This window comes from Brevibacterium sp. Lmc1 (assembly GCF_057654315.1).
Window position 1 is genome coordinate 3568048 of record NZ_CM172803.1, and the last position, 230686, is coordinate 3798733.

Sequence of the window (230686 nt, forward strand, 5' to 3'; positions counted from 1 at the left end):
ACATGCCTCCGGTCGTTCTGAGATTCTCAACGGTCGGCGGGGCGGGATCGCGGCTGATGATCGACAGCTGCTCGAGATCACCGACCTCACCAGCGATGAGGCGCTCTCGAGCGAGTGAGAAGTCACGATCGAATCGACGGTTGAAGCCGACAGCAAATGGAACGCCGGAGCCTTCGACCACGGGGGCAAGCTTGTCGACTCGGGCGATATCAAGGTCGATCGGCTTTTCGCAGAGCACGGGTATTCCGGCCGCGATGGCCCGCTCGATGAGGTCGGCGTGGGTCGAGGTCGGCGAGGCGATGACGACCGCATCGAGATCGCCGAAGGCGAATGCCTCTGCCGGGTCGGCCGTCGCGCGGGCTCCTCTTTCGGCTGCGATCGCCTCTGCTCCGGCGATATAGGGATCGATCACCCAGGTCAGGGTGGTCTCCGGCAGAGCCGCGATGTTCGCAGCATGGACCTTTCCGATGCGGCCGGTCCCGATGAGACCGATGCGCAGCTGTTCGTTCGTCATAGGAATTCTCTCCTCGTTCGATGTTCGCGGTTCACTGTGGAACGGATGATGGGGGTCTTCGGCGCGGTGCGCCGGTGCGGTCAGAAGTCGATCTCGTCGAGCCGGACGGGTATCCGGCGCCGCACTGATTCTTCGGCGGCCACTGCCAGTCTTGCTGCGACGATGCCGTCGGACGGCAGTGTCAACGACGTGGCATCGCCGTCGATGACCGCGAGGAAGTGTCGGATCTCGCGGCGGAATGCCGGCTCGAACCGTTCGACGAAATCCGCGTAAGTCGACTCCGGAGGAGACACGCCGGGTTCCGTCGAGACGACCGGTGACTTCGAGTCGACGCCTGCTGCGTATGCGGCGTCACTTCCGTAGACGACCGTGTTGACATCTTGGCCGGAGGCGATGTTGCGTGCGCCGCTGATGAGCGCTTGCACCCCGGATTCGAAGGTGATGACGGCCGTGGCCGTGTCGAGATCGCCGTTGTCCGCGTATGCCTGTTCGTCGAGCACTGACCCCGAGGCGTAGATCGACACCGGCCTTTCCCCCAGCAGCCAGGGAATCGTGTCGAATTCGTGGATGAGCAGGTCTCGCCATACTCCGCCCGAGGTGGGGATGAACTCCGGATCGACATGGAAGTGATCATGTCCGGCCGAGTGGATGACTCGGATGGTTCCCATATCTCCGCTGTGGATGCGGTCTCTGAGGCTCTGGAATCCTTCGTCGTACCTGCGGTGGTAGGCGACCATGATGGGTACGTCGAGCGCTTCGAACTCCGCGGACAGGGCCGCGGTCTCTTCGAGCTTGAGTCCGATCGGCTTCTCGAGGAGGACGGGGACGCCAGCTGTCAGCGCTGTCCGTGCGAGCTCGGGGTGGGTGTGTGTCGAACTGGCGATGATGACACCGTCGAGCCCGTCGGTCCAGTCCTCGTTGAGCACCACAGTGCTGATGACGGGACTGTTGTCACGACCTGCGGGGGCGTGAGCACCTCGAAGGTCCGGCCCGGCCTCCGGGGCCAGCTCCGACTGCAGCTGCGCTTTGGCGTCTTCGAGCTTGCCTTCGGTGCGGCCGATCAGCACGAGCTCGTCGACTCCCGGTTCCTGCGCGATGTTGCGCGCGTGCATTCGGCCGATCCTACCGAGACCGACGACGCCGATCCGTGTGCTCATCGGTTCTCCTCGATGATCTGCTTGAGATAATTGAGGCTGGCGCGAGCCTGGTCGATCGGTCCAGAGCCGCGCGCCGGCTCGTCGGCAACGACGGTGTCCTGCTCGAGGGTGAACCAGCCGTCGAATCCGGCGCGGATGAGAGTGCCGACGATCGAGTCGATGTCGATGTCTCCCTGGCCGAGCGGCTGGTACATTCCGTCGACGACGGCATCGTAGTATGTCTGTTCGCCGGCCTGGACACGACGAGCTCGGTCGAGCGCGACGTCCTTGAGGTGCGCATGGGAGATGCGCCCCGTGTGCTTCTGCACGAATTCGACCGGGTCCACTCCGCCGATGAACATGTGTCCGGTGTCGAAGCAGAAGTCGACGTCGGTGCCGTTGAGAATGTGGTCGACATCATCCTGGGTTTCGATCATGGTGCCCACATGCGAATGCAGGCTGACGGTGACTCCCCGGGCTTTCGCGGCTTCGAGGATGCGGTCGATGTTGCGGTAGACGGTCTTCCAACCGGCTTCATCGAGTTCAGGGCGTTTGGCGTCGTAGCCGTCGACGCCCGTCGCTGCCGCCAGGACGAGGGTGTCGGCACCGGCGGCGACATATGCTTCGAGTTCCCGCTCGAGCTCCGGCAGCGGGTCGTGTTCTGGGTCATGGATGATGGCTGGGTAGAACCCGCCGACGGCCTGCATGGAGTGCCGGCTGAGGGTCTCTGCGCGGCCCACTGCGTCGTCGGGAAGGAAACCTTCGGGGCCGAATTCGGTGGCGTCGAAGCCGAGTTCCTGCATTTCTGTGAGGACCCGTTCAGGGCTCAGTTGAAAACCCCAGTCGGGGACTTCGCAGACTCCCCAGGAGATGGGGGCTGCGGCGATCTTGACGGTATTACTCACTGGTTAACTCCTTTGCCTACGGTTGCCGGCTCGGCCGCTCGGTCCACCTCGTTGACCGCAGCCTCAGGTCTGCCTCCTTTGAGGACGGCGTCCACGGCCCGGGCGGCGGCGATGAAAGTGGCTCGGCTGGCCTTGGCGCTCAGTCCCATCACATGAGGGCTCAGCACGGTGCGCGGGTGCTGGTAGAGGGGGTGTGGCTGCGGCGGCTCGGATTCGAATGAGTCCAAACCGACTCCCCCGAGCTTGCCCGATTCGAGCCCGGCCAGTGTCGCGTCTTCGTCGATCAGTCCACCACGGCTGGTGTTGATGAGGATCGCTCCGTCCTTCATCGTTTCGACCGCGCGGGCGTCGATCATGTGGCGGGTGCTCTCGAGCAGCGGCACATGGAGGGTGACGATGTCGGATGCGCGCAGGATCTCGTCGACCGTCTCGGCCCTGTTGGCCCGGGGCACCTCGGCGACGGGGTCGTACGCGAAGACAGTCATTCCGAAGGCCTCGGCGATCGCCTTCACCCGGCGGCCGATGTTGCCGAATCCCACGATTCCCAGGGTCGCCCCGTCGAGATCGCCGACCGGGACGCTGGTGCGCTCGGCCCATCCTCCGGAGCGAACGATCTCGGTCAGCGAGCCCAAGGATTTGACCAGTTGTAGCATGTGGGCGAAAGCGCCTTCGGCGACGGCCGTCGAGTTGACCCCGGGCGTGATCGCGACGGGGATCCCCCGCTCGGTGGCAGCGTCGACATCGACATCGTCGACACCGACACCGGTGCGGGCGATGACCTTGAGGTTGGGCATCGAGTCGAGTTCTGCCGGACCGACCTTGACGGCGGCGCGGACGATTGCGCCTTCGGCCTTCGCGTAGTCCTCAGCTTCGGGGCTCTGGACGAAGTCGACACCGCGTCCTAGTTCACCCTCGACGAGATTCTTCGGCACCGGTCCGAGACCGATGACGATGGTCTTCTCAGGCATCGACGGTCTCCCTTCTGGTCGAGTCGGCAGCGGTCCGAGTCGACGCCGAGGTGCCCGCGACCGGTTCGACGCTCTGCCAGCTCTCGGTGGCGATGGCGCGCTCACCCGCGTAAACAACGCGGTTCGCGGCCAGTGCGTCGTGGACGTCGGCGTGGATTGATTCCTGACCTACGTGGGCGAGGAGGAACTTCTTCGCTTCGATGACCTTGAGGTCGTCGTAGCCCATCGATGTGCCTGCCCCCGGTTGGAATTTCGAGAAGTCACCGAATTCGGAGCTGGCCATGATGCGGGTGAAGCCCACGTGCGGGCCCTTGTGGCCGAGCGCGAGTTCGAGTTCGTTCATCCGCTCGAAGTTCCATCGCAGTGACCCTTCGGTTCCGTAGACCTCGAGGGAATACTCCGCGCGGGGTCCGACACACACCCGCGAGGCTTCGAGGGTCCCGACGGCGCCGGCTCCCTGAGCGTCAGGGCCGAAGTGGACGAGCAGGCCGGCGTAGTCCTCATTTTCGACCGGAGCCATCTCACCGCCTTCGACGACGTCGAAGTGGGTGCCGCTGCCCATCTCGAGTTTGGGGCGTTCGGTGTAGGCCGTGTTGGCTACCCCGGTGACCTTGTCGATCGGGCCGACGACGTAGTGGGCGAGGTCGGTCAGGTGTCCGAGGAGATCTCCGAGGACGCCGGATCCTGCGAGTCCGCGGATGAAGCGCCAGGACAGTGCGCCGTTCGGCTCGGCCGAGTAGTCGGCGAAGAATGCGCCGCGCACGTTCGTGATGCGTCCGAGCTTGCCTTGAGCGATGATCTTCCGCGCGTATTCGATGGCCGGGGCGTTGCGATAGTTGAAGCCGACGGCGGTCACGACCTCCGCTGCGTCGGCCGCGTTGACGACGGATTCCGTCTCTTCGGCTGAGCGTCCGACGGGCTTCTCGATCCACAGTGATTTGCCGGCTTTGGCGACTGCGGTGCCGATCTCTTCGTGAAGGAAGTTCGGTGCGCACACGGAGACGACGTCGACGTCCGGGTGGTTGAGAACGTCGTTGTAATCACTCGTCGAGCTCTCGTATCCGAGCACGTGCTCGGCGAATTGGGCGCGTTCGTCGTTCGTGTCGGCGGCGATGACCAGGCGTGTTCTGATGCCCAGTTCGGGGTAGACGACGGGAACGTTGGAGTAAGCGCGGCTGTGGAGCTGGCCCATCCAGCCGACGCTGATGAGTCCGACTCCGATGGTGGTGGGGTTATTGCTCATGGTGCTCCTTGGGTAGTCGATGATTGCGCGGATGTTCCGCGAAGTTCTGTGTTCTCAGTCGCGCAGTGCAGAGATGACTGCAGTGACGGTGTCGGCCAGCAGGGTCGAATCCGATCCGACCGGCAGGAAGGTGAAACCCTGTCCAGCTCGGGTCGAGGCGACTCCGGCGTCCGCGCTGAGGATGCCTGCCGACTTTCCGTGTTTCCGTGCGGCAGCGACGACCGCCTCGAGGGCGTCGAGGAAGGCCGGTGCGGTGAAGTCCAACGGCACTCCGAGCGCGTAGGACAGGTCGAGGGGGCCGACGAAGAGGACGTCGACGGCGTCGATCGCCGCGATCTCGTCCACCTCGGCGAGGGCACCGGTCGTTTCGATCTGCACGATGGTGATCACCTCGCTATCGCTTGTCTGCAAGGCGTCCTTGTCCATCCCCCAACGCAGGGAGCGGTTATAGGTCGCAACGCCCCGGTCTCCGAGCGGCGGATAGTGCAGGTGCGGAATGATCGTGGCCACCTCGTCGGCGGAGTCCACTCGCGGGAGCATGACTCCGGCAGCGCCTGCGTCGAGGGCGCGGCCGATCCTGATCCGGTCAGGAGTCTCGACTCGGACGAAGGTTCCGGCACCGTATCCGCCGGCTGCCGCGACCGCGTCTCCGACACCGTCTTCGCTTCCACCGCCGTGTTCGAGGTCGACGAGGATCCAATCGAGTCCTGCCGCGGCGAGGACTTCGATGGCCATGGTGGAGCCGAGACCGGCGAAGCTGCCGATGGTCGTCTCTCCTGCGCGGATTCGTTCCGCCAGGGCACCCTTGTCCAAGGGCGTCATCGTTGAGTTCAGATGTGCCATTTCTGGTCCTCCAGCCCCTGTTCGTAGTCGGTGCGCAGCTCGGCGACCCAGTCCTGTTCGGCGACTTCGGCGGGCGCGACATCCCAGAAGACACCTGATCCGGGCAGATCGACAAGCGGGATGGTCGGCACGACGATCGCGACGGGTCCGTGGACGTCGCGCGTCTCGTTGAGAGCCGAACGGACCTCTTCGGCGCTCGTGGCTCGGATGGTCTTCGCGCCGAGCCCCGAGGCGATCTCGCCGAGGTCGACGTGGAGGTAGTCGCCCGAGAGTCGAGCGGTGTCCTCTTCGCCCCGGTACCGGAAGTCGTTGCCGAACTGCTCGCCGTACTTCATCATCTGCAGGCGGCGGATGACCTGGAATCCGTGGTTCTCCGAGATAACGTAGGTGATGTCCAAATGTTCCTGCGCGGCGGTGAGGATCTCCGTCGGGTTCATGAGGAAGGTTCCGTCGCCGATGAAGACCGAAACACGTCCAGTGCTCTCCGGATCAGCCAGGCGGACTCCGATGCCGGCGGGGATCTCGTAGCCCATGCAGGAGAATCCGAACTCGAGGTGGCAGCGACGGTCGTCGGTGGCGTCCCAGACCTTGAGCAGATCTCCCGGAGGCCCCCCTGCGGCGGCGATGAGGGTGTCACCGGGCTGCGCGTGCTCCTGGAGCAGGCCGATGAGCTGACCTTGGGTGATGACAGCGTCCGTGTCGGGGATACCCAGTTCGGCATTCTCCGGTGCCAGTTTGTCGAACGCGGTGTCGGGGTCGAGGGCCTTGCTGCGCTGCGGGGCCCAGTCGGCTTTCTGATCGCCGATTTCACGCGCCCAGTCTCCTGGCACCGTGTAGTCGGAGAGGTCCCCCCTCAGTGCCTCGATCCCGAGCTTCGCATCGGAGAGTACTGCGATGGCTCCCTGTTTGATCGCGTCGAGCTCGGCGATGTTGATCGAAACGAAGCGCACATCCGGGTTCTTGAACATCGTCTGCGATCCAGTGGCGAAATCGGTCAGTCGCGTGCCGATGCTGAGAATGACGTCGGCCTGTGCGACGAGTCGATTCGTCGCGGGACTGCCTTCGAGTCCGATGCCGCCGAGCACCCAGTCCGCGTCGTTGAGCGCAGAGCCCTTGCCGCCGAACGTCTCGGCGACGGGGATTCCTGTGGATTCGGCGAACTCGGCCAGGGCCTCGCGGGCTTCGGAGTAGTGGACTCCGCCTCCGGCGATGATCAGGGGCTTCTCGGCTGAACCGAGCACGTCAGCCGCCTCGGCGATATCGTTCGGCTGAGGAATCGTGCGACGAATCGTCCAGTCGCGGTCGCGGAACAGGCTGACCGGGAAGTCGAAGGCATGCGACTGGATGTCCTGCGGCAGAGAGAGTACGACGGCTCCGGTCTCCGCGGGGTTCGCCAGCACGCGGAAAGCCTTGGGCAGCGCAGTGATGAGCTGTTCGGGGCGTGTGATCCGATCGAAGAACGCCGAGACAGGACGGAACGCGTCGTTGACTGTCAGCGACGGATCCTGAGGGTTCTCCAGTTCCTGCAGAACCGGTCCTTGGCGCTTGGTCGCATAGGTGTCGCCGGGCAGCAGGAACAGAGGGAGGCGGTTGATCGTCGCCAGAGCGGCCGCTGTGACGAGATTCATCGCGCCGGGGCCGATGGATGCGGTGACGGCGAGCGTCTGCTTCCGGTTGCTCGCCTTGGCCAGGGCACTTCCCGCGTGGGCCAGCGCTTGCTCATTGCGTCCCTGCATGAAGGGAAGATCGTCGGCGTACTGCGAGAATGCCTGGCTGAAGCCGGCGACATTGCCGTGGCCGAAGATGCCGGCCGCGGCTGGGATGAAACGCCGGCGGTCGCTGTCGAGCACTGAATACTGACTGCTGAGGAACTTGACGACGGCCTGTGCCACCGTCAGGCGGATGGTCGGTTCGTGACTCATGGGTTCTCCTTCGAACGGATGGGGTGCGCTCTTCTGCGCTGAAGTTTCAGTTTTGTGCCGAGTCAGGTCCAGGGGCGGCCGTGGATGACGACGGTCTTCGACTCGGTCATCTCCTCGACGGCGGCCCGCAGTCCTTCCTTGCCGATTCCGCTGGCTTTGAGCCCTCCGTAGGGCATGAGGTCTGCTCGCCACAGCGGAGTCCAGTTGATGTGGATATTTCCGGCATCGATCTCACGCATGTACTGCACGCAGGCGTCGACGTTGTTCGTGAAGATTCCGGCAGCGAGGCCGTAGTCGGTCGAGTTCGCCAGTTCGATGGCCGTCCTGACGTCGGGTGCCGTTGACACGGCCACGGCAGGGCCGAAGATCTCATCCTGGGCGATCGCGGAATGGGGATCAACGCCACTGAGGATTGCGGGTTCGATCATCGCCCCGTCGCGGTCGCCGCCGAGTTCGAGGCGCGCTCCGGCGCCGACGGCCTCACGGATGGACTCTTCGACACGTTTGGCCTCGGTCTCAGTGATGAGAGTGCCGACCGTCGTCGAGTCGTCCTCGGGGTTGCCGATCCGGTGCTCACGGACTTTGGCGCTGAGAGCGTCGAGGAAGTCGCCTTGGATGTCTTCGTGGACGATGACGCGCTGCACCGAGATGCAGACCTGACCGGCATTCGCGTACCCTCCGGCGGCGACGGCACTCGCCGCGAGCTCGATGTCGGCGTCGGGAAGGACGACGACTGGTGCCGAAGAACCCAGCTCCAAGGACAGCTTCTTCACTCCGGCGATCGAGGCCAGATGCTCGCCCACCGAGGTGGATCCGGTGAACGAGATCTTCCGGACGCGCCGGTCAGCAGCAAGTTGATCGCCGATCTGTCCGCCGGAACCGGTGAGGACGGAGAGAACTCCTTCTGGCAGCCCGGCATCGATGAAGCATTCGGCCAAAGCCAATGCCGTCAGCGGAGTGGTGCTCGCTGGTTTGAGGATGACGGAATTTCCGGCGGCCAGAGCCGGAGCGATCTTGTGGTTGACCAGCAGTGCTGGGTAATTGAACGGGGTGATGGCCACGACTACTCCAACCGGCTGAGGCAGGGTGAACCCGACTTTGTCCAGACCGGTGCCCGGGTTCGCATCGAGCGGCAGCGTCTGCCCATATAGCTGGGTGCCTTCGAATGCGGCCAGGCGGATGATCGAACCAGAACGGCCGGCCTCGGCGCGAGCCTCTTTGAGGGTCTTGCCGTTCTCGGCAGAGATCACCCGAGCGATCTCCTCGCTGCGCTCATCGGCCAGAGCAGCGGCGCGGAGCAGAATCTCACTGCGCTCGTGGGCCGGAGTCCTCCGCCAAATCTGTGCGCCGTGCGATGCAGACTCGAGAGCAGCCTCGACGTCGGCAGCACCCGAGATCGGGACCTGCCCGACCGTGCGACCGTCGAACGGCGACACTACATCCTTCAGGCGGCCGCCTCCTTCACGAGGGGATTGCCATGCCCCGCCGATGAGCAACTCGCTGCGCGTCATTGCGTACTCCACATTCTTTCGATCTCACATACTTGCAGCCCCATTTTGAACCGGTCCAAATTCAGAGTTCATCGTAATCGTCCAAACTTTTGGACCGGTTCAAAATGGGATCAGTGTGAATCTAATGTGATTCGGATCATGAAGTCAAGAGTGCCTCGTAATCTTTTCACAAGTTGAGTCGAGATCGCCCCCGAAGCTCACTCCGGCGGCCGTCCTGTGTGAAGATGAAGCCATGGGATCAGCCGTCGGCGACGAATCACGGACCTCGGGGTCGAGGCCGACGATTCGTGATGTCGCGGCGGCCGCTGGAGTGTCGAAGTCACTCGTCTCCCTCGCTTTCAAGGACCCGCAGCGAGTCGGTGAGAAACGTCGCGAGCTCATCCTCCGGACCGCGCAGACGCTTGGCTACCAGCCGAACTTCCTCGCCCGTTCCCTGGCAACGGAAGGATCGCCGTTCGTCGGCATCCTCGTCGTCAATCTCCACAATCCGATCTTCGCCGAGATCGCTGACGCCGTCCGCGTAGAACTCGATAAACAAGGCGAGTACGGACTGATCACGAGCGCCACGGTAGCGAACGATCACGATCCTGCCCAACCGTACGGTCGCATTGACTCGCGAGTCATCGCCATGCTCCAGGATCTCCGCCCGAAAGCGCTCATCGTCGTCGGCACCGTGATCGAGCACGAAGGACTCTTCGAGGGAATCCCGACGGTCTACGCGAGCGCCGAACCCCGCAGCGATTCCGGCTATACCTCGGTCCGGATGGATGACACCCAGGGCGCGGAACTCGTCATCGACCACCTGCGCGAGCTCGGACACGAGCGGATCGCCTTCGTCGGAGGACTGGGCGGAGCTGTCGCGAAAACCCGAGAGTTCGCTTATCGAAAGGCGATGGAATCACGCGGCCTGACCCCGATCGTCCGAGAAGCCGGCTTCTTCGAGAGCGACGGATATGCCGCCGCCACGGAGCTTCTCGCTTTACCGTCCCCGCCGACGGCAATCGTCTCGATCAATGATGTCTCCGCGATCGGCATACTCTCGGCAGCCGACGACGCAGGAGTGGTGGTGCCCGACGAATTGGCGGTCGTCGGCGTCGATAACATCCCCCTGTCAGCCCTGAAGAGGATCTCGTTGACCTCAGTGGATCCGCAGAACCAGATGATCGGGCGCCTGTCCGCTCAAGCCGTCTTCGACATCCTCGCCGACCCCAATGAACAGGCAAAACAACACCTCATCACACCGAAGCTCATTGTCCGGCAATCCACTGTTGGCGGCAACGCGGCCAGTGGATCGTAATGCCCACCCTCGCCGAGGCGGTCGACCGCGAGCTGCGCGACCGCGGCCGCGACGCACGCGCACAGAAGGAGAAGGCCTACCTCAAGAGCGCACTCGACCACTACGGAGTCAGCGTCCCTGACACCCGAGCGATCGTGCGGACGGCGCTGCGCGGAGTCGAGCCGAGCGGGACGAAGCTGAGCCATGTTGAGGTCGTCGATCTCGCTCGGGAGCTGTGGGCGGTCCCCGTCCACGAACGTCGTGCCGCTGCGGCGATGGTGCTCATCCAGTCGAAGGATCGCCTCGGCGCAGGCGATGCCAGCTTCATCGAAGGACTGCTGCGGGAGTCGAAGACCTGGGCGCTCGTCGACCCTCTGGCCGGGGACCTCGTAGGGCCGTTGAGCGAACGGGATACTGCCTTCGACCCCGTTCTTGAGCGCTGGGCGAGCGATGGGGATTTCTGGATTCGCCGCTCGGCACTATTGGCACATCTGGTCCCGCTGCGGCACGGCCGCGGCGACTTCGACAGGTTCTCCCGATTCGCCGATGCGATGCTCGAGGAAAAGGAATTCTTCATCCGCAAGGCCATCGGCTGGGTTCTGCGCGACACCTCGCGCAAACGCCCCGACCTCGTCTTCGACTGGATCCTCCCACGCGCCAACCGGGCCTCGGGAGTGACGATCCGAGAGGCGGTCAAGCGGCTCTCACCTGAACAGAGGGAGTCTGTGCTCAACGCCAGGTGAACGACTGAGCAGATTCCCCGAGCACCGATGGCACGCCTCGCATCGGCCCTGTCGTGAATCTAAATGTCATGACAAATTGGTGCGCAGATTCTCTTTTGACATGACAAATTTGAGTGTAATGTGGTGAGCGCTTCAGACAGAAAGAAGCACAACGACCACCGTGTCAGGCGCACCTCGACCGATGCCCGACACCGTCCCCTCATGCATTCGAAGGAGAATCACCATGCCGCAGCGCCTCGGAATCGCTGTCATCGGAGCCGGAATGGCCGGACGCGCCCACGCCTCGGCCTGGCGGGCCGCGCCCACCGTCGGCACCGGCGAACTGCCGGACATCGAACTCGTCTCCGTCTGCGACATCGCCGGCGACCTCGCCGCCGCGACCGCAGCACGGTACGGCTACTCTCGTCACGACACCGACTGGCACGACATCGTCAACGCCTCCGACGTCGACATCGTCAGCGTCGTCGTCGCGAATTCCCTCCATAAGGAGATCGTCGAGGCGCTGCTCGCCGCCGGCAAGCACGTCCTCTGCGAGAAGCCCCTGACCGACACCGTCGACGACGCCCGTGTGATGGTCGCCTCCGCCGAGCGCGCCGACTCGATCGCCCGACTCGGCTTCACCTTCCGTCGCGCACCCGGCCTCGCCGCGATCCGCGACCTCATCAACGACGGCACACTCGGAACGGTCAGTCACATCAACGCGTGGTACTGGACTGACTACGCCTGCTCCCCCACTGCTCCGATGAGCTGGCGCTACAAGGGCGAACTCGGCACCGGCGCCCTGGCCGATGTCGGCAGCCACCTCACCGACACCGTCGAATTCCTCGCCGGCCCCATCCAGTCGGTCTCCGGCGGGCGCTTCCACACCGCGATCACCTCCCGCCCGCTGCCGCTGGGCCACGTCGTCGGCCACGACCACGTCGAGGTCAGCGACGAATACGAACCCGTCGGCAACGACGACTACGCGGGCTTCGGCGTCGAGTTCCCCACCGGCTCGGGAGTCATCCAGGTCTCGCGCATCGCCGCCGGCCACCCCAACAGCCTCGGCGTTGAGGTGTTCTGCGCCAACGGATCAGCCAGCTTCGACTTCCGCTTCCCCGGCCAGATCGTGCTCAACCAGAGCATCGACGGTGCCGCCGCCACCGGACTGACGACGATCCAACTCGGCCCCGACCACCCCTACATCGCCGACGGACTGCCCATGGCCGCCCCCGGCGTCGGAGTCGGACAGAACGACGGCTTCACCTTCCAGGCCCGTGCCTTCCTCGACGAGGTCGTCGGCCGCCCCGAAGCCGAATCGCTGCCGCGCTGCGCGCACTTCTCCGACGGCCTCCACGCCCTGCAGGTCCGCGATGCCGTCATCGCCTCGGCCAATGACAACGGAACCACGAAAGAGGTCACAGCATGAAGTACGGCGTCTACACGGCGATCCTCCACGATCGCCCGCTGCCGGAAGCCCTGTCCGTGATCAAGGGACTCGGCCTCGATGCGGCAGAGATCAACGTCGGCGGGTTCCTCCCGCCCGTCCACATGCCCACGATCGATGACATCCTCACCTCGGACGATGCCCGAGACGAGTACCTCGGCACCTTCACCGAGGCGGGGGTCGAGCTGGCGGGCCTCAACGCCAACGGCAATCCCCTCCATCCGAATCCGGAGATCGGTCCCCCGACTCTGGCCGACATCGAGCGGGCCATCAAGGTCGCGAACCGGCTGGGCCAGACGCGCGTGGTGACGATGTCGGGCCTGCCCGGCGCCGATTCCGCGGCCGCCGTGCCGACCTGGATCGTCAACCCGTGGGAGTCGTCCTACCTCGACGTCCGCGACGCCCAGTGGGAGGCCGCGACCCCGATCTGGCGCAACCTCGATCGCCTCGCCTCCGACAACGGCGTGAAGATCGCCATCGAGATGCACCCGCACAACCTCGTGTTCAACCCCGCCACCCTCGAACGCCTCGTCGAGACGATCGGAGCGACGAACGTCGGCGCGGAGATGGACCCCTCCCACCTGTTCTGGCAGGGCATCGATCCCGTCGCAGCCGTCGACCACCTCGGCGAGCTCGTCGTCCACGCAGCAGCCAAGGACGTGCGCATCAACGAGGCCGCACAGATCCACGGCGTGCTCGACGACCGCCACACCCGCTTCACCGGGGACCGGATCACGAACATCCGCGGCGGAGCGGCGATCAGCGCCTGGCCCAAGGGCTCGGCCTGGGACTTCGTCGCCCTCGGCAACGGCCATGACCAGGATTTCTGGAACCGGTTCGTCGCCGCCCTGGCCCGAGTCGACCCGAACATGGCCGTGCACATCGAGCACGAGGACGAGTCGCTCGGCCGGGTCGAAGGACTCGAAACCGCCGCCGAGGTGCTCCTCACGGCCGCACGCACCGTGCCGTCCCCAGCCTGATCGACACGGTCACGCAGTCGGCGTGCGACGCGTCCGACCGCGGCACAGCGACCACGCCGACTGCGTGAACTGAGTCGTTCGGGGACGGCGACCTGAGCGGGTCACCGTCCCCGAACCCTAGCGAGCCGAGTAAGCTCGAAACACAGATCCCCCAATGAGGCAGGAGCCAATGGCACGCGAACCCGAGACCGAACTCCCTGCGGAGTTCTTCGGTCCCCTCGACCGCTCCCCCGGTGCCGCGCCGCTCTACACCCAGATCGCACGCAAGCTCGAAGGCGCCATCGCCGCCGGCACGCTCGTGGCCGGCACCCGGCTCGAGAACGAGGTCGCGATGGCCAAACGCATCGGGCTGTCCCGACCCACGATCCGCCAGGCGATCCAGGACCTCGTCGACAAAGGCCTGCTGGTGCGTCGCCGCGGGATCGGCACGCAGGTGATCCAGCGGCCCGTGGCCCGTCCGGTCGACCTCACGAGCCTCTACGAGGACCTCGAGAAGTCCGGCAATCCGCCCTCGACTGTCGTGCTCTCGCATCGCGTCGAAGCCGCCGACGCCGAGGCGGCCGAACACCTCGGAGTCCACATCGGCACACCCAGCCTCCACCTGCGACGGCTCCGCTTGGTGGGTGCGACACCGCTGGCGGTGCTGCACAATGTGCTGCCGGCTCCCTTCACCGACATCACCGCCGACGAGCTCGTGAGCACCGGCCTCTACGAGACCCTGCGGTCCCGCGGGGTCGTCTTCTCCGTCGCTCAGCAGCGCATCGGCGCGAAGGCCGCCGATTCCGCCGAGGCGGAACTGCTCGACATCGACACGGGCTCACCGCTGCTGACGATGAACCGCACGGCACTCGACCATTCGGGCACCATCGTCGAATGGGGCGATCACTGCTACCGGCCCGACCTCTACTCATTCGAGACGACCCTCGTCTCGCGCTGAGACGCACCGATCCGCACTTCGGCGATGCCTGCGGCCGCGACAATCAGTCACACCGCACACAACGGGAGCCATCCGGCATCGCGCCGTCACGCCTACACCGCATCCTCACACCCACCCGCCACCGCTGTGCCCGCACCCAAGAAATTTCTCCCGCAAGGGGGTGACGGGGCACACGAACAGTGCTATTGTCATGACAAATACTTTGTCCTAACAAATACTCGCAACGGCATCGCCGCCGTAGAGAAGGAAGCTCCACCATGACCTCCTCGCCGACTCCGGCTCCTCGAACCTCACCGTTCGACCTCATCACCATCGGACGCATCGGCGTCGACATCTACCCGCTCCAGGACTCGGTCGGCCTCGAAGAGGTCGAGACCTTCGGCAAGTACCTCGGCGGATCGGCCACGAACGTCGCCGTCGCCGCAGCCAAGCACGGCGTCGACGCCGCCGTCATCACCGCCACCGGCGACGACCCCTTCGGCCGCTACCTGCACAACGAGGTCGCCCGCCTCGGCGTCGACAACCGCTGGGTCGCCACGAACCCGAACTACAACACCCCCGTAACCTTCTGCGAGATCTTCCCGCCCGATGACTTCCCGCTCTACTTCTACCGCGACCCGAAGGCCCCCGACCTCGACCTCACCGAGGCCGACCTCGACCCCGAGCAGGTCGCCTCGGCGAAGATCTTCTGGGCCACCGTCACCGGGCTGAGTGTCGAGCCCAGCCGGGGAACCCACCATGCCGCGTGGGCGGCGCGGAAGCGCGCCGGGCACACCGTCCTCGACCTCGACTACCGCCCGATGTTCTGGGAGTCCCCCGAGATCGCCAGCGCCGAGGTGGCCCGTGCCCTCGAGCACGTCACCGTGGCCGTGGGCAACAAGGAGGAATGCGAAATCGCCGTCGGTGAGACCGAACCCGAACGCGCCGCCGACGCACTCCTCGAACGCGGCGTCGAACTCGCGATCGTCAAACAGGGCCCCAAGGGAGTGCTCGCGAAGACCGCCGACGAACGCGTCGAAGTTCCGCCCTACCCGGTCGACGTAACCAACGGCCTCGGCGCCGGAGACGGATTCGGCGGTGCCCTGTGCCGCGGACTGCTGGCCGGCTGGGACCTCGACTACCTGCTCCGCTTCGCCAATGTCGCCGGCGCGATCGTCGCCACGCGCCGCGAATGCTCGACCGCGATGCCCGCGACCGAGGAGATCACCACCGTCATCGGCGAACCCACCGACTCCGCTGCCGTCGCGGCCGGCGCGAAGGGAGACCACTCGTGACCACCGACGCCACCACAGCACAGACCACGGCCTCAGCTTCCGCCTCGGCGACAGCGAGCCCCATCGTGACCACCGACGCCATCGCTGCCCTCCGCGAGGCCCGCTTCACCGACCCCGGCACGATCACCCGCGCCTGGCAGTCCCGCTCCCGCCGCTCGATCGCCGGGGACGATTCCCGCCTCTTCATCGTCGCCGCCGACCACCCGGCCCGCGGAGCCATGAAGGTCGGCGACGACGCCCTGGCGATGGCCGACCGCGCCGACCTCGTCACCCGCCTGGCCACCGCGCTCTCGCGCCCCGGCGTCGACGGAGTCCTCGCCACCGCAGAGATCCTCGACGACCTCGCGTTTCTCGGCCACCTCGAGAACAAGCTCGCCGTCGGATCGATGAACCGCGGGGGCCTCGCCGGCTCGAGCTTCGAGATCGACGACCGCTTCACCGGCCACACCGTCGACCAGATGGCCCGCGATGGGATCGACCTGGCCAAGACGCTGCTGCGGATCAACCTCGGCGACCCGGCCACAGCCTCGGCGTTGGAAGCCAATGCCGACGCCGTCAATGCCTGCGCCGAGGCGAACCTGCCGGTCATGCTGGAGCCGTTCATGAACGAATGGGTCGACGGCAAGGTCCGCAACCAGCTGACCCCCGAGGCGGTCATCAACTCGATCGGCATCGCCCAGGGCCTCGGCGCGACCTCGACCCACACATGGCTGAAGATCCCCGTCGTCGACGACATGGAACGGGTCATGGCCGCGACCACGCTGCCCACGCTGCTGCTCGGCGGCGAACGCTCGAACGACCCCGAGGCGACCTTCCGCAGCTGGGCGAACGCCCTGGCACTGCCCGGAGTCCGCGGACTCGTCATCGGCCGCTCGATCATCTACCCCGCCGACGGCGATGTCGTCTCGGCCGTCGACCGCGCCGCCGCTCTCGTCCACGGAGAAGAGAGGATCTGAAGTCATGATCAACGAATGGTTCCACACCGCAGGCTCCCTCGCCCGCGAGGGCTTCGACTCCGTCGTCGACGCACAGATCGACGGCTGGGCACACACCGGATTCCGGGCCGTGACCTTGGGCGATGCCTCAGCACTCGCCATCCCGTCCGCACCGCGCACCGGCACGACCGCCTCGGCGAATGATCAGCACCCCACCTCCATCGACCTGCCGGCCGCCGCGGTCGAACGGGTCCTCGTCCCGCTCGCCGGTGAGTCCTTCACCGTCGAGTACACCCTGGCCGACGGCAGCACCGGCAGCCAGACGCTGACCGGCCGAACCTCGGTCTTCCACGGCCCCGCCGACTGCCTCTACCTGCCCACCGGAGCGAGCGCGACCGTGTCCTCGACCGCCGGGCGGATCGCCGTCGCCGAGGCGCCCACCACCGAGGCTCGTCCCGTCCAGTTCCTGCCCGCCGCCGAGGTGCCCGTCGAACTGCGCGGCTCGGGGATCTCGAGCCGCCAGGTCCACAACTTCGCGACTCCGGCCGGACTCGACTGCGTGAAGATCATCGCCTGCGAGGTCATCACCCCCGGCGGCAACTGGTCGTCCTATCCCCCGCACAAGCACGACGAGGCGATCGAAGGCTCCGAATCCCGGCTCGAGGAGATCTACTACTTCGAGACCGCGGTCTCCCGGGGATCGAAGGCCCCCGAGGCGGCCGATCCGTTCTCCCTGTTCTCGACCTACTCCTCGGCCGCGGGAGAGATCACCACCTCGGCGACGGTACGCACCGGCGACATCGCGCTCGTGCCCTACGGCTACCACGGTCCCCTGGCCGCAGCCCCGGGCTACGACAACTACTACCTCAACGTCATGGCCGGCCCCGATGAGGAACGCGTGTGGCTCATCAGCGACGATCCAGCCCACGGCTGGGTGCGCGAGGAATGGGAGAACCTCGACTTCGACTCCCGCCTGCCATACACGGCCGAGACATCCGCGACTTCGAAGGAGAAGTGACATGACGACAACGATGACGGTCGCGCAAGCGCTCACGACATTCCTCGCCCGCCAGTACACGGTCGACGGCGACGTCCGCCAGCGGACTATCGCCGGCATGTTCGGCATCTTCGGTCACGGCAATGTCGCGGGCATCGGCCAGGCCCTGCGCCAGCTCAGCCACGAGGAACCGGGCGCCATGCCCTACCACCAGGGCCGCAACGAACAGGCCATGGTCCACCAGGCCGTGGGCTACGCCCGGATGAACCGCCGGCGTTCGACCTTCGCGGCGGCCGCCTCGGTGGGTCCGGGCGCGGCCAATATGCTCACCGGCGCGGCCCTGGCCACGGCCAACCGCATGCCGGTCCTGCTCCTGCCCTCGGACACCTTCGCCACCCGCGTCTCCGACCCGGTCCTCCAACAGCTCGAACACCCTCACGACACATCACTGCAGGTCACGGACGCGTTCCGGCCGCTCTCCCGGTTCTTCGACCGGGTCGACCGTCCCGAACAGCTCTACTCCATCGCGCTGGCCGCGATGCGCGTGCTCACCGACCCGGCCGAGACCGGGGCCGTGACCATCGCCCTGCCAGAGGACGTCCAGGCCGAGCTCATCGAGGTCCCCGATGAGTTCCTCACCGAACGCGAATGGCACATCCGCCGCCCGCTGCCCGAACCCGGACCGCTCGACCGTGCCGTCGAGGCGATCCGGAATGCGAAGGAACCGCTCATCATCGCCGGCGGCGGTGTCCTCTACTCCGAAGCCGAGAACGAACTCAAGTCCTTCGCCGAGGCGACCGGGATTCCCGTGGCCACCACCCACGCCGGCGGCGGAGTCCTCGACCACGATCATCCGCTCAACCTCGGCGGAGTCGGCGCCACCGGGTCGACCGCCGCGAACCGGATCGCCTCCTCGGCGGACGTGGTCATCGGCATCGGCACCCGCTACAGCGATTTCACGACCTCGAGCCGCACCGCCTTCGACAACCCTGACGTCAGCTTCGTCAACCTCAACATCGCCGGCTTCGACGCCTACAAGCACGGCAGCCGGTACCCGCTCATCGCCGATGCCCGGGCCGGTCTGCTGGGACTGCACGAGCGCCTCGGCGACTTCCGTGTCGCTGACGCGCTCACACGGAAGGTCGAGACGGAGAAGGCGAGCTGGACCGCCGAGGTCGACGCCTCCACCGCGCCCACCGGCGCCGAGCTGCCCGGTCAGCCCGAGATCATCGGCGCCGTCAACCGCGCCACGGGACCGCGCGACGTCGTCGTCCAGGCCGCTGGTTCCCTGCCCGGTGACCTGCAGAAACTCTGGCGGACCCGCGATGCGCTGGGTTACCACGTCGAATACGCGTTCTCGTGCATGGGCTACGAGATCGCCGGCGGACTCGGCGTGCGCCGAGCCATCGACGCCGCCCGCGACGACCGGGACGTCGTCGTCATGGTCGGCGACGGGTCCTACCTCATGCTGCACACTGAGCTGCTGACCGCGGTCGCCGAAGGGCTCAAGCTCATCGTCGTCCTCATCCAGAACCACGGCTACGCCTCGATCGGGCACCTGTCCGAAACGGTCGGTGCTCCGCGCTTCGGCACCTGGTACCGCAAGTACGACGCCGACGACCCTGAGTTCCGCACCGACGAGATCCTGCCCGTCGACCTCGCCGCGAACGCCCGCTCCTACGGCATCGACGTCGTCGAGATCGAGCCCGGGAACTCCGCGAGCGCCCGACTCGCCGAGGCGGTCGAAGCCGCCCGTGCCTCGGAGTCCTCCACGCTCATCCACATCAACTCCGACCCCTTGGTCTACGCCCCGGACGGCGAGGGATGGTGGGACGTGCCGGTCGCAGCCACCTCGACGATGGACGAGACCCAGGACGCCCGCACCGCCTATGAGGAGGAGCGCAGCACGCAGCGGGCGCTGCTCTGACCTCCTTCAGATCACCTGCGCATCACGCAACCCGATTCGAGACGCGCCCCCGCCCTCGATTCAGACGAACATCACCGACACCAAGGATTCACCCATGACGACGCAGTCACTTCGCATCGGCACCGCCCCCGACTCCTGGGGAGTCTGGCTGCCCGACCACCCCGGCCAGGTCCCCTGGCAGCGCTTCCTCGACGAGGTGGTCGAAGCCGGCTACACCTGGATCGAACTCGGCCCCTACGGCTACCTGCCCACGGACCCGAACCAGCTGCGCGAGGAACTCGGCAGCCGCGGCCTCAAGCTCTCCGGCGGGACCGTGTTCACGGGGTTCCACAAGACCGATGATCAGTTCGACCGAGCCTGGAAGCAGGCCGAAGCGGTCGCGGCGCTGACCGCCGATCTCGGAGGCGAGCACATCGTCGTCATCCCTGACCTGTGGCGTTCGGACACCACCGGACAGGCCCTGGAGTCGCGCACTCTCGACGACGAGCAGTGGGCCCGCATGGCCGCCGGCCACGACGCCCTCGGCAAGGCACTGTTGGAGGAGTTCGGTCTCCACCAGCAGTTCCACTCCCATGCAGACTCCCATGTCGGCACGCATTCCGAGGTCGAACGCTTCCTCGAGCTCACCGATGAGCGCTTCACGAACCTCTGCCTCGACACCGGCCACTTCTCCTATTACGGAGGCGACAACCTGGGTCTCATCCAGGACCACCCGTCCCGGATCGGCTACCTCCACCTCAAGCAGGTCGACCCGGTGAAGATCTTCGACGTGCTCAAATCCGATACTCCGTTCGGAGATGCGGTGGCCGACGGGATCATGGTCGAACCCGATCAGGGCATTCCGCCGCTCGACCCGATCATCGACGCCGTCGCCGCCCTCGATGAGAACATCTTCGCCATCGTCGAACAGGACATGTTCGGCTGCAGCGTCGACGCCCCGTTCCCGATCGCTCAGCGGACTCTGGCAACCATCCTCGGCTCGACATCAGCCGCGGTCGTCGACCGCTGACCATCAGACCACGAACACACAGGAGTGACAGTGAACGATTCCGCCCAACCACGAGACTTCCGCGTCGGCGTCGTCGGCGCAGGCATGATGGGAGCCGACCATGTCAAACGCATCACCTCTACGATCAGCGGAGCCAGGGTCTCTGCCATCGTCGACCCCGACGAGGCCAGGCTCGCCGCGGCGCTGGAGGACGCACCAGGGGCCAAGGGATACGCCCGCATCGAAGACGCTCTCGACGAGAGCGCTGTCGACGGAGTTCTCATCGCCACCCCCGGATTCCTCCACGAGCAGGTTCTCCTGCCCTGCCTCTCCGCCGGCCTTCCGATCCTCTGCGAGAAGCCGCTGACGACGGATCCGGAATCGTCCTGGCGGGTCCTCGAGGCCGAACAGGCCACCGGCAGACAGCTCATCCAGGTCGGCTTCATGCGCCGATTCGACCCCGAATACCGACAGCTGCGGGAACTCGTCGCGAACGAGCAGGCCGGTGAGCTGCTCATGCTCCGCTGCGCTCACCGCAATCCGGCGGTGCCCGACTCATATCAGCAGGAATCACTCATCAACGACTCGGTCGTCCATGAGTTCGATGTCGTGCCGTGGTTGGCAGGCTCCCCCATCGTCTCCCTCGAGGTCAAGCACGCTCGCCGCAACCGACTGGCGCCCGAACGTCTCAAGGAGCCGATCCTCGTGCTCATGGAGCTCGAGAACGGAACGCTCGTCGATCTCGAGATGAACGTGAGCATCCAGTTCGGCTACCAGGTGACCACCGAGGCGGTCTTCGACTCCGGCATCGCCCGGATCGGAGAGTCCCACGGTATGCAGCTGTGGCATCAGGGACGTTCCGGTGTTGCCGAGCACGCCGACTTCACCACTCGCTTCGCCACGGCCTACGACAACCAGGTGCAGACATGGGTCGACGCGGCCAGGCAGGGAACCATCGCCGGGCCTTCGGCCTGGGACGGCTACAGGGTGGCCGTGGCCTGTCAGGAGGGCGTCGCCTCTCTTCTCGACGGCAAGCCCCGCACGCTCGACATCCCCAAAACTCCCGCCTTCTACCTCTGACCCGACAGCCCGCCCACTGGATCACCTGGAGCACCGATGAAGATCGCCTACGATCCCACCCCACTGCATCACACGCACCGACTGCTCGACTTCCCGGCCGCCACGGCGGATCTCGGGTTCGAACACCTGCAGCTGACCCCGCACCCGGATTTCGCGACCCACTTCCGCTACCCGAAGATGGACCGCGACCTCATCCGCCGATTCGGCCAGGCCGTCAATGCCGCAGGCATCACAGTGCCGGCTCTGCTGCCGGTGCAGCGGATCGCTTGGCCCGACGAAGCCAAGCGCGTGGCAGCGGTGAAGAACTTCCGCCGCATCATCGAGATCGCCGTCGACCTCGGTGTGGACACCATCAACACCGAGTTCAGCGGCCGGCCGGAAGCGTTCGAGGATTCCGAGGAATCGTTCTACCGGTCGATGGACGAGCTGCTGCCGATCATCGAGAAGGAAGGGCTGCGGCTCAACTTCGACCCGCATCCCGACGACTTCGTCGAAGACGGCCACGAGGCATGGCGGGTCCTGCGCGGCCTCGACTCCGAATCCATCGGCTTCGTCTACGTCGCCCCGCATACGTTCCACTACGGTGACTGCCTCGAGACCCTCGTCGACGAACTCGGCGAGCGCCTCCGGGCGGTCTACATCTCCGATGCCTACGATCACCGGGCCTCACACGGGTTGCGGTACATCGCGAATCCGCCGACCACCTCGGCGAGGGTTCACCAGCATCTCAAGGTCGGAGACGGCGACGTCGACTTCGACGCGCTCTTCGCCGCATTGCAGCGGACGGGTTTCCTCGACCTTCCGGAGTCCCTCATCGTGTCCAACGTCTTTGCTGAGAACGAGAACAACGAGTCAGTCAGCCGCTTTCAGAAGCGACGAATCGATGACCTGATCAGAGAGCAGGGAGGTCCGACAGTCTGACAATCGCAGCACCGAGCCGACCCCGCGTCGTCGGGCTGGCTCGTACCCACTGATCGAACCACATAAGCGCACCATCCGCACCACTACTGAATAGCCAACCTCAACCGCACCGCCACGGCGTGGTGCGGCTACCCCGTCGCGCCGCAATTCAGCGCTGCCGCGGCGGAACGATTGAGAATCATTCAAAGGAGAGTGAACGCCATGAGCGGTCAAGTGAAATCGCTGGTGGAACTTCCGCCCGACACCAAGGGTCCGCACACCTCACGCCTGGGCATCATCGCCGTCGTCGCCACCTTCGGCGGCCTGCTGTTCGGCTACGACACCGGGGTCGTCAACGGTGCCCTCGAACCGCTGACGCACGACTTCGGACTGACTCCGCGGACCGAGGGCCTCGTCGTCAGCTTCCTCACCATCGGAGCCGCCTTCGGCGCAGTCGCCGGCGGACGTCTCTCCGACGACTTCGGGCGACGATCGAACATCATCCTTCTGGCGATGTTCTTCATCGTCGGAACTCTGGCGTGTTCGTTGGCACCGAACTGGCAGTTCCTCGCTGGAGCCCGGTTCTTCCTCGGCCTGGCGGTCGGCGCGGCTTCGACGACGGTACCGGTCTATCTGGCCGAACTCGCACCGTTTGAGAAACGCGGATCACTCGTGACCCGCAATGAGGTGATGATCGTCGTCGGTCAGTTCGCGGCCTTCGTCATCAATGCGGTCATCTTCAACGTATGGGGTGAACACGATCATGTGTGGCGCTATATGCTCGCCGTCGCCGTGCTGCCGGCAATCGCACTGCTTGTGGGCATGATCTTCCTGCCGGAGAGTCCGCGTTGGCTGATTTCGAAGAAGCGCGATGGTCAGGCGCTCGAGGTCCTCAAACTGGTCCGGTCCGACGAACGTGCCGAGGCCGAAATGAGAGAGGTCGAACTCCTCGCCGAGCAGGAAGAGGTCGCCAAAACCGGTGGGGTGTCGGACCTCGCCTCGAAATGGGTGCTCAGACTCGTCCTCATCGGCGTCGGCCTCGGCGTCGCTCAGCAGCTGACCGGTATCAATTCGGTGATGTACTACGGCACCCAGCTGCTCACCGATGCCGGCTTCTCCGCAGATGCCGCGATCATCGCGAACACGTTCAACGGACTCTTCTCCGTCCTCGGCGTCACCGTCGGGATCATGCTCATCAACCGCCTGCCGAGGCGGTTCATGCTTCTCGGCGGGTTCATCCTCACCAGCTCTTTCCATCTGCTCATCGGCCTCTCGGCCGTGTTCCTGCCTGACGGCACGTTCAAGGCCTACGCGATCCTCGTGTTCGTCATCCTGTTCGTCTTCTCCATGCAGGGAACGCTCGGACCGCTCGTGTGGCTCATGCTCGCCGAGATCTTCCCACTGAAGATCCGCTCGTTCGCAATGGGCATCTGCGTCTTCGCCCTCTGGCTGGCCAATGCCGCGGTCGCACAGTTCTTCCCGAGCGTGGTCAGCGGCCTCGGCATCGCGAACACGTTCTTCCTCTTCGCCGCCCTCGGCGTGCTGGCACTGCTGTTCATCTACTTCTTCGTCCCCGAGACCCGGAACAAGACCCTCGAAGACCTCGAAGCAGAGTTCCGCACGAAGTACGGTGAGTGACGTGACGAGTCCGTTCCCGCCCGCATTGCCGGCACTGGTCGTCCTGCCGCCGATGCTCACTCCACCGCCCGCATCAGCTTCATCGTTCATCTTCTTTCGTGAAGGAGCCCATCATGTCGATCCTCGTCGCCGTCACTGACCGCGCGGAAGGCGCAGCGGCAGTCACCGCCGCCATCGCCGAAGCCAGGCTCTTCGACACCGATCTCGTCATCGTTCCGCTCGGCATCGCCGCGTCGTTCGACACCGCCGCGCTCGACGAGAGCGGAATCAGCTACACCGTCGTCGCACGCAAGGGACGCGGCGACCGCGATCCCGCCGAGGCGGTCCTCGACGAACTCGACGACCGTTCGGACGTCGACCGGCTCGTCATCGGGATGCGACGTCGGTCCCGGGTGGGCAAGATGCTCATCGGCTCTGTGAGCCAGAGGCTGCTCCTCGACTCTCCGGTTCCGGTGCTCGCAGTCAAGGACTGAGCCCACCGTCGACCGCCCGGCCACGCGACCGTCGTTTCAACGAATCGACGGTCGCGTTCCCGCACCGTCGTCCTATCGCGATCGTCCGTCCCCGCGGACCGGAGGGTGGCCGGGCAGTTGGCGCGCTGCGTCCTCGGGGTTGCCGGTCAGCTCGACGACTCCGCGGTCGAGCGCGGCCTGGGCCAGCTGCGGATACCCCGCCGCCGAGGCGGCCCGAGCGATCGCCTCGACCGCCGACCTCGCGGACTGCCGACCGGTCCCTGCGAACCAGATCCAGCGGCCGTCGATCGACCGTGGAATCGGGTCGAGGGCCAGTGTGACTCGTCTGCGTCCGCGCCTGGCATCCTCGGCCGAGCAGGCGACGAAGTGGACACCGTTCTTCGTCCACCACGACGCCCGCAGAGTCGACTGAGCGATCTGTCCCTGGAGTCCGACCTCTTTGAGATATCTGTTCGCACCAGCGACCCCGACGATGCTGCCGGGCGTGATCTGCCCATAGGGAATGGCGTAGGGACGAATCCCCGGGGCAACAGAGCCGACAAGGATTCCTCGTTCGCAGACGATGAGCCGCTCACCCGAGAGATAGAGAAGGATCAGACCGAACATCACCGCGAAGATGATGCCCGGAGCAACCGCCAGCAGCGGCGTCTCCCCCGGGTTGATGAATGTCAGAACTGTGAAGAGCATCCACCCGAGGACGAACCCCGTCACCGTCTTCGGTCCTGGGCGGTCGGCGAACACCTCGATGACCTCACCGAGCTCTTCACGATGGCGACGGGCTTTCCGCATCTCAGCACCCAACAGAACCCCAACCTTCGAATCGACGCCCGGATCAGCCTGACTCCGGGCATACGAAAAAGTCCCTCACCGGCAATCCTGCCAGGTGAGGGACTCTCGTTCTGTGCGCCACGAGGGATTCGAACCCCCAACCTTCTGATCCGTAGTCAGATGCTCTATCCGTTGAGCTAGTGGCGCATGTCGCTCGGACTCACGCCCTGCAACTCGAACAACTATACACACCAGTTTCACCGAAGCTCAAATCGCACCCACGTGCGCTTCGCCACATTCGCACTCACGGTCAGAGCCGCCTCGGCGAGAGGGCATGAAATCGCAGATTTCAGCCGTCAATCATCGCTGAAACAAATCGTCAAATATTTGAAACAACACGTCATCCAATTGTTGCATTCACGTCAATGACCCTCTGGCTGTGATCCAATGCACATCTTCGAGTGACCGAAACGCGCGTTTTTCGCTTCCGCTCCCATCCTACGGTGGATATGTACCAACCGCTCGACGGGCGCCAGCCGCCGGAGACGAAACCCCACACCCGATTGACCAGGAGACCACTCATGACTGTCCTCGACCATGATGTCGTCGCTGACCAGCTGAAGAACGCACCGACCGAGAACAAGTCGGTGCTCTCGTTCGTCAGCCGGATCGCCGCCCTGACAACCCCGGACGACATCGTCTGGATCGATGGTTCCGAAGCACAGAAGAACGAGATCGCTGAGAAGCTCGTCGAAGCCGGCACCATCCAGCGTGTCAACGGCACCAAGGACTCCTACTACGCGGCCTCCGACCCCGAGGACGTCGCCCGCGTCGAGGGCCGGACCTACATCTGCTCCGAAGACGAGAAGGATGCCGGTCCACTCAACAACTGGGTCGCTCCCGCGGAGATGAAGGAAACGCTCAACGGTCTGTTCGAGGGTTCGATGCGCGGCCGCACCATGTACGTCATCCCCTTCGTCATGGGCCACGCCGAGGCGGACCAGCCGATGTTCGGCATCGAGGTCACCGATTCGGCCTACGTCGTCCTCTCCATGCTCGTCATGGCTCGCTCGGGCAAGTACGCCCTCGATGCGATCGACGCCCAGGACGCGAAGTTCGTCGAGTGCGTCCACTCCGTCGGCGCTCCGCTGGAAGAGGGACAGGAAGACGTCGCCTGGCCCTGCAACACCACCAAGTACATCACCCACTTCCCCGAAGACCGCGCCATCTGGTCCTACGGATCCGGCTACGGCGGCAACGCCCTGCTGGGCAAGAAGTGCTACGCGCTGCGCATCGCCTCCGCGATCGCTCGCGACGAAGGCTGGCTGGCCGAGCACATGCTCATCCTCAAGCTGACGAGCCCTGAAGGCGTCGTCAAGTACGTCGCCGCTGCGTTCCCCTCGGCCTGCGGCAAGACGAACCTCGCCATGATCGAACCGACCATCCCCGGATGGAAGGCCGAAACCCTCGGTGACGACATCGCGTGGATGCGCTTCGGCGAAGACGGCCAACTCTACGCCGTCAACCCCGAATTCGGACTCTTCGGAGTCGCCCCGGGCACCGGTTACACCACGAACCCGACCGCGATGCGCGCCATCGAGGCCGGCGGCAACATCTTCACCAACGTCGCACTGACCGACGACGGTGACGTGTGGTGGGAAGGCAAGACCGACGAGGCACCTGCTCACCTCACCGACTGGAGGGGCAACGACTGGACGCCTGAGTCCGACACCCCGGCCGCTCACCCGAACTCGCGTTTCTGCACCCCGATCGCGAACGTTCCGACCCTGGCTCCCGAGTGGACCAACCCGAATGGTGTGCCGATCTCGGCCATCCTCTTCGGCGGTCGCCGCAAGACCACGATGCCGCTCGTGACCGAGACCCAGGACTGGACCCACGGTGTGTTCATGGGCTCGGTGCTCTCCTCGGAGACCACCGCAGCTGCCACCGGTGCCGTCGGCGTCGTCCGCCGCGACCCCATGGCGATGCGTCCGTTCATCGGCTACAACGTCGGTGACTACCTGCAGCACTGGATCAACATCGGCAACACCGAGGGCGCCCAGCTGCCGAAGATCTTCTACGTCAACTGGTTCCGCCGCGACGACGACAACTCGTTCCTGTGGCCCGGATTCTCCGAGAACTCGCGCGTCCTCAAGTGGGTCTTCGAGCGCGTCACCGGCACCGCCGATGCGCAGGAATCCCCGCTCGGCCTCACCCCGGTCGAAGGCGGCCTGGACACCGAGGGCCTCGACTTCACCGACGAGCAGCTGCGCAAGGCTCTCGCCATCAAGCCCGAAGAGTGGGAGACCGAACTCGGCCTCATCGAGGAATGGTACGCCGAACTCGGCGATTCGGTTCCGGCCGAACTCCGCGCCGAGGTCGACAACCTCCGCCAGCGCCTCGGCCTCGCCTGAGTCGTTTGGCTGAGTTTCTTAGCTGTGTGGCTAGCCTGAGCCGTTTGGTTTCATCGCTGACAGTCTGAGCCGTCCGTTCATCGGCAATCCCCCAACCGCCGCCGAGGTGGTTGGGGGATTGTCGTATTTCGTTGCGGGTGCGCGTTCGACCGTTTGAGCCCGCCGCTGATCCGTGAGTGCCTCCGGGCTATAGGGCCGAAGCCGCGCAGACTCAGCAATGCGCCGCCTGCGCCCCATGAACCTCACGGAGAAATACCAACACATCACGCGGTTTCGCTTTGAGCTCCTTTAGTAGGCGATAGGTGACCTTCTCCGGCTTCCTCGGCTTGCCGATCAGTGCGTTCTGATGAGCGGTCGACCCACGGGCAGTGATCGTCACGAACAGGGCGTCCGGAAGCGGATATTTCCTCCACTCGAACTCTCCCCCGATGTCGACGACGCCTGACCACGGCGTTGCGAACTGACGGAGGCGTCCGCCCGGTTTCCACCGTGAGGACTCCACGCCCCACCGCGAGATGACCAACTGTGGTCGCAAAAGGGGAAAGACGAACGTCCATAACACTGCACCAACGCCGAAGAGCACCAAGCCGATGGCAAAGACCACAAGGAAGAAGAAGACCGGCCACCCGCCGAAGCCAGGGGACATCGGGTTCCAGGTCGAGGCGGGGGTGACGACGAACATGAGGATGATCGCTCCGACGAACAGCCAACAGATGAGTGCCATCGCGAAAGTCTTGACCAGGTTTGTTCGCAGTACGACGCGTCCATCGCGCCGCATTGCTGCATGCCATTGGTCGATGCGCCGGCGATCGGCTTTGGCGATCTCCTTCTGCAGATCAGCGGCATGTCGAGGATTGTGCGGCGGAATTCTCACAAGAAGAGTTTAGGACGAAACCGCCGGTCGCCCAGCAAGCGCATAATGCAGCTCCCCTGCCCAAAACATCCCTGTGCAGCTGTAGGAATTGGAACTGACGAGAGAAATCGCCGCTGCAAGCGGCACGCGCACTTTGTCATTTCACAAAATGTTCCTGCGCTTGGAGCAGGAATGCCAGCCTTTCGCGTGAGCCTCCTCGCAATAGATGACTGAGGAGATAGGTTCTCTGCCCATCAGAAGCTGCTCTGAGACTTCTCTTCCTAGGCAACAGCAGAGTGTTCTTCACTGTCGGCCCGGTCGCCCTGATTCGAACGTGAAGTGTCGAACGCAACGGCCACATTCGTGGCGGTGCTGTGTGCGGATAGAACCCATCGATGATGTCTATGTCAGACCAAGCGGCAGAGAACCGGGTTGAGCTGCCTCCGGGAGCCCACCAGATGGTGCGGATTCCCCACCGGGAGATGATCGTCCGAGGTCGGAAAAGTGGAACAGCGACAGTGAACATCAGCGCCCCGATTCCCGACACCGCTAGACCCGCGGCGAAGATGGCACCGGAGAGTATCGAGACCGCCCAGCTGCTCGGACTTTCGAGCGGCTCCCACACGGGAATCCAGATCGGTGCCGGTGTTCCTACAAACGGAAGCGCGAGGCAGACTGAAAACGCCCACGTGATCACAGCAAATCCCAGGGTCTTAAAGAACCCGGTCCGCAGCACCATCTGCCCGGTCCGATCGAGCTCCTTGACCCACCGACTGACAAGTTGCGGGTCCGCCTCACCTATTGCGTTGCGCACATAGGATGGCAGCTCATCGCCCGTATCCGAATGCCCCATGGACGGAATTCTATTTGTTCGTCTCGGCTCTGCCCGCGAAAGCACGCCGCGGGCACACCCATGCGGCAACGCTGTTCCCTTACGCGCGTCTCATAACCAAGAGGCAGTCGCAAAACACTGTCGCAGTGCCAAAACACCCTGGTGCAACTGTAGGAGTAGCCGCTATCGGTGACCGACGGCAATCCAGAGGTTGGTTATGCCACCAACGGTGAGGGATGCTCACCGGGCCAGGTAAGCTCAGGCGCCGTGGAGGGCCGGGACGATGAGGTAGACGCCGAGCAGCACGACCGCTCCGCAGATGCCGAAGACCGCCCAGTAGCCGACCGGCAGCGCTGAGCTGCTGCGGCCCTCCTCGACGCGGTCGAGGTGCGCGGCGCGCATCCGCACTCCGACGGAGAACAGAGTGATGACGATGATGGCCGAGACCCATGTCGCGGCTGCAACGATGGCGAACGAACTCCACTCGATCATTTCGCGTCTCCCTTATCGCTCGCATCTGCCCTGCTCGCATCTGCCCTGCCCGCATCGGCTCCGGTGTTCGAGGCCCGGCCCGCATCGGCTCCGGAAGCAGATCCGGTCGACGATGAACTCGTCTTCGCAGCCTCGGCGGGAACCGCCCCGTTCTTCTTCGCATCGCGGTGGGCACGGCGCTTCTCTTTCGCCGCCTGCTTCTCCGCCCAGGCCTCGTATCGAGCTTCTCTCTTCTCCTGAGCACGTTTGCGGTTGCGGTCCTTACGCAGCTTGCGCTTGCGGCCGCGGATGTTGACGGCCTCGCCGACGGTGTCGAAGTTCGAGATGTCCGTCTCCTCGACCCGGCGGGAACTGAGGTAGATCCACAGCACCACGACCACGGCGATGACCGTGTCGACGACGACGCCGACCGTTCCCAGGTGAGCGATGCCGGCGGCGATTCCGCCGACGATCGCGGCGGCCGGAATCGTCAGCAGCCAACCGGATGCGATCCGTCCGGCCGTCGACCACTGGACATCGGCGCCCTTGCGGCCCAGTCCCGAACCGAGCACGGAGCCGGAGGCGACCTGCGTCGTCGACAGAGCGAAGCCGAGGTGGGAAGAGGCGAGGATGGCGGCCGCCGTCGACGTCTCGGCCGACAGTCCCTGAGCGGGCTTGACCGTCGTCAGCTTCGTGCCGAGAGTGTCGATGATGCGCCATCCGCCGACATAGGTGCCCAGCGCGATCGCCAGAGCACATGCGGTGATCACCCAGATATGCGGGCCGGTGCCGTGCTCCTGCAGGTTGGCGGAGACGAGCACGAGGGTGATGACGCCCATCGTCTTCTGCGCATCATTTGTTCCGTGGGCGAGCGCCACCAGCGAGGACGAGAAGATCTGCCCGTACTTGAACGGTGCACGCCGGGCGGTCTTGCCCTCCTCGTTGCGGCGAGTGATCACGTAGGCGATCTTCGTGCACAGGTAGGCGCTGAATCCGGCGATGAGCGGGGCAGCCAGAGCCGGGATGACGACCTTGGACAGGAACACTCCGTAGTCGACGGAGTTGAGTCCGGCACCGACGATGGCCGCACCGATGAGGCCCCCGAAGAGTGCGTGGGACGAGGATGATGGCAGGCCGAAGCGCCATGTCGCCATGTTCCAGATGATGGCTCCGATGAGGCCGGCGAGGATGAAGTCGGGAGTGATCTGGACTCCCCCGCCGCCTTCCTTGATGATGCCGCCCGAGATGGTCTTGGCCACCTCGGTGGAGAGGAAGGCACCGACGAGGTTGAGGATCGCGGCAAGCGTGACCGCCGCCTTCGGTTTGATGGCCCCGGTCGCGATCGGTGTGGCCATGGCATTGGCCGTATCGTGAAAGCCATTGGTGAAGTCGAAGAACAGTGCCAGTGCGATGACGAGCACGACGACGAAGATGATTTCCACTAATCGACCTTGGGTGTAGACACTATTCGGACCGTGGATGATGCAGCTGACGGCCAGCCATCACTATCCCGCAGAAGTCTACCCACAGATTCAACCGCTCTTCACCCGCAATTCGACCCTACTCCACCTCATTCACCTTTTGTTCACTTTTGACGTGCGCAAACGGGCCCCGCCCGGCCGAGAGTGCAATAGCACTCACATTCCGAACGGGGCCCGAAAACAGCAATCCCTCGCCGAGGCGGCTCCCCGCCTCACGCAGTCAACCGCGGAAACCGCGGCGTGACTTCGCCGAGGCGACTCCTCCTTCACGCGTGACGAATCTACTCCGTGACGTACCGATCCGCGACGTCGAGTGCCCGATCCAGGGCGGCGAGTCCGAACCTGACATCCTCGTCCGGAGTGTTCAGCGGCGGCACGACGTGGATGCGGTTGAAGTTCGCGAACGGCAGCACGCCTTCGGCCTTAAGCGCTGCGATGACCTCGTTCATCTCCGGTGAGCTGCCGCCGTAGGCCGCCAGCGGCTCCTTCGTCGTCCGGTCCTTCACGAGCTCGACGGCCCAGAAGCAGCCGAGACCCCGGACATCCCCGACCGAGGGGTGGCGCTGCGCCATCTCCCGCAGAGTCGGGCCGATGATGTCCTCGCCGAGGCGCTCGGCATTGGCGATCATCCCCTCGTCCTCCATCGCGGTGATCGTCGCGACCGCTGCCGCACAGGCGAGCGGATGTCCCGAGTAGGTCAGTCCGCCCGGGTATGCCCGGTCGCGGAAGGTCTCGAAGATCGCGTCCGAGATGGCGACTCCGCCGAGCGGGACGTATCCGGAGTTCACGCCCTTGGCGAAGGTGATGAGGTCCGGGGTGACGTCCCAGTGGTCGACGGCGAACCAGCGACCGGTGCGGCCGAATCCGGCCATCACCTCGTCGGCGATGAAGACGATCCCGTACCTCGCCGTCAGTTCCCGCACGCCGGCGAGGTAGCCGGCCGGTGGGGCGTAGATCCCCGCGGTGCCCGGCACGGTCTCGAGGATGAGGGCCGCGATATTGCCGGGCCCCTCGAGGGTGATCATGTCCTCGAGATGGGCCAGCGCCCGCTGCGTCTCCTCGGCCTCGGACGTCGAGTTGAAGTACGACCGGTAGGGGTAGGCAGGCATGAAGTGGACGATGCCCTCAGCGGAGTAGTCGTTGGCGAACCTGCGCGGGTCACCGGTGACGTTGACGGCCAGCTGCGTGCCGCCGTGGTAGCTGCGGTAGGCCGAGAGCACCTTCGTCCGACCGGTGTGCAGTCGGGCCATCCGGATCGCGTGCTCGTTCGCATCGGCTCCCCCGTTTGTGAAGAACACATGGTCGAGGTCGCCCGGGGTGCGTTCGGCGATGAGTCGGGCCGCCTCGGAGCGGGCGTCGTTGACGTGCTGCGGCGCGATGGTGCACAGCCGGCCGGCCTGCTCCTGGATGGCCGCAACGACGGCCGGGTGCTGATGGCCGATATTGGTGTTGACCAGCTGCGAAGACATGTCGAGCAGCTTTCGACCCTCACCGTCCCAGACGTAGGGGCCGGCGGCGTCGACGATCGTCAGCGGGTCGAACGGCCCCTGAGCCTGCCAGGAGTGGAAGACGTGCGCACGGTCGAGTTCGTGGGCACGTCGCCCGGCCTCGATCTGCTGCGCATCGATCCGATCAGCGCCCGAGCGATCAGCGTCGAGGTGCGATTCGGTGAGCGGGGAATCCGCGGTGGTGGTCATGTCAGGGCTCCTTCGCCGAGGTGGTTCGTCGTTGCGTGAACGTCCGCCCCGGGTCGGGGCGGACGTCAGTGGTGGTCGGTTCAGTCGTTGGTGGGGAATCCGAGGTTGAGTCCGCCGTGGCTGGGATCGAGCCAGCGTGAGGTGACGACCTTGCCGCGGGTGAAGAAGTGGACGCCTTCGTCACCGTAGGCGTGAGTGTCGCCGAACAGCGAGTTCTTCCATCCGCCGAAGGAGTAGTAGCCCACGGGCACGGGGATGGGCACGTTGATGCCGACCATACCGACCTCGACCTCGTTCTCGTATCGGCGGGCAGCACCGCCGTCGTTGGTGAAGATCGCGGTGCCGTTGCCGTAGGGGTTGGAGTTGATGAGGTCGATGCCCTCGTCGTAGCCGGGGACGCGGACGACGGCGAGGACGGGTCCGAAGATCTCATCGGTGTAGATCGACATGTCGGGGGTGACGTTGTCGAAGAGGGTCGGGTTGAGGAAGAATCCCTCGGCCGGGGTGTTCTCTCGGCCGTCGAGGACGACGGTGGCTCCCGCCTCGGCGCCGGCATCGATGTAGCCGGCAACCTTGTCGCGGTGGGCGGCGGTGACCAGTGGTCCCATGTCCGGCTCGGTGGCACCGTCACCCACGCGCAGTGTCTTGGTGCGTTCAGCGATCTTCGCCACGAGCTCATCGGCGATGGAGTCGACAGCGACGACCACGGAGATCGCCATGCAGCGCTCACCTGCGGCGCCGTAGCCGGCGTTGACGGCGGCGTCGGCGGCGAGGTCGAGGTCCGCATCGGGCAGGACGAGCATATGGTTCTTCGCTCCGCCGAGCGCCTGGACGCGCTTGCCGGTGGCGGTGCCGTTCTCGTAGACGTATTTTGCGATCGGGGTCGACCCGACGAAGGACACCGAGGCGACCTCGGGGCTCTCGAGGATCGTGTCGACGGCTTCCTTGTCACCGTGGACGACGTTGAACACGCCATCGGGCAGCCCGGCTTCCTTCCACAGCTCGGCGAGCCAGTTCGCGGCCGAGGGGTCCTTCTCCGAGGGCTTGAGCACGACGGTGTTTCCGGTGGCGATGGCCACGGGGAAGAACCACATCGGGACCATGGCCGGGAAGTTGAAGGGAGAGATGATCGCGGAAACGCCGATCGGCTGGCGCAGGGAGTGGACGTCGATGTTCGTCGAGGCGTTCTCCGTATGACCGCCGCGCAGGTGGCCCGCGATGCCGCACGCGAATTCGACGACTTCCTGGCCGCGGGCGACCTCGCCGAGAGCGTCGGAGACGACCTTGCCGTGTTCGGCGGTGATGATCTCGGCCAGTTCCTGCTTCCGAGCGTTGAGCAGTTCGCGGAAGTTGAAGAGGACAGCGGTCCGCTTGGCCAGGGACGTGTCGCGCCAGGCGGGGAACGCGGCGGATGCTGCGGCGATCGCCGATTCCACGGTGGCCTTCGACCCCAGGGCCACCTGGCCGCTGACGACTCCGGTGGCCGGGTTCGTGATATCGCCGAGGCGGGTGTCGGTGTCCGCGGTGACGGTCCGTCCGTTGATCCAGTGGGAGAGCGTTGCCATGAAGAGTCCTTCTGCGTCGTCGGTACGTCGGTTGAGTCCATCCTCTGTCCGCTTTGCCGATCTCGGAAGTGTCAGAATGTCAGAATCTTCGCCCTCGGCTTTACACTGTGTCAATGGACACTGCACGGGAGTCGAGCGGGGCATCGTTGAGCATCGCCGGTCTGCTCGAGTTCGAGGAGATCAGGGCTGCAGAGCCTGCGGTACTTGCCGGCGAGGCAGGCCTCGACCGGGCTATCCGCTGGGTCCACATCGCCGATTCCGAGCATGTCGAGCGCTTCCTCGAGGGTGGTGAGCTCGTGTTGACCACCGCCACGGCCTTCCGCCACTCGCCTGCGGCGATGACGGAGTTCCTCGACCAGCTCGAGCGCGCAGGTGCGGCTGGGACGATCATCGAACTCGTCGATGAGAACTCGACCCACGATGAGGAAGCGCGCGAGATCGCGGCCGCGGCCGCCTCGGCGAGGGAACTGCCTGTCATCGTCCTGCCGCGTCGGGTGAAGTTCGTCAGGATCACCGAGCTCGCGCACCGCAGCCTTCTCGCACAGCAGATCTCGCGGCTCGAACATGCCCGGGAGATCCACGAGACGTACACGCAGCTGAGTCTCGATCGGGCCGAGGCGCAGACGATCGTCGACCGCACTGCAGAGCTGTTGGGCACGGCGGTGGTCCTCGAGGATGTGTCCCATCGGGTTCTCGCGCATTCCGGCCGTGGTTCGCAGGCTCTCGCGCAGAAGTGGGTCGACCTCGTCAGCGGTGCGAGTACGACGCCCGGCGGTCACGCGCCGGCGCAGTGGCGGCAGACGCCGGTGGGGCTGCGTTCTCGCCGGTGGGGCCGGCTCGTCGTACCCGGCGCCGCCGAGTCCGTCGCCGATCTCGAGCAGGTCATCGAACGTGCGGGTGAAGCCCTGACGCTGACTCGAATGGCCGATCGCGATGAGCAGGATCTGCTGCTGCAGGCCCAAAGCGGCCTGATCCGAGAGATCACGGACTCAGAGGGCATCGACGAGCGTTCGGCAAGGGAGCGCGCCCGCTCTCTGGGATTCACTCCTGCGGAAGGAGCCGAACTCACCCCAGTGGTCGTCCGCATCGATCGTGAGGCCGACACCGATCCGACTCGGGTGCAGCTGCAGGAGCGCGGCCTGACGCAGGAGATCGCCTCTGCCGCCTCACGCCTCAATCTGTGTCTGCTCATGACGAGCCTGCAGTCAGGCGTGTTCGGGTTCGTTGTGGGGCCCTGTCGCGGGAGAAACCGACGATCGCAGCCGAGTCTGCGCGGTGCGGAGGAAGCCGATGAACGGCTCACCCGTCTGCTCGCCGAGCTCGATGGGCTTGCTGCGAGCTGGGTGGTCGGGGTCGGCCGTGGCAGCACTTCTCTGCTTCGCGCTGTCGCCGGTTTCGAAGCCGCTTCTCACGTCGCCGAGGTCGCGTCGACGCTCGATGTGCGTGAGCGTGCGTTCTACCGCTCCTCGGACGTGCGCATCCGCGGGCTGCTGTCTCTGCTGGCCGAGGACTCCCGGCTGCGTGCCTTCGCCGAGGGAGAGCTGGGGCCGCTGCTCGGCGAAGACGGACGCCGGGACGGCGTTCTGCCATTCGCTGCGAACGCCGCAGACGACGGACTGCTCGACTTCCTCGAGCTCTACCTCTCCCATGGCGGCAACAAGTCGGCGATGGCGCGGGCCGGGCATCTGTCCCGGCCCGCGCTCTACGCACGGATCAATCGCCTGCAGGACCGCCTCGGCGTCTCACTCGACGATGCGGAGTCACGCACGGCACTGCACGTAGCGCTGCTGTGGTGGCGGATGTACGGCTGAGGACCGTACTCGACGGAGTCGGCGACTCCCTCCAGCGGGGTCGTGTGCTGCCCGGGACAGAGCAGGCTTCGGCCGGTCGACAGAAGTTCAGTCGAATATAGCGCGAATCGTGTCGGTGACGGGGATTCCGCGTTCGGCCGCCTCGGCGCGATTGGCGTAGCGACGGTCACCGGGCTGACGGTCCATGCCCGCATCGCGGAGCATGTCGACGAATTCGCGCACCCGAGCGAGGTAGGCGTCGTTGCCGCCGCGCTCGGGATCAATGACGATGAAGAGCTGACCGGTCCGGAAGGTGTGGGCGCCCTCGGGGGCCTCCGCGTCGACCTCATAGGTGAAGGCACCGCCGGTCAGCCCTGCGGCAAGCGTTTCGATCATGAACGACAGCAGCGCACCCTTATGCCCGCCGATCGGGCGGATGCCGCCGCCGTCGAGGATGGCGTTCGGATCCGTGGTGTCCGCGCCGGTCGAGTCGACCCCGGTCCCGACCGGAACGTCCTGGCCTTCTGCCCGCAGCAGCTGCAGATCCCCGTGGGACATCGACGACGTGGAGAAGTCGAAGACGATCGGGTCCGCGTCAGCCACGGGTGTGGCGAAACCGAACGGATTGGTACTGAAGACCGGACGAGTGGCCCCCTCGGGAACAACGGCGAGCTTGCCGCTGGCGATCATCCCCATCGCCACCCGACCGTCGCGTGCAAATGCCTCGAGGTCGGGCCACAGGGCACTGAAGTGATGGGTGTTGCGCAGAGCGATGACGGCGACACCGGTGTCGTCGAGCGCCTTGTCGATCGTCGGCCCCGCCTCGGCGAGTGCAGGTTGAGCGAAACCATTGTGACCGTCGATGCGGATATAGGAAGGGCCGACGACGTCGATGCTCGCTTCTGCTGCCCCATCTGCCCAGCCTCGATTCAATGAATCGAGATAGCCGGCGACCCTGAAGACTCCGTGGCTGAGAGTGCCGTCGCGTTCGCAGGTGGCACAGTTGGTCGCCAGCACTCTCGCAACCGCCGAAGAGGCTCCTGCGGCGGTGAGCTTGGCTTCGATCGCCGAGACAAGATCATCGAAAGAGATGCGGTCGGGTTCGTTCGTCATTGTGCGCTCCTCGTGTGCAGCGAATCGTGTCGGCTTCGACCATTGGCCTTGATCAGCAGACTACCGCTCGAACAGTCATCGATCCTGCCCCGCCATATCCGCGTCTCAGCCGTCGACTCCTGGTTCTGCTGCCCTCGTACCGCCGCTCCAGATGTCTCCGACGGTGAAGCCGACCGGAAACGGATCATCGGCCTCGAGCACGAGCTGTTGGAATCCTGTGATCCACCCGCGCCCGGTAATCGAAGGGATGACGGCTGGACTACCGCCGATCTCGGTCTCTTCCTTCACCACGGCGGTGAAGGTCGTACCCATCATCGATTCGTGGACGAATCGCTGACCGACGCGCAGTTCGCCGCGGGCGTGTTTGGCCGCCACTCGCCCGCTCGTCCCGGTGCCGCACGGCGAGCGGTCGAAAGTCCCAGTCCACGTGCTCGGATCGTCGAGGTCGACTATGCCGTTGGGCAGGACGACGGCGTTGCGTCCGTCGGTGCCCTCAGTTCGTGCGGGTCCGTGGATCAGCGGCAGACCGATCGAATCGATTTCAGGGATGAGGGGATGCCTCACCTCGAAGGTCTCGTTCGCCGCCTGCCGCAACACGCTGGCAGCCCTGATGATCTCCTTGGCATTGCCAGGATCAAGATCCACGCCGAGGTTGTCCGACGCAGTCTGTACGTAGAACTGACCGCCGAAGACGATGTCGACGGGAATCGTCCCGTACCCAGGCACCTCGAGAGGCAGGTCGAGTCCGTGGACGAAAGCCGGGACATTGTCGAAGGTCACCGATTTCGCTCGGCCGGCCTCCACCTCGGCGCGGACCGTGACGACACCGGCGGCGGTATCGACCCGCAGCTCGGTGACCGGTTCGCTGACGTCGACGGACCCCGTCTCGATCAGCGCCGTGACGGTGCAGATGAGGTTCGATCCGGACATCGGCTTGAACCCGCCCTGCTCCATCACGATCATTCCGAAATCGCAGCTCGGATCCGTCGCAGGCACGACGATCGGCGAGCACAGGCCGGGATAGCCGCGGGGTTCGTGGAGGATGAGGTTCCGGAAGTCGTCGAGGTGCTCTTCGCAGTATCGGAGCTTTTCGCCCATCGTGGCACCTTTGACCCGCAGTCCCGAGCCGATGAGCACTCGGCCGGGTTCGCCGGCCGCGTGAACATCGACGGCCTGGATGAGCTGTCTGTTCTTCACGTTCCCTCGTCTCTGCTCGGGCGGGCCTCAGCCCACGACTTCGCTGCCGGCGACTTGCTGTGTGGTCATGGAACTTTCCTCATTTCGTGTGGGGTGTCGGCGAAGAGGTTCGATGCCGACGAGAGACGTTCAGAACCGGTTCGGTGAAACCCGGGCGAGAAGTTCGTCTGGCAACGTCGAGCTTCCGTCAGTCATGAGTCCGGCCAGCAGACGGGCAGATCCCGGTGCCAGTGTCAGACCGAGCATCGCATGTCCGGAATTGATGTAGGCGTTCTTCACAGAGTCAAGTCGTCCGATGACGGGAAGGCCGTCAGGTGTCATTGGGCGCGACCCTGCCCATGGAGCCAGTTCTCCCTGACCGTCGCCCCAATCACGGAATGACTCCTGCGCGGAGCGGCGGATCGCACCGACGCAAACCTCGTTGACATCGTCGTCGGTACTGCCGAACTCCATCGTGCCTGCCAGCCGGAGCATGCCGTCCAGCGGAGTGACTGCGACTCGTGCATCTTCGAGGGTCAGCGATGTGCGCAGCTGAATCGGGGCCGGTGAGTAATCGATGCTGTAGCCCTTGCCGGAGTAGATCGGGATCTTCTGGCCGAGTTGCCTGGCCAATGCGCCGGACGGGACACCGGCAGAGATGACTAGAGCGTCCGCCTTGATGACCTCCGCGTCGGAGGTGACAACTGCGGTCACAGCGTCGCCTGAGCGAACAAAGCGTCCGACGCGAGTGTCTTCTCGCACGGCGACCCCGAGATCGGAGAGTTTCGTGAGGAGACCCGCCGTCAGAGAATCGGGTTCGATCTGTCGGTCAGCGGAGAAGGAGAGACCGTGGCGGATGCGTTCGCTGAGAGCCGGTTCGGCCTCGCGGACTTCGTCATCATGCAGTCGCCGCGGCCGGTGGCCGGCGGCCTCGAAAGCAGGCAAGCTCGCACAGTGCTCGTCGAAGCGTTCCCGAGTCTCGAAAGCCAGCAGCACACCGCGGTCGTGCATCTCGAAGTCGATGCCTTGAGCCTGATACTCATCGAAGAGATCGTTCGCATCCTCGCCGAGGCGCAGGTGGAGGTCGAGTCCGGCTTCGAAGTCACGTGCGTTGCAGTGCCTGGCCATCCGCAACAGGAAACTGAGATAGCCGGGCGCAAGGGACGGCTTGATCGATAGTGGGCTGTCGGGTTTGAGCATCCATCGGATCCCCTGAAGCAGCACACCCGGGGCAGGCACCGGGGTGCTCTCGGCGATGGCGATCTTTGCGGCATTTCCGTGAGAGGCGCCCGAACCGCAGCGGGCAGCCTCGATGACTGTGACGTCGTGTCCGCGCAGCGCAAGTTCGTACGCGATGGTCAGCCCGACCACACCGCCTCCGACGATGACTGTCTTCAATCGGTTGCCCTCCATTGGTCCCCGAATCGGCTGTTTCGCGGTCCGATCAGGGCCGACGTCACCGAAGCTGACTTTTGTATGACCATCTATTGAGAGAGACGCTATGCAGTGCGGTCAGGTTCGTCAATGGCCTCAGCCGCTCTTCCCGGACAGCCCCAGATCAGGCTCAGCCTTCGTAGCGGATTTCGACGCGACGGTTCTTCGCCCGGCCCTCGGGGTCGTCCTTGCCGTTCTTCTCGTTCGACTCGACGGGCTCGGACTCGCCGAAACCCTTTGCCGTCACGTCAAGGTCCGAGTCCTCCGAGGTGAGCACCTCGGCGACGGCTTTCGCTCGGTCTTCGGAGAGCTTCTTGTTGTAGTCGTCTTCGCCTTTGGAATCCGTATGCCCGCCGACGGTGATCTCGGAGTCGGACGGCAGATCCTCGACAAGGTCCTTGATCTTCTTCTTCGCTGTGTCGCTGAGCTCAGCCGAGTCGAAGTCGAAGAGGATATCCGTGTCGAGCGTGACCACGGTATCGCCGCCACTGGCTTTGGTTGTCTCCACGTCCTCGATGCCTTTGTCCAGGTCATAGATCTCCGGTTCGAGTTCGACAATGCTCTTGTCGATCTGCGACTGGTCGGGATCGGTGAAGTCCTCCGGAGTCGGGGCATCTCGGTTGGCGATGTCCTGCGAAGTCACTGAGTCTGCGAACGCGAGTGCGGGTGGACCGGCGACGACAATGCCGGCAGCAAGAATCACCGCTGCAGGACCGACGGCTGCCGGCTTCACGAGATCTTCACTCCGGTGGCGAGGTTCATACCGTCGACGACGGAGACCTCGACCTCATCGACATCCGGCGGCGGGGCCGCGAAGACAGCGAAGGCGTAGTGGGTCTGGCCGGGTTTGAACTTCGTCTGTTGGACATTCGTCTGCGCTCGCTGCGGGAACTTATCCAACACGTTGTGCTTGCGCAGGTTCTGCGAGTCGACAAGGAACGGCGCCCAGCTCCCGCCCAGATAGCCGTAGAGATCGTCACCGTCGTCGTCCTCGTCGGTCTGATCAGAGTTCACACTGAACGCGAACTGGGCCACGACCGTCTCGCCCTGACGCTTCAGAGGGAACAGCTCGACAGTCATCGTTGCCTTGTCATCGCCGTCAACGGCGGCGGGAATCTCCTGGGAAGCGACAGGATCGGGAAGATCCTTCGGATCGAGGCCGGCCGCCTCGGCGGATCCGGATTCACCCTTCGAACCTGCGGCCTCACCGGACTCCTGCGCAGCGCCTTGGGTCTCGGCACCCTCGGCGTTCGGCTCCTCTGTGTCGTCTCCGGACGAGCAGGCGGCCAGGGTCAGCGCCAAAGCTGCGGCGGCAGCGGACAGAGCTGTCTTGCGGATCAGGGGCATAGCGATGGGAGTTCTCCTCAGTACTCGCCGGAGCAGCACCTCTGCTGGTGAGCTCCGGTGGCGCGGGGGCGGACGCGGATCAACTTACCCCGGACAGGTGAACTTTCACTACATCGAACGTAAGTCGAGACGAACAAAGGCGTCGGCACTCGCGGGCAAACGCGATTCTGTGGGAACGCAAGAACCCCTGCACCCGAATTCTCATCGGATCGCAGGGGTTCTGCCTCACGCGGAGCCGGTGGGATTTGAACCCGATTGAACGCCCAGCCCGGCGCTCGATCGGCGGATTCTCGGGGCTTGGCAGCAGCGGAGAGTGGTCTGGCTATTCCCAGATGTGCCCAAATTGTGCCCACAGCGTGCCCGCCCACGGTTGCCTCAATAACGAATCGGACACTAAGTGCGTAGTTGCCGACCATCGACACACAGAAAGTTCTAAGATCCGATCATGCGCAAACCATTCATTTCCGCCTTAGCCGTGCTCACCCTTCTCCTCGTGGGATGCGGACCTGAAAAATCTGGCGGTTCATACGACGACATCAACGCCCTCCGGGATGCCTTTATCAAAGCCGGCGGCGACTGCGAGGAATGGGACGAATCCAATCAGGTCCTCGGCGCTGCCCAGTCCGGCGACTGCGGCACCGACACCGTACTGTCCGTCTACCTCACCCACGACGCCGTACAGCAACGAATCGCGGATACCAAAGACTCCATCTTCAGTGCCGCCGGCGGCGAATGGCTCACCGGAGAGAACTGGGTGATCAACACCGACGACGTACGCAGCCTCCAGGAGAAGATGGGCGGACAGATCGTGTCCTTCGGAAGCGACGAGGAGGAGTAATCATGGAAGTCATTGGTCCCATCATCGGCGTCGCGGGCATCGTGTTCATCGCTCTCTTCGTATCAATCTTCGTCATCGAAGAGGGTGTGCGCCGAGGTATGCGCAAAGCCCGAGCGGACGAACGCGCCGAGAACGCCGAATACGAGCGGTGGGAAGCCGAGGAGGACGCCGGCTAGGCCCGCTCCCCCCGGCCATCACACATGTCCCGCGGCAACCAAGCCCCGACAGTCTGCGTGCGCCGGTCGTTGAACTCGACGAAGATCGCGTCATAGCGCAGTTGACTCAATCGTTCGCGCTCCCAGAGCCTGCACCTTCAAACCAGAGTAATTCGCTAGGCCTATTGAAAGTTGTGCCCACCTTCGTTCTCCCACGAAAGCGATTGATTCTCCGCCTCATCATCGCGTTTCGCCTCAGAATCGTGGAGCGAGACCCGATTGGCGTCAAACGAGACTTCGCGCGCAAGGTCGAGAACAGCCTGAGCTCTCTCAAGTTCACGCTCAGCATCTGCCCGAGCAAGAACGACGGCTTCCAAGCGTTGCCGCTCGTTGTCCGTCCAAATGTCAGTGAGCAGTCGAGCAATAACGGTGGCTAAACCGTCCCGGAGCTGCTCAAGGCAGGTGTTGTGGATGAGCAATCGACGGTCTTGAACCTCGAGCGCCACGTCTCCGAACCCCGAGCGCGAGAGAACCTCTAGCGACTTGAAGCTCTCGATGGCTGAAATTTCCGACGGCTCAACTCTCCGGTTGAAGACCGCGTCGACCGTGTACTTCGCCGGTGATTCGTCAGTAAAAAGGTTAGGTGGCAGGGAGCTGAAAAGCACTGTCGTTAGCAGCAGTGGCTCCCTTTCTTGTTTGGTTTTCTCGACTTCATTCATCTTCTGAATGTACGCGCCCCAGATGTGTGTCCTCGGTGTGCACAGTTCAGAGTCAAGGCCGACCCAGGGTCACGGCCTGTGGGCTCTTGAATTGCCGACATCGTTGCGGATCTTCTGCCAGTATCGCCAGGTCGCGGCGCCGTAGTCCTCGATCATGGGATCAGTATGCTCCCAGGCGCGGACACGAAAAAGCCCCGACCCCACCGTGAGGTGAGGCCGGGGCCGGGCGTCCAGCGGACGCATCTAGTCGGGGAACTAGGTAGGTGAGTTTACCGGTTCAGTGCCGGGGACGGTAGCCCTCTGCTGGGGGTGTCTCGTCGATCTCGGCTGCGAGTTGCGCGTCGAGGGCAGCCTGCTCGTCGGCCTTCACCACCTCGAGGGAGTCGAGCTCCTCCTCTGGTTCGATTTCGTCGGGGTCGATGATGTCGTTGTCGTCATCGGGTTCGATGATCGGCTCGTCACCGTTGGCTCGCTGGTTGACGATGGTGTTCGCGGCCGCGGTGAGTCCGAACGCGCCACCGACGTAGAGGAACACGTTCGTGGCCACGGCGTGCCAGGCGGGCACATGCTCGGGTCCATAGGCGGTGGCGATCGCGCCGAGGGCAACACCGATGAGGGCGTAGGCGGCGTAGGTGGGTTTCCGCCAAGCGGCGGGGATGATTTCGTTGAGGTTCATGGGTCAGTCCTTTGCGAATCGGTGGGAGGCTTTGGTGACGGTGACGCCTTTCGTCCCGGCGAACACTTCGAAGCGGAGTCGGATGCTGCGCCCCTTGTCGGGGGTGCGGGACGATTTCGCCATCTGCATCACCGAGCCGAGGCTGGTGCCCGCAGTTCCGACGATTTCCTTGGCCGGGTAGGTGCCACCCTTCAACCGGCGGGTGGGGGTGCCCTTCTTGTAGGAGACGAGGTAGAAGCGGCCGATGACCGCGGCGCCCGGCTTCAGGCCCTTGAACGTGAGTTCCGTGTCAGCGATGAAGCTGGTGCCGTTGTTGAGGATGCCGAGCGAGTAGCCGCCGGCGTCGTCGGTGGGGATGGACTTCCACTTCCCCTTCGGGAGGGCGATGTCCTTGTTTCTGAAGCCTGCGTTGGTGACGCTCATGCCGAAGATCCCTTCTGGTTCGGTGGGCTTACTGGGGGTGGTGGTTTCGGTGCTGGTGAAGTTGAGGCGGATTCCTCCGCCGACGAGGGAGAGCGGACGGGTGCGGTTCCACACGCCGCCGCCGTCGCGCTGTGACCCGCTGGACCCTGGTGAGGTGTTGCCCTCGACAGTCTTCACAGTCCCGCCGGAGGCGTCGGCCCGGGCGATAGCGATGTGGGAGAAGTGGGGGAGGAAGACGACGAGGTCTCCCTTCTTGATGTTCGACGGGGACACCCATCGGCCGCGTTGCTGTGCCCAGGATCGGGCGATCGCGACACCGGCGGTGTGTGGGTAGTCGACGTTGGCTTTCATGCCGATCTGGGCGCAGGCCCAGGATGTGAACGCGGCACACCAGGCGGCCCACGATCCGTATTTGGATCGTCCGCCGTAGAACCAGTCGTTGAACTCGACCTGGTTGGTGTATCCGATCTCAGTGGTGCCGACTTTCGATGTTGCCTTGGCGACGAGTTGAGATGGTGTGGCCATGAGTCCCTCCTTCCTGAGGGCATGAGTGAAGCCCCGTACCGAGTGGCAGGGGCTTGTGGTTGGGGTCAGATGTCTTGGTAGGGCAGGCCTGCCGCGGCGAGTCTCAGGAGTGCGTCGCTGAGTCGCTGCCCGGTGGCCTTGTGGTCCTTGCGTTCACGGTCGAGGAGATGCTGCAGGTGAGCGTTTTCCTCCTTCTCGTCGGTGAGTTGTTCCTGCAGGGACTTCACGAACGGGTCGACGACTTCGCCCTGGACAACATCGACGGCGGGTGGTTTCGAGGATCGCAACCAGCGGCGGATGAGGCCGTAGAGGATACCGACGATGCCGCCGGCACCGAAGAGGACGCCGAGGATCGTGGCGAGGTGGCCAAGGATTGATTCGACGGTGTCTAGCCACACTGGTCACCTCTCGTCCACGGGCATTGCCGTCTGTTGCGCCTCCGCTGCCAGAATCCGTGCCCTCTCTCGATGAACCTGTATGGCCCGGGCGATGCTGGCCACGGCCACGGCGACCGCCTGAGTCTGCGTGTGCATGACCGTCAGGCCGTTGCCGATGACGAGCGTCACCTCGTACCAGAGGGACGCGACGGCGAGGAACGCGCACGCCCACTGCTCGAGCAGCAGAGCCGGCCGAGGGTAGCGGGGGCCGTTGAGGGCCGCCGCCGTGGCGACGGTGCCACCGATGACAAGGGTCAGTGCCCACAGCATGACGGCGGGGTTGCCGGCGATGGTGGTCATGGACTTTGCTTCGGCGATACCGACGATGTACTCGATTCCCAGGGCTGCTTGGAGCCCGTACATGACGACAGCGAACGCGTGCGTGCTGCCGGTGATCTTCACTTGCTTACTCATCGTCGACTCCGAGTCCTATGAGGGCGATGAGGCCGGCGAGGGTGAGGCCGAACCACATTGCGGTGGGTGACCCGGGCGGGTCCGGGGTTGGGGTGGAAGCGACGAGCGAACTGACGGCCGCGACCAGGGACGGACCGGTGGCGAGCGCCCAGAGGAACGTGACCAGGGATGTGAGCAGCAGTGGAGTGCCGGCTTTGAGGCCGCGGACGGCGAGGGCGACGACGATTCCTGCGGAGAGGAGGACGTACACGGCGCCCCAAACATGGGGTGGCGCGAGGTGGAAAGATTCGCGGAGTGTGGGGACTCGGGCGCTGGTGTGGGTGGTGGCGATGAGGGTGGTGCCGACGGTGAGGGCGAAGCCGGCGACGAGCCATGCCATGGCGCGTATGAGTTTCTTCGCGGTGCGTTGCCGCAGTGCTGGGACGTGTTCGGCGATGAACTTTGAGACGCTCACGACACGGTCTCCCAGCCCTGGGGGTAGTCGGCTGGCGACCACACGTTGTTGTCGATCGTCGACACATACTCAGTGCCGGCGAAGATGACGTGCTGTCCGGACTGGTACGCATCATGCTGGCCGGTCGGCTGCACGAACTCGGGAACGGTGCTGTCGGTGGTCTTCTCGCGCCAGGCGGAGACTCCCGGCTCCCATACGTTCCCGGACACCAGGGACACCCATTCCTTGCCGTTGTGGGTGGTCTCCCAGTCCTTCGGGTAGGCGTTCGTCGCGTCTGTGGGCTGCGCCCATGGGTCGCCGGGATTCATGCCCTGCGCAGTCAGGACGGCGCGGGCGAGATCGTCCATCTGTCTCCCTGCCTGGGCGAGGGTGCGGCGGCGTTCCTGCTCGGCCACAATGGCCTGCCGGTAGTCCTCGAGCTCCTTGTCGGTGGCGTCTGTTATAGCTCCCATGTCGGCATCTCCGTCACTGGCTCTGGCGGCTCGGTGGCCACGTCGGTTATTCGCTGTGCACACACCCCACAAACGAGGGTGTCTACGTCTTCTGCTATGACCCCTTCCAGAGTGATGTCCGCGTTTCCACACCCTCCGGTATGGCAGGTGAGCCACCGTGTGATGAGTATTGGTTCTGGCTCCATCAGCCCTCCTCCATTGCGATCCACGCCAAGGGGGTCGTGGTGTTGTTGACTCGCGCCAGATAGGCGGTGAACCCGCTGGTCGTGACACCCGATGCGCCCACTCCCACAACCGTGGTTCCGGGCACAGAAGTGAGCGCGGACACGACCACCTTGGGAGCGACAGAAAACCGCCCAGCAGGGAAGGTCACATACACGTTGCCCGTTCTGGTTCCCGATGACCCGGTGGGGGTGATGCTGACTTCCCCAGAGGCATGTGTCAGAAGCCCCGAGGTGATCTTGCCTGCCGTGCTGATCGTCAGAGGGCCCCACCGTCCCGAACCATCGCCCTTGACCTGGAAAGTAGCCGAGGCCGATTCCAGCACGGATGGTTCTGCACTCGGGAAGTCGTTGGTATCAGATGGTGCCGAACCGGACTGCCAGTCCGTGGGCAGCGTGTTGTACCACGCCACCGAGGTTCCTTCCCGCACCGACCAATTGGGTGTGCGGAAGTCGACCCGTGTGGGCTTCGTGGTCTTCTTCGCAATTGACGGGCTGATGTACCCAACACCTTGAGGCAGGGGTGCGCCGATGAATTTCAGTTTCGACCGGCGCGGCCACGTGAAGCGTACGGAGGGTCCGATGCGGGAGGTGTAGTCGTTGTATCCGTCATCGTTTTCATCGATGGACCACCGGTACGTGGCCCACCAGTCACCAGTCTCGTCACCCATGTTGATGTCGGCGTATTCATGGATGATCCCGGATGGGTCGAGGGTGCGGAACTTTCCGTCAGCCCACGCCACGCCGACCGCGCTGGCTGTGGCGGTGTCGAATGAGCCAGTGCCGTCCGATACGGCGTTCGTGTTGTAGGCGTACACGCGTCCCGGGCCGACCTTGTTGACGTAGATGCGGGCGGTCCCGTCATCGGCGGACCCGATATACACACCGGTGATACTGCCCTTGAAGTTGGTGTTGTTCTCGGCCACGTTCTTCGTGATCACGCCGGTGGTCTTGTTGAAAGTGCGGACTCTGAGTGTGCCGTTGTCCTGGGCGTGCGCAATGACCACGTTCGTGCCATCGTTGCCAATGCCCGGTTTGTAGGTGAGGGGGTTAGTCGGCGAGTACCCCATGTCCTCGAAATCGAACTTCCGCTTCTCGACACAGTTCAAGTCAGTGACCACGACACGTCCCGTGTACTGAGTCCTATAGAGGAAGAACAGCTCGCTGCCGATGCAAGTAACGCCGAAGAATTCTGTGTAACTCCCGCCGGTGGGGTATAGGTAGAACGACTCCGTAGCGCCGGTGGTCGCATTGATTTTGAGGACGGTCTTGAGATTCGAACCTTCCCACCAGCCGCTTCGTCCGACGGTCCAATAGTTGGTTCCATCCCATGCCAGACCGAGAAGCGGAACATCTGCAGGGTTCTCGAATTCCAGCCCGTCCCAGAACGTTTGCACAGTCGGCGGTGCGGTTGGGTCTGTGACACCAGCAGCCAAGGTGAGTTTCGCGCCCTGCGCGAGAGTGTTGTTTGCCTTGAACTCTGCACCCTCGTTTACGACGAGGGTTTCGGCCTCAACCTCACCCTTGAACGTGGAACCATCCGGGGAGAGTTCGGTGCGTACGTCCTCGTTCTCATCAATCACACGGATCGAATCAACACCAGCCACCCAACGGCGGCCAGACCGTGCAGACTGAATCGTGGGGGCGGTGATGACCATGCCGTTGATCGCATCCGCGTCGAGCTGTTCGGCGTAGATTCGCACGAACTGCGCGATCTTCGCCCAGAGTTCCTCCGACGCGGTGATCTTCGGTGCAGTCACGGCACCGGTGAGGATCGCGTTCTCACCGATGAACTCCTCAGCCTGTGCCATGCGGGCGACGACGACCTCAGCGAAGAGCTTCTTGATGACAGCTTCGGCGAGCGCGGCAGTACCGGCTTTGAGGTTGCCGACCTCGAGGACATCGGCGGCGAGGTGCGGAGTCTGAATGCCGCCGGGAGTGATGAGCGTTCCGTCGACCTGCTCCTTGATCGAGAGCATCCCAAGATGCCAAGTCGAGGCGTCTGAGGGATGAGTTGACGACGTGTATATCGTCGGTCTCGGGTACATGTGGACATATGCCGGGGACGGCGGAGTGCAGACTCCGATCACCTTGACCCAAGTGTCGACCGGGATCGTCGAGGGGTCCACTGTCCCGCCGTCGGCGAGTTGATTGGATATCGCTCCCCCCGTCGGGGTGGCATAGAAGTACGTCCGCAACTGCAATGAGGAGAGGTTAGCCACGCTCCCCGCCGTCCGACGGACCCAAGCCTCGACCCGGTAACGCTTTCCGTATTCCATGACGATCCGGGGAGCGACTCCCGCCGCACCGGTGCCGAGCGACGTCATGTAGATTGTCGATCCGCCGGAGGTAGGGGCGGACTTGAGCCCGAAGGTGTGACCGGTGAGAGCCGCCTCGGATGAGTACGAGAACGTCGCACCCCCGGTACTCGGTCCCCACCCGGCGCCTTCGGTGTCGAAGAAGGGGTTGTGAGTCATCTCGGACGCCCCGCCGATAAGGAGCTTCTCCCCGAAAATCGAATTGGAGCGGATCCGGTTCGCGACGTCGAGGAAACCCGCCGTGATCGTCGAAGCGTCCACATTGGACAGTGAAGCGCCGTCTACCTTGTGAACGGTCCAGCTCGTCCCGTTCCACTTGGACCGAGCGATCTCCCGGCCACCGGTGCCGAGGCTTGTGAGCTTGACCCACGTGTCACCGATCGTGCCGGAGTAGGACGCCGGAGGGTCTGACGTCGACCATTGAGTCGTCGTCTTCCCGTTGATCTTCGTTGTCAGCGTGCCCTCGAGAGCGTCGAGCTCGGCCATAGCAGCGTCGATCGCTTCCTGCCGGGCCTGCGCGATCTCATCCGAGATCTCCTCCGGATCCAGATCAGCGATGCCCGCGAGCTTGTCAGCGAGGGTTTGCTGACCTTCGAGGAGCATTTCGCCGGCGTTCTTGATCAGCGTCGTGGCGGCGTCGATCTCCTCGAGCACAATGTCGCCGTACCCCGGCACCTCTACATCCACCGGGGCGGACGGGGCAGACATTTTTCCAGCCTGCGACCAGGCGAGCATCTTGATTGTCCACGGTCCCTTGAGGACGCCGATCGTCACCTCACCGCCGGCAGCCGACACAATCGACCCACGAGCCGTAGCCCTGGACGGAACGAAGAACGGATCCTGTGAGGCATGCACCTCAGCACGCGACCAATCCGAAGGGGCGAGGGCATCCCCGTCGAAGTCACCGGACCAGTGGACGATGAACTTACCATGGTCGATGTCGACTGTGAACCCGACCGGTGTGGGTGGGGTAGGGCCGGAGATGACGTTGATGGTGTTGCCGCCGTCGTCCTGCTGGCCGATGGTCATTTTGAGGTTGCCGTCGGCGTCCATCGAATCGATTGCACCGTTCTCGATGGACGAGAGAGCAAGCTGCGGTCCGCCAGCGAGACCCCGGTACTGTTGCTTGAGGTTCTCGACGTCGCGGTAGAGGCGGTCCAGGGTCATTTGCTCACCTTCTCTGCGCGCATGACTTGCAGGGTCGTTACGTTGGTTTCCGGGCGGATCTGGATGCCGAGGATCTTCACCCACAAACGGCGCACTCCGGACCAGCCGTCGGCTGTCTCGAGGCGTATGTCGTCGCCGACGGAGTAGGAGCCCAACGGGGCGTGTTCGTGCTGTCGAACTTGGATTTCTGTGACGTCTGCCGTGCCGGTGAGGAGCTTGAGCTCGGCATCCGCGCGTTTCTGCGCAGCCGATGGGGTGGTGATTGATTTATCGATGATCACCGCATCCCGGCCGAGTCGTCCCGGTGACGGGTTCGTTGCGGGCTTCCACATCATCTTCGACCCCTCGCCAGCGCCGAGGACGACCACATCAGAGGCATAGGAATCCCCATCGATGTCGAATCGTGGCTGCGCGACGACGTTCTCGCCGACGACGAAGCGGAGGTCCGTTCGGCGAGCGCCGAGGCGTGGGTAGCCGTAGTGGAGGATGTGGCGGATTGCGGTCTTGTCGATGTTCCATTCGTGGGTGAGGGTGTATTCGAATGGGGCGAGGGATGCGAGGAGCTCGAATTCTTTGGCGAGGTCGTGGGTTTGGTAGTAGGCGAGGACGTAGGGGGTGACCTTGGTGGGGGTTTGGGTGGGCAGGATGGAGTCGTCGCCGATGAACATTTCCCGGGATTCGGTTGCGCCGGCGAATTCGACGCCGATGTTGAAGTGGGGGCGGGCTTGGGTGTGTTCCCACAGGTGTTTGGAGACTTTGAGCGGGTCGTCTCGTTCGATGGACTTCACCTCGGTGTAGCGGGTGTCGGCGAGGTAGCCGGTGTGGCCGATGCAGTCGAGCTGCAGTTTCGGGGTGTCGTCGTCGTGGTCTTGGAGGATTCCTCCGCCGCGGATGTGGCCGTCTTCTTCGGCGTAGATCGCTGTCGACCAGGGGACGAAGAGGTGGTTCCCGTCGTCGGTTTTCAGGGACGCGATTTCAGGGGTGATGGTTCCCTTGATGCCGCCGTGTCCGTTGACGACGGGGTTGACCTCCACGTTGGAGAGGGGCACGTTGAAGTTGAGGAACGTCTCGGTGCCGTCTCCGTTCATGCGGGTGGCGATGTATCGCCAGGTGCTCATTGGTGTCCGCCTGTCTCAGGAGCTCGATGGGTCAGCGACTTGGAGGAACGTGACTTTCAGCTGCACGAAGGAGTGCTGGTCGATCTTCGGGCGTGCCGAGTTTGCGCTGGCGTAGGAGACGCGGCCCTTCATCGCGAACACCTGGGTGGTGCCGCGAATTGCCTTCGGGATGTACATGTCGTCGACGACTTTCCAGTTCTTCCGCTCGGAGTCGTTGCCGGCGCCGGTGTTCCATCGTCCGTGCTGCGTCGAGTACTGACGGTTCCCGGGAGACGAGTACGGTCCGAACTCGACCCAGATGCCGCCGTAGGCGTTGCCGGCAGGCTCGTCGACTTGGATCCATTCGGCCTCGATGATCGCCCGTGTGGCATTGAGGGGAACGTAGATTCGCTGATCGGCTCCGTGGTTGGGGAACCATTCACCGTTATCACCCGTCGCCGTGAGTGTTTCCGCTTCGTCACTGTTGATGGGGCGAGCGCGGACGACGGGTGTGACGATGGGGTTGGCGACTTCGCGGATGTCGGTGAGCATTTCTTTTGTGATCGCCGCGGTGTTCGCCGGTTGGTCGAGCTGCACCAGGGGTGCCCAGGGATAGGTGATTCCGTTGAGAGTGGAGACCCATTCGTAGGTGTTGCGGGGGTCGTGGACCGGGTCTGCTGGTTCATCGTTTTCGTACTGTTCGTCGTGGATCGCCCAAATGAGGTACTTCACCTGGGCGCCCGCGGATCCAGTCGGTGCAACGGGAAAATCTGTACTGCTCTTCTCTCGCCCTGCATAGGACTGTCCGGCGCCATCTTCGCCGAGGTATGTGTTCGGAGAGACACAACCGCCAGATTCGATGCGGACGGCGGCACCGGGGACGGGCAGGGCAGAGACCTTCATGTCTCTGGGGAGGATGACTCCGCGGCCACCGTTCGTTGCAGCGTAGGTGGCCATGCGGGCCCCTTCGACGGAGTTCTCTGCTCCGCCGCCGACGGCCCAGGCTTGATCCAATGGCATGGTGGGTCTCCTTACAGTGTGGTGATGGTGGGCCGCCAGGTGACGGTGAGGGTGGATGTGCCGGACTGGTCTTCGCCCTTGAACGTGAGCTCGGAGGGTCCGGGCGGGATGGTGATGTCGTCGAGTCGAGTACCTGCTGTGATGAGGCCGGCAGCGGAGGCTCCGGTGTCCCAGAGGATGGTTTGTCGGCGAGCGTCGAGGGTGATGGATCGGTCGTGAGCGAGTGACTTCGTGAGACCGAACTCCCAATCGGGGCCCGAGGCGAGTGCTTTACCGACAGGTCCGTGAATGGTGACCTGCACATCGTGGGTGGGTGTGAGTCCGCCGCCGTCGGTGATGATGCCCTGCCTCGTCCCGCCGCGAGTGGTGGTGAAAGGGAACACGACAGGGAAGGTGAAACCGCCGGCAGCGCCGGGAGTCATCGTCATCGTCTTTGTCCGGGCGACACCGTCGACCATCTCGGCCGATGAGGGCTGGAACGTGGCCTTCGCCTTGATCGTTTCGAGGACGAACAGGTCCGTGGCGTCATCGAGCTTCAACTCGCGGGGGCGGCCGTAGATGCGGCGGGCGGTGCCGTGCATGTTGAAATCCAGGGGCAGTTCGGCGCCCGGAGTGTCGCGGATGTGCTGTGCCGCCCAGGCGTTGGCGAGGGCGAAGTAGTTCTCGGCTGCTTCGGCGGGGGTGGTGCCGGTGATGGTGAAGTCGAGGCCCCAGGGTTTCGGGTCGGCGTAGTCGCGGCCGAAGAACACGTTCGACCCAACCGGGTTGACGATGTCCTGGTCCCGCCACGCGATTCCCGGGGTGTCGATGCGAGAAAGGTAGACAGGGTGGCCGGGGCCTAACCGGTACCCGTCGAGGTCGAACTCGGCGTGGATGAGTGGGTTCATGAGTCAGCTCCGCATCAGGTTCGAGGATCGAGAGACACGGCGCTTCGAGTCTTCGTATCCGTTGGCGACAGTGGCGATGACGTACCCGGCCATGTCCTGGTCCCCGACCCGCAGCGTCATCTGCATGCCCTCGAACTCAGTCGCGAGGGCGCCGGCGGTGAGTTGGCTGGCGGCCGCGGTGGCGATCGCATCGATGGAGGCCTGGTCGAGGCTGATCGTGGACGGCACGGAGCGCATGAGCTGGTTCTCGATCGACACGGACTGCTGGTGAGGAATGACTCGCTCTCCGCCGCCGAAGTCGACGAGCTCACGGCCCTCCTCACCGACCCAGTGCAGGCCGGGTGCGGCGGAGAGTGTGCCGCGGGCGTATCCGCCGCGGCGGTCGTATGCCTTCGCCAGTGACCCGTACCGAGCCAGGGCGTAGGACATGGACGCGACGATGTTCGACATCGGGTCCAGGATGTTCTTGTCGTACGGTGCTCGGGCGTAGGCGCGGAACGTGGGCGGGATGACCTGCATGAGACCCTGCGACGGGTAACCGCGCTTCGCGTTGATGTCCCAGTTGTTGACCGCGTTCGGGTTACCACCGGACTCCTGGTTCATGCGACGCAGAGTGCGGCCCACGTTCGACAGGGGCTGGTTCATGAAGTTCAAAGCGGAGATGACCGTCGGCCGCCACCGCTCCACGTTCCCGCCAGAATCGCCCTCACCCTCGGTGAAGGTCTTCGCGTACTCCTTGGCCTGCTTGATCGATCCGGCGACGACCTTTTCCATGACACCGACACCGAGCTGCCCGGTGAGGGTGTTGCCGTCGAGCTTCTCGGAGTACTTCGCGATGAGTTCCTTGCCCTTGCGGCGGGCGGCCTTCTCGAGTTCCTTCTTGATGTCTCCCGTGTAGGAGACGTCGCCGAGGATGCCAGCGTCCATGGCCCCGCCACCGACGGCCTTACCCCGGTTGTCGGCGTGGAGGTGATCAAAGTGCCCGGCGGCTTTCCACAGGACGAACGCCCACGGAAACGCAGCCTTGAACGCGGCGATGTTCGCATCGAAGAACCGAGTCTCGATCGCGTTCTGCCCGCCGGGACCGTAGTTCACATCGATCGCGTTGTCGTTGTAGTGCTGCGAGTTCGGGGAGTGCCGACCGACCCTGCCCCAGTGCGAGTGTTCGCCGACTCTGGCGCCGCGCGCCTCCCACCACTTTCCGGCGGAGATGATGCCGCCGCCGGCGTAGCCCTCCCGGAACTGGTGCAACGGTTCACCGCGCAGTGCGGCTGCGTTGACCTTGTGCAGACGTTCCCGCTCGTACGGATCACGCATGGCTTCGGAGACGTACACGCCCTCGCCGGAACGCATCGGGGTGAGCTGGTCGTCACCGGCCGAGTACGGGGTGAACCCGGGGAGGATGCCGCCTCGAGCGAATCCGCCCTTGGGCTTCTTCACGCCGGAGAGCTTCACACCGACGGAACCGAAGGACTTGTTGATCTCCTTCGCGAACGAGTTCAGCACATCGGCTGTGCTGTCGAGGGACCCGCCGACGTCGCCGGGGATCTTCTCCATCGTCTTGTCGATGCCAGAGCGCATGCCGGAGAAGTTGGCCTTGCCGCCACGTTCAATCGCGCCGAAACCGGCGTCCGTGGTCTTGCCCAGGGTGGACAGGCGCGACGAAGCGTCCTTGTCCATGTTGCCCATGGTCGTGTCGACGCCCTTGCGCATGTCACCGGCCGTGGTGGTCGTCGACTTCTTGATCGCCGACCACTCATCCGACTGGGTCTTGCCCATCGCCTTGAGGTTCTTCGACTGATCGGAGGCCATGGTCTCGAGGTTCTTCACCTGATTCGAGACCATCCCCGACAGCGCCGTCGACTGCGTGCCGGCCATCGTCGACATCTTCGACGCCAGATCCGTGCCCATCACCGTGAGCCCGGTCGTCATCGTCTCCTGCATTCCCGTCATCGCGGCGAGAGTGCCGTCCTGACGGGCCAACAGAGACGCATCCGTGTCAGCGGTCATCTTGAGATACGCGGCCTCTGTGAGGGCCTGCATCGACGTGAGCGCTTCCTCAGTCGTTGCGACTGTGTCCTCCCACGACACATCCGCACCCAGCTGCGACCCGGCCAGATCAGTCGGCCCCTCGGCCGCCGGCGAGGCGAGCGCCGAGGTGGTGAGGGATGAGTCCGTGGTGGAGGAGAACGCAGGTTCGGTGGCGTACTCCGTGCGGATGGGGCCGAACGCGGAGACTGGTGGGACAGCTGCGAGGCCGAGCTTGGCAGCGGTGTCCTGGATGCGGGTGATGCCGTCGGTGAGACTGTTGTCGTACCCATCGATGGTGTCGACGCCGCGGGCGTACATGACCGTCGAGGGTGAGTGGATACCGAGGGCCTTCTTGAGGGAGTTCTCCATGCCCTTGGCGATCTTCTCGATCGTCTTCTCGACGGTCTTCTGCTGAGACTCGAGGCCTTTCACCAGTCCGGCGGCCGCGTTGACCCCACCGGAGTAGAAACCTTCGGTGACGTACGTGCCGGCCTGTTTCGAGTACTTCGCGATGTCTTTGTAGGAGGCGTTGATCGACTTCACGTCCGACGAGGAACCCTTGAGGAGTTCGTCGGCCATGGTGATTGATTCATCGATGGAACCCGCGCTGGCGACTTCCTGCAGGATCGCGCCACCGTAGCCCATGCTGGCGAGCTTCTTGAGCTTCCCAGCCAGTCCCTTCACCTTGGCTGCGGCGGCGGCCGCGTTCGTGCGCACGCCGGAGACTCCGGTGGTCTGCTGCCAGGTGCCGTTCTTGTCCTGCGCCCATTGCGAAGACACATCGAGCTCGTACGCCCGACCTTCGATCGACGACGATACAGAGGACTGGATCTGCTTGAGCTCGTCGAGCTTGTCCTGTGCCTTCTCGGTCTTCTTCTCGAGCCGATCCAGTGTGCCGTACAGCGATTTGAGGGACTTCTCGTACTGGCGAGCCTGAATGCCAGCACGGCGACGCGCGCCGCGGGAGAGGTCTTTGTTGTCGGCGAGGCCCTGCAGGCGGTCGACGGCGGAGTATGCGCCGGAGAGGCCACTGGTGACCTGTTCGCGGACGTCGCCGCGGCGGATGTCGGTGCGCAGGTCGGTGCGGAGTTCGCCGACGCGGGCGCGACGTTCGCGTTCTTCCTTGGCGCGTTCCTTCGCGAGTTTCGCTGCTTCCTCGGCCGCCTTGGTTTCGGCCTTGACGGCTTTGAGGTTCTTCTTCGCCGAGGTGAGCGCGTCTTCTGCCACGCGGACCCGTTTCGCGGCGGTGGCTTTCGTGGACTTCGACTTCGCGTCGGACTTCGCGCGGCGGGCGTCGCGGAGGTCGTCAGAGGCGAGGTCGACTCGGCGCTCGGCTGAGGCGATGCCGCCCTTGGCGAAGGGGATCGTGCCGGGCATGCGGGTGAGTGCCTCGGTGAGGATCTTCCAGGATCGGCGGGAACCGTCGAGGGGGACGTAGGCTTCGTCGACGTCCATGCGGTCGCCGACGACGCGCCACGTGTTCGGGGGCACCATCTCCGCGATCGGAGACATGGGGCGCAGGCCGCCGTCGGCCATGTACTCGAGGATGCCGCCGTCGGCCTTGAACTTCTGGACCGATTTGTTCTTCGGGTCCGAGGAGTAGACCTTCTCGTTGCCTTCCTGGCGAACGTGGACCTCGTTGACTCGCACCCAGACGGTCTTGTCCTTGACTCCGTCGATCCACTGCTGGATGTTCTTGAGCTTGGAGACGGCTTCACCGGTGTTGATCTTGACGTCGGTCTCGATCTCGTCCGGGGTCTTCACCAACTGGTCGACGTAGGCTTCCGCCTTCTTCTTCGACCCGAAGAACGCGGTCGCCTGCTCGACGAGCTTGTCGCGAAGCTTCTTGTGCTTCTTCGAAGCGTCCTCAGCAGACATGCCGTTCTCGATGTTCGCCGCCGTCGCCTCATTGATGCTGCGGGCCGCGGAGTCGAGCATGTCGTTGTTCTTGCGGCCGGCCTCGGTGGAGTCATCGATCGAGGTTTTTCCGGACTTGATCGCGGCGTCGAGGTCATCGAACGACGCCTCGACTTCACGGTTGGCTTTGCGCGCGTCGAGCTGCGCGGAACCGAACCCGCGGATCTCGTCGGCGAGAGACTTGATCTTGTCCTCAGTGGTCTCCGCGGTTGCGCCGAGCTCAGTGAGAGCATCAGCGTTGCCGTTCGCAGTGGCCTCGGCCTCGAGCATCGCCGGGGTGATCTCCCCGTAGGCGATCTTGAGCGCGATCGACTTCTTCTCCGACTCCGACATGGAGTTCGTGAACAGGCCAGCAGCCTCGGCGAGCGCGTACGTCTGCTTCTGATACTCCGGGAACTGGTCGAACGTCTCCTCGAGGGCGACACCACCTGCGCGGCCCTCGTACATGACCGCTTTGAACCCGTCCTGCGCGGACTGCAGGGAACCGCCAGTGGCGAGGTCGGTGACGGCCTTGTCCATGTCACGGAAAGCCTTCGTCGCCTTCTCCGCACCGGACTCGACACCGGGGATCCAACCAAGACCAGTGTTGATCTTGTCCGAGAACGTGGAGTTGTAGAGGCGGTCGAAAGCGCCAGCGAGGTTGTCGACCTCGGTGAAGGTGCCCTTCGTCTTCTCACCGACGACGGACACGTCCTGCATTTCCCGGTTGATGCCCTTGAGGATCTTCTCGGCGTTGCCGCCACCGTTGACGATCGCTTCCATGAACGCCGTCGGCGTGGTGTCGCGTTCCAGCGACTGCATGTGCTGAGACGCAGCCGCAGCGGCAGTACCAACAACGAGGAGACCCGCACCGGCCGCGGCAGCGACCTGGCCGACCTTGCCCAGGTTGCCCATCAGGTCAGGGAAGTCCGACTTGAGTTGCTTGAAACCGTCGATGACGTCGAACACCTTGGGAGCGAGCACCAGGAAGCCGCCCGCGGCGAGCCCAAGACCACCAGCAAGAGCACCGAATGCGCCTACAGATTCCTTGACCGGCGCGGGGAGGTTGCCGACCCAGTTCGCCAGTCCCTCGACACCTTCGGCGGCATCGGCGACGGCGGGGAGGAACACCTGGCCGAACCCGATCGAAGCGTCCTTGATCGCATTGCCTGCGATCCGCACCTTCGACTCTGCGGTGTCGTAACGTTTGTTCGCTTCCTCGATGAGGGCGATCCCGCGCACGTACTCCTCATTGCCGGTGGCGAGCGCGTCCTTGAGGACGTCGGAGGCGCTGGACAGGCGCAGCAGGGCGTCGGATTCGCGGATGCCGGTGATGCCGAGAGCAGTGAGGGTGCCGTTGACGTTCTCACCGGATGCCTGTGCCTGGCCGAGTCCCTTGACGAAGGTAGTGAGTGCGCCGGCGGCGTCGGTCTCCCACGCCTTGGAGAACTGGCCGGCGGACATGCCTGCGGTCTGAGCGAAGAGTTCGAGCTTGTCACCCTGGCCGGAGACCTCGTTGCCCATCTTCTTCATGACCATCGAGATCGCGGTACCGCCGGCCTCCGCGTCGATACCGACGGAGGAGAGAGCGGTGGCGAGGCCGAGGACGTCACCCTCGGTGAGGTTCGCCTGCTTGCCGGCACCGGCGATGCGCATCGCCATTTCCACGATCTCGCGTTCCGTGGTGGCGAAGTTGTTGCCCAGGCCGACGACGGCGGCACCGAGGCGGCCGACGTCTTTCTGGTTGGTGCCCATGATGTTCGAGAACCGAGCCAATGAGGTGGCTGCCTCTTCGGCGGAGAGGTTCGTCGACTCGCCCATGTTGATCATGGACTTCGTGAACATCAGGACGTTGCCGGTCTTGATGCCCAACTGGCCGGCCGCCTCGGCGACGGCCGCGATCTCCGTGTGGGTGGCCGGGAGTTCCTTCGACGCGAGCCGACGCAGACCCGATTCGAGACTGCCGAGCTGTTTCGCGGATCCGTCGACGGTCTTCGTGACGCCAGTCCAGTCGGACTGCCACGACATGGCCGCCTTGCCCGAGAGTGCGAATCCTGCCGCGGCTGCCGTGCCGAACCCGAGAGCGGCCTTACCAGCCGCGTCCCACGCTTGAGGGTGCTCCCTGGCTGACTTCTCCAACGAGGCCAGCTGCGCACGCGCAGGCGAAATGCCGTTGGCGTTGAGATCACGCAGTGCGCTCTTCGCCACACGGGTGCCAGTGACGACACCAGTGGAATCGAGCGAGAGCTTCCACGCTGCAGAACGATCAGCCAAGGGTCACCTCCTCAAGTAGTCGCGGTTGGGGGTTTGAGAATCGCGGACCACACGAGCGCGTCGGGGACGTCGTACTCGCGGTCCTTCTGGAACTGCCGCAGCGCGGTCGTTGCGTGGCATCTGGCCGGAGGGGGCACATCGAACCGTCCGGCGTTCTCGAGCGCCTGGCAGACGTCTTTCGGGTACCCGCAGATCGGGCAGAGACCGGCCCTGTACTCGGTGAGTGAGAGCATCCAGTTCCGTTGTGTCTCGTCCCATTCGGGTTCGGCTTGGGACGAGAGGAGCCGACCATCCTCGTCATAGACGTAGGTGGTGGTCGGCTCCCAGCCGTTGAAGCGTTTGACGCTGATGCCGAGGCGTTCTGCCGCCTCGACTTCGCGTCTTAGTTCCGGATCACGGCGGAGGCGATCGACGAAAAAGGGATCGCGGTCGCACCTCGGTTGATGTTGAGGGCCGCCATCGCGAATTCGCTGAACTGGGCATCAGTGAACTCGGCTGCCTCTTCGGCCCAGTCATCGCCGGTGAAGTCGACCTTCTCTCCGGTGGCCTTGTTCCATGCGTCCACGATCGACAGGGGCAGTAGCTCGTCACCGAACGTGTCAGTGTTGACGCCGAACGCGGTGTCGACGTCGTTATCCTCACGTGGGGGATGGTTGGCGACCACCTCGGCGTACTGGGCGCGCTTGAGTGCCTTGAGCTTCACGCAGACGGTGGACTCGTCCATCTGCGCCTCGATCTCCTGGATCTTCTTCGCCTGCTCGCGGATCTCCTTTGAGTACGCGGAGTTCAGACGATCAGCGGCGGACTGCACGCGGTTGAGACGTTCGAGCTCCTGGGACGCTGCCTGGTGTTCGGCGAGCAAATCGAGGTTCACGACGTGGTTGACGACGGTGGTGGGGCGGGTTGTGCCGAGCTTCGACATGGTGCTTCTCCTGTTCTCTCCTGTTTGGGTGGTGGGGTGATGCCCTGGCCGTGCGTGGACAGGAGAAAAGCCACGCACGGCCAGGAGTAGGGGTGGATCAGGCAGCCGCGACGATCGGCTTGTCCGTCTGCACATCCGCGAAGATGAACTGCGGGATCGTGGACCGGGTCACCGAGTTCGCCTCGGGTGCCAGCAGCTGCTTCTCACCAGCGGTGGCCGGGTAGATGCTGACCTTCTGGCCGACGGCGAACTCCTCCTCGTAAGGCACGCCGACACGCTCCACGAAGTAGCCCTGGGCGCCCTCGGTGATCGTCTCGACAGCCTCATTCGCGTCGGCTTCGTTGTCGGAGTTGGTGTTGTCGATGACGGTGATCGACAGACCCGGAGTCTTCCGGCCCGGGCGACCGAACTCCTGCCGCGAGCACATGCGCGGATCCGAGATCGTCGCCTGCTCCTTGGTCGGGTTCCAGCCGTCACCAGTCAGGTAGCAGCTGATGTCGAGAGCACCAGCGGCATTGAGCTCATCGAGCTTCGGAGCCTTGGTGTCTGCGATAGCCGGGACGTACACGACCTTGAAGTTGCCGTCCGCCGGCGTCGATGGAATTTCAGCCATGACATGGCCTCACTTTCTTGAGTTGGCCCGAGCCGGCTTCGACTCAGGTGTTTCGGCAGCCTCAGCGGGTGCTTCGGTCTGCGAGTCCGACGCCGGGCTGGTGTCGGACGGACCCTGCTCAGCGGCACGAGCCGACTTCACAGGGACGTGATGCTTCGGCGGCCGCGGCGAGCGCGCACGCGGATACCGGGCAGAATCGAGGAGTTCGAAGGCGGTGCCGATGCGGGGGTCGCCCTCCGGCACGTCGAACTGGTGCTTCGTGGTCTTGTCCTTCACACGGACGTACATGGGGCCTCCTGGTGTGGGCATGACGAAGGCCCCGCGCCGGGACGGTGCGAGGCCTGTGGTGGGTTGGGAGAGTCAGCTGCGGGCGGCGGTGAGTTCGTACTCGAGGACCGTGTACACCGGATGCCGGTTCGCGGTCGTGAGAGTGATCGACTCGTCTTCGACGATGTCGCGTGCGTTGAGCATGCGCACCGGGGAGAGTGACCATCCGGCCGCGGTGGGTCGAGCGCCTTCGAGAACCGGGTCGAGCTTGTCGACGATGACGCGGACCGAGGTGAACGTGATGCCGGCGATGGTGACGGTGATGCGGACGCGTTGCGCGTGCCTGGTACCGGCCATGGACCGGGAGAGTGTGTTCGGGATCTGGACGCGTGCCACGGTCCACGGGAACGCGGACTCGACGTACTGGCCGTTCTCGTTGGGCTTCACGGCCTCGAACAGTGTCCCTTCGGGGAACACGGCCTCGATCGCGTCGGAGAGGGCGAGGATGCTGCTCACAGTGCGTCTCCGAGCTTCTTCATGTACTCGTCGATCGAATCGAACTCCCTTTCGACTGGTCCGTCGAAGTCGAGAGTGCCACCGCCACCGTTCGCGCCGCCGAAGTAGGCGATGGCCGCGCCGGGGCCTCCGCCGGGATTCTTCCCGGTTGGTTTGTCGTTCTCCGGGCCGATCTCCACCTCAGTGGTGTTCTTCCGCTTCGTGGTGTCGTAGCTGATCTTCTTCGCGAACTGCTTGAAGTACCGCGACCCTCGGGCATCTTCCTGCAGGTTCTTCTTGATCTGCACGGCACCCTTGGCCAGCACGGCTTCCGCTTTTGAACGAACATCAGAGTCGAACTTGTCGAGCGCATCGACGAGGTTCTGAGTCTCTGAGGTGTCCAACGGCATTCGGTCCTCCTCAGTCAGCGATGTAATCGACGAACACGCGGTAAGCGGTGGCGAACGTCTTGAACGGTGCCTCCTGCGTGATGCGGAACTTCCGGCCCACCAGCAGCGGATCCATTCGGGAGGCGGTGACCTCGACGACGTCGCCGACGTTGATCCGGTACGCGCCGACCGGCAGGTGGACGGACATGCGCTGGACCGTGAGAGCGGTCTCGGCGGTGTTCTTCTCCTGCTCGTAGCCCTCGTAGGACTGCAGCTTGCACTTGCCGGTGTAAACGTCGGCATACACCGGGACCACCTTCCCGGTCTCCCGGTCAGTGGTCTCTCCGGTCACGCGGCGGAGGAGGCACTGATCTTGCATCAGAGCCTCGGCGCGGCGGCGACCCCGCAGAGTGACTGCGCGTGCCCGGGCGCTCACAGCGAGTTCACCACGGCCACAGACCCACCGAACCGCTTCCGCAACGCCTTGCGGGTGCGTTCAGGCAGATCCATCGGAGTGACCTGCTCGATGCCCTCACCGGACGTCGCGTAGGACTCTCGATAGTCGTCGACACCGATCGAGGACATGCGACCGTTCTGCAGATCCCAGCCTCCCTCCCGGGAAGCGATGAGACCCGCGATCACCATGGATGCACAGAGCGTCTGGATGTCCTTCGGCGTGACGTCGAAGCCATGGAAGTAGGTGATCCGCAGAGTGGGAAGAGCAGCGCCGCATGCCCAGCCTTGCGCTCGGTACACGCCATTGCTCGCCACTCGGTAGGTGTTCGGGTCGATCAGTTCACCATCAGCACGGATCTCGTCGACTCGACGAATCGGGGCACCAGGCAGGTTGAGCAACCGCTCGTTGAGCCCGAGCACCTCGATAGTTGACGTCTCGGCGAGTATGCCCGTGCCGGCGGCAGAGGTTATGGCTGACGATGCCGATTCGATGAGCTCATTGACCGTTGCGGTCTCGGAGTCCTCGAAAGTCTCGCCGTAGAGCGCGAGCGCCGTGGGTTGGATCAGCATCGTCAGTCACCCCCTCATTCGTCGAACAGTGCGCGGATCTCGTCGCGCTTGAGCCCGTCGAGCTGTTCCTCTGCGAACCCCTGGGCGAGCGCGTAGGCCTCCCATTCGCCGCGGGACGCGTTGCCGGACGGGACGGCAGGCGTCTCAGTGGAAGACTCGTCCGAATCGTCGTCGGAATCTTCCACCTGTTCTTCGGACTGTTCGCCCTGGTCAGCCCGGTCCGAGTTGGTCTCGTGGAAGGAATCGTCCGAGTTAGCCTCAGAATCTTCCACCTCGGAGCCCGACTGGGCCTCCTGCTCCTCGGAGTCGACTTTGCCCTTCTTGGACTTCTTCTTGCCCTTGGCCTCGACTGCCACGACGTGGCCGCCGCCGATCAGCCCGGAGGCGACCGACGGGGCCACGTCGAAGACGAGACCGTTGGGTCCCTTCACGAGAGTCATGAGTGAACCTCCCGATCAGGCTGCCGTGTAGACAGCGATGGCCTTCGGGCGAACAACCTTTGCGCCGTAGACGTGGAGGCCACGCAGACGGTCAGCGAACTTGTTCTCGGCGCGCATCGCCTCGGTCTTCTGGATCTGCGACACGAACGCCAGAGACGAACGGTGCATGGCCACGACCTGCGGGGCGTCAGTCTCAGGCAGGTTCTCCGAGCCGTACCCGTCGAGTCGCAGGATCTTGCCGAGAGAGGCGTTGCGCAGGCCCTCGGTAGTCCCGGACTGATCAGCGTTGGTCATCTTCGAGTCATGCTCGAAGAGCAGCGCCTCGAACTCAGCGTTCGCGACGAAGACACGGTTCTCCTTCGGCACGGCAGCCTTGTTGAGGGCCTTGACCAGGTCGCGCAGAACATTCCACGCGGTCTTCGCATCCGTCGCCGGAGCGCCGGGAGTCACCGCGGTGCCATTGGTAACGGCGAGCGCGGCGAGGAACTTGTCAGCATCTTCAACGAGTCCGTCGGCGGCCGACTTGGTGTACTCGTTGAGGTTGCCGGCGGCCTGGGCGCGGTCGATGTCGTCGACGTAGAAGTCGAAGTTCTTCTCCTGGTCGACGTCGAGCTCGATGCCGGTGTCCGAGATTGCATCAGCACTGGTGGTGCGGTTCGCAGCCTTGTAGTCCTTGATCGCGATCGGCACCGGGCTGGTGATGTGGAGCTTGTTCCCCGAACTAAGATCGCCCTCGTACTCACGGTTGGTGAGTCCTGCCCACACCGCGGTGTGGCGGAACTCGGTGAGCATCTTGGCCGACCAGATCTCCGGGATGAAATTGGTAATCGCCATGGCGATCGTCCCTTCTGGTTAGGTGACTTCCCTGGTGGGAGTCATGAGGTTTCGATCCGGCCCTCGTTGTAGGCCTTGGTAATCTCGTCCGGAGACATACCCTTGAGATCGTCTTTCGTGAGCTTCTTTTTCCGCGGCTGTTTGCCACGCCCGGAGTCGAAACTCGCGTTGCCGCCTTGCGCGGCTAGTTCGGGGTTCTCTTCCAGCAGGTCGGAAATGGCCTCCTGGATTTGCTCGGTGTCGACGTCCCCGTTCTCGTCAACATCGAAATCTGTAAGGTCGAGCAGGCGGAGAGCGAGCGCCGGGTTTCGGAGCTTGCCGGCAGCCGCGGACTTCACCTCGGAACGGATCACGCGGGCATTGGCTGCGGTCATCGCCTCGGCGCGGGCTTCGGCGCGGGCCTGCTCGAGTTCGTTCTCCTCGGGCGTCTTGTCTTTCGCCGCCAACTGCCGTTTGAGTTCGGCGATCTCGGCCTCGCGTTCCTTCGCGAGCTTCTTCGCCTCGTTCCGAGCAGTCTTCATACGGTCGAGGGCCTGCTTGCCCTTGTCGCCGAGCGAATCGCTACCGTCCTCGTCGTCATCCTCGCCGTCGTGATCGTTGATCGAGTCGTCCTCAGTCGAGGTGTCATCGTCAAGGTTGGTTTCCTCGTCGTCACTGTTCTCGGTGAGTTTCGGATCGTCAGCGGGTTTGAGCGTTGACATGGGTGTTCTCCTCCTGCATTGCGCATGGTGGGGTGCCGCCACGCTTGCCGTGGAGGCGGGGAATCTGTGGGTCAGAGACGGTTCTGGGCGTCGAACTCTCGCCGCTCAGCTGCGGTCATCGTGTACCGGCTGCGCGGGTCACGGACACCAGTACGGCGAGCACTCTTCACCGCTTCTCTCGCTCCAACACGGCGACCGCCACGACCGAACTGTCCGTATCCTTCTCGGTCCCCGAAGATCGCACCGGCATTGACCTGCCCGTATTCGGTGAGGTAGCCGTACTCGGTGAGCATCTGAGCGAACCTGTCTTTATTGCCGTCCGCTCGGCGCATGATCTCCCCGACAGAGAGACGTCGACGCCCAGAACGCCCAGCCTGAGACCCGGTGCGATAGAAGCCTCGTTTGCCGGCACCCTCGCTGGTGAACCGACCCGACTCGGTCATGCCACGGCGGGAGTTCACGACCTGGTAGATGTCGGCACCGTTGCGGATCGCCTCGGCACCGGCCTTTGTGTAGATCCGGTCCTGCTCGGACTCGGAGAGGGCGTTGAAGTGCTGGTATGGGTCTGTGGCAGTCTGAGGAGCGACCATAGACGTTACCGGGAAATGCTGGCACAAGCAGTTCGGGTGGCGTTTGAAGCCTTCGTTCCATCGGTAGAAACGGCCGGCGAGGACCGTGCAGCGAGCGCAACACCCGGCGGACACGACTCGCGTGTATCCGACGTTCTGTTGGGCCGTGCCGATCCGTACTTGGGCGGAGGCCCGAGAAGCATCGGCGACGGCGTACTGAATCAAGCGGGAGAGCTCGAGCATTCCACCGTCCATGACTTCCCGCACTGAGTAGCCGCGGCCAATGTGATCGAGGGCGTGGTAGGCGACACCGGCGAGCGCCGCATCGAGAGTCGCTCCGGTGGCGGGCATTGTGCCGACGATCGTGCTGGGTTTCAGTCGCGCGTCGAGCCCGTCGATGTTCTGGTCGTTGAACGCGTAGTCGAGATAGTCCTCGTTGCTGATGATCGTCTCGCTCTGAGCGATCATGACTGCGCCGACGACTCCTATGGAGAGCGCCTGCCATGAGCTCACGATGGATCCGGGATTGACTCGTTTCCATGCGGTTCCGGCCCGGGCGAAGGCGGCAGACGTCAGTTCCTCAGTGGTCCGCTTGTGGCGGTCCGCCTCCTTCATGACGCCGGCGATGCTCATTGGTCAATTTCGGCCGTGTCGGGAATGCTGAACACTCCGGGGTTTCCGGTCGTGGCCAAGCTATTGATGACGCCGAGCGGATCCTGTTCCTGCTCTTCCTTGATCATCTTCATCACACGGTCGATCTCGTGAGGAGGCAGACCGTCCTGTTCGAGGATGTACTTCATGGGGTAGCCGAGCTGCTTCTTTTTGAGCAGAGCATCGGCGCGCTGCGCGTCCGATCGGTATTGCGGGTCGGCCCACATCGGGGTGCCGGCGGCGATCGCGTCGGCTTCCTTCTCCGAACGGTCCATGGCCAGCGCGGTGAGGTAGTTGATGGTGCGTACGTCTTGATTGACGAAGAGGATCGACTGGCGGGCCCTAGACACGAGACCGGCCTCAGAGATCGTCAGCGCCTCGGCGGCGGTGTTGACCATCTTCCCGGACAGGTAGTGCGGCGGAGTGCGGGTCTGCGCGGCGATATGCTCGACGGCCTGCTGGGTGACCTCGAGGAAGGGGCCGATCTGCGCGGCCGACCACTCATGGGGCGTCGCGTCGGGGCCGGGCACCCAGAGAACCTTCTCGCCGGTGAGGCTGTCGAGGTCCACTGGTCGATGTCCGACAATCTGCCCGTCTTCGCCCAGGATCGGGACCTCAGGGACGTCGGCGCCGGTGATGATCCGCTGAGGCAGGGACACCATGTCGAGAGCGTTGAGGAGGTACGCCCAGGTGAGATTGATTGCATCCTGCATTGCCATGACACCCGAGATCTCTGAAATCGGCTGATCAGGGCGGAGGAACGACCGGTTCTTCATCTCCACGATCGGGACCTGGCCGAGCGGGTTACGCGCCGGCCAAGTGTCGTCGGTGTTGTAGTGGCGAGGTTCCCACCCGGTGCCGAGATCGACAGGGCGGCCCATACGTGCCTCGCGGTCTTCCGATGTGCTGCGCTGGAATTTCCACACCTCGTCAGCCGTGTAGAGGGTGGCGTACTCCCACTTGTCGTCCGCCCACATGATCAGAGCTGCACGTCGTTCCCCGGTGGCCGGGTCCTCGTCGACAATGGTCTGTTCGGGGTGCTCGAAGGTGATGCGGGGCCGATCGACACGGTCCGTGGGTGACACGAGCGCGAAAGCGCGTGCGGCCGCCGAACGGACAGCGAGCGCCTCCTGGATGCCCGCGTCTGCGCCAGTGGCTTCCCAGGCGCGTGCCAATCCGGTGTCTGCGCCCAGCTTCTCGGCCGGACGGAGACCGAGATAGACCATGCGCTCACCAACGGCCTCCACGACCGGGGCACACCAGTTGTCGGTGAAGCCCTTGTAGCGCTGCTGGAAGCTCTCCTTGAACTTGTCCGAGGCGAAGCGGAGACGGCCGGTCTCTCCGGTGAGGTAGTTCATGCGCTTCGTGATGTCGCCGCGGCGCAGCTGCAACGCCTGCGAGAGCTGGTCTGTCACCTGCTCTGCTTTCTCAACGGAGAGAGTTGGCATGTCACCTCCATTTCGTCGATGTGCCGGTGTAGATCGTGGACTTCTTCGTGTTCTTCGCACCCGACTTCACCGCGTCGAGCGTGGCCTGGTGGGCTAGGACCGAAGACATGGTGAGGTCGATCTTCTGATCCTCGGATGCCTTCTTGATGTAGTACTTCCCGAACCCGCCGACAGCGGACTCGACAGCGTTACGGACATGGATGGACACGGTCTGGTCGCCGTCGTGGGAGAACTCCGACTCCGGGTCGGTGACGGTCATCTTGAACGCTTCCAGCGCCTCCCACATCTGGCCGAGACGGTTCGTCGCGAACTCGACGATCACGTCGCCGTACTTCGCCGACCACTCAGCGAGCTCCGTGCGGTAACCGAACGGGTCGAAGTAGGCGCGAACGACCTCGTATTCAGAGAGGATGTCGGCGAGCGCCGCATCGACCTCGAGGCGAGGAATGCGGCCGTCCCACTGGCGCGGGTCCCAGATCGTGGCGCGGTTGCCGTTGTGGTATCTCGGCGTGAACTGGTGGAAGTCGAGTGTCTCGGCGCGGAAACCGGTCCAGTCGTTCGTTTCCGAACCGTCGAATCCGAGACAGATCTTCGTGCGCGGCTTTACCTCGACGCGAGGTTCGGCTGCGCGGAGGTCCCACACGGTCTGCTTGATCCAGTGCGCGGAGCCGGCGACGATGCGGTTGCCGTAGAAGCGTTCCGCCTCGGCGGGGTGTTCCCGCATGAGGTCCTTCGCGGTTCTCTCGATGCTGCGAAGGTCCACCCAGGGGGAGAACTGGTAGTTGTAGCGGAAGATCTGCATCCGCTCATCCGGTTTCTCGAAGTCGAGATGCTTCGGCGGCGGAAAGTGGTGGACGTAGACGTCGTCGAGGCCGGACTCCATCGTGTCTTTCTGCAGCCACGAGCTCTCGGCAGGGTCCGGTGGGTTCGACGACTCGACCATCCGGCCGCCCATGCCGCCGAGACCACGGATCAGGGTGCGGTTGAACTTCCGCATCTTGTTCGAGTCCGTGTACAGGCCCGTCTCATCTGGGAATGCTGCAGAGATTCGCGCACCGAGCTTCGAATCGGCCTTCGAAGTGACGATCTCGATTTTTGAGTCGCGGTTGCCATTCGGGTGGCGGATGAACTCCTCACCGGTCTTCGGGATGATGTTGGCCAGAGGCCCGAAGTCGATCATCGGGACGAGGGCGCCCCACGTGTTTTCCACCTGATCTTCGACGACGGCGGCGAGCTGGATGCGGGGAGTCGCCCTGGGTCGGCCCATCGGCTCACCGGGCATAAAGTCGTACTCCCACCCGCAAGGACACCCGTGCTCGGCGCACCGGTACGTCTCACCGCCGGTAGCGAACCCGTCGAACTGAGACGGACCCACGAACTCGATCAGCGCGTGCCCGGCGATTCCAGGCGATTTTCCAACCTTCTGCGCAGCCACCCAGGCTGAACGCTGGTAGTGGAACGCTGAGGCGCGCTCACCGCGCTGCGCGTCTGGGCGGACGATGTAGTGGTTGGCGAGGAAGATCTTGTGATCGATCGTCGGCTCGAACATCTCACCGGACATGTCCCCATCCGGGACCACGGCGTGATTGGCGAGCCAGTCGGCGAGGAAGTACCCCATCGTCTTGATGGGGTGAGGGATCGAGTAGTTCGGGCGCGGGACCTTCCGATCAGCCTGCACCGTCGTCACCCGCAGACGGGAAGAGATCCGCGATCTGCTGAGCGGTCGACTTGCGCGGCTTCGCCTCGGCGGCCGGCGCCGACTCCTCGGACTTCTTCTGCAGCTCTTCCGTGGAGGCGTATCGCCACTTGTGACGGGCCATGCCGGAGAGGTTCACGCCGAGGTCTTCGGCCATGATGCGCATCTGCGTGAGCCGCGAAGCCGGGACGTCGAAGTTCTCCGTCTCGATCGACACGAGCAGACGCACGTAGATCGCGAGCGTCACCTGCTGGTGCTGAGACTCCCAGACGATGGACTGACCCATCTTCCAGAACTGTCGCCACAACTCGCGCTCACGCTCAGTGAGACCAGGCTTGAGCGGCCAGTTCGGAGTCCGCCGGCGGTCAACACGCTCGGGCAGCTTGATCCACCCGTCCTCGTTTCGACGCTGACGGTACGAATTCAAGTCGGCCGGCGGGCCGCTACGTGCGCGTGCACCTCCTGATGCCATGGTCGATACCTCACTTCCGGCACCCTTGCGGCACCATCACGACGAGGCATTGCGCCCCGCGAAGTCCAAGAATTGCACCCGCCTTGACCTGGGGTTTCGGGATTTTTTGAACCCGTCGCCGGTTATTTAACCCTCCCCGGCGGTACCGGGGATTGAGGGTCGAGGGGGTCACCCCCCGTGGTCTATACCGACAGGACCCACTTGCCTAGTTGAGTTGCCGGAACCCTCCGGGCTGGTGGGCTGCTGTCTCCGCTGAGTGGCACGGCTTGCACAGGCCCCGCCCGAAGCTCGGGTCGTTCGCGTTGAGTCCAAGGTCCTCGAGCTCACGGCGTGAGCGAGGATAGTGATCGGCTTCGGTGGATGGTCGACGATGACACAGGATGCAGATCGGGTCTCGTGCGAGGACTGCCTCACGGAAGGTGCGCTTATGCCGGCGACCATAGCCTCGGGCTGTGGGCGAGCCACGCAACCGCTCGGCCTCACGGGCACAGTCGTCGCACAGCCTCACGCCCTTGGGCACGAGGTTCGGGCAGCCCTTGCCGTTGCACACCTTCTTCATCGACTGCCTCCGAACATGACAGAAGGCCTGACCGGATGAACCGTGTCAGACCTTCATCGCCACCTCTGGTGACTCTACGAGAATTGTATGGGACAGATGGCTGAAAGTCTATGCCCGCAAGGATCGTGCCTTGCGGCGTGTCGTTCGAGTCAGAACTGCACGAACATCACCGAGGCGATACAGCTTCGTGCCTCGTTGATCCTGACCAACAGCATTGAGCATCACGCGATCATGAACATCACGACGACTCGTCCACTTGCGTGCTTGCTCATAGCTGATCTGCTCACCAGCTGCACGCAGTGTGTCGACCACACGAGACAGCGGTGCTTCGTATGCCTCGATGCGCCTGAGTCCTTCACGCCTGCGAGCACGCACATCCACCTGGGCCTTGCACCTCGGGCACACCGTCACGTCCTCACCCATCACCGGCCACAGCTCCACACCACAGCCGGCACTCGGGCATGAGCCGGCGAACACACGCTCGGGTGGAATGTCTATCTGCTCCAATGCCTTGAGACACTGCTCGAGCAGACGATCATGCCAAGCCTCAGCCTGCGCATGCTTGACCACCCAGTCACGCAACGGATCCAGGCTGGCCACGAGCTGAGGCACAGTCAGCATCCGATGCACTGGCCGCTCCTGCTCTGACACCCAAGCAGCGAGCATCGACCTGAGCACCTCGGTGATCCGATCAGCCACCTCGGCGGCACCAATGCGGAACACCATCGGCACAGCATCCGACGACCGACGCTCACCCTGCGGTGTGGTGGCATCCTGCCTCAGCTTCGTCACCTCCAACTGCTGCACGATCGGAGCACACATGCGCACCAGGTCCGGCAGTGAGGCAGACCGAACATCACGGGCATCCCACATCGTCAACGTCCTCTCAGTTCTTTCTCGATACGACCACTCACCCAATCGCGGGGCCGCCACACATCCACGTCCTCACCCACGAGCAACAGGCTGGACAACCACACCTTCTGCTCCGACGAGGTCACACCCTTCTCAGACTTGAGCTCACGCCAGATCACACGCTTCTGCTTCGGATGTACCAACACCAGATCTGGGAAGCCAGACGTCGATCTCCTCGAGTCAAAGGTGTGATAGCTGAGCCAACCCATCCTCTTGGCCAGCTCGAGGATCTGATCCTGCAGCTGGGTCTCCGACATCGCCTTAGCTTGGAGAGCCCGATAATCCTGCACCTTCACCGCTTCCTCCTCTTCCGCTTCTTCTGAGCAGGAGAGTTCACAAGGGCAACAGGTGGCGCCGACCGTCCAGACCCAGCCCTGCCAGTACCGTCACGTACCGAACCCTTACCGTCCCGACCCGACCCGGCATATCCAGATCCTGGATGCACACGACCTGCTGGAACCTGCTGGAACCTGCTTGGTGGCTCTGCGGGGTCACACTCCGACTGGCTGGTGTCGGGCGGTCCCTTCGGTCCAGAGCCGGTGTCTGCGGGGTCTGACTCCGCCTGGGTGGCGGATAGTCCCTCGGACCAGACTGTGTTCACCGCGGGGTCATCACACGACGAGTTGCCGTGCGGTCCCTCGGGCCGGTGAACGTCTCCCGCGGGGTCACGCTCCGCCTGGGTGGCGGGCTGTCCCTCGGACCGGGATGCAGGTGTCTCAGGTGTCCTCTGTGCTGCGGTGCCGGCGTCACGGCCGGGCGGTACACGCCCGGCTCTCACGTCGGCTTCGGCAGTGTCGGGGAGGACGATGTCGTGGGTGATCACGTACTCGTGGGTGCGCAACCACTCCAACGTCTTCGGTTTGAAGTAGGGCTTCTTCGGCGGGGGCATCATCTGCTTCTCACGATGAGCCCGCGGCGCATCGAGCAGGGCCGCGTTGCATCTGCCGCAGGCGACCACCATGTCTTTTGGTGACTGCACCTGCCTGTCCAGATGGTCGTACGTTCCTGCTTTCTGGCCGCGTCGGTCGCCTTGGAAGTTGACGACGAGGCCGCAGTAGCGGCACGCGTCACCGTCGCGGAGGCGCACGGGGATCGTGAGTGCAGGGTTCGAGTTGTCGAGCTTGCGTTGGCGTTCCCATTCGATCTCCTCTCTCGTTCGCATGTGGATGAAGGTGTCGTCCTCGATGAGCTTGTAGGCGCGTCGGCCTTCCCCGTCAGCCACCTCGGTGAGGTAGCCGGCGGCAATAGCGACACTGATCAGCTCGGCGGCCCGTGAGTGGCCTGCCATCTGCACGGCGGTGCCGTGGCTGATGACGTAGTCGGTGAGGTGGGCGGTGGACTGCAAGGCGCAGCGGAGGACGAACCCGAATGCCTCGTTGACCAGCCGGTCGTCGACCCTCTTGTCTTCGAGGACGCTGAGGACGACGGGGTGGTTAGCGGCGGTGTCGCCAGTCCTGAGCCAAGGCATCCGGGTTATCTCCTGTGGTGGTGTTGATCAGTGGGTGGGTTCGAGGTGGCACGTGCAGCCACATGAGGCGAGCGCGTCGGTGGTGTCGTCCCAGGCTTGGCCGTCGCACTTGCGGCAGTTGCCGTCGCGGCAGTCTGGGCTGCGTGGGGTCGCACTCATGCTTCCTCCTCGATCCGGTAGGCGCGGACAGTAAGCCACGATTCGGCGCACACGTAGCTCGCATCCGTTGTGAGCAAATGCTTTCGCCATTCGTCTGCCGCGTCCCTCAGTGCATCCGCTTTGATCTTCGCTACGAACCGGTCGAACGCTTCTCCGCTGATCGGCCGCGGCTCGCCTAGGCGCTCCCTCGGGAATGTCACAGCGTCTCGCACGACCTCCACTGTCGGCACGTAGTCACTCATCGTCGGCCCGGTGTGTCCGCCTTGCGCGTACCGAGTCATACGTCCTCCCCGAGTAGTGTGGTGATCGCGGCGCGGGTTTCATCCATCCATGCCTGCTTGAACTCAACGTCGCAGTCGCCTGTCGGTCCGCCGCCGAGTTCTTTGTTGGTCGGCCATTCGTCGAATGGTGTCATCATGTTCATGAGCCGCAGCGCCAGCCTCTCGACTGCCTCGTCGGTGCGGAGTTGATCGCGCTGCCACTTCGCGCCGTCTACGAATTCGCCCGTCTCCGGTCCCGTGGCGGCGTTTCCTCGATTGGCGGATTCCGCGAACGCTTCGTCTTCCCAGTTCATTGCTTCTCCCACTTCCCGACGATGCGGGTCTTTCGTGGCTGCTTGGCTTCCCACTCACGGAATGCGGGATCGTCCATCCACACACCTTGCAGGTGGTCGGGCAGTGCGCCTATATCGACGTGCGTCTCCACGGCCAGCTCGAACTCGTCGATGATTGCCTGGGCCTGGTGGCGTTGGGCTAGAAGCCCAGCGTGGTCTCTGGACGATGTGGTTTCGACTGTCCCGCATGAGCATTCGCACCACGCCCCAGCCGCCGTTCCGCCTCTTGGATGGGACAGTTTGTGCTTGCGTAGCACGCCCATGATCCGGCTCCTGAGTTCGTCGCTCATTGCGGTGGTCCTTTCACATAGGTTTCGTCGACCCAGACTCGGCCGCAGCAGTGGCAGTGCCAGCCGACCGTTTCAGGGGACAGGTCTTCATTGATGAAGATCGGGTCCTTGTGTTCGTGGTGGCATCGGAACGACACAAGACGGGGTTCTGCTTCGCACAGGACCTTCTCCGTGATCGCCTCGTGTGGGCATTCCTCGTGCCCGAATTGCATCACGATTGTTCGAGCTCTCTGCTGATGTCGTCTCGCAGGCTTCGTGCTCTTCTGCTCTTGGAGTCGAGTGCTTCATGGAAGCGAATCATGTTCTCGATCCGCTTCTGCCGAGCCAGCTCGGTGAGCGCTTCCGCCTCGGTCATCGTCAGAGTCCCTTCGGAACGATCTTGCGGGCATGGATACCGTCAGTGGAGGGGCCGGGGTCGCCGTCGTACCCGGCCACGTAGTGCTGGTGGTTCGATCCGTCCATCTGTCGCCAGCACACCTTGTCGCCGTACTTGATGTCCTCAACACGGATCGGCTCGACGAGGTCAGCACCCGCCCGAGCAGCTAGCGCGGCGGCAAAACCGCTTCGCAACGCCTCGGAGAGCTCATGGGCGGCTAGCTTGGCCTCGAGCTCGAGCACCCGGCGCCGGTATACACGGCGAAGACGAATGACCATGGCCACCGAAACGGCTGAGACGAGGATCGTGAAGAGTGAGATTGCGAGGCTGTAGCTCATTTGCGGGTCCTCCAAACCATGAGGCGGTCCCACACGCTGGCGGGGATGATGTTGTGGTTGATGATCCACACCCAGATATGTGCGGGGAGGATCAGCAGCTTGTCGAGGAGTGAGAGCATCACTGGAACCCCTTCACGAGCTCCTGGCCAACACCAGTAAGGTCGGCAAACCAACGGGAGCGGGTCTTCTGACGGTCATCGGCGAGGGCTGCTTGTTCGTTGCTGTCGGTGATAGCGGGTGAGGCGATGAGGCCGTAGAACAGGCCGTCGGCAGTGACCCGCCACAGACTGTCGGTGATGGAGTCGACTTCGAAGTCGGTGCCCCATTTCTTCGCCGATGTGACGAACAGTTCCAGGCACTCAGCCGGCGCAGCGTAGGTGCGGGTGGCGCGTGGGTTCTGGGCGGCCATGGATTCGAGGATCTTCGCGGTACGTGCGAGGTTCTGCGTCGGCTCCTGGACGGGGAGAGTGAGGGACTTGCCTTCAAAGAGCCCAGTGCGGTCGGTGGCGCGGATGCGGATCTTGTCCGGGCCAGTACCGGTGACAGTGAGTTCGACTTCGGGGTCCCAGGCTTCCTTCGGCGTGAGACCGGCGAACCCCATCAGCTGCTTGGCCATGACCGGGGTGAGGATGATCGAGTCCGCGACCACGTCACCGGTGACTCGGGCACCGTCACGGGCCGGGGTCTTCGCGACGATCGATGTGCGCCCCGATGAGGCGAGGAGGAGCACGTTGTCGTAGGTGAAGACGAGACCGACATGGTGATTGCCGGACTCGTCGTCCTTCGCGACGTGTGGGAGGACGGCGGCGAGCGCCGAGGTGAGGTGGATGGGGTTGATGCGTGCGCCGAGGTCGCGGGTGATGCGGCGGGTCTCTCTGGCTTCTTTGCCGTCCATGAAGTTCTTGACGACGGCGAGGTGGTCGTCAGCGTCGTGTTTCGCGTTCACTGGGTCTCCTCCTCGGTGAGCTCGTAGCCGAGGGGGATATGGAAGGTTCGGGTCCGGGTTAGGACACCGCCTTCGGGCTTCTTGACCTTGTCTCCGTTGATGTCGTAGACGATGTGGTCGAATTCGACGATGAGGGCGTCGTTGCCTGCGTCGACGACTCGGAGCGACCCGGCGACGACGTTGCTGGGGTCTACTCGGCTCTTCGTGATGAGTTGGAAGATCGTGAGCATCGTCTCGTGGTCGGTCTTCTGGATGGTGTTTGTTGCAGTGGCCATGGTCAGTTCGTCTCCTTCTTGCGCGTGTGTCGGCAGTCGGGGCAGCACCAGCCGCGACCGTTCTTCTGCCCAGCCGTGCACGCCAGTGGTGTGGTGTTGCAGGACTGGCAGGGGAACACGGGGTGGTCGCAGTACTTGTGGGAGCAGTTCTTAAGCAATGGCATCGGTCTTCTCCTGATGGGTGCAGTTCTCGCAGCAACCTCGGCCGTTGTCTCGGGTGAGGCCCTTGCACGAGATGACGGTGATGCCGCAGTGGGTGCAGTGTCCCCATTTGTCTCGGGCGGATTCGACTTTCGGGATCGTCATGCCGGCACCTTCCCTCGGTACTTCGGTGGGGCCATGCAGTGGGCGACGAAGGCTCGCCCTTCCGGGGTGAGTGCGTACTCGGCAGCGTCTGCCCAGGAGGCACGGTCACTGTTCGGTTTATGGTGGGCCGGCACCGGGTCGCCGACCGGCTGATGGTTCATGATCGCGGCGTACGCGGTGTTCGTGATGCGAGAGGCGATCTCGCCCCGGTAGACGCGTGCGATCGTGTTCCCGGCGACGCCGACCCGCTTCGCGACAGCGTTCACGGTGCCGTAGTGAGCGACGAGCTCGATCACTCGGATCTTCGCGTCACCGATCGGCCGCATCGTCGCTTCGAGGTGCTTGTTCCGGCAGACCCGGCACATGCCGGCCGCGTGCACGGTGCGTGTGCAGCCCTTGGTCTTGCATTCCTTCGTGGTGTTCACCATGCTCGTTCCTTCCATGCGTCCGACCCCCACACCTTCGTGGCGAGGCGAGCGCTGTGCTCGGCTTCCTCAGCGAAGTGGGACTGTGGACACTTCTTCCGTTTCGTGGGGTGCTCGTGCTTGTGGCATTGGCGTCGCCAGGCGTCGTATCTGGGGTCGTTGTCTGCGAGTTTCTGGGCGATGTCGGCTCGCATTGCGACGAACGACATGAGCATGCAGACGCCGTGCTCCGCCATGCGTGGCCCGCCCGGCAGGTACTGGTTGCCGTCTTCGTCGAACTGGACTCCGTGGCCGATCGTGAGAGCCTTGCGGGCCTCGACCTGGCGGCACCCGATGCATTCCTCTTCGCCGTACCACCAGTCAGTCGAGTGGTCCTCGTACCATTCGGAGAGTCCGGCAGGCCACTTCAACATCACCCGGTCGGTCTGGCCGGACGCTGCGTCGATGACCTTCCGTTCCTTGTTGTCGGCAGGCTTGCGGATCATCTCGAAGATGTCGATCTGCCCGGGTGTGTTCGTCAACAGGGCACCTCCAATGAGTCTTCGAGCGCACGGATGCGACGGCGACGCAGCACCTCTTCGAGGAGCGAGAACGCACGGTCTCGATTAAGAGTGAAGAGGTAGTACTCGTACTTCCCCTTCGCGTCGTTCCACTCCCAAATCACCCAGTACCGGTGATGGAACTGGACATGGCCCTTCGGCTTCTCCTGCACAATGCGGAACGGGGCCGGAGTGAGGCGCTTCATGGTCGGCTCCCGTCTTTGGCGGTGATGCCGACCCACCCGATGACCCACAGCATGGTGAGGGCGGAGAGACCGTTCGCGGTGAGGGTGATCGAGTAGGAGTAGAAGTATCCGGCCATGCCGATCACGATCATCGGCAGGTAGATGGTGAGCAGTCGACGAAGGAAGTACACCTCACGCGGGAACCGGCGCACGGTGGTCTCGGCGCTCATACCAGGACTCCCTGCTCTGCGAACTTCGCATTGAACACGTCGTCGAACAGGCCCCGGTCCTGCTCGGTGTAGGAGTTGATCTGGCGGGCACGGTGCCCGACCTCGCCGAACGCTTTCATCGGCTTCACCCCATACCGGCGTTCGTACTCGGCAGACACGGCACGTCCGAACGTGGAGCGCATCGACTTGAGTGCCTTGCCAGAGACTCCCTGGTCCCGGAGATAGTCCTCGGTGTAGAGGGGCCGATGCTCAAACGGAATGTCGGGGCGATTGTTCAGTCCCTTCTCCAATGCGAGGGTCGTCATCGTCGTCACGTACACCGGGTCGAGCTGAGCGATCGACGTGGCCTGCTGGATGAGGTTCAGCTGCGCCTGAGCCAGAGCCATTCCGCCGAGGTGCTGTGCCTGCTCGACATTGATGCGGGGATTCACCGCACCGCCGTCGTTGAAGTAGGCGTCCAGGGCGTCGGCGGCTTCGTTCTGGAACTGCTCGATCATGCGGCGAGCGCGGTCGTCTTTGACTCGGGAGGTTTCGATGGTGGCGAGCCACATGGTGAACGTTTTGCGGTCGACCATGGTGATCTCGTAGGTCTTACCGTCGCGGCCAGCTGTGTCCTTGAGGGACACGACTGCCCATGACTTCGTCTTGAGCTTCTGCAGCTGCTTCGAGAAGGCGATGCCGATGGACTCGCACACGTGGCGCACGCTGACCCAATGGGTGCCGTCTTCTTCGATCGCGATGATCTGTGTTTCGTGGAACGGGATTGATACGATGTTCGTAGACATTGGTTGATCACCTTCCTGGTGTCTCTGGCCCTCAGCACTCCACTGCTGGGGGCTTCTTCATGTGCAATGGCTGCGAGCAGGCCCCGGGGCTTCCCCCTCCACCGGGACCCACCCGGTTCATGGGGTCGGCTTCTGCCGGATCTTCGACACGACCTCGTCTTCAGTGATCAGTCGGAGCGCGGCGATCGATGCTTCTGCCTCGTCGTAGATGCTCAGGAGTGTGTCCTCGAACGCGGTGATGCTGTCCGAGTCCATACGGCCGTTGAGTGGGGCCGCACCGATTTCTCTGGCCAGGGCCTCGACGCGGTGCTTCGTGGCGAGCTTCATGTTGAACAGTGCGTCGAGGCGGGACTGCTCTTGCTCGGTGGGGAACTCGGCGCGGGGCATCAGTCGCAGTCTCCTGCTGAGACGGAACGCAGCACTGCCGATTCCGGCAGGGTGGGTTCCGGGCGGAATCCAACCGGGCGGAGGGGCCACGCTGCGGCCAGGCGGAGGCGTTCGTCCTCCTCGGCGGCGATGCCAGCTTCGACGAGGTCGCGGCGTTCACCGGCGACCATGTCGAACACGCTGTTCGAGGTCTGCTCGAGGACGGCTTCGATGCGTGCCAGGTGCGACATTGGGAACCCGTCGCGCTGCGCGCCGCGGTATTGGCGGAGGACTGCGGCGAGACGTTCAGCGTCGGTGATCGCCTGGTTGATCGTGGAGTTCCTGCGGATGGTGGCGGGAGTGGCGGGGGTGGGTGTGGTCATCGTTGAACACTTCCTGTCCTTGTCGGTAGCGGTGTGGCCGGTCATGCTGATTCGCTCTCTTCGAGCCACGCGTCGAGAGCTTCGAGCCGGTACCCGATGCACTTCTGCGCTGCACCGTTACGCGACTTGATCCACTTCGGCGAGCGCCCTCCCCCGTCTCCGCGGTCGAGGTATCGCCACGACGCGAGGGTGTTGGCCGGCACTCCGATGTACTCGGCGGCCTCGGCTGGTTTGAGGACGCGCTTCATTACGGTCGAGTCGGTCATCAGTGGCTCGCCTTGTACCTGGCGATCGCATCGCCGGAGACTTCGAACGGGACCGGGTCGATCGGGTACGGGCCGTCGATGGTGCCGCGTTCCTCGAGACGATTGAGGTCGTAGGCGCTGAGGTCGTGCATGACGGCAAAGTCGCGGTACGTGTCGTCGCGGTGTTCTGCGAGAGCTGCATAGTCAGTCATGACGCCGTCCTCTGGTACTTGTTGATTCGTTTATCGCTGCTTGATATTTCGGGCACAAAATAGACGTCGATTGGGACATCGAGCGCTTCGCAAATCAGCTCCGCTGTCCTGCCGCGGTTCACTGATTGCGTTCGCCCGATGACGAGGTTGTCGATCGTGCCCGGAGAGACCTCCGAGTATTTGGCCAATCGTCGATTGGAGAATCCCTTTCTCTCCATGCGGTCGATCAGCGAATCTCGGGCGACTAGTTTCATCCTCATTCCGGATGGCCACCTCTTCCTGGCTGTTCTTTGGTAGCTCAATTGAAACCCCCTCTAGGCAGTTACGTCAAGTGCTGATAGATAGATCATCTACTATTCCTAGGCACTCTGTCAACAGCGAAGTTGCGCCCGCCGCCCAGTATTGGCGCGGGAGACGAAAAAACTTAGTCGTGTTGTTAGGCATCTACTGCCGCAATATGGGAGATTTGCGGTTAGGCACTGCCTAAGATTGTGGAGTTGCCACCACCTGCACCCTCGCTGAAGCTGGAGACATGATGAACCCGCTGCTCGCCGATTTGATATCGGACGCCAAGACTCGACTCGGCTACAGCTATGAGTCGATGTCGAAGGCGTGCGGCGGAGTGCCCGGCGCCGGCCGTCTCCACCAGCTTGCCACCAAGCCACTGAGGACGTTCCCGGATCCCGACACCATCAACGGGCTCGCCCGCGGATGCAAGGTGTCACCACTGGACATCATCAAGGCCTCGGCACGATCGCTCGGCATCAACGTGTCCGACGACGACCGAGACCAAGTCCGCATTCCAGGATTCGACAACCTCCCACCGACAGTCCGGGACACGTTCCGCGACCTCGGTCAGCAGGTTGGCGAACTAGCCAAGAGGGCAGGTGATGGCGATGGAAAAGCCACCCCACATACAGACGCCGGCGGGACGCCGGTCACAGGAGCAGACGACGGGCTCGGTGCATTCGGAGGCCGAGCTCGTGGAGACCTCGACCACGAATCGATCAACGACGGTGCCGGCGACAACATCCGGCACCTCCGCGGCCCGTCCACCGAGGCGAGCGCAGCACAGGACGAGGCCGATGATGCGTCGATCGACGAGATCATGAAACACGCTGCGTATCAGCCCAGTAATGATGAAGACGAAAGCTAGACGGCGTGTCACGCGCGCGACTTTGGGATACTCGAAGTACGACGCGACACCCGAAGGGAGGTGAATAGCATGTCGTTTCCGGTGAATATGACGTCGGTCCTCACAGGGCTCACAAAGTCCCAACTTGCGAATCTACGTCGCAAAGAGATCGTCGTACCCGAGGTTCGGAAGAAGCGACCGCCGCTGTACTCGTTCCGTGACCTCGTGGCGCTGCGATCGATTGCACGGCTCCGCGCCGAACACTCAGCCCAGCGCATTGCCAAAGTGTTCCAGAATCTCGATCTACACGATTTAACGGCGCACCCATCTGCCTACCGTTTCGGCGCGATCGACGGAACGATCGTCGTTGAACGCGATGACCAGGCAATGGACCTCCTTCGACAGCCAGGCAACCTGATGGCATACACGTTCGAGGAAGTCACTCAAGCGTTCTCCGGCTGGAAGGGGAAGGAAGTCGTCAACTTCAACAACCCCCACCGCAACGTTGAGGTTTCCTACTCTCGGCTCGGTGGCTGGCCGACAATCAAGAACACTCGTGTTCCGTTCGACCTAGTTTCGGACCTGGTGGATATGGAAACGGTCTTCCCGGAAGACGTTCAAGAGTTCTACCCCGGTGTTTCGAGGCAGGCTGCTAGCGATGCAGTCGACTTCTCGGACATCGTGGAGGGAGGCTCTCGTGAAACGGCATAAGCTATTCATCGATGAGAACCTCCCTCCAACGATCGGCCCGGTCATTGAGCAGATGTTCCGCCGCAACCTCATGATCAGATCTGGCTATCAAGAGAGCACTCACGGCATGAAGGATGTCCCGCTCATCGAGCACTTGAGCGCGCTGTCATTTGCCGGAATCATCACCAGCGATTTTGCCCAGATCGATACAAATGACGACGAACGCGCAGCGCTCCGTAACGCTGGACTGCACTGGATCGGCGTCCCGAAGCCCCAGGCTAAGGGAATCGCTCAGATCAGCCAGATCACGGCCGCAGTAATTAGCGCAATGCCTCAGATCCTCGCAGAGTGGCCCTCCGATCCCACAGCGTTCCGGATTTATTCGAAGCCCATGGCAAAGGCTTCCGTTCCGAGATCTGAACTTCTCTGAATTCGACTCACCTAACAATTCGAACTACTGTCCGAATGCATGAGCGTGTTTCCACACCCGTGGAAGGCGTTGCGCGAGCTCGACACTGTTGCCGTCTCGTGGCGTGATGACCTTCCCCCTCCCGTCCATGCTGTCACCAACGGCCGGAACATCATCTGGATGGCCAAGAACCTCCTGCAGGTCGAACGACGGTGCGCCCTGCAGCACGAACTGATCCACATCGAGCACGGCCACACCTGCCGCCAGAACTCCCGAATCGAGGCGCAGGTGCGACAGATCACCGCAGAGCGACTGATCCCCACCAGACTCCTGTTTCGGGCGTGGAAGGCCGCACTGAGCGTCGAGGAGTGGGCCGAGAGCCTATGGGTGACGCCAGCGGTCCTCCACGACCGTCTCGACCACCTATCCCCCGACGAACGACGAACCGTAGAACAACTCAAGGCGAGCGCATGGGAGCGCGGCGCCGACTGATTGCACCGGCTCCGGTGCACGGAAGGGCTGACCATGGCACAGGTGATTGCGTACGAGACGTCTGCTGGCCGGCGGTACATGGTGCGGTATCGGAAGCCGGACGGGAAGCAGACGAAGAAGCGCGGGTTCACGACGAAGCGTGAGGCGAGCGACTTCGCGTCGACTGTTGAGGTGTCGAAGCTGCAGGGCACGTTCATTCCCGAGGCTTTGGGTCGGGCGAAGGTCGGGGATCTGGGTCTCGCGTGGATTCGCCGGCAGTCGGACTGGAAGGAATCGTATGACTACACGATGAGGTCGACGTGGTGGACGCACGTGGAGCCGCGGTGGGGGCAGACTGCGATCGCGGATGTGAACCGTGTCGATGTTGAGGATTGGGTGTCGGGTATGGGCCGGTCGCGGTCGGTTGCGTCTCGGTGCGTGACGATCCTCAACGGGATCCTCGATGACGCGGTGGCGAAGCGGCTGATCGTGGTGAACAACGTCGGGAAGGTGGCTCTGCCGCGGAAGGATCAGAAGCCGCGCCTTTACCTGTCTCACGAACAGGTGGCGGCGTTCGCGGCCGCCGCGGGTGATCTGGGTGTGATCGTGAACGTCCTCGCCTACACCGGTCTACGGTGGGGTGAGCTCGCCGGCCTGCACGGTCCCGACATTGATCCGGTGGGACGGCGGATCTCGGTGAACCGGAACGCCGTGCAGGTGGGGTCTCGCGTCGTGTTGGGGACACCGAAGACGCACGAGCTGCGGACTGTGCCACTGCCGAAATTCCTCGCCGATGAGCTCAAAGGCATCAAGTGGCCGGGGATCGCGTTCCCCGACGCGAAGGGCAACTATCGGCGGTCGCCGCGTGCGTCGACGTCGAAGCGGTCGTGGTGGCGGACCGCCGTGCTCGAGGCCGGCATTCCCGAGGTGACTCCGCACGACCTTCGACACACGGCAGCGTCTTTGGCCGTGCAGTCCGGGGCGCACGTGAAGGCTGTGCAGCGGATGCTCGGGCACAAGTCGGCGGCGATGACGCTGGACGTGTACAGCGATCTGTTCGACTCGGATCTCGACCTCGTGGCCGATGCTATGGAGGCCGCACGCTTGTCTGCGTTGAAGTAGATTGTGCCCAAAATGTGCCCAACGGGCACAATCCGGGAATAAGGAAACCCCCGCGTTCCGCTTGTTCTAGCGGTACGCGGGGGCTACCCGTTCTGCGGAGCCGGTGGGATTTGAACCCACGGTCCCCCTATTGGAGGACTTCACCTTAGCAGGGTGACGCTTTCGGCCGCTCAGCCACGACTCCATCCGCAATGCTGCGATCCGCCTCGGCGAAATGCATACCGACAGACCCTCCAGCACTACGGGATACAGCCTAAGGGAAAGGAGCCATCCAGGGCAAAGCGCAACCGCGGAGAGTGGGCTTCGTCATAGTCGAACCGACCCGTGACGGGCGCAAATCCGGGCCGAACGTCCCCTTTGTACCGCTCCCCCACACCGGAATTCCAGCATTCATCAATGTCCAGGCGTAAAATCGGCGTGATGTGCTTTGCGGTCTGGTCTCAGATCCTCGCAGAAACACCGGTCGGAAAACCGATAGCCGCGGTGTGCCCTGTGCCGGAAACGAGAACGGCGAGCGGGCCGTATTGCACGAGCAGACAGTTTTTGAGGAGTAGACAACTTGCCAGAGTTTCCCCCTGACAAGCGCGGACCGTATGGGAGCGACCCCGATTCCCAGACAACAGGTCGTCGGCTCCGTGCCTCCTCTCGCCCCCGGTTCCGCGGCGACACCGCCGCCAGTGAAAGCGACTCGACACCGCAGTCGAGCTCGCCGCAGCAGAATTCTCGGCAGTCTGAGCCTCGCCGCTCGGACTCCCAGCGTCGTGACTCCAAGCAGCTGCCGACCTCGGCGGTGAATCCTCGCCGGTCCCGCACGAACTCGGACCACAACCCCGGCCAGAACTCTGGTCAGGACTCCACACGGTCCGCCGACGCCCGATCCGACTATTCGTTCCGCACAAGCTCTCGCGGATCCGGAGAGCAGTCGGACAATCGACTCGGCGACAGCACCCGTGACACAGGATCAGCGACCCGCTCGCCGCATGCACCGCCTCCGCGCCCGGTCGCCCCACGCACTCGCCGCGAAGCCCGCATGCTGCGAGCTGCCGCCGCAAGCGGAGCCTCTGCCGCCGGAGTGGCCGCAGCAGCAAGCTCGAATACACAGGATGATCCGGACGCCGGCTCACGGCGCGGTCCTGCCCACGATGCTCCGCGCACCTTCGCACGGGACGAATCGGCCGCCTCGGCGAGGGATTCCCACGATTTCGACCACACGGACAACGACGCCGATACGGGCTCCGCTCCGACGACTCGCCGCGACGCCCGTAAACGGCACGCGGCCGAATCCCGAGGCCGGGGCCGAAAGAAGTCATCCGCCACACGGGGCGCGCGCAGCGCCGCGGCCGCAGCAGCGGTCGGTGCGGGCGGCACTGCGGCAGCAACCGGCGCATCGTCTGCCGCGAGAGGAGCCGACGAGAACGGCTCCGCCCACGGCGAGAAGTCGACCGGTCACGGACCGGGACGGGCCCGCCGCCATTCCTCCCGCCTCGGCGAATCGTTCCCCAGCCTCGTCGGCTGGACCTCACTGAGCACCCTGCTGCCCGGTGTCGGACTGCTGCGCACACGCTTCCGGCCCGCCGGGCTCATCGTCTTCGGTCTCTTCGTCCTCACTCTGCTCGTCGGGCTCGTCTACCTGCTGGTCAAGGGACCGGTGCGTGCGATCGCCACGATCGTCGCCAGCCCCTCGCTGCTCAACTTCCTCGCCATCGCCGCCGTGCTCGTGGCCGTGATCTGGATCCTCGTGATGGTCGTATCCCACCTCGGGCTGCGCCGCGGACACCGATACCGGCCCTGGCAGAACAAGATGGCCGGCGTCCTCGTCGTCTCCCTCGCCCTCATCATCGGCATCCCGCTCGGCGTCGGCTCGGTCTTCGCCCGCGTGCAGTCCGACACGGTGGCCAGCCTCTTCGGCGACAGCACGGGCAAGGCCCACAGCGCCGAAGACCTCTGGGCGGACAAGCCCTATATCAACGTCTTCCTCATGGGCCGCGACAATGGCGACGATCGTGAGGGCACCCGCCCGGACACGATGCTCGTGGCCTCCATCGACACGAAGACCGGCAACGCCGCGCTCATCTCCGTGCCCCGTAACCTCGCGTTCCCGGTCTTCCCCGAAGGCAGCGAACTCGAAAAGGCGTGGCCCGACGGATTCCGCCCCTCCGGTGACTCGTCCGAGGACCTCATCAACGCCGTATGGCAGTGGGGCGAACAGAACCCCGACAAGATCGGAAACCCGCACGGACTCGAACCGGGCATGTGGGCGACGATGCAGGCCGTCGAAGGCTCGTTGGGTCTCAAGCTCGACTATTGGTCCTCGGTCGACATGGCCGGATTCGAAGACGTCGTCGACGCCATCGGCGGAGTCAAGATCGACGTCGAACGCCCGATCCCGATGGGCGGCGGAAAATCGATGTCGGGTGTGAAGAACGAGATCTACGGCTGGGTCGATCCGGGCCCGCAGACGCTCAAGGGCAAGGACGCACTCTGGTATGTCCGCTCCCGTGAAGGCAGCGACAACTACGACCGCATGTGCCGTCAGCAGCGGATGCTCAAGACCACTCTCGAGCAGATCGACCCGCAGGAGATCGCCACGGCCTATCCGAAGCTCGCGAACTCCGCGACGCGGAACATCGCCACGTCGATCCCACAGAACGAGATCCCGGCCTTCATCGAACTTGCCATGATGATGCAGAAGGGCGACGTCACCACAGTCCAGATCAACAATGACGTCACCCCGACCTACGACCCCGATTACGATGTGCTCCACAAGTGGATCCTCGGCGAAGTCAAGGGTGCGTCCGACGGCGAGGAGACACCGAAGCCGACGAACGACGGCAGCAAGTCCCAGGAATCCGAGGACAGCACCGGCTCGACCGAGGACAGCACCGAAGACACCGCCACCGATGAACCGGCCGATTCCGCGGATGGTTCCACGGACGAGGCCGGCGCCGAGGCGGACGCCACCGAAACGGCAACGCCGGGTGAGCCCAACGCCGAAGGCAAGTGCTACCCGAAGGGCTTCAAGCCCGGTGACGACTTCCCCGGCTACCCCGGGCCCAACGGCGGAACCGGCGAGCAGGGGTGAGTCAGGCTCCACAGACTCCCGCCCCCGCGGTCGCGATCATCGGCGTCGGACCGCGAGGTCTCACCGTTCTGGAGAGGCTCGTGGCTCTGGCTGCGAAACGCTTCGCCGGCACCGTCGGCGCGTCCCGCAGCGCGGCTGACGCCACCACCGAGACCGCGCTGACCATCCACCTCATCGACCCGTACCCGCCCGGCGCGGGAATCGTGTGGCGCACCGACCAGCCCGAGTCTCTGCTGATGAACACCACCATCGCCGAGCAGACCGTCTTCCCCGATTCCAGCTGCAGCTTCCTCGGCCCCGAAGAAGCACCGACCGGACCGTCCATGGCCGAGTGGTACCTTGCCAACGGCGGCACCGAACCGCTGCACTCGACCTTCCCCAGCCGCAGTCTCTACGGCCGCTACCTCCGCGACGCCTACCGGCGCATCCGCGAGGGCGCACCGGACTTCATCGAGATCGTCGAACACCCGACGAAGGCCGAATCCGTCATCGACCTGCCCGCGATGGACCTCCCCCAATCGGTGACAGAGAGTTCACGGGCCACTGTCCCCGAGCAGCTCGTGCGCTGCCAGAACGGCACGACGATCGTCGCCAGCGCCGTCGTGCTCGCCGTCGGTCACATCCCCAGCGCCCAGCCGGAGGAGCGCGCCCGCCTCGCCGCTTTCGCCGAACTGGGCGGCGGGCTGTACCTGCCGCAGGGTCTGCCCGCGGAAACCCCCGTCACCGAGGTGGCCCCCGGTGAGCGGGTCATCGTCCGTGGCATGGGGCTCAACTACTTCGACCTGCAGACCCTGTTCACTCATGAGCGCGGCGGTCGCTATGAGACGCAGCCCGGCGGACTGCTGCGGTATGTGCCCAGCGGTGACGAACCGCGGCTGGCGCTGGGATCACGACGCGGAATCCCGTACCGCAGCAAACCGATCTGTCATGAACATCCTCGGCGGGACTGGCCCCTGCGGTACTTCACGAAGGACAATATCGCTCTGCTCGCCGGGATCGAGCACCTCGACGGGGAACGCAAGGCCGGTGCCCGATTCAATGATCAGCTGTGGCCGCTCATCCTCGCCGACCTGCGTCTGGCGTACTATCACACGCTCTCCCAGGTCCGTCCCGAAGCGTTCGCCGATGACCCCGGCCAGCTGCGCGAGGCCATCGGCGAAGCCGTCTCACGTCACCTGACCCGGCGCACCTGGCAGGAAACCCACCCGCAGTCGGGCGAAGTCGGTGCTGGCGAGGCTCGGACCGCTGCGCCCGCTCGCGCCGCGGCAAGCGCTACGGCCACGTCCGGTGCTGCACGAACAGCCGGCGCCACGGCCACGTCCAGCGCTGCACGAACAGCCGGCGCCACGGCCACCGAGGATGCCGCCCGTCAGGGCCGCGTCACCCGTGAGGCCTTCGCCTGGTCGGAGATCGAAGAGGCACTCGTGCCCGATCCTGCCGACCGCATGTCACTGCACACCCTGCTCAACCCGCTCGAAGGTGAGCTCTTCACCAGCCGCGAACCCGGCGAGCCTGGTTCCCTGCACGAGTGGATGCTCGATTTCCTGCGCACCGACCTGCGCAACTCTCTGGCAGGTCCGACCGGCAGCCCGGAGAAGGCGCTCTTCACCGTGCTATGGCAGTCCCGGCTGCTGCTCAAGGAGCTCATCGTCGCAGGTCACATCGACCGCGTGAGCATCGACATGGAGATCCTCGGCTGGTTCGAGGGCTTCGTCTCCGGCATCTGCGATGGGCCTCCCCCGCAGCGGATCGCGGAACTCATCGCCCTCGCCGAGGCGGGAATCGTATCCTTCATCGGCCCCGATATGCGCATCGAAGAAAACCCTGACGCTCTCCGCGAGAATCCAGAGGCGCCCGAAGCTGAGGCAGAGACCGCAAGTTCCGGCATCGCCGCACGCCCGGACGGGGTCGATAGCACCACTGCCAAAGCAAAGGGACTCACCAATGAGGCGCAGAAGCCGCGGCCAGAGATCTTCACGGTCACCTCGGCGCAGGCCGCGGGAGCGATCACGGGCAGCGTCGTCATCGATGCCGCGTCCCCGACGAACTCCGTCTCGCGCGCTGCCGATGTCCTGCTCTACGGAATGCTCGAACGCGGTCAGCTCACCGCGGCCCGCCTGACCTTGGACGACGGTCGAGAGAAATTTCTCAACGGACTCGCACTCACGTCTCGGCCGTACCGCACCATCGATGTCGAGGGCAACGTCCACCCGCGCCGGTTCGCTCTGTCGATCCAGCTGTCGTCGAAGCAGTGGGGGCTGGCGATCGCAGCGAACCCGGGCACGAACGCGGCCACGCTCAACGACTCGCACGCAGCCGCCGAGGCGATCCTCGACCTCCTCTGAGACCCGCAGGCTCTCCCCGGACACCAGTTACCGAGAACGCTCGGCTCAGGCCCGTCTCCACCCGCGGCCCCACGGGCGCCGACGGCCCAGTTTCCACTGAATAGCCTCTGTTCAAACAGGAGCTGCCCAACTCAAACTGGGCCGTTAGCAAGCAGGCGAGGAGAGGTTCGGTACACCCCTCTCTGTAATGCACATGGAGGAAATTGAGCATTTCAGAAACGGGTGTCCCGAAACGGTCTCGGCGGCCGAGCACCGAATGCGAGCAGCCCAGTCTGGGGTGAATGGCCCTGTTTCAAACATGGGCTATTCAACTCAGACTGGGCTGTTCGCAGAGGCGCCGTGATGCGACGCGTTGCGCTACGCAGAGGCGCCGTGCTGCGCCGCGCAGCGCGGCGCCTCGGCGGCTACGCCATTTCGAGGGCGGCTTCGGGCTTCGTGGTCCGGGCCCGGACGATGGCCAGCAGCGACATCACGATGCCGATGACCGCCCAGGCCAGCAGTCCGCCGTATGCGGCTGCCTGCCCGCTGGTGCCCGCGGCGATCGCTGCGAAGCCGTTCATCGACGGAGTCAGCGGCAGGATCGGCGCGACGAAGTCGAAGAACTGCGGCACCGCCCCGATCGTCCGACCTGCCACGGCCAGCACGACGGCGATGACCGAGAGGAACCGGCCCACTCCCCCGAACCACGCCACGAGGGCGAAGTTCAGGATCATGAACACGATCGCTGAGACGAATGTGAGCACTGCGATGTCGAAGCCTTGGATCGCGTCGATGTCCATCACGGTGACCGCGAGGATCGAGAGCACGAGCGCCTGCAGCACGCCGACGACGAGGCCGGGCAGCAGTCCGCGCGCCCACACAGCGAACGAAGACTTCGTCGAGAGCAGAGCCCATGCCGGGATCGGCTTGAGCACCGTGTAGGTCACGAGTCCGCCGATCCACAGGGCGAGCATGATGAGCAGGGCGATCGTCGATCCCGCCAGCACATCCGTGACGCTGTCCGTGTCCGGGGATGCGATATTCGCCGAGGCGACCTTGGCCAAGCGGTCACGTTCCGGAGCCGTATAGGACGGCACTTCATCCGCACCGTCCTTGACGCCGTCGGCGAACTTGCTCACGCCCTTCGCGTACTTGCCCGCACCCTCATCGAGCTTGTCGAGGCCGGCTGAGAGTTCGGAGGTGCCGGTTGCGGCCTCGGAGACGCCGTCGGTGTACTTGCCGACACCGGTGCTGTATTCGCTCAGCCCATCGCTGAGCTGACCGGCACCGTCGGAGAGTTCCGAGGAACCGTCGGCGACCTTGCCGATGCCCTTGGACAGGGCCGGCATACCGTCGGCGAGCTGCTGGTTGCCGTCGGCGACCCCGGCGGCACCGTCACGCAGTCCCTTCGAGGCCTCGAGCAGCTTCGGGGCGTTCTTCGAGATGTCCTCCATGCCCTTCGTCAGATCGCCGAGGCCGTCCTCGAGTCCCTTGACGAACTTGGTCACGCCGTCGGAGAGCTCCGAAGCACCCTTGGCGAGTTCATCGGACCCGCCGAGGAGGGACGAGCCGTTCTGCTCCTGCTCGAGTCCGTCCACGGCTCCGTTCAGACCGCCCGAAGTGCCGTTGAGCAGTCCCTGGGCATAGGCCTGTTCGATGCCCTGACAGACCTGGTCGGGAGTTCCGGTCGGGCACATCTCGGCCCGTGCCTGCTTCGCCTCGGACTTGCTCATGATGCCCTCTTCGACAAGCTTGTCGAGATCAGGTTTCGAGGCAGCGAGCTTGTCGGCACCATCGGCCTTCTGCTTCAGCCCGTCTCGGTACTGGTGCAGTCCGTCGGAGAGGCCTGAGGCGCCCTTGGACACACCGTCGGCGCCCTTCTCGAGTTCCTTGCCGCCCTTGGTGATGTCGCCGAGGCCGCCTTCGCCCGAGTCGCCGGATCCGGCGAAGCCCTTGATGATCTCGTCGATGGACTTCGTGTATTCGTCGACGCCGTCGGAGAGCTCACCGGAGCCGTCGGCCAGCTTCTGCGTGCTGTCGGGCAGCTTCGAGGTCTTCTTGTCGAGTTCGTTCAGCCCCCCGGACATCTCCGAGGCACCCTTGGACAGTTCGCCGGCGCCCTTCGACAGCTCCGTGGCTCCGGACTTGAGCTCGCCGCCGTTGTCACTGAGCTGCTTCATGCCTTTGGACAGCTCGCCGGCGCCTTCGGCCGATTGTCCGGTGCCTTCCTTGAGGCCTTCGGCACCCTTGTCGAGTTCCCCGGCTGCGTCGCCGAGGTCCTTCATCTGATCGCCCATCTTATTGAAGCCCACGTAGATGTTGTCGAGGTAGTTCTCGGTCATCTGCGTGTTGAAGGTCGTCCGCGCCACCTCGGCGACGGATCGGGAGATCTGCGTATCGAGCGCGGGAGCGGTCCCGGAGACGTCGACGTCGAGCTGCGTCTGCGTCGCCGACTTCGCATCATCGACCGAGGTCACAGCGCGGGAGAAGCCCTCGGGAATCGTCAGCTTCGCGGCGTATGTGCCGTCGGACAGCCCGTTCTGCGCATCCTCTTCATCGGTGATGACCCAGTGGATGTTGTTCTCGTCCTCACCCACCAGACCGCTGGTCAGCTGACGGCCGATCGGCACGGTCTTGCCGTCGACCTTCGCTCCATCGTCGTTGTTGACGATGGCGGCTTCGATGGTCTCGAGACGATCGCCGCTCTTCCACGTGGCGAGGATGAATCCGGCCGCCACGATGATCGGGATGAGGACCAGCCCGAGGAGGGAGAGCCAGTTCACCGGCTTCTTCGAGTTCGCACGTTCGAGTCTCACGACTGCACACCTTCCATGTTGGTGCTGTCGACGGCGTGGGTGTGTTCGCCGTCTGATTCGCTGTCGGTTCCGCCCCGCTCATCGGGTCGAGCCTCGTCGAGGTCGAGGTGGAAGTAGTTCGTTTCGGGATCGAAGATCCCTGTCACATCCCCGTCGGGCAGGCCGAGGATGACGGTGGCGCCTTCGGCGACGAGCTGCGGCAGCAGATCGCGCAGATCCCGTGCCGGTCCGGCCGATTCCCGTGCCCCGGCCGCGAGCTTCTCCGCCCCGTCGATGACGAGCAGATCCGGCGCCGAGGCGGCCATCCGAGAGATGTCGCGCGGACTGATCATCCGGTCGGCTTCGCCCCGGTTGAGGTCGAGGTAGGGAACCTGTCGGCGGACCCGTCCGGCGTGTTCGGGCAGGACGTTCTGGCCGATCTTCATCTCCCCGGCCGTGAGTCCGACGCGGCCGGACACGGCGAGCAGGAGGGCTCGGCGGGAATCGCCGCTGGCGACGAGGATCTGGCCGGGCAGCAGGGAGATGTCGACGCGGGCGAAGCCGCGGTCTCCGGAGTACACGCCGATTCCGCGTCCGTAGACCCGGTAGTCCGAGTTCGGCTCCGGCCAGTCGCGCAGGGCCACTTCGTGGGCGAGGCCCTCTCCTTCGACGTCGAGGCGCGGCAGGATCCGATCGAGCCACTTCGGCAGCCACCAGGCCTTGTCGCCGAGCAGCTGCATGATCGCGGGCACCAGCGACATGCGCACGAGGAAGGCGTCGACGAAGATGCCGGCGGCCAGGGCGAGCGCGATCGACTTGATGATCGGTTCGCCGGCGGGCACGAAGGCCGCGAAGACGGAGAACATGATGATCGCTGCGGCCGAGACGACGCGGGCGGAGGAGGCGAATCCGGCTCTGATGGCGTCCTTGGCCGAGGAGCCGTGGACATAGGCTTCGCGCATGCCCGAGACGAGGAACACCTCGTAGTCCATCGCGAGGCCGAAGAGGATGCCCATGACGATGATCGGCAGGAAGCTGATGACCGGTCCCGTCCCGTCGATGCCCAAGGGGCCGGCGAAGAGTCCGTCGTGGAAGACGAGGACGACCGTGCCGAAGGAGGCGAAGACGGAGAGGAGGAACCCACCGGTGGCCTTGATCGGCACCGCCACGGAGCGGAAGACCATCATGAGCAGGATGATGGAGAGTCCGACGACGAAGATGCCGAAGGGCACCAGAGCCTTGCCGAGCTGGTCGGAGACGTCGATCTGGATCGCGGTGGCACCGGTGACGGCGGTGTCGAAGTCGAAGTCGTCCTCGATCTCCGTGCTCAGGTCCCGCAGCCGATCGACCGTGTCGAGGGTCGCCGGGTCGTCGGAGGCCGTCGTCGGAATGATCTGGAAGAGCCCGACGGTCGCGTCCCGGTTCGGGGTGGCCATGATGACCTGTTCGACGCCGTCGACCTTCTCGATGCGCTTCTCGATCTCCTCGACGTCTCCGAGCGGATCGTCGCTCGTCACGATCTGGCTGGTCATGACCAGGGGCCCGTTGTAGCCGGGTCCGAAGTGCTCGTCGATGAGGTCGTAGGTCGCCCGTGCCGGGGTGCCCTGCTCCTGGTCGCCTGCGGTGGGCAGGGACAGTTGGAGCTGGGTGGCAGGGATCGCGAAGAGCGCGAGGCCGCCGACGATGACGACGATCGTCAGCAGCGGGATCTTCGTGACGACCTTGAGCCACCCGGCGAAGAACTTGTTCATGATCGTCGGCGGGTACGGGTCGCCGCCCTCGGCGCGCGCCTCGTCGGCGATCCTCTCCCGCAGTGCCGGGTCGGTCGCCTCGGCGGGGGTTCCTGTGGAAGCGTCGGTCGCCACAGTGGGGGTTCCTGTGGAACCGTCCCCCGCCTCGGTGCCGGTCGATGATCCCTTCGCCGAGGCGGTCGTGCCCGTCGTCGCCCGCTGAGCGGCCGCGGCGTAGGCCTTCCGGTAGCGCTTCGTCGGCTTCGGGGTGATCTTGGACTTCACGAGTCCCAGCAGGGCGGGGACCATCGTCAGGGAGATCATCACGGCCACGGCGACGGAGCCGGAAGCGCCGATGCCCATGATCGTGAGGAAGGGGATGCCGGCCAGGGACAGGCCGAGGAGTGCGATCATCACGGTCATGCCCGCGAAGACGACGGCGGACCCGGCCGTCGCGACGGCGCGTCCGGCCGCCTCGACGGGGTCGTGGCCTTCGGCGAGGAGGTCGCGGGCGCGGGAGACGATGAAGAGTGCGTAGTCGATGCCCACGGCCAGGCCGAGCATGAGCGCAAGCATGATCGAGGAGGAGTTGATCGTCGCGAACGCGGTGCCGCCGACGATGAGCAGCACGGAGATGCCGACGCCGATGAGCGCAGTGATCAGCGGCATTCCCGCGGCTCGGAAGGAACCGAGTGTGAGCAGGAGGACGATGAAGGCGATGACGACGCCGATGCCTTCGACCCAGGAGATCTCGACACCGGTGATCTGGAAGAGCTCACCGCCGCCTTCGACCTGCGCTCCGGGCAGGGCATCGCGCAGCGGGTCGAGCGCCTCGATGAGGTTGTCGCCGGCGTCCTCCCCGACGTCCTGCTGAGTGCCGTCGTATTGGACGGAGATCATGGCCGCCGTCTCGTCCTTGCTGATGGCACCCTCGACGAGGTCGGAATACGGGGAGGTCACCGTGTCGACGTGCGGGAGGTCCTCGATGCGGTCGATCTCGTCTTCGATCGCGTCCTTGTACTTCGCATCCTCGACCGAGTCTCCGTCGTCGGCGACGACGATCACCGAGGCGGAGACGCCGGCGGCTTCGGGGAACGTCGACTTCATCGAGTTCAGAGCCGTCTGCGCCTCCGAACCCGGGAGTGTGAAGTCATTGTCGAAGTCCTTGGAGAAGGCGGCGACTCCGGCTCCGACGAGGACGAAGATCAGCAGCCACGCGGCGATGAAGCGCCACGGGGTCCGATACGCACGACGGCCCAGGGCGTAGAGGAAAGTTGACACGAAAACCTCGATACAAAAGTGTATTGGATACAGTATTGTATTGTTGTGCAATACCCACCCTCCATGCAAATGGATCCCAGGTTGAGCGAGGATTCCCATGAGATGCTCAGGCGCCTCGCTCTCCGCCACGCCGTCGCTGCCGGCTCCGATGCCGGCGCAGAGAACTGCACCACCTTGGCCATCGCCGACCCCACCGCAACGAAATGACGATGAACACAGACGAACTCAGCCCACGCAGACGCCAGACCCGATCCACCCTCGTTCAGGCCGGCACCTCGGTCTTCGCCGTCCGCGGCATCGACGGCGCCTCGATCGAGGAGATCTGCGAGGCCGGAGGCCTGACCAGAGGGGCGTTCTATTCGAACTTCTCCAGCCGTGACGATCTGGTGCTCGCGATCATCGAGATGCGCATCTCGGAGAACCTTGATCGCCTCGATGCCACGATCCAGCGGTGGTCCGAGCAGCTCATGGCCACTGCCGAGGTGCCGGAGATCAAAGCGCTGATGACGCAGTTCATCGACGATGTCTTCAATGAGAAGAAGCAGACCGTGGCCGAGACGATCACGGAACAGGAGATCGAGCTCTACTGCCTGCGGGTTCCGCATCTCCACGCCCGGTATGTCGAACTCAACGCCACTCAGCTCGATCGGCTGGCCGCACTCGTGACCACGGCCCTCGATGTCGCCGGCGCCACGACGAAGCAGCCGCTCGGCGACTTCCTCACGGTCATCATCTCCGTGTTCAACCGGATCGCCCTGACTGCGGCGGCCGGGAAGAAGATGGACGAGCACGTCGACATCGATCCGAGCCTCATCGTCGAGGTCCTCATGCACCTCATCGATTTCTGTCCCGACGCCGAGGTCTGAACGCTTCTGCCCCGACAGCGATACCTGGAGGCTTCTGCCCCTATGACAAGGTCTGAACGCGCTCGACGAACCGGCTCGAGGCACTAAGGTGGTGCCCGTGAACGAACTCCAGCGCGAATTCTCTGCTTTCATCAACAATATGGACGTCCGCCTCGGCGCGTTCGTCCTCGCCGACCTCCCCGAAACCTTCGAGAAGGAGGACGGGGAGACCGTGAAGTTCCCGAAGGACTTCGGGCCGAAATCACTGCCGATGCTCGAACTCTTCGTGCTCTCGAAGTTCCCGAACACCGAAGAGATCCTCAAGCCGGAGAACCGCCGCTTCTTCGAAGGACTCATCCGCTACCTCGGCGAAACCTATCTGCGTGCGATCGGCGGGGTCTGGGACCACGACGAGTCGACAGGCAACGGGATGCCATTCATCCGCCCCGACAATGCCGACGGCCCGGCCGCCGGTGAGCCGATCCCGCTGGTGGGAATCGTGCTGGCCGCCGTCGACCAGCGCAGCGCCGAGGTGTTCACCGCAGTGCTCGACAAGGCCAGGGAGCTCCTCGGCGGGGACGGCCAACCGCGCCGCAAGTGCACGGGGCTCTCCCTCGGGGTGCTCAACGCCGAGAACTCGAGCGAGGAGGAGGTCGAATTCCTCACCCGCTTCATCGGCACCGTCGAACCGGGCATCGCCGCCTGGACTCAGGAGCAGGCCGATCCGAGTTCGTGGGGCTTCGACCGGGAGAGCCTCGCCCGTCTGGGCAGGCAGGTCGCGGTCCGCTACGACGGCCCCGACGACATGATCGCCGAGGACGAGACCCCCTTCACCGCCGGTGCCATGCGCTTCATCGGTGAGACGGTGCGCCGCATCGCCTTCGGCCAGTGGCGCTACGGCGCCGAACTCGAAGCCGATGATCCGCGCAGCAGGCAGCCGTTCATCCGCTTCGTCGTCGGCGATCAGAATCTCGACCTCGTGCCGTGGCGACTCATCCAAGCCGCACTGGAGAACGACGATGCGATCGCGTCCGCCCTCGACGCGGTCATCGAGATGCGCGAGCAGGAAGCCGCCGAGGCGGACGAGAGTTCCGATGATTCCGCCAGTGCGACGGACGGAGCAGACGAGAACTGAGCGGCCGCCGCCGGTTCAGAGTTGGAAGCGGCGGTTTCCGTGCAGACCGTCGGCCGGTGACCCGGGTGCGAGGTCGATCTGTTTGCGCGCCGGATCGATGCGCACGCTCACCAGGGTCGCCGAACGATCCCCGTAGGCGGCGCCGGGCGCCGGAGTGCAGCACACAGGCGCGTCTCCCGGTCCAGTCGTCAGCAGCTTCGTGAGATCTCCGACCGCGACGGGCGCGTTCTTCGCACCGTCGGTCGAGGCAGCGCCGTCGGGCTCAGCGGCACCGTCGGTATGGGCGGCGCTGTCGGACTCGGCGGCACCATCAGCAGGGGGCTCTCCGCCACGCGCCAGCGCACGTTCGGCTTCGAAGCGCACGACCGCCTCGGCGAGGTGACGGTACCGTTCCTGCGAGGTCGAATCGGGGCGCAGCTCGAGCGCACCGTCGAGCAGATCCGGGTGCAGGAAATGGTTTGTGTGGATGAGGAATCCGGACTCCCCCGTCTCCCCATCGGCCCCACTGCTCGCGCGGGCCCGTCGCTCGCGCTTGAGCTCGCCGGCGATCTCGACCTGGACGGCCGCCTCGGCGGTGATGACGGTGATGATCGACGATGATGACGTCGGGGCGGAGTCGATGATCTCAAGCGCCTCGGCGAGGGTGCCCGCTTCGGCCAGGACACGGGCGAGGATCATGTGGATGGGCACTCCACCAGGCGCATCGTTCCGGTGCTTGAGGATGTTGAGCAGGACGCCGACGCCGGCCTCGTTGAGACCGATCTTGCCGAGCATTCCGAACTCGGCGATGCCCACATGCCGGTGCTGCCCGGGCACGGCACCGACATCGTTGAAGTGCCACAGAGTGGAGAAGTCCGCCGCCCAATCCCAGTTCTGTGCGGCCACGGAGGCGCCAGGACTGGTGTGGCTCACGGTCGAGCATTCGGTCGGCGCGGCCGGTGCCTGGGTCATGATCTCCGTCCGGGCGACGATCTCCATCAGTTCGGGGACATCGATTCCCGCTCCGGCGGCTACGGCTTCGACTTCCTCGGCGCCGGTCGGCCACCATTGCTGGAGTCGCTGCCAACTCGACGTTGCTGCCGAGTGCACGGCCGCCTCGGTGATGGACAGATGCGAGAAGTAGCGCCGATACGCGTCCAAGGTGGAGGCGATTCCCGTGCGCAGCTCCTCGCCACGGCGGTGGCCGCGTTCGACGTGGTCGCTCGCATGGACGGCGAAGGTCACGGGCCGCACCTCGGCGGCGGGAACGAATTCGGTGCTCATGCTGGTTCCTCCTTGCTGTCTCTCTTCTTCAGGCCGGGCCCGGCTCAGTCCTTGCCGACGAGAGAGCCGACGCCGATGTCGATACCGAGATAATGCATGTGCGCGGCGGTTTCGGCAAGGGCGGCGAAGAGGTTGAAGTTGTGCAGGCTCTCGAAGCCGCGGGACCAGTGCAGGCCCGCCGCGATCGAGTAGACGCTGTGGTCGTCGGTGGCCTCCATGCGGGCGCGGATCTCGCCGAGGCGCTCGTGATGGTGTTCGACGAGTTCGACCTTGCGGTCATGGAGTCCGGTGAAGCGGAAGCCGTGGGCCGGCAGCACCGCCACGTCCTCGTCGAGCTCGCCGATCTTCTCCAGTGAGCGCAGATAATCGCCGAGGCTGTGCGTGATCGCCCCGGAATCGAGGCCGATGTTCGGGGTGATCGTCGGCAGCACATGGTCGCCAGAGAAGAACAGTTTGCCCTCGTCGCGGACGAACGCCGAGTGCCCGTAGGTGTGCCCCGGCGTCCACATTGCCGTCACTCGACCTTCGTCGAGCGGGAGTTCGGTGCCGTCATCGAGGACGTGGATGTTCTCGGGCAGCCGGCTCATCGCCTGTCTGTACAGGTCCATCGAGGCGCTCTTCGACCTGCCCTTGCTCGATCCGACCTGGAGGCTTTCGACTTCGGCCCAGCGGTCCTCGGGGACACCATAGGCGCGGGCGATGTTGAGGTTGGGGTCGATGCCGGTGCCGAGGTCGACGGCGTTGGTGTAGAAGCGTTTGATCGCGCGCAGGTCCTCGCCGTGCATGGCGACCCAGGCGTCGGGGTTCTTCGCGAGGAGTGCGGGCACGAGCCCGATGTGGTCGCGGTGATAGTGGGTGATCGCGATTCCGTGGATATCGGTGACCGTGAAGCCGAGGTCGTTAAGCGCCGAGGTGAGCGCCAGGTACTGATCCTTGCCATCCCAGCCCGGGTCGATGAGGACGACGCCGGTGCCGTCGGCGAGGGCATAGCAGTAGGTGTAGACGAGAGGATTGTTGGGGATCGGGACCGGGAGGGCCCAGACACCTTCGGCGACCTGTTCGACCGGCGGCAGGACTCGATCCTTCCATGCCGCCGACTGCTGGGAACTGAGCGTTTCGATCGCCATACTGCTCTCACACCTCTCGTGGGGCCACATTGTCCGTTGACTGCAATCTACTCTGTTTCGCGTCGGCGCTGACGGTTCGTTCGATAACTGGGCACGGCACCACCCGACCTGACTACCGATATCGTTGCTGTTATTGACGGTTTTCATCGGAAAGGTCACGATTTCACACTGATACCCGTCCCGATCCTCGGCGATGGTTTCGTTTTCAGTACCTTGAGCGTTAAGATCATGACGCACATCACTTCCGGGCCGGTCATCGATGGCGACGTCGACGGCCCGGCGGGCGGCAAGACTCATTGGGGAGGATTGATATGGCTGCCTCTGGCTCACTGAAGCGCAACCTCGGACTGTGGTCCATCGTCGGACTCGGGCTCGGCTATATGACGCCGACGGTCGTCTTCGACACGTTCGGAATCGTCTCCGAACAGACGAACGGAGCAGTTCCGGCGGCGTACCTCGTGGCTCTCATCGTCATGATCTTCACGGCCTTCAGCTACGGCAAGATGGTCAGGGTCTTCCCGACCGCGGGGTCGGCCTACACCTATACGCGGGAGACGATGTCACCGGGGCTCGGCTTCCTCGTCGGGTGGACCTCCCTCCTGGACTATCTGCTGCTGCCGATGGTCAACTGCCTCATCATCCGGCTCTACATGGAGTCGATGGTCCCCGATGCGCCCCCGTGGGTGTGGGTCATCGTCTATACGATCGTCATGACCGGCATCGTCCTGTCCTCGATGCGGGGAACGGCGAACATCAACGGCGTCCTCCTCGTCTTCGCGGTCGTCCTCGTCGCCACGTTCTGCGTGCTCGCCGTCATGCAGCTCAACGCCGGCGAAGGGGCCGGAGTCGTGTTCAGTCCGGAGCCGTTCATCCATCATGGCGTCCACCTCGGCGCGGTCCTCACCGGTGCGACTGTCGTGTGCTTCTCGTTCATCGGCTTCGATGCGGTGACGATGTACACGAACGAGGCGAAGCACGTCAGCCTCATGCCGAAGGCGATCATGCTCACCGTTCTCGCCGGCGGTCTCATCTTCCTCGTCGCCGGCTATTTCGCGCAGCTGCTCTTCCCCGACAATTCGCAGTTCACCATCGTCGACGATCCGCTGCCGGAGATCGGCATGATCACCGGCGGCCACGTGTTCCAGCTGTTCTTCGTGGCTGCGGCATTCGCTGCGACCGCCGCCTCGGGGCTGGCCTCGCATGCGTCGGTGTCGCGGATGATGCTCGTGATGGGCCGCAATGGGGTGCTGCCGCGCAGGGCCTTCGGCTACATCAACCCGAAGACGCACACTCCGGTGTTCAACATCGTGCTCGTCGGTGCGGTGTGCCTGCTGGCGATGTCGTTCAGCCTCGAACTCATCTCGGCGCTCATCAACTTCGGTGCGCTCATCGCCTTCACCTTCGTCAACCTCACTGTCATTGCGCACTACGCCTTCCGGACCAAGCAGGTCAAGGACTTCAAGTCGGCGTTCAGCTACGTCGTGATGCCCGCCATCGGAGCGATCCTCACAGGAGTCCTGTGGGTGAGCCTGCATGGGACCGCGCTCATCGGCGGCCTCGTGTGGCTGGCGATCGGCATCATCTACCTGGCCGTGCTGACCCGCGGATTCAAGCGTTCGGTGCGCAGCTTCGACGACCCCGAGGCCGATGCCGAGATGTCCGAACCGGAGGCGCCTGAGGCCGGGGACGGCGCTGGGACGCCCGGGGCTGGCGAGGCTCCCGAGGCGGGAGCACCGGTCCGGGGCTGAGCGGTCGGCACCTGAGTGCACTATCGGCCCAACGGTGTCTATGAGCGGCTTCGAAATTCATACGCGGTGATCTTGATCAGTGCGCATGAATTTCGAACCCGCGAGTTACGACACTTAGCGCTGGGCGTGCCGTTCAAGCGCTGCATCGCTGAAATCCCGTCGTTCAAGGCGAAGCGCGGTTATCGGTAGGTCTGCCTAGAGAAAAGCGCGCTCAGCCTTGAACGAGCGGAAGTGGAGTCTCTGTCGCGGGGCTGGCCCCATGGGAGAATCAGTTCCATGGTGTCCTCGGTCCGCGCAGTCCACTTCAGCCCTACGCATGACTTCAGCAAAGAGCCGATGCCCTCGATCACGCTCATCGAGGGCATCGGCGTCGCCGGTGACGCTCATGCAGGGACGACCGTTCAGCATCGCAGCAGAGTGGCCAGGGACCCGAGCACACCGAACCTCCGACAGGTCCACCTCATCCATGGCGAACTCTTCGACCACCTCAGCGACGAGGGGTTCACGGTGGAGCCGGGCAGCCTCGGGGAGAACATCACCACGGGCGGAGTCGATCTGCTCGAACTGCCGGTCGGCACTCGACTGAGAATCGGTGAGGCGACGGTGGTCGTCACCGGCCTGCGCAACCCGTGCCGTCAGATCGATGACCTGCAGCCTGGCCTGATGAAGCGCCTCGTGTTCAAGGACGACGATGGCCATGTTCGCCGGCTTGCCGGAGTCATGGGCATCGTCGCCCGGGGCGGGGTCGTTCGTCCGGGCGACCCGATCGCCGTCGAGCTTCCACCCCTGCCGCATCATCCGCTTACCACCGTCTGATGACGGGGTCCTAATCGATCCCATCGGAGACTCCGGCCGCGGCTGAGTCGGGAACGCGCCCAGCCGCAAGTAGCCCGGTCCCTGGGTGGCAGTTGCGGTATTCGAAGCGCCCGCGAGCGCGCTCGATGACGAATACCTCATGGGTGAGTTTGAGGTGGCCAGAACCGCCGTGCTCGCCGAGGTAGCGCATCGCTACCCCGAAAATTGCCTTGTGCGTCGGGTGATCTTTCGCCCAGGCGTCGAGCTCGGCCATGCTCCGCCACCAGCTCAGCCCGAAGCTCTGGTCAATTGCGCGCCCCGAATCGTCGAGGACCCTCGCATACCGATTGGCGATGCACCCGATCTCCGTCCCTGCGGAAGTAAGGTAGTCCATTCCCGCCCGCAACGTCGGTTCGACCTCATCGAGGTACATCTCTCGCTCCTTACCGGAGGTCTCGGACCAGTCCTGGCCCGACCGGATCAGGCAGAGATTCTCGACCTCATGGACAACGAGGCTTCCCGCCAAAACATCGGTGACTCCGGGTTTCGGATCGAGTCGGTCCCGCTGCGCGGCCGGCATCCTATCCCGGGCGCTCCCCCAATACCCGTGTTCGCGGATCTCTCCGCTGAGAGCGTCGGCAAGGTGTCCGACTCCCTGCACATGGTCTGAGGAGTAGAGAGTCTCGACCCGATCGAGCGAGGGGCGGATCTCTTCGACGAAGAATCCCCAATCGGGTCGGGATTCAGAACCTTCCAACCACCGGCGACGGAGACGATCGGCACTTCCGTCCGCCCACCCGTCGAGATAGCAGATGATCATCCGGTTGAGCGCGCCAATCTCGTCGACACACTCCGACTGATCCCGAAACACCACCGCCTTGGCGCGGTCGGTTCCTTCCAAGAAGGCGGTGCAGTGCTTGTCGAAAGCAGCCTTCGTCGTCTGCCGCCCGCGTGCCTGACCGGCCGACGCCGAAGCCGCAGGTGCCTGGACACCGAGGATGAGCAGCGTCAGGTCGGTCCGTGACGGATCGAACCGCGCGGAGTAAGAGGGGTAGGGCGGCTGCCACGCTTCCTTCATCGCCATCGGGCACGTCCGCTCGCGGACGAGGTGCTCGGGGATCGCCGATTCGAAGGCAACCATGATCAGGCCTCCACGGCAAAGAGGTCCGCTGCCGGCTCCACATCCGCCTGGGTGGCTACGTCCACGGTCAGAGGCAGGGGGTTGCGGTTGATGAGGAGCCGGAAGACATCGGGACGCGAGTAGTGGCCGACAGGGTCGGCCGCGGACTTCGCGATCGCGATGAGGGCCGGATCCAGTTCGGCGTAGAGGATGCCTTCTTCGTCTGGACGAAGCGGCGCGGCGAGTTCGGAACCCTCTGGTCCGTAGATCCTCGCGTGGCCGCCGCCAGAATTGAGCAGATGCCGCTTCGTCTCCGTGTCGCAGAAGGTCTCGATCGCCGACTGTCCGACGACGGCGCAGGGAGCGAGCACGAAAGCCTGTCCTTCGGCAGCGTAGACGCGACTGGCCGCAGTGTTCACTTCTGGACTGAGCGCCTCAGCAGCTCCCTCGTAGATGGAGAAGGACGGCCAGGCGCCGACGTGGATCTCCTCGTTCTGGGCGTACAACGAGTATTTCGTCAGCGGCTGGAGATGCTCCCAGCAGTTCAGCGCTCCGATCCGACCGAGTGGCGTTTCATGGACCTGCAGGTCGGAACCGTCGCCTTCTCCGAAAACGGTCCGCTCGACGTGGGTGGGCTTGAGTTTGTGCCTGACTGACTGGAGTTCGCCGCCCGCGTCGATGAACGCTTGTGCCATGTAGAGGCTGCCCCCGGCCTTCGCACTGTAGCCGAGGACGACGTATACGCCCGCCTCACGGGCGGCGGCGCAGATGCGCTCCATCTCGCGACCGTGCGTGTCCATCGAGTTCTGCGCGTAGCCGGGGACGAATCGCATGCCGTCGGCAGGCGAGTCCAGCCAGATCCACCAGGGATATCCGGGCACGAAGGTCTCGGGGAAGGCGACGAGTTCGGCTCCATTGGCCGCGGCCTCGCGGATGAGCGCGATGGTTTTCTCGACCGTCGCGTCGAGATCGAGCCAGACCGGTTCGGCCTGGACTGCTGCGGCGGTGATCGTCCGTTCCATAATGACTCCTCAACTGATGTGATGTATGCCACTTCAGTCTCTGAGCCGATGCGGGTGCGGTGCTGACCAAACCTGCCGCGGTCAGTGACGAAATCTGCCGACCCGCCGAGGTGGTCCTCCGCAGCGCTGGCGTGCGAGCCTAGCCGACGCGTGAGGTCGAAATTTCAACCCTGGGTCGGAAACGTCAAGTACTGTCTGCGGCCACGGTCAGTTTTCGGCGAGGAACCGCCTCGGCGTCGTGCCCGTCTCCGCGCGAAAGGCACGAATGAACCCGGATTCGCTGTCGAAACCACACCGCCCCGCTACGGCTGCGACGGTGACGTGCGGATTTGTGCGGAGGAGCTGCTTGGCGGCCTCGATGCGCATCCCGCGCATCACGCTCGAAACCCCAGCTTCGGGGAACAGACGATAGAGGGAGCGCACTGACAGATGCGCGTCCGCGGCGAGACGTTCGACAGTCCAGGCAGGGTCGGAGAGTTCGCGTCGCATCGCCGCCTCCACGCGCTGACGCAAGAAGCTGTCGGGCAGAGGGGTCTCGGACCCTTGGGCGTGTGGATGCAGCATCTCCGACAGGGCGCCGAGGACGTGGTCGACCATCGGGTCGAGACTTGATCCGCCCTCGCTCAGCTGGTCGCTCATCGTCAGCAGCAGCTGGGCGATGACTCCTCCGGGGCTGCCGCGACCGTGAGCATCGGCAGTGATCGCTCGAGTGTCGTCGACGCCGACGGCGGTCTTGGGGAGCTGGACGACGAGTTGACGGAACTCGCCGGGGAAGCGCAGGCGGTAGGGCCGGGCGCTGTCGTACAGCGCGATTCCACCGGGCACGAGGCGAGCGACGCGACCGTCCTGTTCAACGAAGCCTTCACCCTCGCGTTGGATCGAGAAGAGAAGGAATTCGTCCGAGGCGCTGGCGGCGAACCGGCGGGTGCGGACCACGTCCTGCGGGGAAGCGCAGACGGTCGAGAACTCGAGTTCACCCAGGACTTCCCGGTTGATCTCACCGTGGAACGGCGCGTCGTTCCGGTGTCGCGCGGAGAGTTTGACGAAGGTCTCGCAGATGAGGTCGGTCCACACCTCGGCAGCGTCGTCCGGCGACGCCTCGGCCGTAGACAGGGTCTGTGCGGTGTAGGTTCTCACTACTCGTCCCCCTGTTGCGTTCGGCGCAGACTCCGTTGCATGCGTGTGATTGAGGGAATCATAGCCTGAGTCGACGTCGACGCAGAAGCCACCGAGCTCTTCGCTGTTGACGATGAGCTCGGTGGCTTTGCACTGGGCGGAAGCGGTGGGATTCGAACCCACGGTGCGGGGTTGCCGCACAACGGTTTTCAAGACCGTCTCCTTCGGCCGCTCGGACACGCTTCCTTCGGTTCTTCCATGCCTGTGACAGCGATGGAGCGAACCCGGCCTGCTCGACGCGAGGTCGAGCCACCATAGTTTCTCACAACCGCAACAGCATCTGCCAATTGACGGTTCAGGAGAGGAGGTCAGTCCTTCTTGCGCTTCTTCATCCGGTTCCGCTTACGCTCAGTGCCCAGTAGGTCATCGAACACGGACCCGCCGGCAGGCTTCGAATCGTCCCGGGACTTGTCCGCTGATTCGTCGGGCCGTGCCGCGGAATCGTCGCGACTCTTGTCCGGCCGCTCGGAGATCTGCTCGCCGAATGTTCCGCGGTCGCTGCCGGAGTTCTGCGAACGTTCGCTCCACGTGTGGCCGAGCTTCGGTGCGTCCTTCGGCTTGGCCGGCTGCGATTCGTGTCCAGTGCTGTCGGCGTCCTCCGAGGTGGCGCCGCGCGCCGCGAACGAGGCCGGAACTCGTCGGACCGGAGCTTCCGATTCTTCCTCGTCGACGAATTCCTCGTCTTCAGCAGGAGCTGGAGCCACTTCGGGTGCATCGTCCTGGGGCGGGACCACGGTCGAGTCCTCGACATCGTCGATGTCGGAATCCGCGACCGCGTCAACGGTGTTCTCCGCAGTATCGGCGACCTCGACCTCGTCCGCTTCGATTTCACTGGCTTCGGTCTCGTTGGTCGCGGAGTCCCCGGCTTCGGGCTCACCAGCTTCAGACTTGTTAGTTGCCAAATCCTCGGAGCCTGAGTCCTCGGAGTCTGAGTTCGCGATCGCAGCTGCGACGGCGCCGGAGGTTCCACGGGGCGCCGCAGAGACCGACTCCGAATCGGCGGCGGTCGCCTCGTCGGCGGGTGGAGCCACGGCGAACGCATCGCTCGACGCGACTTCCGCATCCACTTCCGAGTCCTCGGCAACAGCAGCACCGGCTGCGTCGCCGGAAGCTGGAGAGTCCTCGGCCGCATCGGACCCCGCCTCGCCGGAATCAGACCAGTTGAGGCGGGCCTCAGCAGCCTCCTCGGTGCGGGCGGGCTTGCCCTTGAGGACGAGGGTGAGCGTGGCCAGCGGCACGGACAGCCAGTTCGGGCGGTTGCGCAGCTCGGTGACGACCTCGACGAGAAGCCGGTCGACCAGCGCCGCGCGCAGCACGGGATCGCTCAGCCCGATGCTGTCGCCGCGCGCCCGCGAATATCCGGACAGCAGCGAGTTCTGGACCTGCGAGGCCCACAGGTACTCGGGCGAATCGAAGATCGCGCGCAGCGCTCCCGGATCGTTGCCGAAGCCGCTGACGACCAGCGAGCCGTCCTCGGAGTCGAGCGCGTCGGTGCGCTGCAGACGAGCGAAACCAGCAGCGTAGTCGATGCTGCGCAGCAGAGCCACGAGGTCGAAGGCGGCGGGCTTGGGGTCCGAGTCCGTCGAGTCCGTGAACTTCACGACCGAATAGCCGTCGGTGGACGAGCTGACCACATGGTCGAGCGTCAGCTCGCCGTGGATCTTCTGCAGGGTGCCGATGGTTTCGAGGCTCTGCAGCCTGGCACGGTGGCCGCGCAGCTCCGGCACCAGCGAATCCAGGGCCAGGGGTGCCCGGCCCAGCGCCCAGTCGATGCGTTCGACCCACTTCTGCACCAGCTGCTTCGTCGGTTCTCCGGCGCCTTCGACGACACCGAACTCGGCGGCCATGTCCGTGTGCAGTTCGCCGATGCGCCGCCCCATCTCTGCGGCGTGGGCGTTGTAGGCCCCGATCGAACCGGAGTCGACGGCGCACACCGTGTTCACGGCTTCTCGCCATGCGGGTTCGGCGTCGACATCGACGTGGGAGAGCAGCGCCATCGGCGCCTCCATCTCCTGGACCTCGAACATGTCGTACCAGCGGCCCGAACCCCAGCCGATGACCTCGGGCACGCTGCGCGAACCCGCCTCGGTGAGCAGAACCGGAATCGTCAGCGACGACGGCATTCCGTTCTCGAGGACGCGGAAGAACGAGAGCTCCAGCGGCTCGTATTCGTCGTGGATGATGACGGTCGACTTGTGCTGCCCGGAGTCCGAGACCTCGATCGGGCGGATCTCGACGGGCATGACGTCCTCCGCCCCCACCGTGAGGTCACCAATCGATGGCTTCGGTGGGACCGCCTCGGCGGCGGTGTTCGTCGATCCATTCGCCGAGGCGGCCGCCCCGTTCGCGGTCACGGGGAACGGCATGGGCGCACGGTCCCGGGCCTCGGTCTTCTCCTGGCTGTGGCGCAGGGACTCGGTGGACAGCTGCCCCCCGTCGAATACCTTGCGCTTCGTGATCGCGTCGGCCATGAGGTTGACGAAGACGGGATCGGCGGCGCCGTCGTAGACGTAGACGGTGCCGAGCGCGAGGTCGTCGACGCGGCCGATGAGGGCGTGGCGCAGGTGCATGTCCTCGGCACCGCGCAGGGTCAGGGGGATGTTGAGGCGACGCAGGGTGGGACCGTCGCCGACGGAGATGACGGTCACGAGACCGGCGAAGCCCCCGAGCTCCTCGGCGGTGCAAGTGAACGCGCGGGCCACCGACATGGGGGTGATGTCGGGGTCGGTCCCGAAATCTGCTGCGAGCTTGGGAAACCACGGCTGTCGGGGTATCCAGCTGGCTAACAGTTGTTCGAGCTCACTGCTGATGGCCATGACGTCTCCTAGAAGGGATTACGGGCATCCTCCATCCAATCATGATATGGGGTATTCGCGGTCCAGGGCGCACCCGAAACCCCGAAGTCGGGAGCCGAATCACCGGGTTCGGGTAGGTGCGAGGCGAGTACGGGAGGGACACGGGACGGTCCTTGCGGGGCGGGCCGGGGCGGGTTCTCAGCGGCCCGCGGCTGTCCTCATATCGATACGAGTTGCCAAATAGCAAGACAAAGGGCGCACAATAGTCTGGTGGTTGAAACAGACATGACTCCCCAGAAGCTCACACTCGCCGGCGAGGTCGAGGCGGCTGCGCTGCGAATTTCCGATTCTGTCATCCTGTCGCCACTTCAGATCTGCGAGCGGTTGACGACCGCGACCGGTTCCACGGTCTACCTCAAGCGCGAGGACCTGCAGATGGTGCGGTCCTACAAGATCCGCGGCGCCTTCAACTTCATGCTCCAGCTCGATGCCGACGAACGCGCCCGCGGTGTCGTCTGCGCCTCGGCGGGCAACCATGCCCAGGGCTTCGCCCGCGCCTGCAAGGAACTGGGAATCCAGGGCACGATCTTCGTACCGAAGACGACACCGAAGCAGAAGATCGAACGCGTTCGCCACTTCGGCGGGGAACAGGTGACGATCGAGATCGCCGGCTCCACCTACGATGACGCCTCGGCGCTGGCGCACCGGTTCGCCGAACGCAATGAGGCACTCCTGGTCTCCGCCTTCGACGATATGCGCACCATCGCCGGGCAGGGCACCGTGGCCGCCGAGATCCACGCGCAGCTCGAGACCGACCCCGACTACATCATCGTGCCCGTCGGCGGCGGCGGAGTGCTCGCGGGAATCGCCGCCTATGCGGCCGAACGGATGCCGAACACGAAGGTCATCGGCGCCGAACCCGCCGGAGCCGCCTCGATGATCGCAGCGCTCAAGGCCGGCCACCCCGTGACCTTGGAGAACATCGACCGTTTCGCCGACGGCACCGCAGTGCGCCGGGCCGGCAACATCACCTATGACGTCATCGCCGACCTCGGCCTCGACATCCGCCCCGTCGCCGAGGGCGCGGTGGCCACCGAGATGCTCGATATGTACCAGGTCGACGGAATCATCGCCGAACCCTCCGGTGCTCTGGCCTCGGCCGGGATCGGCGGCCCGGACTCGGACAAGCCGATCACGATCGAACCCGGGTCGACCGTGGTGTGCCTGGTCTCCGGCGGCAACAACGACATCTCCCGCTACCCGGAGATCCTCGAACGCTCACTCGTCCACGAAGGCCTTAAGCACTACTTCATCGTCGACTTCCCGCAAGAGCCCGGTGCCCTGCGCCGGTTCCTCAACGAAGTGCTCGGTCCCGAGGACGACATCGCGATGTTCGAGTACGTCAAACGCTCCGACCGGGAGACCGGACCGGCGTTCGTCGGCATTCAGCTCGGCTATGCCGAAGACCTGCCGAATCTGCTCGAGCGGATGGAGGCCTCGAATATCGAGGTCGAGCGCGTCCACCAGAACTCGCCGATGTTCCGCCTCTTCGCCTGAGCGGCTTCGCTGCCGCCCTGCCTCATCCCGAGTCGCCCTCCACCGAACCCCACCTCGCGGATGCCCCTGCCCACTCGCGCACCCAGCTACTAGAGTGGACGCATGCGCGCTATCACGATCTCCTCCCCCGGTGAGCCCGAGGTCCTGCAGGTCACCGACGAACCCACACCAGACATCGCCGCCGACGAGGTCCTCGTCAGCGTCCATGCCGCCGGCGTCAACAGGGCCGACCTCCTGCAGCGCCGCGGATTCTACGATCCCCCACCAGGGGCCACCGAGATTCCCGGCCTCGAGGTCTCCGGCACGATCGAAGAACTCGGCGCCGACGTCACCGGCTGGTCCGTCGGCGACCGGGTGGCGGCTCTGCTCTCAGGCGGCGGATACGCCGAATACGTGCCCGTTCCTGCAGGTCAGCTGCTTCCCGTCCCCGCCGGCTTCGACCTCACCGAGGCGGCCGCCCTGCCCGAGGTGCTGTCGACCGTCTGGTCCAACATCGTCGGCCGCGCACAGGTGCAGGCAGGCGAATGGCTGCTCGTCCACGGCGGCGGCTCCGGAATCGGCACGGCCGCGATCCAGATCGCGCGCCACCTCGGCGTGAAGATCGTCGTGACCGTCGGCTCCGAGAAGAAGGCCGAATTCTGTCGCGAACTCGGTGCCGATGCCGTCATCAACTACCGCGAAGAGGACTTCGTCGAACGCGTCCGCGAGATCTGCACCCACGACGACGGGTCGACCGGAGCCGATGTCATCCTCGACATCATCGGCGCGAAATACCTCGAGCGCAATATCAAGGCGTTGGGCACCGACGGCCGCCTCGTCATCATCGGCATGCAGGGCGGAACGAAGACCGAGATCAACCTCGGCTGGCTCATGCAGCCGCGCAAGTCAGTCTCCGCCACGACCCTGCGGGCGCGGCCGAAGGACCAGAAGATCGCCATCGTCGCCGAGGTGGCCGACCGCCTCTGGCCGGCCGTGATCTCGGGCGACATCCGCCCCATCATCCACGAGGCCATGCCGCTGGCCGACGTCGTCCGTGCTCATCAGACGCTGGAGGACGGGGCGAACATCGGAAAGGTTCTGCTCATCGTCGATGAGGAAGGTGCATGAGCAATGACTGAGAATCCCGAGTCCTTAGGCGGCATCCAGAACTCCGCGGGTGACACGAGCACTTCGGACGCAGCGAACACAGACGAGGCGGGGAACGCGAACGATGTGTCGAACGCCGACGGAGCGCAGTCCGGCCTCGCCAAGGCGCAGCACGATCAGGCGGATGTCTCGTCACCGGCGAAGGTGATGCGCATCGGCACCATGGTCAAGCAGCTGCTCGAGGAGGTCCGTGGTACCGAGCTCGATGAGAAGGGACGCGAGCGCCTCGCCGAGATCCATCGCCGCTCCATCGACGAACTCGAAGATGGGCTGTCGAAGGACCTCATCGAGGAGCTCGAGCGCCTCGACCTGCCCTTCGACTCGGCCGACGGTCCCCCGACGACCTCGGAGCTGCGGATCGCCCAGGCTCAGCTCGTCGGTTGGTTAGAGGGTCTCTTCCACGGCATCCAGACCGCGATCATGGCACAGCAGGCCATGGCCCAGCAGATGGCCGGTCGCGGCCAACTGCCTCCGGGAATGGTTCCGCCCGGAATGACGCCGGCCGACGGGCAGCCCGGCGAAAAGAAGGAGTCGGACCGCGACGATCGCGGCACCGGCAACTATCTGTGAAGCGCTTCTTCTACGGTCTGCGCAAGAAGGCGACGACGGCCGCGGTCAAGGACGATGACCGGTTCGGCACCGGTCTGTGGCGCCACAACCGCGACCGCTTCATCCGCGCCGTCGACCGGTACTACACCACCGCGGTGGCCCTCCACGAGTCACGCGACTCCGGTGGCAGCGCCACGTCGGGAGCCGCCTCGGCGGGATCATCCGACGGCTCGGCCACGGCCGCCTCGGCGAAGGATCCGATCGACGTCATCGTCGACGGCACCCACCGGCTCAACGCGCTCGTCGACGTCGTCGACGACCTCACCGCGTCCCTCCATGCCCGCCACCCCGTCACCGGTCAGGTGGTGCCCGGGCCGGCTCGGCAGGCCGTCGGCGACGCACCGGAGCTGCTGACGAAGGCCTCGTCGAAGGTCGGCGAGGCGGTGCTCGCGGCGTCGATGGCACGGTCGGACGGGCCATCGGGACGGTCGATCGACTCGAGCGCCGAGGCCACGGTTCGGTTCATCACGGATGCCGAGGAGCTGCTGGGGCGGGCGCGGGAGATTCTCGCTAGGGTGGAGGCATCATGAGACCTCCGATCAGCCCCGATATCCTGCCGCCGGATGACTTCGACCTCGGCCTTGTCGCCAGCGATATCGACGGCACTCTGCTGCTGAACTGGAAGCCGATCTCGACGGCCACGATCGATGCGATCCACCGCTGTCAGGATGCGGGAATCCCCTTCGTGCTCGTCACCGGGCGGCCCATCCGATGGTTGGCGCCGATCGCCGAGCAGATCCCCGACCTCGGTCGCGTCGTCTGCCTCAACGGGGCGGTCGTCTACGACATCGCATCGCAGTCCGTCGTCGATGCCCACACCATCGATGCGCAGACGCTGACGGAGATCACCGCGGCGGTCCGCGTCGATCATCCCGAGGCCCGGTTCGCCTACGAGACGCTCAACGGCGGTTTCATCGACCGGGAGTTCGTCACCGGCCGACCGCGTGAGGCCAGGATCATCGACGATGTCTCCGAACTCGCCGGCGAGGACGTCGTCAAGGTGCTCGTGCGTCTGGAGACGAGCGATTCGCAGGCGATGCACGACCTCATCGATCCGCTCGTCGACGGCACCTGTCATGCGTCGTTCTCCGAACCGGACAACGGCCTCGTCGAACTGGCACCGCGTGGGATCACGAAGGCGAAGACGCTGTCGGATCTGTGCGACCACCTCGGAGTGGCGCGGGCGCAGGTGATGGCGTTCGGGGATATGCCCAACGACATTGAGATGCTGTCGTGGGCCGGGCACGGGGTCGCCATGGGCAATGCGCTGGGGTCGGTCAAGGCGATCGCCGCGGCCGTGACGGAGGCAGTCGACGACGACGGCGTCGCCCGCTACCTCGACGCCGTCTTAGACACCCGCCCCAACTGACCCCAATTACTACCTGACGGCGGCCCAGCTACCTCGCGCGAGGTTGCTGGGCCGCCGTCAGGTAGTAATTAGGGGCGGGTGTTGGTGGTGCCCTCTGCCTCGAGGAGCGCTGAGTCGAGGCTGAAGTAGTCGACGAGGGCGGTCGCCAGTCCGTCGTCGTCGACCGAGTCGGTGACCACGCTCGCGAGCACCTTGAGTTCGTCCTTCGACTGCCCCATGACGATTCCGTGTTCGACCCATTCGATCATCTCGAGGTCGTTGAGTCCGTCTCCGGCCCCCACAGTGTGAGCGTGCTTGACCCCGAGTTCCTCGGCCACGATCTCCAGACCGCTGGCCTTCGAGACCCCGTCCGGGGCGATGTCGAGCCAGTTGCTCCAGCCCACCGAGTAGCTGACCTCATGCAGTCCGAGCGAGTCCACGGCGGCGGCGAACTCCTCGGCGGTGCCGTTGACCTCGCGCATGACGATGCGGGTGGCCCGCTTGGTCAGCAGCTCGTCGAAGTCGACGATGTCGAGTGTGTCGGATTCGGCGAGTTCGCCGACCGGGAACGCCCCGGACGCCCACCGGTGCAGGTCCGGATCCTCGACGAGGAACAGCGCCGTCGGCAACGCCGCGTGCATCTGCTCGAGCGCATCCTTCGGGTCGAAGGACACGACATGGTGCAGCTCCCACCCCAACGGCAGCTCCGGGTCGAGGCGGACGACGACGGATCCGTTCGAGCACACGACGAAGCCGTGCTTGAGGTCGAGCGCGTGGACGACCTCGAGCGCGCCCGGCAGGGCACGGCCGGTGGAGACCACAAGGTGGTGGCCCTCCTCGGCGAGCCGATCGAGCACCTGCTTCACCGACTCCGACAGGGTCCCGTCGTAGCCGACGATCGTGCCGTCGACATCGAGTGCGATGAGGTGCGGGGTCAATGTGTCTCCCAACGTATGCGTGAATCTTCTTGTCGTCGTTCTTCCCGGCGCCGAGGCGACCGAACCCAACCGAGTCCCGCCGAGTTCCGCCGCACGGTCAGTTCCCCGCGTCCCGGCACAGGCTCAGTAGCGCGGTCCTTCCGGTCCCTGTGCGGTCATCCCGCCGAGGTAGGGCCGCAGTGCCTCGGGCACCGTGACCGAGCCGTCCGCCTGCTGATGGTTCTCGAGGATCGGCACGAGCCAACGCGTGTTGGCCATGGTTCCGTTGAGGGTGGCGACGGGCCGGGTCGATCCGTCGCGGCGTTCGCGGATCTGCAGGCGGCGGGCCTGGAATGTCGTGCAGTTCGACGTCGAGGTCAGTTCCCGGTAGGTGCCCTGAGTCGGCACCCAGGCTTCGCAGTCGAACTTGCGGGCGGCCGAGTCACCGAGGTCGCCGGCGGCTGTGTCGATGACCCGGTAGGGCAGCTCGCACAGTCCGAGCATCTTCTCCTGCAGGGACAACATCCGCTCGTGTTCGGCTTCGGCGTCCTCGACCGGGACGTAGGCGAACATCTCGACCTTCTGGAACTGGTGGACGCGGATGATTCCGCGGGTGTCCTTGCCGTAGGAGCCGGCCTCGCGGCGGTAGCAGGAGGAGATGCCGGCGTAGCGCAGCGGACCGTCGGAGAGATCGATGATTTCGTCCATGTGGTAGCCGGCCAGGGGCACCTCGGAGGTGCCGACGAGGAACAGGTCGTCGGCTTCGAGGCGGTACACCTCATCGGCGTGCTCACCGAGGAACCCGGTGCCGCGCATGACTTCGGGACGGACCAGGGTCGGGGTGATGGTCGGGCTGAACCCGGCCTCCTCGGCGACGTCGCGGGCGAGGTTGAGCAGAGCCATCTCGAGCTTCGCGCCGAAACCGGTGAGGTAGTGGAAACGCGATCCGGAGACCTTTGTTCCCCGCTGGGTGTCGATGGCCTTCAGCTTCTCACCGATCTCGAGATGATCGAGCGGTTCGAAGCCGTCTTGGGTGAAGTCGCGGGGAACGCCGACGGTCTTGAGCGTCACGAAGTTCTCTTCGCCGCCGGCAGGGATGCCGTCGATGATGAGGTTCGGGACCTTTGACACGAGCTGGTCGAAGGCGAAAGTGGCTTCTTCGGACTCCGCGGACAGCGACTTCACGGCCTCGGACTTCGCCTTGCCCTCGGCGATGAGTGCCGGCTTGTCCTCTTTCGGTGCCTTCGCGATCTGGGAGGAGAACGACTTCTGATCCGCTCGTGCGTCTTCGAAGGCGGTGATGGCCGCGCGACGAGCGGAATCGGCGGCGATGACCTCGTCGATGAGCTCGACGGATGCCCCGCGAGCCTCCTGCGATGCCTTGAACAGGGCCGGGTTGTCTCTGAGAAGCGCTAGATCGATCACCCTCTCAGCTTAACGGGCCGGGCGTGTTTTCGACATTCGGCACTCAGCCTGCACACGACCGGAGCACTGTAGATTTGGGACATGATCATCGAGTTGGACCCCCTGATGACCTGGGTCATCGTCATCGGTGCCCTCGCCGTGCTCGTGGCCGCGTTCCTCATCGGCCGCCGCAACGGCGTGCGACGCACGCTCAACACGATGAGACGCTACGTCCACCCGGCGAACCTCGCCGACGAGGCAGTCGATGATGCGGCCCGATACCGTGCCGCGCTCATCGTCAATCCCACAAAGACCGATGTGCGCAAATTGGCCACCACCGCCGAGGCGATCTGTCGTTTCGAGGGATGGAACCCTCCGCTCGTGCTCGAGACCACCCCCGAGGATTCCGGTGAGGGGGCCACGGTCCGTGCCCTCGACGAGGGAGTCGACGTCGTCATCGCCGCCGGCGGGGACGGCACCATCCGCGCGGTCGCCTCGGCGCTGGCCGGCACCTCCACTCCGCTGGGGATCGTGCCGTTGGGGACCGGGAATCTGCTCGCCCGCAATATCGACCTCGTCCTCGACAAGACGGAATGGGCGCTGCGGATCGCGCTGTGGGGACGCAACCGGGAGATCGACGTGGGGACGGCGAAGATCGCCCCCGACGGCGATACCCATGTCTTCACCGTGATGACCGGACTCGGCTTCGACGCCGCGGTCATGGCCGATACCAATGACGATCTCAAGGCCCGCCTCGGATGGCTCGCCTACGTCGAAGCGGGATCGCGGAAGCTCACCGGCAAACCCAGTCATGTCAAGGTCACGTTCGACGACGAATATCGGATCTCGGCCAGGGTGCGTTCGGTGCTCGGCGGCAATTGCGGCCGATTGCAGGGAGGCATCCAGCTGCTGCCGCAGGCCGTCATCGACGACGGCATGCTCGACGTGCTCATCGTCAGCCCGAAGAACCTCGGCCAATGGGTCGGCGTGCTCGCATCGATCGCCGGCCGCCGAGCCTCACGCGGGCTGCACACGAACATCCGGAAGTGCCGAAAGGTCGTCATCGAAGCCGGCGACGAGGTCGATATTCAGATCGACGGAGACCCGCTGGGACAGTCGTCCTACCTGGAGATGGAGGTCGACCCCTCCGCCCTGACCGTCCGCGTCCCCACCGTCGAACAGCGCAAGCAGATCCGCGCCGAGGCGTGGCCGGTCTAGCTCAGAACCGCTGAATTCGCGCGGCCGACGCGTCCCCTCGCCGAGGCGGCACTGACAGCCATTCTTTTACCGACGAGTAGGTCACGAAACGGTTAAAGAAATTCACCTAAGTGTTACCGCTTTTAAACCTGAACAAAACGTACAGAAATAGTTTGGAAAACCCTCAGAACCTAGGATGAGTGCCGTATCACACCCCTCGCCACAGAGATTGAAGGCACTCCAATGAAGAAGATCATCCTCGCGCCGGCAGTCGCGCTCGCGTTCACCGGGCTTGTCGCGAGCCCGGTCGCTGCCGCGGAATCGACGTCTGCCCAGTCCGCCTCCACGCAGAAGGCCGAGCAGAAGAAGGTTGAAGCCGCAAAGGCCGAAGCCAAGAAGAAGGAAGAGGCCAAGAAGGCCGCGGCTGAGAAGGCCGAAGCCGAGAAGAAGGCAGCCGCGGAGAAGGCGGCAGCCGAAAAGAAGGCCAAGGAAAAGGCCGAGGCTGCCAAGAAAGCCGCCGACAAGAAGAAGGCGGACGAGAAGAAGGCCGCCGAGGACAAAGCGGATAGGAAGGACGAGGCAAAGAAGCCTCCGAAGAAGGTCGATCCGAAGCCCGCTCCTGCCCCCAAGGACGAGGACAAGGACTCCAAGGACGACGACAAGTCCGAGGACAAGGCCAACCCCATCAACGCCTCGGTGCAGGTCACCTCGGGTGAAGTCACCGCCGAGGAGCTCCACGAGGACGGTGTGACCGTCAAAGTCACCGGCCTCGAGAAGGGCGACAAGGTCGCCGCCAAGTCCGGACTGACCGGTCCTGCCGTCACCGCTCAGGGTTCGACCGCGACCCTGAAGCTGCGTTCCTCCAAGAGCGCCGAGTCCCTCACCTCCGGCCAGCAGAGCCTTGCCGTTCAGGTCGAGCGCAAGAATGCACAAAGCGTCACGGAGACAACTAGCTTCTCGTACGCCCCGTTTGCAGATGACGGGACCGCCCCGATCGACGCCAAACTCTCGGTGTCCCCAAACGAGATCACCGCAGAAGATCTCGCCGACGAGAGCAAGGGCGTCGACGTCACTGTTACCGGCCTTGAAAAGGACGACACAGTTTCTGACAGCCTGACCGGCAAAGAGAAGACTGTGCAAGCCGATGGTGATTTCACCTTCAGCGTCTACTACAAAGGCGACCCCGCGGATCTCGAAAAGGGCCCCGTCGATTTCACCGTCACCATCGACCGTGAGGACGAGGAATCAAAGACCCTCAACGGCACCATCAACGTCGTCGACGAAACCAGCGAGGTCGACCCGACCGTCAAGGTCGACTCGAAGAAGATCTCCCTCGAGGACTTCAAGAAGGACGGTCTGAAGTTCAGCGGATCCGGGTTCACCCCGAACGGAACCGTCAGCGTCAAGGGCGAGGCTGTCTCAACGCAGCGTGCCGCCGCACCGCAGGCCGACGAACTGCGCGCTGACGAAAACGGTGATGTCGAAGGCGTTGTGACCGCTCCCGAATCTCTCGAAGCCGGCACCTACTCGCTGACTTTCATCGACGATGAGACCAGCACCGCCAGCAACTCCGTCGAGGTCACCGTCACCGACGAAGACGAGGACGTCGTCGATCCGATCGATGCTTCGCTCAAGGTCGATCCTAAGGAGATCACCGCAGAGGATCTCGCCAACAAGGACAAGGGCGTGACAGTCACCGTCTCGGGCGTGAAGAAGGGCGACACGATCACTGACTCGCTCACCGGCAACAGCCAGACCGCAGAGGCTGACGGTGACTACAAACTCCACCTCTGGTACGAGGGCAACCCCGCGAACCTCGAGGTCGGCAAGGTTCCGTTCACCGTCACCATCGACCGCGAAGGCACCGAGTCGGAGACTCTCAACGGCAACATCAACGTTGTCGGTGAAGACGATGGTGAGACCGAGGCTCCCGCCGAGGCGACCTTCAAGGTCTCACCGAAGACGATCGAGGCGGCGGACTTCGCCAACGAGAAGAAGGGCGTCACCCTCGCCGTCGAGAACTGCGAGCCCGGCGCAGATGTCCACTTCGAGGTCAACCCGAAGGGCATCAACGTCACGGCCTATGAGAACACCGTCAAAGCTGACGACGAAGGCAATGCCTCGGTCAACGTCTTCGGCACCTCGTCGGATGTCTCCGCCTACGTCGGTGCGTACACCGCAACCGCAACTTGCGGCGACGACACCATGAAAGACTCCTTCACAGTTACCGAAGGCGCCAATGGCGGCGGATCTGACGGCGGGGACAACGGCAATGCCGGCAACGGCGGTGGAGATGACGGCAGCCAGCTGCCTCGCACCGGTGCCGACCTCGGTGGACTGACGACGGGAGCCCTGCTCCTCCTCGTCGGTGGTGCCGCGATCGCACTGACCGGCCGCAAGAACAAGTTCGGACAGACTCCGACGAGCTTCTGATCCGAGCCAGGCGGATGACCTGAATCGAGAGGGAGGGGCGGCTCAGCACACGCTGAGCCGCCCCTCCTTCTGTTCTGCAGTCTGTGACGAACCGGGTGTTCAGGGTGAATGAAGAATGAACTCTGCAACAGAGCCGACGTCAGTGCTGAACAAAACGACCACAACTATGTGTGTGGTGAATGTTGCATTACTGTTACATTCGTAATACTTCACACCCAGCTGTAATTTTCTAAGGAAATACATGAAGAAGCTCGCCCTCGCCCCCGCGGTGGCCATCGCCATCACCGGCCTGGCCGCATCCCCAGTCATCGCTGCTCCCGGTTCGGACAGCTACTCGCACACTGTCGTCAAGAACTCCGGCGACGCCCAGGAGAGCACTCCTTCAGAGTCGCCTGAGGCTGAGGCGCAGGCCATCGAAGCGAAGGTGACAACCTCCCCCAAGGAGATCACCGCCGAGGACCTCGCCAACAAGGACAAGGGAATCGTCGTCACGATCACCGGTCTTGAAGCCGGAGACAAGATCTCGGATTCGCTCACCGGCGAAGCCGGAACTGCTGAGGGCGATACCTTCGAATACAACATCTACTCGACTCAGCCCGCCGAAGACATCGAGAACGGCAAGGTCGACTTCTCCGTCACGATCACTCGCGATGGCGAGGAGCGCACCTATGACGGGCTGAGCTTCTCCGTCGTCGACGACACAGACGAGCCCGAGGCTCCCGAGGTCGACCCGAAGGTCTCGCTCAACGCCGACAAGTTCACGGAGAGCGAGTTCGCAGAGAACGGCATCAAGGTCACCGGCGAGGGCTTCACCCCGAACAGCAAGGTCACCGTCGTCGGCGGCAACGCAACGTCGCCGTTCGCGACCAAGGAAGTCGAAGCCGACGACAAAGGAAAGATCTCCGCAACCCTGAAGTTCGAGGGCGACGAAGCGCTTCCGGCCGGCGACTACTCCGTCTGGGGCTTCGACCAGGAGTCGGAAACCAACTCCCCGGCTCAGGACTTCGTCATCACCGAAGACGAGACCGAAGAGCCCACCGCTCCGGTTGAAGAAGCCAAGCTGACCGTCTCCCCCGAGTCGATCACGCCTGCTGACTTCGTCAAGGAAGACAAGGGCGTCACGCTCGCCGTCGAGAACTGTGAGCCCGGTGAAGACGTCCGCTTCCTCGTCAACCCCAAGGGCGAGTCGAGCGTCACCGCCTTCGACAAGACCGTCCAGGCTGACGACGAAGGCAAGGCCAACGTCAACGTCTATGGCACCAGCGCCTCCAACGCATCGGCCTACGTCGGCGAATACGACGTCACCGTCACCTGCGGCGATGACGAACTGATCGGTGACTTCTCGGTCGAGGAGGACCCGAACGCCGGCGGCGGCGATGAAGACGGCAACGGTGGAAACGACGATGGCGACAACGGAGATGCCGGCAACGGCGGCGACCTGCCCCGCACCGGTACCGAGCTGACCGGCCTCGTCGGCGGCGCCGGCCTCCTCCTCATCGGTGGAGTTGCAGTCGCCATGACCATGCGCCGCAAGAAGGTCGCCAAGGATCCCGCTGAGATCTGATGGCGACCGACTTGAGAACGTGCCGGCTCGACTGAGCCGGGCGTGAGTCGAAGAAGGGCGCGAACCCAGTTGGGTTCGCGCCCTTCTTCGTATCTCAGCGGCTAAACATCAGCGGCCAAACATCTGCCGCCGGGCAGAAGACTGCTCAATCCATGCGGTCGTACCTCGAGCGCAGGGCGAGGAAGACTCCGTAGAGGACCAGGCCCAAGCCCACCGCCAACAGCAGGTACGGCCCGAACGGCTGATCGCGCATGCCCTTGAGCGCACCGTCGATACCAGTGAACTCCTCCGGATCACCGGTCGCCGCAGACACCACGATGAGGATGCCCACCGACAGCAGCGTCGCACCTTTGCCCAGATACCCGACAACACCGGTGAACCCGACGAGGAAGCGGGTGAACGCGCTGCGCGGCCGACGAAGCTCATCTTTCCACTTCCGGCGCAGACCATTGATACAGAACACGATGCCGATGAGCGCAATCACGGCGCCGGCAGCCATGAGGATATACAGTCCGCCCGGGGCCTTCGCCACGGTCGTCGAGGCCTGTGAGCTCGCTTTGCCCGAGTCCGATCCTCCGCCGAAGACGAACTGGGAGAAGGTCGCGGCAACCACCACATAGGCAATGGCAGAACCGACCGTCGAGAAGAAGTCGATCCACTGTTTCCTCCCCTGCTTCTCCTGCGGGTCGCGAGTTCCGGCACCGCGCAGCGACGACGCACCGAAGAACGCGTTGACCAAGCACCACAACGCCATCAGCGCACAGCCGAGGAAGCAGATCACGATCAGCACCAGGCCGAAGGGCTGTGAAGCGATCTGTCCGACCGCTCCGGCCTGGTCGGCTTCGCCGCCGCCCTGCCCCAGGCCGATCGTCACGGCCGTCGCACCGAGGATCGCGTGGACCAACCCGTTGGCAATGAAGCCCGCGCGGGCCACACGCTCGAACCAGCGGCTGTCCGCGGCTTCCTGAGCCGCCGAATCGGCACTGTCGGCGACCTGTCGAACCTTCTCTTTCTCGTTCACAGAGTCAGTGTCGCACAACACGTGTACTTTTCTGCGCCGCAATGAACTGGATTCGTCGAGCAACGCGAAAAGGCGGAGTGCGCACCGAAAGTTCGGTTCGCACTCCGCCTCGGCGCCGTTTTCAACGTCCCAGTCGGGCCTCGTCAGGATCAGCCGCGTCGGTACCGGTTGTACAGCACCAGAGCTCCCGGCTCAGGGCGACCCTGTGGGCGTCGTCCCCTCGAGATCGAGACGACGTCTCCGCCCACGGTTCCGGCCGCGAAGACACGCGCATCGCGTTCCTGCGCCGACCGGCGTGCCCGAACCTCGTCCTCAAGCTCCTCGTTGCGGCTCTTGAGCGCATCGACCTGATTCTGCAGGTCGATGATCTTCTTGATCCCGACGAGGTTGACTCCCTCGTCCTGCGACAGCTGCTGGATCAGTCGCAGCTTGGCGATGTCCTTCCCGGAATAACGCCGGCCCCGGCCCGCAGTGCGTTCCGGAGAGACGAGACCCAGTCGGTCATACTGCCGCAGCGTCTGCGGGTGCATGCCCGCCAGATCCGCGGCCACCGAGATGACATACACCGCCGCACTCGATGAAATGTGCATTGTGATTCACCACCTCAGCTGGCCTTGGCTTTGTCCAGCAAGCCGGCGCGTGGGTCCTCACCTTCAGTGGCGGCTTTGAACGACTCGACCGCTTGCTTGGCTTCCTTGGACAGGTTCTTCGGCGCCACGATCTCGACTGTCGCCAGCAGATCGCCGGTGCCCTTCTTCGTCTTCACACCTTTGCCCCGCACGCGCAGGGTCCGTCCCGACGGTGTACCCGGCGCGACCTTGACCTTGACAGGCATTCCGCCCAGAGTCGGCACCTTGACCTCGGCGCCGAGAGCCGCCTCGTCGAAGCTGATCGGCAGATCCATCCGCAGGTTGTCACCATCGCGGGTGAAGACCGGGTGCGGGCTCACGTGCACGGTGAGGATGACGTCACCGGGCTCGCCGCCGTTGGGGCTGGCCTTGCCCTTGCCGGCCAGGCGGATCTTCTGTCCGTCCTTGACCCCGATCGGGGTGCGCACGGTCAGCGGCTTCCCGCCGGGCATGTTCAGCTTCACCGAGGCGCCGTCGATGGCTTCGGTGAACGACAGCGTCGTGCTCGACTTGATGTCGCCGCCCTTGACCGGAGGCTGGTAGCCGCCGTATCCGCCGCCACCGCCGAAACCTCCGCCGAATCCGCCGAGCAGATCCGCCAGGTCCGGGGGAACGTCTCCCCCGCCGCCGTAGGTCGTGCGGGTCCGGGTGCGTCCGCCGCCTCCGAAGAGGTCGGAGAACACGTCGTCGAATCCGCCGCCGGCAGCCCCGCCGGGTCCACCGGAACCGGCGCTGAACCTGGCACCGCCGCCCATGGCACGGACCTGATCGTACTGGGCCCGGGATTCCTTGTCGGAGAGCACCTGGTGGGCCTGGCCGATCTCCTTGAACTTCTCCTCGGCCTTCTCATCACCGGGGTTGGCGTCCGGGTGATACTTGCGCGCGAGCTTGCGATAGGCCTTCTTGATCTCGGCATCGGAAGCATCCTTGGAGACGCCGAGGGTTTTGTAGAAGTCCTTGTCGAACCAATCATTCTGAGGTCCGGTATTCACCTGGCACCTCCTTTCCTTCCAATCAATCCTGTCATCACGGTATTCACTTGTCCTCTCACAATCCGCACCCCCGGGGCAATGCCCCGAAGATCCGGACCGCCGCCGAGGCGGTTCCCCGGCCCCGTACGTCGGTGAACCGGCGTGCGGGGCGGGCGGCCGCCTCGGCGATCGTGGTCGCTGCTCAATCTTCCGGCTGCTGGACACCGACGCGGGCGGCGCGGATGATGCGCTCCCCGATCCGGTAGCCCGGCTGCATGACCAGGAAGAGCGTCGGATTCTCGACCTCATCCGAAGGCTGCTGCATGAGCGCTTCGTGGATGTTCGGATCGAACTCGTCGCCGACCTCTCCGTACTGCTCGACGCCGAGCTTGTTCAGCGATTCGACCAGCTTGTTCACGTGGGTCTCGAAAGGCCCGGTGACATCGCCGTTGTCGCGAGCGAGCTTGACCTCGTCGAGCACGGGAATCAGGGCCTCGACGACCTTGATCGTGCCGCCGAGCGCCGCACGCTCACGTTCGCGGTCGGCCCGCATCCGGTAGGCCGCATATTCGGCGTTGATGCGCTTGAGGTCGGCCAGGTATCCCGCTGCCTCAGAACCCGGTTCGGGCTCGGCCTCCGGCTCGATGTCCTCGAGACCCGAGGCATCGGACGGGATGTCCACACCGAGGTCGCTGGCATCGGCCGCGGCAGCCTGTTCGGCATTCGGGTCCGCGGTCGGCTCCTCGCCGGCCCCGGCCGAGGCCGACTGGGCGTCGGCCTCGGGACGGACCTCACCGGTGTTCGGATCGACCCGGCGCTTGTCACTGAAGGTGAAGCCTGGCTCCTCGGACGACTTGTCGTTGCCCTCGGCAGTCATTACTTCTTCTCCTCATCCTCATCGTCGACAACTTCGGCGTCGACGACATCGTCGTCTGCGCTCGCATCGGCTGCGCCTTCACCGGCAGCTTCGGCGCCTTCGGCACCGCCCTGCTGGCTGTAGATGGCTTCGCCGATCTTCTGCTGGTTCTCCACGAGCTTGTCGTAGGCGCTCTTCACGGCGTCGTCGTCTTCACCCTTGAGGGCTTCCTTGACGGCGTCGACATCGCCCTGCATCTCGGTCTTGAGCTCTTCCGGCAGCTTGTCGGCATTGTCGGTCAGCAGCTTCTCGGTCTGGTAGGCGAGGTTCTCCGCATTGTTGCGGACGTCGGCAGCCTCACGGCGCTTCTTGTCCTCTTCTGCGTGCTCCTCGGCCTCGCGGACCATGCGGTCGATGTCTTCCTTCGGCAGTGCGGAACCGCCGGTGATCGTCATCGACTGCTCGGTGCCGGTGCCCTTGTCGGTGGCCGACACGTGGACGATGCCGTTGGCGTCGATGTCGAAGGCGACCTCGATCTGCGGCACACCGCGCGGAGCCGGAGCGATACCGGTCAGCTCGAAGGTGCCGAGGTTCTTGTTGTCGCGAGTGAACTCACGCTCACCCTGGAAGACCTGGATCGACACGGAGGGCTGGTTGTCCTCAGCGGTGGTGAAGGTCTCCGAGCGCTTGGTCGGGATCGGGGTGTTGCGCTCGATGAGCTTGGTCATCACGCCGCCCTTGGTCTCGAGTCCGAGCGAGAGCGGGGTGACGTCGATGAGCAGGACGTCCTTGCGCTCACCCACGAGGACACCGGCCTGAACGGCGGCGCCGATGGCGACGACCTCATCGGGGTTGACGCCCTTGTTGGGCTCCTTGCCTCCGGTGAGTTCGGTGACGACGGCGGAGACGCCGGGCATACGGGTCGAACCGCCCACGAGGACGACGTGGTCGATGTCGCTGACGGAGACACCGGCGTCCTTCATGACTGCGTGGAACGGAGCCTTGGTGCGCTCGAGGAGGTCCTTGGTCAGGTCCTCGAACTTCGCACGGGTGAGGGTCTCATCCAGGTGGATGGGTCCGTTCTCGCTCATCGACAGGTACTGCAGCGAGATGTTCGTGCTGGTGGCCGAGGACAGTTCCTTCTTGGCCTGCTCTGCGGCTTCCTTGAGGCGCTGCAGAGCGGTGGCATCCTTGGTCAGGTCCACGCCGTAGTTGTTCTTGACCTGCTCGACCAGCCAGTCGACGATGCGCTGATCCCAGTCGTCACCGCCGAGGCGGTTGTCACCGGAGGTCGCACGGACCTGAATGGTGGAGAAGTCGTCTTCGTCCTTGCCGACTTCCAGCAGGGAGACGTCGAAGGTACCGCCACCGAGGTCGAAGACGAGGATGAGCTCGTCTTCCTTGCCGCGCTCGAGGCCGTAGGCAAGAGCGGCAGCAGTGGGTTCGTTGATGATGCGCGAGACGTTGAGGCCGGCGATCTCACCGGCATCCTTGGTTGCCTGGCGCTCAGCATCGTTGAAGTATGCGGGAACGGTGATCACCGCGTCGGTGACCTTCTCCTGCAGGTACTCTTCGGCGTCGTGCTTGAGCTTCTGGAGGATGCGGGCCGAAACTTCGGGGGCCGTCATCTTCTTGCCGCCGATCTCGGTGGACCAGTCGGTGCCCATGTGGCGCTTGACCGATGCGACGGTGTTCTTGATGTTCGTGACGGCCTGGCGCTTGGCGATCTCACCGACGAGGGAGTCGCCGTTCTTGTTGACTGCGACGACGGACGGGGTCGTGCGACCGCCTTCCGCGTTTGCGATGACCTTCGGGTCGCCGCCCTCGAGGACGGTGACGACGGAGTTCGTGGTTCCGAGGTCGATTCCGACTGCACGTGCCATAGTTTTCTCTCCTTACAGATCGTGAGTTCCTGCGACTCGAATGTGTGCGATCGGGCGGCTCCGGTTCTTGAGTCAGAACCACTCGACCGCACACATTGAGCCAACCGGACTCAAGTATTCTCTTCGAGGTTCCGACCGTCAAGTCGGCCTCATCAAAGTTGCGTACACCAGACTCAACTTTGCTGAGGATGGTTTTATTCCGGCGGGAGAGGATTTCTTTTCAGACAGCCGCTGTAGGATCTCGGATTTCGTGTCGGAATCTCAATTTCGCGTCGGAGGCGTGTCGGTGTTCCCAGTTTCATGTCGGTGCGAGGATGCTGGAAACATGACAACGAAGACGTTGCTGGACACGGAACTGATGTACCTCACCGAGGAGGGCACATCGGCAGCCACCACTGTGGGCGCTGTGGACAGCACCCGACTTTCGAAGGGACTACCGGTCCGGTCGCCCAGATCATACGCGCGTCAACGTCACTACCCCGGTTTGTTTTGGTCCGCGACCACAAACGACCATATACCGTTCGAAAGCCGGTTAGAACTCGATCGATTGTGGTTGGCGGACTTCGAGTGGAAACCAAACCATGGGTCAGGTCAGAGTCAAACAAACCTTCAGCATTCCCTTCGTTTGACCTGAACCTCGGTTCAGGGGTGAAGCTTGAGGCATGAGTGAACGAGATGAGCTGTTTGGGATTGCCGAGGTCTCGGCACGGATCGGTCTGGAACCGGACACGATACGATACTTCGAGCGCCAGAGGGTCATACCGTCTCCACGACGCGACAGTGCGGGACACCGTCAGTACACGACGGCCGACGTCGAGTTGATCCGCATGCTGGTTCATCTCCGTGAGACGGGGATGCCTCTGGCTGATATCGCGCAGTTCACGGGCGCAGACAACAAGGTGGCTGATCTGGCCGGACTTCGAGTGGAGTTACTGACAGCCCATCGCCGTCGCGTCCAGGATAGGCGTGAGGAGCTCGACCGAGCGCTCGATGTAATTACGCGGAAGATCATGGATTTCAGCGATCGAATCACCGGTTCGGTGAACCTTCTCGAGCGAACAGATTGCACGATTGCGTTCGACGTCCAGGGGGAGGGGCCTCTGTTGTTCCTGGTCGGTGCGCCGGCGGGGCGGGCTGGTTTCGCACCGCTAGCGCATGAGCTTTCCGACCGTTATACCGTCGTCACCCATGACCCGCGTGGTGTCGGTGCCAGTCGTGCAGTCCTGGGGATGGCTGCACCCACGCCCGAGGTACTTGCCGAGGATCTTGCTGCGCTTGTTGACCGGCTCACCGGAGGGCCCGCCCTATTCGTCGGAACCAGTGGCGGCGCCGTGACGCTGTTGGAACTGGCCAAGCAGTATTCTGAAATGGTTGGCCGGGCCGTGTTGCATGAGCCGCCGCTCGTGTCCCTCGTGGCTGATTCGAAGCTAGCGGACAGAGCTGCAGCGGTGTTTGAAGCCGCGGAGGCTGATCCCCAGCGGGCAGTGCAGGAGTTCTTTGATCTCAGTGGCGCCGCCCACCATACGGGACCAGATCAGACACCTCCCGCCCATATGTCCATGCCCGAGCTACCTGCCGAGGAACTCGAAAAGAATCGCTACTTTCTAGGGCAGATGGCCGGTCCATCAGTCTTTTACGTACCCGATATTGAGGCCATCCGACGTGTTGCGATTACGCTGTGTGCAGGCTCACTGAGCCATCATCAACTCGCGCGGCGGGCAACCCAAATACTCGCTGAACGTCTAGGACTGCCCCTAGTCGACATGCCAGGTAACCACCTCGGCGCAAGCTCAGAGCCGTCAGAATTCGCAAAAGACCTCAAGCGCCTGCTCGAACCCTGAGCACTACCCGCGGCCCTTCCTAGGCCGAACGGCCCAGGACCACGGCCCCGCTGGAGCTCTTGACCGTTGAGGCGGAATGCCCGCTCTCCCACACGTTGAGGGGGCGCTTAATCGTTCCGGTGGTGGTCTTCTTAGCCCTGATATGTCCAAACGAGGGCGGCGCACGGAGCCGCAGCCCAGTTTCTCGTACAGCTAGGCGGTGGAGGCGGGGTCGAGGCCCCGCTCGTCGCGAATGAGCGTCATCGACCAGAACAAGGCTCGGCGATTCCTAGCGATTCTCTTCCACGACCACTCGACGACCTTATGGGCGTGCACGAGACGCCCCAGCACTCGCAGATAGCGGTGAAGCGCCCTGGGGTTCGCTCCAGGTCTTAGCAAGGGGAACGGGAGTATGTCCAAGGAGTTCAGTCAAGAGTTGCGATATCGCACCATGCGCATGGTCTACGAGTGCCCGGCCCCGCTCGCAGTCGAATCGTGCGCTCACCCCGCGGTTCGGTGTCGGCGGCGAGACGCTGCGAATCTGGTGCAACCGCTACGGGCCCACCGAACCTGCGGGTTGCCACGGATCAGCCCGTAACTTCTCCGAGATCAGTCATCAGTTAGCGCGGAGTGTGTCTCGTACACCTGCCTGCTTTCCTCGGTTGCGGGCGCGAACTGCAAGCAGTGCGCAGCCGATCACGGCGATGCCGCCGGTAACGGTCTGCCAGCCGATGTGCTCGCCCAGCAGCAGGCCTGCCCAGAGGATGTTCATCACCGGTTGAGTGAGCTGCACCTGGCTGACTTCTGCCATCGGTCCGATGGCGAGGCCACGATACCAGGCGAAGAACCCGAGGAACATGCTCACCACCGCGAGGTACGCGAACGCGCCCCACTCCACGAGGGTGCCCATGTGAGGCTGCTGCACCATGGCGATGCCGGTCAGTAGAATCATCAGCGGTGAGGCGAGCACAAGCGCCCACGAGATTGTCTGCCACGACCCCAAGCTGCGCGAGAGCAATCCGCCTTCCGCGTAGCCGACCGCGCAAACGACGACGGCGGCGAACAGTAGCAGGTCGGAGAAGTGCAGCCCGCCGAAACCGCCACCTTGGATCACGGCGAATACCACCGCAGCGACAGCACCAAACGCGGCGGCGACCCAGAACGAGCGTGCGGGTCGTTCCCCCGTGCGCAGCGCCGCAATCACCGCCGTCGCTGCGGGCAGCAGCGCGATCACCACAGCCCCGTGGCTCGCGCGCGCTGTCTCGAGGGCAAACGACGTCAGCAGCGGGAACCCGACCACCGCGCCGCCCGCGACCACCGCGACCTGTACCCACTGCCTCCCTCGCGGGAGTCTTTGCCGCGTCAATCCGAGGGCGAAGGCGGCAAGCACGGCCGCGATCACCGCACGGCCCGACCCGACGAACAGTGCCGACATGTGCCCGTTCTCCACCGCGACCCTGGTGAACGGCACGGTGAACGAGAATGCGGTCACGCCGAGCAGCCCCCACCACAGGCCGGAACGGGATACTGGTAGCAGTTTGACCGAATATACAATAGCGCTATTGTTGTGATTCATGATTAATAGTAGCAGTGACCGCATCGTGTCGGCACTTGGCGAGTGGCTCGCGGTCGCTCCTGCGGGCGCACAGCTTCCGTCGACGCGGCAGCTTGTCGCGCGATTCGAGGCCAGCCCGGTGACGGTGCAGAAGGCACTGCGCACCCTCATCGGTCAGGGGGTGATTGAGTCGCGGCCGGGCGTCGGCACGTTCGTGCGCAGGGTCCGGGAGGTCCGTCCGAACGACTACGGCTGGCAGACGGCAGCGCTCGGCTCCCCGCAGCACCGCATCCCGGCCTCGTCGGTGGCGCTGCGCACAACGCCGAACGATGTGATCGCCCTGCATTCGGGCTACCCCGACAGGGAGCTGCTGCCCGAACGTCTGGTACGGGCCGCGTTCGCTCGCGCTGCACGCAGCGAGGCGGCGGTGAGCCGCCCGCCCGCTGCAGGCCTGCCCGAGCTGCAATCCTGGTTCGCCGCTGAACTCGGCGCGATCACTCCCACGGATCTCACCGCCCCGGCCGCAAGGGATGTAGTAATCGTGCCGGGTAGCCAGAGTGGCCTCAGCACTCTCTTCCGCACCCTTGTCGGTGCGGGACGACCACTACTCATCGAGTCACCGAGCTACTGGGGGGCGATGCTCGCCGCCGCGCAGGTCGGCGTGCAACTCGTACCCATCCCGTCCGGGCCGCACGGCCCGAACCCCGACGACCTCGACCGCGCCTTCGCGCAGACCGGGGCACGCGCGTTCTACGCGCAACCGAACTTCGCCAACCCCACCGGCGGCCAGTGGTCGGCGAAACTGGGTGACGCGGTGCTCGGGATCGTGCGCGAGCGCGGCGCGTTCCTCATCGAGGACGACTGGGCGCACGACTTCGGCATCACTACCGATTCTGTCCCCATCGCCGCCCGTGACGACAGCGGTCACGTCGTCTACATCCGCTCACTCACCAAAAGTGTCTCTCCATCAGTCCGGGTCGCGGGCCTGATCGCGCGCGGCCCTGCCCGTGATCGCATCCTCGCGGACACGCAGGCCCAGGAGATGTACGTCAGCTCCGCCCTACAAGCCATCGCGGTCGATGTGGTCACGCAACCGGCTTGGCGCACGCACCTGCGCTCACTCAGGCAACAGCTCGCCACCCGCCGCGATCTCCTCGTCGACGCGCTCCACGAGCACGCTTCGGCGGCGTGCCTGGACGCCGTACCGTACGGCGGCCTGAACCTCTGGCTGCGACTGCCCGACGACACGAACCTGCTCCAGCTTGCCCGAGAATGCGAAGCTCGTGGGGTCATCATCGCAGCAGGCGACGATTGGTTCCCCGCCGAGCCAACCGGCCGCTATCTCCGTCTGAACTACTCCGGACCCAACCCCAGCGCGTTCCCCGAAGCCGCGCGAATCATCGGACAGGCCCTCGCAAACAGACAGTGAATCGTTTCGGTGAGGATAGCGCTCCCGACCTTGCCGGTCGCACCGAATACAGCGGCTCGCATGATCAGACGTGGTCTTTCGTGCTCGGTGGCGGGAGTTGACCGGCGACCATCGAGATGAGTGCGGCGGCAAAGCCGAGAAGTTGGAGTGGGGTCAAGGCTTCACCTGCGATCGCGGCGCCGAGCCCCGCCGCGACGAGCGGGGAAAGCAACCCGAGCAGGGCGGTTGCCGTCACGGGCAGACGCCGGATGCCGGCGAACCAGATGGTGTAAGTCAGCAGCGCCCCGATCAGCCCCAGCCAGGCGTACCCCAGCACGGCCTTACCGTCGATACCGGGCGGAATGCCGTCGATGAGCAGAGCCGGTAGCAGCAGGACAAGACCGGCCGCGGTGAGTTGCCACCCGGCCAGACCTACTGCGGAGACCCCTTCGGGGCGCCCCCACTTCTTCGTCAGCACAACTCCGATGCCCATCGACACGGCACCGCCCAAGCCCGGGAGGACACCAAGAGGTGATATCGCAGCGTTCCGGCCGAGGACGACGAGCGCAACGCCGATCATGCCGAGCACGCTCCACGTGACTCGCCAGAGCGAGAGCTTTTCGTGCAGGATCGCCACGGCGAGGAACGCGATCACGATGGGCTGTGCCGCACCCAGCGTGGCTGCTACTCCGCCTGGCAAATGCTGGGCTACGAGGAAGAGCAGCGGGAAGAATGCGGCCATGTTGAAGGTGCCGAGCACGAGGCTCTTCCACCACCACGAACCGAGCGGCAACTGCCTCGCGATCAAGAGCGCGAGCAGACCTGCGGGAAGCGAGCGCATCATCGCAGCGAAGAGAGGATGCCCTGCGGGCAGTAGGTGCGTGGTCACGATGTAGGTGGTGCCCCAGGCCATCGGGGTGAGCGCAGTCAGTATCGTCTACACGGCCTGGCTCGTGGATTCTGCCTGCACGCTTGGAGGCGTGCGCGGTGAGGTCGTGATGCTCATGGTTACATCGTCGGGTCCGGCATGCCCATGAGTCCAGGACATTGTTGTGATCCCAGTGATGAACAAGGATCATTGAAGTGTGGAGCTTCAGCAGATGCGGTATGTGGTCGCGGTGGCCGAGGATCGCAGCTTCACTCGCGCGGCAGAGCGGTGTCTCGTGGTGCAGTCCGCTCTGAGTCACCAGATCAAGGCGCTCGAACGCGAACTCGGGGTGAGGTTGTTCGCGCGCACCAGCCGCAGGGTTGAGACCACGGCCGCCGGCGAGGCATTCCTGGCACGAGCACGAGAGAGTCTCGATGCGGCTGAACGGGCGGTCTCCGAGGCGGCGGAGGCGGACGGGCAGATTCGAGGCAGTCTCACGATCGGTGTGATTCCGACGGTGACCACCATCGATATACCTACTGTACTGGGGCGTTTCCATCGCGCCCACCCTGCGGTGCGGATCAAGCTCCGAGGCGGCGGTAGCGATGAGTTCATCACCGCGATCAGCGAGGGCCGTATGGACGTCGCAGTGCTCGGGCTGCCCGACAGCGCACCCCCGAAAGGCGTGAACGCGCGCGTTCTTGCCAGGGAGCGGCTCATCGTCGTCGTCGCCGCTGAACACTCACTGGCTCGGCGTCGCAGACTACGGTTGGAAGACTTGACCGATGAAGTGTTCGTGGACTTTCCCGAGGGAACACCCGGCCGAGTTCCCTCCGACCTCGCATTCCAGGCCGCTGGTGTCCATCGCGAGGTCGCCTTCGAAGCGATGAGCGCCGACCTTATCGTCGACCTGGTCAGGCAGGGCCTCGTGATCGCCCCGCTCTCACCAGCTGTCATCCCCGCCGGCAGCAACGACCTTCGAACGATCCCGGTGACAGCTGGCCCCATCCCGTATCGAGTACCTCGCGTGGAGCAGCTTCAACTCCACCCCCGCAGCAAGAGCATTCCTCGAAAGCCTGCCGATGCCTCAACCGGGCGACGACACGTAGGTGCATTCGCAGGGAGCCGAATGTCAGTCCACCGGACCTCGCTTCAAAAACGCTTGACAAGGTCGACTGCTCCTTCGGGATTCTCGGTTTGCTGGACGAATCCTTCGCTCGTGTACAGATGGATGTTCTTCGTGCTCCGCGATCCGGTGCTGAGCTCTATCCGGTCACAGGAGCTGGCGAGAGCATCCGTCGCGTGCCGGAGGAGCCAGCGCCCGATTCCCCGTCCGTAGAGATCGGGAACGACGGCGAGTCTGCCGATGCACCCTGTTCGCGATGCGCGTCGAGCGCGAACCATTCCGATGAGACGACCGTGGAGCCAGAGTCCGATCGTCTCCCAGTCGGTGAGCCAGGCCTGCACGTCGTCGAGGGTCTCGGTGAACGGAGTGAGGTCTAGTGTTTCGTTGCTCAACGCCTCGTCGACCCAGCAGCATCGCTGCAGAACCAGTACATGAGGTGCGTCGTTGGGAGTCAACGGGCGTGTATAGCTACCGGGCAGCGGCCCAACTCCGTTACCGGGCCGTGCAGCCTCCCGCATGGGCTTGAGCGCGTGAGCTAGTCTGATCAGCTCTTCCAGCAAGCTGTTCGCTGACGCGGTCAGCTGTGCGCCCGGGCGCACCCCGGTCGAATCGATCGTGTCTTTCAGGCGCAGGGCGACGGTCGAGCCGAGTGGGACGAGACGAAGTGTCGTTATCACCTGTTTCGCGTGCTGCACGGATCGGGTGCCTGCCGAGGTGTTGCCGTAACTCACGAACCCCATGGGCTTCCATGCCCATTCTTGGCTCAGGTAGTCGAGGGCGTTCTTGAGCGTCGCGGGCATGCCGTAGTTGTATTCCGGCGTGACCGCGATGAAGCCATCCGCCTCGTCGACGATCTTGCTCCACGCTTTGGTGTGCGGGTTTCGGTAGGCGCCAACAGCAGGATGTTCCTCCTCGTCGAAGAACGGGAGGTCGAGATCGCGCAACGACACATGCTGAAGCTCGACGCCGAGTGCGACGGCGTCGGGGGTGAGGGTTCGCAGGAGCCAGTCTGCAACCGCCGGGCCCATAGCTCCTGGCCTGGTGCTGCACGTGAGGATCACGACTCTAGGAGATTTTATTGACATGTAAACGAGCATAGATCGTAGAATGATTACATGTCAACGAAAAGGATGGGGTCCGCGGCGCCGTGGTTGAACGAGGATGAGGAAGTCGCCTGGCGCGCGTTTCGTCGCATGACGATCGCAGTGCAGGCCGGTGTGGTGCACGACCTTGCAGCGTCGGGTCTCTCGGAGCCCGACTACGAGGTGCTCAGCACCCTGGTCGAAGCGCCGGAGATGACGAGCACACTGCATGCCCAAGCGCAGAAGATGGGGTGGTCGCGGAGCAGGCTCTCGCGTCACGCCGGCAGGATGGAAGCGCGAGAGCTGATTCGCCGTGATCCCGACCCGGCAGACGGTCGCGGCTGTCTGCTCGTACTCGCCCCCCTCGGTCTCGACGCCCTTCGTGGAGCGACTGCCGTGCACTTGGAATCCGTGTGCCGCCGCTTCGCCGATCGGCTCGACGCGCGCGACCTCCTCGACATCGTGCGAATCTCTGGAAAACTCTCCCATGCTCCAGAGTCGGCTCTATGACACGTAGGCCGTGAGCAGTCTGTCAAGGGCCCGATGAGACTGCCGACGAGCCAGGTCGATGTCGTTCTGTTGGGCTGTCCACAGGGCTGCTTCGTTCATCGCGCCGGAGAGCTGCGCGGTCGACGCATCGAGGATGTCTTCTGCAACTCCTGCCTCACGTAGTGCCTCTCGCAGATGCGTCGCCGAATTCTCTGCGTCAAGTCGGCGCCATTCCTGCCAGCCGGTCACTGCTGGTGAATCGATGAGCAGGATGCGCATGGCGGCTCCGTTCGTGATCGCATCGAGGAATGCGTGCGACCCGGCCTTGAGCTGTTCGTGAGGCTGCGGGTCTGCATTCTCGGCTGCCGCGACGACAGCTCGTGCGACGTCGGCTTGGAGTCGGGCGGCGACTTCGCCGAACAGCGCGACCTTGTTCCGGTAGTGGTGGTAGACCGCCCCCCGTGTGACCCCGGCGTCCCGGGCGACGTCATCGACGGAGACTTCGCTGAAGCCTCGCGCCGATAAGAGTTCCTTCGCGGAATCGAGGATGCGTTGGGCTGTCTGGGCGGCGTCGGCTGCGGAGGCGCGGGGCATGGTCCTCTTCCTTTACGTACAGTGTGTATGTATGCTGGCTTCGTTACATGCATATCGTACGTAAAGGAGTGCAATGTCCGTCACCAGCCTCTATCCCGTGCTCATGTCTCGCGATGTCGACGCCGCGGCGTCCTTCTACCGCGACTTCATCGGTTTTGAGACGACCTTTGAATCCGACTGGTATGTCAGCTTGCGCTTAGGCGAGTTCGAGCTGGCGATCTTGGCTCACGATCACTCCACGGTGCCGGCCGGATACCGTGAACTTCCCCGAGGAGTGATCGTCAACCTCGAAGTCAGCGACGTCGATGCCCTCCACAAGCAGCTGGCCGACAGAACAGAGGTGAACGTGGTGTTACCGCTTCGCGACGAGGACTTCGGTCAGCGGCACTTCATCATTGCTGCCCCCGATGGTGTGCTGCTCGACATCATCCAGCCCGTGGCTCCCAGTGAGGACTACGCGAGCGCGTATGTGCAGCCATAGAGGCTCCCGTTCGGCGAGACCCTGGATCCGTTCACCTCAGGTCTCGCCGAAGGGGAACGAAGACGGCGAGAATCGCCGCGATGACCGCGTATGCCACGAGGATCGCAGCGCCGAGCACAGGTGAGACCATCGTCGCAGGCGTCAGCGCTGTCTGGCTCGCGATCGCGCCGGTGAGGAAGTCGAAACTCGTCAGCGATGCCGTCGCGCCGCCCGGCAGGAACGGGTAGATCGCATTGACGCCGGGAACCATCATCAGGACGTACTCGACGAACAGGAAGTAGCCGAGCACGACGCCGATCGCGACGAAGGGTGAACGCGCCAACGCGCCGATCCCTACTCCAAGCAGCATGTAGGCGGCAGCGGCGAGGCTGAGCTGTATGAGTGCCGGTACCAGATTCACCACATTGACGCCCAGCGGTACACCGCGCATCCATGTTGCGACGATCAGGGCGAGGAAGGCCGACAGGGATGCGACCATTCCGTAGACAATGCCCAGCGCTGTGTACACGGCGAGCTTGGCTGTGAGTACTCGACCCCGACGAGGAACGACGAGGAACGTCGTGCCGATCGTGCGGTGTCGATACTCGTTTGTGATCGCGATGGTCCCGATCAGCGCGGGGACGAACAGAAGCACGGTTCCGATGCCGAGCACGAATCCAACGCCTTCGGGGGTGTCGATGTCCGGCATGGGAGGCTGGGCGTTCTGCGGTCCGGTGAGCGCAAGGAGAAGCGGCAATCCGCCACCACACGCGAGCGCAACCAGTGTCGACCGCAGTGCTACTCCGGTGCCGCTCAGTCGCGCGACTTCGCCATAGACGGCATTCATAGGAGGAGTCCTTTCTGCGTGAGGCGCAGGAAGGCTTCTTCGAGGGGAGCATCTTGCGCTACGAGTCGTTCGAGTGCGCCCGCCCAGACGGTGCGGCCTCGGTCGATGAGGATGACGTCGTCGATCGTGTGCTCAACCTCGTTGAGCACATGGCTGGAGAGCAGTACGGCGCGCCATCAGCATCGGCGAACTCGCGCAGGAATGTGCGGAGCCAGGCGCTTCCGCTTGGGTCGAGACCGTTCGACGGCTCATCGAGCACGAGGATGTCCGGGTCGCCGAGCATCGCGGTGGCCAGCGCGAGGCGCTGGCGCATCCCGGTGGAGAAAGTGCCGATCCGACGATCGGCGTACGACTGCGCCCCCACGAGGGATAACACGGTGTCGACCCGCGACCGGTCCATTCCTCCGAGTGCCGCGTACGTGTGAAGGTGAGCGCGTGCCGTCATGCGTGGATGCGCTGAGGCAATGTCCAGGACCGCGCCCACGGTCTTTGCGGGCGCAGGCAGGTGGGCATACGGAAGGCCAGCAATGTGAGCCTCACCGCTGTCGGAGCGAACTAGGCCGAGTAGTGCGCGCATGAGCGTCGATTTCCCTGCCCCATTGGGCCCGAGGAACCCGACGACGCGCCCGTACTCGACCTTCAAGGTGACATCTTCGAGCGCAACGACTGCCCCGAACCGTTTTGAGAGCGCCTCTACCTCGATCGCAGCGTTCAAGAGTGCACGTCCGATCGGAGGTCTGCCGCGATCGACTCTGCAGCATCGGTGCTCAGGAGGACCTCGTCGAACCCGACGGCGGCCCGGTCGACGGCGATCCGCAGCAGCGGGTGACCGCGCTTCATCGAGACTAGGCGCCGCACTCCCGAAGGGTGTCTGAACGTGCCCAGCTTGCGGTAGCCAGAGATGACGAGACCGGATTTCATCCCGAGGATCTCGGAAGTCCATCCCGGCTCGCTCGTTACACCACGGATCGCCGCCCTCGGAATTGACAGCTTCGGCAAGCCCGTCATCGTCGCCTCCCAGCCGGGAAACTGCACGTGTACTCCCGTTTGGTCGTACGTGATGTTCGTCATCGTTCTCTCCTGGTCGCTAGAATAGAATCGTAACGAGAACATTATCATAATGATAACAGTGAGGAGTCAAGGTGCCGGACAAGACTGCTCTGGCAGAGGTCGTGCTGCACCCCGTGCGATTACGGATCATCCAGCAGCTGGGTGGTCGCAACCGCACGACGGCACAGTTGCGCGAGGCGCTCCCGGATATCCCGCAGGCCACGCTCTATCGACATGTAGCGGCCCTCCTCGATGCCGAGGTTGTCGCCGTGGTCAATGAGCGCAGATCTCGTGGCGCGATCGAGCGAACCTTGGCGCTAGGGGACCGGATGGCAGCGATTGACCACGCCGAGCTTTCTGCGATGAGCAGCGCGCAGCTAAACACAGCCTTCCTGACTTTCTTGGGAGACGTCACGGGTGACTTCGATCGTTTCCTCAGCGCGGGTTCTCCCGAAGCCCGTGAGTTGGTCGGTTTCGCGCGAACGCCCTTGTACGTGAACAGGGAGGATCTCGCCACGATCCAGTCCAGCCTCGCCGAGCTACTGGCCCCTTACCTGACGGAACGGGAGGACGGTCAGCAACGCGTCAACCTCGCCACGATCCTCCTTCCGGACCCGTGAACGCGTAAAGAGAACGACGGCAACGCAAAGGAGACAAGATGCCAACGACGAAGCACATCCTTGTGTACTCGGACTCGCTGACCTGGGGCATAGTCCCGACGACTCGGCAGCGACTTCCCTTCGAAGAGCGCTGGCCCGGAGTCCTGCACGCCGCGCTCAACGCGGGAAGGGACGGTCGCATCCGGCTTACGGAGGATTGTCTCAACGGGCGTCGCACCGCCTTCGACGACCCATACAAACCTGGGCGGAACGCCCTCAGCGGCATCCAACAGGTCATAGAAGCGCAATCCCCGCTCGACCTCGTGATTCTCCTACTCGGCACGAACGACTTCCAATCCATGCACCAGCACAAACCCTGGCACTCCGCGATGGGCATCGCAGCGCTCATCAACGCGATCAGGACAGCGCCGATCGAGCCCGGGATGCCTACCCCGCCGATTCTCGTCATCGCGCCCCCGCAGCTTGACAACCCTCGAGGACCGATCGGCCCGAAGTTCGCGGGCGGGGATATCGCCGCACAGGGTCTCGCGCAGGCAATTCGACAGGTCAGCGAAGACACCGACTGCGTCTTTTTCGACTCGAACACGATCACCACCAGCAGCAAGCACGACGGCGTGCATCTCGACGCCGACCAGCACCACGCCCTGGGTGTCGCACTCGCGCCGGTCGTCGCGGACCTGATGGTAGATCGCGATGCTGGCTGAAGCTCCACAGTCAAACAATGCGGGTCATCCGGCCCCTTCTGAGGCGATCAGAGCGTAGTTCCTTACTTTTACCTACTGGGCGCTGCCTAGTTGGTCACATGCAGGAAGACTGTCGGCTACTTTTGCTGAGATAGGACGGTGCGCTGCCCAGACCCTCTCTATATCAACTTGGCGTAGCGCATCTCGCATCGCTCGTAGCGCGTTGTCCGAGTGTCGCAACGTTTTCTGGGTACCTAGTCGAAAGAGGTGCGAAAAATGGTCGTCGTCATTGCCTAGTCCCAAGTGCCTGCGCAGAGCTGTGGCTCGGGTGCGGTTAACGTTTGATTTGTCGGCCAGGTCATATTTTCCCATGTAGAACTTTATCTCCAAGTCGACTTCACGGATGCCGGCCGCTTCGGCTTCAGGGTCATTGGTCGTGTGTAGCGCAGTGCCCTATAGGTCTTTGTGCTCGTCGAGGAAAGCGACGATCACTTCCGTAGGCGGTCGAACTCCGCCTTGCCGAAGTACGCGGTCGCTGACCGGAGGATCTCGTTCGTCTTCTTCAGCCCCCGATTCTCAGCCTCCAGTTGCCGGATCCGAGCTGTGGAGTCGATCGGCGTCGTGGGCAGATCGTCATCTTAAGCGCGCTTGACCCACGTCTGTAGAGCTTCCTTGTGGACACCGGTCTGTTCAGCGATCCGAGCGATCGCGCCGTTGCGCATCGCAGGGTCTCGGCGAGCTTCCACCGCCAACCGTGTGGTACGCGCGTGGAGCTCGGTAGGATCCTTCGGGTTCGGTAAAAGGGCCGTCCTTCCGGATATCTGTCACACCCTCAATCAAACTAAGGACGGTTCAATCTGTGGCTACTCGTTTCCCTTTGTCAAAGACATTCTTGTCTCCAGTAGCGAGCAGCGCTGCTTCGAGGAGCATTTCGAAACAATGCTTAAGATGGATCAAGACTGTGGTCACTCTTCCATTGTTTTCCAGTGCGTTGAACGCTGTGACGCCAGTCCGCAGCGAGGAGATGGCTTTCGCCCTCAGTGTGCGAACGTCGTATGACTTTCATGGCATGATTACAGGTTAAATGAGATCGGATGCACTTCCACCGCCTGTGAGCCCTGATGTTGGCAGGCAGAGGTCAGACATTGAGATCGCTGACGAGCGTGGACCTGGTCAATCCAAGCTCCCTTGACAGTAGGCGGATCCTGCTCGTCGTCGAACACTCGTAGGTGATATGACTTTACCCGAGCGACTTGACCGCAAAGCGGGCGCTCACTCCTTTACGCAATGTTGCACCGCGATAGCTCATCTTTAGGCTTTCATCTACTCTGTGGTAGGTACTGGAAGAAAATGACAACTTAGTGAGACGAAAGTGGTCTCCTCAAGTTGTCATGTCCAAGGTCACCTCGGTGAGCTTCTGACAAGAGTAACGAGATCCTACAGCCGCTGCGGTATCGAGCAGGCCGAGAACATCATCGACAACAGCGCCCTGATGCGACAGCACGACACGGCCCCAGGGCTCACCGTCACCGAGGCTGTCACCACGAAGGATGCGCTCGCGCAGTTCGCTCCAGCGCCTCCAATGTCGGTCGAAGGCGCGTCGCCTGACAAGCCTGTTCCGCTGCGCCTGACCGCGAAGCGCGGAATCTCGATCCGTATCAATGAAGACGATCATCGGTCGATATCCGAGAATTCCTGCAAGGCTCACAATGAGTCGGCGACTCCATCGGCGGGTGCCCGGATCATGGATGACCAGCGGTCCGCCGCCCCTGTTGAGCATGAGCGCAAGCACGCGGAGATGGGCGATCGTGTGGAGAATCGGTCGAACAAGCGCGTACGGCAACCACGGCATCCACTGACGCAGCTGACGTCGCACGCCCTCCGGGTCCGCCGACCGCACCCGAGGCGATCGGCCCCGTAATACTCTGAGTGCTTCGGTCTTGCCTGCCCCGGGAACCCCGGCGATGACAACGAGAGGAGTGACCGCAGCACTGCCCGATGGGCCGCTTTCGCGCCCTTTGAAATTCCGGTCGAGTTCCTTAACGAACCCGTCGTCGCCTCTCGCAGCGGCTGCTGATCCCATGGTGACCTCTCCGAGTCAGATGATGAGAGTCAGCATAGAGGCGATTTCTTCGCCGTCACTGCGAAATCTCTCGGAGATTCACTCGCCGAGGTGGTCCTCCAGATCATCGAGGATCTGACCGGCCCCGGTCGGGCCGAGTCCGAGGAACCAGACATCGTCATTGACGCGGATGGCCTTGCTGTCCTTGACCGCGTCGAGACCCTTCCATTGGCTCGATTCGAGTGCCTTCTTCTCCCCGGTCGCCTCCGGATCGCCATAGCTGGTGTAGAAGACATAATCGCCGGCCGCCTGGTCGAGGTTCTCCGGAGAGATCTCGACGGCGAGCTCGTCGACGTCCTGGTTCTTCGGGCGCTTGAACCCGGCATCGTGGAGGATGACTCCGATGAGCGACTGGTTCGCATACAGACGGAGGCGATCAGGCATGAAACGCACGAGCGAGATCGTCGGGTCGCCGTCGACGGAGTCCTTGAGTTCTCCCGCCTCGCGAGCGTATTCCTCAAGCTCGTTCGTCGTCTCGTCTTCCATGCCCATCGCCTCACCGACGAGGCGGAAGTTCTCCTTCCACGGGAACCCGGGACGGATCGAGAACACCGTCGGAGCAATGGAGTCGAGTTCGTCATAGAGTTTGTCGGCACGCAGCTGGCTGCCGAGGATGAGGTCGGGTTCGAGAGAGGCGATCTTCTCGAGATCAAGCTCCTGAATCGTGCCGACCGTCTCGACTCCCTTGACCTGGTCTTCGAGATAGCTCGGCACCGGACTGGCGCCTTCGGTCGTCACCATGCCGACCGGTGTGATGCCCAGCGACAGGACATCGTCGAGCTCTCCCGTGTCGAGGACGACGACGCGCTCGGGCTTCTTTTCGATCTCCGTCGTGCCATTGGCATGCTTGACCGTCCGCGGGAAGACCCCGGCCTCGGCATCACTGCCGAGCTTCGCAGTCTCCTCATCAGCAGTGCCGAAGGCCTCGCCTCCTGTCGCAACATCCTTGTTGCCGGCGTCCCCGTCGGCGTCCTTGTCACCCTCGGCGGCACAGCCGACAGCGAGCAGGGCAATGGTCAGAGCAGAGGCGGCCACAGCAACCGCCCGATTCTTCAGAGTCGATTTCACGAAGATGAGCCTACCCTAAGTGGATACTTCGCTCGACACGCCACACCCTGCGCAAAATCTCACCACGAATGCAGCTTCCTGGGCCTACTTAGGTTAGGCTCATCTTCGCAAGCGAACATTCTCGAAAGGTCCCCTATGTCCCGCGTCAAACCCGGCAGCACACGCGTATTTGCCGCAGTCACCCTCGCCACCGCTCTCAGCCTCAGCGCCTGCGGCGGGTCCGGCTCTTCCGACTCCGGCAATGGCGACGCCGCCGCCGACGGTCAATGGCCCCTCACGATCACGGACGACGCCGGCCACGAAGTGACCATCGACGAGGCACCCGAATCGGTCGTCTCCACCTCGGTGACTCTCACCGGCAGCCTCCTCGCCGTCGACGCACCGGTCACTGCCTCCGGGGCCACCATGCCCAACTCCCCCGTTGCCGACGACCAGGGCTTCTTCACGCAGTGGAGCGACGTCGCGAAGGAGAAGGACGTCAAAGCCCTCTACCAGGGCGACCCCGATGTCGAGGCCGTGCTCGCCGAGGAACCCGACCTCATCGTGGTCTCGAAGACCGGCCAGGACTCGGCGAACGCCATCTACGATCAGCTCAACGACATCGCCCCGACCGTCGTCATCGACTACGGGGACAAGGACTGGCAGGAGGTCACTGCCAAGCTCGGTGAGATCACCGGCCACGAGGATGAGGCGAAGAAGGTCAACGACGAATTCGGTTCCCGCGCCGAGGAGGTGAAGTCCGCCATCGACGCCCCGAAGCAGCCGGTCACCGGCATGATCTTCAACGAGAAGGCCAAGGGCGGAGGATCCGGGGCCAGCGCGAACATCTGGACCCCGGAATCCGCTCAAGGCAAGCTCCTCCAGGAGGTCGGCTTCGAACTCGCCGAGGTCCCCGAAGGCACAGCCGGCCAAGGAGAAATGGGCAAACGCGCCGATATCGTCGAAGTCACCGGTGAGAACCTGTCGAAGGCCGTCACCGGCGAATCCGTGTTCCTGTTCAACGCGAACGAGAAGACAGCCGCGTCATATGCGAAGAACTCGCTGGTCGAGAGCACACCGGCGGTGAAGAACGATGCCGTCTACCCGATGGGCCTCGACTCATTCCGCCTCGATTACTACTCCGCCACGAACGTCCTCGACCGCATCGAGGACGAATTCGGCAAGTGATCACCTGAACCCGAAACGGACGGCCGGCAACGAAGATTCTTCTCGCTGCCGGCCGTCCGTTCTCTGCCTACGGAGCCCCGTCTTGGCGGCCCCGGCGGGGCCGCCTCGGCGAATCAGCCCTTGGCCGGGCGGGAGCTGATGATCTCCGCGCGCTCGTCGCGGTTGAATTGACGCAGCTGGGTCACATGGGACGGGTTGAGCTCGGAGACATCGGCGACCTGGAGCAGGCGCATGGTGCGCTCGACCTGCTCGCCGAGGATCTCGATCGTCCGGTCCACTCCTGCTCGACCGCCGGCCATGAGGCCGAAGAGGTAGGCGCGGCCGATGAGCGTGAAGTCCGCGCCCAGCGCCAACGACGCGACGATGTCGGCGCCGTTGCGGATTCCGGTGTCGATGATGATCTCCACGTCCTTGCCGATCTCGCGAGCCACCTCGGGGAGGAGTTCGAAGGGCACGGGCGCGCGATCGAGCTGGCGCCCGCCGTGGTTGGACAGGACGATCGAATCGACGCCGAGGTCGGCGAGCTTTTTCGCATCCTCGAGCGTCTGCACGCCCTTGACGGAGAATTTGCCGGGCCACATGGCGCGGATCTCGGCGAGGTCATCGAAGTTGATGGAGGGGTCCATCGCCGAATCGAGGAGCTCGCCGACGGTGCCGCCGGTCTCCGACAGGGACGCGAACTCGAGCTTCGGGGTGGTCAGGAAGTCCCACCACCACCAGGGACGAGGGATGGCGTTGAGGATCGTCTGCGGGGTCAGCTGCGGTGGAATCGAGAAGCCGTTGCGGGTATCGCGCAGTCGGGCACCGGCGACGGGGGCGTCGACGGTGAAGAAGAGAGTGTCGAACCCGGCGTTCTTCGCCCGCTCGACGAGGCCGTAGGAGATGTCGCGCTGCTTCATCACATAGAGCTGGAACCAATTTCGCCCATGCGGGTTGGTCTTCTTCACGTCCTCGATCGACGTCGTGCCCAACGTCGAGAGCGTGAACGGGATGCCGGCAGCTCCGGCGGCTCCGGCGCCGGCGGTCTCACCCTCGGTCTGCATGAGTCGGGTGAAGCCGGTCGGCGCGATGCCGAAGGGCATGGCCGAGCTGCCACCCATGATCTGGGTCGAGGTGTCGACGTTCGTGACGTCCTTGAGGATCGAGGGGTGGAACTCGATATCGCGGAAGGACTGGACCGAGCGCTCCATCGAGATCTCACCCTCGGCGGCCCCATCCGTGTAGTCGAACGCCGCGGCCGGGGTCCGGCGCTTCGCGATCTTGCGCAGGTCCTCGATCGTCAGCGCATTCTCCAAGCGGCGCTTCTTCGGGTCGAGTTCGAACTTCTTGAACTTCATCAGCTCGAAGATCTCGGCCGGCTGAGGAATCTGCCTCTTGACCATGTTTTTCGCTCCTTCTTAGGCGGTGGTTGAGAAGTGGGGGTGGCTGGTGCGGGTGGTCCGGTCGGCGTGACGGCGCCGAGCGGCCTCAGGAGCCGGGGACCATCCAGGACAGCACCGTCGACTGGAGTCCGACGAGCAGACACATGGCGACGAGCATGCCCAGGGACCAGCCGATGACGCGGCGGAGGATCGAGGCCTCCTTGCCGAGCAGACCGACGGCGGTGGCCGCGATGGTGAGGTTCTGCGGGCTGACCATCTTGCCGAGGACGCCGCCGGAGCTGTTGGCGCCGACGAGCAGCAGCGGGTTGAGCCCGGCCTCGTGTGCGGCGGTCTGCTGCAGGGTCGCGAACAGTGCGTTCGCCGAGGTGTCCGAACCGGTCACAGCAGTGCCCAGCCAGCCGAGGATCGGCGAGAGGAAGGCGAAGAAGGCTCCGGTGCCGGCGATCCAGGTTCCGATGGTGATCGTCTGGCCCGAGAGGTTCATGACATAGGCCAGCGCGAGAACGGAGCCGACGGTGAGGATCGAGAACTTCATCTTCACGACGTTGACGATGAAGACATCGACGGCGTCCTTCGCTGACATCTTGTACACGATCGCGACGATGATGCCGGAGATGAGCAGCAGGGTGCCCGGGGAAGACAGCCATTGGAAGTTGTAGACCGTGCTCGTCGAGACTTCGCCAGCGGCGTTGAGGATGTTCCCATCCAATCCGGGCCAGGGGATCTTCACATCGGTCGAGGCCAGCCAGTTGTTGAGTACCGGCACGAGTTTGGCCACGGAGAAGATGACGATGACGAGCAGATAGGGAAAGAGCGCGAGGAAGACGCGGGACCCGGTCAGCGGCGCGGTCTCCTTCTTCACATCGGTGGCAACGGCAGCAGAGGCACCGCCGGCATCGGGAGCATCGGCGCCTTCGTGTTCGCGCTCATCGGCCATGCGGTCGAGTGCGTCCTGACCGCCCTTCGGCTTCCAGAAGCGCAGCATGATGACGACGGCTGCGAGGCCGACGAGGGAGGCGATGATGTCGGTGAGTTCGACGGAGAGGAACGTGGCGGAGACCCACTGGGCGAGGCCGAAGGCGATGCCCACGACGAGGGCCAGCGGCCAGATCTGCTTCAGCCCGCGACGCCCGTCGACGAGCAGGACGAGGAAGAGCGGCACGACTGCGGCGAGGAACGGGGTCTGGTGACCGACCATGGCGCCGATGTCCTGGTAGTCGATTCCCGTCAGAGTGCCGGCGGTGATGATCGGGATGGCGATGGCGCCGAAGGCCACGGGGGCGGTGTTGGCAACGAGGACGACGACGGCAGCTCGCATAGCGGTGAAGCCGACGGCGACGAGCATGACACCGGTGATCGCCACCGGGGCGCCGAATCCGGCGAGCGCTTCGAGGAGGCCGCCGAAGCAGAAGGCGACGATGATGGCCTGAATGCGCGGGTCATCGGAGATGACGTTGATGACCAACCGCAGGTCCTCGAAGTGCCCCGAGCGCACGGTGAGCTCGTAGAGCCAGATCGCGGTGATGACGATCCACATGATCGGAAACAGTCCGAAGGCGAACCCCTGTGTCGCCGAGAGCGCGGCGAGTCCGACCGGCATTCCGTAGGCGGCGATCGCGACGATGAGAGCGACGCCGACGGCGGTCAGTCCGGCCCAGTGGGCCTTCCATTTGAGCGCGCCGAGGGTGACGAAGATCGTCAACAGCGGCAGGATCGCCAGCATGGACGTCCACAGCAGGCTGTCGGCCACCGGTGCGATTTCAGGTGTGTACATGGCTTCTCCAAATCGGCCGGGCCTGCCCACATCGGGTCCGTTCCCCTGTGAACGCGCTCCGAACTCGAACGATCAGAACTTTCAGTATGGCCTTTATGAGGTCAGACCATTAATCTGAGCATAGGACGAGGGTGTGATCTGCGTCAACTGTTTTCTTCCGGCGGCGGTTCCGGTCGCATCCCCACGAGCAGGACGACGAGCAACGAGAGGCATGACATGATGGCGCGGTGGAGACGACCATGAACGATGACACGAACGAGGTCCGCCCGGAACAGACCGGCAGCGCCGAGGCGGCCACCGGTCCCGAATGGAAACCCGTGAACCGGGCGAGCACCTATGAGCTCGTCATCGATGCCATCGAAGAGCAGATCATGACCGGCTCACTGGGCGTCGGAGATCCTCTGCCTGCCGAACGCGACCTGGCGACGAAGCTCGGCGTCAGTCGCGCCAGTGTGCGCGAAGCGCTGCGGGTGCTCGACAGCCTCGGCGTCGTTCGGTCATCTGGCGGGTCCGGTCGTGGTGCCGGCACGTTCATCGCCGCCATGCCCTCGGCCGCGCTCACTCGTTTCCTCCGCCTTCATGTTGCGCTCACGAACTTCAGCATCGATGACGTGACGGAGACGCGCATCCAGCTCGAACGCTCGAGCGCGATTCTCGCGGCGACCCGTGCCGATAAGGACGCACTGGCGGAGGTGAATGCGCAGCTGGCGATGATGGACACTCCCGGCATCAGTTTGGAGACCTTCAACGACGCAGACACCGCGTTCCACGTCGCCATCGCGCAGGCGGCTGGAAATCAGCTGTTCTCCGACCTCACCGGGGCCATCCGCACCTCTCTGCGGAAGTCGATCTTCTCCTCGTTCAGCCGCGTCGACGACCAGCAGGCGCTGATGGCGAAGCTGCAAGCCCAACACCACGGGATCATGGACGCCATCACCGCCGGTCGCGCCGAGGAGGCCGCGGCCCTGACCGAAGAGCACATCCGCTTCGCCGCCTCACGCTTACCCGGCCTCTCCGACACCTAACCCACCCCAATTGCTACCTGACGGCGGCCCAGCAACCTTGCGCGAGGTTGCTGGGCCGCCGTCAGGTAGTAATTAAGGGGTTTACTGGTCGTCGGAACGTTGGGCCACCTCGGCGGTTTCCGCTTCGATCCGCGCTTGGTTCTCGGCCCGTTTCTTGGCGCGCTTCTCCTCCTTATGTGCTGCCCGGACCTCTTTGCGCCGTTCGACGAGGAGGTAGAGAGCGGGGACGAGGATGAGCGTGAGCACCGTCGACGAGGTGAGCCCGCCGATGACGACGATCGCCAGGGGCTGCGAGATGAACACTCCCCCACCGGTCAGCCCCAGCGACATCGGCACGAGGGCGAAGATCGTCGCGGCCGCGGTCATGAGGATCGGGCGCAGGCGCAGTCGGGTGCCGTGGACGATCGCGTCCATGAGGTCGAGTCCGTCCTCCCGCAGCTTGTTGATGAGGTCGATGAGCACGATCGCGTTCGTCACGACGATGCCGATGAGCATGAGCAGACCGATGAGTGAGGGAATGCCCAAGGGTGTGCCGGTCGCCAGCAAGAGCAGCACGGCTCCGGTCGCTGCGAACGGAATCGACACCAGCAGGATGAGCGGCTGGACGAAGCTGCGGAACGTCGCGATCATCACGAGGAACACGAGCACGATCGCCACGGCCATCGCCATACCGAGCTGACCGAAGGATTCCGCCTGCTCCTGGCTGGCACCGCCGACGTCGAAACTGACTCCGTCGGGCAGATCCATGGTCGCGGTCAGATCGGTGGCCGCAGCGGTGACCGTTTCGAGCTGACCGCTGGACGGAGTTGCGAACACGGTGACCTTCCGGTCTCCGTCGGCACGGTCGATCGTCGCCGGGGTCTCGGTCTTCTTCACCTCCGCGATCTCGTCGACGGTGATCGGCTCACCCTTGATGTCGGGGATGGCGGCCTGCTCATCGGCAAGCGCCTCTTCCTCCTCCTGGCTCTGCTCCTGTTCACGCTGGCCGTCGACGAGGTCGTCGATGGCGTCGTTGGCTTCCTTCAGTCCCTTCTCTGCTTGTTCGACGCCTTCGCGGGCCTGTTCCACCTGGTCGGCAGCCATGTCGCCCGGGCTCGGAGCCGGCGGCGGATTCTCGGCATCGCGCAGGGCCTTGCGGGCCTGTTCGAGCTGGTCGGCCGCGTTGTCACGAGCTTCACGGGCGGACTTGAGCTGCTCGGCCGATTCGTCAGCGGCCTTGCGCTTGGCCTCCTCGGCGCGGGCATCGGTCTTCTCCTCGACCCGATCGGTCGCATCCTCCTGGGCGTTCTGCGTCTGCACCTCGGTGACGGGCAGTTCGAGAGCACGGATCTCGTCCGGGGTCGCATCCGGATGAGTCGGAGCGAGGGTGATGTCGCGCTCCTGGCCATTGAGGGTGATGGTGCCGGCCTCGACACCATGGAGTGCGGAGGCGATGGCCTGCCCGACCTCAGCCTGGCTGAATCCGTAGTCGGCGGCTTTCTCCCGATCGACGTCGACCTCGATGACCGGCTGATCGGCGGCGAGGTCGTTGCGGGCGGACTGGACGCCGTCGGTGTCCGCCATCTTCTTCGTCACCTCGCCGGCAGCCTTTCGCAGCGCACCCAGGTCGGTGCCCGAAAGGGTGACCTCGACGTCCTCGCTGACGGAGCCGCCGGCGTCCTGGACGTCGATCTCGCCCGCGTCCTTCCCGAGATCGTCGAGTTGGGTGCGGAGGCGGTTCGTCGCGACCTCGGCCTCGGAGTCTTCGGCCAGGGTGACGTTGAACTGGTTCTCCGCTCCGGATTCCGGGCCGTTGACCGTCGTCGAGTAGGTGTCGACGTCCGGATCATCGCCGAGCACGGCTTCCACGCGCTTCGCGGCCTTGTCACCGGCTTCGAGCGAAGCGCCGGCGGGGAGGGTCTGCGTGATGTACACGGAGTTCTGCCCGGCCGATCCGAGCAGGTCCGTCTTGAGGAAGGTCGCGCACATCATTGTGACAACGAAGATGACGACGGAGAAGGCGATGGTCCTCCAGGGGTGGTGCAGGGCCGAGATGATCGCCGGCAGGCTGCGCTGCTGGAGGCGATCGACTCGGCCGGAGGCCTCACCGTTTCCGGGTGCGGGAGCGACGACGGGTTCGACGGTCGCGTCCGGCAGCGGGTCCTTGCCCTTGGCCGCGCGTTTGGCGTTCTTCTTCTCGATCGCCTTCTGGCGGCGTTCGGCACGGGCCACCGAGCGGCGGTGCTGCTTGGCCGCCCACAGCTCATAGCTGCGGTCGGTGGCGGCTTGCCGTTTGGGCGAGAGCGGTTTGGGGCTGCGGCGCAGGACCCAGTAGCTGAACACGGGGACGATCGTCAGCGCCACGACGAGGGAGGCCAGCAGTGCCAAGGACACGGTGACGGAGAAGGGCCGGAACAGCTGTCCGGCGATGCCGTCGACGAACGCGATGGGCAGGAACACGGCGACGGTGGTCAGGGTCGAGGCAGTGATGGCACCGGCGACCTGTTTGACGCTGGCGACGATGTCTTCGACCGTCAGGTCGCTCGTGCCCTGGCGTCTCCGGATATTCTCGATGACGACGATGGAGTCGTCGACGACGCGGCCGACGGCGATCGTCAGGGCACCCAAGGTGAGGATGTTGAGCGTGTAGTCGCCGGCCATGAGGCCGATCATCGCGATGAGCAGCGACATCGGGATCGAGATCGCGGCGACGATGGTCGAACGGAACGAGCCGAGGAAGGCGAGGATGACGAGGATCGCGAAGATCAGGCCGAGTCCGCCTTCGACGGAAAGGTCGTGGATCGACTTCTCGATCTCCGGAGCCTGATCGAAGATCGTCGAGAATTCCGTGTCCTCGCCGAGCTTCGGACCGATCTTGTCGAGAGTGTCGGCGACTTTGTGGGAGACGTCGACGACATTGGCGTCCTGGTCTTTGGTCACCGACACGGTCACGGAGTCCTTGCCGCCGGCACGGGACAGGGAGGTCTTCTCGACCGAGTCGAGGTCGACGTCGGCGACCTCACCCAGCAGCACGGTGCCGTCCGCGGTGCGCAGTGGCGTCTTCTCGATCTGTTCGACGGCGTCGACCTCGGTGCCGACCTCGACGGCCATCGACGTGTCGCCCTGTGAGCTCTGGCCAGCGGGAACGACGGTGCCGGCGGCTTCGAGCTCATCGGGTACGGAGGATTCGACGACGTTCTTCTCCGCCACATCCTCGGGGCGGAAGGTGATGGAGACTCGCTGCTCGTCCTGGCCGCTGACCTCGACGTTCGAAACACCGTCGAGAGCGCGGAGTTCGGGGACGAGGTCGGTCTCGAGACGGTCGCCGAGGGTGGCGGAGTCCCCGCCGGAGACGGCGAACATCGTCACCGGGACCTCATCCATCTGATACGACAGCACCTCGGCTTCGGCATCGGCGGGCAGGTCGGACTTCACACCGTCGACGGCCGAGCGGACGGCGTCGGTCATCGCTTCGGAGTCCTTGCCGAACGGCCAAGTCACTTCGGCGGTCATCATCCCCGACGAGGTGGAAGTGGTCACCGATTCGAGCTCTCCGACCCCGTCGAGCGCGGTCTCGAGAGGCTTGGTCACGGTCTCCTCGATCACCTCCGGTGAGGCGCCGGGGACGGTGGCCTGCACCGAAGTGCCGGGCAGGTCGACCGAGGGCATCGTCTCCTGGTTGAGCGAGGTGGTCGCGACGATGCCGAAGACGGCGATCACGAGGGTGAGCAATCCGACGATGAGGCGGTTCTTCAGACTCATCCGGGTGATCAGGTGCACGGGGTTCCTCCGGGTTCGGGGGTGTGAGCAGGGCGCTCCAGTCAGTCTTCCAAGCGGATCGCCTCAGCGGATCGCCCAAAAGTAGGCACGGTGTCCCCCAAAAGGATGATTTCTCACTGCTGTTCCCGGCAGGTCGATCACGGCCGTTCGGTGGGGCACGCTTCGACCCTAGAAGCGGTCGCGGGTGTCCGGCACGGGAGTTGACCTCCAGACCACCCTCAGGAAACACGGAAGAAAACCGGAGGATCCTCTTCTCTTACTACCTGACGGCGGCCCAGCAACCTGGCGCGAGGTTGCTGGGCCGCCGTCAGGTAGCAATTAGGTGTGGAGGCGGACGTGGTGGAGGAGGCGTTCGGAGCGGTCACTGTCTGATGCCGCGACATCCAGGCCTCCGGCGGCGTCGACGTTGAGGGCGGCGGTCAGAGTGGCTTCGGCCGCCTCGGTGTCGAAGTCCTCTCCGATGGCGACGAGGACGCTGTCGGCATCCTGCCGATCACCATTCCCCGCGCTTAAGGACGGCGTCTTCGGGACAGGTCGGGCCGCCTCCGCGACGTAGACGTTCGGACCCACAGCCTGCACATCGAAGCTGCGCCTGCGAGATCCCACAGCCGCGAGCACGGTGCCCTTCACGCGGTACACCCCGGGCGGGAGGTCTTCGACGAAATCCATCACCGCATCCGGATCGACAGGGCCGCTGCCGGTGACGGTCACGGACTGGGCGTGGCGGTGTGGCATGGATTCCGCATCGACCTCGTCGTCACCGATCTCGTCGACCGCCGCCTCGGCGTAGGCCTGACGCAGCAGTTCCCGGATCGGCAACTCAGGTTGGATCGGGTCATCACCGGCGTCGGAGCCGCCTCGGCGAAGGTCCTGCTCACCTTCGCCCGGATCGAATATGAGTGTGGGGTCGAGGCGGGCGTGGTGGGTGCCGATGACGATGACGCGCGGATTGCGTTCGTGGACGCGGGCGCGCACGGCCTCGACCGTGGTCCCACGGTCGGCCACCGGCACCTGGTCGAGCTTGTTGACCAGCACCAATGTCGTCGCGGCGAAACGCAGGGGCGGCAGGCTCGAGGTATCGATGGTGTCGAAGTACATGGTGGCGTCGACGACGTCGATGACCCCGCCGAGGTGGAATCGGTGGTGGCCCATGCGCGTGATCATGCGGGCCAGGGTCAGGGGCTCGGCGAATCCGCTGGCCTCGACGATGATTGCGTCGAGGCGCAGCTTGGGGTTCGTCATCGCCACGAGCGCGTCTTCGAGCTCGGAGTCATCGGTCAGGCAGCACACGCATCCGCCCGAGATCGACAGCGGTTCGTCGACCTGGCCGACGACGAGTCCGGCGTCGATGTTGAGGTCGCCGAAGTCGTTGACGATGACGCCGATGCGGGCGTCAGGGTGGCGCAGGAGGTGGTTGAGCAGGCTCGTCTTTCCGGCACCGAGGTAGCCGGTGAGCAGGATGACCGGGATCGCCGGTCTGCGGGTGGGGCCGCTCATTGCGCCTCCTCGGTGGTCGTGCTCGCTTTTCGTGCTCGGTGGCTCGACAGCGCGGGTTCCGCTGTGCGCGAGGGCCCCGTTCTCGGTACGGGGTCAATCGTAGAGGTGTGGGTGAACCGCCCGTTAATGGTAACGTGTTTCATTATTTCTCTCGCATATGCGCGTTCATGCATATGCCCCTGTGACGTCGACGATGAGTTCGACAGAGACGATAAGGGAGGACTCCCATGGCAGCTCCGCAGAAGAAGACGCGCAGCACCGCACAGAAGGCGCTCATCCGCTCTGCCCTTGAGACCGAGACCCGCTTCGTCTCCGCCAAACAGCTCCACCGCCGCCTCGAAGACGAAGGGGCCAGCGTCGGCCTCGCCACCGTCTACCGGCAGCTCAATGCGCTTGCACGCGGCGGCGATGCCGATACGATCACCATCGCCGAGACCCAGCTCTTCCGCGCCTGCGCGCAGACCGAGCACCATCACCATCTCGTCTGCGAGCGCTGCGGCACCGCCGTTGAGATCGACCCGCCGAGTGAGGACTGGATGCGTCAGATTGCGGCATCGAACGGCTTCGAGATCACACACCACGTCTTCGAGATCTTCGGCCTGTGCGCCGAATGTCGGGCGTCCGGCTGAGCGCAGCCGGAGCACCGCCCCGGCGTCAGACTAAGACCGCTGGCGTCATCCGCGGTGCGCGGAGTCCCATGCGGGGAACTCGTCGTGATACTCCAGCCAGGCCATCGGACCCGCCAGAAGCTCAGCATCGGTGAGGACGGCGCGGTCGAGCGCTTCACACAGCCCCGCCTCGTCGAGGTCGAAGCCGATGAAGGCGAGATCCTGACCGAGCGCCAACAGCTCTGCACCGGGCAGCGGATCAGCGGTCAGCGGTGAGAACGTCAGCAGCGTGCCTGCCTGATCCCAATGCGCGGTCACATAGGGTCGGGAGGCAAGCTTCGCGAAGCCGGCCGAACGGACGATTCGCCCCCAGCAGCCTTCGCCGAGAGCCGCACTCAGCACTGCCTGCAGTCGCTGCGGGTGGAAGGGTCGCGCTTGTTCGAAACGGCAGGCGCGGACACCTCCCGACCGAGCCGGGGGCCGAAACTCCGAGTTGAGTATCGCCGTCCACCCCGCGGCGGGAGGTCGGTGCCCGAACTGCCAGCACACCGGCTCATGCACCGCGCCGTCGCGCAGGAGAAAGCGCTCGGCCTCCGGTGCCAGGTGCGCGATCAGCCCGATGGCCGCCTCGGCCCCGGCCGAGGCGGCAGCATCGGGCGCCAGCAGAGCAAGTGTCGAGGCGAATTCGATCTGCGCAACCAGGGCTCCGGCGCGCGCTTCCGAATCGAGATCGCTGCGCAGGCAGGCAAGGTCGAGCACGCAGACGAGGTCGGTGAGCACGGCTCGCGTGTCGGGAGCACTCAGAGCACCGATGATCTCCGCACAATCCGCGTCCTCCCCGTATTCGAGGACGAACCCGTGCACCCCGGATGTCATTCCGACCAGATCGACGAGGCGGTCGATCGCCTCGATGCCCTGTTCCGTCTGCTCCGCGGGCACGAAGACAAAACCGCGATCCCTGGCCAGACCCATCGCATAGCGCCTGCGCTCAGCCGCGCAGAGTCCGACGACGGCGATCGCTTCGATTCCGTCGACGATGGGACTCCGGCCGCGTTCGTCTGATCCCTGCATTCGCTTCCCTTCGCTGGAGAACATAGTATTATCTCTAATGATACTCATTCTCACTAAGGAGTCGCGTCCATGAAGGTTCGTCGTTCGCTGCGTTCGCTGAAGTCACTGCCCGGTTCGCAGGTGGTCCGCCGCCGCGGCCGCGTCTACGTCATCAACAAGAAGAATCCTCGATTCAAGGCCCGTCAGGGCTGAGCCGGGTTCGAATCGCTTCGAGCTCGGCTGCAGTGTCGAAGTCGCTCACTACCTCCGGGTCCACAGCGACCGCGACCGGCTCGAGTCCCGCGAAGAGCAGCTTCACCGCCCCATCCGTCGGGTCGCCGATCTCCGTGAGACGTGCACGCAGCAGCCGAGTCGGCCAGGCCGCGCAGAGGAACTGCGTCTTTCCCCGATCGTCGGCGCCCGTGGCCGGACGTCCGGTGGCACGACACGCAGAGATGAGCTCACCGAGGTGGCCCGCCGTGATCAGCGGCATGTCCCCGGCCAGGACAAGGGTGACATCGGCCGTCTCGGGCGGGAATTCCGCCTCAGTCGGCATAGCCGCAACCGCGGCCGCGATCCCGGCCAACGGGCCCGCGAACTCGGGTTCTTCCCGCACGACGCGGACGCTTTTCTGCTCCGCTTCCGAGAGCCCGTCTGCGGGTCCGGCCACCCACACCTCGGCGTCGGCTGCCGCACCGCGGATGCTCTGCAGGATCCGGGAGATCGTCGACCGTCCGCCGACCTCGACGCCGGGTTTGTGAACGCCGTCGAAGCGTCGCGAACGACCGCCGGTGAGAATGATCGCGTTGACCGTCATGCCTCGATCGTACAGACCGCGAATACCGCTCTCAGTGCCCGGCAAACAACGAAATCCGCAGCCCATCCTCGGCGAATCGGCGCTACTCTGGGCAGGAACACACCCACATCGCGCACGCACCGTCGAGTGCCCGGAGGAAGATCATGTCGAAGTTCGATGTCGTCGAAGCGTCCATCGCCGATCTGCGAGTCGCCCTCGAGGACGGCCGCACCACCTCGGTGGAGCTCGTCGAGGCCTATCAGGACCGGATCGCCGCGTTCGACGGTCCCGACACCGACACGAAACTCAACTCCGTGATCGTGAAGAACCCGCAAGCCCTCGCCGAGGCGGCCGCCTCCGACGAACGACGTGCAGCCGGTGAGACTCTCGGCCCCCTCGACGGAATTCCGTACACCGCGAAGGACAGCTATATGGTCGCGGGCCTCACCGTGGCCTCCGGGTCTCCGGCCTTCGCCGACCTCGTGGCGCAGAAAGATGCGTTCACGATCGAACGGCTGCGCGCCGGCGGCGCCATCTGCTTGGGCCTGACGAACATGCCGCCGATGGCCAACGGCGGCATGCAGCGCGGACTCTATGGTCGGGCCGAAAGCCCCTACAACGCCGACTGGCTGACCAGCGCCTTCGCCTCCGGTTCCTCGAACGGATCGGGCACGGCCACGACGGCGAGCTTCGCAGCATTCGGCCTCGGCGAGGAGACCTGGTCATCGGGTCGTGCACCGGCGTCGCACAATGCGCTCATCGCCTACACACCCTCGCGCGGGGTCATCAGCGTGCGCGGAAACTGGCCGCTCGTGCCCACGATGGACGTCGTCGTCCCTCACACTCGCACGATGGCCGATCTGGCGGAGGTTCTCGACGTCATCGTCGCTGATGACGAACAGACTCGCGGGGACTTCTGGCGCGTCCAACCGTGGGTGGATATCCCGAAGGCGAGCGCGGTGCGCCCGGACTCCTATGCCGCACTGCTGCCGGAATCCGTCGCGGCGGCACAGGCAGTGCTGGCCGGCAAACGCCTCGGCGTGCCGCGGATGTACATCAATGCCGATGACGAGGCCGGGACGAACCCGGACGGCGGTATCGGCGGGCCCACGGGACAGCGAGTCGAGACGCGCGCCTCGGTGATCGAGGCCTGGCAGGCGGCGCGAGCCGATCTCGAATCCGCAGGCGCCGAGGTCGTCGAGACCGACTTCCCGGTCGTGAGCAAATACGAGGGCGACCGGCCCGGTGCGCCGACGATCGCGACGCGGGGGCTCGTCACCGCCGCCTACCTCGACCGGGAGATCAACGACCTCTCGTCGTGGGGATGGGATGACTTCCTCGCCGCGAACGGCGACCCCAAACTGAACACCCTCGCCGAGGTGGAGGGAGCCTTGATCTTCCCCCACCCACCCGGTGCGCTGCCGGATCGCTACGTCGGGTTCGACGATGACATCGCAACCTACCCGGAGCAGGTGCGCACGAATCGCTACGCCTCGGTCACGGAGATCCCGGAGCTCGAATCCGGTGTGCGCGGGCTCGAGGAGACCCGCCGGGTCGACCTCGAGGAATGGATGGACGAGCGGGGCCTCGATGCGGTGATCTTCCCGGCGATGGCCGATGTGGGACCATCGGACATGGACGTCAATGAAGCTTCCGCGGACCTGGGATGGCGCAACGGCACGTGGGTGGCCAACGGCAACCTCGTGCCCAGGCATCTGGGCATTCCCTCGGTGACGGTGCCGATGGGCACCATGTCCGATACCGGGATTCCCGTGGGCCTGACGATCGCCGGACGAGGCTGGGACGATTCTGCGCTCATCGAGATCGCCGCAGCGTTCGAGGCGACCGGCGACCGTCGCCAGGTGCCGCCGCGGACTCCGCGGCTGTAGATCGTCAGCGCCCGGAGGTGAGTTCGCGCTTTCGCCTGGAGGCGTCACGCAGCTGCATCCATCCGGCGAGGATGAACCAGATGAGGAACGGGTAGGACGCGGCTCTCTCGACGATGCCGACGGGCAGGTTCCAGGTCTCGGGAGCAGCCAAGAACAGTGCTCCGGCGAGACCGAACGCGCCCAGTCCGAGCGTGAGCCCGCCGAATTCGACGGGACCGATCCAGCGCTTCTCGGGCCAATGAGTCAAGGCGATGCCTGCGGCGAGCAGACCGAGATTCTGGATTCCGGATCCGCCGAAACCGAAGACAGCATGCAGAGTCGGATCGATATCGGCGGGGACCATCCCGGTTCCGGCCAACAGCATTCCGCCGGCGGCGAGTAGGAAGGATCCGCACCTGCCCCAGCGACTCGGGGCGATCCAGTCGTGCCAGATGAAGGCGATGATCGCGAGCATCGATCCGGCGATGATGGAAACACCGTTGACGAAGGGATGGGCCGGTGAGCAGACCTCGATCGGGGTTCCGACGTCTCCCCAGTCCCCGCATCCGGTCATCCCCAGATGGCTGATGGGCTGCTGAGTGAACGAATAGCCGCCTTCGGACATCAGTGCCGCGGGAATCTCGATGAGGATCGTGGCCATGCTGGCAAGCACGGCGAGGAGTGCCCATACCCGCTCGGGTTTGGGCGAAACGCGGATGGTGCCCGAACCGGCCACCTCTGCTCCTCCGTACGGCGACATCGGATGTTGTTCACGCTATCACTGCGCCTGCCTGAAACCTTCTGGTGAACCAGTCCGACCCCTGGCGTGTCGAGGCACAACAGTGGAAAAGTATTGACCATGGTCGATTACACGGTTCTCGCCGAACGCGCTTTCACCCTTCTGCAGGGACATCACCAGGACGAACCTCTCGTGCTGCCGACTGTCTGGGATGCCTGGTCGGCTCGTGCGATGGTCGACGTCGGTTTCAACGCTCTGAGCGTCGGGTCGCACCCACTCGCCGATTCGCTCGGCCACGGCGACGGTGAGCAGATGACGCTCGAGCAGGCGCTCGAGGGTATCTCGCGGATCACCTCCGCGGTGGATGTTCCCGTCACCGCGGATCTCGAATCCGGATACGACACCCCCGCTCCCGAGCTCGTCGCCGGTCTCCTCGAGGCCGGAGCGGTCGGTGTGAATATCGAGGACACGGTGCACAGTCGCGGCAGCATGCGCAGTCCCGAGGAGCATGCCGAATACATCTGGAGTCTGCGCCAAGCGGCCGAGGCTCAAAGGGTCCACGTCGTCATCAACGCCCGGACAGATGTGTTCAAATATCCCGGCGACTTCGAGGATCCCACCGCCGAGGTGGTTCGACGTCTGCGTCTGTGCACCGACGCCGGCGCGGACTCCGTCTACCCCGTCCGCCTGCCCGATGTGGGCACACTCAAGTCGATCCTCGCGCAGATCACTCTGCCGCTCAATGTCACCGCGCACCCGATCAAGGGCGCGGTGCCCGAAGAACTCGACCTCTCACAGCTCGCTGAGCTCGGGGTCGGGCGCGTGACCTTCGGTCCGCTTCTGCAGGCGGCGCTGACCGACTGCTTCGCGGATTTCACGCGCGCTTGGCAGTAGGGTCATCCCCCTGCCGTCGGCACTATTCACTGCAACTCACCTCCACCCATCACAAGAGGAGACGCAATGCCTGCCAACCCCCGCGAAGGCCAGCCGATCTGGATCGACTATGTCTGCCAGGACTTCGAGGCCGCCCAGAACTTCTACAATCAGCTCTTCGGCTGGGAATTCACCGACATGGGTGAGGACTTCGGCCACTACAACATGATCACGAAGGACGGAGGCAACGTCGGCGGCGCCATGCGAGCCATGAACATGGACGGCACCCCGAGTCCGGAGATGCCCACGGCTTGGTCGACCTACCTGCACACTGGGAACATCGCCGGAGTCCACCAGGCAGCGTTGGGTGCCGGTGCTGCGGACGTCGTCGGACCCATGCCCGTCGGCCCGCTCGGCCAGATGGCCGTCGTCGTCGATCCGACGGGTTCGCCCATCGGCATGTGGCAGCCCGGCGAGTTCTCCGGCTTCGATACTCCGCTCTCACCGGGAACTCCCGTGTGGTTCGAACTCATGACGACGAACTACCAGGCAGCGAATGATTTCTATGCCAAGGTCTTCTCATTCGACATCACTCCGATGGAGGGCTTCCCGTACTCGACGCACGGCGACGGCGACGATGCCGTGGCCGGAATCTGTGACGCCAGCGAATGGGCACAGAATTCCTATTGGCGCACCTACTTCAACGTCGAAGACGCCGATGCTGCGGCAGCGAAGGTGACCGAGCTCGGCGGCAAGGTGCTCGCCGGTCCGGAAGACTCCCCGTACGGACGCATCGTCACGGTCACCGATCCGGAAGGCGCGACGTTCCAGCTCCAGCAGAATCTGTGACCGTCAGCCTCGCCGAGGCGGCCCGGCACTGTTCTGGTCGACTGCCCTTCGGCAGTCGCTGATCCGGCTGTGACTGACACCGATCGTTTTGCACCGCTGCGGCGACGATTCCTCAGCCTGGGGCTCGGGGAGATCGTCGCCGCGGCGGTCTTCGCTGTCGTTCCGACGCGGCTCGCTTTTGTCGCGACCGATCGAGCCGAAGCAGCGCTATAGGCAGCGCTGTCCCCGCTGCTCTTCATCCTCGTCCAGGCCGGAATCTACTGGCTGATCGCTCGGCATCATCTGCCGGCCCCGATTCCAAGACCGGTCGCTCGAATCTATCGGTTTCTGCGCGTCATCAATCCGCTGGTGCTTCTCACCTCACTCATCGGCATCGTCGTCGCTTGGCCCGGCTTTTCGCTCAGCGCGGTTCTCATCATCGTCATCTGGCAGTTCGCTGCCGCCGAATACATCAACTATTTCCATGTCCGACTCTCCTACCCGTGGTCGAAGTGGACAGTGAAGGTCGGCCGCCGGTCAACTCCGCGCCTGGTCAGAGACCTGCAGAGGAGTTAGAGCTACCGCTGTAAGTCATCCAGCACGCTTGATGGTGAGCTTTGAAATCATGCGGTCGCTGAATAGTCTCAGAATGAACATCGCGACAGTCTCTGTATTTATGGCATCTTCATTCGCCGACGTTTAAGCTCGAAACCAACAAGCCGACGGCCGAGAGCGTCGCACGACTGGAAGTCAAAGAGAGCGGATCCATTTGGACATCAGCACGGAACTGAACGGCAGGATCGAATACATAGTAATTCCAGCGATTCAGAAGCTGCTTACTGATGCCGAATTCGAACAACTTACTATCGAATCTGAGGGGTCTAGGCTCGATCGATTCGTAGCGTCTATTCAGGCATGCGGAGAGACTCTCAGCGTCATCGTTTCAGATTCCTATATGTACGAAAACATGGATGAGGCGCGAGATCGATTCTTCGAAGATCTTCGAGATGAAATATCGGAGACCGAGTTCGGCTGGGGTCAGCTCCGGGACGGCTCGTCGAACTGACCTCAGGCCCGGAGTGCAAGGGCGAACGGCAGCACCGAGGTGGCTCCTGCCCGCCGCAGCAATCGTGCACAGACCGTCATCGTCCACCGCGAGACGACCTCGTCGTCGACCAGCAACACTGACTTCCCGGCCACTGCCTCCTCGACTTCCGGAGGAACAACGAAGGCCTCATAGAGGTCTTTGACGCGGAAAGCACTGTTGACATCAGGGGTGCCGTGATCGCCTACCTGGAGCAGTTCCCCGCCGTCCACGAGTCGGCCGGCCGCGGCGAGATTCGCGGCCAGAGACCGCACCGTCACTGGACGGCGATTGCTCGGGATCGATACGACCACCTCGGGGCGGGTGTTCCAGTCCCACTGCCCGAGCACTTCGAGGCACCATTTGCCGATCTGGCCGGGCACCTCGGCGTCGGGAGCATCGGGGGCGAGGAACGATCGCAGGCTCTGCCCCTGTCCGAGGTCGGAGAGGCGGGCGATGGCGCGTCCTTCCTCGGCGAGATCTTCGGCGGGGATCCGACCCTTGAGCGGAACCCCGATGTTGGCCAATCCACTAGGCCAGGTACTGCGCGGTTCGATGGGCAGGCCGATCTTGTGCAGGTTCCCGGCCGCCGCTTGGCGCTGTTCGTCGGAGATCTCGGCAGAGAACCACACTCCCGCACAGTTGTCGCAGCGGCCGCAGAGTTTCGGGTCGGGATCGTCGAGCTGACGGATGAGGAACTCCATCCGACACTGCCCGGTCGCCTCATAATCGAGCATGGCCTGGGCCTCTTCGGCTCGGACGGCCGCGACCTTCTCATAGCGTTCCCGGTCGTAGGTCCAGCCCAACCCGGTCGAGACGTACCCGCCTTTGACCTTCGACACCGCGTCTTCGACTTCGAGGGTCTTGAGCAGCAGGTTGAGACGGGAGCGTTTGGTTCCGACCAAAGTTTCCAAGCGGGCCACGGACAGGGGGCCGTCCGCCTCGGCGAGGGCTGCGAGCACGGCGTTCGCATCGTCCTGATTGGGCATCGACGCAGTCGCAAAGTACTCCCAGATCTGTTCGTCTTCCGCTCCGGGCAACAGCAGGACATCGGCGGAGTCTGTGGCGCGGCCGGCTCGGCCGACCTGCTGGTAGTAAGCCACGGCTGAGGAGGGCGCGCCGATGTGGATGACGAATCCGAGGTCCGGTTTGTCGAATCCCATGCCCAGCGCCGAGGTGGCCACCAGCGCCTTGATCCGATTGTCCTTGAGCTGCTGCTCGAGTTCCGCGCGTTCTTCGGCATCGGTCCGGCCCGTATAGGCGCGGACCTCGTGGCCTTGTTCGCGCAGCATTCGGGTGATGTCCTCGGCAGCGGAGACGGTGAGCGTGTAGACGATTCCGGACCCGGTGAAGTCGTTGAGATGGGAGGCCAGCCAGGCGATGCGGGAGCTGGCGTCGAGCCCTGGGAGGACGCCGAGGCGCAGGGAATCTCGGGCGAGTTCACCGCGGACGACTGTGGTGTCGTCGCCGAGCTGTTCGGCGACGTCGGTGACGACGCGGGAGTTCGCTGTCGCCGTCGTCGCGAGTACCGGGGTGTCACGTGGCAGTTCGGACAGAATCCGGCCGATGCGGCGGTAGTCGGGGCGGAAATCGTGGCCCCAATCGGAGATGCAGTGGGCTTCGTCGACGACGATGAGTCCGAGGAAGGCCAGCAGTTGGGGCAGCACTTCGTCGCGGAACTGCGGATTGTTCAGCCGTTCCGGGGAGACGAGGAGGACGTCGAGACTGCCGGCCTTGAGGTCCTCGAGCACGGAATCCCATTCGGTGACGTTCGAGGAGTTGAGACTGGCGGCACGGACTCCGGCACGTTCGGCCGCGGCGATCTGGTCGCGCATGAGCGCCAGCAGCGGGGAGATGATGAGACTCGGCCCGGTGCCCGAGGCCCGGAGCATCCGAGTGGCCACGAAGTACACCGCTGACTTGCCCCACCCGGTGCGCTGGACGACGAGGACGCGTTTCTTCGCCTGCACGAGGTCGCGGATGGACTCGAGCTGGCCATCGCGGAACTGCGCTTTCGGGTTCGCGGTGAGCTCGGCCAGGATCCGCTGCGCCTCGATCGCGAAATCGTCAGGGGCGCCGGGTGAGCCTGCAACCGGTGGGGATGTCGGGGTGGATTCCGTCATGGGGCCAGTCTAGGTGGAGGGTGTGACACGGCAGGCCCATCCCCCAGTTGGCCTGGGCAAAGCATGTCCTTCACTTTGCCTTTGCTGCGGCTCCTCAGCGCAGCGCCAGCTCGATGCCCAGGGTGGCGAGCACTCCGAAGAGGACGCCCCAGAGGATGATCGAGATGACCTGCCAGAAGGCTACGACATTGCGGTTCGCACCGAAGCCGACCATCGCTGACGAGGTGATCTGCGAGGGCAGGAGCGTCTGGCCGAGCAGCGAGACTCCCGGCACGCCGAATTTGTCGAACATGCGCTTGAGCCGCTGTCGTTTCGGCTTCTCCTCGACCTCTTTGTTCTTCGTCGCCTTGTCGCGGATGGCACCGGCCCCATAGACGAAGGCGAGCATTGAGATGACGTTGCCGATGATGGCCATGAGGATGGCGACCACGGGGTGGAGTCCGATCGCGACGCCGATGACAGCGCCGAAATACGACTCGACGAAAGGGATGGCCGAGACGAGCAGAATGCCTGCCCACTGCAGCCAGTCGGGGATGTTTCCGGCGAATTCCTGCAGACTGTCGATCATGAGGGCTCTCTCTTCTTCTGTTGGGGTCCTCTGGTCGGGTCAGCACACTGTTCCTGCCGCGCCGCATCGGCGCCTTGGCACACCGTACTAGTACAACGTACTATACACTGAGTTGAAGCATCGTTGTCAATGAAGCGAGGAGTCACGGTTGTCGAAGCGAGATGAAATCGTCGCCGCAGCCATTCGCCTGGCTGAGGGGTCGCAGCCTGGGCATGCGAACCTCAGTGTGCGCGCCGTGGCCAAGGAAGCAGGGGTCGGACCATCGACTCTGCGCCACTACTTCCCCACCCAGGCAGACCTCCACGAAGCAGTCGCTCGGCGCTCCATCGACACCGTCGTCAAGGACTTCTCCATCGCTGATGCGAACCGCGACCCGGCCAACCGGCTCTATGAGTGCTGCGCCCAGTTCCTGCCGACTCATGAGCATCGAGATGTGCAGCTCGAAACCTGGTTCTCCATGCACTTGCATGCCCTTGGAGCGGAGAAGCGGGCAGTGTCCCGGCGCCTCCTCGAACACGGTCACCGTGTCACCTATGACAGCCTGCATCGCTGGCTGAATCTGCTCGCCGAGGAGGGGCATCTCGACCCGACTGAGGTGGCGCCGACCGCCACAGCACTCTTCACCACCGTCGACGGCATCGCCCTGCACTCGATCATCTCTCCCGAGACCATGACCGTCGACGCCGCACATGAGCAGGTCAAGTGGACGATCAGCAAGCTCCTCAGCTCCTGAGCGGATCAACAGAGGGCAGTTCAGCTCCGCCCCCGAATCACCGCATGACGGCGGCCGCGCGACGCAGTGCGTCGGTCAGTCGGGAGAGCTTGTCCGAGGCCAGAGTCCAGTGGTGCCAGTACAGCGGCACGTCGATATGCGGCTCCGCGCCGATCTCGACGAGGTCGGCTTCGAGACCGTCGAGCTGCATAACCGGCACCATCCCCCACCCGAGGCCTGCCTCCACGGCGGCCGCGAACTCCGCTGAGCCCGGCACGACGGACATCGGGGGCCGGCCCTCGACTCCGCAGCGCCTGAGGAACTCGAACTGCAGATCGTCGTCCTGTCCGAAATTCACCATCGGCAGTCTGGTCAGATCCGCCTCGGTGCCGGTGGAATGCCGATCGAACAGGAAGCGTTCGGCCACGGCGGTGTAGCGCATCGTCCCGAGCTCGGCGACCGACGTCCCGTACCCGCCGGTCGCGGTCGAGGTGATCGTGCCGAGCACTTCTCCCGAGGCCAAGAGCGGCAGCGCCTTGTCCTGATCGACCATCTCGATGCGGACGACGGCATCGTCCCAGCCGGCCGCCTCGGCGAAGATCGGGCGAAACCATGTCGCCATCGAATCGGCGTTCACCCCCACCCGAAGCACCGTGGGCTCACGACCCCGGTCACCGGATCCGCCCAGCCCGAGGGAGTCGGCATCGATGCCGTGCAGCCGGTCGAGCGCCTCGGACTCGAGCAGCTCAACCTGCCGAGCATAACGGAGGATCGCCTGCCCCGCCTCGGTGACGGTGATCGGGTTCGTTCGTCGGATGAGCACCTGCCCGAGGCGGGACTCGAGTGTGCGGATGCGCTGGCTCGCCGCCGAGGCGGTGATGCCGAGAACGAAGGCCGCCCCTTCGACGGTGCCTTCGTCGACAGCGGCGGCGAGCGCCTTGACGTGATCGATGTTCATGAAGTAATTGTGCATCAGATCCATATTCTGTTGTTTTTCTTCTGAACTATCGGTCTCTACTGTTGAGTCCGTGTTCACTCATCTCGTCACCGGACTCCTCACCGGCTGGTCCCTCATCATCGCCGTCGGCCCGCAGAACGCACTCCTGCTGCGGCAGGGGATCCGGCGCGAGCACCTCGGCGTCGTCGTCACCATCTGCATCGTCGCCGACGTGCTGCTCATCGCAGCGGGCACGGTGGGGATCGGGGCGATCGTTCTGCTCGCGCCGTGGGCGCTCGAAGTCCTGCGCTGGCTGGGCGTGGCCTACCTGCTGTGGTTCGCGTGGACGAGCCTGAAATCGGCGCGAGAAGCCACCGGGCTGAAGGCGGACACTCATCAACGGTCTCTCAAGTCCATCATCGTCACCACTCTGGCGCTGACGTTCCTCAACCCCGGCGTCTACATCGACACCGTCGTCATGCTCGGCAATCTCGCGAATCAGCAGGGTTCGGACGGGGTGTGGCCGTTCACATTCGGGGCAATGCTCGGCTCGATCAGCTGGTTCCTCGTCATCGGCTACGGCGCCCGTGGGCTCTCCCGTTACTTGGGGCGGCCGCGAGTCTGGCAGGTCCTCGATGTCATCATCGCCGTCGTGCTCGTGCTGCTGGCCGCGCGGCTGGCGCTGGGATAGCAGGGAAGTCGCCGCGGTGGGAGCTGTGGCTCGGGTCGGCATGCAGACGGAGGCTCCGCGGTCGTGTCGGAGCCGAGCGATACCGTCGCAGACATGGATCCCCGCATCGACCTGCCACTGCGTTCTGTGGCCGAGCATGCCCTGTCTCCTCCGAAGCTGAGTCCCTGGCTGCGTGATCTGCCGGCCGTTCGCGACGTTCTGTCCGGCTTCGAGTTCGATCGGACGACCGTCTTCGTCGGCGAGAACGGCTCGGGCAAGTCGACCATCATCGAGGCCATCGCCACGGCTCTTGACCTCCCGCACGGCGGCGGCTCAGATTGGGAGGTGCGCGATCACGTCGAGGCGCCTCCCGAGCTGAGTGAACACCTGCAGATCGTGCGCGGAGCGACAACGAATCGCAGCGGATTCTTCCTTCGCGCCGAAACGATGCACGAGAACATGGCCTATCTCATGGGCGTCGGCTCGATGCGCGGCCATCATTATGCCCGGCGATCGCACGGCGAGATGTTCGTCGACATGCTCACAAGCCGTTTCATGGAGCTAGGACTGTGGATCCTTGACGAGCCGGAGAGCGCGCTGTCGTTCACGGCCTCGCTGACTCTTCTGCAGCTCATCCGCGAACGCCAGCGGAAGGGCCTGCAGACCGTCATGGCCACCCACTCCCCCATCCTCGCCCGGGCCGACAACGCGAAGATCGTCGAGGTCGGCGACTGGGGACTGCGCGAATCCGCGTGGGAGGACCTCGACATGGTCGATCACTGGCGCCGTTTCCTCCACGACCCGCAGCGATACCTGCGCTACCTCGACGACTGAGCCGCCGCCTACGCCCGCAACGCCAGAGGCGACCCACTCCTTACTCTGCTGACACGCGCAGTTTGCACCCGGGAGACCCCCCAAACACCTCGGCGATGGTTGCTTGATCACCTCCCAACTGGATTTCGCTGGATTGTTTGGTCGATCCACGGCGTTTCGCCCAGCGAAAACACCGTGGATCGACCAAACAAATGCGCCGACAGCGTCTGGCATCCGCAACGGGCCACGCCCGCGCTGCGACGCCCGCGCTGCGATCAGGCCTGTAAGTCCGCAGCAGCCCTGTGTCCCGCAACAACTCTGCAGCCCGCACCCCAAGGCACGACCCTGCAACCGGCCCGGCCTACAGCTGCAGACTCGGGTGGAGCTGAGTGAGCGTGACCATACGCTTGCGGCTGCAGACCACGGTTGTGGCGACCAGACAGATTGCGGTCATCAGCAGCAGGACCACGGCCGCCTGCGCGGCGATGAACATGTCACCACCGGCAACCAGTGTGCGCAGACCGCTGACCGCGTGCGTCATCGGCAGGAACGGCGAGATGATCTGGAAGATCTTCGGCGCCGTCTCCACCGGATAGGTTCCGCCTGCCGATGCGATCTGCAGCATCAGCAGAACCAGGGCAATCAGCCTGCCGACACCACCCAAGGCCGCGACACACAATTGGTGCACGGAGTGGAAACAGGCCGCCACGAGCATCGAGAACAGCAGCGTCCACAACCACGAGCCGGCCGAGAAGTCCAAGGTGAAGGCGAGGATCGCATAGAGGACCGCAACTTGGGCGATGCCGAACAGCAGCCCGGGAACGTAGCCGGCCCATGCGATGCGCGACGAGGTGGCCGATGAGAACAGTGCTCGGTATGGGATGGCGTTGAGCACCATGTAGGTGATCATTCCGCCGATCCACAGAGCCAGGGAGACGAAGAACGCAGACAGTCCTTCGCCATAGGCATCGACGGCGTTGTCCTTGACCTTGTCTGCATCGACGGGAACCGCCACGACATCCGAACGGTTCTCCCGGTCCTTCTTGTCGTAGGTCGGGATCTGTTCGAGTCCTTTCTCCAACCCGTCGGCGAGTTCTCCGGAGCCGTCATCAAGCTTGCCCGCACCCTTATCGAGTTCGGTTGACCCGTCGACGAGCTGCTCCGATCCGTCCTTGAGATCACCGGCTCCGTCCTTGGCCTTCGCCGTGCCGTCCTTGAGCTGGACGGCCCCGTCATGCAGGTCACCGGCACCCTTGGCGAGCTTGCCCGCTCCGGCGTCGAGCTTGATCAGTCCGGAGTGGAGGTCATCGGCACCGGTCGCGACCTTCTGCGCTCCGTCGTCGAGCTGACCGATCTTCTTATCGGCCGTGCGGATCTTGTCCATCACGCCGTCGACCGCGTCGGTCAGCTTGTCCTCGAGGCTCTTGGCTTCATCCTTGGCATCGGAGGCGCGCTGGTGTGCGGAATCGAGGTCCTCGCCGAGGCCGTTGGCATCCTCGGCGAGTTTCTTGACGTTCGGGTCGTCCGGATAGTCCTCCTGCAGCTGCTTGATCCGGTCGTCCATGTCCCCGCGCACGGTGGTGCGGGCGTCGTCGAAGTCCCCTTCGGCGCGCTCGAGCTTCGGTCGCGCTCCGTCGACGACGTCATCGGCCTTGCGTTTGACGTCCTCGGCTTTCTTCGTCGCCTCATCGGCGGTATCTCGCAGCTCTGAGGTGCCGTCGGCGACCTGCCCGGCACCGTCGGCGAGTTTCTTCGAGCCGTTCTTCGCTTCGGTGGTGGATTTCGCCAGGGTATCGGCCCCGTCGGCGAGGTCGCCGCTGCCCTTCTTCAGCTCGCCCGCACCCTTATCGAGGTCGATGAGCCCGGTCTGCAGCGTTCCGATTCCTTTGTCGAGCTTCGTCGTCCCGTCCACGAGCTCTCCGGTGCCGTCGTGGAGTTGGCCTGCTCCGTCGTGCAGGTCGGACGCACCGTTTGCAGCTTTCTCCGTCTCCGAATGGATGTCGTTGAATCCGAGATAGACCTGGTTGACGTACTCGGCGGTCGTCGTCTTGCTCAGTCCGCCCTTGATCTCGGAGAGGATGGTCCCGGCCACCTGTCCGACGATGAAGTTGTGGGCGTCGTCGGTGCGCAGCCGCAGCCCTGCCTGCTGCGGATCGTCACCTCCGGTCGACACGAGCATCTCGGAGAAGTCCGAGGGGATCTCGAGGACCGCGAAGTATTTCCCTTCGGCCAGTCCCTCGTCGGCTTCCTCTTGGCTGGTCTCCTGCCAGTCGAATCCGCCTTCGCCCTTCGGCGTGATCTCGTCGACGAGTTCCTGACCGGCGTTGAGCTTCTCTCCGTCCGAGTCGGGCTTCTCCGCGCCGGTATCCTCGTTGACGATTGCCGCCTGCAGCTTGTCGAGGTGCTCGGTCGGGTTCCAGTTCGAGGCGAGGTACAGCCCGCCGTAGATCGACGGGATGACGATGATGACGATCATCGCCAAGCGCGTGATCGTGTGGCGTTTGAATCGTGAGAGTTCTAACCAGGGCAGGGAGAACATTCGGGAATCTCCTCGGATTCGTATACGTGGGGCAGGCAGTTCAGTGTTTGGACCCGCGATGAGCGGGAGGGTGGGGCGGCAGTTCGAGTTCGACCAGCGACGGCTCCGCGCGGAAGCCGAGCGATCTGGTGGCGATGTCGAGTTCGCTCGAGTCCTCGCAGGAGACGATGACCGTGAGCGGGTTCTCGGGATCCCGTGATCTGCGCAGCTGCTGGTAGATGAGGATCCCGGCCCAAGCACGGGCTCGGTCGGCGGATTCGCGCAGGTAGTCGATGTTGTCGATGACGACGACGGGTGGGCGGCTGAGGCTCGCCAGCCCGAATTCGAGGAAGAATTTCTGCAGCTCACTCAGCTCGGAGACGAATACCTCTCCGTCATCGTCGATGAGGAAGTCCGCGCGCTGGGCGTCCTGCTTCGAGAACGTCCCCGGCGGGAGTTCGTCAATGATCTCCGTAGCCGTGGTGAAGGTGTCCCGGATGAGACCGATGACCTCACGCAGGGTCGATTTCGACGCCCACGGCTTGTACCAGGGCTGGAGCATGATCTGTCGTTCGGCGACGTGCTGCGCAACCGTGAAATCGTCCTCAAGGTCCGTCAGCCCGCCGATATGTCCGACCGCAACCTGCCCGCGCACGTTGCGGGCCTGCTTGCGGATATCGATATCGCCGAGGCGGCCCTCCCCCGCGGAGACCCGCATCCTTCCAGCCAAGGACAGGAGGAGAGAGGTCTTCCCGCTGCCGGCGGGACCACGGACGACAGCGATGGCACCGGTCGGCACCTCGAGGTCGATATCGGTGAACACATCGCCCTGTTTGCCGGACAGCGACCAACCGTGCAGCGCGACCGCTGGCGCGTCGATGTCGGTGTCCTCGGCGAGAGTGTCCGTTGTGCTCTCCATAGCCATCGCTCCCAATCGTCTGTGCCCTCGTCGATCCGGTCAGTGCCGGATAATTCTGCACCGCGCAGGTGACTGCAGACTACGCCACCACCGGCACGTGAGGTTGTGGAGCGGGCGACTCCACGCGAAGTTACCCATTGGTAACACCAGTGAATTCTCTCATGAAAATGACGCGAGAGTGACTCGAGAAGACCCAGATGTCACGAATTGCACATCGATTCGCTGGACAGAGGCCATCGGGCGGACTCTCGGGTGGCCTCTCGGTGGGGACCGCGGAACGGTTCAGGAGGGCGGGACTGCAACGCGGTTTCAGGGGTGGGGTCGTACTATCGAAGACGTCGATGTCCCTCGACACACGACGACGAGAATGAGGAGCGGATGAGCACGGCCGATCGCAACCTCACCGGACTGCACAGACGGTGGGGGCTGAGCCCTTCGACGCTGGCTCCCGGATGTTTCGCCTCGGTGATGGCGACCGGCATCGTGTCGATCGGTGCCGAGCTCAAAGAGCTGCACTCGCTGTCAGTGGGTCTGTTCTGGATCGCCGTCGCTCTGTAGGTGTCCTTCACCGTACTCACCGTGGTGCGGATCCTCCGATATCCAGAAGCTGTCCGCGCCGACCTGCATGATCCCTCCCGGGCGTTCGGGTTCTTCACCGCTGTGGCAGGCACGAATGTCCTGGCGACGGGGCTCGTCGGTTTCGGCTTGATCCCGCTGGCCCTCGCCTTCTTCGCTCTCGGCGGTCTGCTCTGGCTGGTGCTCGGGTACGGGATTCCCTTCACCGCGATCCTCGGGTCGAGCACACGGCCGGTATCTGCAGGGGTGAACGGCACGTGGCTTGTGTGGGCGGTGGCCGCTCAGTCAGTGGCGGTGGTCGCCGCGAGCCTGGGGATCGAGCTTCCGAACACCGCATATCTCGAGCCCTGTCTGGTCGCATTCCTCGCGCTCGCGGCGGTGGTCATGTGGGCGGTTGGACTGGCGCTCTACGTCGTCTGCGTGATTGCGATCGGCGTGCGCGTGCTTCGGCATCGGTTCGGGCCCAAGGACCTCGATGCTCCGTATTGGGTGACGATGGGGGCACTGGCAATCACGACCGTTGCGGGTTCCCGGATTCTCGATCTCGGCGACGCTCCCCTGCTCGAAGCGACACGTGTACTGGTCGGCGCCTCCTCGGCGCTGCTGTGGGCGATCGCCACGTGGCTCGTCCCGGCGCTCGTCGCCGCAGGAGCCTGGAGGCATGCCGTCCACCGGGTGCCGATGACCTATTCGGCCGGGCTGTGGAGCATGGTGTTCCCAGTCGGCATGTACGCCGTGGCGAGCATATACCTGGGCCGGTCGGATCATGTGCCGGCGATCGAATGGATCGGGATCCACTGGTACTGGATCGCACTGACCGTCTGGGCGATCGTCTTCGTCACCATGGTCACGTCATTCGTCAGAACCCTCCGCAGTCGCTGACCGCTCGGACCTCCTCGGCGGGGTCTTCGCAATCCGTCCTCTTGGCAACACAACGCCCCGTCAGTGTCATCTCGCACCATTGCAATGGTGCGAGATGACACTGACGGGGCGTTATGGTTGCGCAGCTGTGTTACGTGTCAGCAACTAGACGTGATGCTCCGCCCGAGCACAGGCGCCGCAGTCAGACCTCGAAATCAGACGTCGAAGCGCTGACCCTCGGGCTTGGGCGGCATGATCTCCATAACGAGCACAACGATTCCGCCGATAGAGGTCAGGGTAAGCAGGTAGAAGAGGCCGGAGAAGCCTGCATCGTGGAGGCGGCGCCAGGAGACAGCGATCGACGGCACGATCGTGGCCAGGACAAACACGCCGAGAAGGACCCCTCCGATGCCCATCAGTGCAATGCCACCGCCCGAGGGCGCCCCGCCCCCGTAGGGATCGGCAGAAGCAGACGCCGCCATCATCACCGCTCCGATGATGACAAGAATGTAGGGCACCAGCGCAACGAGAACGCAGAACAGCGTCGCCCACCAGAACTCGCTGCGCGAGGCGCGCCCGCTGAACTTCGCGTAGTTCTTGAAGAAGCGCTTGACGGCCTGGCCGAAGGAAGCGCCGTAGAGCGGCAGTGAGAGGTCATCGGGGCTGGCGGCACCGCGTGGCGCTCCACCGAAGCCCTGCCCTCCATAGCCCTGGCCGGCGGCACCGGGAGCTCCTTGACCGGGTGCGCCGGAGTTGTATGCTGCATTCGCGTCGTAGGACATGATGACCTTCATTTGTAGGTGACGTTTCCGATCGCGCTCCGACGTCGATGGGCCGAAAATGCTCAGCCGATCTTCAGGAAGCGCGCACTCTATTCTGCACCAGGCATTCCATCGATCATGTGTCGAACCGGTTTCAGATCTGCAACACAGCGCATGATTCACTCATTTGTCATGGTCCGGACACGGAAACGGCGCCCGAGGAATGATTCCTCGGACGCCGTGATCCGCGAGCCGCTGCCGCTTCGAAAAGGCTCGACCTCGTCGACGATCGGCACTGCCTGCAGGCGAGTTCGCCTCAGGCGTCGCCTCCGGTGAGGGCATAAGCCTCGTCGACCGACGACTCATCGATATGCCCGTCGACGCGACGCAGCTTCTTCCAGCCGAGCGAGATGACGACGACCGACAGCAGCACGGCCCCCGCACCGAAGAGGTACGGAGAACCCGCACTGATCGATTCCGACACCGCACCGGCGACGATCGGCGCAACGGCACCGCCGATGAAACGCACACCCGAATAGGTCCCCGAGGCGACCGGACGAGGCAGGTCGCTGACCTCCATCGCCGATTCCGTGAACACCGTGTTGAGCACGCCCAGAAGCATGCCCGCCACGATGATGCAGACGATGATCCCGGCCAGCGATTCGACGAGAAAGGACATCACGCCCAGAAGCACGGCCAGTGCGACCAGGGTGACGATGAGGCTGCGACGACGTCCGATCCGCTTGGTCAGCACGGGAGCACCGAACACTGAGGTGATCGCCACGCAGATGCCCCAACCGAAGAAGACGTAGCCGAGGCCCATGGCGCCGAAGTCCTCCATGCCCAGCTTCGCGGCGGCAGCCTCGACAGGGAACGGGCTGTAGGCCAGCAGGATGAAGAAGCCGAAGTTGTAGAGCAGAGCGGAGACGCCGAGGATGGCGACACCCGGACGGGCGAGCGCACGGAACGTAGCGCTGAGCTTGATCGGCTCCGCCGAGGCCCCATTCGAGCTCGTTCCTCCCGGCAGCAGCACAACGATGGCGATGAAGCCGATGGCCATGAGGACTGCGGTGCCGAAGAACGGTCCGCGCCAGGAGATGCCGCCGAGCAGTCCGCCGAGCAGCGGGCCGGTGGCGATGCCGACGCCGAGAGCCGCCTCGTAGAGGATGATCGCCTTCTCAGCACCACCGGACGCGGCACCGACGATCGTCGACAGAGCGGTGGAGATGAACAGCGCGTTGCCCAGCCCCCAACCGGCACGGAAACCGATGATCTGGTCGACGGAACCGGAGAATCCAGCCAGAGCCGCGAACGCGACGATGAGCACGAGACCGATGAGCAGCGTGGTCTTCGCACCGATGCGCGAAGACAGGAAGCTCGTGAAGAACATCATTCCGCCGGTGATGAACAGGTAGCTGGTGAACAGCAGCATCGATTGGGCGGGGGTGGCGTCGAGCTCGGCCGAGATGGCCGGCAGGATCGGATCGACCAGGCCGATGCCCATGAAGGCGATGACCGCGGCGAACGCGACCGCCCAGACGGCACGCGGCTGGCGAAGGATCGACGCTCCCGCCCCGGAATCGGCGGGTGTTTCGTCCCCTGTTGTTTCGTTGTCTGCTGACGCTCTCATCTGCTGGTCGCGTCTCCTTTCCTATGGTGCGTTCCGCTTGCGAAGTCCGATTCGGAAGCGTGGTTGAAAAAATGAGGTGTGTGCTGCGGCTAGCCCGCGGCCGAGTCGGAGTCCGATTCGTCGGCGGGTTCGTCGACGCCGTCGACCGGGTGGCGGTCCTTGAGGAAGTCCGAGACCAGCCCGAGCGCACGATCGACGCTCTGCCTCTCCTCGACGCTCAGCGACTCGAAGTAGGGCTGCATCTGCTCGATCATGATCGACCGGTTCTCCGCCAGCCTCGCCCGTCCGGCTTCGGTGAGAGAGAACTGCGACGCCCGGCCGTCCGTGGGACTGGGTTCGCGCACGACGAGTCCGGCTTCTTCGAGTTTGGCGAGGAGTTTCGTCGCCGCGGGCTGAGAGCTCAGATATCCTTGCGCGAAATGGCCCACCCGTACGGGCTGATACTGCTCGACGACTGCGAGCGCACGCAGCGCCGCCAGCGAGTTCTCATTGCCGATCACTCGTCGAAACGCTCTGGTCAGGCGCGACGAGACGACAACGAGCCGCGACACGAGTTCAGCCGAATCCACATCATCCATAACTTATTTATATACCCAGGTTATGCAATTCGGCAAATCGTGGTCACCGCGAGCGCCTTCGCGTCGCTCGCGAACGCCGGCCCGCCCGGACCACGGAGACACTCCACCCCATCCGCACGCAAAACCGCTCCCACCCCGCCCAGGTGTCACCATGTGACGGACCTCACGGCCGCCTCGGTGATGGTCATGCTACTCTGGCCTCACATGTTCCGGGGACGGTGAAATTCCGTACCGGCGGTCATAGTCCGCGAGCCGCTCGCATTCGTGCAGGCGGTTGATTCGGTGAAATTCCGAAACCGACAGTCAGAGTCTGGATGGGAGGAGCATGGTGGCCTCGGCCGCTGTGTCTGGTGCAATCGACCGCACCGTCGCACGCGACTGAGACGCCCTGATGGTTGCACCCGCAATATCCTCCCTCCCGGCGAAGGCTCGGGAGGTTTTTTTCATGGGCGCGCAGCCAGGCGACGCAGCGGAATTCACGGACCTCGAATCCGCGGCGATGACCGCTGCCCTGGGTGCGGCCCGCGAAGGTGTTCGCGGAGCGAATCCGCTGGTGGGCGCGGCAATCCTGACAGCCGACGGCCAGATCGTCACCGGTCACCACGGAGGTGCGGGCACTCCCCACGCCGAGGTGGACGCGATCACCACCGCCCACGACCTCGACATCGATCTGACCACCTCGACACTGTTCGTCACGCTCGAGCCCTGCGCCCATCACGGCCGGACCGGCCCCTGCACCGAGGCGATCATCAACGCTGCGATCCCCTCCGTCGTCTTCGCCTCCCCCGACTCGAATCCCTTGGCCGCGGGCGGCGGACAGACCCTCGCCGAGGCGGGGTTGACGGTCCGTTCGGGACTGCACGAAGAGGACTCCCGCGCACTCAATGCCCGCTGGGTCCGGTCGACGGCCGAGGCCCGCCCGTTCGTCTCGGCGAAGATCGCACAGAGCCTCGACGGGGCCGTCGCCGCCGCCGATGGAACCAGTCAGTGGATCACCTCCGCGGAGTCTCGCGCACACGCTCACGAGGTCCGGGCCCGAGTCGACGCCATCCTCGTCGGCACCGGCACCGCCGTGGCCGACGATCCGCGTCTCAATGCCCGCGGCCCGGACGGAATCTCACTCGACGACCAGCCGCGGCCCGTCGTGCTCGGCACCTCGGAACTGCCGGTCACATCGTTTCTCGCCCTCAATCCGAACACTCTGCAGCTGCGCACCCACGATGTCCGTGCGGCCTTGGACGAACTGTACGCCGCCGGAGTGCGCCACCTCCTCGTCGAAGGCGGGCCGACGGTGCTCGGCGCGTTCTTCTCCGCGGGTGTCGTCGACGAGGTCTTCTGCTATCAGGCTCCGCTGCTCATCGGCCCCGGCCGCAGCAGCGTCGACGGCTTGGACATCGGCACCCTGTCCGAGGCGCTGCAGCTGATCCCCGACGACACGGAGACACAGGCGGTGTCACGGCTCGGCCCGGACTTCCTGCTGCACTTCACAACTGCGGATCCGGAACCTACCGAAACCGGCTCCCCCGAACCAGGTACGTAGCCGCCGCACTCCCCCAACCACCACCGACCACCGCCTGAAGAATCTGGAGTCACATGTTCACCGGAATCATCGAAGAACTCGGCACCGTCGAGTCCATCGAGCACACGAACGATTCGGCAGCGATCACCATCGACGCCGGCCCCCTCGTCGCCGACCTCGACCTCGGCGGCTCGCTGTCCGTCAACGGAGTCTGCCTGACTTCGACGAGGCAGCCCACCGAGCAGCGTCCCGGCCTATTCACCGCCGAGGTCATGGGCGAGACCCTGCGCCTGACCGGGCTCGGCTCCTTGGTCACGGGCGACCGCGTCAACCTGGAACGCTGCACGCCCGCCTCGGGGCGCTTCGACGGGCATGTCGTCCAAGGACACGTCGACGGACGCGGCGAACTCCTCAACCGCATCGACCGACCCGACTGGTCGACCCTGCGCATCGGGATCCCGAACGACCTCGCACCGCTGACCGCGATCAAGGGGTCGATCGCGCTCAATGGTGTGTCGCTGACGCTGACGGCCGTGTCCGAACCGAGCGCACCCTCGGCGTGGGTGGAGGTCGGCCTCATTCCAGCCACCCTGGCACACACGACGTTCGGCGAGCTGCCGGTAGGCGCGGCCGTGAACGTCGAGGTCGACGTGCTCGCGAAGTACACCGCACGCCTCCTGTCCTTCCGCACCGATGGCGGCGCCGCCGACGCGGTCCCCACTCACTCGAGCCCCGCCTCGGCGGGCTCATCACCTTCGAACAGCACCCAGCAAGGAGTCGATCATGACTGATCCCATCGCCCACGCCAGCCGCCTCGATCCCATAGACGCGGCCATCGCAGCCGTCGCCGCCGGCCGACCCATCCTCGTCGTCGATGATGAGGACCGGGAGAACGAGGGCGACCTCATCATGGCCGCCGAGTTCGCCGACCCCACGACGATGGGCTTCTTCGTCCGGCACACCTCGGGCGTCATCTGCGCACCGATGACCGCCGACCGAGCCGCGTCCTTGCGTCTGCCGCCGATGGTCACCGACAACGAGGATCCGAAGGGCACCGCCTACACGGTCAGCTGCGACGCGGTCGGGGTGACCACGGGCATCAGCGCCGCCGAACGCGCCGAGACCGGTCGAGTCCTCGCCGCCGCCGGTCCGGATCCGACTGCGATCTCGCGGCCCGGCCACATCTTCCCGCTCATCGCCAAGGACGGCGGGGTCCGCGAACGTCCAGGTCACACCGAGGCCGGAGTCGAGTTCGCGCGCCTGGCCGGTGCTCAGCCGGTGGCGATGATCGCCGAGGTGGTCCACGACGACGGTTCGATGATGCGCTTCGACGCGGTGCGCGACTTCGCCGACGCCCACGACCTCGTCATGGTCTCGATCGAACAGCTCATCGCCTACCTCGAGCTGCGTGACGCGGATGAGTCCAACGACTCCGCGGCGTCCGTGTCTTCGCCTTCGGACGATTCCCGCACTGAGGCGGCCGCCTCGGTGAACATCGCCGGTGCCCCTGGTGGGGACGAATCGGTTGAGGCGACCGCGGAGGTGGCTCTGCCGTCGGAGCACGGCAGCCTGCGGGCCCGCGCGTTCACGATCAACGGGCATGACCACCTCGGCGTGTTTGCGGGGTCCCCGGATTCCGACTCAGCGGGTCCGGCACCTCTCGTGCGGCTGCATTCGGAGTGCCTGACCGGGGACGTCTTCGGTTCGCACCGGTGTGACTGCGGTGAGCAGCTCGACCTGGCGCTCGGCCTCATCGCCGAACACGGCGGGGCGGTGCTCTACCTGACCGGGCACGAGGGTCGCGGAATCGGGCTGAGCAACAAGCTGCGCGCGTACGCCCTGCAGGATCAGGGGCGGGACACCGTGGATGCGAACCGGGACCTCGGGTTCACCGACGACGCCCGCGACTACCGTGCCGCGGCGACGATCCTGCGCTCGCTCGGGTTGACTCGCATCCGCCTGCTCACGAACAACCCGGCGAAGACCTCGGCTCTCGAAGAGCTGGGCATCACGGTCGAAGCTGTGGTTCCGCTCGAGGTCGCGGCGCGGCCGGAGAACACGCACTACCTGGCCACGAAGCGCGAACGCATGCACCATGTGCTCTCGCTGCCGGAGGTCACGGGCACATCCGGTACGAGCGCGGGCACAGCCGGGGCCGTCGCCAGCTGAACCTCGGCCCCACACAGAGACACGAACCAGGCTCTTCCCAGCCTTCGAACAAAGGACACGATCATGGCTCATTCCGGAGCACCAGAACTCACCGTCGACGCCGCTGACCTGCGCGTCGCCATCGTCGCCGCCTCCTGGCACACCCAGATCATGGACGGGCTCGTCGACGGGGCCCAGCGCGCCGCCGCCGAGGCCGGAGCCGAAGCCACGCTCGTCCGCGTGCCCGGCAGCTTCGAACTGCCCGTCGCCGCGGCCCGCCTGGCACCGCACTTCGACGCGGTCGTCGCTCTCGGAGTCGTCATCCGCGGCGGCACCCCGCACTTCGACTACGTCTGCCAAGCCGCCACCGACGGCCTCAACCGGGTCGCCATCGACTCCGGCAAGCCGGTCGGATTCGGCGTCCTGACCTGCGACACCGAACAGCAGGGACTCGACCGTGCCGGGCTCGAAGGCTCGGTCGAGGACAAGGGACATGAGGCGATGACCGCCGCTCTCGTCACCGCTCAGGCCCTGGCGCCGTACCCTCAGATCTGAGCAGGGCTGAGTGGCGGGGGCTCCTCGGGTGAGCGGGTCGGCCGACCTCGGCTTCCTCAGACCGATCGGATCGCAGAACCTGCTTCCCCAGAGATAAGTGTGCGCAGATTGCCCGTGTGGGTGTGGCGGTTTCTAGGTTCTAGTGCAACACCCGGTCTGACCAGCACTATCAGACCGGGTGTTTCCACTGAACGAAGGAACACCCCCATGACCACGCACTACAGACGTCCACGGCTGCCCTTCCACGTCCTCGACGAACTCTTCTGGCTCCTCCTCGAAGGCAGACCACGATCAGCGATCGCTGACCACCTCGGCATCAACCTCAACACCGTCACCCGGTGGGCGCGGCGACTCGGCCTGCCCAAAGGCAGGACCGGCAGAATACTGTCCATGCCGACCACCATCGTTGCTGCCCCGGCACCACCACGACCACCTGCCTACCGCCACCTGACGATCGCCGACCGAATGACGATCCAGGCTGGCCTGCAATCAGATCCGCCATTGTCGATGAGAACCATCGCGACTCAACTCGGTGTTGCTCCGTCAACCGTGTCCCGAGAGATCCGCCGCAACCGACTCATCCAATACGACAGAATCAGCCCACACCCGGTCTACAGTGCCGCCGGCGCCCACGGCCGCACCTATGCCCGACAGGCACGCAAGAAACACCGTCGCACACGTCTCGAGGATCCGTGGCTGCGGGCTCACGTGATCAACGGGCTCAACGACAAGTGCTCGCCCGAACAGGTCGCCGGTAGGCTTCGGCGTGACTACCCTGACCGGAAGGACCTGCACGTGAGCCACGAAACGGTCTACCAAGCTCTCTACGTCCAAGGACGCGGATCCCTGCGTCACGAGCTGGCCGTGGTCAAAGCCCTCCGATCGGGACAGACGGGAAGGAAGCCACAGTCGAAGCTGCCGCGTCGGTCCAACCGTCCCTGGCTCGATGGTGCCTTGTTGACCGACCGTCCCTCACAAGCTGCCGACCGCACTGTTCCTGGCCACTGGGAGGGTGATCTCGTCGTCGATTCCCACGCCGGTGGCCTGGTGACCGTCTTCGAACGCCGGTCCCGGTTCTCCTTGATCCGGAAACTGCCGAACAACCGCGAATCGGTCACCGTCACCGGACTAGTCCAGGACATGATCGCTTCCCTGCCGGAAGCGTTGTTCTCGACTCTCACGTGGGACCAGGGTCAGGAGATGGCTGAGCATCTGCGGATCACTGTCGCCACCGATTGCCAGGTGTACTTCTGCGACCCGCACTCACCCTGGCAACGACCGACGAATGAGAACTCCAACGGTCTCGTTCGGGACTACTACCCGAAGGGCACGGTCTTCGATGAGTCGGTTACTGACGAGGAGATCCAGGCGATGCAGGATCAGCTCAACCGCAGGCCGCGGAAGGTCCTCGGGTTCGCGACCCCGGCCGAGGTCCTGGCTGATCTGTTGCATGAGCAGGTAGCCTGAGACCAGCCCACTGTTGCACTAGAACACTGAGCCCACCTGTCCCAAGTGGCAATCTGCGCACACTTATCGTGCTGTGCGGCAGGTTGCGCCGGCGGCGCAGGCCCGCGACCTGACTCAACTCAGAAGAGTTGGCGGATGTTCGTCCGGGCGAGGTCGATGAGTTCGTCGCCCTTGCCCGAGAGCACCGTGCGGATCGCGTAGAGAGCGAAGCCCTTGGCCTGCTCGACGGTGATCGACGGCGGCATCGACAGCTCCTGGCGTTCGGTGACGACGTCGAGGACCGCGGGCCCCGGGTAGGCGAGGAATTCCTTGACGACCTTCGGCAGGTCCTTGGACTTCTCGACACGGAATCCCTTGATCCCGACCGCCTCGGCGATGGTGGAGAAGTCGGGATTGTCGAGGTCGGTACCGAAGGTGACGAAACCGGCCGCCTTCATCTCGAGCTCGACGAAGTTGAGCGACGAGTTGTTGTACACGACCGTCTTGACCGGCAGCTTGTTCTGCGTGAGCGTGATGAGCTCACCGAGCAGCATCGACAGTCCGCCGTCACCGGCGAGCGCGATGGTCTGCCGGTCCTCGAACGCCGACTGCACGCCGACGCTCTGGGACAGGGCGTTGGCCATCGACCCGTGGCTGAAGGAACCGATGAGGCGGCGTTTGCCGTTCATCGTCAGGTAGCGGGCGGCCCACACCACGGGTGATCCGACGTCGGGGATGAAGACGGCGTCGTCATCGGCCATCTCGTCGAGGAGGCGCGTCAGGTACTGCGGGTGGATCGTCCGCTTCGACGGTGTGGCCAGTTCGTCAAGGTCCTTGCGGGTCTTCTGATAGTGCTTGGTCAGGGACTTCAGATGCGTGCTGCTGCGGTTGGCCTTGATCTTCGGCAGCAGCGCCTCGACGGTGTCGGCGACCGTTCCGACGAGCGGAATGTCGACCTTCGTGCGCCGGCCGATCTGGGATCCGCGCACATCGACTTGGATGACAGTGGCGTCCTCGGGATAGAACTGCTGGTAGGGCAGGTCGGTGCCGAGCATGAGCAGGGTGTCGCAGTCCTTGAGCGCGGCGTAGCCGGAGGAGAATCCGAGCAGGCCGGTCATACCCACGTCGTAGGGATTGTCGGGTTCGACGAATTCCTTGCCGCGCATCGTATGGACGATCGGGGCCTGGAGCTTCTCGGCGATGGCGAGCAGCTCATCATGGGCGCCCTCGGTGCCGGCGCCGGCGAGGATCGTCGTCTTCTTGCCCCTGTTGAGTGCCTTGGCCGCGGCTTCGACCTGGGAATCCGCGGGGATCATGTGCGACGGGTAGGCCTTGACCACCTCGGCGGCGGCATCGATGTCGGCCAGGCCGACGTCACCGGGGATGACGAGGACGGCCACGCCGCGCTTCTCGATGGCTTCTCGCATGGCGATGCGCAGCAGGCGGGGCATCTGCTCAGCCGAGGAGACGTTCTCGACGTAGACGCTGCAGTCACGGAACAGCTCGGTCGGGTGGGTCTCCTGGAAGTAGTTCGAGCCGATTTCATCGCTGGGGATCTGTGCGGCGATGGCCAGCACGGGAACTCGCGAACGCTGGGCGTCGAAGAGCCCGTTGATGAGGTGGAGGTTGCCGGGTCCGCAGCTGCCGGCGCAGACCGCGAGCTCACCGGTCAGGGCGGCCTCGCCGCTGGCGGCGAAGGAAGCGGCCTCCTCGTGGCGGACGTGAACCCATTCGAGTTGCGGGTTCACGCGGAGGGCATCGGTGAATCCGTTGAGCGAATCTCCCGGGATGCCGTAGACGCGCTTGACTCCGCTCGCGACGAGGGTATCGACGATGTTTCTGGCGACGGTGGGCATTGACTTCCTTCCGTTGAACCATGGCACCGGGGTGCATTCACAGCCCCGGCAGGGGGCGCGGCCCACGCTTGGGGCCTTGACCGCGCTTTCAGTCTAGCCCCGAAGTCCATCAGGGCGGCTGTCCGATTCCTCACCCTCGGATGCGGGAATATCTCGCGTATCGGTCTGGGAACGACCTCGCCGAGGCGGCCTTGACGGACGGGTTCGCATGTGCAGGATCCTCCGACGAGGTGTCTGTTGGGAGGCCCGCAGGAGAGCCCGGCAGATGTGTCAAGCAACTTTCCATATCTCCGAAACGTGTAAAAAAATCGCCGATTCTTTTACACGTTTCTCTGCTCAGAGAGTGTGCCCCTCACCGAGGCGGCGCTCACGTCCGCGCCGACAGCAGGGTCGCCAGGGTGAGCAGCCCCGCCATGGCCACCGCCATCATCGGGTACCCGCCGAGCACCCCGGCCAACGCGGGGCCGGCGACCGGCGCGAGCGCCGTGCCTGCGGTGATCGGGGCGACGAAGACGCCGTTGACGGCCCCGAAATTCTTCGTTCCCCACCGGTCGGACACCGCCGTGGCCTGCAGCAATGTCATGCAGCCGCGCACGCCGCCGCCAAGCATGGCAATGCCGATGAGCAGCCAGATCGGGCTGGGAACCAGGGCGAGCAACCACAGTCCGACCGCGCCCGAGGCGAAGAGGATGACTGTCCGCGCCCGTGTCGACGAGTGCCGTTCCAGGCTCGGGTAGCCAAACCGTCCGGCCACCTGACCGAAGCCGACGAGGCCGAGGGCGATGGCCGCCAGACTGTACTCGGCACCGCGTTCAATGATGAGCGGGATGATGTTGATCGTCACCGCGAAGAGGGTGAACGTCGCGATCGCGACGGCGATCTGCAGGGTGATGAAACGCGGGTGACGAGTGACTTGGCGCAGCTCGGCCCGGCTCGGCTTCACCGTGGATGCGGCCGCCTCGTCGGTCCAGGTGCGGTTGAGGAAGAACAGGTGCATCGGCAGCGCGAGGACGGCGAGCAATCCGGCGAGCACACAGTAGGTTCCCCGCCAACCGAGGCTGTCGATGAGCCAGGCGATGATCGGGGCGAAGACCGTCGAGGCGAGCCCGCCGACGAGCGTGATCGTCGTCAGGGGCTTCGTCCGCTCCGCCCCGTACCAGCGGGTGATGACAGCGAAAGCCGGCGGGTAGAGCGTCGCTGCCTGCGCGAACCCGGCGAGGATCCAGGCGGCAAAGAACACCACGAGGTTCGGCGCGACCGCGACGAGTCCGAGTGCGACAACTCCGATGGCCGTACCCGCACCCATGATCAGCTGCGGACCGTGCCGGTCGAGGAGGCGCCCGACGCTGGGTCCCATGAGCGCTGAGACGATGAGTCCGACGGTCAGCGCCGCCGTCACCGTCGTGTGGCTCCACCCCATATCGTCAGAGATCGGGGTGACCGCCACCGGCAGGGAGTAGTAGAGCAGACCCCAGCACACGAGTTCGGCGACGCAGAGAGCGGCCAGTCCCCCGCGGGGTTTATCGGTCATCATCGAGGCCCTCGCCGAGGCGGTGCTCCGTTCCCACGCCACGACCTGTTCCTTCGCCGAGGTGACCCGAGGTCTCCCCCTCGGCCGCGGTCCGCAGCCGGTTCAGAGCCGTCTCCCACGGGATGCGTTCCTGTTCGAGCCGGACGCCTCCTTCGGCGCGGATCCGTTCGAGGGCACGTGCTTCGGTGCCGGTGAGATGCGCGAAAGTGCCGATGCTCGGCTTCGGTTCCGGTACCCAGAGATCCTGGTGCGCGAGCAGAGTTGCTTCGTCCATGAGCACGGATTCGACCTCCGGCAGGTGGCTGCGCAGGCGGTTGAGGATCGCGAAACCATGGGAGTCGAGGTCGCCCCAATAGATCACGCGCGCACCGGCGATCCAGTCCAATCGAGCGACCCCGTCGACGGCATAGCCGGAGCCGTGTACGGCCACGGCACCCGGCCAATCCGGCATGGCGAGCACGGATTCGAGGTTCTCGAAGACGAAGACCAGCCTCGGCGATATGGGCAGTCGACCGAATTGGGAGATCGGAGCGGTCACATCGTCGAGGTACACGGCTGGAGCGCTGTTCGAAGCACGGTCGCCAGTGGCTGCGGAATCCGCAGCGGCGGTCAGGGTCCCGTCGAGGATACGCAGCCGCAGTCGCGGTTCGGCGTCGAGGACGGTCACCACATCGGCGTGGCCGATCCCTCCCAGCAGGGCGGTGACGAGGCTGCGGTAGGTCTCGAACCATTTCGAGTCCACCCCGCGGATGGGCAACTGTCTGGGTCGCAGCGATCCGAGCGGATGGGTGCACAGCCAGTCGACGACATCGATGACAGTAACGAACGCAGCGTCGGACAAGGAGAGGATCCGTTTCGACTGGGAACGTATCGCTGCGGCAAGGGAGTCCCCGTCCGAGCTGACCTCCGCGTCCGCGTCGCGAGTCGCCGCGATGTTGTTCGATTCGGACCCGAGTCGCTGCCGGATGCTGACGGCACGGTCTTGCAGTCTCCGCCAGTCTCGAGCGGTGTCGCCGCCGACGAAAGCGGCCACTGCATCAGGGGTCATCAGTCGCAGTCGGACCGGAACGCGTTGACTGCCGACGCGGACCCAGCTGCGTTCTTCCCAATCGACCTCGAGCTCTGCAGGTGCGCCCGCGGCTGTCGCCCCCGCAAGCTCCCGGACCGCCCGCCAACTGCCGGCCCAGTCGGCGGCAGCAGCCTGATCGGAGAGCACCTGCTTCTCCGTCGGTGGTTTGAGGGCGATCTCAACACGCACCTCACCTGTTGCCTCCGCCGCCCACGAGGCCATGGACGAACTCAGGCGAGCACGTGCCTTCGTCCGAGCCTCGGCGACGGAGAGCATCGTCATCGGGCGTCCGACTCCTCGAACTCAAGCTCGACTTCACCGGCCACACGGATGCTGTCGGAGCCGGCCGCCTTCTCAGACCCATCTGCCCCACCGGCACCGTCCGATCCCTCAGCTTCCGTGGCCGCTCCGGCGCCGCTCGATTCTTCGCCAGCGCCAGCGACTGACTCCGACTCCGATACTGACTCCGAGACCGACTCAGCTCCAGCCCCGTCCAGCTCCGTCTCGTCCCACACCATCGTCGAGGTCAGGGTCTTCTGCCGACTCGGATTCTCGATCGAGGTCGCCGCTCCCACATAGGGTTCGATCGTCTGCAGCAGCTTCTGCGGAGTCGCCAGCACCATGTGGAAGCCGAACTCGATGAAGATGTCCAAGGCCATACGCGTATACCGCGTATCCGCTTTGTCGAAGGCCTCGTCGAGGATGATCGTGCCGTACTTCGAGATCGCCTCATCCGGGTCGGCGAGCTGATAGCGCAGCGCTGCCGCCAGGCAGAAGATCACGAGCTTCTGCTGCTGACCACCGGACATCGCCGCACCCGAATCGTAGGTGGCATGTGCACGACCATGGTCGTCGATCTCCTCGGCGAGGAAGCTCACGTGCAGGCGTGTGTCCAGGCACTGAGTCTTCCAGACCTTGTCGACGTGCTCGCTGGATGAGAATCGGCGCATCACCTCGGCGAGGGTGTCGTACTTCCTCTCCGCAGTCTCCATATCGTCCTCACCCCAGCTGCCGCTCGCCACGAGGCGGAGATCGGCGATGAAGGCGTTGACGGTCTCGGACCGCCGGGTCTTGACCTTCAGCCGCAGGTACCGGTCCTCGTCGAACTGCGACCGCAGAAGGGACGAATTGATCGGCGCGACCCGATCCTCGATCTCACGCGGGGCGGCATGGATCTCGTTGAGGAGTTCGCCGATGAGATCCCGGGACCGCTGCTGCAGCAGATCCCGGAAACGGTTCTCATGATCGGGCAAGCCGTGCGCGAGGATCTCATCGAGCATCGACAGGTAGGCGCGCCGATCATCGACTTCCGCCGTGAGCTGGGACGATACCGATGGCCATGCGGCCTTGAACTCGGCAGCCAACCGTGTCACGGACTGCCCCGACCGACTTGCATCGGCTTGCGCCCGGTCCTTCTCCTCCTGCAACACCTGCGAGACCTGCTGGCCCACCTCGGCGAGGTTCTCCCGCTTGATGCTGCGTTGGATCTTCCGGAACCGTTCGTCCAATTGTTCGCCGAGGTGGCCCTCGACTTCCGCCACCCGACCTGAGTTGACGTCGTCCTCGATCCGGGTCAGGTTCGAGCGCAGACCCGTCGATTCCTCGTTCGCCCGGCGAAGGGCATAGTCGGCTTCGTTCTTCGCTGTCTCGGCCGCGTCCTTGACCGCCTTGGCTTCGCGTTCGGCGCTGATCGCCTGCTGCAGGTCGCCGTCGGTATCTTCGAGTTCGGCCAGCTGCCGCTCGAGAGTCGCGACCTTCTCGGCCGCTCCGTCTCGGTCGACGTCGCGCCAGGACTGTTCGCGAATACCGGCGAGGATGCCGCGGCGACGGTGGGCCTGTGCGGTTTCGGCGTCAGCAGCCGCGACCACCTGTTCGGCCGCGGCCAGTTCCGACTGAGCCTCCTTGAGGGATTCGACGAGGGCTTCGAGTTTCGCTTCGCGGTCGCCGAGGACCCATTGGCTGCGATCGTCGATGGCCCGCCGGTCGTCCTTCTCGTACCGGGTGCGTGAGGTCTTGACCTGGCCCTTGACGGTGACGGCGCGCGGATGGTCGTCGAGTTCGTCCGGGTGGTCGACACAGGCGAAGTCGAAGCGTTCGGACAAGGTGGTCCGGACCCAGTCGCCGAAGCCGGTGTCGCTGACATTCACCTTGTTGACCAGCGACTTCTCACTGCCCACGGGGCGGGGGCTCGGCACTGAGCGCGGGATCTCCTCGAAGACGAGGCGTCCGCGGATGCGGTGGGAATCCACCCAGGTGCGCACGGCTGAGAGGTTCTCAGAACGGACGAGGACGGTCAGAGCCATGGGCCGCAACACCCTCTCGATGGCACCCGTCCACCGGGCCTCGTCGGGGTCGACTTCGATGAGTTCGGCCGCGAACGGCAGCGCCTTCTCGCTCAGTCCGGTGCCGGCGGCGAGCTCGGACCTGATCGTCATGAGGTTGTTCGGCACGGTCGATCCGGACCGCCGAAGGGATTCGATCTCCCCTTCGAGTTCGCGGACCTTCGCCCGCGCCTGAGAGAACCGGTCGTGATCGGCATGGCTGGGTCCGGCGACCTGCGTGTCGTCGTCGAGGCTGGAGGCGATCTGGGCCTGCAGTTCGGCGAACTCGGCGGCCGTGGTCGGGGCATGCTCGATGCCGGCCTGCTCAAGCTGGCGAGCCAGCCCAGACCAACGTTCGGCGATGGCGCGGCGTTCGGTTTCGGCGGTGTCGATGCGCTGCTGAAGGTGTTCGGCCTCGGAACCACCGAGTTCCAAAGTGGCCCGTCGGGCCAAGTCGTATTCGTCGACTGCGGCGTCGAAGTCACGTTTGGCGCGGTCGGCGGTGACTTCGAGTTCGACGATCTGCCTGGTCAGCGCCGAAAGGTCGGCGCGGAGGATATCGAGCTCGCGCCGCTTTTGGTACGGCAGCAGAGCTTCGCTGAGCGCGATCGACTTCGCGGCGATGTCGTTGGCAGTCTCGAAACGGGAGGCGGCTTCGCGCAGCTGCAGCAGATGATCGCGCTGTTTGCGCAGTTCGACGACATGGTCATGAGCGTCCTTGAGGTCACCGAACTGTGCGACGGCAGTCTCGGCGAGGTCGAAGGTCACCGGACTTTCGAGCATATGGTCTCGGAAGAGCCGGTCGAGGCTGTCCAGGCTCTTCGCCGACTGTGTTTTATGCAGCAGCTGGAGTGCGGACTCGTCGGCCATGCCGAAGGTTTTGCGCATCCGTGCATAGAACCTCCCGTGGTGGCCGTTCGAGGTGACCACCGCATCAGGATGGTCGGCCTTGAGTTTGCGGGTCTCGAGTCCGGAGCGCGCATAGTGCTGCAGGTCGGAGAGGTCGAGGTCCGCGCGCTCGAGGACACAAGCGTCGGAGAGGTCCGTCGTTTTCGTGCCCGAACCCTTGATGAAGAAGAGTCGGGCCAACGACAGGGGCTTGTCGCTGCCGTTGTCGTAGCGGAGGATGATTCCGCTCCAGGTGGCGCGCGGACGCAGATACTTGCTGACCACCCGGTCCTCTTCGGAATCCGCGGTGCGAGTCCAGGCCCCGCGGACGTAGCTGACGAGGCTGCGCTGGTCGAGGCGAGCGCCCGCGGTCTGAGCGGCGACGTTGAAGCGCAGCCACTTGTCCGGGGTGAGGACTGCGGCGATTCCGTCGAGGAGGGAGGACTTGCCCGAGCCCGAGGGCCCGGTGATGAGGTGGCCCTTGTGGGAGACGGGGATGCGGTGGATGTCGGCGTCGAAGGTGCCCCAGTTCGCGATCTGGATCTCGCTCAGGCGCCACTGACTGCCGACGTCGGGCCGGTTCGCTCCGCGAGCACGCGCCTGGTCGGCGACGAACGCGGCATCGAGCGGGAAGAGTGCCTCGGTCACGCGTCGTCCTCCTCGGTGTCGGCGTCGATGTCGCTATCGGCATCGGATGCGTCGGTGACGGTATTGTCGACGACCGCCTCGGCGATGGAGTCCCCGCCGTCATCAGACTTGCCGTCATAGATCTCACCGGTATCGGTCTCACCAGCGGCGATGCGTTCGTAGACGGCGATGAGCTCGCGCACGCGATCCTCGTCGATGAGGAACTTCACCATGGGAGAGATCTCGAAGCGGTCTTCACCGGCTTTGTGGAGCACACGCAGTCGGTTGCTCATCCGCGACCACGCGCCGTTGAGATTGCGCTGGAAGGTCGATTCGTCCCCTGTGCGGTAGATCGCGAGTCGTTCATAGACCTCTTCGCGATCGACGATGACGCGCTTCTCCCCCGGCGCGGCCAACAGCAGCTGCCGGAGCACCAGCAGCATAGCGGTGTCGAGGAAGGTGAGTCGTTCGCTGCGCACCGCGGCGGGCGCGTCGATCTCGTCGGTGACGATCTTGCGGGTGAATGCGAATTCGTCGACCCGGTCGATGACGAGGTCGAGGAACAGATCGTGCAGGCGCGAACGGACGAGGCCCTCGTCCGCGACGAGGGCTGCCCACAACTGCGGGGCCTGCGTCCCGGACACATACGGGCCTTTGAGCAGTTCGAGCAGCACTCGGCGAGTGCGCTCTCCCAGCGTTCCGGTGTCACCGGACCACAGACCGCTGGGGTTGTGGCTGAGGTCGTCCGCGGAGTCGGCGGATTCCATCGCCGAGGCGACCCCCACCTCGGCGGGGGCTGTGTCGTTGTCGTGGTGGGTGGGGCTCATAGGGTGATGCCTTCGGTGAAGTAGTGGCGGCGGATCGCGGCGGTGCGGACGATGCCGTCGATACCGGCCCAGGTGAGGATTTCGCGGTTGCCGACATCGACGTGGCCATAGGTGCTGGCCAGGGACAACAGGCCGACGACGCTGGCCAGTCCCTGTGTGGCGGGGAAGGTTTCGAGCACCTCCGCGACGGAGGCTTCGTGGGCGGAAGTGACGACGGAGTTGATGTTCTCGGTGAGTTCGGCGAAGTCGATTTCGGATTCGCGGGCGACTGCGATGAGTTCGGCGAAGTCGATCTCGGAGTCCGTGGCCTCGCCGAGTTCCGCTCCGGCGTCGAACTCCTCGGGGTCGTGGAGGATGACCTCGCCGACGCTGCCGAGTGAGACGCTGGAGAGTTCGAGGTCGATGCCGATCTCGTCGTAGGGTTTGAGCTCCTGCGACACGGGCGCGGCCGCGGCGAGACCCTCCTGGAGGAGAGTGCGCATGACGCGGTCGCGTTGGAATTCGTGGGAGTGGACGTAGCGGCGCAGGCCACGGGCGAACTCGGTGAGGATGTCCGAAACCTCGTGAGACCCGTCCTTCATCTGGCGCATCAGGGTGCGCAGGGAACGGCGGGTGGCCAGAGAGAGGGTGGCGGAGAAGTCCCGGTCGAGGATGGCGGCGATGTCGTCGTCGAAGGCCGCGGACTGTTCGGGGTCGCGGACGAGGGCGGAGAACGCCGAGAACGTCCGACCTTCGTCAGAGGACTCGATGAGGTCGACGCCGCGGAACACTTCGTCGAGTACTTGGGACTGGGAGTCCTCGGCGGCGAGGATCGAGACCCGCAGTTCCTGATTGAGTTCTTCGAAGCGGGCGCGCACGCGGGCGAAGTCGGCGGGCAGTCCCTGCGCCTGCTGGAGGATGTCGGAGACGCGTTCGTTGGCTCGCCGCCTGTCGAGGACGACGGAGCGCGGATCGCCGCGGCGGACCCGGGCGATCTCGGCGTCGATGCGGTCGCGTTCGGCGCTCAAGGAGGCGAGGCGGCGAGAGCTGTCCGGGTCGGTGTCGATGGCCAGCTGTCGCACGGATTGGGCGAGGCTGACCAGCCGGGATTCGGTGGCGGTCTGTGGTGGGGTGCGCAGCTGCTCGAGCATGCGGATGGCATCGAAGCCGGCGGCGGAGAGCTCGTAGGTTTCGCCTCTGGCGGCGGTGGCGGGACGGCGGACGAGGATTTCGGCGCGACGCCAGTCATCGCAGTAGGCCTTCGCTGTCCGCAGCGAGAGGTCGAAGTGGTCGCGCAGCTCCTCGAGGTCGGCATCGATGCCTTCGTGCAGATCCTCGGTGTTCATCCTGGTGCCGGGCTTGCCGAGATGAGCGTCGAGGGTTCCGGCCATGACAGCGAGGTTGTCGGCCCGGAGCATGCGCAGGGTGGCATTCGATTCGAGCAGTCGCCGGTAGGCGAGCGCGGATGACAGGGCGGACATAGGAACTATTCTCTGCGCCTAGGCGGGTGCGCGCCAATTCGCGAGTCGGGTGAGGTCAACGGCTGTCTCTCCTCCCTCCGAAGGTGTCAGGGTCAACAGGTCGGTCCTTCTTGGGCATCTTGGCCACGACAAGACAATAGGACTCGAGCACGAGGTCGTGGAGAAGATCGGGATCGAGACGATCGCCGGCAGTTGCGGCGCCGGGTTCGCCGCCGTCATCGCTTCCCTCCCCGGCCACGGTGATCCAGTGCTTCTTGTTCATGTGATAGCCGGGTGAGATCTCCGCATAGGCGTCGCGCAGCACCTCACCGTCGAGGGGATCGATCTTGAGGTTGAGACTCGGAACTCCCCGCAGCTCGTATGCCATCATGAACATCTTTCCGCGCACTTTGTACACGGCATTGTCCGGCCCGAACGGGTGGTCGAGCTCGACCGAGGGGTACTGCATGGCTTGGTCGTTGGCCAAGCGGAGCACGGTGGCGGGGTCCATGCGTGGAGACTAGCAAAGGCCACTGACGTAGGAACTGACGTTAGACTCGAATCATGCCTGAGACCTCACTCCACACCGCCCCTCACCTGCTCTTGGTCGCTCTCGGCGGGACCATCGCGTCGACCGCCAATGCCGCAGGTGGGGTTGCTCCAGCACTCAGTGGGGCAGAGATCGCTGCGGCCGCGGGTCTCGATCAGGTCTGGCCGGATCTGCAGGCTGATTTCACTCAGGTTGCTCAGGTTTCGAGCGCGAATGTCACCCTCGAGATGCTCTTCGACGTCGTCGAACTCGCCCGCTCATCCGCGGCCGATGGAATCGTCCTCACCCAAGGCACCGACACTCTTGAAGAGTCCGCGTTCGGGCTCTGGCTGCTCAATGACTCGAGCACTCACATCGCTGTCACCGGGGCCATGCGCAATCCGACCCTGCCCGGAGCCGACGGGCCGGCAAATGTCCGGGCCGCCGCGCTCACTGCCCTGTCCGACCAGGTCAGAAACCTGCCTGCGTCCCTTGTGTTCAATGACGAGGTCCACGATCCGAGGTTCGCAACGAAGTCGCACACGACCTCGACGGCCGCGTTCTCCTCCGGGCCCATCCTCGGCGCGATCGGATGGCTGAGCGAAGACGATCTCCATCTCCCGCACGCACCCCAGCCTCCGAAATCACCGTTCGCCGGACTTCCCCGTCCGTCTCAACTGAGCAAGGTCGCCCTCGCCGAGGTGGGGATGGGCGAACCGGAAGAGACCCTTGATCTCATCGACGGGTCCGGGTTCGCCGGAGCCGTGATCTCCGGAGTCGGCGGCGGTCACGTCCCCGAGGATCTGATGCCCGCCGTGGCCCGACTGGCCGAGAGGATGCCCGTGGTGCTGGCCTCACGTACCGGTTCGGGTGCGAGCCTGCACCGTACCTACGGCTATCCGGGCGGCGAGATCGGCCTACTCGAAGCGGGACTCGTGCCCGCTGGCATCCTCGATGCCCGCAAGGCCCGCATCGTGCTCAACCTGGCGCTGAGCTTCGGCCTTGACCCCGCCGAGGTGTTTGGTCAATTCAACTGAGCGTCACACCGGCCTGGTCGACCCCCGCACCACGAGTTCCGGGGTGAACTGGCGGTCGTGATGTTCATCCGAGGCCAATGCGTTCTCCTGCAGGAGCGCCTCCACCGCCGTGCGTCCGAGCAGTTCCGCCGGCTGCCGCACGGAAGTCAAGGGCACGATCGTTGAGAACGCATAGTCGATATCGTCGTAGCCGACGATCGCGATGTCCTCGGGGATCCGCAGATCGCTGAACATGATGACTGCCTGCATGAATCCGACCGCCAACAGATCGTTGGCGCAGAAGACCGCGTCGGGCCGCTGATCGTCGGTCAGCGCGACGACCTTCTCCCCCGCGTCCCGTCCGGCGAGGATGGTGAGTTCGGCGGTGTCGAAGACCGGCAACTCGAGTCCTGCTTGACCGGCTCGTTCTCGCGCTCCGGTCAAACGGTCGGCGACCTGTGGCAGCGACTGCTGTCCGCCGATGAACGCTGGTCTCGTGCAGCCACCGGCGATGATGTGGTCGAGTGCCAACCGCCCTCCGGCGATATTGTCCACGGTCACTGACGACAGGGCGTAGCCGTTCGAGTCACGGTCGACGAGCATGACGGGCGTGCCTCTGGACGCAATCGATTCGAGCCCGGACAGGTCTGAGCCAGTCGGGGTGACGAGCAGACCGTTCACTCTCTGTTCGGCGAAGAGGTCGACATATTTCGATTCCCGGGCCTCATCGGTCCCCGAGTCTCCGATGAGCAGTGACAGTCCTGCCTCGTCGCAGGCTTGTCTGGCCCCGTGCGCAACAGACGCGAAGAACGGGTTCGCGGTGTCGAGGACGACGAGGCCCAAACTGCTGCTGTGCCCAGATCGCAGCTGCCTGGCCGCGGCATTGCGAACGAAACCAAGCTCCTCGATCGCGGCGTTGACCTTCGCCGCCGTCGCCTCGGCGACCTTCGACGAACCGTTGACGACATGGGAGACCGTGCCGACCGAGACTCCTGCGCGGTCGGCGACTTCGCGCATGCTCACTTTCGCCATGAGTCTCCCTCTGTCATCCGTTGTACTTACGTCACCTGCGCTGTGCCGTCCGTTATCCGCTCCGCGGCACTCCGCAATTTCGCGGGCAGGCATGTCTCATTGTGCCTGACGCACCGTAATTCCGGCCGCCGCTCCCACCCCAGCTTCCACAACCGCCAACGGCCGTCTTGATGTGACCCGAACGACATGCTAGTGTTCCGAGCAACAATATTGAAACGTTTCAATCACTTCATCTCACCCGGCGGATTCGCGAAGTCGCGATCACCGAGCCATCCTGGAGGAACCTATGAAGGACACAACGACGTCGTCCAAATGGAAGGCCACGGTCGCCGTGGCTATGTCGAACTACATCGAAGCCGGTTCGATCATCGCGATCGCCACGAGCATCAGCCTGTGGCAGACGGAATTCGGCCTCGACAGCATGGCCGTCGGCCTGCTCAGTGCACTGAGTGCCAACGCCTTCGGTGCTGCGATCGGTGCAGCCATCGGCGGTCCGCTCTGTGACCGCTACGGCCGGAAGTTCATCTACACCTACGACCTGCTCCTGTACATGTTCGGCACGCTGTTCGCGATCTTCGCGTTCAACTTCGCCTCGCTGCTCATCGGCTTCGTCCTCACAGGCATCGCCGTCGGTGCCGGTGTCACCGCCGCATGGACCTATATCGCCGAGGAAGCCCCCGACGGCCGTAGGGCCGGCCATGTCGGTGTGGCCCAGCTGGCCTGGTCGATCGGGCCGATGATCGGCTTCCTCCTTGCCGCCCTGCTCGAACCGATGGGTCTGCTCGGCTCCCGCATCATCTTCGCCCACCTCTTCGTCATCGCCTTCATCACCTGGTGGGTCCGCCGCGGACTGAGCGAATCGCGTCGCTGGACGAAGAAGCAGGCCAACCCGAACACCGTGGGCACCTACCGCGGAATCTTCGAGATGTTCACCAAGAAGAAGAACATCACAGCACTCCTCTTCCTCATCGGCGTCTACGGCCTGTGGAACACGGTGGCCGGTCAGGCCGGAATCTTCCAGCCCCGCATCTACGAGGCCACCGGACTCACCGACGCCCGCTCCCAATACCTGCTGCAGGTCCTCGTCTGGGGTCTGACCAGCGCCGCAACCTTCTTCGGCTTCATGCGCTACGGCGACAAGGTCTCCCGCCGCTGGCTCTACGGCTTCGGCGCCGGACTCGGCGCCATCGCCTGGGCCGTGCTCATCTGGGGACCGGCCGGTTGGTTCTCCCTCCTCGTCTTCGCCATCGGCTGGGGCATCTCGTCCGGACTGGGCGCTCAGGCCTTCTACGGGCTGTGGGCGGCCGAGCTCTTCGCCACCCGCTACCGTGCCTCAGCACAGGGCTTCATGTTCATGATCGTGCGCGTCATGGTCGGCGTCCTGTCCCTGTGGTTCCCTCTCATGCTCGAGAAGACCGGCATCCACGGCGTCGGATTCCTCATCGTCGGACTCCTCGTCGCCGCCCTGCTCATCGGCATGATCTGGGCCCCGAACACCCAGAACAAGACCCTAGAAGAGATCGAGATCGAACGCTACGGCCGACTCCTCGATGCCGATCACGCCACCGAGGTGGCCGCGGGCAATATCCACACCGACGGAACCGCAACATCCGGTTCGACCGATTCCACCGCAGTCAGGGAACGCTGAGATGGAGCGGGTGTGTTTCCGCATGCAGGTCGATCCTGCCCGCCTCGATGAGTACGTCGCGGCACACCGGGCCGTATGGCCGGACATGCTCGAGGCTCTCGAATCCACCGGTTGGCGCAACTACTCCCTGTTCGCGGATCCGACCGGCATGGTCATCGGCTATCTCGAAACGGACGACTACGAGGCCGCGCAGAAGGGGATGGAGCTGACGGAGATCAACGCTGCTTGGCAGCAGTCGATGTCTCCGTACTTCGCTGCCGGCGGGTCGTTCGACGCAGGACCGGAACGAATCCGCGAGATCTTCCACCTCGAGGACCAACTCGCTGCGGCCCGGGCCGAAGTTCACCCCGAGTGACCACTGCATCGGATCCAGCGACTCGCTGATTCTTCAGTCCCACAATGCACCCAGCACCACCGCAACATTAAGGAATACCAACTCTCATGAGCACTCGCCCCACCTTCTCCGACATCACCGATAAGCTCGCCGCGCAGGAGATCGAACTGCCCTCCTGGGCGTTCGGCAACTCCGGCACCCGCTTCAAGGTCTTCGGCACCCCGGGCACTCCGCGGGACCCGTTCGAGAAGATCGCCGATGCTGCAAAGGTCCACGAACTCACCGGACTCGCTCCACAGGTGGCCCTGCACATTCCGTGGGACCTCTGCGATTTCGATGAGCTGGCTGCCCACGCTGCCGGACTCGGAGTCCGTTTGGGCACGGTCAACTCGAACACATTCCAGGACGACGACTATAAATTCGGTGCCCTCACCCACGAGGACGAGGCTATCCGCGCCAAGGCCATCGACGCTCATCTCGAATGCATCGACGTCATGGATCGCACTGGATCACGGGACCTCAAGATCTGGTTGGCCGAAGGTTCGAACTACCCTGGCCAAGCGGACATGCGGGGTCGGCAAGATCGACTCCACGAGTCACTTTCCCAGATCTACGACCGCCTCGGCGAGGAACAGAGGATGGTGCTTGAATACAAGTTCTTCGAGCCCTCGTTCTACCACACGGACGTCCCCGACTGGGGCACTAGCTACACCCAGGTCGCAGCCCTGGGCGACAAGGCGCTGGTCTGCCTCGACACCGGCCACCACGCTCCGGGCACGAACATCGAATTCATCGTCATGCAGCTGCTGCGCCTGGGCAAGCTCGGCTCGTTCGACTTCAATTCCCGCTTCTACGCCGATGACGACCTCATGGTCGGTGCCGCCGACCCGTTCCAGCTCTTCCGAATCATCCACGAAGTGATTCGCGGAGGCGGCCTCAACAGTCCCGATATCGCGTTCATGCTCGACCAGTGCCACAACGTGGAGAACAAGATCGAAGGACAGATCCGATCGGTGCTCAATGTCCAGGAAATGACCGCCCGAGCCCTCCTCATCGACACAGAGGCGCTCACCGAGGCTCAGCGGGCCGGCGATGTCATCACCGCCAACGCCATCTTCATGGATGCGTTCTACACCGATGTTCGCAGCGACCTCGCTGATTGGCGCGTCTCCCGCGGACTGCCGGCCGACCCCATCCGCGCCTTCCGCGAATCCGGCTACCAGGAGCAGATCGCAGCCGACCGCGTCGGCGGCACCCAAGCCGGCTGGGGCGCCTGAGCTCGGCGACAGTGGGCGTCCCGACATCGCGGCACCCACTGTCTCGACCCACCTCGCTGCATCACGCACTTCGACACCCGCACCATCCTTTTCGAGGAGAACCATGACCCATCCGACCGTCAACGAACTCATCACCCGCTCGAACTCGCTCGGCGCCGATCGTCGCAATACGAACTTTGCCGGTGGCAACACCTCCGCCAAAGGCACCGACATCGACCCGGTGACCGGCGAAGACGTCGAACTCATGTGGGTCAAAGGCTCCGGCGGAGACCTCGGAACGCTGACTCCCGAAGGTCTCGCGGTCCTCCGCCTCGACCGGCTGCGAGCGATGGAGAACACCTATCCCGGTGTCGACCGCGAAGACGAGATGGTCGCGGCCTTCGACTACACCCTGCACGGCAAGGGCGGTGCCGCACCCTCGATCGACACCGCCATGCACGGGCTCGTCGACGCCGCCCACGTCGACCATCTCCACCCGGATTCGGGCATCGCCATCGCCACTGCGGCAGACGGTGAGGAACTGGCCACAAGGATCTTCGGCGACAAGGTCGTCTGGGTGCCGTGGCGCCGTCCCGGTTTCCAACTCGGCCTCGATATCGCCGCGATCAAGGCGGAGAACCCGCAGGCCATCGGCACCATCCTCGGTGGTCACGGGATCACGGCCTGGGGAGCCACCTCGGCGGAATCCGAAGCCAACTCACGGTGGATCATCGACACCGCGGCCGCTTATATCGCCGAACACGGCCGCCCCGAACCTTTCGGCGCAGAGCGCACGGACTTCGCCGCTCTGCCTGCCGATGAGCGTCAGGCCAAGGCCGCGGCCCTGGCTCCGCACCTGCGTGGTCTCGCCTCTGCGGACAGGACGATGGTCGGGCACTTCACCGATGAACCGGCGGTGCTCGAATTCCTCGCCGGGGAGAAGCTCAACGCTCTGGCCGAACTCGGCACGAGCTGCCCGGACCATTTCCTCCGCACCAAGGTGAAGCCGCTGGTCATCGATCTGCCGGCGGCCACCTCGGTGGAAGAGACCATCGCCGCACTCCCGGCACTGCACGAGGCCTACCGAGCCGATTATGCGGCCTATTACGACCGCCACGCCGATGCCGATTCACCTGCGATGCGCGGGGCGGATCCGGCGATCATCCTCGTTCCGGGGGTGGGCATGTTCTCCTATGGTGCGGACAAGCAGACAGCGCGGGTGGCCGGCGAGTTCTACGTCAATGCCATCAACGTCATGCGCGGAGCCGAAGCGCTGTCGACCTACGCTCCCATCAGCGAGGCGGAGAAGTTCCGCATCGAATACTGGGCTCTCGAGGAAGCCAAGCTGCAGCGGAGGCCTGCACCTAAGCCGCTGGCCGGTCGCATCGCGTTCGTCACTGGCGCCGCTTCGGGGATCGGCAAGGCGATCGCCACTCGCCTCGTCGCCGAGGGGGCCTGCGTCGTCATCGCCGATCTCGACCGGACCAAAGCGCAGGAGGTTGCGACCGAACTCGGGTCGACCGATGTCGCCATCGGCGTCGCAGCCGATGTCTCCGATGAGGCCGGAGTGCAGGCGGCCTTGAATGAGGCAGTCCTCGCCTTCGGCGGTCTCGATCTCATCGTCAACAATGCCGGGCTGTCCCTGTCGAAGTCGCTGTTCGACACGACCGAAGCCGATTGGGACCTCCAGCACAACGTGATGGCCAAGGGGTCGTTCCTCGTGTCGAAGAACGCCGCCCGGATCCTCGTCGACCAAGGGCTCGGCGGTGACATCGTCTACATCTCCTCGAAGAACTCCGTCTTCGCTGGACCGAACAATATCGCCTACTCGGCGACAAAAGCCGATCAAGCTCATCAGGTGCGTCTGCTCGCGGCTGAACTCGGCGAACACGGAATCCGTGTCAACGGCATCAACCCCGACGGCGTTGTGCGCGGTTCAGGAATCTTCGCCGGCGGTTGGGGTGCGCAGCGCGCGAAGACCTATGGGGTGGAGGAGAAGGACCTGGGCAAGTTCTATGCTCAGCGGACCATTCTCGGCCGCGAGGTCGTTCCGGAGAATGTGGCCAACGCCGTCTACGCGCTGTGCACTTCCGACTTCTCGCATACGACCGGCCTGCACGTACCCGTCGACGCCGGTGTCGCCGCGGCCTTCCTGCGCTGAGCCACGTGCGAACGGAGAAACACACGCAAATGGACACCACTGATTCCGCTGTCGGCCTCACTCTCGCCGCGGTCGATCTCGGCGCCACGAGCGGACGTGTCATCTTCGGCGGGGTCGCCGACGGTGTGCTGCGGATGAAACCCGTGGCACGGTTTGCGAATGTGCCGCAGTTCTTGGGCGAGAGCATGCACTGGAACATCCAGTCGCTGTTTGCCGAACTGAGTACGGGCCTCCGGGAAGCCATCCTCAGAAGTCCGGGACTCGTGAGCATCGGCATCGATTCGTGGGCCGTCGACTATGGGCTGCTCCGCGGCGGAGAACTGCTCGGGATTCCGCACCATTACCGGGACGGACGGAATCTGCGCGGTGTCGAAATCGTCCACGAACTCGTCGCCCCTGATGAGCTCTTCACCCACAACGGCCTCCAGCACCTCGACTTCAACACCGTGTTCCAGTTCGCGGTCGAAGCCGAATCCGGGTTCCTCAACCTCGCCGACGCGGCACTGCTCGTTCCCGATCTCATCGGATTCTGGCTGACCGGGCAGATGCGCACCGAACGCACGAACGCCTCGACGACCGGGCTTCTGTCGGTCCGCAACGGAGACTGGGACGCCGACCTCATGGAACGGCTCGGACTGCCGGCCGATCTTCTGCCCGCTCTCGTCTCTCCCGGTGAGAGCATCGGTGAACTCAGAGCACCGGTGGCTGAACGTCTCGGTGCGGTCGAACCGATCCAGGTCACGGCCGTGGGCAGCCATGACACCGCCTCGGCGGTGGTGGCCGTGCCGATGGAGGGGCAGAACTCTGCTTATATCTCCAGCGGAACCTGGTCCCTGGTCGGTCTCGAGATCGACGAACCGGTCGTGACCGAGGAGGCGCGCCGAGCGAACTTCACGAACGAAGGCGGAGTCGACGGAACGATCCGGTTCCTCAAGAACGTGTCCGGTCTGTGGCTGCTCAGCGAATCAATGCGCCAGTGGGAACACGACGCCACCGATGCTCAGCGCAGCTCGGACCTTGAGAGCCTGCTCGCCGAGGCGGCCGCAATCACGACGCCTGTGGCTGTGTTCGACCCGTCCGATGGACGTTTCACCCCACCCGGGGACATGCCCACCCGCATCCGCGACTGGTGCTGTGAGCACGGCATCGACCCTCCCCACACCCGCGCCGAGGTGGTCAGATCCATCCTCGAATCGCTTGCTGCCGCTTATGCTCAGACCATTGCAAAGGCCGAGAAGCTGACGGGACGGAGTGTGGAGACGATCCACATCGTCGGCGGCGGTTCGCAGAACACTCTGCTCTGCCAGCTCACCGCGAACCGCTCCGGCCGCAGAGTGCTCGCCGGTCCCGTCGAGGCGACGGCGATCGGCAATCTGCTCATCCAAGCGCGAGCGGTCGGTCAGGTCGATCCGACCAGCAGCTTGGACGAGCTGCGTCAGGTCGTGAGGAACTCGTTCTCCGTCACCGAATACCTGCCTGGCTGAACAGCGTTGCGATCCGCAAGGCAAGAAAGAGGCGGCGTCGGCCAGAACTGGCCGACGCCGCCTTTTCCATGCCTAAGATAAACGGTGTCAGGAGACGCAGTGCCTCTTCTTCAGAATCCTGTCAGCACCTCTGACAGATGCTCGACCTGCGGGTCAGCTGCGAAGCAGTCGCTGACGAGTTCTCGCCACTTGCTGTACGCCTCGGATTTCCGGAATCCGACGTTGTGGTCGTCGACCGAGTCCCATCGAATACTAAGGTGATAGATCCCGGCACGTTCGACTGAGCGTTTGAGAGTGAGCGTACGTGCCCCGGTTGCCCTCTGAAAGAGAGGCACGGCCTGCCGGACGCCGTCTTCGAACTCGGCTTCGCAGCCTTCCTTGATGGTGAAGACGGCTGATTCCTCGACCGATTCGGTTCCCGACGGCCCGCTGCTGTCGGTGGATTCACCGTCGATGCGTCCGTATTCGCCGGTCTCTGTCATTGTTCGAGTGGCATCAATCGAACCGTAGGTCCAGAAGATCCGCATCGGTTCCTCGTCCGACGCGTTCTCGAAGTGGTGAGGAATGTTTGCGGGCACGAAGGTCGTGTCGTAAGTAGAAAGTTCCGTCCGCTCTCCGTCGATGTCGACGACGGCAGTACCTTCGACGACCATGACGGATTCGGCGACATTATGGGTGTGGTGACCGATCTTCGAACCCGGGTCGAACTGCGTCGTACCGTTGAGAAAGCTCGCAGCCCCACGGCCATAGGTCACCAGCGGCACAGTGCGGGCACCGCCGCCCCGGTTCTTCTGCGGCAGCTCTGCAGGGCGCAAGATCTGTGTCGGCTGAGAAGTGATCCTTGCAGTCATACCGATTCCTTTCCGACCCAGAGGGTCTTCATGTTGACGAACTCGCGGATTCCGTAGCTCGATAGTTCGCGGCCATATCCCGAGCGTTTGATCCCTCCGAATGGAAGGCGGGGGTCCGAGGCCACCTGGCCATTGATGAATACAGCTCCGGCTTGGATCTTTCGAGCAATCGCAGTGGCATTTTCGACGTCACCGGAGAAGATCGTCGCGCCCAGACCGAATTCGGTGTCATTGGCCAGACGGACCGCTTCCTCGGTATCAGCGCAACGAGTCACCGAAGCGACCGGACCGAACGTCTCCTCACTGAACGCGGCACTGCCGGGTTCGACTCCATCGAGGATCGTCGGCGGGTAGAAGAACCCCGGGCCGTCGGGCAGCTCCCCGCCGATCAGGCAGGTCGCACCGGCGGCGATGGTCCGCTCCACCTGATTGTGGAGTTCGGTCCGCAGATTCTCTCTGGCCATCGGCCCGATCTGCGTATCGGGATCCCGCGGATCACCGACGATAAGGGCCTTGGCCCGTGTGGTGAACTTCTCGACGAACGCCTCGGCGATCGCTTCTTCGACGATGAAGCGTTTGGCGTTCACGCACGACTGTCCGGTCGTATTGAACCTCGATTTCACAGCCACGCGGGCTGCCTCGTCGATATCGGCATCGGCGAGGACGATGAAGGGATCAGAGCCGCCGAGTTCGAGAACCTGCTTCTTCAACACTCCGCCGGCCTGCGATGCCACGAGCGCACCGACCTCAGTCGAACCGGTTAGAGTCACAGCCGCGATCCTGGGATCCTCGATGATTCCGCGGACGTCGCTCGAGTCGACGATGATGGCACGGAACAAGCCTTCCGGAGTGCCTGCGGCGTCCATGATCTCCTGGATGAGCAGGGCACAGCCGGCGACGTTGTTCGCGTGCTTGAGGATGGCCGCATTGCCTGCCGCAAGGGCAGGGGCGGCGAATCGGAAGAACTGCCAGAACGGGTAGTTCCACGGCATGATCGCCAGCACGACTCCGAGCGGATCGAAGACGACTCCCGACGTCTCGGCGTCGGATTCGATCTCTTCGAAGTCGAGGAATCGGGCGGCATTGTCCGCGTAGTAATCAAGAGTCTTCGCGGACTTGAGGACTTCTGCCCGCGCCTCGGTGACGGGTTTGCCCATCTCCGTGGTGATGAGTTCGGCCGCCTCGTCGACGCGGTCCCGCAATTCCTGGGCGATGCGAGTAAGCAGTTGGGTACGTTCAGCGATCGGCTGCTCACCCCAACTCGCCTGGGCTCGCATTGCGGCGTCGAGGGCGTGGTCTACGTACTCCGCAGTGTGCAGGTCGATGGTGGTCAGCTCGTCCCCGGTAGCGGGGTTGATGGATGTCGGCACTGGCAGCTCCTTGTCAGAGGTGGAATTGGTCGGTCAGAGGTCAGGGAAGATCGACAGAGGCCTCACTGCCGAGTTCCTCCATGTCTTTCCAGGTCTGTTCCGGATATTCGATTCCGCCGAGGCGGATCGTCGTTGCGGCGTTGTGGTCTTCGATCTCGCCCGGCAGGAAGACCTGGTCGTGTCCGTGGGCGAGAGGTGTCGAGTGCATCTGTCCGACGAGTTCGGCGATGCGGGCGTCGAATTCTTCTGCCGTTCCCAGTGCGCGAGGATCGACGGCGATGAAGAGATGACTGGTACCGCTCTTCTTGTCGGCCTCGTAAGGACCGTGAATGTCAGTGCCCACGGCACCGCCGAGGAGCGCACCAGTGAAGATGTCCATCATCAGGCTGATGGCATACCCCTTGTGTCCGGCCATCGGCAGGATCACCCCGTTGATCGCCTCGGCGGCGTTCGTGGTTCTCCGCCCTTCGGCGTCGAGAGCCCAGCCGTCGGGGATGTCTTCTCTACGCTGGTCGGCGAGGTAGATCTTCCCGCGGGCCACGGCCGTGTTTGCGATGTCGAGGGCGATCTGGCTGTCGCCATAGGGTGCGGCCATCGACCAGGGGTTCGTACCGATCCGCTTTTCACGGCCGCCCCAGGGAGCCATGGCGGGTGAGGCATTGGTATAGAGCATGGCGGCGAATCCTTCTGCAGCGATGCGTCGGGTGTAGTACATGGCCATGCCGAAATGGTTGGAGTTCCGCACTCCCACTGCGCCGATCCCGTTCGTACGTGCTCGGTCAGCAGCTTCGCGTGCGATCCTGTCCGTGAGTACCTGACCTATGCCGTCGTCTCCGTCGAGGAGGAGCATGCCACCGGTGTCCGCCACCACGCTCGGTTCCGACTTCGCCTTCATCGCGCCGGTGCGCAGGCGAGCAACGTACCAGGGCAGACGGAGCAGACCATGGGACTGGTGCCCCCATAGGTCAGCTTGGACCAGAGAGCCGGCGACGAGATTCGCATCTGCGTCCGGTACCCCGTGGAAGCGGAGGACAGATGCGGCGAACTCGATCCACCGTTCCGCGTCGGTCCGTGCTCGCGACGACGTCGTTGTTGTGCTCATGGGGCTCACTTTCGAACGTGATGATTTGTCCACTCGACCATTACGGTACACACTTGGGTATACCTAATTCAAGATGGAAGGAAGATCATGTACAGCGTATGGGTCACCCTGCAGGTCATAGCTGAACGAGAAACGCACTTCCGCGAGGCGATCGCGGCCAATGCCGCAGCGTCGATCACCGACGAGCCCGGCTGCCTGTCGTTCGACGTCATCGAGCTCGACCCAGAGAAGCTCGTCTTCGCCTTCTATGAGCGCTATGCCAGCCCCGAGGCATTCCACGAAGCGCATCGACAGACTCCGCACTACTGTGAATGGCGGAAGGCAGTGGAGACCGACGTGGTCCCCGGATCCCAGGTCGTGACGACCGGAAATCTGTGGTTGCAGAAGTAATCAGCTAGGGCGCGATATCGACGTCCGCACCACGCCCGGCAGTCGATTTCAGGAGCGCGTCGAAGATCGCTCGATCAACGTGGAAGAGATGCTGCTGGCACGCACTCATCGCGCGTTCGGCATCCTTGTCCACGATGGCGGCACACATATCGATGTGTTCCCGTACAGATTCCTGCAGACGGGCGATGTCGGCGTGCGCCATACGCCGCAATCGGCGCGCCTGCGGGCGGAGATCAACGATTCCGCGCGCCAGGAACTCATTCGGCGTCAGCTCGATCACCAGCTCATCGAAGGCTTTGGCCAGCTTCGCGAATTCCTCGGCGAACTCGGTGGAATAGGGGCGCCCGACCAGTTCGGCAAACTGTTCACGTAGCGCCTTGAATCGGGCAGTCAGGCCCGGCTCATCCGCGAGTCGACCGACGATCAGCTTGATGGCGGCAGGCTCGAGCAGCCTGCGATACTCGAAGATCGCTCGCGCCTGCCGCAGCGAAAGACGAGATACGACCGGGGCCCTGCGCGGAGCAATCTCAACGAGCTGTTCGGCAGCCAGCCGGCGCAGAGCCTCGCGCACGGGCGTCCGTGAGGCTCCGGTCCGTTCAACGATGTACGCCTCCGGCAGCGACTGCCCGGGAACCAGTTCTCCGGACTCGATCGCCTCCCGCAGGTCCCGATAGACCACATCGGTCTTCGCGAGTCGACCTCCGACCGGGGACTGGTGCTCCAAATCACTCATGTGTATATTGTAGTACGCGCTTGCGTATACCTATTTGAATACCTACTGGTCCAAAGCGATTGTGCCGACGACCTGACACCGACTCGAAAAGGAGCAACGATGCTCGTCATCCTCGGCTTCGCCATGGTTGCCGTGTTCATGTATCTGGTCATGAGCAAACGAGCCACTCCGATTGCCACGCTCATACTTATCCCGCTGATTTTCGGTGCATTCACGGGCGCCGGACTCGGCATGGGCGACATGGTGGTCGACGCTGTCCTCGAACTCGCACCGACCGCAGCCTTGCTGTTCTTCGCAATCATCTTCTTCGGCACGATGATCGACACCGGACTCTTCGACCCACTGGTGCGACTGATCCTGCGCTTCGTCAAGGGCGACCCGGTCAGGCTCGTCGTAGGCACAGCTCTGCTGACCTCGGTCGTGTCTCTGGATGGGGATGGCTCGACGACGTTCATCATCGTCACCTCAGCAATGCTGCCGCTCTATCTGCGGCTGGGCCTGAGTCCGGTCGTGCTCACAGTCGTCGCGGCTCTGTCCAATGGTATGCTCAACACCGTGCCGTGGGGCGGTTCGACTTCACGGGCCTCGGCGGCACTCAACGTCTCCCCCGTCGACATCTTCATACCGATGGCCCCGGCAATCGCCGCGGGGCTCATTGCCGTCATCGTCGTGGCCTATCTGCTGGGACTGTCCGAACGGCGACGGATCGGAACAGTCAGCCTCGAGGCTCACTATGGTGACGCGTCCTCTGATGATTCTGCTGGGCACAGTGGATGGACTGCGCGCGCGGAGACCGGCCCTCCGAACAGCTCAGGTGACGGCGCAACGAGTGAACCGGGCACCGTCGACCTCCTCGAGCGTCCCAAGGCGCGGCCGAAGCTGATCTGGTTCAACCTCGCGCTCGTCATTTCTGTCATGGTCGTTCTCGTGCTCGACTTCACCGAGCCGGCGGTCATCTTCATGACTTCAACTGCCATCGCTCTCGGTGTGAACTTCCCACGGATCAAGGAGCAGCAGGAGCAGATCGTCGCTCATGCAGAAAGTGTGGTCAGCGTCGTGGGCATGATCTTCGCCGCCTCGGTTCTCACCGGAATCATGGGCGGCACGGGAATGGTCGATGCGATGGCACGATGGCTGGTCTCGATCATTCCGGACGGAGTCGGCGGTTTCATGCCGGTGATCGCCGGCGTCCTCAGCATTCCGCTGACGTTCATACTCACCAACGACGCCTTCTACTTCGGCATCCTGCCGATCCTGTCGGAGACCGCCAGCCACTTCGGAATCTCCCCAGTCGAGATGGCACGGGCCTCGCTCGTCGGGCAGTCGCTGCACCAGTCAAGCCCTCTGGTTGCATCGTTCCTTCTGCTCATCGGATTGGCCAACGTCAACCTCGGCGATCATTTCCGCAAGGTACTCATTCCCGGCACCGTCGTCGCACTCGTCATGCTCGCCGTCGCCGGGCTGATCGGTGCCTACCAGATCTTCTGACCCCAAGGATCGGGCCGTGATCGTCCACATCTCAACTCAAAGGAACGAACGATGATCGTCATCCACACAGCTATCGCCATCATCATCATGGTCGCAATGATCATCTGGGCCAAGGTCAATCCGGTGATTGCGCTGGTCGTCGGCGCGCTCTATATCGGCATCGCCGGCGGCCTCGGTCTCGCCGGATCCGTCACCGCTCTCGCCGAAGGCTTCGGCGACATCATGGTCGATGTCGGCCTCCTCATCGGGTTCGGGGTGCTCATAGGAGCACTGCTCAATCAGCTCGGCGCACTTCGAAAGACCGTCGATCTGCTCGTCCAATTCTTCGGGCCGAGGAGACTTCCCTATGCCATGGCGTTGGCGCTCAACGCCTTCTTCCCGTCTATCTATCCAGATGTTCAGCTGGTGCTCGCCGCACCGCTGGCGCGCAATGCGTCATCTCGACTGGGACGAAACGGCCTCGGGCTGATGGCCGGTGCCCTGGTGGTCGGAATACCTGTCGGAGTCGTCTTCGTCGCGCCCGGCCTAGGTGCCGTATCCATTGCAGGGCTTCTCAACGTCCCGTTGAGCACTTCGCTGCTCTGGGGTCTCATCGTCGCACTGTCATCTACTCTGCTCAGCCTGCTGCTCTACGCGGAGCTTCTGCGCCGCGGGTGGTGGAATACGGAGAAAGACGAGACTTCTGATGACGTCTTAGCTGAGCCCGGCAGCGCCGTTTCGGAGACAGGGTCGGGCCGAAACCCTCCTCTCGGAGTCTCCATGCTGTCGGTGCTCATTCCCATCGTCTTCATCGCCGGCGGTGCAATAGCTCGGACCTTCGGAATCGAGAACACGGTCCTCGAGTTCCTCAGCGAACCGGTGTTCGCCCTCTTCGTCGGTCTGGTCTATGCGTATGTGCTCTCTCGCTTCACCGCCGGTCGCAAAGCAACGGACTTCGCATTCGGCACGGGCTTGGAGACCTCCGGCAACATCCTTCTCATTACCGGACTCGGTGGTTCGCTCGCGGCAGTGATCAAGAAGACCGAACTCAGCGACGTGCTCACGGGCCTTTTCTCGGCCGAAGCCGGAATAGGAATCATTGCTGCCGTAGTCCTTTCGTGGATCATCGCCGCGGTCTTGCACGTGGCGATCGGGTCGATCAATGTCGCCGCAATCACCGCCGCAGGGATCATCGGCCCTGCGACTGCGGGCATCGACGCTCCGCCGGTCATCATCGGGTTGGCGATCTCCGCCGGCGCCGTATTCGCGGTCCATTTCAACAGCAACTTCTTCTGGATGTTCTCTTCGCTTCTCGGCCTCACCACACGTGGAGCTTTGAAGTCGATGACACTGATGACGGCGGTCGTCTCAGTCGTGGCACTGCTGATCACGATTCTCCTTGCCACCGTAGTGAGCTTCGTATGACCGAGTTGATCCTCATCGGCTCGAGAACGACCGAACAGCGACACGCTCGAGGCGTCGGAGTCTCCTCTTGGTCGCGCTCCGGCTCGCAGAGACCGTGGACCTATCTGGCCAATCTGCCGCTGACGAATCCGTCCTGGCTCACGGCGGGTGATCCCGGTATCGTATATGCGCTGCACGGTGATGGTCACCACGTCTCCGCTCTCCGCTGCGATCCCGAAGGAATGCTCTCACTGACCTCGACCTTGGACTGTGGCGGAAGCAATCCAGTCCACGCCGTTGTCACCACCGACCGTAGGCTCATCATCGCCAACTACGCTTCGGGCACCCTGGCTGCACTGCCCATCGATGACGATGGAAGCCTCGGCGAAGTCGATTCTGTCGTCGACCTCAATTCGCTCGGGCAGAGCCGCGGTGCATCAGAATCGCATCCGCACCAAATACTCCTCACCGACGACGGTTTCGCATACGTCCCGGATAAGGGGACAGACCGAGTCTTCACTATCGACCTCAACCGCTCGACGCCCCGAGTCATCGACGTTCTCACCTTCGAATCCGGTACGGGACCCAGGCACGCGATATTCGACGTTTGCCACCCATCTCGGCTTCACCTCGTCGGTGAACTCGACTCGACTTTGCGTACTTGCGAAATCAAAGAGAGCCACTCGCTCTCTCCTGTTGCAGTCTCGTCGACATTACCCGGGGAGAGCTGGGGCCACGATTCAACAGCCGCCGGCATCGTCGGAGTCAGAACCACAAGTGGGTCTCGGATTTATGTCTCCAACCGAGGAGACGATTCACTCGCCGCATTCTTGGTTACGCAAGATGGCGCCCCTAAAGCTGCCGGATTCGAAAAATGTTCGGGACGCACACCGCGCTTCATTACTGTCATCGACGATCAGCTGGTGACTGCACACGAAGACAGTGATTCGGTGTCGGTCTCCGACATCAACCCCTTAACTGGTGAGATTTCGCCGCCGCGAACAGCGGCACAGACAGGCAGCCCCGTTTCCGTCATCGCGATCGACCCTGAGCGATCAGTCTGACAACTCGACGGTCTGCAAGACGCAGCGCGGCAAGCAAGCGACCTGCCCGGCACCCACAGTCAAGTGACCGCCAGGCAAGTCCGCAATGCTAGAAGCCTCAGCTCTCGGCACCGACAGCCACGACCATCTTGCCGAAGTTTCCGCCGGTGAGCAGATCGTTGAAGTATTCGGGAGCCTTCTCGAGACCGGGACGGATATCCTCGCGGAAGCGAACCTTGCCCTCCTTGAGCCAGCCGCTCATGTCCGTAAGGAACTGCGGGGTCAGACGCTCGGCGAACTCGGTCTGGATGAATCCGCGCACGAGCAACGACTTCGTCAGGATGTTGCCCATGAGCGCTCCCGAACGGTCCGGCCCTTCGGGCAGCGAGGTGAGGTTGTAGTTGGCGACGAGACCGCACACGGGCACGCGACCGAAGGTGTTCAGACGCGGCAGCACAGCGTCGAAGACCTCCCCGCCGACGTTCTCAAAGTAGACGTCGATGCCCTGCGGCACCGCCTCCTTCAGCTCCTGCCGCAGGTTCCCCGTGCGGTGGTCAAGTGCCACGTCGAAACCGAGCTCTCGCAGGTGAGCGACCTTGTCCGGGCCGCCGGCGATGCCGACGGCGGTCGCTCCCTTGATCTTCGCGATCTGGCCGACGACGGATCCGACGGGACCGGTCGCAGCGGCCACGGCCACGGTCTCGCCGGCCTTGGGCTGACCGATCTCGAGCAGACCCGCGTACGCAGTGAACCCGGGCATGCCGAGCACACCGAGGTGGGTGGAGATCGGTGCGATCTCCGGGTCGATCTTGCGCAGGTGTCCGGTCGACTCGACCGAATACTCCTGCCAACCGCCGTAGCCGAGCACGATCTCACCGGCGGTGAAGCCCTCGGCATTGGATTCGACGACCTCGGAGACGGTGGCGCCGACCATGACATCGCCGACCTCGACGGGCTTGGCGTAGGACTTCGCGTCCGACATCCGCCCGCGCATGTACGGATCGAGCGAGAGATAGAGGGTGCGCAGCAGCACCTGCCCCTCGCCCGGGGTCGGCACAGGTACCTCGTCGAGCAGGTAGTTCTCTGCAGTGGGAGCGCCCACGGGGCGCGAGTTCAGGCGAATCCGATGGTTGGTCGTCATGGAGACGGTTCCTTTCAGCAGCAGATCATTCTTCGCTTGTGTGCTTCATTGGGGCGACAGGTGCATCCGCGACGATCACCGATGCTGTCGGTCATAACAACCATTCGGGATCGCCCGATGTTCCTGATCGAACGATTTTTCTGACACCGAGGCGGCACCCAGTCGAACCTTCCCCACCAGATCGCGGGCCACCGTCTCCCATTCGGGATCGAAGGCCCACCCGAAATCGCCGAGGTGGTCGAGCAGATGGCTGCCATTGTCTCGGATGATCTCCGACCACTCCTTCGGCCACGCGCCGTAGTTCGCCGCCGCGGCGAGTTCGTCGACGTCCTTGAACACGGCACCGGTCGGATCGAGCCGACCGTCCTCGGCGTGCAGGGGCATAGACGCGATCGGGAAGGTGATATCGAGGATGTGATCGCTGGTGAACAGCGCATCATCGCTGCGTCGGTGTGAGGTCTCAAGATTGATGTACCACTCGACCCGCACGGCGCCGGACTCTGGACGATCGACATCATCCCCAGCATCTTTGAGCAGCACCCATACGGAGAACGGAGCTTCGGTCGGGACGATCTTGAGCACTCCACGACCCCGCCACGTGCCCTCGACATTGATCCTCGTCGGCGCCTCGGCGATGGGACGAAACCGTGCCTTCAACGGCACATCGTGGGCGTTCGTGTCTTCCCACCCGACGATGCGGGTCTCCTGCGTCGGCGTACCCCCTGCCAACCACAGAACAGAGCCGGACGGCCCGTCGGCGATGACACGCATCGGTCGTGCCACCTCGGCGAGGTCGCGGTTGAAGTCGAAACGCCGGAACGTCCAGGTCACGGTCTGCCCCGGAGTCCAGTACGGCGCCTTCCCCACGGGTCTGACCTGGGACGGAGTGGGGATCGTGAACGGATCGCGCAGGCTCATGCGGGCAGTCTATGCGTCGGGCATGGGCGAGCGCTGAAGACCGACCACCCGTGAAGACCTGGGCGGCGAGGTCATAGAGTGGGGCCATGAACGACTCCGATGACGCAGCGGCTCAGACCCCCTCGGCAGCCCAGACCGCACCCACTGCCCCGACCGCGAACCCTGCCCCGGAGACGACGATCGGTCGCGCCTTCGAGGTCCCGGAAACGATGACCGCTCCACCGCGCACCGATGCCGAAGTCCCCGACTACGTCCGCGCCCTCGGCTTGCCAGGCCTCGCTGACATCCACGTCCACTTCCTTCCGCAGAACGTGCTCGACAAGGTGTGGGAGTACTTCGACAATGCCGCGGACAACTACGGCCGCGACTGGCCGATCACCTACCGGTACGACGCGGACACCCGCCTGGAAATCGTCCGCGAGCTCGGCCTGCGCGCGATCCCGGCCCTGACTTACCCGCACAAACCCGGAATGGCCGCGTGGCTGAATGAATGGAACGCCGAGTTCGCCGCCGCCCACAACGACGTCATCCACTGCGGCACCCTCTATGCCGAACCCGAATCAGCCGACTACGTCCAGGCCGCACTTGCCGCCGGGGCGACGCTGTTCAAGGTCCACGTCCAGGTCGGTGTGTTCTCCCCCGACGACGAGGTCCTCGACCCTGCGTGGAAAGCCCTCGAAGAGGCCCGCGTGCCGATCGTCATCCACGCTGGATCCGCTCCCCTGCCGGGCACGTACACCGGGCCGCAGGCGGTGGCGAACGTTCTGTCCAAGTTCCCACGGCTGAAGTTCGTCATCGCCCATATGGGCATGCCCGAGTACGACGAGTTCGCCGATCTCGCAGAGAGATTCGACAACGTCTATCTCGATACGACGATGTTCGCCTCCGGGTATTTCTCCACCCCCGCCGAGGTGACCCCCGCCTACCGTGAACGCCTGGCCAGGCTTGAGGACAAGGTCATCCTCGGCTCTGATTTCCCGAACATCCCCTATCCCTATGTCGATCAGATCTCCGGACTGGCAGGGTTGGGCCTCGGCGATGATTGGATGCGCTCGGTGCTGTGGACCAACGGCGCGAAGGTGCTCGGGCTCGACTGAGTCTCAGCCGTCGCGGGGCACTCGGTCGGCGCCGACGACCCCGGTGAGCATCTCCTCGGCGATGGGTGCACCGCGTCGGATGACGCTGATCTGACCGGTCGATTCGAGGATCACGCATGCCACCTCATCGCGGTTGCGGATGCCGGCAGATCGCAGTTTGGCGATGAGTTCGTCGTGGTCGACGTGGCTCTTCGACAGGTTGTCCTTGAGGATCTCACGACCGGCCATGAGCACCACCGCCGGGGAGTTGACGACGCTGCGCACGAATCCGAAGCGTCGGCCGAATCCGCTGAGCGCCTGCAGGATCAGCAGGGTCGCCAGACCCAGGATTCCGGCCGCCAGGGTCGGGGTATCGCCGAGGATGGACCGCCCGATGATCGCTCCCATCGCGATGATCGCGGCCACGTCGAAGCTCGACAGGCTCGCCAGAGTGCGCTGGCCGAAGATGCGCAAGAGCAGAATGATCCCGAAGTAGAAGGCCACACATGAGACGACGATCCTGACTGCGTCGACCCAGTTGAGCCCGTATTCCATCCAATCCATGAGAACCTCCGGAACGGATGATACGCCTGCCCCGGAATCGGGGCTCTGTATTGCGCCTGGAGTTCAGCGCCTCGCACCCGGTTCAGCACCTCGTCTGGGACTCAGACCGAGCGCAGCCATTCGTCGACGGTCACGTCGGACATCCTCGGTGACGGTGGGATGAGGCCGTCGCGGGCCATCGGCCCGGGCAGGGGAATACCGACGACTTTCGACGGCTTCACACCCGCCTTCCGGGCACGTGCAGCGGCAAGTCTGCGGGCGATCTCAGCGAAGTCGCTGATCTCGGGACCGGCGACCTCGATGGTGCCGCGCTCGCGTGCGTCGATGGCTTCGGCCATCATGCGGGCCGCCTCGGCAACAGCCAGGGCCTGCACGCGCATCTTCGGCACGAAGCGCAGCGGCCCGGCCTTGACCGTCATCGTGTCAACGAGTTCGAACCACTGAGCCGACCGGAACATCAGCAGCTGCTCGCCTGGGACGAGCCGGCGAAAGATGCGCTCCTGCATGGCTTTGCCCTGGTAGTAGCCCATCATCCGCGACTCGGCGGCCTCGGGGCGGAACGCGATCGACAGGACGGCCACGGAGGTGCCGGGCTGCTCGGCGGCCGCCTCGGCGATCGAACAGGAGCTGCGTGAGAAGAAGTCGATGGCTTTCTGGGCGTTCATCGTCAGCTGGTTGACGCAATCGACGAGGACGTCGCTGCCTTCCGCTGCCTCGGTGACGCCCTGCCCAGTCACCGTGTCGACCCCGCTCCCGCGATGGGCGGCGATAACAGTGTGGCCGCGTTCGCGCAGCTGGGGCACCAACTGCGCGCCGAAGGTTCCGGTGGCTCCATAGACTGTGATCTGCATGCTCGTCGACCCCTCAGACGCCGCATGGGCGGGCCCGAAGTCGAGCCCGCCCGTGCGCCGGTCGTTTCTCAGTTCTGGTTGACTGTGACAGTACCAGTATCGGCCGTGGCCGAGATCGGAACGAGGATCTTGCCCTTGGCTTCCTTCGGGTCATCCGCCACATCGTACTTCTTCAGATCGGAGGCGAGGTCGACGGAGCCGTCATTGGACTTCGCGTTGATCCGGTAGAAGAAGTCCTTATCAAGCTCTTCCGAGGTGAGCTTGAGATTCGGCACTCGCATGTCGATCGAGCCTTCTTCTGTCTTCGCGATGATTCCGCCGGTGGGCATCGCCTGATTGGTGAAGTCGAGATCGACGGTTCCCGTCGAACTGACCACGTCGATGCGGTCGCTGACGGTGAGATTCTCTCCTTCGATGGCGCCGACCCCCGTCTTGGCCGACACCGTCCCGAAGTCACCGTCCAGGTAGGTCGCACCCCAATCGCTCGTGGTCCGCACTTTCTCAGCCGAACCGGTCACGTTCGCGGTTCCACCGCCGGTGTCGGCGTTGATCTCGGCGAAGTCACCGGTGACATCGAACCGGCCGTAGTTGCCGTCGAAGTCCAGCGCAAGGTCTTTCGCCTCACTGGTCGGGATGGTGACGGTCAACCTGGTGTTCTCGAGTTTCCCGCCGTTCTTCACGGCCACCTCGGCGGTATCGGCTCGACTGTCGACCTCAAGGTTCGCGGAGCTGTCGCGGGGACCGGTGCCGGTGAGCTTCACGGTCGCCTCGGCGACGTCGGCGGTCTTGATGTCGACGGCACCACCGGAGTCGAGGCCGATCTTGAGTTCCTTCATCGCCTTCGGCAGCGGTTCAGACGATTCGATCCGCCCGTAGTCGAGGCGGGAAGCACCTTGGGCGGTGCTGACGATGACGGGGACGAGGAGGACGACGGCGGCGAGGATGATCAGGACCGCGCGCAGACCGACGCGGGCGGATTCGCTGATGCGCACTGTGGCAGGCATTCTAGGCTCCGAGGAATGTGAGGACGGCGAGGACTCGGCGGTTCTCCGAGGTGTCGGCGGTGAGGCCGAACTTCGTGAACACCGAGGAGATGTGCTTTTCTACGGCACCGGCACTGAGGTAGAGGGTGCCGGCGATCGCGGCATTGGACTTGCCTTCGGCCATGAGCTGGAGGACTTCGATCTCGCGGGGGCTCAGGGTCGACAGTCCGTCCTTCTTGCGCGTGCGCACAAGGATCTGGGACACGACCTCCGGGTCGAGAACGGTGCCGCCGCCTGCGACCTCGTCGACGGCAGTGAGGAAGTCTTCGACGTCGGCGACTCGGTCCTTGAGCAGGTAGCCGAAGCCGCCGGTGTTCTCGGCGATGAGTTCGGACGCGTACTGCTCCTCCACGTACTGGCTGAACACGAGGACCTTGACGTCCGGGTTCTGCTTGCGGATGAGGACGGCGGCGCGGATGCCTTCATCGGTGAACGTCGGGGGCATGCGCACGTCGATGACGGCGAGGTCCGGCGGATCGTTGTGAACGACGGCGAGGAGTTCGTTGGCGTCGGGCACGGCGGCGATGACCTCATGTCCGGCGTCGGCGAGCAGCCTTTCGAGTCCGGCCCGCAGGACGGCAGAGTCTTCAGCGATTACGATGCGCATGGCACCTCCACAACTACAGTCGTTGGCCCACCTGCGGGGCTGGTCAGGTTCAGTGTGCCACGAGCGGCTTCGACCCGGTCGATGAGGCCGGCGATCCCGGTGTGACGCCCCGTGCGGTCGACACGTGCACCGCCGTGGCCGTTGTCGGTGACGACGATCTGCACACCGCTCTCGATCGGGGCGATGAACACGCTGGCGCGAGTGGCGCCGGAGTGCTTGGCGATGTTCGTCAGGCATTCGGCGACGACGAAGTAGGACACGGCCTCGGCTTCACGCCCGATCCGCCCCTCGAGGCGGACATCGACGTCGACGGGAATCGTCGACCGTCCGGCCAGGGCGGAGACCGCGGCGTCGAGTCCGCGATCGGTGAGGACAGCGGGGTGGATTCCGCGGGCCAGCTGGCGGAGTTCGTTGACGATGCCCTTGGCTTCGGTATGGGCTTCGGCCACAAGTTCCTTCGCCTTCTCCGGATCTGTGTCGATCTTCGTCTTCGCCATGCCCAAGGTCATGGTCAGGGCGACGAGGCGGGGCTGGGCTCCGTCGTGGAGGTCGCGTTCGATGCGCAGACGTTCCGCCGCGGCCGCCTCGAGGCCGGCCATGCGGGCCCGATCGAGTTCCGTGACCTCGGCCTGCAGCGCCACGGTGCGGGCCGGAGCGAGCAGCGCCCGGTCGAGGGCGCGGTCGAGCAGCGGGGCGAACCACAGGATGGCCAAGGAGCTGGCGAGGACGATGACGGAACCGATAGCCACACCGATGCGGGCCGGTCCGTCGATGGTTTCGCCGATGAAGAAGGTATTGACTCCATGTGGGTTGATGGCGGCGAAGATGCCGAAGATCGATCCGCAGATTGCGGCGATGGTGCCGGCGACGACGATCAGGCCGAGGAGCATCTTGATGTAGTGGTGGGCGGTCGAGCGCCAGAAGGCACCGGATTTCACCTGCAGCCAACGGTTGTGGAGGAAGCGGCCCATGCCGGGATCGCGATTGCTGCTTTCGATCTTCGGGACGGGGATCTTATCGGCGTAGATGAGTTCGGCCCGGTAGCGTTCGGCGTTGTTCGCGCCCTGCTGGACGAGGACCCAGACGAGGAGGGCGAGGACGCCGAGACCGAGGGCGAAGATGCCGCCGATTCCGGTGAACAGCAGACCCAGCGGGATCCACGCCCAGATCAGGGCGAGGACGGCGGAGAGCACGAGGTTCGCGACACCGATGATTCCGGTGGGGCGTTTGGGCCAGGTGATGGGTCCGTCGGCGGGGATCTCGGTGACCTCGTCCCGGCTCAGCGGCAGTGAGCCGGTGACCGGTGCGTAGGCGACGGGGTCACGTTTGGGCTTCATCCGCCGAGGCGGCCGCGGCTGTGCCATCGGCTGTGCCATCGGCATGGGCTGTGCGTTCGGCGCGGGCCGTGCATGCGGCATGGGTTGTGCATGCGGCGCGGGCCGACCGAACTGGGGGCCGGGTTGTGGTGCTGGGTGCGGTCCGGGTTGAGGGGCGTGGCCGGGCGGGGTGGGGTAGTTCGGGTTGCTCGAGGGCGCGTACCCGGATGGTGCGGCCTGAGCCGAGGGATGGGCGCGGGGGCCAGGCTGCGCAGGAGCCGTCGGATGAGTGTAGGTGACCGGCCTGGTGGGGTTCATCGGTGGGTGGTCAGAACGCTGGGCCTGTTCGCCGGCTCCCATCACTCGGGTCGAGCCCGTCGCGAACGGCACGTCGAGGTCGACGGGTTTCGTCCGGAACTCTCCTGCTTCGCGAGCGGTCGGTACGTCGGCCGCTGCTGCGTCGACTTCGGTGGTCGGCGGTGCATTGACGATCGCTTCGGCGCTGATTGACTCTTCGCGCTGTGGGGGTTGAGGCTCCTGCGGATCGGGGCCGAGCGGCTCCTGATCCTGCGGGTTCTCGGGGGTCTTCTCACTCATAGCAAATACGCTACGGGAGCCGCGGGCTCGCGAACAGCACGAAGACCTCCGACCCCACGTCGGGTTTTCCCGACACCCTGTGACCGCACCCACTGGATTTCCAGGTGGGCGCTGGAGCCCCGGACCGCATCAGCCGCGCCTTTGCGCACGACGTGTCTGAGCATCCCTCACCCTTCGCGACGAATCACCCCGCTGCAACGAGGTGGTCTGCCACGAAGGGTGAGGTGTGCCGACGTACCGGGAGGAAGTGTCGCTCCCGGTACGTGATGCCGTCGGCTATACGGGGACCGCAACCGTTGGAGACGAGACGTGGCGCTGTCCCACAGGAGCGGTATGGGCGGCTCCGTCGGCAGGACTCGTGCCCGCATCACCGGACGTGGCGTCGAGCGCCTGCGCAAGGTCGGCGAGGATGTCTTCGACGTCTTCGATCCCGACGGACAGGCGGATGAACCTGCCGGAGACGCTCACCTCGCTGCCGGCCACGGACAGGTGCGTCATCGTCGCCGGGTGGTCGATGAGGGACTCGACGCCTCCGAGCGATTCGGCCAGAGTGATGAGTTTCGTGTTCGCCACCAGGGACAGTGCCCGCTCCTCGGTGTCGGTGCGCAGGGACACCACTCCCCCGAACCCGCTCATCTGCCGCTTCGCCACCTCGTGGCCCGGGTGCGAGGGCAGGCCCGGATAGATCACTTCGGCCACCTCGTCGCGGGTCTCGAGCCATTCGGCCACCGCCTGCGCGTTGGCACAGTGCGCCTTCATCCGCACCGGCAGGGTTTTGATCCCGCGCCTGGTCAGCCACGCGTCGAACGGGGAGATGCCCAGCCCGACGGAAGCGAGGTGGCTTTCGAGACGGTCGACCACCTCGGCGGCGCGGGGACAGCTCGTCCCGTCACCGGTGAGGACCGCCCCGCCGATGACATCGGAGTGGCCATTGATGAACTTCGTCGTCGAGTGCACGACGATATCGGCGCCGAGCTCCAGCGGACGCTGGAGCACCGGGGTCGCGAAGGTCGAGTCCACGGCCAGGAGCGCGTTCGCTCGGTGGGCGAGGCGGGCCGCCTCGGCGATATCGATGATGTCGAGCCCGGGGTTGCTCGGGGTCTCGACCCAGATGATCGCGGTGTTGTCGTTGATGGCGGCGGCGAGCGCCGCGGTGTCCGTGAGGTCGACGGTGCGGATGACCACTCCCCAGCGGACGTACTCATTCTGCAGGAGCCGGAAGGTCCCGCCGTAGACGTCGCGGGGCAGGATGACCTCGTCGCCGGGACGAAGCAGAGAAGAGAACACGGCTACCTCGGCCGAGGTTCCCGAATTGACGGCCGCGGCGAACGACGCTCCCTCCAATTCGCACAGAGCCTGTTCGAGGTCGCTGCGGTTCGGCGTGCCCGTGCGCGCGTAGTCGAAGCCGGCGCGAGTCTCTCCCGGAGTGTCCATCATGAAGGTCGAGGTCTGGAAGATCGGGGCCACGACCGAACCGGTGTGCGCCTCGGGCATGGCTCCCGAGTGCACCGATCGGGTCGAGATTCCGGCGGGTGTGGTGGGTTCGAAACGGGGTGAACTCACGGCGGATCCTTCCTTCACTGATGGGCACCGCTGCATCTGCGGTGTGATTCAGTGTGAGTGCCCCAGATGCGCTCGCGCGAACGCGCCGTCTCGGATGGTCACGTCGCGTCATATGTCGTCGACGAATGTCATTTTTCGACGTAGAAGGTCGGCATCCCTCGCCGAGGCGGTCCGCCGACTCGTACGCACGCGACGTGACCGTCGTTCGTTCCCACCGCGGCAGCTCTCTGTGACGATCGAGCAGTCCCACTGCCGGTCGCCGGTCACCCAGCCAGGAGCTCCCGCCGGTCGGACCCTGCCGCCACGGCGTCGAGGATCGCCCCGGCAATGCGCTCGTTGTCAGCGAACACGGGGGCGCCAGTCTGCGGTCGGCTGAAGGCCTCGGCCGTCGATCCGGAGACCGCGGGACCGAGCAGGAACAGATCGCCTTGTGCCCGACCATGTGCGTCGAGCGCGCGACCGGCACCGTCGGTGCGCAGCTTCGCGTGAGCCGCGGTCTCGAGCCGCAGTCGGCCGTCCGCCCGCAGTGTTTCGAGGACCGGATCGGCTGCCTTCTCCGCACTCTGCCGAGCCAGGCGCGCATCGACGAGATGAGTGAAGGTCTTCGCCTCCGGGTGAGCGGTGGAGCGGGCGGTGAAACCGGCAGCATCGGCGTCGATGCTCAACCCGGGACCGAGGAACCGAACGAAACCGGCTTCGTGGAGAGCGAGGATCTGTCTGACTCTCTTCGGCGGCGGGCCGCTGCCGATGAACGAGAACAGGGAATGAAAGCTGCCTTCGACGAACTCCGTGCGATCGCCATTGCTGACTCGACCGTCGCGGACGAACATCCTGATCTGCACATATGCCTTGACCAGAGCGGTGAAGACGGCGAGGTCGGCAGAGTGGTGCACATCGGCACTGCGCTTGAGTTGCCCGGAGATGTGATCGCGCACGCTCGCCTCTGCAGAAGAGAGATCATCGCAGCGCAGATCGGCCAGCGGACGGTTGATGCGGTCCAGGTCGAACAGATCGGCCTCGTCTGTGATGACGTCGCGGGCGGCCTCGGCGATGGTCTCGAAGACGGCGCCGGTGGTGGCTTCTGCCCCGTTCGCACCGATGCGGCCCGCGCGGACCCGCTCGGCGGTTGCGTCGATGCGCTCGAGCAGTTCGGGAGCGTCGATGCCGCGCTTCCACAGCACGTGTTCGTAGTGGGCATAGGTGAGTTCGAGTTCGAACAGCGGACCGAGCACTTCATCGAAGTCGATGAACCGGGAACTCTCGCCGAGGCGGTGCCCACTTCCGCGACGGTCCCCTCCCACGCGGCCGGTTCTCTCAGCCACGCGGTCCAAGTACCGCAATTCCACGGCCGGTGCGCCGGGGACATCGACTTGACTGTAGCCGAGCTTCGGACTGTAGGAGACCCCACGGGAGGATCCCACCCACAGCACCGGTTCGGTGCCGGAGGGCCGGTAGCGAAGCCGTTCGCCGTCGTCGACGAACTCGCCGCCGCGGCCCTCGGTGACCATGACCATGAAGTCGAGGAACGCGAGTCCGAATCCGCGGGTGAGCACCTCAGCGCCAGCGGGAATGCCGCTGAAGTCGAGGTCGGCCGTGTATCCGGGAGCCTGGTAGTACAGGTCACGTCCTGCCGAGGCGGCAGCGCGGTCGGCCAGGATCGCATCCTGCTCGGCGGTGTGCATGTCGAGATGCCCCTGAGCCGAGACGAGGACGTCGGTGGCGATCTCCGCACCGATAGAGGTGGTGACCACGAAGCCGCGGTCGTCATCGCCGCGGCGCACCGCCGCGGCGCGGGCGCGATGGATGTGCACCTGAGCATCGAGACGATCGAGGGCGGTCTCGAAGGCCGCCGTCAGGTAGTGTCCCTGGACCCGGCGGCTGGCAAATGATTGGGAGTCGAGCCCTGCCGCCTCGGCGCCGAGGCCAGCCTGGGTCAGGCGCTCCCGACCGGGCCCGTGGATCCACTCGTGCAGGGTCGGTCCCATGATTCCGGGATTCTCGAGCAGGCAGGACTCGTCCGGGAAGATCGTGATGTCCTCGGTGCGCGAGTTCATCCACAGGTGCGGCGACTGTTCGGTCCGCCATATCCGCCCGGCTCCGGCCGGATACGGGTCGACGAGGTGGATGCGCAGGCCTGCCCCGGCGTCCGTGTTCGCGGCGATCGCGAGCAGGATGCCCAGGGTCTTCGGCCCGGCCCCGATGAAGGTGAGGTCGGCGCGGTGCCCGCCCGAATCGGATGCCGTCGACGCATCACCGCCGGTCGTGAGGTCCGCCGCAGCCGACGTCTTACGCATCGGCATAGAGGCTCACTGCCGGGGCGAGTCCGAGGCGGCCGCGCAGATCGCTCGCGTCGCTGCCGCCGCCCAGTGCCGCAACGACCTCAGGGGTGTCACGCAGTCCCGCCGCGTGCAGGGCGGGCAGGATCTCGGAGACGAGGCGGACGCTGAAGTCGAGTTGATTCTCAGCTGACGCGGTCAGCAGCACCCCCGAGGCCCCGCGTTCGACGAGGATGCGCACGGAGCTGACGAGCTCGGCCACCTCGGCGCGGTTCGTCGGTGCCGGCAGGACGGTGAGCACCGGCACCCCGGGGTCGAGTTCGGTGCGCAGATCCTCGAGCGAGATGGTGCCGGCGGCCTCGTCGGCGAGAACGACGTCGGCGGCGCCGCGGGCCGCCTCGTTGCCGGCCTCCGCACGGACGATGATCGGCGGGTGGCCCTGCGGCGGGCGCGGCGTGATCGAGGGGCCGAGCACCGAGTAGTCGACTCCCGTCGAGTCCTGGACCTGCGCTTCGATGTAGTGGAGGCGGTCGCGATCGATGTACCGGTCGGTGGCCTCGTCGCGGATGATCGCGTCGTCGTCCCAGGAGTCCCAGAGTCGGCGGATGACCTCGATGACGGATGCGGCCTCGGCCCAGGCAGCGGGTGCAGGGGCGGGGCCGCGTCGACCGAAGAGGGCCGCCTCGGCGGGGGTGGATGAGATGCCCACAGCGAGTCCGGCACGGGCCCGGGCCGCGTAGTCGAGCGTCGCCGAGGCGGTCGCGAGGTGGAAGGGCTCGAGATGGGTGGCGCGGACCTCGGGGACGATCCCGAGCCTGCTGGTCAGCGGGCCGAGCCAGGAGGCGAACTCGAGCGCGTCGTACCCGGTGAAGTCATCGGGGACGAGGGCGAAGTCCGCATGTCCGTCAAGGGTCTTCGCGGTCGCCGGGCCGGAGATCGGATCGGGAGTCAGCGTGGTGGCGATGATGACGCTCATGAGGGATTCCGTTCGGTCGTGATCGGGGTGGTGATGAGGGATTCGGCGGCGGCTGCCTCGGCGTGGGTGCACGACCGTGCACGGACGGTCAGTTCGGAGTCGAACTGGTCGATGGCGTCGATGACATCGCGCTCGACGGATTCGTCGATGCTCGGAGGGGTCGTGTCCGTGGCCGGGAGGATGTTGCTCGAGACGACGAAGCGTCCGCGACCGATCGAGCTCGCCCCGAGCGTGGCCAGCAGCGGTTTGAGGCCGTAGTCGAGGGCGAGGACATGGGCGGCGGATCCGCCGGTGAGCAGCGGCAGCACGGGTTTGCCGTGCAGAGCGTCCATCGGCAGCAGATCGACGAAGACCTTGAGCAGCCCGGTGTACGTGGCCTTGAAGACCGGGGACCCGACGACCACCGCGTCGGCGGCGGCGACCGTGTCCCGCGCCGAGGCGATGAGGCCGTCGCTCGAATCCCCCGTCAGGAGGGGGCCGGCGGGCAGGTGGCGGAGTTTGATGAACTCCGTACGGTGGCCGTACTGGCCGAGCCTGCGGGCGATGAACTCGAGGAGTGCTTCGGTCTTCGAGTTCTCCGAGGGGCTGGCCGAGAGCAGGACGACACGCGACATGTCAGCCCACCTCCTTGAGTTCGCGGGTCGGAACCTCGGGGGTGGCGGCGACACCGATCTCTGTGGTGTCGGTTTCTGCGGCGGCGGTGCTGCGGGCTTCGCGACGGGCGGCGGCCCAGTCGGCGGCGGTGCGGGCGGCGGGCAGTCCGATGTTCTCGCGCAGGGACCCGTCCGGATACTCGGTGCGGTAGACCCCGAGTTCCTGGAGTTCGGGCACGACCTTCTCAACGACCTCGTCGAGTCCGCCCGGAGTGAGGTGGGGGACGAGGATGAAGCCGTCGGCGGCCTTCGTGCGGACCGCCTCGGCGAGGTCGGTCGCGACCTGGTGCGGGGTGCCGACGTAGGAGTGACGGGTCGAGACCCGGATGACGAGTTCTCGGGCGGTGAGGTTCTCGGCCTCGGCGATCTGCCGCCAGGAGGCGATCGTGGCTTCCGCGTTCTTGATGTGCTTGACCCGGCCCTGCGAGATCGATTCGCCGGCCGGCGGCACATCGGGCAGAGGTCCGTTCGGGTCGAAGGCGGAGAGGTCGCGGTCCCAGACGCGTTCAAGGAAGGCGATAGCACCGGCCTCGCTGACCTGCTGGGCGGCGACCTCGCGGGAGCGTTCGGCCGCCTCGGCGGGGGTGTCGCCGAGGATGACGGAGACTCCCGGGTAGATCTTCAGGGAGTCTTCGGTTCGGCCGTAGCGGGCCAGCCGGGATTTCACGTCCGCGTAGAACTTCCGTCCGGATTCGGGGTCGGAGTGGCGGGTGAAGATGACGTCGGCCGAGCCGACGGCGAAGTCACGGCCGGAGTCCGAGTCCCCCGCCTGGAAGACGACGGGGTGACCGCCGGGCAGGGCGCCGGCGGGGAAGCGTCCGGCGATGTCGAAGAAGTCGCTGGCATGCGTGAACGACCCGTCACCGGCGGCGGTGTCCCAGAGTCTCCGAGCCACGTCGATGAAGTCCTCGGCGCGGCGGTAGCGGTCGGCGTAGTCGAGGTAGCCGCCGCGGCGGAAGTTCTCGCCTGTGAAGGCGTTGGAGGTCGTGACGACGTTCCAGGCGGCGCGACCGTTCGAGAGGTGGTCGATCGTCGCGAGCCGGCGGGCGATGTCGAAGGGTTCGTTGAACGTCGAGCTCAGAGTTCCGGCCAGGCCGATGCGCTTGGTCACGGCGGCGAGCGCGGACAGTACGGCCGTGGTGTTCGGACGACCGACGACGTCGAGGTCGAAGATCTTTCCCTGGTGTTCGCGCAGGCGCAGGCCTTCGGCGAGGAAGAAGAAGTCGAAGAATCCGGCCTCGGCGGTCTGTGCGAGGTGAGCGAAGGAGTCGAATTCGATGTGGCTGCCCGAGGCAGGATCGGACCATACGGTCGTGTTGTTCACGCCCGGGAAGTGCGCGGCGAGGTGGACCTGCCGCGGCTGGCCGGGGATGCTGCTGTCGAATTCAGGCATGGGATGCTCCTGTCAGTTCGGTGGGGTTGATGGTGGAGGTTGTGCGCACGGCGGAGTCGTCGAAGCACGGCACTGCGTCGATGAGCGCCCGCGTGTAGTCGTCACGGCTCTCGTGCAGCACACGAGCAGTCGGCCCGGATTCGACGACACGTCCGTCCTTCATCACGATCACCTCGTCGGCGATCTGCTCGATGACGGCGAGGTCATGGGAGATGAAGAGGTAGGCGACGCCGAGGCGATCCTGCAGGTCGACGAGCAGCTGGAGGATCTGCGCCTGCACGCCGACGTCGAGTGCGGAGACGGGTTCGTCGAGGATGATCACCTCGGGGTCGACGGCCAGCGCACGGGCGATCGCGAGCCGCTGCCGCTGCCCTCCGGAGAGCTCCCGCGGCGTGCGGGTGAGCAGGCTGTGATCGAGGGCGACGGAGTCGAGCAGCTCCCGCACGCGTCCCGGCCGGTCGGCTCGGGTGCCGATGCGGTGGCCGCGCAGCGGTTCGGTGAGAATCCGCTCGACCGTGTAGTGCGGGTCGAGAGCCGCGCTCGAGTCCTGGTGGACGTACCGGATGCGCCGTCCGAGGTCCTTCCGTCCGTAATCGGTGACGGGCTTTCCGTGGAGGGTGATCTCGCCGGAATCCGCTCGGTCGGCACCGAGCAGGATCCTCGCCGAGGTGGTCTTCCCCGACCCGGATTCGCCGACGATTCCCACGGTCGCCCCGGCCCGCAGTGAGATGTCGAGACCGTCGACGGCGGGACGATCCCCGCCGAAGTTCCGCACGATGCCGCGGCCGGACAGGACCGCCTCGGCGCCGGTGTGGGTCTCGGTGGCGCCAGCGTCGGTGCTCGGCCGCAGTCTCCCCCACCCGAGGTGCGGGGCCGCGGCGAGGAGCGACTGCGTATAGGCATGCTGGGGGTCGGCGAGGACGGCTTCGGTGGGCCCGGTTTCGACGATGCGGCCGGCCTGCATGACCAGCAGCTTTGCGGCGCGTTCCTTCGCGACGCCGAGGTCGTGGGTGATGAGCACGAGCGCGGTCTGCGAACCGGCGACGAGGCCGCCCAGCACGTCGAGGACCTGTTTGGCCACGGTCGCGTCGAGCGCCGAGGTGGGTTCGTCGGCGATGATGAGCGCCGGCCGGGCGGCGATCGCATTGGCGATGAGCACGCGCTGCCGCTGCCCGCCGGAGAGTTCGTGCGGGTACCGTCGCCCGTGGGTCTGCGGGTCGAGTCCCACGGCGGTGAGAACCTCGGCGATACGGGGTCTGATCTGCGGTTTCGCATAACCGTTGACGGTCAGGGTCTCGGCCAGGGCGGAGGCGATCGTACGCACCGGGTTGAGCCCGGCGCCCGCGTCCTGCGGCACGTACGCGATTCCCGTACCGAGGATCCGCTGCCAGGTGCGCGGCTTCGCCGAGGTGAGGTCCTCGCCGAGGTGGCTGTGCGTGTGCGCGTGAACCTTCGTCCCAGCCGGGAGGAGTCCGGTCAGGGCCGCTGCCGTCGTGGATTTGCCGGATCCGGATTCGCCGACGATCGCGAGCGTGTCACCGGGGGCGAGACTGAGGTCGATGTCCGCGATCGCCGGGGTGGGAGCACCGGGGTAGGTGACGCTCAGTCCCGCAACCTCGAGGACCTCAGGGTCCTGAGGCGACAGGGTCGACCGGGCCCGGATCGGTGTCGGCTGGGCCTCGGTGGTCTCCAGACCGGCATCGTCGAGGAGTTCGGTGCCGGCACCGGCTGCGGGCCAGGCGAGGAGATCGGTGTTGATCATCGGAATTCCTTCTCGGAGTTGACGGCGTGGGAGAGACGGTTGGCCGCGAGCACTACCGCCGCGACGACGAGTCCGGGGAAGGTCGTCATCCACCAGGCTGCGGCGAGGAAGTCGCGGCCCTCGGAGACGAGCAGACCCCATTCGGGTTGCGGCGGCGGGGCGCCGAAGCCGAGGAAGCTCAGTGCGGAGACGGCGAGCACAGCGGACCCGAACTCGAGTGCGAGCAGCGCCCCGATCGGGCCTCTGACCTGGGGCAGGATGTGCCGGGCTAGGACCGATGCGGCCGAAAGTCCGTCGGCGCGGGCGGCGCGGACGAATTCGGTCGAGCGCCACCGGATCACCTCGGCGCGGGTCAGCCGGGCGAACGAGGGCACGGCCGCCACGCCGACGGCCACGGCGACGTTGAGGGTGCCGAAGCCGAGCGCGGTGATCACTGCCATCGACAGCAGCAGGCCGGGCACGGCCTGGAGGACATCGACGGTGCGCATGAAGATCGCGTCGAGCACCCCGGTGAAGAAGCCGGCGAGGAGGCCGATGAGGACGCCCGCGCCGACCCCGATGAGCACGGCGGCGAGGCTGGCCGACAGGGTCTGCGCGGACCCGTGGATGGTGCGGGCGAAGACGTCGCGGCCGAGCTGATCGGTGCCGAAGACGTGCTCGGCACTGGGTGCCAGGAGGCGGTCGGTCGGGTTGCCGGTGAGCGGATCGACGCTGGTGAGCAGGGTCGGCCAGACGGCGGCGAGTGCGGCGAGTCCGAGGACGATGATCGCGATGACTTCGACGATCCCGATGCGGGTGGAACCCACCGCCGAGGTGAGTCGACGCAGCCGACCGGGCGTGCCGCCGCCGGGGACCCGGTCCTCGTGGGGCCGGTCTGCACCGGGCCCGGTCGGTGCGATCTGATCGTTCTTCTGCAGTTCGGTGACCAGACTCATGAGCGCCCTCCTTCGGTCGTCGTCGATGCGGACTCTGCCGTCGAGCCCGCCGGGTTCACACCGGCGGTGGCGTTCTCACGGTCGGCCGCCTCGGCGAGGGTGTGCCCAGTCGTCGATTCGAACTTCCGACGAGCGGCCCGCAGCCGCGGATCGAGCAGCGGGTACAGGAGGTCGGTGATGAGGTTGACGAGGACGAACACTGCAGCGGCGAAGAGGACGATGCCCTGGACGAGCGGAATGTCCTGCCCGGTCACAGCGGTCTGTGCGAGGCGGCCGAGGCCCTGGCGGGAGAACACGTTCTCCACGACGACGGACCCGGCGAGCGCCTGTCCGAAGAGCACCCCGCCCATCGTCAGCGCCGGCAGCAGCGCGACGGGCAGCGCCTGGCGCAGCAGCAGCCGCAGGCGGGTGTATCCGGAGGCGTGGAAGGTCGTGACGAAGGGTTGGATCCACGCGTTCTGCAGCGAGCGGAAGAGCACCTGGGCGATGATCGCCGACAGCGGGATCGCCAGGGTCACGGCCGGCAGCACGATCGCGGCCGGGGAACCGGTGCCCACTGCAGGGAAGAGCGGGAAGCGGAAGGAGAAGACCTGCAGCAGCATCAGCCCGACCCAGAACGTCGGCAACGCCACTCCCAGTCCCGGCAGAGCCGCGAGGGTGTCGCGCAGCCACGGGCGGCAGGTCAGGGTCGCGGCAACCGCGATGACGATCCCCACCGCCAACGCGAGACCTAAGGCCAACGCGGCGAGTGCGAGCGTCGGGGGCAGGGCGGCGGCGATCGCCTCGGTGACGGGGGTGCCGGCCTGGATCGAGGTGCCGAAGTCAAGGCGGACGACGGCCAGGAGGGCGAGCAGGTACTGGATGGGCAACGGCTGGTCGAGGTTGAACTCGGCACGAAGCCTGGCCACCTCGGCGGGGTCGAAGCTCTGCAGCTCTCCCCCGGCGCCGAGCATCGTGATGACCGGATCGCCGGGCAGCCAATAGAGGAGGAAGAAGCTGAAGGTGAACGCGATCCACAGGACGAGCAGTCCTTGGGCCAGCCGGGAGGCCAGGTAGCGCAGGCTCATCACCGCTCACCGTCCAGCCAGGTGTCATAGAGCTGGAAGCGCGAGGAGGCCTCGTACTTGAAGTCGTGGACATTCTTGCCGGTGCCGATCACTCCGGAGAGTTCGACGATCGGAATCGAGTAGCCTTCGTCGATGAGGATCTTCGCGGCCTTCGTGAAGTCCGCCGTGCGTTCCTTCTCGTCGAGCGTCGAGGTCGTGCGGGCGAGGATGTCGTCGAGCTTCTCCTTCTTCTTCCTCGCGTTGCCGTTCTGTTCGTCGACGCCGAAGTAGTTGCGCAGAACATCGCCGTCGGCACGGGTGAGGTTGCCGAAGGTCAGTTCTTCCTTGCCCTCGGCCTGCTGGGCGGTCACCTCGGCAGTGGTCTTCTTCTCGAGTTTGAGGTCGAAGCCGATCTCTCGCAGCTGCTGCTGGACGAGCTCGAGGAATGGGGCGTCCTGCCAGTAGGTCAGCGTCGTCGACAGCTTCTTGCCGTTCTTGACCCTGATGCCGTCGTCGCCGGGCTTCCAGCCGGCGTCGTCGAGGAGTCTCTTCGCCCCGTCCGGGTCGTAGGCGAGCAGATCGGAGAGGTCTTCGTACTCAGGGGTCGACTTCGCCAGCACCGAGGTGGCCGGAGCCTGGTGCTGCGAGATCACGCTCTGCAGCTGGTCGCGGTCGATGCCCTTGACGAGCGCCTGACGCACCGACTTGTCCTTGGCGATGTTCCCGGTGAGCTTGGGCACGAGGTTGTAGACGACGCCCGGGTTCGGTCGGGAGGCGATGCCCAGTCCCTGCGCCTCGAGGGTTTTCTCGTCCTGGGATTGGACGGAGAAGTCGACATCTACCTGTCCCGACAGCAGTGAACCGTTGCGCACCGAGGCCTCGGGGACGATGGAGAATTCGATGCCGTCGAGGTGGGCCGGCCCTTCGTGCTCGGCGATCGATGACGGCCAGTCGTAGTCGTCGAACCGGGCGAGCTCGATCGACTTGTTGTGTTCGAAGGACTTCACCTGGAACGGGCCGGTGCCGACGATGTCTCCGGTGCAGCGTTCCTCGGGGGACTTCGCGAGTGTGTCGGAGGAGTAGAAGCCCAGCGACATCGTCGACGTCGCCTGGAGGAACTGGGCGTTGGACTTGTCGAAGGTGAATGTCACGGTCTGCTTGTCGGGGGTCTCGATCGACTTCAGCCCGTCGAGGTAGGTCTGCCCCAGGGAAGCCTTCGCGCCGAGATCCTGGATCGCTTCGAAGTTCTCCTTCACCGAGGCGGAGGTGAAGTCCGTGCCGTCCTGGAACTTCACCCCGTCGCGGAGGTGGAAGGTGAAGGTCTTCGCATCATCGGAGACATCCCAGCTCTCGGCGAGCCACGGCTTGATCTCCTGGGTCTCCGGATCCTGATCGGTGAGCGAGTCCGTGATCTGACGAGTGACATTGAGGGTGACGTTCGTGCCCTGCTGCTGTCCGTCGAGGCAGGTCGGATCGACGTCGTAGGCGATCTTCAGAGTTCCGCCGTCCTGAGGTGTGGCATCTTCGTCCTCGGCCTGTGCCGATCCGGAGCACCCGGCGAGGAGGAGGGAACCTGCTGCGAGCACGGCGAGAGCGAAGTGAGAGCGGCGCTGCGGCGAGCGGGTCGGAGCGGCGGGAGAGCTGATGGTGGTCATGGGTGTCCTGGGTGGTGTCAGTGGTGGATGTGAATCAGAGGTGATTGCGAAGGTGTCGGCGCGAGTTGCGACGATCACGGGCCGACCATTCGGCAGTGATTGCTCAACATATCGCCGGAAAGATCAAGCGCTTTCTGTTCGGCGCCCCAGAATCACGCGAGAACGCGGAGCGTCCGGCGGGGCGAGGCGAGCGAGGCCCGACAGCCTCCGCCGCAGAAAAGCCCGGGCGCCCGGAATCGGCGGTAAATCAGCCGTTGACGAGCCGGAACATCGGCATGGGCAAGCAACAGTCAAGAGCTTCGAACCGTGCGGACAGCGCCCAGGTCTGCGAATTCTTGAAAGCGATCATCATGCCCTCTGCTGAAGTGATGTCGTGGAATGTTGACGATCAACACCGTATCAGTAAACTCAATTGCTCAACAATAGTTGAGTATGATCGTCGTCATCATTCGTCACAGAACTTTCAGCCGCCCTCTTCCCATAGGCCGCCCCAGGGTGTAATACTTAGCCTCATGGTTAAGTATTCGGATGAGCTCGATGCGATGTTCTCGGCATTGGCCGACCCCACTCGCCGCAGCGTGATCGCGCGTCTCGGGCGGGGACCGGCCAGCGTCGGAGAGCTTGCCGAGCCGTTGTCGATCTCGCTGCCGTCGTTCATGAAACATGTGCGCAGCCTCGAATCGTGCGGCCTCATCCGGACCGAGAAGTCCGGGCGCGTGCGCACCTGTGTGCTCAACCAGGATCGGTTCCATCTGCTCTCGGGTTGGCTCGAGGAACAGCGGCGCATCTGGGAACGCGCCACCGACCGGCTCGAACAGTTCGTCACCACGGGTTCCGTCGACTCCGACGGGCCCACCCCGACCAAGGAGGAATCATGACCACTCAGCTCTCTCGCACCCGCAATCAGAATCCAGACCTCGACCTCAGCATCCAGCGGATCATCCGCGCCCCGAAGCAGGCGATCTGGGATGCTTGGACCACGCCGGATCAGCTGGCCCAATGGTGGATTCCGGCACCGCTGAGTCTGCGCGTGGATTCGCTCGAGCTCGCTCCGGGCGGTGCCTTCGTCACCCGGATGAGCGAGGACGGCACCGAATGGCATCCGCATGTCGATGCGGTGTTCCTCGTCATCGAGGAAGGCAGCCGCCTCGTGTTCACGAACGCCGTCAGCAGCTCCTGGCACCCTTCGCTGCCGGACCCGGTGGCGATGACCACCGAGATCATCCTCGGCGATCATCCCGACGGCACCGACTACCGCGCCATCGTGCGGCACGGCAGCCCGGAGCAGCGCGCCCGGCATGAAGAACTCGGGTTCTTCGACGGCTGGGGCACTGTCACCGACCAGCTGGCTGCCGCAGTGGAGTGAGCCCGGCCGACAGGACGAGCGAACCCATCAGCAGGCCGGCCGCCACGACCGTCCAGATCATCGGCGCGATTCCGACGAGGAGGGCGATCGCAATGCCCATCGTGGCCGCTCCGACAGCGACAATGGCGCGCGCCCGCGAGCTGAATGCCTGGACCGGGAAACCCTGCGGAAGGACAGCACGGACAAGCGCTGAGAGGCTGCGACCGACTGCGGCCAGTCGCTGTTCGGAGGGGAACGGGATCCGCTCCGCGGCCATGGCGACCAGCGCGGAGAGTCCCATGACTGCAAGCAGCCACGGCAGACGCGTCGCCCACCACCATCCCGACTCGATCTCGGGAAGGATGAACTCGGCGACGGTGCCGGTCGGCAGGTCGAGCAGAATCCCCGTCGGGAAGCCGACGACTGTCTGCGCCAGCCATCCGAGAGCGCCGATGAGGACGATGACGACGCTCATATGCCACAGGTAGACCTGCATTCCGTAGGAATTGCCCCAGGCGATGACCCGCGCCCAGAACTGGGCGGTCAGAATTCGGGAGGAGGGGGCCGCCTCGGCGAGGGCTGCGGGGGCTTCTCTTGGAACCATCGTCGACTCTGCGGACAGCCGATCGACGTTGAGCGCCTGATTCAGCCGGGCATGGAACAGATGCAGCACACAGAGCTGCGCGACGCCGAGCAGGACGAGGGCGCCGGTCGGCGGATTGAGGTTGACGAGCATATTCGGGCTGTACACCCCGGCTGCCACGAGTCCGCCGAGGAGACCCAGAGCGGCCGCAAGCGCCGACCACACCACGGGACGGCTGATCGGGCGGTCGGAGGCCTCGGCGAAGAAGAACCCGAGCTGTTGGATCAGCGGCCAGACGACGACGAAGTTGAGATAGCCGAGGCCGGCAATCCCTGTCGTTCCGGAGAGAACGTCGACGGCGATGACGGCACCGGCGAGGACTGCCAGGGACCGCCTCGGCGCTCTTTCATGGAAATGGACCGCTACCGGCACCAGCGAGGACAGGCCGAGATAGACGGCGAGGAACCACAGCGGCTGGCCGATGCGGCGGCTCGCCTCGGCGATGAGTTCGGAGGAAACGCCCATGTCAGCGGCCGCGGACAGTCCGATTCCGGCAATGACGACGAGGACAGCTGTGGGTACGGCGAGGCGGCGCAGTCGGGCGCGCAGATAGTCGGTCCAAGTTCCGCCTCGAGCACGGGTGCGCCGCCATCCGGTGATGCCCGCGTATCCCCCGATGATGAAGAACAGGGGCATGACCTGGAAGAACCAGGACGCTGCGGCGAATCCGGCGGTCGTCGACAGCGCGACCGTCGGCGCCACTGTGCCGTCGGAACCGAGCACGGCCGCGCTCATCATCGAGTGGAGGATGACCACGACGACGAGGCAGCCGAACCGGATGAGGTCGATGGCCTGGTCGCGGTGGGGTGTGGCGGCGGTGTGGGTTTCGCGAGCCCGAGGTTCGGCGGGCGGGGCGACCGCGCTCTCGGGGGTTCGGACGACCTCGGTGCCGGCGGGCAGGGCCGGGTCGTTGAGCATGAGTGTCATGGCAGTTCCTTGTCAGAGTCGTTCAGTACCGATCACAGGGAATCGGGGCGATGACACCGAAGTTAGGAACCGCGTCTGCCTCGGCACATCACGCCGGAGAGCCCACCTCTCCCCCGCCGACCGATACTTCCGAGGGATACCTTCGACCG

212 protein-coding genes, 3 tRNA genes, 2 pseudogenes and 1 riboswitch (1 of these 218 cut by a window edge) are annotated in these 230686 nt (G+C 64.5%); of the genes and pseudogenes, 77 read left to right on the forward strand and 140 right to left on the reverse strand.

What is annotated here, in order from left to right; all coding sequences use genetic code 11:
- From iolG to AC239G_RS16010, 8 genes are all read right to left on the reverse strand, one after another.
- A protein-coding gene (iolG, locus tag AC239G_RS15975) for an inositol 2-dehydrogenase (protein ID WP_487489247.1) crosses the window boundary here: on the reverse strand, positions 1-514 show its 5' portion. Its footprint begins 500 nt before the window's first position; the window shows 514 of its 1014 coding nt (coding positions 1-514); it begins with the start codon at positions 512-514; the stop codon falls past the left edge of the window.
- A gap of 80 nt (positions 515-594) precedes the next feature.
- Positions 595-1671, reverse strand: a complete 1077-nt coding sequence (locus tag AC239G_RS15980) for a Gfo/Idh/MocA family protein (protein WP_487489248.1) — start codon at positions 1669-1671, stop codon at positions 595-597.
- A complete protein-coding gene (locus tag AC239G_RS15985; RefSeq protein ID WP_487489249.1) occupies positions 1668-2555 on the reverse strand; it encodes a sugar phosphate isomerase/epimerase family protein in 888 nt (295 codons plus the stop codon). Before AC239G_RS15985 ends, AC239G_RS15980 begins: the two co-directional genes overlap by 4 nt.
- Entirely contained in the window at positions 2552-3523 is a 972-nt protein-coding gene (locus AC239G_RS15990) for an NAD(P)-dependent oxidoreductase (protein ID WP_487489250.1), read from the reverse strand. Before AC239G_RS15990 ends, AC239G_RS15985 begins: the two co-directional genes overlap by 4 nt.
- On the reverse strand, positions 3516-4766 hold the full coding sequence (locus AC239G_RS15995) for a Gfo/Idh/MocA family protein (protein WP_487489251.1): 1251 nt from the start codon (positions 4764-4766) through the stop codon (positions 3516-3518). Before AC239G_RS15995 ends, AC239G_RS15990 begins: the two co-directional genes overlap by 8 nt.
- 54 nt (positions 4767-4820) lie before the next feature.
- Positions 4821-5609, reverse strand: a complete 789-nt coding sequence (locus AC239G_RS16000) for an HpcH/HpaI aldolase family protein (protein WP_487489252.1) — start codon at positions 5607-5609, stop codon at positions 4821-4823.
- Entirely contained in the window at positions 5597-7531 is a 1935-nt protein-coding gene (iolD, locus tag AC239G_RS16005) for a 3D-(3,5/4)-trihydroxycyclohexane-1,2-dione acylhydrolase (decyclizing) (RefSeq protein ID WP_487489253.1), read from the reverse strand. Before iolD (AC239G_RS16005) ends, AC239G_RS16000 begins: the two co-directional genes overlap by 13 nt.
- A gap of 62 nt (positions 7532-7593) precedes the next feature.
- A complete protein-coding gene (locus tag AC239G_RS16010) occupies positions 7594-9042 on the reverse strand; it encodes an aldehyde dehydrogenase family protein (protein WP_487489254.1) in 1449 nt (482 codons plus the stop codon).
- Positions 9043-9274: 232 nt separating this feature from the next.
- On the opposite strand from AC239G_RS16010, the gene AC239G_RS16015 reads away from it, so the two are divergent.
- From AC239G_RS16015 to AC239G_RS16080, 14 genes are all read left to right on the forward strand, one after another.
- Complete coding sequence (locus AC239G_RS16015) at positions 9275-10339, forward strand: LacI family DNA-binding transcriptional regulator (RefSeq protein WP_487489255.1); 1065 nt, start codon at positions 9275-9277, stop codon at positions 10337-10339.
- Entirely contained in the window at positions 10339-11061 is a 723-nt protein-coding gene (locus tag AC239G_RS16020; protein WP_487489256.1) for a DNA alkylation repair protein, read from the forward strand. Before AC239G_RS16015 ends, AC239G_RS16020 begins: the two co-directional genes overlap by 1 nt.
- A gap of 223 nt (positions 11062-11284) precedes the next feature.
- A complete protein-coding gene (locus tag AC239G_RS16025; RefSeq protein WP_487489257.1) occupies positions 11285-12469 on the forward strand; it encodes a Gfo/Idh/MocA family protein in 1185 nt (394 codons plus the stop codon).
- Positions 12466-13467: a sugar phosphate isomerase/epimerase family protein gene (locus AC239G_RS16030; protein ID WP_487489258.1), complete on the forward strand. Its 1002-nt coding sequence runs from the start codon at positions 12466-12468 to the stop codon at positions 13465-13467. Before AC239G_RS16025 ends, AC239G_RS16030 begins: the two co-directional genes overlap by 4 nt.
- Before the next feature lie 169 nt (positions 13468-13636).
- Entirely contained in the window at positions 13637-14404 is a 768-nt protein-coding gene (locus tag AC239G_RS16035) for a GntR family transcriptional regulator (RefSeq protein ID WP_487489259.1), read from the forward strand.
- A 257-nt stretch (positions 14405-14661) separates the two neighbouring features.
- Positions 14662-15678 carry a 5-dehydro-2-deoxygluconokinase gene (gene iolC / locus AC239G_RS16040; RefSeq protein WP_487489260.1) on the forward strand — a complete coding sequence of 339 codons (1017 nt, stop codon included), beginning with the start codon at positions 14662-14664 and terminating at the stop codon, positions 15676-15678.
- Between the two features lie 65 nt (positions 15679-15743).
- The gene (locus AC239G_RS16045; RefSeq protein ID WP_487490123.1) at positions 15744-16634 is read left to right on the forward strand and encodes a class I fructose-bisphosphate aldolase; all 891 of its coding nucleotides are present in this window, start codon (positions 15744-15746) and stop codon (positions 16632-16634) included.
- A 4-nt stretch (positions 16635-16638) separates the two neighbouring features.
- Positions 16639-17631 (forward strand): 5-deoxy-glucuronate isomerase, encoded by a 993-nt coding sequence (gene iolB, locus AC239G_RS16050; RefSeq protein ID WP_487489261.1) that lies wholly within the window; start codon positions 16639-16641, stop codon positions 17629-17631.
- A gap of 1 nt (position 17632) precedes the next feature.
- Positions 17633-19537, forward strand: a complete 1905-nt coding sequence (iolD, locus tag AC239G_RS16055; RefSeq protein ID WP_487489262.1) for a 3D-(3,5/4)-trihydroxycyclohexane-1,2-dione acylhydrolase (decyclizing) — start codon at positions 17633-17635, stop codon at positions 19535-19537.
- 94 nt (positions 19538-19631) lie between these two features.
- Positions 19632-20546: a sugar phosphate isomerase/epimerase family protein gene (locus AC239G_RS16060; RefSeq protein WP_181270824.1), complete on the forward strand. Its 915-nt coding sequence runs from the start codon at positions 19632-19634 to the stop codon at positions 20544-20546.
- Positions 20547-20576: 30 nt separating this feature from the next.
- The gene (locus AC239G_RS16065) at positions 20577-21605 is read left to right on the forward strand and encodes a Gfo/Idh/MocA family protein (RefSeq protein WP_482400799.1); all 1029 of its coding nucleotides are present in this window, start codon (positions 20577-20579) and stop codon (positions 21603-21605) included.
- Positions 21606-21641: 36 nt separating this feature from the next.
- A complete protein-coding gene (locus AC239G_RS16070) occupies positions 21642-22526 on the forward strand; it encodes a sugar phosphate isomerase/epimerase family protein (protein ID WP_482400800.1) in 885 nt (294 codons plus the stop codon).
- A 201-nt stretch (positions 22527-22727) separates the two neighbouring features.
- Positions 22728-24143 (forward strand): sugar porter family MFS transporter, encoded by a 1416-nt coding sequence (locus AC239G_RS16075; RefSeq protein WP_487489263.1) that lies wholly within the window; start codon positions 22728-22730, stop codon positions 24141-24143.
- A gap of 113 nt (positions 24144-24256) precedes the next feature.
- Positions 24257-24616: a universal stress protein gene (locus AC239G_RS16080; RefSeq protein ID WP_487489264.1), complete on the forward strand. Its 360-nt coding sequence runs from the start codon at positions 24257-24259 to the stop codon at positions 24614-24616.
- Positions 24617-24688: 72 nt separating this feature from the next.
- Here the strand turns inward: AC239G_RS16080 and AC239G_RS16085 are convergent, their stop codons facing one another.
- Both AC239G_RS16085 and AC239G_RS16090 read right to left on the reverse strand, forming a co-directional pair.
- Positions 24689-25405 (reverse strand): hypothetical protein, encoded by a 717-nt coding sequence (locus tag AC239G_RS16085; RefSeq protein WP_482400803.1) that lies wholly within the window; start codon positions 25403-25405, stop codon positions 24689-24691.
- A gap of 113 nt (positions 25406-25518) precedes the next feature.
- Positions 25519-25591: transfer RNA gene (locus AC239G_RS16090), tRNA-Arg, on the reverse strand.
- Positions 25592-25965: 374 nt separating this feature from the next.
- Between AC239G_RS16090 and AC239G_RS16095 the strand changes: the two genes are divergently transcribed.
- Complete coding sequence (locus tag AC239G_RS16095) at positions 25966-27798, forward strand: phosphoenolpyruvate carboxykinase (GTP) (RefSeq protein ID WP_482400804.1); 1833 nt, start codon at positions 25966-25968, stop codon at positions 27796-27798.
- A gap of 211 nt (positions 27799-28009) precedes the next feature.
- Here AC239G_RS16095 and AC239G_RS16100 read toward each other — a convergent pair whose 3' ends face one another.
- From AC239G_RS16100 to AC239G_RS16120, 5 genes are all read right to left on the reverse strand, one after another.
- Positions 28010-28672 carry a hypothetical protein gene (locus tag AC239G_RS16100; protein ID WP_487489265.1) on the reverse strand — a complete coding sequence of 221 codons (663 nt, stop codon included), beginning with the start codon at positions 28670-28672 and terminating at the stop codon, positions 28010-28012.
- Between the two features lie 1069 nt (positions 28673-29741).
- Positions 29742-29975 (reverse strand): hypothetical protein, encoded by a 234-nt coding sequence (locus tag AC239G_RS16105; RefSeq protein ID WP_172171696.1) that lies wholly within the window; start codon positions 29973-29975, stop codon positions 29742-29744.
- Entirely contained in the window at positions 29972-31396 is a 1425-nt protein-coding gene (locus tag AC239G_RS16110) for an inorganic phosphate transporter (protein ID WP_482400806.1), read from the reverse strand. The genes AC239G_RS16105 and AC239G_RS16110 overlap by 4 nt, the downstream gene beginning before the upstream one ends.
- A 320-nt stretch (positions 31397-31716) precedes the next feature.
- Entirely contained in the window at positions 31717-33132 is a 1416-nt protein-coding gene (locus AC239G_RS16115) for an aminotransferase class III-fold pyridoxal phosphate-dependent enzyme (protein ID WP_487489266.1), read from the reverse strand.
- A gap of 80 nt (positions 33133-33212) precedes the next feature.
- On the reverse strand, positions 33213-34697 hold the full coding sequence (locus tag AC239G_RS16120; RefSeq protein WP_482400808.1) for a CoA-acylating methylmalonate-semialdehyde dehydrogenase: 1485 nt from the start codon (positions 34695-34697) through the stop codon (positions 33213-33215).
- A gap of 113 nt (positions 34698-34810) precedes the next feature.
- Here AC239G_RS16120 and AC239G_RS16125 point away from each other — a divergent pair, with 113 nt between their 5' ends.
- The gene (locus AC239G_RS16125; protein ID WP_259357323.1) at positions 34811-36508 is read left to right on the forward strand and encodes a PucR family transcriptional regulator; all 1698 of its coding nucleotides are present in this window, start codon (positions 34811-34813) and stop codon (positions 36506-36508) included.
- Between the two features lie 87 nt (positions 36509-36595).
- On the opposite strand, the gene AC239G_RS16130 is transcribed toward AC239G_RS16125, so the two are convergent.
- From AC239G_RS16130 to AC239G_RS16150, 5 genes are all read right to left on the reverse strand, one after another.
- Positions 36596-37600 carry an Ldh family oxidoreductase gene (locus AC239G_RS16130; protein WP_139467960.1) on the reverse strand — a complete coding sequence of 335 codons (1005 nt, stop codon included), beginning with the start codon at positions 37598-37600 and terminating at the stop codon, positions 36596-36598.
- Between the two features lie 105 nt (positions 37601-37705).
- On the reverse strand, positions 37706-38797 hold the full coding sequence (locus AC239G_RS16135; protein ID WP_139467959.1) for a proline racemase family protein: 1092 nt from the start codon (positions 38795-38797) through the stop codon (positions 37706-37708).
- Positions 38798-38926: 129 nt separating this feature from the next.
- Complete coding sequence (locus AC239G_RS16140; protein ID WP_482400809.1) at positions 38927-40174, reverse strand: FAD-dependent oxidoreductase; 1248 nt, start codon at positions 40172-40174, stop codon at positions 38927-38929.
- Positions 40175-40340: 166 nt separating this feature from the next.
- Positions 40341-40943 carry an OmpA family protein gene (locus AC239G_RS16145; protein ID WP_139467957.1) on the reverse strand — a complete coding sequence of 201 codons (603 nt, stop codon included), beginning with the start codon at positions 40941-40943 and terminating at the stop codon, positions 40341-40343.
- Positions 40940-41557: a hypothetical protein gene (locus AC239G_RS16150; RefSeq protein ID WP_139467956.1), complete on the reverse strand. Its 618-nt coding sequence runs from the start codon at positions 41555-41557 to the stop codon at positions 40940-40942. Before AC239G_RS16150 ends, AC239G_RS16145 begins: the two co-directional genes overlap by 4 nt.
- Positions 41558-42002: 445 nt before the next feature.
- Between AC239G_RS16150 and AC239G_RS16155 the strand changes: the two genes are divergently transcribed.
- Both AC239G_RS16155 and AC239G_RS16160 read left to right on the forward strand, forming a co-directional pair.
- The gene (locus AC239G_RS16155) at positions 42003-42395 is read left to right on the forward strand and encodes a hypothetical protein (protein WP_487489267.1); all 393 of its coding nucleotides are present in this window, start codon (positions 42003-42005) and stop codon (positions 42393-42395) included.
- A gap of 2 nt (positions 42396-42397) precedes the next feature.
- Positions 42398-42571 (forward strand): hypothetical protein, encoded by a 174-nt coding sequence (locus AC239G_RS16160; protein WP_487489268.1) that lies wholly within the window; start codon positions 42398-42400, stop codon positions 42569-42571.
- A gap of 161 nt (positions 42572-42732) precedes the next feature.
- On the opposite strand, the gene AC239G_RS16165 is transcribed toward AC239G_RS16160, so the two are convergent.
- From AC239G_RS16165 to AC239G_RS16400, 48 genes are all read right to left on the reverse strand, one after another.
- Positions 42733-43269 carry a hypothetical protein gene (locus AC239G_RS16165; protein WP_487489269.1) on the reverse strand — a complete coding sequence of 179 codons (537 nt, stop codon included), beginning with the start codon at positions 43267-43269 and terminating at the stop codon, positions 42733-42735.
- A 277-nt stretch (positions 43270-43546) separates the two neighbouring features.
- Positions 43547-43945, reverse strand: a complete 399-nt coding sequence (locus tag AC239G_RS16170) for a hypothetical protein (RefSeq protein ID WP_487489270.1) — start codon at positions 43943-43945, stop codon at positions 43547-43549.
- 3 nt (positions 43946-43948) lie between these two features.
- Positions 43949-44893, reverse strand: coding sequence for a CHAP domain-containing protein (locus tag AC239G_RS16175; RefSeq protein ID WP_487489271.1), 945 nt, complete (start codon positions 44891-44893; stop codon positions 43949-43951).
- A 65-nt stretch (positions 44894-44958) separates the two neighbouring features.
- Entirely contained in the window at positions 44959-45291 is a 333-nt protein-coding gene (locus AC239G_RS16180; protein ID WP_487489272.1) for a hypothetical protein, read from the reverse strand.
- A 3-nt stretch (positions 45292-45294) separates the two neighbouring features.
- Positions 45295-45744, reverse strand: coding sequence for a hypothetical protein (locus AC239G_RS16185; RefSeq protein ID WP_487489273.1), 450 nt, complete (start codon positions 45742-45744; stop codon positions 45295-45297).
- Positions 45737-46198, reverse strand: a complete 462-nt coding sequence (locus tag AC239G_RS16190; RefSeq protein WP_487489274.1) for a hypothetical protein — start codon at positions 46196-46198, stop codon at positions 45737-45739. Before AC239G_RS16190 ends, AC239G_RS16185 begins: the two co-directional genes overlap by 8 nt.
- On the reverse strand, positions 46195-46650 hold the full coding sequence (locus tag AC239G_RS16195) for a hypothetical protein (protein WP_487489275.1): 456 nt from the start codon (positions 46648-46650) through the stop codon (positions 46195-46197). Before AC239G_RS16195 ends, AC239G_RS16190 begins: the two co-directional genes overlap by 4 nt.
- 184 nt (positions 46651-46834) lie before the next feature.
- Positions 46835-50356: a hypothetical protein gene (locus AC239G_RS16200; protein WP_487489276.1), complete on the reverse strand. Its 3522-nt coding sequence runs from the start codon at positions 50354-50356 to the stop codon at positions 46835-46837.
- Entirely contained in the window at positions 50353-51474 is a 1122-nt protein-coding gene (locus AC239G_RS16205) for a phage tail family protein (protein WP_487489277.1), read from the reverse strand. Before AC239G_RS16205 ends, AC239G_RS16200 begins: the two co-directional genes overlap by 4 nt.
- Positions 51475-51489: 15 nt before the next feature.
- Positions 51490-52473, reverse strand: a complete 984-nt coding sequence (locus tag AC239G_RS16210) for a hypothetical protein (protein ID WP_487489278.1) — start codon at positions 52471-52473, stop codon at positions 51490-51492.
- An 11-nt stretch (positions 52474-52484) separates the two neighbouring features.
- Positions 52485-53360: a hypothetical protein gene (locus AC239G_RS16215; protein WP_487489279.1), complete on the reverse strand. Its 876-nt coding sequence runs from the start codon at positions 53358-53360 to the stop codon at positions 52485-52487.
- Positions 53361-53363: 3 nt separating this feature from the next.
- Complete coding sequence (locus tag AC239G_RS16220) at positions 53364-59561, reverse strand: phage tail tape measure protein (protein ID WP_487489280.1); 6198 nt, start codon at positions 59559-59561, stop codon at positions 53364-53366.
- 11 nt (positions 59562-59572) lie between these two features.
- Positions 59573-59794 (reverse strand): hypothetical protein, encoded by a 222-nt coding sequence (locus tag AC239G_RS16225; RefSeq protein WP_173151344.1) that lies wholly within the window; start codon positions 59792-59794, stop codon positions 59573-59575.
- A 149-nt stretch (positions 59795-59943) separates the two neighbouring features.
- Positions 59944-60483, reverse strand: coding sequence for a hypothetical protein (locus tag AC239G_RS16230; protein ID WP_487489281.1), 540 nt, complete (start codon positions 60481-60483; stop codon positions 59944-59946).
- A gap of 97 nt (positions 60484-60580) precedes the next feature.
- Entirely contained in the window at positions 60581-61096 is a 516-nt protein-coding gene (locus tag AC239G_RS16235; protein WP_487489282.1) for a phage tail tube protein, read from the reverse strand.
- A gap of 9 nt (positions 61097-61105) precedes the next feature.
- Complete coding sequence (locus AC239G_RS16240) at positions 61106-61384, reverse strand: hypothetical protein (RefSeq protein WP_458311647.1); 279 nt, start codon at positions 61382-61384, stop codon at positions 61106-61108.
- Between the two features lie 72 nt (positions 61385-61456).
- The gene (locus AC239G_RS16245) at positions 61457-61879 is read right to left on the reverse strand and encodes a hypothetical protein (RefSeq protein WP_487489283.1); all 423 of its coding nucleotides are present in this window, start codon (positions 61877-61879) and stop codon (positions 61457-61459) included.
- Positions 61876-62268, reverse strand: coding sequence for a hypothetical protein (locus tag AC239G_RS16250; RefSeq protein WP_487489284.1), 393 nt, complete (start codon positions 62266-62268; stop codon positions 61876-61878). The genes AC239G_RS16245 and AC239G_RS16250 overlap by 4 nt, the downstream gene beginning before the upstream one ends.
- A gap of 10 nt (positions 62269-62278) precedes the next feature.
- The gene (locus AC239G_RS16255) at positions 62279-62683 is read right to left on the reverse strand and encodes a DUF6093 family protein (protein WP_487489285.1); all 405 of its coding nucleotides are present in this window, start codon (positions 62681-62683) and stop codon (positions 62279-62281) included.
- Positions 62680-63273 carry a hypothetical protein gene (locus AC239G_RS16260; protein ID WP_487489286.1) on the reverse strand — a complete coding sequence of 198 codons (594 nt, stop codon included), beginning with the start codon at positions 63271-63273 and terminating at the stop codon, positions 62680-62682. The genes AC239G_RS16255 and AC239G_RS16260 overlap by 4 nt, the downstream gene beginning before the upstream one ends.
- A 14-nt stretch (positions 63274-63287) precedes the next feature.
- The gene (locus AC239G_RS16265; RefSeq protein ID WP_487489287.1) at positions 63288-63713 is read right to left on the reverse strand and encodes a hypothetical protein; all 426 of its coding nucleotides are present in this window, start codon (positions 63711-63713) and stop codon (positions 63288-63290) included.
- A 15-nt stretch (positions 63714-63728) separates the two neighbouring features.
- A complete protein-coding gene (locus AC239G_RS16270) occupies positions 63729-64547 on the reverse strand; it encodes a phage major capsid protein (protein WP_458311653.1) in 819 nt (272 codons plus the stop codon).
- Positions 64548-64588: 41 nt separating this feature from the next.
- The gene (locus AC239G_RS16275) at positions 64589-65248 is read right to left on the reverse strand and encodes a phage scaffolding protein (protein ID WP_487489288.1); all 660 of its coding nucleotides are present in this window, start codon (positions 65246-65248) and stop codon (positions 64589-64591) included.
- Positions 65249-65319: 71 nt separating this feature from the next.
- Positions 65320-66450 (reverse strand): hypothetical protein, encoded by a 1131-nt coding sequence (locus AC239G_RS16280; RefSeq protein WP_487489289.1) that lies wholly within the window; start codon positions 66448-66450, stop codon positions 65320-65322.
- Entirely contained in the window at positions 66447-67916 is a 1470-nt protein-coding gene (locus AC239G_RS16285) for a phage portal protein (protein ID WP_487489290.1), read from the reverse strand. The genes AC239G_RS16280 and AC239G_RS16285 overlap by 4 nt, the downstream gene beginning before the upstream one ends.
- A 1-nt stretch (position 67917) precedes the next feature.
- A complete protein-coding gene (locus tag AC239G_RS16290; RefSeq protein ID WP_487489291.1) occupies positions 67918-69603 on the reverse strand; it encodes a hypothetical protein in 1686 nt (561 codons plus the stop codon).
- Positions 69584-69898, reverse strand: coding sequence for a hypothetical protein (locus AC239G_RS16295; RefSeq protein ID WP_487489292.1), 315 nt, complete (start codon positions 69896-69898; stop codon positions 69584-69586). The genes AC239G_RS16290 and AC239G_RS16295 overlap by 20 nt, the downstream gene beginning before the upstream one ends.
- A gap of 853 nt (positions 69899-70751) precedes the next feature.
- Positions 70752-71516, reverse strand: a complete 765-nt coding sequence (locus tag AC239G_RS16300) for a hypothetical protein (RefSeq protein ID WP_487489293.1) — start codon at positions 71514-71516, stop codon at positions 70752-70754.
- Positions 71517-71518: 2 nt separating this feature from the next.
- Positions 71519-71851 (reverse strand): VRR-NUC domain-containing protein, encoded by a 333-nt coding sequence (locus tag AC239G_RS16305; RefSeq protein ID WP_487489294.1) that lies wholly within the window; start codon positions 71849-71851, stop codon positions 71519-71521.
- Positions 71848-73023 carry a hypothetical protein gene (locus AC239G_RS16310; protein WP_487489295.1) on the reverse strand — a complete coding sequence of 392 codons (1176 nt, stop codon included), beginning with the start codon at positions 73021-73023 and terminating at the stop codon, positions 71848-71850. The genes AC239G_RS16305 and AC239G_RS16310 overlap by 4 nt, the downstream gene beginning before the upstream one ends.
- Positions 73024-73050: 27 nt before the next feature.
- Complete coding sequence (locus AC239G_RS16315) at positions 73051-73182, reverse strand: hypothetical protein (RefSeq protein ID WP_487489296.1); 132 nt, start codon at positions 73180-73182, stop codon at positions 73051-73053.
- 277 nt (positions 73183-73459) lie between these two features.
- Positions 73460-73756, reverse strand: coding sequence for a hypothetical protein (locus AC239G_RS16320; protein WP_487489297.1), 297 nt, complete (start codon positions 73754-73756; stop codon positions 73460-73462).
- Positions 73753-74085 (reverse strand): hypothetical protein, encoded by a 333-nt coding sequence (locus AC239G_RS16325; RefSeq protein ID WP_487489298.1) that lies wholly within the window; start codon positions 74083-74085, stop codon positions 73753-73755. Before AC239G_RS16325 ends, AC239G_RS16320 begins: the two co-directional genes overlap by 4 nt.
- 357 nt (positions 74086-74442) lie before the next feature.
- The gene (locus AC239G_RS16330) at positions 74443-74799 is read right to left on the reverse strand and encodes a hypothetical protein (RefSeq protein WP_487489299.1); all 357 of its coding nucleotides are present in this window, start codon (positions 74797-74799) and stop codon (positions 74443-74445) included.
- A complete protein-coding gene (locus AC239G_RS16335) occupies positions 74796-74921 on the reverse strand; it encodes a hypothetical protein (protein WP_487489300.1) in 126 nt (41 codons plus the stop codon). Before AC239G_RS16335 ends, AC239G_RS16330 begins: the two co-directional genes overlap by 4 nt.
- Positions 74918-75745 carry a hypothetical protein gene (locus tag AC239G_RS16340; protein ID WP_487489301.1) on the reverse strand — a complete coding sequence of 276 codons (828 nt, stop codon included), beginning with the start codon at positions 75743-75745 and terminating at the stop codon, positions 74918-74920. Before AC239G_RS16340 ends, AC239G_RS16335 begins: the two co-directional genes overlap by 4 nt.
- Positions 75742-76020 (reverse strand): hypothetical protein, encoded by a 279-nt coding sequence (locus tag AC239G_RS16345; RefSeq protein ID WP_487489302.1) that lies wholly within the window; start codon positions 76018-76020, stop codon positions 75742-75744. The genes AC239G_RS16340 and AC239G_RS16345 overlap by 4 nt, the downstream gene beginning before the upstream one ends.
- 150 nt (positions 76021-76170) lie before the next feature.
- Entirely contained in the window at positions 76171-76326 is a 156-nt protein-coding gene (locus AC239G_RS16350) for a hypothetical protein (RefSeq protein ID WP_487489303.1), read from the reverse strand.
- On the reverse strand, positions 76323-76754 hold the full coding sequence (locus AC239G_RS16355) for a hypothetical protein (RefSeq protein ID WP_487489304.1): 432 nt from the start codon (positions 76752-76754) through the stop codon (positions 76323-76325). Before AC239G_RS16355 ends, AC239G_RS16350 begins: the two co-directional genes overlap by 4 nt.
- On the reverse strand, positions 76748-77272 hold the full coding sequence (locus AC239G_RS16360) for a hypothetical protein (RefSeq protein WP_487489305.1): 525 nt from the start codon (positions 77270-77272) through the stop codon (positions 76748-76750). The genes AC239G_RS16355 and AC239G_RS16360 overlap by 7 nt, the downstream gene beginning before the upstream one ends.
- Positions 77269-77496, reverse strand: a complete 228-nt coding sequence (locus tag AC239G_RS16365; RefSeq protein WP_487489306.1) for a hypothetical protein — start codon at positions 77494-77496, stop codon at positions 77269-77271. The genes AC239G_RS16360 and AC239G_RS16365 overlap by 4 nt, the downstream gene beginning before the upstream one ends.
- The gene (locus AC239G_RS16370; RefSeq protein WP_487489307.1) at positions 77493-77705 is read right to left on the reverse strand and encodes a hypothetical protein; all 213 of its coding nucleotides are present in this window, start codon (positions 77703-77705) and stop codon (positions 77493-77495) included. Before AC239G_RS16370 ends, AC239G_RS16365 begins: the two co-directional genes overlap by 4 nt.
- Entirely contained in the window at positions 77702-78490 is a 789-nt protein-coding gene (locus AC239G_RS16375) for a phage antirepressor N-terminal domain-containing protein (RefSeq protein ID WP_487489308.1), read from the reverse strand. The genes AC239G_RS16370 and AC239G_RS16375 overlap by 4 nt, the downstream gene beginning before the upstream one ends.
- Positions 78491-78607: 117 nt before the next feature.
- A complete protein-coding gene (locus AC239G_RS16380) occupies positions 78608-78877 on the reverse strand; it encodes a hypothetical protein (RefSeq protein WP_487489309.1) in 270 nt (89 codons plus the stop codon).
- The gene (locus AC239G_RS16385; RefSeq protein WP_487489310.1) at positions 78877-79239 is read right to left on the reverse strand and encodes a hypothetical protein; all 363 of its coding nucleotides are present in this window, start codon (positions 79237-79239) and stop codon (positions 78877-78879) included. Before AC239G_RS16385 ends, AC239G_RS16380 begins: the two co-directional genes overlap by 1 nt.
- A 41-nt stretch (positions 79240-79280) precedes the next feature.
- Positions 79281-79505: a hypothetical protein gene (locus AC239G_RS16390; protein ID WP_487489311.1), complete on the reverse strand. Its 225-nt coding sequence runs from the start codon at positions 79503-79505 to the stop codon at positions 79281-79283.
- Entirely contained in the window at positions 79505-79696 is a 192-nt protein-coding gene (locus tag AC239G_RS16395; RefSeq protein ID WP_487489312.1) for a hypothetical protein, read from the reverse strand. Before AC239G_RS16395 ends, AC239G_RS16390 begins: the two co-directional genes overlap by 1 nt.
- Positions 79693-79950: a helix-turn-helix domain-containing protein gene (locus AC239G_RS16400; protein ID WP_487489313.1), complete on the reverse strand. Its 258-nt coding sequence runs from the start codon at positions 79948-79950 to the stop codon at positions 79693-79695. Before AC239G_RS16400 ends, AC239G_RS16395 begins: the two co-directional genes overlap by 4 nt.
- A 278-nt stretch (positions 79951-80228) precedes the next feature.
- Between AC239G_RS16400 and AC239G_RS16405 the strand changes: the two genes are divergently transcribed.
- From AC239G_RS16405 to AC239G_RS16425, 5 genes are all read left to right on the forward strand, one after another.
- Entirely contained in the window at positions 80229-80852 is a 624-nt protein-coding gene (locus AC239G_RS16405) for a hypothetical protein (RefSeq protein WP_487489314.1), read from the forward strand.
- A gap of 69 nt (positions 80853-80921) precedes the next feature.
- Positions 80922-81542 carry a DUF433 domain-containing protein gene (locus AC239G_RS16410; RefSeq protein WP_487489315.1) on the forward strand — a complete coding sequence of 207 codons (621 nt, stop codon included), beginning with the start codon at positions 80922-80924 and terminating at the stop codon, positions 81540-81542.
- Positions 81529-81951 (forward strand): PIN-like domain-containing protein, encoded by a 423-nt coding sequence (locus tag AC239G_RS16415; RefSeq protein ID WP_487489316.1) that lies wholly within the window; start codon positions 81529-81531, stop codon positions 81949-81951. Before AC239G_RS16410 ends, AC239G_RS16415 begins: the two co-directional genes overlap by 14 nt.
- Before the next feature lie 39 nt (positions 81952-81990).
- Positions 81991-82422 (forward strand): ImmA/IrrE family metallo-endopeptidase, encoded by a 432-nt coding sequence (locus AC239G_RS16420; protein ID WP_487489317.1) that lies wholly within the window; start codon positions 81991-81993, stop codon positions 82420-82422.
- 33 nt (positions 82423-82455) lie between these two features.
- Complete coding sequence (locus tag AC239G_RS16425) at positions 82456-83523, forward strand: site-specific integrase (protein WP_487489318.1); 1068 nt, start codon at positions 82456-82458, stop codon at positions 83521-83523.
- A 95-nt stretch (positions 83524-83618) separates the two neighbouring features.
- Here AC239G_RS16425 and AC239G_RS16430 read toward each other — a convergent pair.
- Positions 83619-83707: transfer RNA gene (locus AC239G_RS16430), tRNA-Ser, on the reverse strand.
- 375 nt (positions 83708-84082) lie between these two features.
- Here AC239G_RS16430 and AC239G_RS16435 point away from each other — a divergent pair.
- Positions 84083-86605 (forward strand): LCP family protein, encoded by a 2523-nt coding sequence (locus AC239G_RS16435; RefSeq protein WP_487489319.1) that lies wholly within the window; start codon positions 84083-84085, stop codon positions 86603-86605.
- Complete coding sequence (locus AC239G_RS16440) at positions 86602-88950, forward strand: FAD/NAD(P)-binding protein (protein ID WP_487489320.1); 2349 nt, start codon at positions 86602-86604, stop codon at positions 88948-88950. Before AC239G_RS16435 ends, AC239G_RS16440 begins: the two co-directional genes overlap by 4 nt.
- 404 nt (positions 88951-89354) lie before the next feature.
- Here AC239G_RS16440 and AC239G_RS16445 read toward each other — a convergent pair whose 3' ends face one another.
- Positions 89355-91745, reverse strand: a complete 2391-nt coding sequence (locus AC239G_RS16445) for a YhgE/Pip family protein (RefSeq protein ID WP_487489321.1) — start codon at positions 91743-91745, stop codon at positions 89355-89357.
- Entirely contained in the window at positions 91742-94735 is a 2994-nt protein-coding gene (locus tag AC239G_RS16450; RefSeq protein ID WP_487489322.1) for an MMPL family transporter, read from the reverse strand. The genes AC239G_RS16445 and AC239G_RS16450 overlap by 4 nt, the downstream gene beginning before the upstream one ends.
- Positions 94736-94816: 81 nt before the next feature.
- On the opposite strand from AC239G_RS16450, the gene AC239G_RS16455 reads away from it, so the two are divergent.
- From AC239G_RS16455 to AC239G_RS16465, 3 genes are all read left to right on the forward strand, one after another.
- The gene (locus tag AC239G_RS16455) at positions 94817-94942 is read left to right on the forward strand and encodes a hypothetical protein (protein ID WP_258233247.1); all 126 of its coding nucleotides are present in this window, start codon (positions 94817-94819) and stop codon (positions 94940-94942) included.
- Positions 94939-95601, forward strand: a complete 663-nt coding sequence (locus tag AC239G_RS16460) for a TetR/AcrR family transcriptional regulator (RefSeq protein ID WP_248283891.1) — start codon at positions 94939-94941, stop codon at positions 95599-95601. Before AC239G_RS16455 ends, AC239G_RS16460 begins: the two co-directional genes overlap by 4 nt.
- Positions 95602-95698: 97 nt before the next feature.
- Complete coding sequence (locus AC239G_RS16465) at positions 95699-96715, forward strand: hypothetical protein (RefSeq protein ID WP_139467951.1); 1017 nt, start codon at positions 95699-95701, stop codon at positions 96713-96715.
- Positions 96716-96730: 15 nt separating this feature from the next.
- On the opposite strand, the gene AC239G_RS16470 is transcribed toward AC239G_RS16465, so the two are convergent.
- Positions 96731-97978 carry a C45 family autoproteolytic acyltransferase/hydrolase gene (locus AC239G_RS16470; RefSeq protein ID WP_139467950.1) on the reverse strand — a complete coding sequence of 416 codons (1248 nt, stop codon included), beginning with the start codon at positions 97976-97978 and terminating at the stop codon, positions 96731-96733.
- A gap of 44 nt (positions 97979-98022) precedes the next feature.
- Positions 98023-99105, reverse strand: a complete 1083-nt coding sequence (locus AC239G_RS16475; protein WP_487489323.1) for an MBL fold metallo-hydrolase — start codon at positions 99103-99105, stop codon at positions 98023-98025.
- Between the two features lie 311 nt (positions 99106-99416).
- Here AC239G_RS16475 and AC239G_RS16480 point away from each other — a divergent pair, with 311 nt between their 5' ends.
- Together AC239G_RS16480 and AC239G_RS16485 are read left to right on the forward strand one after the other, a co-directional pair.
- Positions 99417-100853, forward strand: a complete 1437-nt coding sequence (locus AC239G_RS16480) for an APC family permease (RefSeq protein WP_487489324.1) — start codon at positions 99417-99419, stop codon at positions 100851-100853.
- Between the two features lie 276 nt (positions 100854-101129).
- Positions 101130-101669: an MOSC domain-containing protein gene (locus AC239G_RS16485; RefSeq protein WP_487489325.1), complete on the forward strand. Its 540-nt coding sequence runs from the start codon at positions 101130-101132 to the stop codon at positions 101667-101669.
- A gap of 10 nt (positions 101670-101679) precedes the next feature.
- Here AC239G_RS16485 and AC239G_RS16490 read toward each other — a convergent pair whose 3' ends face one another.
- From AC239G_RS16490 to AC239G_RS16510, 5 genes are all read right to left on the reverse strand, one after another.
- On the reverse strand, positions 101680-102789 hold the full coding sequence (locus tag AC239G_RS16490; protein ID WP_487489326.1) for a phenylacetaldoxime dehydratase family protein: 1110 nt from the start codon (positions 102787-102789) through the stop codon (positions 101680-101682).
- 2 nt (positions 102790-102791) lie between these two features.
- Positions 102792-103790 (reverse strand): carbon-nitrogen hydrolase family protein, encoded by a 999-nt coding sequence (locus AC239G_RS16495; protein ID WP_487489327.1) that lies wholly within the window; start codon positions 103788-103790, stop codon positions 102792-102794.
- A gap of 207 nt (positions 103791-103997) precedes the next feature.
- Entirely contained in the window at positions 103998-105089 is a 1092-nt protein-coding gene (locus AC239G_RS16500; RefSeq protein ID WP_487489328.1) for an AraC-like ligand-binding domain-containing protein, read from the reverse strand.
- Positions 105065-105152: transfer RNA gene (locus AC239G_RS16505), tRNA-Ser, on the reverse strand. Before AC239G_RS16505 ends, AC239G_RS16500 begins: the two co-directional genes overlap by 25 nt.
- 122 nt (positions 105153-105274) lie before the next feature.
- On the reverse strand, positions 105275-107782 hold the full coding sequence (locus AC239G_RS16510; RefSeq protein ID WP_487489329.1) for a maltokinase N-terminal cap-like domain-containing protein: 2508 nt from the start codon (positions 107780-107782) through the stop codon (positions 105275-105277).
- A 264-nt stretch (positions 107783-108046) separates the two neighbouring features.
- Here AC239G_RS16510 and ilvA point away from each other — a divergent pair, with 264 nt between their 5' ends.
- The 5 genes from ilvA to AC239G_RS16535 all read left to right on the forward strand — a co-directional run bounded on the left by ilvA (position 108047) and on the right by AC239G_RS16535 (position 112442).
- Complete coding sequence (ilvA, locus tag AC239G_RS16515) at positions 108047-109318, forward strand: threonine ammonia-lyase IlvA (protein ID WP_139468263.1); 1272 nt, start codon at positions 108047-108049, stop codon at positions 109316-109318.
- Between the two features lie 102 nt (positions 109319-109420).
- Positions 109421-110425, forward strand: coding sequence for an NAD(P)H-quinone oxidoreductase (locus tag AC239G_RS16520; RefSeq protein ID WP_487489330.1), 1005 nt, complete (start codon positions 109421-109423; stop codon positions 110423-110425).
- Between the two features lie 3 nt (positions 110426-110428).
- Positions 110429-111034, forward strand: coding sequence for a proteasome activator (locus AC239G_RS16525; RefSeq protein WP_487489331.1), 606 nt, complete (start codon positions 110429-110431; stop codon positions 111032-111034).
- On the forward strand, positions 111031-111603 hold the full coding sequence (locus AC239G_RS16530) for a hypothetical protein (protein ID WP_487489332.1): 573 nt from the start codon (positions 111031-111033) through the stop codon (positions 111601-111603). Before AC239G_RS16525 ends, AC239G_RS16530 begins: the two co-directional genes overlap by 4 nt.
- Complete coding sequence (locus tag AC239G_RS16535) at positions 111600-112442, forward strand: HAD family hydrolase (protein ID WP_376905986.1); 843 nt, start codon at positions 111600-111602, stop codon at positions 112440-112442. The genes AC239G_RS16530 and AC239G_RS16535 overlap by 4 nt, the downstream gene beginning before the upstream one ends.
- Positions 112443-112510: 68 nt before the next feature.
- Here AC239G_RS16535 and AC239G_RS16540 read toward each other — a convergent pair whose 3' ends face one another.
- Both AC239G_RS16540 and serS read right to left on the reverse strand, forming a co-directional pair.
- Positions 112511-113359, reverse strand: a complete 849-nt coding sequence (locus AC239G_RS16540) for an HAD family hydrolase (RefSeq protein WP_139467942.1) — start codon at positions 113357-113359, stop codon at positions 112511-112513.
- Positions 113360-113482: 123 nt separating this feature from the next.
- Positions 113483-114763, reverse strand: coding sequence for a serine--tRNA ligase (gene serS / locus AC239G_RS16545; protein WP_139467941.1), 1281 nt, complete (start codon positions 114761-114763; stop codon positions 113483-113485).
- Between the two features lie 81 nt (positions 114764-114844).
- Between serS and AC239G_RS16550 the strand changes: the two genes are divergently transcribed.
- The 3 genes from AC239G_RS16550 to AC239G_RS16560 all read left to right on the forward strand — a co-directional run bounded on the left by AC239G_RS16550 (position 114845) and on the right by AC239G_RS16560 (position 119936).
- On the forward strand, positions 114845-115960 hold the full coding sequence (locus AC239G_RS16550) for a diacylglycerol/lipid kinase family protein (RefSeq protein WP_487489333.1): 1116 nt from the start codon (positions 114845-114847) through the stop codon (positions 115958-115960).
- 222 nt (positions 115961-116182) lie between these two features.
- Positions 116183-118372 carry a hypothetical protein gene (locus AC239G_RS16555; RefSeq protein ID WP_487489334.1) on the forward strand — a complete coding sequence of 730 codons (2190 nt, stop codon included), beginning with the start codon at positions 116183-116185 and terminating at the stop codon, positions 118370-118372.
- A gap of 241 nt (positions 118373-118613) precedes the next feature.
- On the forward strand, positions 118614-119936 hold the full coding sequence (locus AC239G_RS16560; protein WP_487489335.1) for a lipoprotein 17-related variable surface protein: 1323 nt from the start codon (positions 118614-118616) through the stop codon (positions 119934-119936).
- Positions 119937-120081: 145 nt separating this feature from the next.
- On the opposite strand, the gene AC239G_RS16565 is transcribed toward AC239G_RS16560, so the two are convergent.
- The 5 genes from AC239G_RS16565 to dnaK all read right to left on the reverse strand — a co-directional run bounded on the left by AC239G_RS16565 (position 120082) and on the right by dnaK (position 125296).
- Positions 120082-120957: a DUF1206 domain-containing protein gene (locus AC239G_RS16565; protein WP_139467939.1), complete on the reverse strand. Its 876-nt coding sequence runs from the start codon at positions 120955-120957 to the stop codon at positions 120082-120084.
- Between the two features lie 149 nt (positions 120958-121106).
- The gene (locus AC239G_RS16570) at positions 121107-121547 is read right to left on the reverse strand and encodes a heat shock protein transcriptional repressor HspR (RefSeq protein ID WP_062241058.1); all 441 of its coding nucleotides are present in this window, start codon (positions 121545-121547) and stop codon (positions 121107-121109) included.
- 14 nt (positions 121548-121561) lie between these two features.
- Positions 121562-122578: a DnaJ C-terminal domain-containing protein gene (locus AC239G_RS16575; protein ID WP_139467938.1), complete on the reverse strand. Its 1017-nt coding sequence runs from the start codon at positions 122576-122578 to the stop codon at positions 121562-121564.
- A gap of 181 nt (positions 122579-122759) precedes the next feature.
- Entirely contained in the window at positions 122760-123434 is a 675-nt protein-coding gene (locus AC239G_RS16580; protein WP_139467937.1) for a nucleotide exchange factor GrpE, read from the reverse strand.
- Positions 123434-125296, reverse strand: a complete 1863-nt coding sequence (gene dnaK / locus AC239G_RS16585) for a molecular chaperone DnaK (protein ID WP_139467936.1) — start codon at positions 125294-125296, stop codon at positions 123434-123436. The genes AC239G_RS16580 and dnaK overlap by 1 nt, the downstream gene beginning before the upstream one ends.
- A gap of 662 nt (positions 125297-125958) precedes the next feature.
- On the opposite strand from dnaK, the gene AC239G_RS16590 reads away from it, so the two are divergent.
- Positions 125959-127137: an alpha/beta fold hydrolase gene (locus AC239G_RS16590; protein WP_139467935.1), complete on the forward strand. Its 1179-nt coding sequence runs from the start codon at positions 125959-125961 to the stop codon at positions 127135-127137.
- A 595-nt stretch (positions 127138-127732) separates the two neighbouring features.
- Here AC239G_RS16590 and AC239G_RS16595 read toward each other — a convergent pair.
- Positions 127733-128692, reverse strand: a complete 960-nt coding sequence (locus AC239G_RS16595) for a DMT family transporter (protein ID WP_139467934.1) — start codon at positions 128690-128692, stop codon at positions 127733-127735.
- Between AC239G_RS16595 and AC239G_RS16600 the strand changes: the two genes are divergently transcribed.
- The gene (locus tag AC239G_RS16600; protein ID WP_139467933.1) at positions 128691-130100 is read left to right on the forward strand and encodes an aminotransferase-like domain-containing protein; all 1410 of its coding nucleotides are present in this window, start codon (positions 128691-128693) and stop codon (positions 130098-130100) included. The genes AC239G_RS16595 and AC239G_RS16600 overlap by 2 nt on opposite strands.
- Positions 130101-130164: 64 nt before the next feature.
- On the opposite strand, the gene AC239G_RS16605 is transcribed toward AC239G_RS16600, so the two are convergent.
- On the reverse strand, positions 130165-130968 hold the full coding sequence (locus AC239G_RS16605; RefSeq protein WP_487489336.1) for an EamA family transporter: 804 nt from the start codon (positions 130966-130968) through the stop codon (positions 130165-130167).
- A 211-nt stretch (positions 130969-131179) separates the two neighbouring features.
- On the opposite strand from AC239G_RS16605, the pseudogene AC239G_RS16610 reads away from it, so the two are divergent.
- Positions 131180-131905 (forward strand): annotated as a pseudogene (locus AC239G_RS16610) (LysR family transcriptional regulator); the annotation flags it as partial.
- 194 nt (positions 131906-132099) lie between these two features.
- Here the strand turns inward: AC239G_RS16610 and AC239G_RS16615 are convergent.
- On the reverse strand, positions 132100-133170 hold the full coding sequence (locus AC239G_RS16615; RefSeq protein ID WP_420095986.1) for a GNAT family N-acetyltransferase: 1071 nt from the start codon (positions 133168-133170) through the stop codon (positions 132100-132102).
- Between the two features lie 18 nt (positions 133171-133188).
- Here AC239G_RS16615 and AC239G_RS16620 point away from each other — a divergent pair, with 18 nt between their 5' ends.
- Positions 133189-133665 carry a MarR family winged helix-turn-helix transcriptional regulator gene (locus tag AC239G_RS16620; protein ID WP_139467931.1) on the forward strand — a complete coding sequence of 159 codons (477 nt, stop codon included), beginning with the start codon at positions 133189-133191 and terminating at the stop codon, positions 133663-133665.
- On the opposite strand, the gene AC239G_RS16625 is transcribed toward AC239G_RS16620, so the two are convergent.
- Entirely contained in the window at positions 133660-134238 is a 579-nt protein-coding gene (locus tag AC239G_RS16625) for a TetR/AcrR family transcriptional regulator (RefSeq protein ID WP_172171760.1), read from the reverse strand. The two genes, AC239G_RS16620 and AC239G_RS16625, sit on opposite strands and share 6 nt — an antisense overlap.
- A gap of 73 nt (positions 134239-134311) precedes the next feature.
- Between AC239G_RS16625 and AC239G_RS16630 the strand changes: the two genes are divergently transcribed.
- Positions 134312-134719 (forward strand): VOC family protein, encoded by a 408-nt coding sequence (locus AC239G_RS16630; protein ID WP_487489337.1) that lies wholly within the window; start codon positions 134312-134314, stop codon positions 134717-134719.
- Positions 134720-134750: 31 nt separating this feature from the next.
- On the opposite strand, the gene AC239G_RS16635 is transcribed toward AC239G_RS16630, so the two are convergent.
- From AC239G_RS16635 to AC239G_RS16645, 3 genes are read right to left on the reverse strand one after another with little or no spacing between them, the layout of a single operon-like run.
- Positions 134751-135545: an ABC-2 transporter permease gene (locus AC239G_RS16635; protein WP_487489338.1), complete on the reverse strand. Its 795-nt coding sequence runs from the start codon at positions 135543-135545 to the stop codon at positions 134751-134753.
- A gap of 58 nt (positions 135546-135603) precedes the next feature.
- Positions 135604-136260 carry an ABC transporter ATP-binding protein gene (locus AC239G_RS16640; protein WP_253903881.1) on the reverse strand — a complete coding sequence of 219 codons (657 nt, stop codon included), beginning with the start codon at positions 136258-136260 and terminating at the stop codon, positions 135604-135606.
- The gene (locus tag AC239G_RS16645; protein ID WP_139467927.1) at positions 136257-136616 is read right to left on the reverse strand and encodes a hypothetical protein; all 360 of its coding nucleotides are present in this window, start codon (positions 136614-136616) and stop codon (positions 136257-136259) included. Before AC239G_RS16645 ends, AC239G_RS16640 begins: the two co-directional genes overlap by 4 nt.
- 71 nt (positions 136617-136687) lie before the next feature.
- On the opposite strand from AC239G_RS16645, the gene AC239G_RS16650 reads away from it, so the two are divergent.
- Together AC239G_RS16650 and AC239G_RS16655 are read left to right on the forward strand one after the other, a co-directional pair.
- Positions 136688-137215, forward strand: coding sequence for a helix-turn-helix domain-containing protein (locus tag AC239G_RS16650; RefSeq protein ID WP_139467926.1), 528 nt, complete (start codon positions 136688-136690; stop codon positions 137213-137215).
- A 38-nt stretch (positions 137216-137253) separates the two neighbouring features.
- A complete protein-coding gene (locus tag AC239G_RS16655) occupies positions 137254-137919 on the forward strand; it encodes an SGNH/GDSL hydrolase family protein (protein ID WP_139467925.1) in 666 nt (221 codons plus the stop codon).
- A 72-nt stretch (positions 137920-137991) separates the two neighbouring features.
- Here the strand turns inward: AC239G_RS16655 and AC239G_RS16660 are convergent, their stop codons facing one another.
- The 4 genes and pseudogenes from AC239G_RS16660 to AC239G_RS16675 form a co-directional block, all read right to left on the reverse strand.
- A complete protein-coding gene (locus AC239G_RS16660; protein WP_487489339.1) occupies positions 137992-138270 on the reverse strand; it encodes a hypothetical protein in 279 nt (92 codons plus the stop codon).
- A gap of 81 nt (positions 138271-138351) precedes the next feature.
- Positions 138352-138509, reverse strand: a pseudogene (locus AC239G_RS16665) (IS3 family transposase); the annotation flags it as partial.
- Positions 138510-139279: 770 nt separating this feature from the next.
- Positions 139280-139981: an AAA family ATPase gene (locus AC239G_RS16670; RefSeq protein ID WP_487489340.1), complete on the reverse strand. Its 702-nt coding sequence runs from the start codon at positions 139979-139981 to the stop codon at positions 139280-139282.
- Positions 139982-140059: 78 nt separating this feature from the next.
- Positions 140060-141088, reverse strand: a complete 1029-nt coding sequence (locus tag AC239G_RS16675) for an ABC transporter substrate-binding protein (protein ID WP_487489341.1) — start codon at positions 141086-141088, stop codon at positions 140060-140062.
- Positions 141089-141223: 135 nt separating this feature from the next.
- On the opposite strand from AC239G_RS16675, the gene fepB reads away from it, so the two are divergent.
- Positions 141224-142255, forward strand: coding sequence for a Fe2+-enterobactin ABC transporter substrate-binding protein (fepB, locus tag AC239G_RS16680; RefSeq protein WP_482400829.1), 1032 nt, complete (start codon positions 141224-141226; stop codon positions 142253-142255).
- A 113-nt stretch (positions 142256-142368) separates the two neighbouring features.
- Here fepB and AC239G_RS16685 read toward each other — a convergent pair whose 3' ends face one another.
- The gene (locus tag AC239G_RS16685) at positions 142369-143637 is read right to left on the reverse strand and encodes an alpha-hydroxy acid oxidase (protein ID WP_062241048.1); all 1269 of its coding nucleotides are present in this window, start codon (positions 143635-143637) and stop codon (positions 142369-142371) included.
- Between the two features lie 85 nt (positions 143638-143722).
- Entirely contained in the window at positions 143723-145411 is a 1689-nt protein-coding gene (locus AC239G_RS16690) for an L-lactate permease (protein ID WP_259357297.1), read from the reverse strand.
- A 239-nt stretch (positions 145412-145650) separates the two neighbouring features.
- On the opposite strand from AC239G_RS16690, the gene AC239G_RS16695 reads away from it, so the two are divergent.
- Positions 145651-146436 carry a FadR/GntR family transcriptional regulator gene (locus tag AC239G_RS16695; RefSeq protein WP_482400830.1) on the forward strand — a complete coding sequence of 262 codons (786 nt, stop codon included), beginning with the start codon at positions 145651-145653 and terminating at the stop codon, positions 146434-146436.
- A gap of 81 nt (positions 146437-146517) precedes the next feature.
- On the opposite strand, the gene AC239G_RS16700 is transcribed toward AC239G_RS16695, so the two are convergent.
- The gene (locus AC239G_RS16700; protein WP_487490124.1) at positions 146518-150177 is read right to left on the reverse strand and encodes an efflux RND transporter permease subunit; all 3660 of its coding nucleotides are present in this window, start codon (positions 150175-150177) and stop codon (positions 146518-146520) included.
- Positions 150178-150513: 336 nt separating this feature from the next.
- On the reverse strand, positions 150514-151692 hold the full coding sequence (locus AC239G_RS16705; protein ID WP_487489342.1) for a CobW family GTP-binding protein: 1179 nt from the start codon (positions 151690-151692) through the stop codon (positions 150514-150516).
- Between the two features lie 227 nt (positions 151693-151919).
- On the opposite strand from AC239G_RS16705, the gene AC239G_RS16710 reads away from it, so the two are divergent.
- Complete coding sequence (locus AC239G_RS16710) at positions 151920-152321, forward strand: Fur family transcriptional regulator (RefSeq protein ID WP_139467918.1); 402 nt, start codon at positions 151920-151922, stop codon at positions 152319-152321.
- Positions 152322-152366: 45 nt separating this feature from the next.
- Here the strand turns inward: AC239G_RS16710 and AC239G_RS16715 are convergent, their stop codons facing one another.
- Positions 152367-153371, reverse strand: a complete 1005-nt coding sequence (locus AC239G_RS16715) for a GTP-binding protein (protein ID WP_180345559.1) — start codon at positions 153369-153371, stop codon at positions 152367-152369.
- A 69-nt stretch (positions 153372-153440) separates the two neighbouring features.
- Here AC239G_RS16715 and ykgO point away from each other — a divergent pair, with 69 nt between their 5' ends.
- Positions 153441-153563, forward strand: coding sequence for a type B 50S ribosomal protein L36 (gene ykgO / locus AC239G_RS16720; protein WP_139467916.1), 123 nt, complete (start codon positions 153441-153443; stop codon positions 153561-153563).
- Here the strand turns inward: ykgO and mobA are convergent.
- Positions 153544-154167, reverse strand: coding sequence for a molybdenum cofactor guanylyltransferase (mobA, locus tag AC239G_RS16725; protein WP_139467915.1), 624 nt, complete (start codon positions 154165-154167; stop codon positions 153544-153546). The two genes, ykgO and mobA, sit on opposite strands and share 20 nt — an antisense overlap.
- 143 nt (positions 154168-154310) lie before the next feature.
- Here mobA and AC239G_RS16730 point away from each other — a divergent pair, with 143 nt between their 5' ends.
- On the forward strand, positions 154311-156035 hold the full coding sequence (locus tag AC239G_RS16730; protein ID WP_181272225.1) for an amidase: 1725 nt from the start codon (positions 154311-154313) through the stop codon (positions 156033-156035).
- 4 nt (positions 156036-156039) lie between these two features.
- On the opposite strand, the gene AC239G_RS16735 is transcribed toward AC239G_RS16730, so the two are convergent.
- Complete coding sequence (locus tag AC239G_RS16735) at positions 156040-156774, reverse strand: DUF998 domain-containing protein (protein ID WP_181272224.1); 735 nt, start codon at positions 156772-156774, stop codon at positions 156040-156042.
- A gap of 99 nt (positions 156775-156873) precedes the next feature.
- Between AC239G_RS16735 and AC239G_RS16740 the strand changes: the two genes are divergently transcribed.
- The 4 genes from AC239G_RS16740 (at position 156874) to AC239G_RS16755 (ending at position 159520) form a co-directional block, all read left to right on the forward strand.
- Positions 156874-157647, forward strand: coding sequence for an isocitrate lyase/PEP mutase family protein (locus AC239G_RS16740; RefSeq protein ID WP_482400834.1), 774 nt, complete (start codon positions 156874-156876; stop codon positions 157645-157647).
- A 66-nt stretch (positions 157648-157713) separates the two neighbouring features.
- On the forward strand, positions 157714-158475 hold the full coding sequence (locus tag AC239G_RS16745) for a VOC family protein (protein WP_181272222.1): 762 nt from the start codon (positions 157714-157716) through the stop codon (positions 158473-158475).
- 348 nt (positions 158476-158823) lie between these two features.
- Positions 158824-159030, forward strand: a complete 207-nt coding sequence (locus AC239G_RS16750) for a hypothetical protein (RefSeq protein ID WP_219922496.1) — start codon at positions 158824-158826, stop codon at positions 159028-159030.
- Positions 159031-159223: 193 nt separating this feature from the next.
- Positions 159224-159520 (forward strand): hypothetical protein, encoded by a 297-nt coding sequence (locus tag AC239G_RS16755; protein WP_181272221.1) that lies wholly within the window; start codon positions 159224-159226, stop codon positions 159518-159520.
- Positions 159521-159522: 2 nt separating this feature from the next.
- On the opposite strand, the gene AC239G_RS16760 is transcribed toward AC239G_RS16755, so the two are convergent.
- Both AC239G_RS16760 and AC239G_RS16765 read right to left on the reverse strand, forming a co-directional pair.
- Positions 159523-161661, reverse strand: coding sequence for a RecQ family ATP-dependent DNA helicase (locus AC239G_RS16760; protein ID WP_487489343.1), 2139 nt, complete (start codon positions 161659-161661; stop codon positions 159523-159525).
- A gap of 94 nt (positions 161662-161755) precedes the next feature.
- The gene (locus AC239G_RS16765) at positions 161756-162229 is read right to left on the reverse strand and encodes a hypothetical protein (RefSeq protein WP_139467908.1); all 474 of its coding nucleotides are present in this window, start codon (positions 162227-162229) and stop codon (positions 161756-161758) included.
- A 148-nt stretch (positions 162230-162377) separates the two neighbouring features.
- Here AC239G_RS16765 and AC239G_RS16770 point away from each other — a divergent pair, with 148 nt between their 5' ends.
- Positions 162378-162962: a TetR/AcrR family transcriptional regulator gene (locus AC239G_RS16770; RefSeq protein WP_139467907.1), complete on the forward strand. Its 585-nt coding sequence runs from the start codon at positions 162378-162380 to the stop codon at positions 162960-162962.
- Positions 162963-162999: 37 nt separating this feature from the next.
- Here the strand turns inward: AC239G_RS16770 and AC239G_RS16775 are convergent, their stop codons facing one another.
- Positions 163000-163899 (reverse strand): ArgP/LysG family DNA-binding transcriptional regulator, encoded by a 900-nt coding sequence (locus tag AC239G_RS16775; RefSeq protein WP_139467906.1) that lies wholly within the window; start codon positions 163897-163899, stop codon positions 163000-163002.
- 70 nt (positions 163900-163969) lie between these two features.
- On the opposite strand from AC239G_RS16775, the gene AC239G_RS16780 reads away from it, so the two are divergent.
- Complete coding sequence (locus AC239G_RS16780) at positions 163970-164569, forward strand: LysE/ArgO family amino acid transporter (protein WP_181272219.1); 600 nt, start codon at positions 163970-163972, stop codon at positions 164567-164569.
- Between the two features lie 93 nt (positions 164570-164662).
- Entirely contained in the window at positions 164663-165382 is a 720-nt protein-coding gene (locus tag AC239G_RS16785) for an AAA family ATPase (RefSeq protein ID WP_458311606.1), read from the forward strand.
- Between the two features lie 340 nt (positions 165383-165722).
- Here AC239G_RS16785 and AC239G_RS16790 read toward each other — a convergent pair whose 3' ends face one another.
- Positions 165723-167900, reverse strand: a complete 2178-nt coding sequence (locus AC239G_RS16790; RefSeq protein WP_139467903.1) for a YhgE/Pip domain-containing protein — start codon at positions 167898-167900, stop codon at positions 165723-165725.
- A 40-nt stretch (positions 167901-167940) separates the two neighbouring features.
- A complete protein-coding gene (locus AC239G_RS16795; protein ID WP_458311607.1) occupies positions 167941-168798 on the reverse strand; it encodes an ATP-binding cassette domain-containing protein in 858 nt (285 codons plus the stop codon).
- Positions 168799-169176: 378 nt separating this feature from the next.
- On the opposite strand from AC239G_RS16795, the gene AC239G_RS16800 reads away from it, so the two are divergent.
- Together AC239G_RS16800 and AC239G_RS16805 are read left to right on the forward strand one after the other, a co-directional pair.
- Positions 169177-169356, forward strand: coding sequence for a hypothetical protein (locus tag AC239G_RS16800; RefSeq protein ID WP_487489344.1), 180 nt, complete (start codon positions 169177-169179; stop codon positions 169354-169356).
- On the forward strand, positions 169357-170256 hold the full coding sequence (locus tag AC239G_RS16805) for a tellurite resistance/C4-dicarboxylate transporter family protein (RefSeq protein WP_487489345.1): 900 nt from the start codon (positions 169357-169359) through the stop codon (positions 170254-170256).
- 194 nt (positions 170257-170450) lie between these two features.
- Here the strand turns inward: AC239G_RS16805 and AC239G_RS16810 are convergent, their stop codons facing one another.
- From AC239G_RS16810 to AC239G_RS16820, 3 genes are all read right to left on the reverse strand, one after another.
- Entirely contained in the window at positions 170451-171017 is a 567-nt protein-coding gene (locus AC239G_RS16810) for a DUF805 domain-containing protein (protein WP_172171800.1), read from the reverse strand.
- 295 nt (positions 171018-171312) lie between these two features.
- The gene (locus AC239G_RS16815; RefSeq protein WP_487489346.1) at positions 171313-172626 is read right to left on the reverse strand and encodes an MFS transporter; all 1314 of its coding nucleotides are present in this window, start codon (positions 172624-172626) and stop codon (positions 171313-171315) included.
- An 89-nt stretch (positions 172627-172715) separates the two neighbouring features.
- Complete coding sequence (locus AC239G_RS16820) at positions 172716-173204, reverse strand: MarR family winged helix-turn-helix transcriptional regulator (protein ID WP_139467898.1); 489 nt, start codon at positions 173202-173204, stop codon at positions 172716-172718.
- Between the two features lie 201 nt (positions 173205-173405).
- A riboswitch (FMN riboswitch) is annotated at positions 173406-173534 on the forward strand.
- Positions 173535-173649: 115 nt separating this feature from the next.
- Here AC239G_RS16820 and ribD point away from each other — a divergent pair.
- The 5 genes from ribD to AC239G_RS16845 all read left to right on the forward strand — a co-directional run bounded on the left by ribD (position 173650) and on the right by AC239G_RS16845 (position 178893).
- A complete protein-coding gene (gene ribD / locus AC239G_RS16825) occupies positions 173650-174744 on the forward strand; it encodes a bifunctional diaminohydroxyphosphoribosylaminopyrimidine deaminase/5-amino-6-(5-phosphoribosylamino)uracil reductase RibD (protein WP_487489347.1) in 1095 nt (364 codons plus the stop codon).
- A 53-nt stretch (positions 174745-174797) separates the two neighbouring features.
- The gene (locus tag AC239G_RS16830) at positions 174798-175514 is read left to right on the forward strand and encodes a riboflavin synthase (protein WP_139467897.1); all 717 of its coding nucleotides are present in this window, start codon (positions 174798-174800) and stop codon (positions 175512-175514) included.
- Complete coding sequence (gene ribA / locus AC239G_RS16835; RefSeq protein ID WP_181272217.1) at positions 175507-176892, forward strand: GTP cyclohydrolase II; 1386 nt, start codon at positions 175507-175509, stop codon at positions 176890-176892. The genes AC239G_RS16830 and ribA overlap by 8 nt, the downstream gene beginning before the upstream one ends.
- Positions 176893-176955: 63 nt before the next feature.
- Complete coding sequence (ribH, locus tag AC239G_RS16840) at positions 176956-177426, forward strand: 6,7-dimethyl-8-ribityllumazine synthase (protein ID WP_139467895.1); 471 nt, start codon at positions 176956-176958, stop codon at positions 177424-177426.
- Positions 177427-177633: 207 nt separating this feature from the next.
- Entirely contained in the window at positions 177634-178893 is a 1260-nt protein-coding gene (locus AC239G_RS16845) for an IS30 family transposase (protein WP_139470450.1), read from the forward strand.
- Between the two features lie 119 nt (positions 178894-179012).
- On the opposite strand, the gene poxB is transcribed toward AC239G_RS16845, so the two are convergent.
- The 7 genes from poxB to AC239G_RS16880 form a co-directional block, all read right to left on the reverse strand.
- Complete coding sequence (poxB, locus tag AC239G_RS16850; protein ID WP_487489348.1) at positions 179013-180728, reverse strand: ubiquinone-dependent pyruvate dehydrogenase; 1716 nt, start codon at positions 180726-180728, stop codon at positions 179013-179015.
- Between the two features lie 367 nt (positions 180729-181095).
- Positions 181096-182259 carry an MFS transporter gene (locus tag AC239G_RS16855; RefSeq protein WP_487489349.1) on the reverse strand — a complete coding sequence of 388 codons (1164 nt, stop codon included), beginning with the start codon at positions 182257-182259 and terminating at the stop codon, positions 181096-181098.
- Positions 182249-183610, reverse strand: a complete 1362-nt coding sequence (locus AC239G_RS16860) for a Wadjet anti-phage system protein JetD domain-containing protein (protein WP_487489350.1) — start codon at positions 183608-183610, stop codon at positions 182249-182251. The genes AC239G_RS16855 and AC239G_RS16860 overlap by 11 nt, the downstream gene beginning before the upstream one ends.
- Complete coding sequence (locus AC239G_RS16865; RefSeq protein ID WP_487489351.1) at positions 183607-187185, reverse strand: ATP-binding protein; 3579 nt, start codon at positions 187183-187185, stop codon at positions 183607-183609. The genes AC239G_RS16860 and AC239G_RS16865 overlap by 4 nt, the downstream gene beginning before the upstream one ends.
- Positions 187182-187991 carry a DUF4194 domain-containing protein gene (locus AC239G_RS16870; protein ID WP_487489352.1) on the reverse strand — a complete coding sequence of 270 codons (810 nt, stop codon included), beginning with the start codon at positions 187989-187991 and terminating at the stop codon, positions 187182-187184. Before AC239G_RS16870 ends, AC239G_RS16865 begins: the two co-directional genes overlap by 4 nt.
- Positions 187988-189451 (reverse strand): DUF3375 domain-containing protein, encoded by a 1464-nt coding sequence (locus tag AC239G_RS16875; protein WP_487489353.1) that lies wholly within the window; start codon positions 189449-189451, stop codon positions 187988-187990. The genes AC239G_RS16870 and AC239G_RS16875 overlap by 4 nt, the downstream gene beginning before the upstream one ends.
- A gap of 55 nt (positions 189452-189506) precedes the next feature.
- Complete coding sequence (locus tag AC239G_RS16880; protein WP_139469119.1) at positions 189507-189941, reverse strand: MmcQ/YjbR family DNA-binding protein; 435 nt, start codon at positions 189939-189941, stop codon at positions 189507-189509.
- A 53-nt stretch (positions 189942-189994) separates the two neighbouring features.
- On the opposite strand from AC239G_RS16880, the gene AC239G_RS16885 reads away from it, so the two are divergent.
- Complete coding sequence (locus AC239G_RS16885) at positions 189995-190996, forward strand: asparaginase (protein WP_487489354.1); 1002 nt, start codon at positions 189995-189997, stop codon at positions 190994-190996.
- A gap of 3 nt (positions 190997-190999) precedes the next feature.
- On the opposite strand, the gene AC239G_RS16890 is transcribed toward AC239G_RS16885, so the two are convergent.
- The gene (locus AC239G_RS16890; protein WP_139469117.1) at positions 191000-192007 is read right to left on the reverse strand and encodes a LacI family DNA-binding transcriptional regulator; all 1008 of its coding nucleotides are present in this window, start codon (positions 192005-192007) and stop codon (positions 191000-191002) included.
- Positions 192008-192293: 286 nt separating this feature from the next.
- Between AC239G_RS16890 and AC239G_RS16895 the strand changes: the two genes are divergently transcribed.
- The 5 genes from AC239G_RS16895 to AC239G_RS16915 all read left to right on the forward strand — a co-directional run bounded on the left by AC239G_RS16895 (position 192294) and on the right by AC239G_RS16915 (position 198890).
- A complete protein-coding gene (locus AC239G_RS16895) occupies positions 192294-193655 on the forward strand; it encodes an MFS transporter (RefSeq protein WP_180345636.1) in 1362 nt (453 codons plus the stop codon).
- A gap of 1 nt (position 193656) precedes the next feature.
- Entirely contained in the window at positions 193657-194010 is a 354-nt protein-coding gene (locus AC239G_RS16900; protein ID WP_482400852.1) for an L-rhamnose mutarotase, read from the forward strand.
- Between the two features lie 86 nt (positions 194011-194096).
- The gene (gene rhaI / locus AC239G_RS16905) at positions 194097-195266 is read left to right on the forward strand and encodes an L-rhamnose isomerase (RefSeq protein WP_487489355.1); all 1170 of its coding nucleotides are present in this window, start codon (positions 194097-194099) and stop codon (positions 195264-195266) included.
- Between the two features lie 103 nt (positions 195267-195369).
- Entirely contained in the window at positions 195370-197406 is a 2037-nt protein-coding gene (locus AC239G_RS16910; protein ID WP_139469114.1) for a bifunctional aldolase/short-chain dehydrogenase, read from the forward strand.
- A gap of 29 nt (positions 197407-197435) precedes the next feature.
- Positions 197436-198890 (forward strand): rhamnulokinase, encoded by a 1455-nt coding sequence (locus AC239G_RS16915; protein ID WP_487489356.1) that lies wholly within the window; start codon positions 197436-197438, stop codon positions 198888-198890.
- Between the two features lie 110 nt (positions 198891-199000).
- Here AC239G_RS16915 and AC239G_RS16920 read toward each other — a convergent pair whose 3' ends face one another.
- Genes AC239G_RS16920 through AC239G_RS16930 form a run of 3 tightly spaced genes read right to left on the reverse strand, consistent with a single transcriptional unit; the run spans position 199001 to position 202213 of the window.
- Complete coding sequence (locus AC239G_RS16920; RefSeq protein WP_487489357.1) at positions 199001-199741, reverse strand: cupin domain-containing protein; 741 nt, start codon at positions 199739-199741, stop codon at positions 199001-199003.
- A complete protein-coding gene (locus tag AC239G_RS16925) occupies positions 199738-201111 on the reverse strand; it encodes an NAD-dependent succinate-semialdehyde dehydrogenase (RefSeq protein WP_487489358.1) in 1374 nt (457 codons plus the stop codon). The genes AC239G_RS16920 and AC239G_RS16925 overlap by 4 nt, the downstream gene beginning before the upstream one ends.
- 40 nt (positions 201112-201151) lie before the next feature.
- Positions 201152-202213: an Ldh family oxidoreductase gene (locus AC239G_RS16930; RefSeq protein ID WP_025778865.1), complete on the reverse strand. Its 1062-nt coding sequence runs from the start codon at positions 202211-202213 to the stop codon at positions 201152-201154.
- A gap of 87 nt (positions 202214-202300) precedes the next feature.
- On the opposite strand from AC239G_RS16930, the gene AC239G_RS16935 reads away from it, so the two are divergent.
- On the forward strand, positions 202301-202603 hold the full coding sequence (locus AC239G_RS16935) for a putative quinol monooxygenase (RefSeq protein WP_181272415.1): 303 nt from the start codon (positions 202301-202303) through the stop codon (positions 202601-202603).
- 4 nt (positions 202604-202607) lie between these two features.
- Here AC239G_RS16935 and AC239G_RS16940 read toward each other — a convergent pair whose 3' ends face one another.
- Positions 202608-203336 (reverse strand): GntR family transcriptional regulator, encoded by a 729-nt coding sequence (locus AC239G_RS16940; RefSeq protein ID WP_181272416.1) that lies wholly within the window; start codon positions 203334-203336, stop codon positions 202608-202610.
- Positions 203337-203435: 99 nt separating this feature from the next.
- Between AC239G_RS16940 and AC239G_RS16945 the strand changes: the two genes are divergently transcribed.
- The 3 genes from AC239G_RS16945 to AC239G_RS16955 are packed head-to-tail and all read left to right on the forward strand — an operon-like array spanning position 203436 to position 207271.
- Positions 203436-204824: a CitMHS family transporter gene (locus tag AC239G_RS16945; protein WP_487489359.1), complete on the forward strand. Its 1389-nt coding sequence runs from the start codon at positions 203436-203438 to the stop codon at positions 204822-204824.
- 51 nt (positions 204825-204875) lie between these two features.
- Entirely contained in the window at positions 204876-206228 is a 1353-nt protein-coding gene (locus AC239G_RS16950) for a GntP family permease (RefSeq protein ID WP_181272418.1), read from the forward strand.
- Positions 206225-207271, forward strand: coding sequence for a lactonase family protein (locus AC239G_RS16955; RefSeq protein ID WP_181272419.1), 1047 nt, complete (start codon positions 206225-206227; stop codon positions 207269-207271). The genes AC239G_RS16950 and AC239G_RS16955 overlap by 4 nt, the downstream gene beginning before the upstream one ends.
- Positions 207272-207368: 97 nt before the next feature.
- Here AC239G_RS16955 and AC239G_RS16960 read toward each other — a convergent pair whose 3' ends face one another.
- Both AC239G_RS16960 and AC239G_RS16965 read right to left on the reverse strand, forming a co-directional pair.
- Positions 207369-208391: an NADP-dependent oxidoreductase gene (locus AC239G_RS16960; protein WP_458311623.1), complete on the reverse strand. Its 1023-nt coding sequence runs from the start codon at positions 208389-208391 to the stop codon at positions 207369-207371.
- 75 nt (positions 208392-208466) lie between these two features.
- The gene (locus AC239G_RS16965) at positions 208467-209309 is read right to left on the reverse strand and encodes a ribonuclease FAU-1 family protein (protein WP_181272420.1); all 843 of its coding nucleotides are present in this window, start codon (positions 209307-209309) and stop codon (positions 208467-208469) included.
- Positions 209310-209395: 86 nt separating this feature from the next.
- On the opposite strand from AC239G_RS16965, the gene AC239G_RS16970 reads away from it, so the two are divergent.
- Positions 209396-210406 carry an amidohydrolase family protein gene (locus AC239G_RS16970; RefSeq protein WP_487489360.1) on the forward strand — a complete coding sequence of 337 codons (1011 nt, stop codon included), beginning with the start codon at positions 209396-209398 and terminating at the stop codon, positions 210404-210406.
- Between the two features lie 3 nt (positions 210407-210409).
- Here AC239G_RS16970 and AC239G_RS16975 read toward each other — a convergent pair whose 3' ends face one another.
- From AC239G_RS16975 to AC239G_RS17040, 14 genes are all read right to left on the reverse strand, one after another.
- Positions 210410-210949 carry a DUF421 domain-containing protein gene (locus tag AC239G_RS16975; RefSeq protein ID WP_181272421.1) on the reverse strand — a complete coding sequence of 180 codons (540 nt, stop codon included), beginning with the start codon at positions 210947-210949 and terminating at the stop codon, positions 210410-210412.
- A gap of 101 nt (positions 210950-211050) precedes the next feature.
- Complete coding sequence (locus AC239G_RS16980) at positions 211051-211800, reverse strand: SDR family oxidoreductase (RefSeq protein WP_482400859.1); 750 nt, start codon at positions 211798-211800, stop codon at positions 211051-211053.
- A gap of 68 nt (positions 211801-211868) precedes the next feature.
- Complete coding sequence (locus tag AC239G_RS16985; RefSeq protein ID WP_181272423.1) at positions 211869-212804, reverse strand: DUF4097 family beta strand repeat-containing protein; 936 nt, start codon at positions 212802-212804, stop codon at positions 211869-211871.
- A 1-nt stretch (position 212805) separates the two neighbouring features.
- Positions 212806-213450, reverse strand: coding sequence for a response regulator transcription factor (locus tag AC239G_RS16990; protein WP_139909223.1), 645 nt, complete (start codon positions 213448-213450; stop codon positions 212806-212808).
- The gene (locus AC239G_RS16995) at positions 213438-215363 is read right to left on the reverse strand and encodes a sensor histidine kinase (RefSeq protein ID WP_487489361.1); all 1926 of its coding nucleotides are present in this window, start codon (positions 215361-215363) and stop codon (positions 213438-213440) included. The genes AC239G_RS16990 and AC239G_RS16995 overlap by 13 nt, the downstream gene beginning before the upstream one ends.
- 276 nt (positions 215364-215639) lie before the next feature.
- A complete protein-coding gene (locus AC239G_RS17000; protein WP_482401761.1) occupies positions 215640-216857 on the reverse strand; it encodes a trans-sulfuration enzyme family protein in 1218 nt (405 codons plus the stop codon).
- 332 nt (positions 216858-217189) lie between these two features.
- The gene (locus AC239G_RS17005) at positions 217190-219220 is read right to left on the reverse strand and encodes an FAD/NAD(P)-binding protein (protein WP_487489362.1); all 2031 of its coding nucleotides are present in this window, start codon (positions 219218-219220) and stop codon (positions 217190-217192) included.
- On the reverse strand, positions 219213-220178 hold the full coding sequence (locus AC239G_RS17010; protein WP_487489363.1) for an LLM class flavin-dependent oxidoreductase: 966 nt from the start codon (positions 220176-220178) through the stop codon (positions 219213-219215). The genes AC239G_RS17005 and AC239G_RS17010 overlap by 8 nt, the downstream gene beginning before the upstream one ends.
- On the reverse strand, positions 220175-220792 hold the full coding sequence (gene ssuE / locus AC239G_RS17015) for an NADPH-dependent FMN reductase (RefSeq protein ID WP_487489364.1): 618 nt from the start codon (positions 220790-220792) through the stop codon (positions 220175-220177). Before ssuE ends, AC239G_RS17010 begins: the two co-directional genes overlap by 4 nt.
- 1 nt (position 220793) lies before the next feature.
- Positions 220794-222224, reverse strand: coding sequence for an NtaA/DmoA family FMN-dependent monooxygenase (locus tag AC239G_RS17020; protein WP_487489365.1), 1431 nt, complete (start codon positions 222222-222224; stop codon positions 220794-220796).
- On the reverse strand, positions 222217-223986 hold the full coding sequence (locus tag AC239G_RS17025) for a dipeptide ABC transporter ATP-binding protein (RefSeq protein WP_487489366.1): 1770 nt from the start codon (positions 223984-223986) through the stop codon (positions 222217-222219). Before AC239G_RS17025 ends, AC239G_RS17020 begins: the two co-directional genes overlap by 8 nt.
- Positions 223983-224921 carry an ABC transporter permease gene (locus tag AC239G_RS17030; protein WP_181272431.1) on the reverse strand — a complete coding sequence of 313 codons (939 nt, stop codon included), beginning with the start codon at positions 224919-224921 and terminating at the stop codon, positions 223983-223985. Before AC239G_RS17030 ends, AC239G_RS17025 begins: the two co-directional genes overlap by 4 nt.
- On the reverse strand, positions 224918-225988 hold the full coding sequence (locus AC239G_RS17035) for an ABC transporter permease (RefSeq protein ID WP_487489367.1): 1071 nt from the start codon (positions 225986-225988) through the stop codon (positions 224918-224920). Before AC239G_RS17035 ends, AC239G_RS17030 begins: the two co-directional genes overlap by 4 nt.
- Positions 225988-227622 (reverse strand): ABC transporter substrate-binding protein, encoded by a 1635-nt coding sequence (locus AC239G_RS17040; RefSeq protein ID WP_181272433.1) that lies wholly within the window; start codon positions 227620-227622, stop codon positions 225988-225990. Before AC239G_RS17040 ends, AC239G_RS17035 begins: the two co-directional genes overlap by 1 nt.
- A gap of 512 nt (positions 227623-228134) precedes the next feature.
- Here AC239G_RS17040 and AC239G_RS17045 point away from each other — a divergent pair.
- Together AC239G_RS17045 and AC239G_RS17050 are read left to right on the forward strand one after the other, a co-directional pair.
- A complete protein-coding gene (locus AC239G_RS17045; protein ID WP_135810474.1) occupies positions 228135-228500 on the forward strand; it encodes an ArsR/SmtB family transcription factor in 366 nt (121 codons plus the stop codon).
- Positions 228497-228988 carry an SRPBCC domain-containing protein gene (locus AC239G_RS17050; RefSeq protein WP_181272434.1) on the forward strand — a complete coding sequence of 164 codons (492 nt, stop codon included), beginning with the start codon at positions 228497-228499 and terminating at the stop codon, positions 228986-228988. Before AC239G_RS17045 ends, AC239G_RS17050 begins: the two co-directional genes overlap by 4 nt.
- Here AC239G_RS17050 and AC239G_RS17055 read toward each other — a convergent pair.
- Positions 228957-230537, reverse strand: coding sequence for an acyltransferase family protein (locus AC239G_RS17055; protein WP_181272435.1), 1581 nt, complete (start codon positions 230535-230537; stop codon positions 228957-228959). The two genes, AC239G_RS17050 and AC239G_RS17055, sit on opposite strands and share 32 nt — an antisense overlap.
- Positions 230538-230686 lie beyond the last annotated feature (149 nt).

Coding starts and splice junctions, on each gene's coding strand:
- AC239G_RS15980 (WP_487489248.1), bottom strand. CDS start 1,671: ATGAGCACACGGATCGGCGTCGTCGGTCTCGGTAGGATCGGCCGAATG.
- AC239G_RS15990 (WP_487489250.1), bottom strand. CDS start 3,523: ATGCCTGAGAAGACCATCGTCATCGGTCTCGGACCGGTGCCGAAGAAT.
- AC239G_RS15995 (WP_487489251.1), bottom strand. CDS start 4,766: ATGAGCAATAACCCCACCACCATCGGAGTCGGACTCATCAGCGTCGGC.
- AC239G_RS16000 (WP_487489252.1), bottom strand. CDS start 5,609: ATGGCACATCTGAACTCAACGATGACGCCCTTGGACAAGGGTGCCCTG.
- iolD (WP_487489253.1), bottom strand. CDS start 7,531: ATGAGTCACGAACCGACCATCCGCCTGACGGTGGCACAGGCCGTCGTC.
- AC239G_RS16010 (WP_487489254.1), bottom strand. CDS start 9,042: ATGACGCGCAGCGAGTTGCTCATCGGCGGGGCATGGCAATCCCCTCGT.
- AC239G_RS16015 (WP_487489255.1), top strand. CDS start 9,275: ATGGGATCAGCCGTCGGCGACGAATCACGGACCTCGGGGTCGAGGCCG.
- AC239G_RS16020 (WP_487489256.1), top strand. CDS start 10,339: ATGCCCACCCTCGCCGAGGCGGTCGACCGCGAGCTGCGCGACCGCGGC.
- AC239G_RS16025 (WP_487489257.1), top strand. CDS start 11,285: ATGCCGCAGCGCCTCGGAATCGCTGTCATCGGAGCCGGAATGGCCGGA.
- AC239G_RS16030 (WP_487489258.1), top strand. CDS start 12,466: ATGAAGTACGGCGTCTACACGGCGATCCTCCACGATCGCCCGCTGCCG.
- AC239G_RS16035 (WP_487489259.1), top strand. CDS start 13,637: ATGGCACGCGAACCCGAGACCGAACTCCCTGCGGAGTTCTTCGGTCCC.
- iolC (WP_487489260.1), top strand. CDS start 14,662: ATGACCTCCTCGCCGACTCCGGCTCCTCGAACCTCACCGTTCGACCTC.
- iolB (WP_487489261.1), top strand. CDS start 16,639: ATGATCAACGAATGGTTCCACACCGCAGGCTCCCTCGCCCGCGAGGGC.
- iolD (WP_487489262.1), top strand. CDS start 17,633: ATGACGACAACGATGACGGTCGCGCAAGCGCTCACGACATTCCTCGCC.
- AC239G_RS16060 (WP_181270824.1), top strand. CDS start 19,632: ATGACGACGCAGTCACTTCGCATCGGCACCGCCCCCGACTCCTGGGGA.
- AC239G_RS16070 (WP_482400800.1), top strand. CDS start 21,642: ATGAAGATCGCCTACGATCCCACCCCACTGCATCACACGCACCGACTG.
- AC239G_RS16075 (WP_487489263.1), top strand. CDS start 22,728: ATGAGCGGTCAAGTGAAATCGCTGGTGGAACTTCCGCCCGACACCAAG.
- AC239G_RS16080 (WP_487489264.1), top strand. CDS start 24,257: ATGTCGATCCTCGTCGCCGTCACTGACCGCGCGGAAGGCGCAGCGGCA.
- AC239G_RS16085 (WP_482400803.1), bottom strand. CDS start 25,405: ATGCGGAAAGCCCGTCGCCATCGTGAAGAGCTCGGTGAGGTCATCGAG.
- AC239G_RS16095 (WP_482400804.1), top strand. CDS start 25,966: ATGACTGTCCTCGACCATGATGTCGTCGCTGACCAGCTGAAGAACGCA.
- AC239G_RS16105 (WP_172171696.1), bottom strand. CDS start 29,975: ATGATCGAGTGGAGTTCGTTCGCCATCGTTGCAGCCGCGACATGGGTC.
- AC239G_RS16115 (WP_487489266.1), bottom strand. CDS start 33,132: ATGACCACCACCGCGGATTCCCCGCTCACCGAATCGCACCTCGACGCT.
- AC239G_RS16120 (WP_482400808.1), bottom strand. CDS start 34,697: ATGGCAACGCTCTCCCACTGGATCAACGGACGGACCGTCACCGCGGAC.
- AC239G_RS16125 (WP_259357323.1), top strand. CDS start 34,811: ATGGACACTGCACGGGAGTCGAGCGGGGCATCGTTGAGCATCGCCGGT.
- AC239G_RS16130 (WP_139467960.1), bottom strand. CDS start 37,600: ATGACGAACGAACCCGACCGCATCTCTTTCGATGATCTTGTCTCGGCG.
- AC239G_RS16150 (WP_139467956.1), bottom strand. CDS start 41,557: ATGCCCCTGATCCGCAAGACAGCTCTGTCCGCTGCCGCCGCAGCTTTG.
- AC239G_RS16155 (WP_487489267.1), top strand. CDS start 42,003: ATGCGCAAACCATTCATTTCCGCCTTAGCCGTGCTCACCCTTCTCCTC.
- AC239G_RS16160 (WP_487489268.1), top strand. CDS start 42,398: ATGGAAGTCATTGGTCCCATCATCGGCGTCGCGGGCATCGTGTTCATC.
- AC239G_RS16165 (WP_487489269.1), bottom strand. CDS start 43,269: ATGAATGAAGTCGAGAAAACCAAACAAGAAAGGGAGCCACTGCTGCTA.
- AC239G_RS16170 (WP_487489270.1), bottom strand. CDS start 43,945: ATGAACCTCAACGAAATCATCCCCGCCGCTTGGCGGAAACCCACCTAC.
- AC239G_RS16175 (WP_487489271.1), bottom strand. CDS start 44,893: ATGGCCACACCATCTCAACTCGTCGCCAAGGCAACATCGAAAGTCGGC.
- AC239G_RS16185 (WP_487489273.1), bottom strand. CDS start 45,744: ATGAGTAAGCAAGTGAAGATCACCGGCAGCACGCACGCGTTCGCTGTC.
- AC239G_RS16195 (WP_487489275.1), bottom strand. CDS start 46,650: ATGGGAGCTATAACAGACGCCACCGACAAGGAGCTCGAGGACTACCGG.
- AC239G_RS16200 (WP_487489276.1), bottom strand. CDS start 50,356: ATGACCCTGGACCGCCTCTACCGCGACGTCGAGAACCTCAAGCAACAG.
- AC239G_RS16205 (WP_487489277.1), bottom strand. CDS start 51,474: ATGAGCACCTGGCGATACATCGCCACCCGCATGAACGGAGACGGCACC.
- AC239G_RS16210 (WP_487489278.1), bottom strand. CDS start 52,473: ATGCCATTGGATCAAGCCTGGGCCGTCGGCGGCGGAGCAGAGAACTCC.
- AC239G_RS16215 (WP_487489279.1), bottom strand. CDS start 53,360: ATGAACCCACTCATCCACGCCGAGTTCGACCTCGACGGGTACCGGTTA.
- AC239G_RS16225 (WP_173151344.1), bottom strand. CDS start 59,794: ATGCTCTCACTCACCGAGTACAGGGCCGGTCTCTGCCCGATCTGCGGG.
- AC239G_RS16230 (WP_487489281.1), bottom strand. CDS start 60,483: ATGTCGAAGCTCGGCACAACCCGCCCCACCACCGTCGTCAACCACGTC.
- AC239G_RS16235 (WP_487489282.1), bottom strand. CDS start 61,096: ATGGCTGAAATTCCATCGACGCCGGCGGACGGCAACTTCAAGGTCGTG.
- AC239G_RS16240 (WP_458311647.1), bottom strand. CDS start 61,384: ATGTACGTCCGTGTGAAGGACAAGACCACGAAGCACCAGTTCGACGTG.
- AC239G_RS16250 (WP_487489284.1), bottom strand. CDS start 62,268: ATGCCGTTGGACACCTCAGAGACTCAGAACCTCGTCGATGCGCTCGAC.
- AC239G_RS16260 (WP_487489286.1), bottom strand. CDS start 63,273: ATGCTGATCCAACCCACGGCGCTCGCGCTCTACGGCGAGACTTTCGAG.
- AC239G_RS16265 (WP_487489287.1), bottom strand. CDS start 63,713: ATGACTCTCGTGAAGGGACCCAACGGTCTCGTCTTCGACGTGGCCCCG.
- AC239G_RS16270 (WP_458311653.1), bottom strand. CDS start 64,547: ATGGCGATTACCAATTTCATCCCGGAGATCTGGTCGGCCAAGATGCTC.
- AC239G_RS16275 (WP_487489288.1), bottom strand. CDS start 65,248: ATGTCAACGCTCAAACCCGCTGACGATCCGAAACTCACCGAGAACAGT.
- AC239G_RS16280 (WP_487489289.1), bottom strand. CDS start 66,450: ATGAGCATCGCCGGCGTCATGAAGGAGGCGGACCGCCACAAGCGGACC.
- AC239G_RS16285 (WP_487489290.1), bottom strand. CDS start 67,916: ATGCCAACTCTCTCCGTTGAGAAAGCAGAGCAGGTGACAGACCAGCTC.
- AC239G_RS16295 (WP_487489292.1), bottom strand. CDS start 69,898: ATGGGTCAGTCCATCGTCTGGGAGTCTCAGCACCAGCAGGTGACGCTC.
- AC239G_RS16300 (WP_487489293.1), bottom strand. CDS start 71,516: ATGTGGGATGCCCGTGATGTTCGGTCTGCCTCACTGCCGGACCTGGTG.
- AC239G_RS16310 (WP_487489295.1), bottom strand. CDS start 73,023: ATGCCTTGGCTCAGGACTGGCGACACCGCCGCTAACCACCCCGTCGTC.
- AC239G_RS16315 (WP_487489296.1), bottom strand. CDS start 73,182: ATGAGTGCGACCCCACGCAGCCCAGACTGCCGCGACGGCAACTGCCGC.
- AC239G_RS16320 (WP_487489297.1), bottom strand. CDS start 73,756: ATGAACTGGGAAGACGAAGCGTTCGCGGAATCCGCCAATCGAGGAAAC.
- AC239G_RS16325 (WP_487489298.1), bottom strand. CDS start 74,085: ATGAGCGACGAACTCAGGAGCCGGATCATGGGCGTGCTACGCAAGCAC.
- AC239G_RS16330 (WP_487489299.1), bottom strand. CDS start 74,799: ATGAGCTACAGCCTCGCAATCTCACTCTTCACGATCCTCGTCTCAGCC.
- AC239G_RS16345 (WP_487489302.1), bottom strand. CDS start 76,020: ATGGCCACTGCAACAAACACCATCCAGAAGACCGACCACGAGACGATG.
- AC239G_RS16350 (WP_487489303.1), bottom strand. CDS start 76,326: ATGACGATCCCGAAAGTCGAATCCGCCCGAGACAAATGGGGACACTGC.
- AC239G_RS16355 (WP_487489304.1), bottom strand. CDS start 76,754: ATGGTGAACACCACGAAGGAATGCAAGACCAAGGGCTGCACACGCACC.
- AC239G_RS16365 (WP_487489306.1), bottom strand. CDS start 77,496: ATGAAGCGCCTCACTCCGGCCCCGTTCCGCATTGTGCAGGAGAAGCCG.
- AC239G_RS16370 (WP_487489307.1), bottom strand. CDS start 77,705: ATGAGCGCCGAGACCACCGTGCGCCGGTTCCCGCGTGAGGTGTACTTC.
- AC239G_RS16375 (WP_487489308.1), bottom strand. CDS start 78,490: ATGTCTACGAACATCGTATCAATCCCGTTCCACGAAACACAGATCATC.
- AC239G_RS16380 (WP_487489309.1), bottom strand. CDS start 78,877: ATGCCCCGCGCCGAGTTCCCCACCGAGCAAGAGCAGTCCCGCCTCGAC.
- AC239G_RS16385 (WP_487489310.1), bottom strand. CDS start 79,239: ATGACCACACCCACCCCCGCCACTCCCGCCACCATCCGCAGGAACTCC.
- AC239G_RS16390 (WP_487489311.1), bottom strand. CDS start 79,505: ATGACCGACTCGACCGTAATGAAGCGCGTCCTCAAACCAGCCGAGGCC.
- AC239G_RS16395 (WP_487489312.1), bottom strand. CDS start 79,696: ATGACTGACTATGCAGCTCTCGCAGAACACCGCGACGACACGTACCGC.
- AC239G_RS16400 (WP_487489313.1), bottom strand. CDS start 79,950: ATGAAACTAGTCGCCCGAGATTCGCTGATCGACCGCATGGAGAGAAAG.
- AC239G_RS16405 (WP_487489314.1), top strand. CDS start 80,229: ATGATGAACCCGCTGCTCGCCGATTTGATATCGGACGCCAAGACTCGA.
- AC239G_RS16410 (WP_487489315.1), top strand. CDS start 80,922: ATGTCGTTTCCGGTGAATATGACGTCGGTCCTCACAGGGCTCACAAAG.
- AC239G_RS16420 (WP_487489317.1), top strand. CDS start 81,991: ATGAGCGTGTTTCCACACCCGTGGAAGGCGTTGCGCGAGCTCGACACT.
- AC239G_RS16425 (WP_487489318.1), top strand. CDS start 82,456: ATGGCACAGGTGATTGCGTACGAGACGTCTGCTGGCCGGCGGTACATG.
- AC239G_RS16460 (WP_248283891.1), top strand. CDS start 94,939: ATGACGATGAACACAGACGAACTCAGCCCACGCAGACGCCAGACCCGA.
- AC239G_RS16470 (WP_139467950.1), bottom strand. CDS start 97,978: ATGAGCACCGAATTCGTTCCCGCCGCCGAGGTGCGGCCCGTGACCTTC.
- AC239G_RS16475 (WP_487489323.1), bottom strand. CDS start 99,105: ATGGCGATCGAAACGCTCAGTTCCCAGCAGTCGGCGGCATGGAAGGAT.
- AC239G_RS16480 (WP_487489324.1), top strand. CDS start 99,417: ATGGCTGCCTCTGGCTCACTGAAGCGCAACCTCGGACTGTGGTCCATC.
- AC239G_RS16485 (WP_487489325.1), top strand. CDS start 101,130: ATGGTGTCCTCGGTCCGCGCAGTCCACTTCAGCCCTACGCATGACTTC.
- AC239G_RS16490 (WP_487489326.1), bottom strand. CDS start 102,789: ATGGTTGCCTTCGAATCGGCGATCCCCGAGCACCTCGTCCGCGAGCGG.
- AC239G_RS16495 (WP_487489327.1), bottom strand. CDS start 103,790: ATGGAACGGACGATCACCGCCGCAGCAGTCCAGGCCGAACCGGTCTGG.
- AC239G_RS16510 (WP_487489329.1), bottom strand. CDS start 107,782: ATGGCCATCAGCAGTGAGCTCGAACAACTGTTAGCCAGCTGGATACCC.
- ilvA (WP_139468263.1), top strand. CDS start 108,047: ATGACTCCCCAGAAGCTCACACTCGCCGGCGAGGTCGAGGCGGCTGCG.
- AC239G_RS16520 (WP_487489330.1), top strand. CDS start 109,421: ATGCGCGCTATCACGATCTCCTCCCCCGGTGAGCCCGAGGTCCTGCAG.
- AC239G_RS16525 (WP_487489331.1), top strand. CDS start 110,429: ATGACTGAGAATCCCGAGTCCTTAGGCGGCATCCAGAACTCCGCGGGT.
- AC239G_RS16535 (WP_376905986.1), top strand. CDS start 111,600: ATGAGACCTCCGATCAGCCCCGATATCCTGCCGCCGGATGACTTCGAC.
- AC239G_RS16550 (WP_487489333.1), top strand. CDS start 114,845: ATGATCATCGAGTTGGACCCCCTGATGACCTGGGTCATCGTCATCGGT.
- AC239G_RS16555 (WP_487489334.1), top strand. CDS start 116,183: ATGAAGAAGATCATCCTCGCGCCGGCAGTCGCGCTCGCGTTCACCGGG.
- AC239G_RS16560 (WP_487489335.1), top strand. CDS start 118,614: ATGAAGAAGCTCGCCCTCGCCCCCGCGGTGGCCATCGCCATCACCGGC.
- AC239G_RS16570 (WP_062241058.1), bottom strand. CDS start 121,547: ATGCACATTTCATCGAGTGCGGCGGTGTATGTCATCTCGGTGGCCGCG.
- AC239G_RS16580 (WP_139467937.1), bottom strand. CDS start 123,434: ATGACTGCCGAGGGCAACGACAAGTCGTCCGAGGAGCCAGGCTTCACC.
- dnaK (WP_139467936.1), bottom strand. CDS start 125,296: ATGGCACGTGCAGTCGGAATCGACCTCGGAACCACGAACTCCGTCGTC.
- AC239G_RS16590 (WP_139467935.1), top strand. CDS start 125,959: ATGAGTGAACGAGATGAGCTGTTTGGGATTGCCGAGGTCTCGGCACGG.
- AC239G_RS16600 (WP_139467933.1), top strand. CDS start 128,691: ATGATTAATAGTAGCAGTGACCGCATCGTGTCGGCACTTGGCGAGTGG.
- AC239G_RS16595 (WP_139467934.1), bottom strand. CDS start 128,692: ATGAATCACAACAATAGCGCTATTGTATATTCGGTCAAACTGCTACCA.
- AC239G_RS16615 (WP_420095986.1), bottom strand. CDS start 133,170: ATGCTCGTTTACATGTCAATAAAATCTCCTAGAGTCGTGATCCTCACG.
- AC239G_RS16620 (WP_139467931.1), top strand. CDS start 133,189: ATGTCAACGAAAAGGATGGGGTCCGCGGCGCCGTGGTTGAACGAGGAT.
- AC239G_RS16625 (WP_172171760.1), bottom strand. CDS start 134,238: ATGCCCCGCGCCTCCGCAGCCGACGCCGCCCAGACAGCCCAACGCATC.
- AC239G_RS16630 (WP_487489337.1), top strand. CDS start 134,312: ATGTCCGTCACCAGCCTCTATCCCGTGCTCATGTCTCGCGATGTCGAC.
- AC239G_RS16635 (WP_487489338.1), bottom strand. CDS start 135,545: ATGAATGCCGTCTATGGCGAAGTCGCGCGACTGAGCGGCACCGGAGTA.
- AC239G_RS16645 (WP_139467927.1), bottom strand. CDS start 136,616: ATGACGAACATCACGTACGACCAAACGGGAGTACACGTGCAGTTTCCC.
- AC239G_RS16655 (WP_139467925.1), top strand. CDS start 137,254: ATGCCAACGACGAAGCACATCCTTGTGTACTCGGACTCGCTGACCTGG.
- AC239G_RS16660 (WP_487489339.1), bottom strand. CDS start 138,270: ATGGGAAAATATGACCTGGCCGACAAATCAAACGTTAACCGCACCCGA.
- AC239G_RS16670 (WP_487489340.1), bottom strand. CDS start 139,981: ATGGGATCAGCAGCCGCTGCGAGAGGCGACGACGGGTTCGTTAAGGAA.
- fepB (WP_482400829.1), top strand. CDS start 141,224: ATGTCCCGCGTCAAACCCGGCAGCACACGCGTATTTGCCGCAGTCACC.
- AC239G_RS16685 (WP_062241048.1), bottom strand. CDS start 143,637: ATGGTCAAGAGGCAGATTCCTCAGCCGGCCGAGATCTTCGAGCTGATG.
- AC239G_RS16690 (WP_259357297.1), bottom strand. CDS start 145,411: ATGTACACACCTGAAATCGCACCGGTGGCCGACAGCCTGCTGTGGACG.
- AC239G_RS16695 (WP_482400830.1), top strand. CDS start 145,651: ATGAACGATGACACGAACGAGGTCCGCCCGGAACAGACCGGCAGCGCC.
- AC239G_RS16700 (WP_487490124.1), bottom strand. CDS start 150,177: ATGAGTCTGAAGAACCGCCTCATCGTCGGATTGCTCACCCTCGTGATC.
- AC239G_RS16705 (WP_487489342.1), bottom strand. CDS start 151,692: ATGAGCGGCCCCACCCGCAGACCGGCGATCCCGGTCATCCTGCTCACC.
- AC239G_RS16710 (WP_139467918.1), top strand. CDS start 151,920: ATGGCAGCTCCGCAGAAGAAGACGCGCAGCACCGCACAGAAGGCGCTC.
- AC239G_RS16715 (WP_180345559.1), bottom strand. CDS start 153,371: ATGCAGGGATCAGACGAACGCGGCCGGAGTCCCATCGTCGACGGAATC.
- ykgO (WP_139467916.1), top strand. CDS start 153,441: ATGAAGGTTCGTCGTTCGCTGCGTTCGCTGAAGTCACTGCCCGGTTCG.
- mobA (WP_139467915.1), bottom strand. CDS start 154,167: ATGACGGTCAACGCGATCATTCTCACCGGCGGTCGTTCGCGACGCTTC.
- AC239G_RS16730 (WP_181272225.1), top strand. CDS start 154,311: ATGTCGAAGTTCGATGTCGTCGAAGCGTCCATCGCCGATCTGCGAGTC.
- AC239G_RS16735 (WP_181272224.1), bottom strand. CDS start 156,774: ATGTCGCCGTACGGAGGAGCAGAGGTGGCCGGTTCGGGCACCATCCGC.
- AC239G_RS16740 (WP_482400834.1), top strand. CDS start 156,874: ATGGTCGATTACACGGTTCTCGCCGAACGCGCTTTCACCCTTCTGCAG.
- AC239G_RS16745 (WP_181272222.1), top strand. CDS start 157,714: ATGCCTGCCAACCCCCGCGAAGGCCAGCCGATCTGGATCGACTATGTC.
- AC239G_RS16760 (WP_487489343.1), bottom strand. CDS start 161,661: ATGACGGAATCCACCCCGACATCCCCACCGGTTGCAGGCTCACCCGGC.
- AC239G_RS16765 (WP_139467908.1), bottom strand. CDS start 162,229: ATGATCGACAGTCTGCAGGAATTCGCCGGAAACATCCCCGACTGGCTG.
- AC239G_RS16775 (WP_139467906.1), bottom strand. CDS start 163,899: ATGAACATCGATCACGTCAAGGCGCTCGCCGCCGCTGTCGACGAAGGC.
- AC239G_RS16785 (WP_458311606.1), top strand. CDS start 164,663: ATGGATCCCCGCATCGACCTGCCACTGCGTTCTGTGGCCGAGCATGCC.
- AC239G_RS16790 (WP_139467903.1), bottom strand. CDS start 167,900: ATGTTCTCCCTGCCCTGGTTAGAACTCTCACGATTCAAACGCCACACG.
- AC239G_RS16795 (WP_458311607.1), bottom strand. CDS start 168,798: ATGGAGAGCACAACGGACACTCTCGCCGAGGACACCGACATCGACGCG.
- AC239G_RS16800 (WP_487489344.1), top strand. CDS start 169,177: ATGAGCACGGCCGATCGCAACCTCACCGGACTGCACAGACGGTGGGGG.
- AC239G_RS16810 (WP_172171800.1), bottom strand. CDS start 171,017: ATGTCCTACGACGCGAATGCAGCATACAACTCCGGCGCACCCGGTCAA.
- AC239G_RS16815 (WP_487489346.1), bottom strand. CDS start 172,626: ATGAGAGCGTCAGCAGACAACGAAACAACAGGGGACGAAACACCCGCC.
- AC239G_RS16820 (WP_139467898.1), bottom strand. CDS start 173,204: ATGGATGATGTGGATTCGGCTGAACTCGTGTCGCGGCTCGTTGTCGTC.
- ribD (WP_487489347.1), top strand. CDS start 173,650: ATGGGCGCGCAGCCAGGCGACGCAGCGGAATTCACGGACCTCGAATCC.
- AC239G_RS16830 (WP_139467897.1), top strand. CDS start 174,798: ATGTTCACCGGAATCATCGAAGAACTCGGCACCGTCGAGTCCATCGAG.
- ribA (WP_181272217.1), top strand. CDS start 175,507: ATGACTGATCCCATCGCCCACGCCAGCCGCCTCGATCCCATAGACGCG.
- ribH (WP_139467895.1), top strand. CDS start 176,956: ATGGCTCATTCCGGAGCACCAGAACTCACCGTCGACGCCGCTGACCTG.
- AC239G_RS16845 (WP_139470450.1), top strand. CDS start 177,634: ATGACCACGCACTACAGACGTCCACGGCTGCCCTTCCACGTCCTCGAC.
- poxB (WP_487489348.1), bottom strand. CDS start 180,728: ATGCCCACCGTCGCCAGAAACATCGTCGATACCCTCGTCGCGAGCGGA.
- AC239G_RS16855 (WP_487489349.1), bottom strand. CDS start 182,259: ATGACCGATAAACCCCGCGGGGGACTGGCCGCTCTCTGCGTCGCCGAA.
- AC239G_RS16860 (WP_487489350.1), bottom strand. CDS start 183,610: ATGACGATGCTCTCCGTCGCCGAGGCTCGGACGAAGGCACGTGCTCGC.
- AC239G_RS16870 (WP_487489352.1), bottom strand. CDS start 187,991: ATGAGCCCCACCCACCACGACAACGACACAGCCCCCGCCGAGGTGGGG.
- AC239G_RS16875 (WP_487489353.1), bottom strand. CDS start 189,451: ATGTCCGCCCTGTCATCCGCGCTCGCCTACCGGCGACTGCTCGAATCG.
- AC239G_RS16880 (WP_139469119.1), bottom strand. CDS start 189,941: ATGGACCCCGCCACCGTGCTCCGCTTGGCCAACGACCAAGCCATGCAG.
- AC239G_RS16885 (WP_487489354.1), top strand. CDS start 189,995: ATGCCTGAGACCTCACTCCACACCGCCCCTCACCTGCTCTTGGTCGCT.
- AC239G_RS16890 (WP_139469117.1), bottom strand. CDS start 192,007: ATGGCGAAAGTGAGCATGCGCGAAGTCGCCGACCGCGCAGGAGTCTCG.
- AC239G_RS16895 (WP_180345636.1), top strand. CDS start 192,294: ATGAAGGACACAACGACGTCGTCCAAATGGAAGGCCACGGTCGCCGTG.
- AC239G_RS16900 (WP_482400852.1), top strand. CDS start 193,657: ATGGAGCGGGTGTGTTTCCGCATGCAGGTCGATCCTGCCCGCCTCGAT.
- rhaI (WP_487489355.1), top strand. CDS start 194,097: ATGAGCACTCGCCCCACCTTCTCCGACATCACCGATAAGCTCGCCGCG.
- AC239G_RS16910 (WP_139469114.1), top strand. CDS start 195,370: ATGACCCATCCGACCGTCAACGAACTCATCACCCGCTCGAACTCGCTC.
- AC239G_RS16915 (WP_487489356.1), top strand. CDS start 197,436: ATGGACACCACTGATTCCGCTGTCGGCCTCACTCTCGCCGCGGTCGAT.
- AC239G_RS16920 (WP_487489357.1), bottom strand. CDS start 199,741: ATGACTGCAAGGATCACTTCTCAGCCGACACAGATCTTGCGCCCTGCA.
- AC239G_RS16930 (WP_025778865.1), bottom strand. CDS start 202,213: ATGAGCACAACAACGACGTCGTCGCGAGCACGGACCGACGCGGAACGG.
- AC239G_RS16935 (WP_181272415.1), top strand. CDS start 202,301: ATGTACAGCGTATGGGTCACCCTGCAGGTCATAGCTGAACGAGAAACG.
- AC239G_RS16940 (WP_181272416.1), bottom strand. CDS start 203,336: ATGAGTGATTTGGAGCACCAGTCCCCGGTCGGAGGTCGACTCGCGAAG.
- AC239G_RS16945 (WP_487489359.1), top strand. CDS start 203,436: ATGCTCGTCATCCTCGGCTTCGCCATGGTTGCCGTGTTCATGTATCTG.
- AC239G_RS16950 (WP_181272418.1), top strand. CDS start 204,876: ATGATCGTCATCCACACAGCTATCGCCATCATCATCATGGTCGCAATG.
- AC239G_RS16955 (WP_181272419.1), top strand. CDS start 206,225: ATGACCGAGTTGATCCTCATCGGCTCGAGAACGACCGAACAGCGACAC.
- AC239G_RS16960 (WP_458311623.1), bottom strand. CDS start 208,391: ATGACGACCAACCATCGGATTCGCCTGAACTCGCGCCCCGTGGGCGCT.
- AC239G_RS16965 (WP_181272420.1), bottom strand. CDS start 209,309: ATGAGCCTGCGCGATCCGTTCACGATCCCCACTCCGTCCCAGGTCAGA.
- AC239G_RS16970 (WP_487489360.1), top strand. CDS start 209,396: ATGAACGACTCCGATGACGCAGCGGCTCAGACCCCCTCGGCAGCCCAG.
- AC239G_RS16975 (WP_181272421.1), bottom strand. CDS start 210,949: ATGGATTGGATGGAATACGGGCTCAACTGGGTCGACGCAGTCAGGATC.
- AC239G_RS16980 (WP_482400859.1), bottom strand. CDS start 211,800: ATGCAGATCACAGTCTATGGAGCCACCGGAACCTTCGGCGCGCAGTTG.
- AC239G_RS16985 (WP_181272423.1), bottom strand. CDS start 212,804: ATGCCTGCCACAGTGCGCATCAGCGAATCCGCCCGCGTCGGTCTGCGC.
- AC239G_RS16990 (WP_139909223.1), bottom strand. CDS start 213,450: ATGCGCATCGTAATCGCTGAAGACTCTGCCGTCCTGCGGGCCGGACTC.
- AC239G_RS16995 (WP_487489361.1), bottom strand. CDS start 215,363: ATGAGTGAGAAGACCCCCGAGAACCCGCAGGATCAGGAGCCGCTCGGC.
- AC239G_RS17000 (WP_482401761.1), bottom strand. CDS start 216,857: ATGCCCGAGGCGCACACCGGTTCGGTCGTGGCCCCGATCTTCCAGACC.
- AC239G_RS17005 (WP_487489362.1), bottom strand. CDS start 219,220: ATGCGTAAGACGTCGGCTGCGGCGGACCTCACGACCGGCGGTGATGCG.
- AC239G_RS17010 (WP_487489363.1), bottom strand. CDS start 220,178: ATGAGCGTCATCATCGCCACCACGCTGACTCCCGATCCGATCTCCGGC.
- ssuE (WP_487489364.1), bottom strand. CDS start 220,792: ATGTCGCGTGTCGTCCTGCTCTCGGCCAGCCCCTCGGAGAACTCGAAG.
- AC239G_RS17020 (WP_487489365.1), bottom strand. CDS start 222,224: ATGCCTGAATTCGACAGCAGCATCCCCGGCCAGCCGCGGCAGGTCCAC.
- AC239G_RS17025 (WP_487489366.1), bottom strand. CDS start 223,986: ATGATCAACACCGATCTCCTCGCCTGGCCCGCAGCCGGTGCCGGCACC.
- AC239G_RS17030 (WP_181272431.1), bottom strand. CDS start 224,921: ATGAGTCTGGTCACCGAACTGCAGAAGAACGATCAGATCGCACCGACC.
- AC239G_RS17035 (WP_487489367.1), bottom strand. CDS start 225,988: ATGAGCCTGCGCTACCTGGCCTCCCGGCTGGCCCAAGGACTGCTCGTC.
- AC239G_RS17040 (WP_181272433.1), bottom strand. CDS start 227,622: ATGACCACCATCAGCTCTCCCGCCGCTCCGACCCGCTCGCCGCAGCGC.
- AC239G_RS17045 (WP_135810474.1), top strand. CDS start 228,135: ATGGTTAAGTATTCGGATGAGCTCGATGCGATGTTCTCGGCATTGGCC.
- AC239G_RS17050 (WP_181272434.1), top strand. CDS start 228,497: ATGACCACTCAGCTCTCTCGCACCCGCAATCAGAATCCAGACCTCGAC.
- AC239G_RS17055 (WP_181272435.1), bottom strand. CDS start 230,537: ATGACACTCATGCTCAACGACCCGGCCCTGCCCGCCGGCACCGAGGTC.